This is a genomic window from Corynebacterium pygosceleis (assembly GCF_016595275.2).
GTDB classification, from domain to species: Bacteria; Actinomycetota; Actinomycetes; order Mycobacteriales; family Mycobacteriaceae; genus Corynebacterium; species Corynebacterium pygosceleis.
The window spans coordinates 1-230,686 of the sequence record NZ_JAENIQ020000001.1 but is presented as its reverse complement, the minus strand read 5'-3'; the positions used below and the strand labels follow the sequence as shown (position 1 = coordinate 230,686).

Below are 230,686 nucleotides of genomic sequence, written 5' to 3'. Positions count from 1 at the left end.
GCGGCCCCCAGCGGGGACACCGGCATCGACCAGCGGGGCATGGACAACCAGCAGATCGCGTACAGCAGGATGCCGCTGCCGGTCAGTGCCGCGACGACGAAGGCGATGCGGATGAGCGTGGGGTCGATGCGGAAGCGCACGCCGATGCCTTCACAGACGCCGGCGATCTTCGCGTTGCCGCCCTGATCCGAGGGAATTCTCGGTGGGCGTGTCTCCCACATGTCGCGGAGGGTCCGGTCGAGGCCCGGGGATGTGGTGTTCGTGGGGGAGGAGGTGGTGTCCATGTCTCCATTCTGATCGCCCGGGTGGTGCCCGCGCATCAGGGAGCACCCTGAAAAACGGGGCATCGGGGTGTTCCCTGATGCCCCCTGAGGTCGGTGGTGCGATCATGGACGACATGGTGACATCCTCCACCCCACGGCCCTATCCCCGTTTCACCCGAGTCCGTCAGGGGCGGGTCATCGGGGGAGTGGCGACAGGACTGTCCCGGCACCTCGGCGTCGATGTCCGTGTCGTGCGTCTGCTGCTCGCCCTCAGCTGCCTGCTCAGTGGCGCGGGGGTGTTCTGTTATGCACTGATGTGGGTGTTGTTCAGCCAGACCGACGCTGACGCTGACACCACCGCTGATTCCGGTTCCGGGGAACCGGACGGCCCCTCGGAGGTGTCACGGACGGACCATCTCCTGGTCGTACTCGCCGTCATCGGTGCACTGGTCGCCTTCACCCTGGTCACCGGTTCGACGGCGGTCAGACTGTGGCCGATCCTCGTCATCGGGCTCGGAGCGGTCATCGTGTGGCGCACCTATGACCGGGGGGTGGATTTCTCGGAGCTGCGCGGTGGAGCGCCCACGCTCCTGGCCGGTGGGGCGCTCGTGCTCACCGGTATCGTTCTCGTGCTGGTGAACTGGGAGAACCGGCAGGCCTTCGGGACGACCCTCATGGCGGTCCTTCTCACCCTCGCGGGGGTCGCGGTACTGGGGGTGCCGCTCTGGTTGAAGATGTGGGAGGAACTCACCCTGGAACGGGCGGAACGTCTCGCCGCCGCCGAACGGGCCGAGATAGCCTCCCGACTGCACGACTCGGTGCTGCAGACACTCGCGCTGATCCAGAAGCGTGCCGGAGAGGACACGGAGATCGCCGGTCTGGCCCGCAGTCAGGAACGTGAGCTCCGGCAGTGGCTGTTCGGCCAGCGGGAGAACGCTGCCGCAGGTGCCGCCACCACCGTGTTCGCCGCGCTGAAACTCGCGTGCGGGGAGGTCGAGGACACCTACTCCGTCCGGATCTCACCGGTCACCGTGGGCGCGGACGGTCTCCTCACCGAGACCACCCGGGCGGTCGCCCTCGCCGCCCGGGAAGCCATGGTCAACGCCGCCCGGCACTCCGGGGTGCGGGACATCGACGTCTACGCCGAGAATCTCGCCGGTGAACTGTCCGTCTACGTCCGTGACCGGGGACGGGGGTTCGATCCGGAGGTGGTTCCGGAGGGGCACCACGGGTTGGCTGAGTCGGTGCGGGGACGGGTCACCCGCGCCGGTGGCACCGCACTGATCAGATCCGCCCCCGGGGAAGGTACGGAGGTCATCCTCCGCGCACCCGTCGACGGGTAATCTCGGGGTGGGGCAAAGGCGACGGGTGAGGCGAACGGAGCGGACATGATCACGGTGTTTCTGGTGGACGACCACTCGGTTTTCCGTGCGGGGGTGCGGGCCGAACTCTCCGGGGTGGTCGACGTCGTCGGGGAGGCGGGTACCGTCGGGGAGGCGGTCGAGGGGATCCTCGCCACCGGGCCTGACGTCGTGCTTCTCGACGTGCACATGCCTGACGGCGGTGGATGCGCCGTGATCCGGGGTGTGCGGGGTGCCGGGTCGGACGCCATCTTTCTCGCGTTGTCGGTGTCCGACGCCGCCGAGGACGTCATCGCCGTTATCCGCGAGGGGGCCCGTGGTTACGTCACCAAGACCATCTCCGGGGAGGAGCTCGCGGACGCGGTGCGTCGGGTCCGGGACGGGGATGCGGTGTTCTCCCCGCGACTGGCCGGTTTCGTCCTCGATGCGTTCTGTGCACCGGACGCGGGTGCCGGTGTCGGTGTGGTGGACGCGCCCGAGGCGGACGCCGCCGTCGAGACGCAGCGGTCGGTGCCACCGGCGGACCCTCTCGTCGATGCCCTCACGCGGCGGGAACTCGAGGTGCTGCGTCTGCTCGCCCGGGGTTACACCTACCGGGAGATCGGCGCGGAGCTGTTCATCTCGGTCAAGACGGTGGAGACCCACGCCTCGAACATCCTGCGCAAGACCCAGCAGTCCAACCGTCATGCACTGACCCGGTGGGCGCACTCCCGGAAGTTGGACTGACCTCCTGCACCGGCCACCTGCGCCGATCCGGATGCGGGTCGGCGCGGGTTTGAAATCACGTGCCCGGAGGGGTTGACTGGACCCCGTGAATGGAACACGTGTTCGAATGCGGGGTGATGTGACCCGCTCCCCGGATCTCACCGGAATGGATCGTCCGGCGCGTGTCCGTGCGCTGCGCGCAACTCTCGCGACGATGGGCGGCGGGCCTGTCCGGGGTGACGCGGAGGACGTGTGGCACCGTGTCCCGGGAGTGCCCTCCGCCGGGGTTGTCCCGGTACCGGAGAACCTGGCCGACTGTCTGCCCCGCGGAGGCCTGCTGCGCCGTGAGGTCACCGCAGTGGGGGACTGTCCGGCTCTCGTCATCGAGCTCATCGCCGCCGCCACGGGGAACGGTGCCCGTGTGGCTGTGGTCGGGTGGCCCGACCTTCTCCTCGCCGGGATCCCCGACGCGGGCGGGAACCTCGATCGGGTCGTGGTCATCCCGGATCCCGGGCCCAGGCCGTTCGCCGTCACCGGCATGCTGGTCGAGGGCATGGACCTCGTGATCCACCGTTGGAACGGGGAGGACACGGCGGTCGGTGTGTCGCAGGCGCGCCCGTTACTGGCCAGGACACGACGCGGTACCGCGGCGTTGATCGTCATCGGTGCGCGGTTGCCGGCCCCGTCGGTACGTATCGGAGCGGACATCGTCGCCTACCACGGCATCGGTGCGGGCTCGGGGCGGATCAGGGGGTTCGACATCGCCGTGGAGGTCACCGTGAAGGCCGCGCCCCCGCGGCGGGCGCTGCTCCGGGTGGGGTGCACCCCGGTCGAAACGGCACGGACGGACGGGCACCCCATTTCCCCGTGGCCCGTTCCACGGGTGGTCCGTACCGGATGACATCCACACGGATTCTGGCGCTGTGGTTCCCCGACTGGCCCGTTCAGGCGGCGGTCATCGCCGGTGTCGTGCCGGGTGACAGGGCGTCGTGCCCGGTGGCCGTCGCGGGATCGGGACCGTCACGGGGTGCCGTGCGGGCCTGTGGGGTGCGGGCCAGGGAAGCGGGTGTACGTCGTGGGATGCGTCTGAGGCAGGCGCGTGCGGTCTGTCCGGAGCTGATCCTGATCGACGATGATCCGGACCGGGACGCCCGGATGTTCGAGCAGGTGCTCGGTGGGGTCGATGACGTCGCCGCCTCCGTCGAGGTGCTTCGTCCCGGGTTGCTCATCGTCGACGCCCGGGCGGCGGCCCGGTACCACGGGGGCGAGGATGCCGCGGCGCAGCGGCTCATTGATGCGGCCTCGCTCGCCGGGGTGGACTGTTCCGCGGGGATAGCCGATGAGATCACCACCGCACTCATCGCCGTGCGCGCCGGTGTCGGAGGTGCCGTGGTTCCGGAGGGGGGATCCGTGGCGTTCCTCGCTCCACGGTCCCTCCGGTTGGCCGCCGCGGAGGAGGCCCTCGGCTGCCCGGCGGCCACTGTGGAGGCCTTCATGGAACTCGGGGTGGGGACGTTCGGGGAACTTGCGGCCCTGCCCTCCGCTGCGGTGGTGACCCGGTTCGGCGTCGCAGGTGGTGCCCTGCACCGTCTGGCACGCGCCGCGACGGACGGGACCGTCTCACCGGTGCTCCCCGCCACCCCGCTCGCCGTGGTCCATGAGGCGGACGTACCCGTCAACCGGGTCGATGAAGCGGCATTCCTGGCCCGGGCGTTGGCCGCGCGACTGCACCGGCGGCTGGTCGGGGCCGTTCTGTGCTGCCGACGGCTGAAGGTGCAGGCCACGATTCTCGTGGAGGGTGGGGAGCACGTTCTCGAACGGATCTGGCGCACCCGCGAACCTCTCACCGAGCAGTCGACCGCGGAACGGGTCCGCTGGCAGCTCGACGGGTGGCTAACGGCGCGCCCGTCTTCGGTGCCGGAGGACGGCGGCGGGGACGTTCCGGCTGACTCCGGGATCATTCGGCTGGTGCTGGATCCGCTGGAGGTCACCGTTCCGGAGGAGAGGGGATTGTGGGGTGGTGGTTCCACGGAGGATGCCGAGGCGGGCCGGGTGATCGCACGGGTGCAGTCGTTGCTCGGCGTGGATGCCGTTCTCCGACCCCGGACCGTCGGTGGGCGGAGTCCCGTGGAACGCATCGGGTTGGTGCCGGTGGGGGAGGAACGCCCCCCACCCCGTGGTGCAGGAGACTGGACCGGGGAGCTGCCGGGTCCGCATCCGGCCCGTCGGGGTGGCGGTCCCACGTACCCGGATTCCCGGGTCCGGCTCGTCGACGCCAGCGGCCACCCGGTGCGGGTCACCGCTGAAGCTCTGCTCGACCGGGTTCCGGACGTGCTGTGTGGAGGGGGTGCCCGGTACCGGGTCACCGGATGGGCGGGGCCGTGGCCCGTGGACGAACGGTGGTGGGAACCGGCTGCCCGGTTCAGGTGCGCGCGGATGCAGATCACCGCCGAAGGGCCGGAACCGGGTGGTGTGGACCACCAGGCGTGGCTGCTGATGTGGACTGCGGGAGGCTGGACCATCGAGGCCGGTTACCGTTGAGGAACCGGCCTCCGCCGTCCCCAGCTGTCCTACCCCCGGAGAATGTCGATCACCAGGCGGGTCGGGTTCTCCAGGACCTGCACCGAGTACGGGTGCTTACCGCCGTTGACCCCGATGACGAACTGGGTACGACCCTCGAAACTGAACCCTGAGGTCACCCCCGCCACGATGGGGCCGGGGCCCGTCGTCGGCTCGATCTGGGGATTCTCCAACCCGAGGGTGAAGGGATAGGTGGTGCCGTCGATGTTGACCTCGATCGCGGAATCACCGGGGAAATCGATCGGGAACCCACTGCCCTGCTGGGCCGGGCGGTCGTTGTAGTCGATGAACCAACCGGGTGTCCCGTCACCGACGAGGTCGAAGACCACACGGTCGAACCCCTCGTGCGTACCCACACGGACCCCTGTGGTGACGAGCTGAGCCGCGGGACCGGGACGCAGCGTCTTCATCGTGGTGTCGGCGTCACCCAACGGGGTGAGCCCGGCGTCGGCGCGGGCGGTGCCGGTGGCGTCCGTGGTCTCCCTGGGGGTCGGGGAGGAGGTCTCCGTCACGGTGGAGGTGACGGTTCCCACCGCGGTGACGGGTTCGACCGAACGCGCGCCGTCGTCACGGGTGCCACAGGCGGACAGGACGAGTGCGCCGGCCACCAGAAGCACCCCGACGGGGCGGTACGGGAATTTCACAGGCGGGAGAATCATGGCTTCACGGTAACTGCCGGTGGCGCCCCGGGGAAAGCCCTGGGGCCGATTGTGCGGGATCGTGAGAGAATTGTTGTGAAAATGTCGCAACGGTCGCCGCCATCTGCGGCGCACAGGTGGCGGGGAGCCCCCGGATCTCCGGGCGTCGCCGGTTATTCTGTGCACATGAGTCCCAGAACCGATTCCGGCCGTCCCCCGAGGTGCTCCGACGATCACGGCGAACCACTGCCGGGAACCGCGAAGAAGGGAACCACCTACCTCATCGTCGAACACCCTCACGGCTGGGGACGGGACGTTCTCGACGGTGAAGCCCTCGGCGCGGAACTGGCGGAGAGGCTCAGGAGGTTCGTGGGTTCCGCCGGTGCCGCCTTCCACCTGATCCGTCGTCCCGGCAGGACCCGGAACGAGGGGGCTCCCGTCCGGGCGTACCTCATCTTCACCTCATCGTCGGAGCCGGACGCTCCACCGGCGTCCATCGAGGCCTTCGACCTTCCGGGAGGTCTCGAGGAGATCTTCGCCCTGGATCTCGGTGGTCCCGGGAGGAACACCGCACTGGGGGCACGTCAGGTCCTCCATCCCCTGGTGCTCGTCTGCACCCACGGTAAACGGGATCTGTGCTGCGCGGTGAAGGGGCGTCCCATGGCGAGTGCGATGCGTGCCGCCGCGGCCTCCATGGAGGGACTCAACCGGAGGGGAACCACGGGTCCCTGCGCCGTCGACGTGGACGGGTCGGGCCCCGTCGTCGACGACACCGCCGAAGCTGTGTGGGAGTCCTCCCACACCGGAGGTCACCGTTTCGCCCCGTCGATGATCCTCCTGCCCTGGGGGTACTCCTACGGCCGGATCAGTACGGATCAGGGGATGTCGATGCTGGCGACCCTGGCCCGTGGCGAGCTTCCACTGCCGGGCCTACGGGGGCGGGGATGCTACGACGGGCCCGGCCAGGCGGCCGAGGTCCACATCGCGGCGCGCCTGTCCGGGGAGGGACGTCCGGTGGCGCCGGGGGAACTCACCGTGACCGGTCCCCGGGATCCCGGGGCCGTGACCGCACGACGTACGGTGACCCGTCCCGGTGACGGGCGTTGGCTGGTGGAACTCCGGTACCGGACGCTGCCTCCCGTGCTGAAATCCTGCGGCAAGGAACCCGGTGAGGTCGGCGCCTGGGAGGTCACGGGGGTCCGGGGATCGGAACCGGGGGAATGACGGCTCCATCCGGAGACCGTGTACGGCCCCCGCAACCGGAATCGACGATGATCCGTTGCGGGGGCCGTACACGGTCGGGCTCAGGGGTCAGCGGCGCATGACCTTTCTGGACAGCCAGTTGCCCAGCAGCTGGGCGATCTGCACGATGACGATGATCGCGGCGGTGGCCACCAGCGTGACCGACCAGTTGAAGGACTGGTAGCCGTAGGTGATGGCGAAGTCACCGAGTCCGCCGCCGCCGATGATGCCGGCCATCGCCGACATGTCGACCACGGCGATGAACAGGAAGGTGTAGCCCAGGATCAGCGGGCCGAGTGCCTCGGGGATGATCACTGAGGTGATGATCTTCAGAGGTGACGCGCCCATCGCGCGTGCGGCCTCGACGACACCGGGGTCGATGGACACGAGGTTCTGTTCCACGATGCGGGCCACACCGAAGGTCGCCGCGATGGACATGACGAACATGACCGCGTTGGTTCCGACGGTGGTGCCGATGACCTTGAGGGTCAGGGGGCCTATCGCGGCGATGAGGATGATGAACGGGATCGGTCGGATGAAGTTCACCAGGATGTTGAGGACGGTGTAGACGAACTTGTTGCGCAGGACGCCCTGATCCCGGGTGCTGTAGAGCAGGACACCGATGACCAGTCCGAAGAACCCGCCGACGAGCATGGTCACGATGACCATGAGCAGGGTGTCACCGATCGCGTCGAGGAAGGTGCCGCCGAAGCGGTCCCAGTTGAAGTCCAGTGCTTGGGTTGTGGTGGTCATCGGAGGATCTCCTCGATGTCGGTGGTGCGGTCCAGGGCGGCGCGGAATTCCTCGATGGGGGAGTCGTCGCCGGTGAGTCGGACGGTGATCTTGCCGAAGGAATGCTGTTCCAGGGTGGTGATGCCGCCGTGGACGATGTTGATGCCCACACCGGCGGAACGCGCGGCTGCGGCTGCGGTGAAGAATCCCGAGTTCTCGGTGAGGTTGATCGTGAACAGGCGCCCCTCGCCGGCGAGAAGATCATCGGCCTCGACGTGGTCCGGTGTGTTGCGCAGGGTGGTGGCCACGAACTTCTTGGCGACGTCGGTCTGCGGATCGGAGAACACCTCGTAGACGCTGCCCCATTCGACGACCCGTCCGTTCTCCATCACCGCCACCTTGTTGGCGATCTTGCGGACCACGTCCATCTCGTGGGTGATGACGACGATCGTGATCCCCAGTTCCCGGTTGACCTTGTGCAGCAGATCGAGGACGTCGTGGGTGGTCTCGGGGTCGAGTGCGCTGGTGGCCTCGTCGGCGAGCAGGAGGGAGGGGTTGGTGGCCAGGGCACGGGCGATGCCGACGCGCTGTTTCTGGCCGCCGGAGAGCTGCTCCGGGTAGTTGCCGCCCTTGTCCCCCAGTCCGACGAACTCCAGGAGCTCCGTCACCCGACGTTTGCGTTCGGCGGCCCCGACGCCCGCGAGTTTCAGCGGGTAGGCGATGTTTCCCGCGGCGGTGCGGGAGTTGAACAGGTTGAACTGCTGGAAGATCATCCCGATCCGGCGTCGTAGCTGCCGCAGTTTCTTCTCCGACATGCCGACGACGTCGACACCGTCGAGGAGCAGTTGTCCTGACGTGGGGGTGTCCAGTCCGTTGATCATCCGGACCAGGGTGGATTTGCCGGCACCGGAGTAACCGATGATGCCGATGATCTCGCCCGGTTCGACGGTCAGGGAGACGTCGTCGAGAGCTGTGGTCGAGGTCTTGTTGTTCCTGAACACCTTGGTGATGTTCCGGAATTCGACCCTGGTGCCCGGCTGTGGGGTGTCGGTGTCTGCCACGGTGTGTGCTCGATTCTGTGGAGGAGAAGCAGGTTCGTTGTCGGGGATCGTCCCGGCGTGCCACCGGCCCCGGCGGTGGTTCCGCCGGGGCCGGGGCGCATGGTCACTGCCAACTGTTGAAGCTGTGACCTGCTGAAAAGAACTTCTTACTGGTTCTTCAGCTTGTCCTCGAGACGCTTGAGGATCTCCTGGAGATCAGCTGCGGAACGCTTGACGGGGACGGAGGTTCCCTTGGATTCCTCGGCGACGGCGTCGGTGACGGCGTCACCCTGCCAGATCTCGACGAGCTCCTGGATGTTCTCGTTGTCGGCGTCCTCGGCGCGGACGACGAAGGCGTTGATGTAGGGCTCCGCCTCCTCGGAAGAGGGGTCATCGGCGAAGACGGAGGACTTCGGGTCGATGTTCGCGCGATCCAGGAAGGTGTTGTTGATCACGGCGGGCTTGCCCTCGTGGAAGACCGTGGTCGTCTGCGGTGCGGCGACCGGGGTGACGGAGACCTTGGACTTCTCGGTGTCGATGTCCGCGGGGGTCGGCGTGATGAGGCCGTCCTCCTTCAGGGTGATGAGCCCCGCCTGCACCAGCACGTTGATGGCACGGCCCTGGTTGGAGGAGTCGTTCGGGATGGCGACCGATTCTCCCTCGATGCCGTCGATGGAGTCGTGGTCCTTCCAGAACAGTGCCAGCGGGACGATCTCGGTGGAACCGACGGGGGTGAGGTCGTCACCGGTACCGACGTTGTACTCGGAGAGGAACTTCAGGTGCTGGAAGAGGTTGGCGTCGATCTGTCCCTCGGACAGTGCCTTGTTCGGGGTGTTGTAGTCCGAGTAGTTGACGACCTCGAGGTCGATTCCGGCCTTGTTCGCCTCTTCCTCGAACACCTCCCAGGCCTTGCCGCCGGCATCGGTGGTGCCGATGGTGACCTTCGTGCTCTCTTCACCGGCGGCACCGGTGGAGTCGGCGGAGTCACTGCCGCAGGCGACGAGTGACCCTGCGGTGAAGAGGCCGGCGGCGGCGATGGCGGAGAAACGGCGGAGGTTCATGGGTTCAGGCTTTCTGTCGGGGTCTGACTGTCATCTGTTCATCTGTTCCACCTGGTTACGGCAGAGGAACGGATGATGCGCGGATTCACCCGATGGAGGGCTAGACAAAGCGTTCTGTCGTTCCGCTCGTATCACCGTAGCAGTGAGTCCCGTTCGTGTACAGCTCGGTCTAGTGCGGGTCTTCCGGAGGTCCTGTCGGACGTGTCCGCCGGACCGTCGTACGGGGTGTCTCCCACGGCACCTTTTCGCTACTGTGTTCTACATGGAGTGGAGTGGCGGGGAGGTCGGCTTCAACGGTCTTCCGATGGACTGGCGCACCCTGGAGAAGGTGCTCTCCGGTGGTGTCGCGGGCGGGGTGGTGGATGCGTCGGATGGACGTGAAACGGGGGATGACGGTGAAAAGGTCCGGGAGTTCGGTTCCGGGCCGTCGCGGTCCCATCCGTTCGCCGAACTGCGTGCCCGGAGTTCCTACAGTTTCCTCTCCGGGGCGTCTGACCCCGGGCGGCTCGTCGAACGTGCACTCGAACTGGGTCTCGTCGCGCTGGGGGTGACCGACAGGGACGGCTTCTACGCCGTGGTCCGTTTCGCGGAGGCTGCCGCGGGGACCGGGCTGGCCACCGTCTTCGGTGCGGAACTCACGCTCGGGGACGGGGAGATCCTCTGCGTGCTCTGCCGTGGTGCGGACGGCTACCGCAGACTCAGCCACACCATCACCGACGCGCACATGGCGGCGGGGTCCGGGGGTGCGCCCGTCTATCCGCCACTTCCCCTTCTCGGCGAACACGCTGCCGGTACCTGGCAGATCCTCGCCGACATCACCTGGATCGACCGGCTGGGGGAACTGGTCGACGCCTTCGGCCCCGGACAGGTAGCGGTACAACTGTCCTGGACCATGAGCCCCGGGGACGTGGACGCCAACGAACGCCTGTCCTCGGCGGCGGAACAACTCGGTCTGCGGACGGTCGTCAGCACCATGCCCCTGGCCGCGACCCGTCACGATGCACATGTGGCGGGGGCGAAGCACGCACTCAGGCTGCGGTCCGCCCTGGCGGACACGGAACCCGTTCTCCACCCGTTGGGTGGAACCTGGCTCCGGGGTGCCGCCGACATCGAACGTGCGCTGCCCGGCAGCGGGCAACTCCGCAGGACCACGGTGGAGGTCGCCACCGAATGCGCCTTCACCCTCGATCTCCTGGCCCCGGAGCTTCCCCGCCGCGACGCGCCCGACGGACACACCGAGATGAGCTGGTTGAGGGATCTGACGCTCCGCCGCGCCCGGAAACGGTACGCGGGCAGGCCCCGGGAGCTCAGGCCCGTCGTCCGTGCCCAGCTGGAACACGAACTCGGCGTCATCGAGCACCTGAACTTCCCCGGCTACTTCCTCATCATCTGTGACCTGGTGGACTTCTGCCGGGACCGGGGCATCCTCTGTCAGGGACGTGGCTCCGCCGCGAACTCCGCCGTCTGTTTCGCACTCGGCATCACCAATGTCGAACCCGTCGGTGCCGGGCTTCTCTTCGAACGCTTCCTCTCCCCGGAACGGGACGGTCCACCGGACATCGACCTCGACATCGAGTCCACGCGCCGTGAGGAGGTCATCCAGTACGTCTACACCCGCTACGGAAGGGACAACGCCGCGCAGGTCGCGAACGTCATCACCTACCGTCGGCGCAGTGCCCTGCGGGACGCCGGACGTGCCCTGGGCCATCCGCAGGGGGCCTGCGACGCCTGGGCGAAGGGGACGGCGGAACCGCCCGCTGACGTCCTCGCACTCGCCGAACGGTTCACCGGACAACCCCGGCACCTCGGGATCCACTCCGGGGGAATGGTCATCTGCGACCGGCCTCTCGCCGATGTCGTCCCGGTCGAATGGGCCCGCAAGGAGAACCGGAGCGTCGTGCAGTGGGACAAGGACGACTGTGCCGCAGCGGGCCTGGTGAAGTTCGATCTCCTCGGGCTGGGGATGCTGGAGGCGCTGCACCACATGATCGACCTCGTCGCCGAGCACCGTGGTGAAACCGTCAATCTCTGGGAACTCGATCCCGATGATCCCGAGGTGTACGCCATGCTCGCGCGTGCCGACGCCGTCGGGGTGTTCCAGGTCGAGTCCCGGGCCCAGATGTCGACCCTCCCCCGGCTGAAACCCCGGGAGTTCTTCGATCTCGTCGTCGAGGTCGCGCTCATCCGGCCCGGCCCCATCCAGGGCGGCAGTGTGCACCCCTACATCCGGAGGCGCAACGGTGAGGAACCGGTCACCTACGACCACCCCTGTCTGGAACCCGCACTGGCCAAGACCCTCGGGGTGCCGTTGTTCCAGGAACAGCTCATGCAGATGGCCCGCGACGCCGCCGGATTCACCGGTGCCGAGGCTGACGCCCTGAGGCGCGCCATGGGGTCCAGACGCTCCCCGGAACGCATGGCCCGCATCCGCGACCGGTTCTTCACCGGGCTCGAGGAGAAGAACGGCATCACCGGGGATGTCGCGGAGAACCTGTGGAACAAGATGGTCGCCTTCTCCGCCTACGGCTTCCCCGAGTCCCACTCCCAGTCGTTCGCGTCCCTGGTCTACTTCTCCGCCTGGTTCAAGTACCACTATCCGGCGGAGTTCTGCACCGGGCTCCTTCGCGCGCAGCCGATGGGCTTCTATTCGCCGCAGTCCCTCATCGCCGACGCCCGCCGCCACGGTGTCCCCGTCGACCCGGTCTCCGTCAACGACTCGGGCATCACCGCGGACTGTCCCGGCGGCCGGATCCGGCTCGGTCTCGACCTCGTGCGGGGCGTGGGGGAGGGGGCGGTGCGGCGGATCCTCGCGGCGCGGACCACCGGTGGGCCGTTCACCGGGATCGTGGATCTCGCCAGGCGTGCGGACCTCAGTGTCCCCCAGACCGAGGCGCTGGCCAGGGCCGGGGCGACGGACTGTCTCGGGGTGGACCGCCGCAGGGCGCGCTGGGAAGCCGGCGTCGCCGCGACGGAGAAGGAGGGGATGCTGCCCGGGATCTCCGGGGTCACGGCTCCCGCGCTGCCCGGGATGACCACTTTTGAGTTGCTGGCCACCGACATCTCCGCGACCGGTGTCACCCACGACAGGCAACCGGTCGCACTGCTGCGTTCCGTACTCGATGCCCGGGGGATCATCCCCGCCGACCGTCTGCCCGGCCAACGGGACGGGACCCGGATCCGGGTCGCGGGCATCATCACCCACCGGCAGCGCCCCCGGACCGCCGGCGGCGTGACCTTCCTCGGGATGGAGGACGAGACCGGGTTGATGAACGTCATCGTCCCGCCCGGACTCTGGTCCCGGCAGCGGGTGCTCGCCCGGACCGCCCATGCCCTGATCGTCCGGGGGATCGTCCAGAACGCCTCCGGTGCGGTCGCCGTCCTGGCGGACCTGCTCGAACCGTTCCCCGTCGCGGAAGCGTTCTCCACCGGGTCCAGGGATTTCCGGTGACCCACGCGCCCCGGTCGCCGGTTTCGGCATAGTGGAACCATGACCCAGTTCACTGACTCGACCCCACTGACCCCGGTGTCCCCCGACCTCGCGAAAGCCAGGCTGATCGTCGTCCTGCCGGTGCCGGTGGTCCTCGCACTGGGCTGCGCGGTGGCGGCCTGGTGGTGGACCCCCTGGTTCTGGATCGGTGCGGCACTCATGCTCCTCACCACGTTTTACCTCGCGTGGTTGATTCCCGCGCAGGTCCGCCACCTGGGGTGGGCGGAGACCGGGGATGAACTGCTCATCACCAGGGGGCGTCTCTGGTACACGTTCACCGTCGTCCCCTACGGCCGTGTGCAGTTCGTCGACCTCACCTCCGGTCCGGTGCAGCGCCATTTCGGGCTCAGGACACTCACACTGCACACCGCCTCGTCGACCTCCGACAGTGAGATACCGGGACTGGACGCGGACACGGCCGAAGCCCTGCGCGACCGCCTCGCCGTCAAGGCGAGGGAGAGGATGAGTGGCCTGTGAGCGGCGGCGCGGAAAATGATGTCCGGGACACCGTCGGCCCCGCCGGGCCCGACGGTGACTACCGGCGTGTGCACCGGATCAGCCCTCTGCTTCATTTCTGGACGGTCCTGCTGGCTCTCGTCGCCGTGGCCGTCGGAAACATGTGGGGGGAGGCGCTCGGTGCGGCACGGGGACTCGTCGCCGGGGAGATCCACCTCGATGCCGGCCCCCTGCTGATCGGGGTCGGTGGTTTCATCGTGGTGTGCACGCTGATCTGGTTGATCTCCGGTGTCTGGTGGCGGGCCGCCGGCTACCGGCTCACCGCGGAGGAGGTCGTCCACCGGCAGGGGGTGCTGGGTGTGCGGGTGCGTACCGCCCGTTACGACCGTATCCAGGCGGTGGACATCGTGGAGTCCGTGATCGCCCGGATCTTCGGACTCGCGGAGGTCCGCATTGAGACCGCCGGGGGAGATGACTCCGCTATCGGTATCTCCTACCTGATCAGGGGGGACGCCGGGCGGCTCCGGGCGGAGATACTCGACCTGACGGGGGAGCGGAACCGTGTGCCCGGTGCGCCGGCCGGGGTGTCGGGTGGAGGTGCGCCGGACGCGGGATCCGACCCGGAGGTGTCCGGAGGGGAGGTCGTCGTGACCCCGGTCCCGGTCGCCCGGTCACTCACCGCGGCTCTTCTCTCCGGCTGGTTGCTGCTGCTCGTACCGGCCCTCGCGGCCGTCCTCATCAGGCCGGAGGCACTGGGCATGCTGTGGCCGCTGTTCATCGGCGTGGTCCCCGCCACGTGGAACATCATCGACAACTCCTGGCGGTTCACCGTACGTCGGGACGGCGGGAAACTGGACATGGCCTACGGTCTCGCGGACCGCCGCAGACAGACCCTGAAACTGTCCCGGGTCCACTCCGTGGAGATCCGTCAGCGGTTGCTCTGGAGGATCACGGGATGGTGGTCGGTACGTGTCTGCGTGGCCGGCTACGGGGATGCCGCGGACGGAGGGACGACGATCCTCCCGGTGGGGACCCGTGAAGAGGCGGTCCGTGTCGCGGCGCTGCTCAGCCCGCTGACCGCCCCGGAGATCGAGGGGGTCGCGCGTCCGGAGGGCTGGACGGAGCCGAGGCTGCGGAGTCCGCGCCGGGCACGGTGGCTCTCACCCCTCGCCTGGCGTCAGCAGTCGGTGACGTTCGCGGGTGGACCTGACGACGGTGGTGGTGGGTTGCCGGAGGTGATCATCCTGCACGGTGGCCGGTTCACACGTCGGATGTCGATGGTCGCACTGCCGCACATCCAGGAGATCTCCCTGTCCACGGGAGTCGTCGGGCGGGCCCTGGACCTCGGTTCGGTGCAGCTGCATCTGGTGGATGGGCCGGTTCGGATGGTGGCCGCCGAACTCGGGACCGGGGACGCCGTGGAACTGCTGGAACTGCTGCGGCGCAGGCGGTTGCCTGCGCTGGTCCCGGTCGATGAGGCGGAGGCGGGCACCCCTGAATGAGGGGGTGGGGCCGCTGTGGAGGTGAGGTGAGGCTGTGCGTGTGCGCAGGGCCGATAATGGGATCCATGTCCAATCCACTCCTCTGCTCCACAATTAAGTTCAACGGGTTGAAGATTCAGGTTTGTGGCTCCGTCTGATCTGGGTATGGTTACCGTGTACTTACTGGCGGGCAGTGATGTCCCGGACCTTGCATGGCCGGTGGACGTCGGCCCGGAAACTGCTGAAAAGAGACTGCGAACCATGAAGATCGGAAAAGCTGCGGCACTCGCCGCCTGCACCGCCGCCTCGCTCGTCCTGACCGCGTGCGGCTCGGATTCCGGATCCGGGGATTCCGGTTCCGGCGACGTCGAGAAGGTCTCCGGTGAGTCCGTGAAGGTCGTCGCCACCACCACCCAGATCTGCGACTACGTCACCCAGATCGCCACCGATGAGTCGGATGACGCGGAACTCTCCTTCAACAAGACCGGTTCCGACGGAAACACCACCCACTTCGGAGCTGACCCCGACAAGGCCAAGTCGGAGCTGGATCTCACCTGCATCCTGGCGCCCAACGCCTCGGCGCACGACCATGAGATGACCCCGCAGCAGATGAAGGCCATGACCGAGGCGAACCTCCTCATGGTCAACGGCGTCGACCTCGAGCACTTCCTCGACAACGCCGTCACCTCCTCCGGCTTCGGCGGAACCCTCGTCGTCACCAGCGGTTTCCTCACCTCCGACGAGAAGTCCGATGAGAAGGCGGTTCTCGAGGCCGAGAAGAACCTCCCGTACAAGGTCTACCGGGGTGTGGAACAGGTCGACATCAACGAATGGCCGTTCGCCACCGCCGCCGGCGAGGAGCCCGAGTTCATCTTCGATCCCCATGTCTGGACGTCCCCGCACAACGCGATGGTCCAGGTGAAGAACATCGGCGCAGCCCTGGAGGAGGCGTCCCCCGAGAACGCCGACCTGTTCAAGGAGCACGTCAGCCGCTTCGAGGAGGAACTCGACGAGCTGGACAAGTGGGCCGCCGAGTCCTTCGCCTCCGTCCCGGACGGGGACCGCGTCCTGTTCACGTCGCATGACGCCTTCGGCTACCTGTCGAAGGAGTTCGACATCAACTTCATCGGCACCGCGTTGACCGACTTCAACGACCAGGCCGACGCCACCGCCGAGCACATCGCCTCCGAAGCGGACAAGGTCCGTGAGTCCGGGGCCAAGGCGCTGTTCGCGGAGAACTCCAACAACTCCAAGTCGATCGAGGCCATCGCGAGCGCGGCTGGAGTGAAGGCCGTCATCGGTGATGACGCACTCTACGGTGACTCGCTCGGCCCGGTCGGTACCGACGGTGAGACCTACATCGGGGCGATCATGCACAACGTCACCAATCTCGTCCGTGCCTGGGGTGGCACCGTGGCACCCGTCCCGGAGATTCTCGAGCCGTACACCCCGAAGGACCTCTAGGTCAGGGTCCCCACCCACGCTGAAGCGAGTCTGCCGCGTCCCGGTCGCCGGGATGCGGCTCTCGTGCGTTCCGGACCTTAACCGGAGTCACTTTCACCAATAACAAACACCGGTTTCATCAAAGGTTTCATCAAAGGGAGAAGATCAATGGCCACAACACAGTCCACCCCGGCGCTGCGCTACGTTGACGCGAGTTTCAGCTACGGCGGCTCCCCGACACTGACCGGGGTCACCGGGGAAGTCCGGCGGGGGGAGGCCCTCGCACTCATCGGTCCCAATGGCGCCGGAAAAACCACCTTGCTCCGCGGCATCCTCGGTACGGTCCGGGTCTCGGGGACGATGGAGATCCTCGGGCGTGGGGACGGAAAGGTGCCCAAGGGGGCCATCGGTTACGTCCCCCAGGTCGCGGACCTCGACATCACGTTCCCGGTCACCGTCCGGCAGGTCGTCATGATGGGGCTCTACGCGGAACTCGGTTGGCTGCGTCGCCCCGGTACCGCACACCGTCAGCGTGTCGACGCCGCGCTTGAGCGTGTCGGCATGTCCGAACGCGCGAACCTGCGGTTCGGCCAGCTCTCCGGTGGGCAACGCCAGCGTGTCCTGCTCGCCCGTTCCATCGTGGCCTCCCCGGAGATGATCCTCCTCGACGAGCCCTTCAACGGACTCGACGAACCCAACCGTGAGGCACTGCTCGAGATCATCCACTCGGTGAAACGGGAGGGCGTGGCCGTCGTAGTCTCCACACACGACCTCAAGCTCGCCTACGAGTGCTGCGAGGATGTCGCGCTGCTCGCGGGACGACAGATCGCCTTCGGCCCCATCGACGGTGTCCTGACGCCGGACAACCTGGAGAAGGCCTACGGCAGTCGCAGCACCGATCAGCTCGTCGGATCGGGGCTCGGGGAGGAACTCCATGTGGGATAGCGTCATCACCGGTGTCACCGACGCCGTCGAATCCCTCCGGATCACGGTCATGGATGTACCGGGTCTGCAGACGGTCGCCGCCGCACCCTATCTCTTCCGCCCGTTCCTCATGCTCATGTTCCTGGGGATCGTCGCCGGTCTCGTCGGTGTCATCATCAATCTGCGGTGCCTGGAGTTCAACGCCGAGGCCATGGTGCACTCCGTCTTCCCGGGGATCGTCGCCGGTGCCGTCTACGGGGGCCTCGACATGATCATCCCCGGAGCGGCCGTCTGCGCCGTCTTCATCGTCATCGCGCTCACGGCCGTCGGAAGGCGCAGCACGAAGGTCTCCGAATCCGGGACCGCCGTCGTGCTCACCTCCTTCTTTTCCGCGGGTATCGTGCTCTCCCTGTACAAGGGGGACCGGTCCGGTCAGCTCGAGGCGCTGATGTTCGGACGCCTCCTCGAGGTCACCCCGGAGCGGTTCGTCGAATCCGTCGTGGTCTGTCTCATCGCGCTCACCATCATCACCGTGTCCTGGAAGGAGCAGATCTTCACGGCCTTCGACCGGGACGGAGCCCGGGCGGCGGGCATCTCCGGTTTCGCCGTGGATCTCATGGTCAACGGTGCCATCGCCGCCGTCGTCGTGTCCTCCGCTTCCGCTGTCGGTGTCCTCCTGGTCATCGGTTATCTCGTGGTCCCCGGCGCGACGGCCAGACTCCTGGTCGACCGGGTCTCACTGATGATCCCGGTCGCGATCGCGGTCGGTGTCATCGGTGGATACGCGGGCATGATCATCATGACCCTGGACACCCCGCACCCCGTCTCGCCCCAGGCCTCGGTCGCACTGTCCGTGATCGCCCTGTTCTTCCTGGCTCTGCCCGTGCGCTGGCTGCGGACGAGGTTCTCCTCCGGCCGGGCCACCGACGCGGGGGGGACCACGACACCATCCACCACCATCCCCGTCGGAGGTGCGGCATGAGTTTCTTCGACTCCACCCTGTGGACGATCCTCCAGCTACCCATCCTGGAGATCGTCATCGTCGGCGTCCTCGCCGGCCTGGTCGGGGTTCTCGCGGTTCTCCACCAGCGTGTGTTCTTCGTCGAATCCGTGGCCCACGGAACCTTTCCCGGGGCCATCCTCGGCGTCGTGCTCGGAAAGGGACTCTCCGACGGATGGAACCTGGACAATGACACCCGGCACGCGGTGCTCTCCCTCTTCCTCTTCGCCGGTGCACTGCTGGCGTGTGTGCCCCTGTCCTGGCTCATGCACCGGCTGACACGCATCGCGGGGCAGTCCTCCCAGGCGTCGGCGGGCATCGTGCTCACCCTCGGTTTCGCACTCGGCTACTTCCTCAGCAAGTGGTTCCAGCCGTTGCCGTTGAAGATCGAGTCCTTCCTCACCGGATCGGTGCTCAGCGTCAACCGGACGGATGTCCTCGCCGCCGCCGCCGTCCTCGTGATCACCCTCGTGGTTCTCCTGACGTTCGGGAGACAGTTGATCTTCTACGCCTTCGACGGCGGTGGGTACCGGGCCGCAGGGCACAGTGCCACGGTCGCGGAGGGTGTCATCCTCGGCCTGATCTGCGCCGCCATCGTGGTGGTGATTCCCGCGGTGGGGACGATCCTCTCCATCGCACTCGTCGCCGCCCCGGCGGCCGGTCTGCAGCCACTGGTGAAATCGACCCTGGGCCTTTTCATCGCCGCGCCCGTCGCCGGTGTCGCCATCGGTGCGGTGGGACTCGCCCTCGCGGTGAAAGCCGATCTGTCCGCAGGTGGCATGATCGCCCTGACCGCAGGTGTCTTCTACGTCGGGTGTCTCGTCGTCGGTCGTCTTCTGGCCGGTCGTGGATAGGCTGGACCCCGGAAAGGATGAACAGTGTCGGAAACCAATCTCTCGGACCTGCCGGACAGGTCGCAGGACTACCTCAAGGTCATCTGGGACATCTGCGAGCGCACCGGTGAACCGGCCGCGCTGAAGGACGTGGCCGCACAGACCGGGCAGAAGACCTCGACGGCCTCCGAGGCCGTCCGGCGGCTCACCGACCGTGGTCTGGTCAGTCATCGCCCGTACGCGGGGATGACGCTGACGGGGGAGGGGACCCGTCTCGCTCTCGGCATGATGCGCAGGCACCGTCTCCTCGAGATGTTCCTCTGCACCACGCTCGGATACACCTGGGATGAGGTCCACGAGGAAGCTGATGTGCTGGAACACTCCGTCTCGGACAAACTCATCGAGCGTATCGACGCCCATCTCGGGCATCCGGTGCGGGACCCCCACGGTGATCCGATCCCGGACGTCGACGGTGAGATGGTGGGGCACGTCTCGGAATCCCTGTCCGGGGTCGAGGAAGGGGGGAGCGTCACCGTGGACCGGGTCAGTGACCGGGATCCGGAGCTGCTCCGGTACCTCGCTGACCACGGTATCCGTCCGGGGGCCGGGCTCACCGTTCTTCCCGCACCGTTCCCGGGGATGTCCGTGGTCCGGGTGGACAGGCCGTCAGGTCCGCGCGGGAGCGACGCACCGGTGGATGTCCCGATGACGGCGGCCGGTATCGCCGCCATCCACGTCACCCGGGACTGAGCGGGACAGGTGTCTACACCGCCCCCGGGTAACCCAGTTGGCGCCACGCCTCGTAGGCGGCGACCGCCGCACAGTTCGACAGGTTCATCGAACGGCGACCGGGGAGCATCGGGACACGCACCCGCCCCGTGATCCTCGGATCGGACAGTGCCCGACCGTCCAGTCCGGTGGGTTCCGTCCCGAACAGCAGGACATCACCCGGGCGGTAGCTGATGTCCCCGTGCCAGCGTGTCGCCGAGGTGGTGAAGGCGAAGACCCGCGCGCCGGGAAGCGCGGCGAACGCTGCGGCGAGATTCTCGTGGACGCTCACCCGGGCCAGGTCGTGGTAGTCGAGTCCGGCGCGGCGGAGGTTCTTCTCCTCGAGGTTGAATCCCAGTGGTCCGGCCAGGTGGAGGTGCGCGCCGGTTCCCGCGCACATCCGGATGGCGTTCCCCGTGTTCGGCGGGATGCACGGGCGGTCGAAGATGATGTGCAGGGTTGCGGTGTCTCCGGGGTCACTGGCCTCACTCATGGGTTCAGATCCTAGTGCGCTCCCTGCTTTCTCCCGGATCCGCACCGGAACCTGCGGTGGTCGTCGGGTACGTGGAATAATGGTTCGCGTGACTGCACAGAAACTTGACGGCAAGCTCTACCGCGACGAGATCTTCGAGGACCTGAAGAGGAGGGTGGACCGGCTCGCCGAGCGTGGCGTGGTTCCCGGGCTCGCCACCGTTCTGGTCGGGGATGACCCCGCGAGCCACAGTTACGTCAAGATGAAGCACCGTGACTGTGAACAGATCGGCGTGAACTCGATCCGCAGGGATCTTCCCGCTGACGTGAGTCAGGAGGAACTCAACGCGGTCATCGACGAACTCAACGCCGACGACGCCTGCACCGGGTACATCGTCCAGCTGCCGCTGCCGGGGCACCTCGACGAGAACGCGGTGCTCGAGCGCATCGATCCGGCGAAGGACGCCGACGGCCTGCATCCCGTCAATCTGGGCAAACTCGTTCTCAACGAGCCCGCGCCGTTGCCCTGTACCCCGAATGGTGCGATTCATCTGCTCCGTCGTTTCGGCGTCGAACTCGACGGGGCGAAGGTCGTCGTCATCGGCCGTGGTGTGACCGTCGGTCGGCCCATCGGGCTGATGCTCACCCGGCGCAGCGAGAACGCGACCACGACCCTGTGCCACACCGGGACGAGGGACCTGGCCGCCGAGACCCGCGCCGCGGACGTCATCGTCGCCGCTGCGGGTGTGCCGCACATGCTCACCCCGGACATGGTCAAACCGGGGGCCGCGATCCTCGATGTCGGTGTGTCCCGCAGGGACGGCAAACTCGTCGGAGACGTCCATCCCGATGTGTGGGATGTGGCGGGGGCCGTGTCCCCGAATCCCGGGGGTGTCGGGCCACTCACCAGGGCGTTCCTCGTGCGCAATGTCGTGGAACGCGCGGAACTCCTCTCCGGAGTGGAGTGACCGGGAAACGGTCGATGCGTTCCTCCTATGTACCGGGCATCGACAATCCGCATGACGTCGACCTGTCGCCGTCCGTGGTGCCCCGGTTCATCCAGCGGGTGTTCCTGGCTCTCCTCGTCGTCGCGTTCCTGGTCGCGGTCGGATTCGCCCTGACCGAACACTGGCGGCGCGCGACGTTCCTTCTCGGTGGTGCGCTGGTGTGGCTCAGTGTCATCCGGGTCACCTGCGATTCCCGGGAACTCGGGGTGCTCGCGGTCCGCTCCCGCAGGTTCGACGCCCTGTTCACGTTGCTGATCGGTGGTGTCATGGCCTTTCTCGCCGTGTCCGTCGATCCGCTCGGAAGTTAGCCGGAGGTTTCCCCGTCCGCGTCCGCCGCGAGCAGGAGGAAACGGCGCAGCACCCGCGCGACCTGCCTTGTCTCGGTGAGAAAGGCGTCATGGCCGACGGGGGACACGATCTTCGCCATTCCGAGCAGCTCACCGACGTTGCGGGAGATGTGTTCCTGCTGGTGGTACGGATACAGGATGTCGGTGTCCACGCCGGTCACCAGGGTCGGGACCCTGATTTCCGACAGGGCCCTGTTCAACCCGCCCCGGCCGCGACCGATGTCGTGCCGGTTCAGGGCCTCGGTCAGGGTGACGTACGATCCCGCGTCGAATCTCTCCACGAGTTTCTCCGCCTGGTGGTCGAGGTAGCTCTGTACCGCGAAACGCTGTTCCGGATCGCGGTACTCGCCGAGGGGATTCTCGCCTTTCTGCGCATCGGTGCCGAAACGCTCGTCGAGCTCCTGTTCACCCCGGTACGTCAGATGTGCTATCCGTCGGGCCGCGGCCAGCCCCTCGTGGGGGTATCCGTCGGATGAATGATAGTCACCGTTCAGCCATTCCGGATCATTCGTTATGGCCGATATCTGCGCCGATTGGATGCCTATCTGCCAGGCGCTGGCCCGTGCCGAGACCGCCAGGACCGCTGCGGACCGGACCCGCTCCGGATGCATCAGTGTCCATTCGAGGGTGCGGGCGCCGCCCATGGAACCGCCGATGACGGCGGCGACGCTGCCGATCCCCAGGACGTCGAGGAGCTGACGCTCCGCCGTGACGAGATCCCGGATCGACAGGGCGGGGAAACGGGAACCCCAGGGGCGCCCGTCGGGGTGCGGGGAGGCGGGTCCGGTGGAGCCGGAGCAACCTCCGAGGGCGTTGGTGCACATCACGCAGAACCGGTTGGTGTCCAGTGACAGGCCGGGGCCGATGAGCCCTTTCCACCAGGTCACGGCATCGGAATCGCCCGTGAGTGCATGTTCGACGAGGATGATGTTCGTCGACCCGTCGGAGGCGATCCTGAGCTCCCCCCACCGTTGGACGGCGATGGCCGCGTCGAGGACGACCCCTCCCGCTTCGGTGTGGACGTCTCCCACGGGATAGATGGCCGGCCGCCCCTCCTCCGGGAAGGGGGCCGGCTGCCCGGAATGCTGGTTCTTCATGGCGTCTCCGTTGATAGGTGCACTGTGCAACCATCGTAGACGGACCGCTCTGTCTAGTTCAATGTCGGGGGAAATACCGCTTCCGACAAGCTGTATTGCTACATTCGCGGACTATGTGGTCTGTTCTCGTGACGGGTTCGGGTAAGGGGGTGTGCCGGGGCTGGGGCGGGCCTCTTCAACGCTGTCGGTCGGCCGTGTGCTCGACCATATCGGGGACATGCCCGGCAGGAACCAGACGATCGTCCCGGTCAGTACCGCGGCGCCCGCCGGAGCCCACGGATACCAGCCCGCCGGAGTGAAGAAGAACACGAGTGCGCACACCACGACCGCAATGAGCCAGAGAAGGGGTACGAGCAGGTCAAGGCGAAGATTTTGGACCATTCCGTACTCCGCCCAGTCCTCCGACGGAAAGCGTGACCGTGCCTCGTTGCGGATCTTCCGCCGCATCTTCAGGCTGTTCGCCACGAGGCAGAACATCAGCAGTGCGAAACCGACGCCCGCCACGAGGAGGTCTCCGGCCGCGGCCCCGAACGCGAACACCGTCGCCGACAGTGTCATGCCGATCCTCTCGCCCCGGGTCGGGGGCAGGGGGGTGGTCGGGTCGACGTCGGGATAGAGTCGGTCAAATGTGCTGTCGTTCATGATTGTCGCGTCTATCCTTGTGTGCAGGGGTGAGGTTCGGGGTTTCATAAGCTGGGTAGATTCGTTAGGTTAGTCTAGCCTGGCGATATGTAAAGTGTTCGCCTTCCATCCAGAGACTCCCTGCGGTCAGCGACGGGACCCGGCACGATTCCCGCGTGAATCGGCCGTGGTCCGGAAGTGTCACCGGAGAGCCCCTCCGCCCCAGTGGCGTGTGGTCGGTCGAAGACCCTCCCGCACAAACCCCATAAGCACAACAGTTCCCCAGAAAGGACGACGCATGCCGTTGCGTTCGCCATTCACCACCCGGCAGGTGCGCCGTGTCACCGTCACCGCCACCGCCGCCGCAGCCGTCACCGCCGCAGCGGGATTCATGGTCCTGCCGGTCGTCCCCGCCGTCGCCGAAGACTGCTCCGAGTCCTACACCCGGATCGACGGAGAGATGCGGTGGGGCTTCAAGAAGTCCTTCCGCTCCTACATCCGGTCCGGTGGCACCAGGGGCGGATGGGACCTGAACGGACTGAGCTTCGACAGTGGAACCGAGCAGTTCGTGTTCACACCGGATCCGGACCGGATGAAGGTTGTTGACGAAGACACCGCCACGATCCCCCTCCAGGGATCACTGCGTTTCTTCGGGCACGAGGGTGAAGGTGGCCGAGGGCCCGGTGAGTACGCCCTCGATTTCACCCTCTCGGACATGAAACTCGTCGTCGACGGAACGGACGCCACTCTCGTCGTCGACTACAAGGGGCTCGAACTGGAGGAGGGGACGACGACCGTCTCCGGGGAAACCTCCGCCGATGACGCCACATTCATGGACATCCGGCTCGCGCAGACCCCGGACTTCACCTCCGGTGCACTCGACCTCAGCGGTTCCGTGAACCTGTCCGCCGAGGGGGCGTCGATCTTCGCCGGGTTCTACCAGGCCGGTCAGGAATTCGATCCGATGTCCCTGAACGCCTCCCTGGAGAAGGTGTGCGGGAAGCAGCCGGCCGGCGGCGGAACCGGAACCACCGGCGGCGGCAAGAACACCGGCACCAAATCGGTCGGCATCGACGCGGTGAACTCAGTCAACGACCACCTCGACTCGCTGAACAACCTCATGGGTACAGCGGACAAGTTCATGGGGAACAGCGACAAGCTGTACAAGCGTTTCACCGAGGACCGGAGGTCGCTGGCGGGTGGCGGCGCCACAACAGCCGGAACCACCGCCGGAGGTACCGCCCCGGGCGGGACCGGCGGGGCCGCAACCTCAGGTGGCGGAAAAACCACGGGGACCGGTGCCGGAACGACCGGCGGAACCCATTCCGGGGGAGGCGGTACCGCGTCCGCCGGGGCGAAGCCCGCACAGGGGAACGCCTCCGGTGGTGCCTCCGGTGGCGCCACCGCGACAGGTGGAGCCGGAGGCGGTGCCGGTGACGTCTGCACCGACGACGGGTCCCTGGGGGTTGTCGAGGCACAGGCCGCCTGGGGCGTGAAAACCTCCTTCCAGACCTACATCTCCGGATCAATCGCCAACGGTGGCTGGGAGCTCAACGGCGTCGGACACGGCAACGGCCAGTTCCTCTTCTCCGGCAGCTCCGGAGCCGTGAACCCCTCGGCGGGAACCGGCTCCCTGCTCATGCCGGGATCCGTCCGTTTCACCGGGCACGGAGGAATCCTCGATCTCACCATCGCCGATCTCGAGGTGCAGTGGAACGGCAACTCCGGTTCCCTCATCGCCGATGTGACCTCCAACGACATGGACGGCAACTCCAACAGCTACGGTCGTGTCGCCCTCGCCAACCTGGCGTTCAGCCAGCTGGACGTCTCCGGGACCGGTGTCACCGGGCAGACCAGTTCCGTGACCCTCACCCAGGCCGGTTCCTCGGCCTTCGCCGACTTCTATCCCGCAGGCCAGGAGATGGCGCCGTTGAGCTTCGCCGCGACACTCGGCGGATCAGCCAGCTGCGCCGCAGGTCAGGGTGGTTCCGCTTCCGCATCCGGTGGCAGCGGCGGCGGTGGCGCCGCCGCCGCGAAGGTCGGTGCGGCAACCAGGGGTGCAAACGGTTCCTCCACGGGGAAGCCGGGACTCCCGGGTTCCACCGACAGCGAAGACGGAGGCAGCTTCCACGCGGGCAAGGGCGGATCCGGCAAGTTCAGGATCAAGTCGGCCGGCGCCGCCAGTGAATCCCCGGACACCGAGAACGTCGCCGCCAGCACCGAAACCGGAACACTGACCACACCACTCCTGCTGATCCTCGCCGCGTTCGTCGTCGCAGGCAGCACCCTCACCTCGTTCGTCTCCCGGAACCCCGCCGGATAGTCGAATGACCGTCCGTCACCCTGATCCACCATCTTCCCCGCGAAAGGCCCCCACGTTGCTGACCTCCCGACACAGCCTCCGATCACGGTTCTCCAGAAAGGCACGTGCGACGGTGGTGACGTTGGTCTGCACCGCCACCGTGCTGGCCGGCTGCTCCGGCACCGACAACGGCGGCAGCCCCGATGCACGGGGCAAGGCCGCTGAGCCCGCGGTCAGTGCGGCACTTCCGGATCTCCCCGACCCGGCGGATCTGCCGGATCCGCGGACACTGACCGGGGTCGGTGCGGTGACCGGTGTCGGGGAACCCGTCCCGGTCACGGATGACCCGATGCCCCAGTTGCCCGTCGAGTTGACGGACGCGGACGGCTACGACGTCGTCGTCGACGACGTCTCCAGGATCCTCGCGCTCGACCTGTACGGTGCCTACACCAAAACCCTCATCGGTCTGGGGATGCGGGACTCCATCATCGGGCGCACCGTCAGCTCCGACGAACCCTCCCTCGCCAATCTTCCCGTGGTCACCCAGGGCGGGCACAACATCAACGTCGAGGCCGTACTCGAGCTCAACCCGAGTCTCGTCATCGTCGACCATTCCATCGGCCCGCGCGAAGCCATCGACCAGATCCGTGAGGTCGGTGTCCCCGTCGTCGTCATGGAACCCCTCCACACCGTCGACGGAATCAGCGAAGACATCATGAACCTCGGCGGTGTCATCGGGCTCCCCACCGACGCGGAGGCGCTCGCAGAGCGTTCCGTCGCGGAGTACGAGCGGGCGGTCGAGGACATCCGCACGATCACCCCGGAAGACCCACTGCGCATGGCGTTCCTCTACGCGCGGGGCACGGGCGGTGTCTTCTTCATCCTCGGTGAGGAAGACGGCGTGAGCGAACTGATCCAGGGCGTCGGTGGCATCGATGTCGCGACCGAGAACGGTATCCGCACCGCATCCCCCGCCAACGCCGAGGCCCTGGCGAAACTCAATCCCGATGTCTTCATCATGATGGAGAAGGGTCTCGAATCCACCGACGGCATCGACGGTCTGCTCGAACGGCCCGGTGTGGCCCAGACCGTGGCGGGACAGAACCGGCGTGTCGTCACCGTCCCCGACGGTCAGGCCCTCGCCTTCGGACCACAGACCGGTGATCTCCTCGAACGCCTCGCCCTCGAACTCTATGCCCCGGAGTCGAAGTAAGTGACGGCACCGAGAACAATCCCCGACGGTAGGCGGACCGCGGGGAACCGTGAACGTGACGCTTTCCAGGTGAGACGCCGCAACCGGGTCATCCTCTTCCTCGTCCTCCTGCTCATGCTCCTCGGGACGACGGTGTTCTCCGTCGTCGTCGGACAGTACACCCTGAAGACCTCTGAACTACCGGGGCTCCTCGCCGCCGGACCGGGACAGGACTCGATCCAGCAGTCGGTCCTCTGGAACATCCGGCTGCCCCGTCTCGTGCTCGGCATCATCGTCGGTGCCGCCCTCGGCGTGGCGGGGGCCCTCATGCAGGCCGTGTTCGCCAACCCCCTCGCCGAGCCGAGTGTCATCGGGGTGACCTCGGGCGCCGGAGTCGGTGCCGCCGTGGTCATCGTGTTCAACTGGACCTGGCTCGGTACCTCGACGGTTCCCGCAGCGGCCTTCGTCACCGCCGTCATCACCACCGTGGTCGTCTACCAGCTCGCCCGCCACGACGGACAGGTCCACGTCCTCAACCTGATCCTCACGGGTATCGCCGTCAACGCCGTCTGCGGCGCCGCCATCTCACTGCTGGTGTACATCGCACCGGCCACATCCAGGGAACAGATCATCTTCTGGCAGATGGGCTCCCTGAACGGTGCCCAGTGGAAATACGTCACCGTCGTTCTCCCCATCATCTCCCTGGGCATCGTCATCTCGCTGCTTCTCGGTAGCGCACTCGACATCCTCGCCCTCGGTGACAAGGCGGCCGGACACATCGGCGTCAACGTGCAGACCGTCAGAATCGCAGCCATCGGGGCGTCCACACTCCTCACCGCCGGTGCAGTGGCGTACGCCGGACTCATCGGCTTCGTCGGCCTCATCATCCCCCACCTCCTCCGTGGGATCACGGGACCGTCGAACAAGATCCTCATGCCCGCCTCCGCCCTCGCCGGAGCGGTCCTCATCGGACTGTCGGACATCGCCGCCAGGACACTCATCGCCTTCGCGGATCTCCCGATCGGCATCTTCACGGCAATCGTCGGCGGCCCCACATTCTTCATTCTGCTGCGCCGCATGATGCGACGGGGAAGGGCCTGACATGAGCATCCTCGAAACACGTGACGTCAGTATCGCCTTCGGCGAGAGACTGCTGCTCGACGACGTCTCCATCAGCGCCAACGCCGGGGAGGTCCTCGGTCTCATCGGCCCCAACGGTGCCGGTAAATCAACACTTCTCTCCGCCATCAGCGGAGACATACCCGTCCGGGGCGGAAGCATCTCCATCAACGGACTCGATCCCGCCACCGCCACGCCCCTGGAACTCGCCCGGACCCGCTCTGTCATGCTCCAGGACGTCTCGGTCTCCTTCGCCTTCCTCGTCCGTGACGTCGTCGCCATGGGCCGCCGCCCCTGGGCGCGGACGAAACGGGCGAAGAACGACGAGGCGCTGATCGACGCGGCCCTGAAGGCGACCGAAGTCGACCACCTCGCGGAACGCGACATCATGACACTCTCGGGAGGTGAACGGGCCCGCGTAGCGCTGTCCCGGGTGCTCGCCCAGCAGACGCCGGTGGTCCTCCTCGACGAACCGACAGCGGCCCTGGACATCGGACACCAGGAACAGGCACTCGGCCTGGCCCGTGGCATGGCCGGCGCCGGCGCCGCCGTCGTGATCGTCCTCCACGACCTCAACGCGGCCGGTGCCTACTGCGACCGGATCGCCTGCCTCGCCAAAGGAGGGGTCGCGGCACAGGGAACGGTCGAGGAGGTCTACACCAGGGAGATACTCAGCGACGTCTACGACTGGCCCATTGAGGTCCTCCGGCCCCGCCCCGGTCAGTACCAGGTCATCCCGGAACGGGGAATGGGCGGGAAGGCCACGGCCGCCGCCAACGAACTGCTCGAACTCATACAAACCTGAACGAACGCCCACACCCTCCCACGCAAGGAGAACAGCATGACCACCATCCCGAAGGTGCCCGTCGCCCTCATCACCGCAACAGTCCTCACCACCGGTTCCATCCTCGTTCCTTCTGCTTTTGCTGAGGATGCTCCGGAGTGTGTGACGTCGGTTAAGGAGGGTGTGTCTTCGTGGTCGATCAAGGAGAGCTACCTGAATTACCTGACGATGCCGATCACCAGGGGTGAGGTCATCGTGTCTGACGGTGTGACCATCGCGGACAAGAAGAAGGGGCCGTTCGAGTTCACCGTCGATGCCGGTGAGTCGAAGATCGAGTCGGAGTCGAAGGGTGTGTTCGCACTTGACGGCACGATCGTGATTCACGGTCACAAGAAGGGTGACAAGTGGGAGCTGGATCAGAACATCTCCGATGTGAAGATCGCTGTTGACGGTACGTCGGGTGAGATCATCGCGGACTACTCGTCGGTGAAGTACCCGAATCCGAATGATGAGGCTCCGTACACCGCTGATGATGAGGTCATCGCGAATGTGACCTGGGATGCGGCTCCGAGTCTTGCTGCCGGTGACGTCGATCTGTCTGGTGCGAAGGTGACGCTGACTCAGAAGGGTGCTTCCGAGCTGTTCGGTGGTTTCTACGAGGTCGGTCAGGAGATGGCGCCGGTGGGTGTCAAGGCTTCGTTGGAGGAGAAGTGCACGACTCCGGAGCCGACGTCCACGACGTCGAGCCCGGAGCCGACGTCGACGACCTCGAGCCCTGAGCCGACCTCCACGACGTCCAGCCCGGAACCGACCTCCACGACGTCCAGCCCGGAACCGACCTCCACGACGTCCAGCCCGGATGAACCGGAGACAGAGGTGGAGGGATCATCCATCGGGCCGGATCTCCTCAAGACGCTCGTGAAGAGTCCCGTCAACGGCATCATGAGCATCTTCGTGATGCTCGGAGCCGGAGCCGTCTTCGGAGTCATCCTGCAGCACCTGGTGGCCCTGTTCCGACGGTGACGGGCGGCGTCGGGAATTGACGATCCGCCGAACATCATTCCGGCCACCGCTGAGGGGGTGACTGTGTGGTGGTCGGTTCCCGCCCGTCCCCCTTTTCGCGGGACATTCTGCTGGTAGCAGAACTGTTGAATTACCGGCTAATTGTTCTGGGGGTGCCCCTGTTGACCGTATTGCCTAACCTCACTAGATTTAGCTTAGCCTTATTTACATGACCATTGGGGTCATTCATCGATTTCAGGAGTTTCACTTGAAGAACACCACTCGTTTCACCGCAGGAATTTTCACCCTGGCCGTTGCCACCGGTTCCATCCTCGTTCCTTCTGCTTTTGCTGAGGATGCTCCGGAGTGTGTGACTTCGGTTAAGGAGGGTGTGTCTTCGTGGTCGATCAAGGAGAGCTACCTGAATTACCTGACGATGCCGATCACCAGGGGTGAGGTCATCGTGTCTGACGGTGTGACCATCGCGGACAAGAAGAAGGGGCCGTTCGAGTTCACCGTCGATGCCGGTGAGTCGAAGATCGAGTCGGAGTCGAAGGGTGTGTTCGCACTTGACGGCACGATCGTGATTCACGGTCACAAGAAGGGTGACAAGTGGGAGCTGGATCAGAACATCTCCGATGTGAAGATCGCTGTTGACGGTACGTCGGGTGAGATCATCGCGGACTACTCGTCGGTGAAGTACCCGAATCCGAATGATGAGGCTCCGTACACCGCTGATGATGAGGTCATCGCGAATGTGACCTGGGATGCGGCTCCGAGTCTTGCTGCCGGTGACGTCGATCTGTCTGGTGCGAAGGTGACGCTGACTCAGAAGGGTGCTTCCGAGCTGTTCGGTGGTTTCTACGAGGTCGGTCAGGAGATGGCGCCGGTGGGTGTCAAGGCTTCGTTGGAGGAGAAGTGCACGACTCCGGAGCCGACGTCCACGACGTCGAGCCCGGAGCCGACGTCGACGACGTCGAGCCCGGAGCCGACGTCGACGACGTCGAGCCCTGAGCCGACCTCCACGACGTCCAGCCCGGAACCGACCTCCACCCCGAACTCCTCCTCTTCCTCGGTGAAGGGTTCCTCCGACACCGACGGTGGCCTCAAAGGCATGCTCGACAAGCTGAAGGAGATGCTGGACAAGCTGTTCGGCAACAACGGCGTCATCGCCGCTCTCGGTCTCGGTGCCGCGATCGCCATCATCGCCGGTATCGCCAACCACATCAACATGACGATGCACCGCTGACCCTGAGGTCCAGCCTCCGGTCGTCACATCGGTGACGGAAGCAGCTCCGGTTTTCCGGAGCTGCTTCCGTCATGTGTGGACCCGTCCGGCAGTGGCACCGGCCCGGGGATGCCTGTGGAAAACGGCGAACCCCACCGCGGGTATGTGGACCCGGGGTGGGGTGAACCGGAACGCGGACTAGCTGATCGCCTCGAAACCGCGCTGGAGATCGGCGATGATGTCATCGATGTCTTCGATACCGACGGACAGGCGGATCGTGCCCTCGGTGATACCGGCACGCGACAGTTCCGCTTCATCGGACTGCGAGTGGGTGGTCGAGGCCGGATGGACGACCAACGAACGCACATCACCGACATTGGCGACATTCGAGTGCAGCTTCAGGGCATCGATGAAGGCCCACGCCTCCTCACGTCCACCGTTGATCGTGAAGGACAGGACGGCGCCCGTGTACCTGAGTCCCAGCTTCTCCCTGACCTTGTACCACGGGGAATCGGGGAGCCCCGCGTAGTTGACGGCCTTCACCTTGTCGTTCCCGGCGAGGAATTCCGCCACCTTCTCCGCATTCTGGTTGTGCCGTTCCACCCGGAGCGACAGGGTGTCCAGCCCCTGTGCGGTGACCCACGCGTTGAAGGGGGAGGGGGCGGCACCGGTGTCACGGAGAAGCCCGACACGAGCCTTCAGCCCGAACGCCGCCGCACCGAGGTCCGCGTACTTCAGACCGTGATAGGCCGGATCCGGGGTCACGAAATCGGGGAAGACGGGCTTTCCGTCCCGTTCCACGGTCCAGTCGAACTTGCCCCCGTCGACCAGGACTCCGCCGAGGGCGGAGCCGTTGCCGGTGTAGAACTTCGTCGTCGACGCGACGACGACATCGGCACCGAGGTCGAGCGGGCGGACGAGTGCTGCGGTGGCCAGGGTGTTGTCGATGATCAGCGGAACCTGGTTGTTGTGTGCGACCTCCGCGATCGCCGGAATGTCCAGGACGTCGGCCTGGGGATTGGCGAAGGTCTCACCGTAGAATGCCACGGTGTTGTCCCTGACCGCTGCCTGCCAGGACGCCGGATCGTCCGGGTCCTCGACGAATGTGGTCTCGATGCCGAGGCGGGGCAGGGTCACACCGAGCAGCGTGAGGGTTCCTCCGTAGAGGCGGGGTGAGGCGACGATGTGGGAGCCCGCGCGGGCGATGTTGAGGATGGCCGCGGTCTCGGCCGCCTGGCCGGAGGCGAACAGGACGGCGTGTACGCCGCCCTCCAGGGAGTTCAGCCGATTCTCGACAGCCTCGACCGTGGGGTTCGTGAGGCGGGTGTACACCGGGCCGAGGTCCTCCAGGGCGAAACGCTGTTTGGCGTGTTCCGCGGAATTGAACACGTACGAAGAGGTCTGGTAGATCGGCAGGTTACGGGCGCTGGTCTCTGAATCGACCGGCTGACCCGCATGGACGGAACGGGTCTCGAATCCCCAGGAATCCGCGATGCTGTTGTCGTACTGAGTCATGATGATCGGTGTCCTTCGTCGGTGTCGGGTGCAGTGTCTTGCGTTGGGGATCACCGTAACGGACATGTCGACAAAAAGTAAACAGCTCTGTCTATTTTTGGACAAAGCTGCTGGTTGGAAAGTTGAAAAAAATAGACCGCTCGGTCCTTGCGGGTGGTCCGTGGACGGTCAGGCGGCGTGCCTGTTCGGCTTGCGTGAATTCCGGAATGCGGTGAGTGCCACGGCCAGGACGGCCAATGTCGCGGCTCCCCCCAGGAACCAGATCCAGGTGGGGAGTGGTTCCGCATCCCTCAGCTCGTCCGCGCACTCCACCAGGCTCTGCCGCAGATGCTCCTGGGTGCGGTTGTAGTCCCCGGCTCTCCCCGTGAACAACTCCGCCCGTATCACCTCGAGACGGGGTCCGGTGGCGGCCTGCTCCCACAGCGCCTCGCCGACCTTCGCCCCGGGGTCCGCCCCGATGGCGGTCGCCGCGTCACGTGCCTCCTGTTCGGTGTATTCGGTCTTGTGCCCGGTGGGTTCACCCGGAACGCCGGCGTCCTCCGCCGTCAGTGTGGTGAGCATGCCGAGTCCCTCGGTTCCACCCGCTTCACCGATCCGGCGCTGGAGATCCGCGGGCGTCGGGGAATCGGGCCCGTTCGTCGGGGAGTCGTACGCCTCGATCGCCGAGCGGAGACCCGGATCGGCCTCATCCAGTTCGTCCAGGCGCTGGTTTCGGGCGTCCTCGTCGAGCGTCCGCCAGAACTGGACGACGTCCGAGCCCTCCTCCTCCGGGTCCACGGAGCAGACCATCCGTGTCGTGTCGGCCGTGACGGTGTACGCCGCCGCAGGCACCGCGCACACCGTCAGGACACACGTTGCGGCTCCTGCACCGCCCACCGCGCGCAGGAGCTGACGGGTCACCGGGTGTGTACTCATGGGGGGAAGATGTCGGGACATGTCCCCATTATCCTCCAGTTCCCTCCGTCCGCATTCCCCCGAGGGGTGACGGCACCGGAAAAGAGGGATGCCAAAGTATTCGCGCCCGGGACATCCCCGGTACCGGGGATGTTCACCACCTGTTCATCAGGGCTCTCTATCGTCCAGCGAGGCATGCTCACTCCGGATACACGAGAATGAAAGAGAAAACAGCCCTATGTCGACAGGCACACTGGAAGCCGTCTCAAAGGTCGTCCAGACCGACACCCGGACGGACAAGTGGTGGCACATCGGATTCGGGTCGATGCTGGCCATCGCCCTGGTGACCTTCATCCTGTGGTCCAACGGGTACGTCGGTGAGGAGGCGAACCACCTCGTCCTCCTGACCGTCATCATCTTCGCCATGTTCATGGCCTTCAACATCGGGGGCAACGACGTCGCGAACTCCTTCGGCACGTCCGTCGGTGCGGGGACCCTGTCCATCAAGCAGGCGCTCATCGTCGCGGCCATCTTCGAGGTCGGTGGTGCCGTCATCGCCGGTGGTCAGGTCACCGACACCGTGCGCAAGGGGATCGTCAACCTCAACGGCATCGATCTCGCACCGATGCAGTTCGTGTGGATCATGATGTCCGCACTGCTCGGTGCCGCGATCTGGCTCCTGATCGCCACCCGGATGGGCTGGCCGGTCTCCACGACGCACTCCATCATCGGCGGTATCGTCGGTGCCTCACTGACCCTCGGATTCACCACCGGTGCCGGTGGTTGGGAGATGGTGCAGTGGTCCCAGATCGGATTCATCGCACTGTCGTGGATCCTGTCTCCCCTTCTCGGTGGCTTCGTCGCTTTCGGTCTCTTCTGGTTGGTCAAGAGGCACATCCTGTCCTACAACGAGCGGGCCGACGAACAGCTCCGTCAGATCAAGAAGGAACGGGCGGAACTGCGTGAACGGCACAAGTCCGCCTTCCAGCGACTCAGCGAGATCCAGCAGATCTCCTACACGAACGCGATGGTCCGGGACTCGGTGCTCGTCGATCAGGGGGAGTACGACCCCAGTGAGCTGGAGTCCGAGTACTACCGTGAACTGCACCGGATCAACTCCCAGACCGACGACGTCGAGGCACACAAGGCACTGGTCACGTGGGTGCCCATTCTCGCCGCACTCGGGTCTCTCGTCATCGGCTCCATGCTGCTGTTCAAGGGACTGAAGAACCTGCACCTCGGCATGTCCGCCGTCAGCAACTACCTGATTCTCGGAATGATCGCCGCAGCTGTCTGGATGGCGGTGTTCATCTTCGCGAAGACCCTCCAGAAGACGAATCTCGGGCGTTCGACATTCCTGCTGTTCTCCTGGATGCAGGTGTTCACGGCCGCGGCATTCGCGTTCTCCCACGGTTCCAATGACATCGCGAACGCCATCGGTCCGTTCGCCGCCGTCCTCGACGTACTGAAGACCGAGGCGATCAACCCGAAGGCCGCCGTGCCGCCGCAGGCGATGGTCGCCATGGGTGTCGCGTTGATCGCGGGCCTCTGGTTCATCGGACGTTACGTCATCAAGACAGTCGGTTCCGATCTGACGAAGATGCATCCGGCATCGGGTTTCTCCGCGGAGCTGGCCGCAGCCGGCGTCGTGATGGGGGCATCCGTGCTGGGCCTCCCGGTCTCCTCCACGCACATCCTCATCGGTGCGGTCCTGGGGGTCGGCGTGGTGAACAAGGCCGCGAACTGGAATCTGATGAAACCCATCGCACTGGCCTGGGTCATCACCCTGCCGTGCGCGGCACTCGTGGCCTCAGCCACGGTTCTCGTGCTGCCCGTGGTGTTCGGCTGACAGGAACCGTTTTCCCGGGTTCCGTCACTTCCTCCCGACCGCCCCGCATCTCCCGGTTCTCCACCGGGGTGCGGGGCGGTTCCTTCGTGTGACGCCGGGACGCCGCAGGTTCGGGACGCACCGTGGGGGGAGAACACGGAGAAGACCCCCGCCGGATGAACCGGGTGGGGGTCTTCTCCGTGTTCCGGAGGGAACTACTTCTTCAGTCCGTCGATGATGCTGTTGAACTTCTCGCTCGGGCGCATGACGCCGGAGGTCTTCGCGTCATCCGGCTGGTAGTAGCCGCCCAGGTCGACGGGCTTGCCCTGGACCTCGATGAGGGTGGCGTCGATCTCGTCGACCGCGTCCTTCAGTTCGCCGGCGACGGTGGTGAACAGCTCGGCGAGCTCGGTGTCCTCGGTCTGCTTGGCCAGTTCGTCGGCCCAGTAGGTGGCGAGGTAGAAGTGCGAGCCACGGTTGTCGATCTCACCCGCCTTGCGTGACGGGGACCTGCCGTCGTTCAGGACACGCTCGGTGGCGCGGTCCAGTGCACCGGCGAGAACATTGGCGCGCTCGTAGCCGCTGCGGGCGAAGTGGCGCAGTGACTCGGCCAGGGCGAGGAACTCCCCGAGCGAATCCCAGCGCAGGTGGTTCTCGGACTCGAGCTGCTGGACGTGCTTCGGTGCGGAGCCGCCGGCACCGGTCTCGAACAGCCCACCGCCGGCCATGAGCGGCACGACGGAGAGCATCTTGGCGGAGGTGCCGAGCTCGAGGATCGGGAAGAGGTCGGTGAGGTAGTCACGCAGGACGTTGCCGGTGACGGAGATGGTGTCCTCGCCACGGCGGATGCGCTCGACGGAGAACTTCGTGGCCTCCACCGGGCTCATGATGCGGATGTCGAGGCCCTCGGTGTCGTGCTCGCCGAGGTACTTCTCGACGAGTTCGGTGAGGTTGCGGTCGTGGGCGCGCTCCGGGTCGAGCCAGAACACGGCGGGCATGCCGGACTGGCGGGCGCGGTCCACGGCGAGCTTGACCCAGTCGCGGATCGGGGCGTCCTTGGCCTGGCAGGCGCGCCAGATGTCACCGGCGGCGACCTCGTGCTCGATGAGGGTCTCACCCGCGGAGTTGGTGACCTTGACGGTGCCGTCGGCGGCGATCTTGAAGGTCTTGTCGTGGGAGCCGTACTCCTCCGCCTTCTGCGCCATCAGACCGACGTTCGGGACGGTACCCATGGTGGTCGGGTCGAACGCGCCGTTGGCGCGGCAGTCCTCGATGACGGCCTGGTAGACACCGGCGTAGGAGGAGTCGGGCAGCACCGCGAGGGTGTCCTCCTCCTGGTCGTCCGCGTTCCACATGTGGCCGGAGGTGCGGATCATGGCGGGCATGGACGCGTCGACGATGACGTCGGACGGGACGTGCAGGTTGGTGATCCCCTTGTGGCTGTTGACCATCGCGAGCGACGGTCCCTCCGCGAGTGCCTTGTCGAAGGCGGCCCTGATCTCGGCGCCGTTGTCGAGGTTCTCCAGACCGGAGTAGATGGCGGCCAGACCGGACTCGCCGTCCAGGCCCGCAGCCATCAGCTGGTCACCGTAGGTCTCGTAGACGTCGGCGAAGAAGGTGCGGACGACGTAGCCGAAGATGATCGGGTCGGAGACCTTCATCATCGTGGCCTTGAGGTGCACGGAGAACAGGACGTCCTCCTCCTTGGCGCGGGCGACCTGCGCGGCGAGGAACTCCTGCAGTGCGGCGGCGCGCATCACGGTGCCGTCGATGACCTCGCCCTCGAGGACCTTGAGATTGTCCTTCAGGACGGTCTCGCTGCCGTCGGCCGCGACGTGCGTGATGGTGAGGGTGTCGGCGGCGGGCATGATGACCGACTTCTCGTTGTGGCGGAAGTCGCCCTCGTCCATGGTGGCGACGTTCGTCCTGGAATCAGCGGACCACGTGCCCATGCGGTGCGGGAACTTACGGACGAAGTTCTTCACGGCCTCGGGGGCACGACGGTCGGAGTTGCCCTCACGCAGCACCGGGTTGACGGCGGAGCCCTTCACGGCGTCGTAGCGGGCACGGACGTCGGCGTCCTCGTCGGTCTCGACCTTGTCCGGGTAATCGGGGAGATCGTAGCCCTGGGACTGGAGCTCGGCGATCGCGGCCTTCAGCTGCGGGACGGAAGCGGAGATGTTCGGGAGCTTGATGATGTTCGCCTCGGGAGTCTTCGCGAGCTCACCGAGCTCGGCGAGAGCGTCATCGACACGCTGCTCCTCGGACAGGCGGTCCGGGAACTGGGCGAGGATACGGCCGGCGAGGGAGATGTCGCGGGTCTCGACATCGATACCGGCGGTGGAGGCGAACGCCTCGATGATCGGCTTCAGCGAGTAAGTCGCGAGAAGCGGTGCTTCGTCGGTGCGGGTGTAGATGATCTTAGCCAAGAGGTTCTCCCAAAATTATCGGACAGGGTTCAGCTCTCCAGAATACCTGTTAAGCATTCGGTCGGTGGTTTTCTCACCCTTGAAAAGGGTGGAAAAGGTGGTCGGTATATGCCCTGGTGAAGGAAAAGCCACGGCGTGGACGTGGTACCCGTGGCCCGTTCGGGGGCATTTCCGCCTCAGCTCACAGTGCACACCCGGGCGTCGGATACGACACGATCACCGTCCATGACGCGACCGCCGTCCCCAACGGGGAGTACGGTGCCACCGTGCAGTTGAGAAGAATCCGCGAAATCACCGAACCCAGACGCCGTCCACTTCCCGTGCAGACGGAGATCTCCGGTGCCCGCCGTCGGTGGACGATGCTCGCCCTGGCGGCGGGAGCCTTCGGCATCGGCACCACCGAGTTCGTGTCAATGGGGCTGCTGAACCTCATCGCCGCCGATTTCGGTGTCGGGGAGAACACCGCCGGGCGGATCATCTCCGCCTACGCCCTCGGCGTCGTCGTCGGTGCGCCGCTGATCACGGCGGTGACGGGGATGGTTCCGCGACGACGGCTCCTCCTCATCCTCATGGTGGCGTTCACCGTCGGCAACGGCCTGTCGATGCTGGGGGAGAACTACCACCTGCTGCTCGCGGCGCGGTTCATCGCGGGTCTGCCCCACGGGGCCTATTTCTCCGTCGCGGGACTCGCGGCCGCGTCACTCGCCCCGGAAGGTCAGCGTGGACGCGCCGTGGCGTTCATCGGGATGGGATTGTCCGTGGCGACGGTCATCGGTGTGCCCGCAGCCCAGGCGCTCGGTGAGTGGCTGGGGTGGCAGGCCGCCTATGCGCTCGTCGCGGCGATCGGGCTGGGCACCCTCGCGGCACTGTGGCGTCTGATGCCGCACATGACGAAGATGCCGGCCACGAGACCCACGACGGAGCTCGGGGCCCTGGCCAATCCCCAGGTCTGGTTGACCCTCGCGATCGGGACGGTCGGCTTCGGCGGCATGTTCGCCGTCTACAGCTACATCACCTGGACGATGACGGAGCACGCGGGACTGCGTCCTGACCTGATGTGGCTGGTGCTCGCCACCTACGGCATCGGGATGGTGCTGGGCAATGTCGTCGGCGGCAGGATGGCGGACCGGAACCTGGAGCTCGGTATCGCCGCGTCACTCATCGCGATCGCGATCGCGCTCGTCGGGTTCTCCGTCACCTCGTCCGGCCCCTGGTTGGGCACACTGAACTTCGGTCTCATCGGATTCTGCGGTTCCACGCTCGTCCCCGCCCTCCAGATCCGGTTGATGGATGTCGCCGGTCGGGCGCAGACGCTCGCGGCGGCGCTCAATCATTCGGCCCTCAACGCCGCCAATGCGTCCGGTGCCGCGATCGGTGGTGCGGTCATCGCGCACGGCTTCGGCTACACCGCACCGGCCCTCGCCGGGGCGGGGCTCGCGCTCGCCGCGCTCTGCATCTGGGCGCCGACGTACCTGTTGCGGCGACGGGCTCTGCGTCGCCACCGGGGGCTCACCTGATCCACGGAAACCCGCGGTACCGGTGGTGGTGGAACGCCCGTACGGGTGGGGCGTGTCCACGCCGTGGAGACTGACTATCGTGGTGCACATGTCTTTCACCGTCACCACCGTCAACGTCAACGGCATCCGCGCAGCCGTGAAGAAACGCAGCGAAGAGAACCTGGGGCTGCACGCCTGGCTGGAGCAGTCGAACGCCGATGTCGTGCTCATGCAGGAGGTCCGTGCCAGTGACAGTCAGTCGCGGGAGGCCCTCGCCCCCGCGCTCGACGCAGGCTGGCACTGGATCGGTGCGGAAGCGGCGGCGAAGGGACGGGCCGGGGTCGGCATCCTCTCCCGTACCCCGCTGACGAATGTCGAGATCGGTTTCGGTTCCTTCACCGACGCGGGCAGGTGGATCGCCGCCGACATCGCGGCACACGGTGTCCGGGTGGCGTCACTCTATCTGCCGTCGGGGTCGGCGGACACCGCGAAACAGGACGAGAAGTACCTCTTCCTCGATGAGTTCACCGGCATTCTCGCGGAACAGGCGGACGCCCACGATCAGATGGTGATCGGTGGGGACTGGAACATCTGCCACCGCCGGGAGGATCTGAAGAACTGGAGGACGAACAGGAAGAAGTCAGGGTTCCTGCCCGATGAGCGGGCGTTCATGGACTCCGTGTTCGGTACCTTCCCCGATGATTCCACCCAGGTGGAGGGCGCCGGGGCGTTCGCCGGTGCCGTCGACTACGTCCGTGGCGAGGACCTGCCCGAACGTGTGGTCCCGGATGACCCCCGGTGGTTCGACGTCGCCCGCCGTCTGCAGCCGGAGGGGGAGGGACCCTACACCTGGTGGACCTACCGTGGGAAGGCCTTCGACACCGATGCCGGATGGCGCATCGACTACCAGGCCGCGACGAAGATGATGCTGGACAGGGCGGAGCGGACCTGGGTGGACAAAGCGGACGACTATGCGCTGCGCTGGTCCGATCACTCGCCGCTGAACGTCACGTATCGCTGAGCGGGCGGGTGGACTTCCGGACGATGAGTTCGGCGGGGAGCTGCCGGTGTCTGCGTGTTTCGCCGGCGATGATCCTGTCGAGTTCCTCCAGGGCGGTCCTCCCGAGCGCGGTGAAGTCCTGCCGGACCGTGGTGAGGGAGGGGTTCTGGAACTTCGCCTGCGGGATGTCGTCGAAACCGACGACGGAGACGTCGTCGGGGACCTTTACCCCGGCCTTGTACAGGGCGTGCATCGCGCCGATGGCGATGTCGTCGTTGCCGGCGACGATGGCGTCCGGCAGGCCCCGTGAGAGGAGCTGCTGGCCCATCGCGTAGCCGCTCGCACTCGACCAGCTGTCACCGATGAGCCAGTCCGGTTCCGTGTCATTCACGGTGCACACCGTGCGGAATCCGTTCAGTCGGACCTGTGCGTCCTGCCACCGGAGATCGCCCGTCAGGTAGACCGGGGAGGTGCAGCCGGTGTCGAAGAGGTACTGGCTGGCGGCGATCGCCCCGTCGTACTGGTCGATGGACACGGTGGAGACCCGGTTGGTCTCGTGTCGTCCGGCGATGATGACGGTACAGGGGACCTGTGCTTTCGCCGCGATCACGGGCAGGACGTCGGAGGTACGGGCGAGAACGACCATCCCGTCCGGATTCGTGCCCTGGAGGTAGGAGATCGCCCGCCGCAGTGAATCCGGGTCGTCGGTGGGGGACGTGGCGATGACGATGTGCCGGTCCCGTGACGCGAGTTCCGCCTCGAGTGCCGAGAACAACCGGGCCACGCCGTGCCGGATCTCCCCCGTCACGAGGAGCCCCGTGGTCTTGGACCGCTTCGAGGCGAGGGAACGCGCGGCGAGGTTCACCTCGTACTTGAGCATCGCGGCGGCGTCCTCGACCTGGCGTCTCGTTGCTTCTGAGGCCGGCCCGGAGTTGTTGAGCACCCGGGACACCGTCTGGATGCTCACCCCGGCGAGGGCGGCGACGTCGCGCATGGTCGCGCGGTTCGGTGCGGGTGTCACGATGATTGTCTCCATGGGGGCTTCGGTCCAGGTACATCCAGTGTAATCCCGGTACCGAAACAGATGTACGGTGCCCCATGAAATCGTTTCGGGAAACGTGGGGCACCGTACGGCATCGGCTCCGTCAGATCAGAGGACGACGCCCTTCTTCAGGATGATGTTGCCGTAGAGGGCGGTTTCGCCGGTGATGAGCACGGCCCGGGCCTTGCGTGCCTGCTCGTAGAAATCGAAGCGGTCGAAGTGTCCCTCGGTGTGGTGCTCGGGTTCGGCGCTCTCGATGATGGTCCGGTAGGTCGGCCAGATCTCCGGGGTGGGATCATCGCCGAGCGTGTTCATCAGTGCGAACTGCCAGTCGTTGTAGGGGTCGAGCGGCATGAGTTCGAGGATCGCCCCGAGGATCTCGGGGATGCCGTGGCCGTCGGCCCGGAGGACGTGGTCGTTGAATTCGGCGCCCGGGAAGTTCGCGTCGGCGATGACGATCTCCTCGCCGTGCCCCATGTCCATGAGCACGTGGACGAGGTCCGGACTCAGGATCTTCGGGATTTTGTTCAGCATGGTGGATACTCCTGTTCGGTGTCGGTCGGATCAGTGGACTACTTGGTGACCAGAGCCTCGGCGGGGATGTCCGCCCGCTCCTGCCAGTACTCCTCGATCTCCTCCAGGGACTTGCCCTTCGTCTCGATGACCTGCGTCAGGATGAACCAGACGGCCAGGCCGCTCATGATCGCGAAGAGCAGGAACACCCAGGTGCCGATGGCGGCGATGAGATCGGGGAAGATCAGCGACAGGAGTGCGTTCATCGTGTACTGCGCGAAGGTGATGATGCCGACACCGAGGGCGCGGGCACGCAGCGGGAAGATCTCGGGGACGTAGGTCCAGAACACCGGGCCCAGACCGAAACCGAAGGAGAAGACGAAGAGGAAGACCGCGATGATGGCGAGCGTCGCGTTGGACTCCGCGAAGAACGTGAGTATCAGCAGCGGTGGGATCTGCCCGGCCAGCGAGACCGTCAGCAGCTTCTTCCTTCCCCACCTGTCGATGAAACGCAGCGAGACGAAGGTAGAGACGACCAGTGCGATGCCGACGCCGTAGTTGGCGACGATACCGGCGTTGATACCCATGTCCAGGTGCTCGAAGATCTTCGGGGCGTAGTAGACGGCCGCGTTGATACCGGTGAAGACCTGGAAGATGACGAGTACGAAGGCGAGGATGACGACGGGGCGGAAGGTACCGAACAGCTCCTTCATTCCCGCGCTCTGCTGCCCCAGGGACTTCTGGATGTCGGCGACCTCACGGTCCACCTCTTCCCTGGTCTCCCGGACCCGGCTGAGGGTTTTGCGTGCCTTCTCGATCTGTCCGTCCCGGATCAGCCACCGCGGGGACTGGGGGGACAGTGCCATACCGATACCGAAGATGAGGGCGGGAACCAGACCGAGGCCGAGGGTCCACTGCCACCGGTCGGTGAGGGAGAAGTAGTGTCCGACGGCGTACGAGGTCAGGATGCCGAAGTTCACGGAGAGCTGGTACAGCGAGGCCATCATGCCGCGCAGGTGCGCCGGGGCGATCTCCGAGAGGTAGATGAGGCCGAACATGTTGGCGATACCGGCCGCCATGCCGAGCATGAACCGGAAGGCCATCAGCGTCTCCGGGTTCGGTGCGAGTGCACAGCCGAGTGAACCGACACCGAAGATGACCGCTCCGACGACGAGGAGGTTCCGTCGCTCGATCTTCTTCTCGAAGGCGGTCGCCACCGCGATGGAGGGGAGCGCGCCGAACAGCAGGAACGAGACGATCAGGCCTTCCGCTGTCGGGTTCAGTCCGAACTGGCTCGTGATGTCCGGCAGAGCCAGCGAGATGGCACCCGAGTCGTAGCCGTACAGGAGGCCCGCCAGTCCGCCCAGGACCGCGAAAACGTAGACGATCGGTTTCGTCCGCGGTGGTTCAGTGCTCGCGGTGGGCGTGGTGGGGGGAGATGAATGGGTCATGGTCTTTGTCCTTCAACGTCCGCATGTGGGAGGGGTGGGTGGACCGTCAGAGTCCGTACTGTGCGCGCATGCCGATGAGCTTCTCGATCTCGTCGGCGGGCAGTTCGCGTTCGCCGTTGATCAGGCGCGTGAGGAATGTCAGTTGAGCCGTGTACTCGAGGCGCTCCATCTGGAAGTAGGCGTCCCAGACATCGGAACCCCAGCTCAGTGCGCCGTGCTGTTCCAGGAGTGCCACCTTGTGGGTGAAGGCGAAGGGCTCCACGGAATCCGGGACCGCCTCGGTGGAGGGGGTGCCGTACGGAGCCAGCGGGATCTCCGGCATGGCGATGACCGATTCAGGCATCATCTTCTTGGTCAGTGCCTCGCCCTTGATGGCGAAGGCGGTGCCGTGCAGCGGGTGCGCGTGCACGCAGGCCTTGATGTCGGGGTTCACGCGGTACATCCGCAGGTGCATCTTCACTTCACTCGTCGGCTTGTGGATTCCGCTGGGCGCGGGCTCGACGATGTCACCGTCCAGGTTCATGACGATGAGCTTGTCCGGGGTGAGCTGTCCCTTGGAGACGCCGGTCGGGGTGGAGAGGATGTGGTCGTCGTCGACCTTGGCGGTGATGTTGCCGTCGTTGGCGGCGACCATGGTCCGTGACCACAGCATGTAGCCCACCTTGCAGATGGCTTCGCGCAGTTCCTGGTGGGAGTACTCGGTGTGGGACATTCTGGGTGTTCCTTTCATTGGATGAGAGTGATGGTGTGGTGCCGCACGGGGCGGCACCGGATGCGTCATCGGACCTCTGCGAGGCGCCTGCGCATGTCGTTCCAGCGGGTCGGGTCACGCGGTTCGAACCGGAGCGGGGTGAACGAACGCTGTATGATCCCGTCGCGTTCACCCGGTTCGATAGCGCCGATGGCCTCGAACTGGCTGAGCAGGTTGCCGGCCGCGGACGCCTCCGCGGGGCCGCTCAGGACCGGCAGTCCCGTGGCGGAGGCCGTCATCTGGCAGAGCAGACCGTTCCGGGAACCGCCGCCGACGATGTTGACCACCTTGGGGCGGGCCCCGGTCAGGTCGGTGACCTCGGAGATCGCGGTGGCGTGCGCGATGGCCAGCGACTCGAGGATGAGGCGGATGAGCTGGCCGGTGCTCTCCGGCTCCCGGCCGTACAGTTCCCGCATCCGGTCGTGGATCTTCTCCGGCATGTCGCCGGGCGTGGTGAACACCTCGTCATTCGGATCGAAGACCACCCCCATGCTGGGAGCGGATTCCGCGGAGACCAGGAGTGCCGGCAGGTCGGTGCTCTTCCCCGCCTGCTGCCAGGCGCGCATGCAGTCCTGCAGGATCCACAGGCCGGTGATGTTCTTGAGGAGTCGGATGCCGCCGTCGATACGGACCTCGTTGGTGAAGCCGCTGGTGAAGCAGGCGTCGCTGAGCACGGGTTCGTCGGTGCAGGCGCCGACCAGGGTCCAGGACCCGCAGGATATGAACACCGATTCCTCGGCGGACACTCCGTCGTGCGGGATGGCGTGGACGGCGCAGGCGGTGTCGTGTCCGCCGGGGCGGACCATGGGGATCCCGGTGATGGTCTCGGGGCACAGGACCATGGAGTCACGGGAGATGTCGGAGAACCACCGCCGGGGGATTCCGAGTGCGTCGAGCACCTCATCCGACCACGTGGCGGCCCCCGGAGTGGCCAGACCGGTGGTGGATGAGATCGCGCGACCGTGGGCCTGTTCCCCGCACAGCAGGGACGCGAAGTAGTCGGGGAGCAGCTGGACCCGTTCGACGGAGTCGACGAGCTCCGGGTGCTGCCGGAGATCGGCGAACAACTGGTTCGCCGTGTTGATGTCTGCGGGCTGGATGCCGGTGAGCGCGAAGGCCCGCTCCGCGGGCAGAGCCTCGTTGAACTTCTCGCGGTGCTCCGCCATGCGGGTGTCGCGGTACGACCGGACCGGGAGCGCGACCTGGCCGTCCTCCTTGACGAGCGCGTAGTCGACACCCCAGCTGTCGACACCGATCGAGCTGATGGCGATCGGGACACGGGTCCGGGCGATGGTGATTCCCGCGATCGCGCCGTCCAGGAGACGGTCGATGTCCCAGGCCAGCGCGCCGTCAACGGTGTCCACCTTGTGCGGGAAACGATGGGCTTCCTGCATTTTCAGGGTTCCGCCGTTGAGCACTCCGACGATCGCGCGGCCGTTGGAGGAACCGAGATCGAGGGCTACGGCGGCGTACTGGCTCGGGGACATGACAGTCTTCCTTACTTCAGTGGGGGGATGGGCGGGGGATCAGCGGTACAGGGGCCCGAAGTTCGCGCAGGCCCGGAAGTCCGCGCTCTCCAGATCGGTGGTGCCGAAGCTGGACCAGGCCCGCGGGCGGAAGATGCGTTCCGGCTCGATGTTGTGCATGAACACCGGGATGCGGAGCATCGACGCCAGGGTCAGCAGCTCGTCGCCGAAGTGGCCGTAGCCCGTCGCCGTGTGGTTCGCACCCCAGTTGTCCATCCAGTCGTAGACGCTGCGGTGTGCGCCCTCACCCGTGAGACGCGGGGCGAAGAAGGTGGTCGGCCAGGTCGGGTTGGTGCGGTCGGCGATGGCGTCGCGGACGTCGTCGGGAACCTCGACCGTCCAGCCCTCCGAGACCTGGAGCGCGAGGCCCAGTCCGTCCACCATCACCAGGCGGGAGGCCGTGACCGGGAGGTCGCCCGGGGTGTTGAAGTGGGTGGAGAAGCCGCCGCCCGGGAAGTACTCCTTGATGGCCGCGTGGAACGTGCTGGCCTTGATGTCGGCCTCGATGTCCTCGTCGGTCATCTCCCACCAGGGCTTGATCGTGGGGTTGCCGTCGGCGTCCTTCGCGCCGCACGCGCCGTCGAGTGCGGTGGCGCCGGAGTTGCGCAGATCCACGAAACCGTTGGCCGCGTGGCCGCTGAGCTCGTGACCGGTGACCCGCTTGACCGCCTCCGGGGACCAGTAGGTGCGGACGTCGCTGAACAGCTGGGCGCGGTTCGTGAGCAGGTTGTTGAGCAGCATGGCCAGGCCGTTGAGGACGTCACCCTCGGTCGCGAGGATGGAGGGCTGACGCTTGCCGTTCCAGTCGAAGCTGGTGTTGAGGATGGTCTCCAGCAGGTCGCCGTTGGGCTTGTAGTCCGTCCACTGGCGCTGACCCTGGAAACCGGCGGCGATGGCGTCGTGACCGTGGGCCTCCTCGGCGAAGCCCATCTCCTTGAGCTTCGGGTTTCCGTTCATGAGGTCGTTGGCGACGAGGGTCATCTTGGTGATGTAGTCCCACTGCTCCTCGTACTCGGCCTCGGAGAGTCGGTTGTCCTCCGGGTTGGGGTTCTCACCCTCGACGAGGTTCTCCCGCACCCACCTGCGGGCGATCTCGTACTCGTCCTTGTCGTAGATGCCGTGGGTGATGCGGCGGTCGAACTCGATCATGTCGATGTACTCGGACTTCAGTCCCAGGTACTTGAGGATGTCGACCTCGGGGACGCGGCAGCCCGCGATACCCATGGACACCGTGCCCATGGCGAGGTAGCTGCGGCCCTTCATCTGACCGACGGCGATGGCGGCGCGCGCGAACTTGAGGATCTGCGCGACGACGTCATCGGTCAGTCCGTCATCGGAGGCGTCCTGGACGTCGTGACCGTAGATGCCGAAGGCCGGGATGCCCAGCTGCGTGTAGGCCGCCAGTGCGGCGGCGAGGGTGACCGCGCCGGGACGCTCGGTGCCGTTGAAGCCCCAGATGGCGTGGGGGATGGAGGGGTCGAGGTCCATGACCTCGGTGACGTAGTTCCAGGAGGAGGTGACGGTCAGGTCGGCGCCGACGTTGTGGGCGTCGAACTTCCTCTTGCAGGCCGCGGCCTCCGCGGCGCCACCGATCGTGGTGTCGGCGATGACGACCTCGACCGGTTCACCGTCGGTGTAGCGGATGTTCTCGCGCAGCAGCTTCGCGACGTTCTGCGCGAGCTCCATGGTCTGGTCCTCCAGGGACTCCCGTACGCCGCCGAGACGACCGTCGATGAGGGGACGGATACCGATTGCCGGATGGTTGGTCATGATGGATCCTTTCCAGATTGTGTGAACGATCCCAGTATCTGAATGTGCTGTGAACTGCTTTATTCAGATCTGCTGTCACCGTAGGTTCACTTATGTGAACGCTCTTACCTGAGTGTGACGTGCAGGACCTCGGGGTGTCAAGGGTGATCTGTAACACTGGTTAAGTATGGGCAGTTCAGCGCCACTTTTCCGGGTTTTGTCGACGGGGTCATCTGTCCGTTTGGGTCATATGGGAGCGATCACATTATGTGATTCCATGCCACGGCGTCCGGGCGTTCCGGTGTGTCCCGCCGTGGGGGCTGGCGCCCCTGAACGCCCGGAATGGGCCGGAGACATGCGAAAGCCCCGCACCTCGGGCACGGGCTCGAGGTGCGGGGCGGGCGGGGATTCGGGGGGAGACTCCGGCTAGCCGTGGAAGAAGCGCCTGTAGGCCTTCACCGTCAACCAGAAGATGAGGTAGCACAGTCCGCAGACGGCCACCGCGGCGCACACCGAAATGAGGGGCCGGTCGATGTTGATGTACCCGGCGCTCCACGCCAGCAGAAGGCCGAACGCGATGCTGGAGATCGTCAGTTCAACCCTGGTGATGCCGTTTCTCTGCTTCATGACGGCAACACTAGCAAGAAAGGCCGGTACCGGGCGTCCCGGATGACCACGGCATCCGCCTTGAGGTGGGGCGGGGCGGGAGCTGGCCGGTGTGCCCCGCCGCCTCCGCCGCCCACGCTGCGGGGCGGGGGCGGCAGGTGCGGGTCACGCCCGACGGGAGCCGGGCCGTGTCCCCGCTCCCGGAGGGGCGGGTCGGGATCAGAGCAGTGAGGCGTAGATCTCCCGGATCTCGTCACGGGTGGCCTCGCGCGGATTGCCCGGGGTGCAGACGTCGGCGAACGCGTCGTCGGCCAGGGCGTCCAGGCCGGACTCATCGACCCCGACCTCGGAGATCCTCGTCGGGTTCCCGACCCGTACCGTCAGATCGGCGACAGCGTCACACGCGGCCTTGCGGGCCTCGTCGAGCGGCATGTCGTAGGCGTCCCTGACCCCGAAGGCGTCGGCGATGTCGCGGTACTTCTCTCCGGAGTACTCGGCGTTGTAGCGCATGACCGGGGCTAGGAGGATGCCGTTGGCCACCCCGTGCGGTGCGTGGTAGCGGCCGCCGAGAGGGTGCGCCATCCCGTGCACCAGGCCGAGGCCGACATTGGAGTAGCCCATGCCCGCGATGTAACTGGCGTAGGCCATCTTCTCTCCCGCCTCGGCATCGCCCTCGAGGGACTTCTCCAGGTTTTCCGCTGCCATCCGGATGGCGGTCATGTGGACGGAGTCGGACAGCTCCCAGGCGCCCTTCGTGATGTACCCCTCGATGGCGTGTGTGAGGGCGTCGAGACCGGTCGCGGCCTTGAGTCCGCGTGGCATCGAATCGGTCAGATCGGGATCCACGATCGCCAGGACGGGGATGTCGTGCGGGTCGACGCACACGAACTTCCGCTGGTTCTCCGTGTCGGTGATGACGTAGTTGATCGTCGTCTCCGAGGCGGTGCCGGCGGTGGTCGGGATGCCGATGATCGGCACCGACGGGTTCTTGGTGTCCGCGACGCCCTCCAGGGAGACGACGTCGGCGAACTCCGGGTTGGCGGCGATGATGCCCACCGCCTTGGCGGTGTCCTGCGGTGAGCCGCCGCCGAGTCCGATCAGTGCGTCCGCACCGCATTCCCTGAACGCCTCAACCGCGGCCTTGACGTTCTCCACGGGGGGATTGGGGCGGACGTCGCTGAAGATCTCGTAGGGGAATCCTGCGTCATCGAGCAGATCGGTGATTTTCGCGGTCACCCCGGTCTCCAGGAGGATCGCGTCGGTGATGAGCAGCACCTTGTTCAGGTTGCGGGAACGAAGTTCCGGAACGAGATTCGAGATCGCACCACGGCCGAAGTAGGAGGTCTGGTTGAAGATCATTCTGTGCGTCATGGGATTCGACTTTCTGGGCCACCGGGGTGGTCCGGGTCAGGTCCGTTCGCCGACCGGGGTTCCGGGCGGCCGTCCGGAGATGCTGGGACCTGTCTCATCCACACGCTGGAAACAAGTCCTTTCAGGGCAACCGGACGCGATAACAACTATACGCCTGCGGAGTTAAATGTGATCGTTCCCAGCCGGTGTTCTTTGTGTCATCTGAGGCACACACCGGAGGGGTGGCCTCCGACGGAGGATGCACTGACTCGCCCACCTCCGTTCCTCTGACGGGCAGATTTCGGTGGCGAATGGATCTTCGTGCCGCTCGACGGGTGCAGGGATGAGGGGGTTTTCCGCGTCGATCGGCGACTATCGGAGGTGTGAACGAAATCAGGGTTCGTCGCTCGCGCGGATGGAGTGTCGGGACGACGGGGCCCGTTCTCTGTCGTCCCCGGGTGCCTGGACGCTTTCGGCGGTGGCGGACCATGGCGCGGGAACACGGAACCGTCCGGCGGGTTGGGTGGACACCGCCACGCGGATGCGTACCGGTCGGTTCCGTCGACGGCCCCGACATCTCCGGAACCGGTTCTCCCCGTGCGGCCGGTGGAACGGTTGGTAGTGTGGCCGCCGTACACAGCTGATTCCGAGGAAACTGGAGTGGTCATCGTGTCCCACAAAGTTCGGGCGGTCGTATCCAGGGCAAAGGACGCCCCCGTGGAAACCGTCACCATCAACATCCCCGACCCGGGCCCCGGCGAGGTGGTGGTGGACGTGCTCACCTGCGGGGTCTGCCACACCGACCTGCACTACAAGCTCGGCGGGATCGGGGACGAATACCCCTACCTTCTCGGGCACGAGGCCACCGGGGTCGTCGCGGAGATCGGGGAGGGTGTGACCAATGTCGCCGTCGGCGACCGGGTGATCCTCAACTGGCGCGCCGTCTGCGGGCAGTGCCGCGCCTGCGCCAAGGGACAACCGCAGTACTGCTTCGACACCGCGAACGCGACCCGGAAGATGACCCTCGAGGACGGTACCGAACTGTCCCCGGCGCTCGGGATCGGCGCCTTCGCGGAAAAGACCCTCGTCGCGGCAGGTCAGTGCACAAGGATCGACGGGGACGCGGACGCCGCCGCCGTCGGGCTGCTGGGCTGCGGCGTCATGGCAGGTATCGGCGCGGCCATCAACACCGGTGAGATCAGGCGCGGGGAATCCGTCGCCATCATCGGCTGTGGCGGGGTCGGCACCGCGGCCATCGCGGGGGCACAGCTCGCCGGCGCGACGACCATCATCGCCGTGGACCTCGACGACGGGAAACTGGCCACGGCCCGGAAACTCGGGGCGACACACACCGTCAACTCCGGCGACACCGATCCCGTCGCGGCCATCCGTGCGGCCACCGGTGGATTCGGCGCCGACGTCGTCATCGACGCCGTGGGCATCCCGGAGACCTACGAGCAGGCCTTCTACTCCCGCGACCTGGCCGGTCGCGTCGTCCTGGTCGGTGTTCCCAACCCCGACATGAAACTGGAACTGCCCCTCCTGGACGTCTTCGCGCGCGGTGGTTCGCTGAAATCCTCCTGGTACGGGGACTGCCTGCCGTCGCGGGACTTCCCGATGCTGATGGAACAGTACAGACTGGGGAGACTGGACCTGGATGCGTTCGTCAGTGAGCGCATCGGCATCGACGACATCGAGGAGGCGTTCGACAAAATGGGCAGCGGCACGGTACTGCGTTCGGTGGTGGAACTGTGACGGGAGCGCGCATCGAGAACATCGTCACCTCCGGCACCTTCTCCCTCGACGGGGGAACGTGGGAGGTGGACAACAACGTGTGGATCATCGGTGACGACACAGAGGTCATCGTCATCGACCCCGCCCACGACCCCGCCGCGATCCGGGAGGCGGTGGGCGACCGGAGGGTGACGAGGATCCTGCTCACCCACGGCCACGACGATCACATCCGCCACGCCCGTGAGTTCGCTGAACTCGTCGACGCCCCCGTCCACATGAATCCCGAGGACCAGGTGCTCTGGGAGAAGGTGTTCCCCGGTACGACCCCCGATCACCGGATCGCGGACGGCGACACCTTCGACATCGCGGGAACGACGCTCACCGCCCTGCACACCCCCGGGCACTCCCCGGGATCCACCTGCTTCCACGCGGAGTCCCTCGGTGTCCTGTTCTCCGGTGACACCCTGTTCAACGGCGGACCCGGGGCAACCGGACGCAGCTACTCCGACTTCGACACCATCATCGGGTCCATCCGCACGCGGCTGTTCACCCTGCCCGACGAGACCGTGGTCAAGACCGGACACGGCGACGAGACGAGCATCGGTGCCGAGAAACCGCACCTGCGGGAATGGATCGAGCGCGGACACTGAGGGGGCCGGGGTATTCCCCGTCAGACCCGTGACCGGCACCGCTGTCTCATGTTCCCGCCGCCGCCCGCAGCCACCCGATGTCCCCGGAGCCGGGCCGTCGGTGGCGCCGCCGTCCCCGACCTGCGTTCAGCGGAACGACATCGACGCCGCCGACCACGGATGCGAGCAGACGGATGGCCCGCACCGCATCGGTGCGGGCTGCCTCCTTTCCCGTCGCGTTGAGGCCGACGTTCGCGGCACCGTCCGTGAGGATCAGCGCGCGGACCCTCCCGGGATCCTGCCTTCCGGCGATCCGGGCCGCCAGCAGCAGGGCCGACGCCAACGGTGTACCGCCACCGGTCGGGAGAGAACGCACGCAGTCGCGGGCGCGGGACACGGACTTCGTCGGAGGAAGCCCGACGTAGGCCTCCCGTCCGCGGGCGATGACCAACGCCACCCGGTTCCGCCGCCGGTAGCCCTGTTCCAGCACACCCAGCGCCACGGCCTTCGCCGTGCGGATCGCCCCGACGCCCATCGACCCGGAGGCGTCGACGACGATGACGACCAGCTCACCGCCCCGGGACAGCCGTACCTGGGTGCGCAGATCGTCCCGTTCCAGGAGAACACCGCGGGGATCGTCCGGGTTCGTGCGACGCCGGACACGCTGCCAGGGGGTGGCCGCCGCGAGTGTCGGCAGAATCGCGAGTGACTCACCCGGGTTCCGCATCGCCACGGAGCGGCGCGGTCGCCCGCGCGTCCGGGAGGGCTCGAGTGCACCCCCGCCGCCCGGCCAGCGCGGGCCGCGGGCACGTCCCCGGCCGGGTCGCGGTGGCGGGGGAGGGGCCTGCTCTTCGTCGGCGTCCTGGGGCGGTTCCTCCCCGTCCCGGGGACGCGGCGGTTCCGGCTTCTCTTCCGGTTCCCGGTCCGGCTCCGTCTCCCCCGTGGGCTCCGGTTCCTCCGCGGGGTCGTCAGGTGGCGGCGGTTGCTGTGCTGGTGGTGGAGCGTCCGGAACCCGGGGTGCGATGATCAGCGCGTGCACCGCGGCCAGGATCTCATCCTCACCCGCTCCTGCCCGGGCGAGCGCCGCGGCGAAACGGGCGGCCGGGACATCGAGGCAGTGGGCAGCCAGCCCGGCGGCGGTGAGAAGCTCCACGATCCGCCCGACCGGCACGTCCGCACGGGGAGAACCGCAGGCGGTCGTTCCCCCGGGTACGCCCGCGCCGTCGAGAAGCGAACGGAGCAGCGCCACCGGGTCACCGCCGCCGTTTCCGGTCAACGGGAGGATCAGGTGGCAGCGGTCCAGCAACGCGCCCGGTACCTCGTCCAGGTCGGCGGCGCGGACGAGCACCCGGGGGCTCGTGATCGCGACGGCCTGCTCCGTGGAGAGCACGTCACCGTGGGCGACCACCGCCGTCGGTGCCGCCCCTGTGGTCCGGTCGATCTCGGGCAGCTCCATCCCGGGCGTGACCGACACACCACCGGCGAGCTCCCGGAGCGTCGGCCAGACGGCGTCGACGAGGGCCGGGTCCCCGGTGACCACCAGACCCACCCGCGGCGCCCGGGCCCAGGCATCCAACCAACGGCGCAGATCGGAGGAGATCACGCCAGCACCGAATCCAGCCGTTCCTCCACGTCCGCGGGCGTCTCGAAGGCCTCACGGGCGACGCGGTGCCGCAGGCACAGCTTCGCGACGGCGCGCACGTCCCGCTCATCGACCGAGCCCCTGCCCTCCAGCGCGGCGTGCGCCGCCGCCGCACGGCTGACCACGAGTTCAGCCCGGTGCCCGACGGTGCCCGCGGCGGCACAGACCCCGATGATCCGGGCCAACAGCCCGTCGTCGAGCGTCACACCGGGCAGCAGGTCGCGGGCGGACACCACCCGCCCGCCCAGCTCACCCTGCCGGGCGGACACGGACGCCAGGAAGGCGTCCGGGTCACGGTCGAAGGCCAGGCGGTTGCGCACGATCTCCAGGCGGACAGCGGGATCGGTGACGGTGGTGACCCACGTCGCCAACCCGAACCGGTCCTGCAGCTGCGGCCGCAGATCCCCCTCCTCCGGATTTCCCGAGCCCACGAGCACGAACCGCGCCGGGTGGGTGTGCGACACGCCCTCGCGCTCCACGATGTTCACCCCGGACGCCGCGACATCGAGGAGCACGTCCACCAGGTGATCGTCGAGCAGATTGATCTCGTCGATGTAGAGGAAACCGCCGTGTGCGTCAGCCAGCAGCCCGGGGCGGAACTTCGTCTCCCCGCGGGCGAGGGCGGCGTCGATGTCGAGGGACCCGATCACCCGGTCCTCCGTCACACCCAGCGGCATGTCCACCACCGGAGTGCTCAGCCCCGCCCCCTCCAGAAGGGCACCGAGGGCACGTACCGTGGTGGTCTTCCCCGTGCCCCGGTCACCGAGCGCGAGCACGCCGCCGATCAACGGATCCACCGCACACAGCAGGAGAGCTGACTTCATCTCGTCCTGTCCGACGATTCCGGTGAACGGGTAGGTGGGCACTGCTCGGGCTCCTTGTCGGGGGACAGCGTTGTACGGCCTCAGGGTACCCTGCCGGGAAACCGTGGTTCCGGCCGCCACGGTGCCGCGCACACCGGCATCCCCGGGGAATGTCCTTTGCCGTGATCTGTGTGAGGTGTGGATAAGGGTGTTCACCGTGTCCGCACCGTTTCACGGCCTCAGTGGAGATGGGATACTTCAGATCTGCTGATCTACACTGGACAAAAAGAAACCCCAGCTGCGTACCGACTCATGTTCGGCAGAGGCGTGTGCTGGGGACTGCGTGAAGAAGGTTACTCCGATTCTGGAGGTCGAGTCAAGTGGACATGCTGCCTGAACACCGCGCCGCGCTGGAACGGTCGATCAAACCGGCGCGGATGGGAACCTACCTGGATGCCGCCGGGGGAGACGGTGATCGGGCACGGGCACTGTATCTGTGGGACCGTGAGCTGGCGGCGGCCTTCTTCGCGGACCTCGCGATCCTCGAGGTGGCGTTGCGTAACGCGATGTCCTCCCGACTGGAGGGTAAATGGGGGCCCGAGTGGTACAGGAACCCAGACATGCCACTCGATGACCGTTCCCTGAACACCCTCAGCACAGCCTGGCAGAGAATCACGGGGGAGAGAACAGCGGACAGGCTCGTCGCACAGTGCATGTTCGGCTTCTGGCGCGGACTGCTCGACGAAGGAGGCTATGCGGGAAAGAAACCCCGGCGGGTCAAGTGCGACTACGAGGTGCTGTGGCGTGGGGTCCTCGACAAGGCTTTTCCCGGGGGTCGTGCCCTGGCGAGGTCCGAGGAGAACCAACGCTGGAACCGGGAGTACGCCTTCGCAGTTGTCAGCAGGGTCAACGAACTCCGTAACAGGGTCGCGCACCATGAGCCGTTGATCAACGGATTCCCCCTGCCGGGGCAGCGGGTGCGGGTGACCGCGAGGGAGGCGCACGAGGACACCATGCGCCTGGCCGCGATGCTCGACCGGGATCTGCACAGCTTCCTCAGTTCCCGTTCCCGGGTTCGGGGGATACTCGGCGCCAGACCGTGACCGTCTCCCTGCGTCGCGTCCCGGGTCACTCCGTGGCCGCTCACATCTCCTCGATACCCTCCAGCACCCCGTCCAGCTGGTCGGCGATGTCCTCCAACCGGTCGAGCGTGTCCGGGTCGGCGTCCCACAGTCCCCGGTCCGCGGCCTCGAGCAGGCGGTTGGTCATTGAGTTCACCGCCGCGGGATTGGCCCGCTGCATGCGTGCGCGCACGTCCTCGTCGAGGAGGAGGTTCTCGGCGGCGCGGTCGAAGACCCAGCCGTCGACGGTGCCGGTGGTGGCCTGCATGCCGAAGGTGTTCTCGAGCCTGGTCCGAACCTGTGCGACTCCGGCGTAGCCGTGGGCGAGCTGCCCCTCGACCCACTTCGGGTTGAGCAGCCGGGTGCGTGATTCGAGCTGCATCGCGTCGCGGAGCGTGCCGACGTTGATGTCGGCCGCCCACGACCGGGAGACGAAGGACGCCGGGGCGTCGCCGCGGAGTTGGGTGATGGCGCTGGTCACCCCGCCGAGGAACTCGAAGTAGTGGTCGATTCCGGCGATGGAGGTCTCCGCCGAGTCGACGTTCTGGAAGGTCGCGTCGACGGTGCCGAGCACCTTCCGCAGGACCGCTCCCGCGTCCGCGCCGTCGGCGCCGGTGCCCCAGGCGTGGCCCATGCGCGTCAGGTACATCTCGGCGAGATCCTCCCCGCCGTCCCAGTCACCGGCCTGCACCAGCTTGTTCACCCCGGTGCCGTAGGACCCGGCCGCCGCGGAGAAGATCCGGGTCGCGGCCTCGACCGCCGTGGTGTCCATCTCCTCGGCGTGGGCGCGGGCGTGGGCGGCCAGGGGGTTGAGTTCATCGGGTTCGTCGAGCGCCGCGACGGCGCGCACCGCCTCGTCGAGGAGCTGCACCGGCTGCGGCAGCACGTCGCGGCACACGCCGGACAGGGTGCACACCACATCCACGCGGGGGCGGCCCAGCTCCTCGGGGGAGAGGATGCGGAAGGTGTCCACGCGGCCCCGGGGTCCGGCGACCGGTTCCACGCCGAGCAGCGCGAACGCCTGGGCGAGGCCCTCGCCGCCGGTCTTGATGTTGTCGATGCCCCACAGCACGATCGCCACCGACTCCGGAAAGCTCCCGTGCGCGTCGACGTGTGCGGCGATGAGCCGTTCCGCCGTCTTCCTGCCCCGCGCGATGGCGGAGGCGGAGGGGACGGAGACGGGGTCGATGGCGTGCAGGTTCCGCCCGGTCGGCAGGGCGTCGGGGCGGCGCGCCGGGTCGCCGCCGACGACGGGCGGGGTGTATCCGCCGGCGAGGGCCCTGACCAGTGCGTCCAGTTCGGTGTTGGACCGCAGCTTCTCCTCCAGGTCGGCGAGGATCGCCGTGCGCTCCGGCTCACCGGTGTCCGCGAGGTAGGTGGCGGCGAGTTCCAGGGAGCGGGCCGTCTGCCGCTGCTCCATCGGACGGCCCACGGTGTGCAGTCCGAGGGCGATGGGGGAGCGGCGCACCCGTTCCAGTTCGCGTCGCAGCTCGGCCGGATCCTGCGCCTGCTCCCCGGTGAAGTCGGCGCGGAGCGCGGCGTCGATGATCTCCTGTGGCACTGGTCCCGCTCCCTTGCCGGAGGACAGGTGGGCGTCGAGAAGCCCTGCCAGTTCGTCCAGTGCGCCGTAGAGACCGGCGTCCGCCAACGGCGGGGTGAGGTAGGTGACGAGGCTCGCCGCGGCGCGTCGTTTCGCGATGGTGCCCTCGCCGGGGTTCGCCATCACGTACAGGTAGTGGTGCGGTACCGAGCCGGTGAGCAGGACCGGCCAGTCGGCGGCGGCGAGCCCGGTCTGGCGGCCGGGCATGAACTCGAGTGCGCCGTGGGTGCCGAAGTGCAGCATCACGTCGTGGCCGAAGACGTGTTCCAGCCACAGGTAGTAGGCGGCGAAACTGTGCGACGGCGTGGAGTCGTTCGCCATGAGCAGTTCTGCCGGGTCGGAGACGTCCCCGAACTGCGGCTGCACGCCGACGATGACGTTGCCGAAGCGGGCTCCCCGGATGATCAGGTCGCGGCCGTCGGTGTCCACGGTGCCGGGCAGTCGACCCCAGGGGCCGTCGATGCGTGCGGCGTGCTCACCCAGCACCTTCGCGTAATCGGTTGCCCGCCAGCGGGCGAGTTCACTGGTCTGCGAGCGGGCGCCGCCGGCGCCGTCGCCGACGAGGATGTCCGTCAGTTCCTCGACGGTGTCCGGTACCTCGACGGTGTAGCCCTCATCCTTTAGTCGGCCCAGGAGCGCGTGGAGGGAGGCGAAGACGTCGAGCTGGGCCGCGGTGCCGACGGTGCCGTCGCCGTCGTAACCGAAGATCGTCACCGACACCTTCCGGTCCGCGGGCCGCGCCCGGCGTAGGTCGATGGTGCGCCGCACCCGTTCCGCCAGGCGAGCGACCGCGGCGTCGTCCGGTGTGAGGTGGTTCGTGTCCGCGTCGCGGCCCATGAACACCCAGGGCACGGTGGCGCCCTCGAGCTCGGGCACGGCGATGTTCATGCTCACCGCAGCGGGCCACAGACCCACCGGCCCGGGTTCCGCGCGCCAGTCCGACAGCGTGCCGCGTTGCAGCGGGACCGGGGTGAGCAGCTGGGCGTCCGTCTCCTCCGCGAGTGCGGTGCCCCTGTCCGTGGCGGGGGCACCGTGGTTGCCGCAGGCGGTGAAACCGGTGAGGTTCAGCCACACGTCCACCCGGTACTTCATGTCTGACGGCATGTCCTCCGGGGAACCGAGCCACGTGCGGGTGTCGACGCCCCGCCGGTGCAGTGCCTCCGCGATCGTGTGCAGGTAGCCGTCGTCGCCCGCGGCGACGTTCAGGCCGGTGCCGATGATCCCGCAGGTGCCCACCGGGTGCTCGGGCCCGTCGCCGGTGTCGAAGAGCCCACGGGGGATGTCGTCGGGGATCGGCCCCGGGTCGACGTCGGTGTGGCCCGCGACCAGAGCCGACAACCGGCCCGCGTGCACCAGACGCCCCGGCGTGACCAGCCGGAGCGCGAGCGCGATCCGGGCCTCCGGTGAGGGGTTCCGCGGCGGACGCCCCATCCCGGTGCCGTGTGCCGTGGCTATCTGGAGGGACTGCGCCACCGGCGGGGAGGAGAACAGGCGGCGTTCACCGGCCGCAGCCAGGACCCGGTCGCCGAGCATCGGATTCATCGCCCCCTGCACCCACACCACGTCCGCCTCCGGGGGCAGGTCCTCGTCGAGTGGCACGCGGATCAGGCGGATGCCGTGCTCCCGGGCCAGTTCATCGGCGGCGCGTCCGATGGTGAGCAGCGCCGGGCCGGTGAAACCCCAGGCGACGATGGTGGTGGTCATGTGTGGTTCGGCTCCGTCGTGGTACGGCGAAAAAGGGGATCCTCCCCACCTTAGCGGCCCCGGAGGTCACCACCCGGGATCGCGCGGTGCCCCCGGTGCCGTGGCCGGGAAACATGGGGCAGGGGCCCGCCGGTGCACGTCCCACCGGTCGGGGCCGGGGTATCGCCTGACCGGTGGCCCCCTGTCGTTGGGCCGCGCAACGGGGCCGGACTACAGTGGTGTCCATGAGCGAACAGATCCCCTCCGAGCAGGACCGACCCGCCAAGAAACAGCGTGTGCTGTCCGGCATCCAGCCGACCGCCGACTCCTATCACCTGGGTAACTACCTGGGTGCGCTGAAGCAGTGGATCAACCTGCAGGACGAGTTCGAGGCGTTCTACTTCATCCCGGACCTGCACGCCATCACCGTGGACCAGGACCCGAAGGAACTGCGTGCCCGTACCGTCGGTGGTGCCGCCCAGCTCCTCGCCCTCGGCATCGACCCGGAGAAGTCCGCCCTGTTCGTGCAGTCCCACGTTCCCGAGCACGCCGAGCTCGCGTGGGTGCTCACCTGTCTGACCGGCTTCGGTGAGGCCTCCCGTATGACGCAGTTCAAGGACAAGTCCACCAAGCGGGGTGCGGACCGCACCTCCGCCGGACTGTTCGCCTACCCGATGCTCATGGCCGCGGACATCCTGCTCTACCGTCCGCAGCTCGTGCCCGTGGGCGAGGACCAGCGCCAGCACCTGGAGCTCACTCGGAACCTCGCGGAGCGCTTCAACGGGCGCTACAAAAAGACGTTCCCGGTGCCGGAGGGTTTCATCCCCACCGGTGCGTCGAAGATCTACGACCTCCAGGACCCGACATCGAAGATGAGCAAGTCCGGGGACAACCCCAAGGGCCTGATCAATCTGCTCGATGACCCGAAGGTCTCCGCCAAACGGATCCGCAGCGCCGTCACCGACAACGACGGCGAGATCCGTTTCGACAAGGACAACAAGCCGGGCGTGTCCAACCTCCTGGTGATCCAGTCGGGGCTGACCGGAACCGGCATCGACGATCTCGTCGCCGGTTACGAGGGCCGCGGCTACGGCGATCTGAAGAAGGACACCGCCGAGGCCCTCGAGGCGTTCGTCACCCCGCTGCGCACGAAGTACGACATGTACATGTCCGACCGCGCCGAGCTGGAGCGCGTGCTCGCCCGGGGCGCGGACCGTGCCCGCGAGATCGCCTCCCGCACGCTCGCCGACGTCTACGAGAACATCGGTTTCCTGCGCCGTACCTAGCGCAGCATCCGCAGCACCAGCGTATCGACGGCCGCGCCTCCCGGAGGTTCGCGGCCGTCGTGCGCGTTGCGGGGGTCAGCGGCGGCCGGCGAGGTCGTAGTGCGCCCAGATGCGCTGTTGCCGCCCGTCGAGGGTGACACGCCCGCCGTAGGGTACGACCAGTTGCGGCAGGGTGTGGCCGAAGGGGACACCGAAGCAGCACACCGCGTGCGGGGCATAGTGGTGAATGGTGCCCAGCACGGTATCTCGCCAGGTGTCCGGGTCCAGGGTGTTCCCCTCGAGATCGATGGTGGGTGGTACGGCGACGAGGACTCCCGCCGCCTGCCGGAGGAAACCTCGTTCGCCGAAGGCCCGCACGATGTCATTGACACGCCCGATGGGGGTGAGCTCCTCGGACGCCTCGAGCAGGAGCACCGCGCCGTCGATACGCTCGGGCAGCCGCCCGGCGACGGCGATCTGGTTGAGCACCTCGATGCACCCGCCCCAGGCGCGGCCGCTGACGCGTTCCGCAGGGCCGGACCACCGCCACGGGGTCGGGGCGTGGCGGGGGCCGTCCTCGGTGAGCGACCGGGGATCCTCCCAGCTGATCCCCACGCTTGCGCCCCACGAGGGTGCGGTCAGTTCGATGCTCTCCCCGGCGAGAGCGGCGCGCAGGGTGCGGAGGTGGGCGTCGTCGATGCCGCTGCCCGATCCCAGGTGCACCTGCGTGGAACCGCCGTAAACGCTGGGGATGCCCAGGCCGTAGAGGAAGTTGTGCAGGTTGGTGTTGTCGCTGTAGCCGAAGAACTGCTTGGGGTGTGCCGCGATCAGGTCGGCGTCGAGATGCGGGATCACGGTGATCTGGTCGTTGCCGCCGATGGTGGCGAAGACGGCGTCGATCGAGGGATCGGTGAACGCCGCGTGGATGTCGCTCGCCCGGTCCGCGGGGGTCGCACCGAGCTGTCTCGTCGTCGGGTACTCGACGGGATCCCAGCCGAGTTCCCGCATCCGGCGCAGGGCCTGTTCGTGGATGTCCGGGAACACGGCGGGCACGGCGAAGGCGGGGGAGAGCACGGCGATCCTCATACCGGGGGAGTGTACCGGCGGCATCCGCGGGGAGGGGACACACACCGTCGGCGCCGCCACCGCCACGGTGTGTGGGGTGTCGGCGCCGACGGTGGCGGGTGGTGCGGTGGGTTAGCGGGGAAGGAACCCGAAGAGCATCCTCAGCTGCGGGAGTGACGTCAGGAAACTGACCATCGTCCCCAGGAGCCCGAGGAGACCGGTGATGGCGATGATCGTCATCTCGTTCCTGCCGGCGAACTCCACGATCTGCGCGCCCGGGTTCCCGGTGTTCTCGTCGGTGCCTTCACCGGGGTTGGTGACCACGATGTCCCGGGCGGTGACCGTGAGCTCCAGGGGTGCGGACACCGACGCCCCGTACCGGGTCGCCGTGGTGCCGGAACCCGTGAACTCCGCCCGCAGGGTGACGGTGCCGGGGACGCTGAACGTGTGCGACAGTGTCGCGGCACCGGTGTCGTCCGTGTCCGCGCTGCCGATCAGGACGTCGTCGGCGTAGAAGGACACGGTTCCGGTGGTCACCGGGGCGGTGCCGGTGGTGACGTTCGCGGTGAGATCGAACGCGGTTCCGGCGGTGGGGGTGTCCGTGTCGCCGGGGACGGCCCGCGAGAGGGTCGTCGTGGTCCCGTGCGTGGTGGGGCCCGCGACGGTCACGGTGCGTTCCGTGGAACGGGCGGTGGGGTAGACCCTGCCGTCGGTGTCGTCGGTGCGGGTGGCGGCGACGGCGGTGAAGGTCACGTCGCCGCTGCGGGTGAGGGTGTGGGGGAGAACCGCGACACCGTTGTCTCCGGTGGTGGCGGTGCCGATGCGGACACCGTCGGCGCGGAAGATGATCTCCGCTCCGGCGGCGCTGCCACCGACGGTGCCGTAGGTGGCGGTGAGATCCAGGGTGTCACCGACCGTCGCCTCCCCCGCCCCGGTGTCGAGGGCGAGTTCCGTGCGGGCGGACGGGGTGACCGGGAGCGTCGACGTCGCGCTGGTTCCGGTGAACCGCACGGTGTCGGTGGTGGTGTCCCCGACGGTCGCGGTGAAGGTGTGCAGACCGACGGCGTTCGGCACGGTGGTGGTGAACACGGCGGTTCCGTCCGTCACTGCGGCGGTTCCCAGTTCACCGTCACCGTTCCGGAAGGTCACGGTGAGTCCGTCGGGCAGTTCCGCGTCGTCGGTTGTGCCGACGGTTGCGGTCAGGGTGGCGGGGATCCCGGTCGCGGTGAGTTTGGAGGTGTTCAGTTCCGCGTCGAGGGCGAGGGTTCCCCGGACCTGGCGCAGTGGTGCGGCGGCGACGGTGACCTCGGTGGTCGCCTGTGCGGAGGCGTTGTAGCGGCCGTCGACGCCCGTGTACTCGGCGGTGACGGTCGTGGTCAGGGGTTCGCGGCCGTCCGGTGCGGGGAACTCGTGTCCGGTGAGGGTGGCGGTGCCGTCGGGGTCGATGTCGACGGTGTGTTTCCTGTCGCCGACGGTGAACACGACCTGTCCGGACGGTACGGGGGAACCGGATGTCGCCCGGGCGACGGTGACCGTCAGCGGTGCGGTGGGGTTGGCGTGGTCCAGTTCCCCGGAGGGAACGTCCGTGAAGGTGACGGTGGTGTCCAGGGGCTTGTCCACGCGGGTGGTGGTGAGTACCGCGCCCGCCGCATCCGCTGTGCAGAAGATCGCGTCGTTGTTGTAACCGAAGAACCAGCCGGGGCTGACCTCGATGAGGGAGAGCGTCGGGGTTCCACCCTCCGTTCCCGCACCGCGGAGACCGGTGGTGACGGTACCGCCGAACTCGTCGGGTGCGGTCATCGTGACGGTCACACCGGGTAGCCGGAAATCGGTGTTCTTGGCGACGGTCAACCCGGTCGCCGGGTTGTTCCCGTCGTCGGCGTTCGGCCCGTTGTCGATGGTGAGGTTGCCTGCGGAGATACGGGCGAAGGAACCGTTCGGGTCCTCCTCGCCGTCGGCGTCGACCCTGGTCACGGAGATGTCTGCGTCGGTTCCGGCGACGTTTTCACCGTCATCCGCGAGTGCGAGTCCGGTGACGGTTCCGGTCGTGGGGAGGGCGATGTCGTAGCGGATCCGGCTGAGTTGCACGGTGGTGTTCCACTGACCCGGCTGCAGCGTGACGGTGAACTGTTCACCGGGGGACACGGATTCCGGATAGGTGACGGTGACGGTGTCGGGGCTGAGTGTGACGTCCTGTTTACCGTTTCCGGACAAGGCGAAGTTGGTGGTGCAGGTCTGTTCGACCTCGACTGTGCGGGTGGTGTCGGTGGTGTCTGCGGCGGTGGCGGTGGCCTGGAGGATCGTCGTGGTGAGACACAGCGTAGAGACGGCTGCGATGGTGGTGCGGAGGACGCGGTTCATGGTGTGGTGCTCCCGGTTTCAGGTGGTGGTGGTTGTCTGTGCGTGGGCTGGTGGAACTAGGAGGATCCACCGGGGAGGAAGGAGAACAGGCCCTTCAACCAGGTCCACAGGGGGGTGAGCAGGGAGAGCAGGGCGGCGAAGATCCCGGTGCCACCGGCACCGTCGGCGGAGGACCCCTGTGACAGGGCGACCCCGGAGCTGCCTGCACCGGGATTCTGTGTTCCCCCGGTGACGGTGACCGTGTGGGTTGCGGTGGCGTGGACGTCGTCGGCACCGGTGAACGTGATCCCGACGGTGTGCTCGCCGCCGTGTGTGAAGGACAGGTTGACGGCGGAGCGTCCGCGTGTGACGGGCATGGTGACGGGGGCTCCTGCGGCGTCGACGACGGGGTCTCCGTCGATGGTGAACGTCAGTGTTCCCGTCACGTCGGCGCTCGTCCCGGTGTCGGGGGTGACCTCCACGGTGAGGGGCAGCGGGGTGTCGGCGGCGACGGTCTCCGGTGCGGTGACCTCGAGTGTCGCTGAGGCGTAGGCCGGGTCCGTCACCGTGACCCCGATCGTGTCGGTGACGGGCGCGGCGGCTGCGGGGTCGGACGGGGTGAACGTCAGCGTGACGGGGGCGGTGCCGGTGCGGGTGAAGGTGAGGGGAACCGTGGCGGTGCCGTTCTCGACGGGCACGGTGGTGCGACGACCCTCGACGGTGGCTTCGAGGGATCCGGTGGTGGAGGGGGTGACGCTCACGGTGAACGGCGTCTCCCGGAACGGGTGCACGGTCCCGGGTGCCTCGACACTGAGAGTCGGGGCGGTGATGTCGGTGACCTTCACGGTCATGGTCGCGGTGGCGGGCGTCTGCGTGTCGTCGGACGGGGTGAACGCGGCCTCGACCGGGAAGGTGCCCGCCCGGTCCGGGGTGAACTCGAACGTGGCGGAGTTGTCGACGACGGTCCGCGTGGTACTGATGCCGTCGGCGGTGAGGGTGACGGTGCCCTCGGCGGAGGTGGTGTCCTCGACAGGCTGCAGGGTCACGGTGATGGTGGCGGATTCACCGGGCCGTACGGTGTCCTCCGGCCCGCTGAGGGACAGGAGTGTGAAGGAGGCGTCGGTGACGGTGACGCTACCGCGTGCCGACGCCGTGGTGAACAGTGACCCGGGGGTCGGGACGAAATCGGCGGTCAGCGTCTGGACGCCCGTGGCCTCGGGGACCGGGATGGAGGCGGTCGCCCGACCGTCGGTGACGGGTGCGTCGACGCTCGCCCCGGCGATGGCGAAGGTCACGGTTCCGGTGGCGTCCGGGTCGAGCGAGGCGGTCACGGTGATCGGGGTGTTCGCCCGTGCGCTGGATGGCACGGTGGCCGTCATGCCGGGGTTACGCCCCACCGCGGAGATGCTGGTCGTGGCCCGGGACGGCGTGTGGGAACGGGAATTCTCCGGGGTGAAGACCGCGGTCACCTCGTGGTCGCCGACGGTGGGGAGGGTGAGCGTCCCGGTTGCGGTCCCGGAGACCACGTCCACGGTGTCCTCCGCTCCACCACCGGAGAAAGTCACGGTTCCCGCGGCGTCCGCGGGGGAGAGCCGCACGGTGACGGGGGTCGCCGTACCCGCCTCAACCTCGGTGGTGTCGAAGGTGAGGGACGTTTCCGCGGCCGGGACCGCCGCGGTCACGTTGACGGTCGTGATCGCCGTCGCCTGCGGGGCGAGGGCGGCGCTCCGTTCGACTCTCGGTGTGCAGCGGGTCGGGGCCCAGACGGTTCCGACGAAGGGGGCGTCGACCTTGGCGAGCATCGTCAGGAAGTTCGTGTCCTGTGCGTACTCACCGGCGGTGTCCGCGGTGCGGACACCGAGTGCCGCAGGTCCGACCTCATCCGCACGGAGTGTGATCTTCAGAACCGGGAAACGCATGTTGATCCGGTCGTTCCGGACGGCGTGGGACACACCGCCCGACCGGTCACCCGAGGAGTTCGGGCCGTTGCCGATTGTCGCCCCGTCGGCCCCCACCAGCCGGAGAATCCGCCCCTCGGGGTCCGCATCACCTGATTCGTTGACGCGGATGAACTCGAAGCCCTTGAGGTTCGCGTCCTTCTCGTCGAGCTCCCCACCCACGTAGGAGAGGCCCTCCGGGATGGCGAGATCCATCTTGATCCGGCTCGTTTCGGTGAGCTTCGGCTGGAAACCGTACACCTTGGACAGTTTCGCCCTGATGTCGACGGGTTTGATCTCGATCGTCGCGGTGAACTCGTCACCGACGCGAACATCGTCCGGGGTGGTGACGGTGACGGTGACCCCGTCCTCCCCGGTGGTGAAATCCTGGGAATCGTATCCCTTGGGTGCGGCCTGGCAGGTCAGCGGGAGATTGACGGTGTCGGTGTGCTCTGCGGCGGATGCGCCGGGAATGAGCAGAACGGACGTGGTCAGTGCGACGGTGGTGGCGAGTACGGCCGAGGGAATGCGTGGCATGGGGAGTCCTTGGGGTGGGTAACCGGTGGGAGGCAGATGAATCGTAGAACGATTCTCTCCGCGCGTTGGGGGAGTTCTCTGTAAGTTCACTGACTTTTCAGGTGCGGTGACCGTGAGGACGGTCCCCGGGGTGGGAGGAGTGGCCCCATCCGGGCATTCGCCGTCAGTAGTGGATCAGCTGCCAGCATAGGTAACTATGCTGGCCGAAACAATTATCGGCCGGTTCCGCCCGGTTCCGCCCGGGGCGTCGGCGACGTGTCCACGGACGGTGGAGCACGCGCCGGGAGCCGTCGGGGCTTCGGTCACCCGGCCCTCAGGAATGGGAACAGGGAGAGGAGCGGGCCGAGGATCCGCCTGATGATGTCGAGGAGGGTGCGGAGAAACGGCGTTGACCCCGCGGCGGTGTCCGGCTCCGGTGTCCGCGTCGTGGTGTCGGGAACGGCGGTGTCGGTCGGTGTCGTGGTCGAGGGGGTCGTACCCGTGGAGGGGGACGTCGGTTCAGGTTCGGGCGTGGGGCTCGTGGCGGGGCCGGATGTGTGCGGGGGTGTGGATGTCGTCGGTTCGGGTTCGGTCGAGAGCGTCGGCGTCGCGGTCGTGGGTTCGGTGGGGTGGCCCAGGACGAACACGGTGAATCTGCGCGATGTCTCGGCCGGGGCGTACACGGAGTCCGCGTCGGGGATGTACCGGGCCCCGGCGGTAGCTGTTCCGGCGTCGATCTCGTCGAACACGAACACCGCGGACGCACGTCCGTCCAGCACCGGAGCCGTGACCGTCCGTCCGGCGACGGTGAACTCGATCTCCCCCGTGGCCCCGGTCGGGACCTCAGCCGTCGCCGTGACACGATCCCCGGCACGGGCGCCCCAGGGGAGGGACAGTCCCAGATCGGTGACGCGGGGGGACACTGTGACCTCGGTCGATGTGGCCGCACCGGTGGCGTTCTCCGGGTCATCGGGATTGAAGATGACCCGCAGTGGGGTTGTTCCCACCCGGGTGAACGTCAGATCCGAGACGGCGCCACCACGTGTTGTGCGCACATCGGAGACCGCGCCGCCGGGCTCGTCCACGAAGAAGGAGACCGTGCCGTTCGCGTCGTCCGGATCGAGGTGCGCGGAGAAACGGGCGGGAACTCCGGCGGTCACGGTTCCGGGGACGTCGACGGAGAGAACCGTCTCCGCGGCGGGGGAATCGGTGACGGTGACGGCACGGAGATTCCCGGCCGCCGGGACGAGCTCCGCCGTGGGGCCCGGGCGTGGAGAGCAACTCGTCGGCGCCCAGACCGTGAGGAAACCCACCGTCAGTCGGGGGAGGAACGTGAGGAAACTGCTGCCGTCTCCGTAGCGGGCGGCGTCACCGCCGGTGCGGACCCCGAATCTCTTCACTCCCCCGGTGTCCGCACGGAGCTTCAGCGTGAAATCGGGGAACCCGAGTCGGGCGGCACCGTCCACCGCCGGGGTGGACACCCCTCCCGTCCGGTCGGTGCGGGAATTCGGGCCGCTACCGATGGTCGCGTTGTCCGCGCCGACCAGACGGAGGATGCTCCCGGACGGATCCGGGACACCGGCTTCGTCGACCCGGAGCACCGTGAACCCGTGGAGGTTCGAGCCGGGAGTGTCCCGGCTGATCTCCGCGCCGAGGAAGTCGACGCCGTCGGGCAGCGCGAGATCCATCTTGATGCGGGAGACCTCCCTCAGGGTGGCGGGGCCGTTCGATCCGCCACCCGGACCGTCCGGGATGTCCATGTGCACGTTCACGCTGAACTCCTCGCCGACGGTGACGTTCTCCGGTGACGAGACCGTCACGTCGATCGGCGGGACGTAGCTGTCCCGGGGGCCGACGAGGGCACCGGGTACCGACCTGCAGGTGAGGGGCAGACGGGAGGTGGTTGATCCGGTGTCGGCGTTCGCCGTCGACGCGGCGACTGTGAGGCCCGCCGACAGGGCCGCAACGGTGGTCAGGGCGGTCATTCGACGCATCATTCGGGTCCTCGACGGTGCTGGGGCGGTGCTTCGCCCGGGGATACTGTCCTGTCATCAGATTAGGAGCCCGGCGTGGTCCTGTCACGACCGGGTGTCCCCCGCGTGACCTGGAACCCGGAAGGTCGGGAAACCGGGGATACTGTCCTGCCGGGCTCCGACGGCGGGGATACCCGGCCTGATTGCCACCTCGCCACCCCCTACGCCTAATCTGAAGGCACCTGCTGTTTTTCAGATGATCTCTCCACCGACCCAGAAGGACCGACACGACTGTGGCATCAACGAAGACCGCACCGAAGAAGACCGATGAGTTCGGCATTGAGCGGGTGACCCAGGACGAACCGGGGGTCATCGACGGGTACCGCGAGAAGTGGCCGTGGTTCGACCACGTGATGCGCATGCAGGAGCGGTACGGAACGATGGGCGGCAACCAGTACGCGGCGGGGATCACGTACTTCTCGGTGCTGTCGATGTTCCCCATCCTCATGCTCGTGTTCGCTGCGGTCGGTTTCGTCCTGGCCAACCATCCCGCTGCGGTGGTCGAGGTACAGGAGCGGATCAACAGCTCGGTGTCCGGGGATCTCTCTGAGCCGGTGAACAGGATCCTCGACACCGCCATCGCGCAGCGTTCGGCGGTGGCCGGCATCGGTGGTCTGACCGCCCTGTGGTCCGGGCTCAACTGGATGAACCATCTCCGCTACGGCGTGTCGATGATGTGGAGGGCCGACCCGACCGAGGGCAATTTCGTCATCCGGAAGCTCAGGGACCTTCTCGGTCTGATCGCCCTGCTGCTCGCCCTGATCGTCGCCTTCGGTGTCGCGGCGGCGGGTTCCTCCGGTCTCACCGAGATCCTGCTGGAGAAGCTGAATCTCAGCCACATTCCGGGGATCACGCTGATGGTCTTCGCCCTCACCCTCGTCATCGGTCTGCTGGTGAACTTCGTCGTCTTCGTCGGGTTGCTCCGTTTCCTCCCGCGCACCCACGTACCCGGGGCGGCGGCGGTCAAGGGGGCGATTCTGGGTGCGCTCGCGTTCGAGGTGTTCAAGCAGATCGGAACGGTGTTCTTCTCCAAGGCGCTGGACAATCCGGCGGGGGCGACGTTCGGCCCGATCATCGGCGTGATGGTCCTGTTCTTCTTCGTCTGGCGGATCCTGCTCTACAGCTCGGCGTGGGCCGCGACGACGGAGGAGTCGCTCGAACAGACGCACACCCCGGTGCCGGAGCCGGCCGTCATCCGGGTACGCAACGACGTCGACACGGTCCCCGACCCGAAGGCGTCCGCGGCCCTGATCGGTGCCGGTGCGGCGATCGGCGCGGCGGGGATCGCACTCGTCCGGAAACTGACGGGAAGGTAGGGCCCTTTCACTCCACGGGGAACGGGGTGGGGAACACGGACCGCACCGTGTTCGCCACCCCGTTCCCCGTGGATCAACCGTCTGTCAGCGCCGTCTGCGTACCTCGCGCCGTCGGGTGGCGCGTCGGCGTCTGTCGCCGAGTTTCCTGTTGAGGGCGAGTCCGGCGAGAAGAACCACGAGGAACAGCACGCCGGTCGTCACCGCCGCCGGTCGCCACTCCGACGACTGTGCTGCGGGCGCCGTCGGGGCACCGTCACCGGCTGCGGTGGCCGGTGCCGCGGCTGCGGTGGGGGCGGTGGACGTCACTCTGGGGGAGAGGGGTGTGGAGGTCTCCGGGAGTTTCTCGACGACCCCGATCCCGCTGCCGCGTGGGACGGGGTACGCGGCGTCGAGGAGCCGTCTTGCCTGTTCCCACGGCCGACCCCGGTCGATGGTCGTGTCGAGGATGACGGCGGCCAGCCGTCTCCCGTCGACGTTTTTCGCTCCGACGAATGTGTGTCGGGCGTCATCGGTGAAACCGGTTTTCCCGCCGATCCCGTCGGGGTCGTTGAGCAGCAGGTGGTTGTCGTTCCAGACCTGGAATCCCTCGTGGTCCGGTCCCCCGGGGAAGTCCACGAAGTCGGTGTCGACGATGCGCGCGAACACGGGGTTCCCCCACGCCGCGCGGTAGATCAGGGCCAGGTCGAACGGTGACGTCGACATCCCGGGACCGTCGAGGCCGGTGTAGTCGGCGACGCGGGTGTCCTGTGTCCCGAGTTCCCGGGCCTTCGCGTTCACCAGCTCCAGTGCTCGCTGGTCACCACCGAGTTCTTGGGCGAGGGCGTGCGCGGCATCGTTGCCGGAGGCCATGAGCAGTCCCTGCAGCAGCTGTTCCACCGTGTAGTGACCGTCCTCGATGATCCCGACGCGGGAGCCCTCCATCGCGGCGGAATCGTGGGTGGCGACGACCTCCCGGTCCAGGGGGAGGCGTTCGAGTACGACCATGGCCAGCAGTGCCTTGATGATCGACGCCGGACGGTACCGGCCGTGGGGATCCTTCGCCGCGATGACCTCGCCGTCATCGAGATCGAAGACGATCCAGGCGGTCGCGGTCTGCTCCTCGGGGACGATGAAACCGGGGGCGGCGACGACACCGCATTCGGCCATGGCGGGACCACCCGCCGGGACGTCCGGTACCGGCAGCGGCATCGGTGCAGGTTTCCCGTCCGTCGGGATCTCGGAGGTGTCGACGGGTTCCACTGGTGAGGTGGCCCAGGGGCAGTCATCCGTCACCGGGGCGTCCGGACGTCCACTGAGCGCGGTCTGCGGCGGGGTGGTCGTCACCGTCAGGGTACCGGTCTCCGACTCCTCCGCTGTGGCTGTGGCGGGGGTGACGGAGATGAGGGCAGTCGCCGTGAGTGCGCAGAGGAGATGGGGGCGGAGATGTCGCCGCGGTCGCAGTCGCATGGTTGTCCAGACTACTGCCGGTTGGAGCGTACCCGGGGATTGGCCGGCCGCCCGGTGTCGACACGGAGACCGCACCGACACCCACGGGGAGGAAGGTAGATTGTGGTCCATGAACATCAGCAGCAGGCAGAGCCCGGATCACGCCCCGGAGCACAAGAACCTCGACCGGGAGACCGTCGCCTCCCTGCCGAAGGTTGTTCTCCATGACCATCTCGACGGTGGTCTGCGCCCCCGAACGGTGATCGACCTGGCTGCGGACTGCGGCTACGATTCACTGCCCACGACCGACTCCGGGGCTCTCGGCCGTTGGTTCGTCGACGCCGCCGACTCCGGTTCACTGGAGAAGTACCTGGAGACGTTCGCCCACACCTGCGCCGTCATGCAGACCCGGCGGGCGCTGCACCGCGTCGCCAGGGAAGCCGTCGAGGATCTCGCCGCTGACGGTGTGGTCTACGCGGAACTGCGATTCGCACCGGAGCAGCACCAGGAGCAGGGCCTCGGTCTCCGTGAGGTCGTCGACGCCGTCGTCGAGGGAGTCAGGGAAGGCGAGAAGACGGCTGCACTCGCGGGGCGCACCATCCGGGCCCGGGTGATCCTCTGCGCGATGCGTCACGCCGACCGGTCCGGTGAGATCGCCGACCTGCTGGTCGAGTACCGGAAGGAGGCCGCACGGGAGAAGAGGGGGTACGTCGTCGGCTTCGACATCGCCGGTGCGGAGGACGGTTTCCCCCCGAGCTGCTGCTCCGGGGCCTTCGCGACACTGCGGCGGGAACTCGTCCCGTTCACCATCCACGCCGGGGAGGCTGCGGGCATCGGGTCCCTCGAAGGAGCGGTGCAGGAAGGTACCTGGCGGATCGGTCACGGCGCGCGCCTCTACGAGGACTTCACCGCCGACCTGGAGTCCGGTATCGAACCGGGCCACGTGTCATCCTTCGTGCGGGACCGGCAGATCATCCTCGAACTCGCGCCGACCTCCAACATCCAGACCGGAGTCGTCGACGATCTCGCCGATCATCCGTTGCCGCTGCTGCAGCAGCTGGGGTTCGCCTGCACGGTGAACACCGACAACCGGCTCGTGTCGGGGACGACGATGACCGACGAGATGATGCTCCTCGTCGACACCTTCGGATACGGGGTCGGTGAGCTGTTCGAACTCACGGCGACCGCGATCGGAGGTGCCTTCATTCCGGAACCTGAACGCCGGGAGATCATGGAGACACTCATCGTCCCCGGTTGGGATGCGCTCACGGGAGAGACCACGGAGACAACCCGGCGGACCGCCACGGGGGAAGCTGACGGGGAACCGTCCCCGACGCTCACCCCGGCCGGGGACCTCGAGGGGATCGACCCGCAACTCCTCGCTGAACTGGGGATCGACCCCGGGGACCTGTTCCCGGGGAACTGAGGGGAGAAAGACGAAGGCCGGCCCGACGGGCCGGCCGGAAGTCCGCGGGGACGTCAGAACCTGCTGAAGCGGCCGACGAGACCGTTCTCCAACTGGCGCCAACCCTCCGCCTCCGCGGTGTACGGCGCAGAGGGGGAGTACCCGGACGAGCCGCCGAGCATGTAGGCGATGTACTCCTGCAACGCCGGGTTCGCCACCAGTACGGAGTTCACGGCGTCGTCTCGTGCCCAGTCAGCGGCATCGGCGAGAAGCTCGTACGCCTGGCGCAGCTGCCCGGTGTCCACCTTGTTCGGCCCGTCGGTGATGTCCTCCACCAGCCCGGTGAACACGTAGGTGTTGTCGGGGTGCGCGGTGACCTCGAGTGTGCCGCCGTTGACGCCGTCCATGATCTCTGACCACGTGGAGGTGGAGGCGAGGTCGTGTTCATCGTGTTCGGCCAGCCAGCGGAGCATCGCCCGGCGGTTGTTGAAGGTGTAGATCTGGCCGAAGTGCCCGAGGAAGACCGGTTGCCCGTCGACATAGGTACGCAGGGTGTAGAGGGTGCGGCCCTCGACGGCGATCTTCACCGGGTCGATCCCCGCGGTGCCCCACAGGGAGGCGTCGTAGGGGTCGACCTGCGCCTCGGCGGCCTCGGCGGCACGCTCCTCCTCGATCCGCGCCTGTTCGCGGGCCTCCACGGCGGCGTCGACCTTCGTCTGCGCGGCGTCGACCGTCGCGGTGTCCTGCTCCGGGATGATGTAGCACCCGTCCAGTTCATCGACGACGCGGTCCCAGTTGGACAGGACCGCACGCCCCACCGCCGACCATTCCGACCCGCCGTTCTCCACCGCGTAGTGGTCCGCCCCGCGCGCGACGTTGGCGAGAACCGAATACGAGGAGAAGAAGGAACCGACCGTCGTCGAATCGATCACGTCACCGAGCGACCGGGCGACGGCGAGGGCGCGTTCCACACCGGTGACGTTCTCGTGGCTGGGTCGACCGGCGAGGAGCTCGGGGACACCGATGACGTCACAGTAGCCCCGCTTGTCGGGGACCACCCTGGCGGCATCCTCGTGCTGGAACGCCTGCCACTTCGGGTGGTCACGCAGATCGTGGCGGGCATCGGACTCGATGAAGGCCAGCAGTTCGCCGGTGGAGCGGAAGAGATAGACATCATCCCCGTTTCCGAGGAACGCCTGCCACTCCTGCCCGTGCTCCCTCCACTTCGGGGCCCACAGCGTGTGGAAGTCGCCCTCAGTCAGGGCGATGGTGATCGGGACGATGCCTTGTAGTGCCATGGGTGCAGATTCTAGCGTGCCGTTTCAGCGGCCGTCACCTGGCGTGCCGTGAATGGTCTACCCCGTGGGACGCCAGTAGCCGTAGAAGTCCATTCCGCTGTTGGTGGTGCGCAGCGGCGAGAGCGCCACCGGATCCCCCGCCTCGACGATCTGCCCGTCACCCACGTACATCGCGACATGGCCGTTCCACACCACCAGATCACCCGCCGCGAGTTCCCCGGCACTGATCCGCCGCCCCACGGTCTGCTGTTCAGCCAGCCGCGGCAGCTCCACCCCCGCCTGGCGCCAGGCCCAGGTGGTGAGCCCGGAACAGTCGAAACCGCCGGGTTCGGAGCCGCCCCACACATAGGGCGTCCCCACCATGGACACGGCGGCGTCAGCGGCGCGCCGACCGGCCTCCGGGGCGGGCTCGTCGAGGCACCCCGGGCGCGGAGGGGACGGTGCGGGGCCCGGGACAGGAACCGGGGTGTAGGGCCTGCCGTCCGGTGTGACGACCCGGGGGAGATGCGTCTCGGTCGCCGCCAGTTCACGGAACTTCGCGGCGAGCGGGCGCAGGGCCATCTCCATCTGGGCGATTCTTCCGATCACGGCGGTGAACGTCGCGACGGAGATCGCCGTCAGACGCAGCAGCGCGGACATCGTGGCGGCGGGGTTCGGGGTGAGCAGGAGCGCGATGACCGGTCGCGCCTCCCGGACCGCGGCGGTGGCCAGGGTGATGAGATCGTCCCGTGCGGAACGCAGCTCCATCAGGGCGGTGCCCGTCGTGACACAGAACGAACCGAAGTCCTCGGTCAACGACCGGGTCTCCTCCATGAGCACGGACGCGTCCGTGCCGAACATCTCCGCCAGCGCGGGCGCGGAGGACACGTCCGTGACACCGGGGTCGGGTGCGTGGATCTCGGGGGGAAGGAGGGCCGCGATCCGGTGCACGCAGTCGAGGACACCGGCGAACGGGGCCAGCGGGGTCATCATCTGCACCTGCGTGTTCATGCCCGGAACCCCCTCGCGAGTGCACTGTCCGCCGCGACGACGGTGTCGATGTGGCCGCCGACCGCACCGTGGGCCGCAGCCAGTTCCCGGGCGTGCGAGCTCAGGACGATCCGCCGGCGGTTCAGGGTGCGGGCGGCGTCGATGAACGCGGGGATCAGTTCCAGGGTGCCCGGGGTAGGTTGCGGGGCCTGCGGCTCCTCGTCCGGGGTGGCGTCGGCGGAGTCGTTCAGGTCCCGCGCCAGGACGCGGGCGTGTTCGGGATCGAGTGTGAGTGTGTTCATGCACGGTCAGACCGGCGGAGCGTGTTCGGGGTTCCCTCCGGTTGATCCGGGTGGCTTAGGATTGGGTGCATGGACATCACAATCGTCGACCACCCCCTGGCGGCCGCCCGCCTGACCATCATGCGTGACCGGCGCAGCGACAACTCCGTCTTCCGTGCGGCGTTGCGGGATCTGGGGGCGATGCTCATCTATGAGGCCGCCCGGGGGCTGGACGTGGAGACGTTCGACACGGAGACCCCGGTGGCCACCGCGACCGGGACCCGGCTCCGGAAACCACCGATCATCGTTCCCGTGATCCGGGCGGGTCTCGGCATGGTCGACCCCGCGCTGTCGATGATCCCCGACGCGCAGGTCGGGTTCATCGGGATCGCGCGGGACGAGGAGACCCACGAACCCGTGCCGTACCTCGAGGCGCTCCCGGAGGACATGTCCGATGAGACGGTGTTCATCGTGGACCCGATGCTCGCGACCGGTGGTTCCCTCCTGCACTCGCTGAAACTGTTGTGCGACCGTGGTGCGCGGGACATCACCGCCGTGTGCATGGTGTCCGCGCAGCCCGGCGTCGATGCGCTGGCGGCGTCCGGCTACCCGGTGCGCCTGGTCACCGCCACCGTTGATCCGGAACTCAACCCGGACGCCTACATCGTCCCCGGACTGGGTGACGCCGGGGACCGTCTCTACGGGCCCCGGAACATCCACCTGTAGGACGTGTCAGAACCGGTGGAGGAGACCGTCCACCTCGGTGCGGAGCACGTGCAGGAGTTCCCCGGTGCCGCCGGGGTCGGGGCAGTGTGAGACCTCGAGGTACACCTTGGTCTTCGCCTCCGTCCCGGAGACCCGTGCGATCATCCGGACGCGGGTCCCGTCAGTGTCGCGTCCGGTGATGAGCACGCCCTGTTCGGCCGGCAGGTCGGTGGTGGTGACGGCTATCCCGATGAGGGTCGTCGGGGGATCGGTGCGCAGCTGGTCGACGAGCCCCTCCGGGTCCGAGGTACGGACCTGTATCTGCGCACCCGCGTACTCCCCGAACCTCCTGTGGAGGCGGGCCAGCTCATCGCCGAGCGTCCTGCCCCCGGCCTTGAGCTCGGCCGCCCACGCACAGGCGTGGAGTGCGGTGGCCAGCCCGTCCTTGTCCGAGACGATTCCGGGCATCGGACAGGTGCCGTGGGCCTCCTCGTAGGCGAACCTCAGGGTGCCGGGCCTGTGGTCCCCGGCGCGCATGAGGTTCTTGAAACCCGTCGGGGTGACCACGCAGTCCCACCTGAGCTCTCCGGCGATGTCGGGGAGCAGTCCCGAGGAGACCAGTGACGTGGCGACCACCGGTGCCGGGCCGGTGCCGTCGTGGCGGGGGAGGAGGCGGGTCGCGAGGAGCGGCCCCAGTTCATCACCGCGCAGCATCCGGTGTCCCCCGTCCGCCGTGCGGTAGCCCACCGCGCAGCGGTCGGCGTCCGGGTCGAGTGCGATGAGGAGGTCGGCGTCCATGTCCGTGGCCTGCCGGAGAAGCAGTGCGACGGCGTCGGGCTGTTCCGGGTCGGGGAAACTCACGGTGGGGAACGTGGGGTCCGGGTACTGCTGCGCGACGACGGGGTACGTCCGGGGGAAACCCGCGGCACCGAGGGCCTGCGCGAGGGGACGCCCACCGACGCCGTGGAGTGCGGTGTAGACGACGGTGAGTGCGGCGCGTTCATTGTTCACCCGGAGGCGGTCATTCTCGTCGGGGTTCACCTCGGCGACGATCTGGTCGAGGTAGCGGCGCAACTGGCCGCCCGCCGGGCGGACGGGTACCCGGGGGACCGCGAGTGGGTCACCGACCGCGCGGATCGCGGCTTCGACATCCTTTTCCGAGGTGACGTCGATCTCGGATCCGTCCGGGCCGTAGACCTTGTACCCGTTGTCGGCGGCGGGGTTGTGCGAGGCGGTGATCTGGACACCGGCGTCGAGCCCCCGGTACCGGACCAGCCAGGGCAGGACCGGGGTCGGTGTGGGTGCGGGCAGGAGCGTCACCTCGAAACCCGCTCCGGCGAACACCTCCGCAGCCGTCGCCGCGAAGGTGTGTGAACCGTACCGGGCGTCGTACCCCACGGCAACCCGGAGCGGCCCGTTCTCCCCGTAGATGGACAGTCCGAATCTGCGGGGGAGATCACCGGGAGACGCGTCGGGGTCGGTGCGACCGGGCGCGTTCGTGCTGGCGTTGTCGGCGAGCCAGGCGGCGAGGCCGGCGGTGGCCCGGGTCACCTGGGAGACATTCATCTGGGTGCGGGCGGGGCCCACCGGGGCGCGGAGGCCGGCGGTGCCGAAGGAGAGGTGACGGGGGTGCATCAGGTCGTCCGGTCTGACCGGGGTCGGGGTGCGCGCCCTGACGGGTTTCGGTCCGTCGTGGCGGGTGGGCGGGGCGGTGCGGGCCGGAGCATGGTTCAAATATAGAATTGCGTCAGTACCGTTGGCCAGTGTCCGGTGCACCCGAGGGAGTCGTTCCGTGAGGGACGGGTGTCCCGGTGTGAGGGTTGCCCGCGCTGGTCGACGGACGGATGAGAAACACAGATGCAGCACCCACAGCGCGAGAGGACCAGATGAGCATCCGGGCACAGGTCGACGGTTGGCTGACCGAGCACACCGATGAGCTGATCCGGTGGCGACGGCACCTGCACACGCACCCCGAGCTGAGCCACATGGAGTACGACACCACCTCCTGGATCGCGGACACACTGTCCGGGTACGGCATGGAACCGAAGCTCTTCCCCGGCACCGGCCTGATGGTCGACATCGGGCCCGACACGGGAAACCGGATCGCACTGCGGGCGGACATCGACGCTCTCCCCATCGAGGAGAAGGCGCCGGTCGACTACAGCTCCAGGACCCCCGGTGTCATGCACGCGTGCGGGCACGACGTGCACACCGCGATAGTGATGGGTGCCGCCTGCGCTCTGCACGCGGCGGATCTCGACCACGGTGTCCGGATCATCTTCCAGCCCGCGGAGGAGGTGATGGACGGTGGTGCCCCGGACGTCATCTCGTGGGGTGGTCTGGAGGATGTCTCGTCGATCTTCGCCGTCCACGTCGAACCGAAACTCCGGACGGGGAAGATCGGGCTGCGTACCGGGGCGATCACCTCCGCAGCGGACATCCTCGAGGTGAAGGTGCACGGCCCTGGCGGGCACACCTCCCGTCCGCAGATGACCTCGGACGTCGTCTACGCCCTGTCCAGTGTCGTGACGCAGTTGCCGGCTCTGCTCAGTCGCCGGGTCGATCCACGGACCGGGACGGTGCTCGTGTTCGGTTCGGTCAACGCCGGCTACGCGGCGAATGCGATTCCCGAGGACGGTCGGGTCGCGGGGACCCTCCGGACGGCGGACATCGGGGTGTGGCGTGCGGCCGAGCCGTTGCTCACCGAACTGATCGGTCAGATCATCGCACCGACCGGGTGCACCCATGAGGTGATCTACACCAAGGGGGTACCTCCCGTGATCAACGACGATGTCGCGACCGCCTTGATGGCCACCGCGGCCAAGGGCATTGACGCGCACTCCATCGTCGCGGCGCCGCAGTCCTCCGGTGGTGAGGACTTCTCCTGGTATCTGGAGCATGTCCCCGGGTCGATGGCGAGACTCGGGTGCTGGTCCGGTACCGGCAGGCAGTTCGATCTCCACCAGGGTGACTTCGTGGTGGACGAGCGGTGTCTGGGTGTCGGGGTCCGGTTGTTCGGTGCCGTCGTCGACGGCTATTCCCGTGAGATGAACAAGGACGCCCAGCGGCCGGTGGGGCCGGACGGCTTCCTGCCGACCAGGTGACGCGGGGACGGGGTGCGGTGGCGTCTGCGCCGGTGCACTAGACTGCATCCTTGGGACAGCCCACACAGCCCGTGGGGAGCGGTTTTGCCGTGCCCGCGGTGTGGCCCGATACTGACGCACTGACCTGCACCCGAAGCGTACCTGGAGGAGACCTGTGTCCAAACGAATCGTGATCATCGGCGGTGGCCCCGCCGGCTACGAGGCCGCGTTGGCCGGCTCGAAGTACGGCGCCGACATCACCCTGATCGAGGACCAGGGGCTCGGTGGATCGGCGGTCATCCACGACTGCGTTCCGTCGAAGTCCTTCATCGCGGCGACGGGCATCCAGACCGACCTCCGTCGTGCGGATGACATGGGCCTCGAGCGGACCGGGGAAACGAACCTCCTTCAGCTCGACGAGGTCAACGAACGTGTGAAGAATCTCGCGGAGGCCCAGTCCTCGGATGTCCGTGCGCAGATGGAGTCGGCCGGTGTGCGGCTGATCGACGGCCGTGCCCGTTTCGACGACTACAAGCCGAAGCAGAGCACCCACTACATCGCGGTCACCCCGAATGACGGTGGCGAGGATGAGGTCATCGAGTGTGATCTCGTGCTCCTGGCCACGGGTGCCTCACCCCGTGTCCTGCCCGGTGCGCAGCCCGACGGGGAGCGGATCCTCACCTGGCGTCAGGTCTATGACATCGATGAGCTGCCGGAACACCTGATCGTCGTCGGTTCCGGAGTGACCGGCGCGGAGTTCGTCTCCGCGTTCGCGGAGCTCGGCGTGAAGGTCACCATGGTGGCCTCACGGGACCGGATCCTCCCGCACGACGACGCCGATGCGGCCGATGTCCTGGAGACGGTGCTCGCCGAGCGCGGGGTCTCACTCGAGAAGCACGCCCGCGTGGAGTCCGTCACCCGTACCGACGACGGCGGGGTCTGCGTCCGGACGACCGACGGGCGTGAGATCTTCGGTTCCCACGCCCTGATGACCGTCGGTTCCGTGCCCAACACGGAGAACCTCGGGCTGGAGACCGTCGGCGTCGAGACCGCCCCGTCGGGGCACATCATCGTCGACCGCGTCTCCCGGACGTCGGTCGCCGGTATCTACGCCGCCGGTGACTGCTCCGACCTGTTCCCGCTGGCGTCCGTCGCGGCGATGCAGGGCCGGGTCGCGATGTACCACGCGCTCGGCGAGGGCGTCAGCCCGATCCGGCTGAAGACCGTCGCCACCGCCGTGTTCACCCGCCCCGAGATCGCCGCCGTGGGACACACCCAGAGTGACATCGAATCCGGTGAGGTCACCGCCCGGACCATCGTTCTTCCGCTGACCACGAATCCGCGCGCCAAGATGCGTTCCCTCCGCCACGGCTTCGTGAAACTCTTCTGCCGGAGGAACTCCAGCCTCGTCATCGGCGGTGTCGTCGTCGCGCCGACCGCCTCCGAGCTGATCCTGCCGATCGCGGTCGCCGTCACCAACAGGCTGACCGTCGATGATCTTGCGAACACGTTCTCGGTCTACCCGACCCTGTCGGGTTCCGTGACCGAGGCCGCCCGCCAGCTCGTCGCCCACGACGACCTGAGCTGAACGGAGCTCCGGTGAAGGGGCGCACCCGGGATCGGATGCGCCCCCTCAGCGTCTCTCGCATGAGGGACTGAACGCTCGGTAGGGCTCGTCGGGGGAGTAGCGTTCGTCGATGTCGAGGGTCAGACCCGTCGCCGGGAACGCCCGCTGCCGGCAGTGCCCGCGCGGGCAGGTCCGGCACCCGGACCCGATGGGGGTCGCGGCGTCCGGGGTGAGATCCAGCCCCCTCGAATAAACCAGTCTGTGCGCCTGATCCAGGTCGCACCCCAGCCCGATCGCGAACTCACGGGGCACCTCGCCGTACTCACGGGTCCGGCTGCGGACGGTGCGCGCCACCCACAGATAGGTGCGGCCGTCCGGCATGGAGGCGATCTGGCGCACCACGTGCCCCGGATTCTCGAACGCCCGGTGGACCACCCACAACGGGCAGGAACCGCCCGTGCGTGAGAAGTGGAAGCCGGTCGCCGACTGCCGCTTCGAGATGTTCCCGGCCCGGTCGGTCCGGACGAAGAAGAACGGGACCCCCTCGCTGCCCGGGCGCTGAAGGGTGGACAGTCTGTGGGCGGTCGTCTCGAAACCGGTACCGAAGACGGCGGCGATGCGGTCGATGTCGTGGTCGCTGGTGCGCGCAGTCTCCAGGAACTCCGAGTACGGCATGACGACGGCCGCGGCGAAGTACTGGGCGAGGCCGAACCTGCCGAGTTCCCTGGATTCGGTGGTGGGGAGCTCCGGAGCGTCCGCCAGATCGGTCAGGAGATCCCCGTGCACCAGGAACGCCAGCTGGAGGGCCAGCTCGAAGGTCTGCTGGGCCTCCGTGAGATCCGCCCGGAGTCGGACGCACCGGGAACCGTCGTCGAAGATGCGGCGCGGACCACGGTCGTGTGCGTTGAACTGCACCCTCACCCCGTGGGTCCCGTCGAGCAACGAGGTCAGACGGGTGAGTCGGAGGCCCGGGCGCCCCAGGGTGCCCGCGAACCGCTCCGCCCGGTCATCGAGTTCGGGGATGTGGTTGCGGCGTGCGTAGAAGTAGTCGCGGACGTGTTCGTACGCAGACGTGCTTCCCTCCGGCAGTGGCACTGTGTGTACCGGAGTATCGAAATCGGGGGTGGTATGGGGGGAGGTGTGTCCGGTTGTGGAATTTGCGGCGTGGCGGCGGGGCAGGCGCAGCATTCCGCGCGCGATCTCCGGGTGCCGCTCGGCGAACTCGACGAGTTCCGCATCGTCCACACCGGACGTCCCGGCGAGCGTCAGGATGTCCTTCAGGTCGGCGACCATGCGTGAGTTGGAGTCCGGGGCGAAGTAGGAGGCGTCGACGTTGAAGGCGCGGACGAAGGCCATCAGGGCGGTGATGGTCAGTGGTCGCGCGTCATTTTCCAGTTGGTTGAGGTAGCTGGTGGACAGGTCGATCCGCTTGGCCATCTCGGTCTGGGTGAGGCCTTCCGCCCGGCGCAGAGTCCGGATCCGTGCCCCCGCGTACATCTTCTCCATGGGTGTCACTTCCTGGTAAATCGGCCGTGGCCTGACGTTTCCGCAAACTTTGCGGAAACGCCGTTTCCGTACCGCAGAATTATGCTTTTTCCGCAGCGTGGAGGGGTTGTGAACCACTGTATAGTCGGTCCACAAGATATCCGTTTCATACCTCCTAACGGGGGTGTGGCGGTAAAAGATCATCCGAGACGCCGCAGCGCGCCGGCCCCGACCCCGTTAGGACAGCACATGGAGAACATCGAAGTCCGCACCCGCCGTTCCGCGGAGGAGTTCCCCCGCGGCGAACACCTCGCACAGCGGATCGCCGAAGTCGCGACCGACCCCGTGGAGGTCCCGGACGACACCCGGGAGATGATCATCAACCGGATCATCGACAACGCCGCGGTGTCCGCCGCCTCGGTCCTCCGCCGCCCCGTCAGCGTCGCCCGCAGGCAGGCCACCGCCCACCCGACGAACAAGGGGGGTGCCGGGGTCTTCGGTGTGCCGGGCACCTACTCCGCCGAGTGGGCCGCCCTGGCCAACGGCACCGCCGTCCGCGAACTCGACTTCCACGACACCTTCCTCGCCGCCGAGTACTCCCACCCCGGCGACAACATCCCTCCGATCGTCGCCGTCGCCCAGCACCGCGGCTCCACCGGCCACGACCTGATCCGCGGCATCGCCACCGGCTACGAGATCCAGGTCGACCTCGTCCGCGGCATGTGCCTCCACGAGCACAAGATCGACCACGTCGCACACCTCGGCCCCTCCGTCGCCGCGGGCCTCGGGACCCTGCTGCACCTCGATGACGAGACCGTGTACCAGGCCATCGGCCAGGCGCTCCACACCACCACCGCGACCCGCCAGTCCCGCAAGGGCCTGATCTCCTCCTGGAAGGCCTTCGCCCCGGCGTTCGCCGGAAAGATGGCCATCGAATCCGTCGACCGCGCCATGCGCGGGGAGGGTGCCCCCGCCCCGATCTGGGAGGGTGAGGACGGCGTCATCGCCTGGATGCTCGGCGGCCCCGAGGCCAGCTACACCATCCCGCTGCCCACCGCCGGCGAGGAGAAGCGCGCCATCCTCGACACCTTCACCAAGGAGCACTCCGCCGAGTACCAGTCCCAGGCCCCCATCGACCTGGCCCGCCGCATGCGGGAGCGGATCGGCGACCTCACCCGGGTGGAGAAGATCGAGCTGCACACCTCCCACCACACCCACTACGTCATCGGCACCGGCTCCAACGATCCGCAGAAGTTCGACCCGGACGCCTCCCGCGAGACGCTCGACCACTCGATCATGTACATCTTCGCCGTGGCCCTCGAGGACGGTGACTGGCACCACGAGCGCTCCTACGCGCCCGAGCGTGCGCACCGCCCGGAGACCATCGAACTGTGGCGGAAGATCTCGACCGTGGAGGACCCGGAGTGGACCCGCCGCTACCACGCCGAGGACCCCAACGAGAAGGCCTTCGGTTGCCGCGTGGAGGTCACGCTGAAGGACGGCACCGTCATCACCGACGAGCTCGCCATCGCCGACGCCCACCCGCTGGGCGCCCGCCCCTTCGCCCGCGAGCAGTACATCGACAAATTCCGGACCCTCGCCGAGGGCGTGGTGTCCGCTGGTGAGCAGGACCGCTTCCTCGATGTCGCCCAGCGGCTCGACGACCTCGGCGCCGGTGAGCTCGACCAGCTCAACATCGAACTGGCCGATGACGTGCTGGCCCGCGCATCCGAGACTCCGGAGGGGCTGTTCTAGATGACCAACCTGTTCTCCGCCGCAACCACCCCCACCGAACGGCGCAGGGCTTTCCGCGCGGGACTCACGGGCGACCGCATCCAAAGGCTGCCCGGTGCCTTCTCCCCGCTGGTGGCCCGGGCCATCGCCGACGCCGGATTCGAGGGCGTCTACGTCTCCGGCGCCGTCGTCGCCGCCGACCTGGCCCTGCCCGATATCGGACTGACCACCCTCACCGAAGTCGCCGGACGGGCACGGCAGATAGCCCGCGCCACGGAACTGCCCGTCCTCGTCGACGCCGACACCGGCTTCGGTGAGCCCATGTCTGCGGCACGCACCGTCAGCGAACTCGAGGACGCGGGCCTCGCGGGCTGTCACCTGGAGGACCAGGTCAACCCCAAGCGCTGCGGCCATCTCGACGGCAAGGAGGTCGTCCCGACGGACGTCATGGTCCGCCGGCTCGGTGCCGCGGTCTCCGCCCGGCGCGACGACAGCTTCGTCATCTGCGCCCGCACCGACGCCGCCGCCACCGAGGGGATCGACTCAGCCATCGAACGGGCGAAGGCCTACGCCGACGCCGGTGCGGACATGATCTTCACCGAGGCGCTCCGCACCCCGACGGACTTCGAGAGGTTCCGGGCCGCCGTGGACGTCCCGCTGCTGGCCAACATGACCGAGTTCGGCAAGACCGAGTTGATCGGCGCCGAACTGCTCGGGGAGATCGGCTACAACGCGGTGATATACCCGGTCACCACCCTCCGCATCGCGATGGGACAGGTCGAGGAAGCCCTCGCCGACATCGCCGCGACGGGTACCCAGACCGGGTGGCTCGACCGGATGCAGCACCGCTCCCGGCTCTACGAGCTCCTGCGCTACGCCGAGTACAACGTCTTCGACCAGAAGCTGTTCACCTACCGCCGACCTCCGGGCGACTAGGTGGACGGGGCCGGTCCCGTTCCTGACATTTCGGGACCGGCCCACCCCACAGACTTTCCCGGACAACGCCGACCCAGCGACCCGGAAGCGACCCCGCGACCCAGGCGGACGTCGAACAGCAAACCCCGCACTGCACCAGTTCACCTTCGAGGAGTAATCCGTCATGTCCGAAAACACCCAGCCGACCATCCACAAGGGCCTCGGTGGCGTCGTCGTCGACTCCACCGCGGTGTCCAAGGTCGTCCCCGAAACCAACTCGCTCACCTACTGCGGCTACCCCGTGCAGGATCTCGCCGCGAACTGCAGCTTCGAGGAGGTGGCCTACCTCCTCTGGCACGGCGAACTGCCCACCCCGGAGCAGCTCGGGGAGTTCTCCGACCGTGAGCGTTCACTCCGCGACCTCGAGCCGGGTCTGGTTGACCTGGTCCGCGGACTCCCGACCACCTGCCACCCCATGGACGTGCTCCGCACCGCGGTGAGCTGGATCGGCACCCAGGACCCGGACGCCTACAGCCGCGATTCCGGGCACATCCGTGACAGCGGCATGCACCTGCTGGCCAAGCTGCCGACCATCGTCGCCCTGGACATGCGTCGCCGCCGTGGACAGGAGTTCATCGCGCCGGACCCCGAGCTGGGGTTCTCGGAGAATTTCCTCTCCATGGCGTTCGGCAGGGGAGAGGGATCGCCCGCGATGAATCCCGAGGACATCCACGCCTTCGATGTGTCGATGATCCTCTACGCGGAGCACTCCTTCAACGCCTCCACCTTCACCGCCCGCGTCACCACGTCCACCATGTCGGACAGTTACTCCGCGATCACCGCCGCGATCGGGGCACTCAAGGGCCCGCTGCACGGCGGTGCGAACGAGGCCGTCATGCACACCATGCTCGAGATCGGGGACCCCGCCAAGGCTGAACGGTGGGTCACCGACGCCCTGGCGAAGAAGCAGCTCATCATGGGCTTCGGCCACCGCGTGTACAAGAAGGGCGACTCCCGCGTGCCGACGATGGAGGCCGCGTTCAAGGCACTCGCCGCGAACCACGACGGCGGGAAGTGGGTCGAGATGTACGACCGCATGGCCGCCACCGTCGATGAGGCGAAGGGCATGAAACCGAACCTCGACTTCCCTTCGGGGCCCGCCTACCACCTCCTCGGATTCGAGGTCGAGTTCTTCACCCCGCTGTTCGTCATGTCGCGGATCACCGGGTGGATCGCGCACATCATCGAACAGAGCGAGGACAACCGGCTGATCCGCCCGTTGTCCGCCTACCACGGCCACTCCCAGCGCGACGTCCCGGTTTCCGGAGCCGCCTGACCCCACAGACCCGCCCCCTCCGCCCCGTTCCCGGTCGTCCGGGGTGGAGGGGGCGCCCAAACAACTGCGGACGACACCTGCCGCTTGCTAGATTGAAGGTGTCCTGCGCCACTGTCGCTCCCGACGGTGGCGCCGCGTCATTCTCAACGACGTCGGCCAGGGGTGGTGGACCCCGTCCACACCCGCCACGGAAGCACCGACGCACAGTTTTAGTCCCAAGGAAGCAGACGAGATGCTCAAGAAGATTCTGGTAGCCAACCGAGGTGAGATCGCCGTCCGTGCGTTCCGCGCCGCCTACGAGGTCGGTGCAGCCACCGTCGCGGTGTACCCGCAGGAGGACCGCAACTCCTTCCACCGGAGTCACGCCTCCGAGGCGTATCTGATCGGCAAGGACGATTCCCCGGTCAAGGCTTACCTCAACATCGACGAGATGATCCGGGTGGCCAAGCTCTCGGGAGCCGACGCGATCTACCCGGGTTACGGTTTCCTCTCCGAGAACGCACAGCTCGCACGGGAATGCGCGGAGAACGGCATCACCTTCATCGGTCCCTCGCCCGAGGTTCTCGACCTCACCGGTGACAAGTCCCAGGCGGTCGCGGCGGCCCGGCGCGCCGGGCTGCCCACCCTGAACGAGTCCCCGCCCACCGATGACATCGACGAGATCGTCCGTCAGGCGGAGGGGCAGGATTACCCGCTGTTCGTCAAGGCCGTCGCCGGTGGCGGCGGGCGTGGCATGCGTTTCATCGAGTCCCCGGACAAACTGGCGTCCCTGGCCGCCGAGGCGTCCCGTGAGGCGATGAGTGCGTTCGGCGATTCCCGCGTCTACATCGAACGTGCGGTGATCAACCCCCAGCACATCGAGGTGCAGATCCTCGGTGACCACACCGGTGAGGTCGTCCACCTCTTCGAACGTGACTGTTCGGTGCAGCGCCGTCACCAGAAGGTCGTCGAGATCGCCCCGGCGCAGCACATCACGCAGGAACAGCGGGAGGCGATCTGCGCCGACGCCGTGAAGTTCTGCCGTTCCATCAACTACACCGGTGCGGGCACCGTGGAGTTCCTGGTCGACGAGCAGGGACGTCACGTCTTCATCGAGATGAATCCCCGTATCCAGGTGGAGCACACCGTCACCGAGGAGGTCACCCTCGTCGATCTCGTCCGGGCCCAGTTGCAGCTCGCGGCGGGGGCGACACTGGAGGAACTCGGCCTGACCCAGGACCGGATCGAACTGAAGGGTGCCGCACTCCAGTGCCGCATCACGACCGAGGATCCGGGCAACGGGTTCCGCCCCGACACCGGGATCGTCACCGCGTACCGTTCACCGGGTGGTGCGGGCGTGCGTCTCGACGGGGCCGCGCAGCTCGGTGGCGAGATCACGGCACACTTCGATTCGATGCTGGTGAAGATGACCTGTCGTGGCGGTGATTTCGCCGCCGCGGTGACCCGCGCCCAGCGGGCCCTGGCGGAGTTCACCGTCGCCGGTGTGGCCACGAACATCGGTTTCCTCCGGGCACTGCTCCGGGAACCGGACTTCCAGAACAAGCGGATCGACACATCCTTCATCAACGAACACCCCTGGCTGCTGGCCGCCCCGCCCGCCGACAATGAGGCGGGCCGGGTGCTGACCTTCCTCGCCGACACGACCGTCAACCGTCCGCACGGCCCCCGTCCGGACGCCCCGCTTCCGGCGGACAAGCTGCCCGCCCTCGACCTCGGGGCGCCACTGCCGAAGGGGTCGCGGGACCGGTTGCTGGAGCTCGGTCCGAAGGCGTTCGCGGAGCAGCTCCGTTCGCAGTCCGCCGTGGCGGTCACCGAGACGACGTTCCGTGACGCGCACCAGTCACTGCTCGCGACCAGGGTCCGGTCCAGTGCGCTGGTCGACGCCGCACGCCACGTCGCCCACTCCACCCCGGATCTCCTGTCCGTCGAGGCGTGGGGCGGTGCAACCTACGACGTCGCGATGCGGTTCCTCTTCGAGGACCCGTGGGAACGGCTCGACCAGCTGCGTCGTGCGATGCCGAACGTGAACATCCAGATGCTGCTGCGCGGCCGTAACACCGTCGGTTACACGCCCTACCCGGACAGCGTCTGTGACGCCTTCGTCGAGGAGGCGGCCCGCAGCGGTGTCGACATCTTCCGCATCTTCGACGCACTCAACGACGTCTCCCAGATGCGTCCCGCGATCGACGCGGTCCTGTCCACCGGCACCGCCGTCGCGGAGGTGGCCATGGCCTACTCCGGTGACATGAGCAGTCCGGGGGAGAAGCTCTACACCCTGGACTACTACCTGAAACTCGCGGAGAAGATCGTGGAGTCCGGGGCCCACGTCCTCGCGATCAAGGACATGGCGGGACTGTTGCGCCCGATCGCCGCGACGAATCTCGTCTCCGCGCTGCGCAGCGAGTTCGACCTGCCGGTCCACGTGCACACCCATGACACCGCCGGTGGCCAGCTGGCCACCTACATCGCCGCGGTCAACGCCGGCGCGGACGCCATCGACGGTGCCTCGGCACCGCTGTCCGGCACGACGTCCCAGCCGTCCCTGTCCGCGATCGTCGCGGCATTCGAGAACACCGAGCACGACACCGGACTCGACATGCGTGCGGTCTGTGATCTCGAGCCCTACTGGGAGGCCGTCCGCCGCGTCTACGCACCGTTCGAATCCGGAACCCCCGGGCCGACGGGGCGTGTCTACCACCATGAGATTCCCGGTGGTCAGCTGTCGAATCTCCGGGCCCAGGCCACGGCTCTGGGCCTGGCCGACCGTTTCGAGCTCATCGAGGACAACTACGCCGCGGTGAACGAGATGCTCGGCCGTCCGACGAAGGTCACCCCGAGCTCCAAGGTCGTCGGAGATCTTGCGCTGCACCTCGTCGGCGCGGGCGTCGACCCCGCCGACTTCGTCGCGGATCCCCAGCGGTACGACATCCCCGATTCCGTGATCGCGTTCCTGCGCGGCGAACTCGGTACCCCGCCCGGCGGATGGCCGGAACCGCTGCGGACGCGTGCACTCGAGGGGCGTGCGGAGAAACCCTCCACCCTCACCCCGGTGTCCGACGACGACGCCGCGCTGCTCGCCGACGAGGACCCGATGATCCGGCGAGCGACCCTTGACCGGCTGCTGTTCCCGGCACCCGCGAGGGAACTCGCCGAACACCGACGCCTGCACGGTGACACCACCGTCCTCAGTGACAACCAGTTCCTCTACGGACTCAAGCACGGGGAGGAGATCACCGTCCGACTGCGCACGGGCAAGGACATCACCGTCCGACTCGACGCCGTGTCCGAGGCCGACGCCAAGGGCATGTGCACCGTGGTGTGCACGGTCAACGGTCAGATCCGTCCGGTTCGTGTCCGCAACCGTTCGGTGAAGTCCGAGACGCCCGAGGCGGAGAAGGCCGACACCTCGAACCCGGGTCACGTCGCTGCCCCGTTCGCCGGTGTCGTCACCGTGAACGTCAAGGAGGGGGACACCGTCGCCGCCGGTGATCCGGTCGCCGTCATCGAGGCCATGAAGATGGAGGCCACCATCACCGCCCCCGTCGCGGGAACGATCGGACGTGTCGTCCTCGGTGCCGCGGTCAAGGTGGAGGGTGGTGACCTGCTCGTGGTCATCGATCCGGCGGAGTAGACCTACCGCCCGGCACGCCCCCGTCCCCGACCGCATTCGTCGGGGACGGGGGCGCCCGTCTGCGCCGGATCGCGGTCATCGACCCGGGGATCTGTCACTGAAAGGGAGGAGGGTGAACAGTTGAGGCCCTAAATGTCCACCGGTGATAGTCCCGTGAACACATGACCGGATAACTGTTCGTTCATTGCCGGAGTGGAGGAGATTGGAGGAGCCGTGAACGTGACTGAACGGGGATGACCCGGTGTCCACATCCGTGAACGCCCCCGGAAGCCCCGCAACACCGATCTGTTGTCCACGCGCCAGCGCACACGGCTCCCCGCCACCCACCGGGAGTCGGTGGTTCCGGAGATCGCGGGTGCGACGCCTGGCCTTCCGACGGATCTGTTCGCCGAGATGGAGGTGGCGACCCTGGAGATCGTCCGCTTCGATGCCGCCCGGCACACCTCACCGCTGCCGTTCACCGCTCTGCTGCTCCGTGGCGAAGCCAGCGCCTCCTCACGGATTGAACGCCTGACCGTCTCGTCGCGGAAACTGGTCGAGGAGGAGATGTTCGGCACCGACCAACCCGGCTCACGGGGCAACGCCCCCGAGATCGTCGCCAACACCAGAGCCATGGAGCTGGCGTCCCGGACGGTCGATCCGCTGAACCCCGGGACCATCCTCGAGATGCACCGCATACTGATGGAGCGCACCAACCCGGAGATCGCGGGCCTGTTCCGCGGTGAACCCGTGTGGATCGGTGGGTCGGATCTCAGCCCCGCAGGCGCGGAATTCGTCGCCCCCGACAGTGCCGCGGTCCCCGCCCTCATCGACGACCTCTGTGTGTTCATGCGGCGGACGGATCTTCCGGCGCTGGCGAAGATCGCGGTGACGCACGCCCAGTTCGAGACGATCCACCCGTTCGCCGACGGCAACGGCAGGACTGGGCGGGCACTCGTCCACGTGCTGCTGCGTAATGCCGGTCTGACGGCGACGACGGCGCTACCGCTCTCCGCGCGACTGCTGACGCGGGTCACGGACTACTTCGACACCCTGACGGCCTATCGTGCAGGGGATCCCGAACCCGTCATCCGGTTGTTCACCACGTGTGCACGCCAGGCGGCTGAACTCGGTGTGGACACCGCCGCTGAACTCCGTTCCATACGTGACACGGAGTGGGAACCGCTGCTCACCTCACGGGCGGACGCCGCCGACCGGAAGGTCTGCGATCTCCTGACCTCGCAACCGGTGGTCGACGTCACCACGGTGACGAGCCACCTCGGCTGCACCGGGATCACCGCACGGCGGGCACTGTCGTCTCTGGAGGAGGCGGGGATAGTCGTGGCGTACCAGATCGGGAAGGGACACCGGGCCTGGCGGGCGCCCGCCGTCCTGGAACTGATGGACGACGTCGCGGAGGGGATCGGACGCAGGCAGGCTAGTCCACCCAGTTCAGCGTCCTTTCCACCGCCTTGTGCCACCCCGCGTACAGGCTCTCCCGCTCGGTTTCCGGCATCGTCGGCTGATAGGTGCGCTCCTCCCGCCACAGCGTGCGGATCTCGTCGGTGGACGAGTAGATCCCCGCGGCGAGCCCGGCGGCGTACGCCGCGCCCAGGGCGGTGGTCTCGTGCACCGCGGGCACCGTCACCGGGACACCCAGCTGGTCGGCCTGGAACTGCATGAGCAGCTCATTGGCCACCATTCCGCCGTCCACCCGCAGTGCGGTCAGCGGAACCCCGGAGTCGGCGTTCATCGCCTCCACGACCTCCCGGGTCTGGTAGGCCACGGCCTCGAGCGTCGCGCGGGCGATGTGTCCCTTGTTGTTGAAGCGGGTCAGCCCGGCTATCACGCCCCGTGCGTCGTCCCGCCAGTGCGGGGCCAGTAACCCGGAGAACGCCGGGACGATGTAGCAGCCGCCGTTGTCGTCGACCGTCCGTGCCAGCCTTTCGACCTCCGGGGCGGTGCGGATGATCCCCAGGTTGTCCCGCAGCCACTGCACCAGTGAACCGGTCACCGCGATCGAACCCTCCAGGGCGAACACGGTGGGCTCATCGCCGATCCGGTAGCAGACCGTCGAGATCAGCCCGTGCTCCGAGCGCTTGACCTCCGTGCCGGTGTTGAGCAGCAGGAAGTTCCCCGTGCCGTAGGTGTTCTTCGCCTCGCCCGGTTCCAGGCACGCCTGACCGAAGGTGGCGGCCTGCTGGTCACCCAGGATCCCGCCGATCGGTACACCGGAGAAGTCACCCGCGCGGGTCACGGTCCCCAGTTCGCCGGAGGAGGGGACGATCTCCGGGAGCATGGACTCCGGTACCCCGAGTGCCGTGCACAGGTCCGGATCCCACGTCTGGGTCTCCAGGTCCATCAGCATGGTGCGGGAGGCGTTGGTGACGTCGGTGATGTGCCGTTCACCCCGGGTCAGGTTCCACACGAGCCAGGTGTCCATCGTGCCGACGAGCAGTTCACCGGACTCCGCGCGTGAGCGTGCGCCGGGGACGTTGTCCAGGATCCAGGCGATCTTCGGGCCGGAGAAATAGGTGGACACCGGTAGACCCGTGCGGGTGAACAGATCGGGGTCGAGCCCGGCGCAGACCCGTTTGGTGCGGGTGTCCTGCCAGACGATCGCGTTGTGGACCGGTGCCCCCGTCGCCGCGTCCCAGACGACGACGGTCTCGCGCTGATTCGTGATTCCGAGAGTGGCGATGTCCCGGGGGTTCACGTCCGAGCGGGCCACCGCGTCGGCGAGGACGCGTCTGGTGTTCGCCCAGATCTCCGTCGCGTCATGTTCGACCCAGCCGGCGCGGGGGAAGATCTGCCGGTGCTCCAGCTGTGATGTCGCGAGCGCGGTACCGCGTGCATCGAAGAGAATGCAGCGTGTCGACGTCGTGCCGTGGTCGAGCGCGGCGATGATCGACGCGTCCCCACGGTTGCGGGTGCGTTTCCGGTGGGCCCTTCCGGTGACCCGGCCGACCATCTCACCGACCTCACCCATGGGGCCGCGCGCGGCGCTCACCGCAGTTCCAGACCGCAGTAGCCGTGGGCCCAGCGTTCTATCGTGCCGCGCCCCTCGATGACCCCGTCGCCCACGGACTTCGGGGGAAGGGCGGGATCGTTCGGCAGCATTCTCCCGGGATCACCTGCGCGCCGGACGTCCAGGCTCGCCCCACCGTCCCCGTGGAGGGTCAGGGTCGCGAGGGCGAGCATGGACACCGAGGTCTGCTCGCAGACCGCCCACGTGTACACCGTGTCCGAGGCCCAGTCCGCGCGTGCCCCTTCGACGAAATCCGGGTCGACGGGTCTTCCGAACACCTCGCCGAGCGCCGGGCGGTCGTCGATGCGGTCGTCGTCGTGCAGGGGGCGGGCGTAGAACCTGCCACCGTTGATCTCCATCGGTTCCATGCGTCCCAGTCTACGGAACGACCGGTCCCGGAAGGACGGATTCGTCGGGGAGCGGAATCTACCTCCCGCGGTGTCCGTCGGCGCGGAGGGCGCGGCGTTCGAGCTGCCGTAGTGACGGCGTGTACCAGCTGTCGGGACCGACGTTGAGGATGAACAGCGCGATCGCGGTGAGCGCCCACACGACCAACGGCAGCGGGCTCGCGGTCGCGGCGGTGGCCGTCATGCAGAGCACACCGACCGTGAGGAAGACACCGATCCGGGTGCGGATCCCGGACACGCGACCGGGTGACGGGCTCGCGGTACCGGACCCGGTGGAGGCCGGGGCGTCTCCGCCCGCGGGGAGATCCGCGAGGATGATCTCCAGATCACCGGTCGTCCGGCAGCCGGGTACCGCGGCGGAGCGTTCCTCGAAATCCGTGATCGTGAGGTGCCCCGATTCGAGGTAACCGGCGAGCGCCTCGAGGACCCGGGTGCGGTCTGTGTCTCCGATACGGGTCTCACGGGCGGGAAGGAGGGCACCGGGGTCGGTGGGCTGTCTGGGGACGTCGTACTTCATGGGGCCAGTGTAGAACCGGGGGTGACCGCGAACGGGGAAACGCCCCGCCCGGGGGACCGGGAGGGGCGTTTCGGTGGAGCGGGGACGTGCTACTTGATCTCCATCAGGACGGCGCCCTTGTTGACACCGGCGCCCGCCTCGCAGTCGAGACCGGTGACGGTACCCGACTTGTGTGCCTTGACGGGGTTCTCCATCTTCATCGCCTCGAGGACGACGACGGTGTCACCTTCGTTGACCTCCTGTCCCTCCTCGACGTTGACCTTGATGACGGTACCCTGCATGGGGGCCGCGACGGCGTCACCGGAGACGGCCTTCTTCGCACCACCGGCGCGGCGCTTCTTCGCCTTCTTCTTCGCCGCACCCCCACCGAGGGCGAGATCACCGGGCAGGGCGACCTCGACGCGGCGACCGTTGATCTCCACGACGACCTTCTTGGCGGGAATCGACTCGTCCTCGTCCTCGACGTCGGCGGGATCGACGAACGGCTCGATGGTGTTCTCCCACTCCTCCTCGATCCACTTGGTGTAGACGTCGAAGCCCTCGTCATCGCCGACGAAGGCGGGATGCTCGACCATGTGGCGGTGGAAGGGGAGAGCGGTGGGTAGACCCTCGATGACGTACTCCGCCAGCGCACGGCGGGACCGCTCGAGCGCCTCGGTACGGGTCTCCCCGAAGACGATGAGCTTGGCGAGCATGGAGTCGAACTGGCCACCGATGACGGAGCCCTCGACGATGCCGGAATCCATGCGCACACCCGGGCCCGAAGGCTCGACGTACCTGGTCACCGTGCCCGGGGCGGGCATGAAGTTGTTGCCGGCGTCCTCGCCGTTGATACGGAACTCGAAGGCGTGGCCACGGGGCTTCGGGTCCTCCTTCAGGTGCAGCTCCGCGCCCTCGGCGATACGGAACTGCTCGCGCACCAGATCCAGGCCGGTGGTGGCCTCGGTGACGGGGTGCTCGACCTGGAGACGGGTGTTGACCTCGAGGAAGGAGATCAGGCCGTCGGCGCCGACGAGGTATTCGACGGTGCCGGCGCCGTAGTAACCCGCCTCGCGGCAGATGGCCTTCGCGGACTCGTGCAGGCGGTGGCGCTGGTCGTCGGTCAGGAAGGGGGCGGGGGCCTCCTCGATGACCTTCTGGAAACGACGCTGGAGGGAGCAGTCACGGGTGCCGGCCACGATGACGTTGCCGTGCTGGTCGGCGAGGACCTGACACTCCACGTGGCGGGCCTTGTCCAGGTACCGCTCGACGAAGCACTCGCCGCGACCGAACGCGGCGGTGGCCTCACGGGTCGCGGAATCGAAGAGATCGGCGACCTCGTCCATCGTGTACGCGACCTTCATGCCACGTCCACCGCCGCCGAAGGCGGCCTTGATGGCGATCGGGAGACCGTGCTCCTCGGCGAAAGCGACACACTCCTCGGCGTTCTTCACCGGTTCCTTGGTGCCCGGCGCCATCGGTGCCTCGGCCTTCAGGGCGATGTGCCGTGCGGTCACCTTGTCGCCGAGGTCGCGGATGGACTGCGGGGAGGGGCCGATCCAGATGAGGCCCGCGTCGATGACGGCCTGGGCGAACTCACCGTTCTCGGAGAGGAAACCGTAACCCGGGTGGATGGCGTCCGCGCCGGACTTCTCGGCGGCGTCCAGGATCTTGTCGAAGACGAGGTAGGACTCGGCGGAGTTCTGTCCGCCGAGGGCAAAGGCCTCGTCTGCCATGGTCACGAACGGCGCGTCCGCGTCCGGCTCAGCGTAGACGGCGACGCTGGCGATGCCGGCATCCCGGGCAGCCCGGAAAACGCGGATGGCGATCTCGCCGCGGTTGGCCACCAGAACCTTGGTGATCTTCTTCGTCTCGACGGTCACTGAAAACACTCCTGATAGTTTGCTGCGCGCCGACGGACGCACCGCTGAGGATGCGGACGCCGGTGAGCCTGACATTTTTCACCGTGTCGCCCGGCCGTGGGACATCACGGATGAGTCACGACCGGACTGCGGAATACCTCACATTCTTGCACAATATCGTCGCTGGTTTGGGCGGGAATACTGTTTTCGGGGTTGCCTCTCCGGTGCCGCGGGGGTGGCGGGTGACGGCGATGTGTGTGTGAACAGCAGAGTTGAACGATGTTCAGTTTGGGGTGGGGGCACCGGGGGTGGATCCGGGAGCTTCGCCGGGCTCCGGTCCCGCTGCAATCGGCATCCTGACCATGTTCCCCCACTCGATCCAGGAACCGTCGTAGTTCCGGACGGACTCGAACCCGAGGAGATGCCTGAGCACGAACCACGTGTGCGCACTCCGGTCACCGACGCGGCAGTACACGATGGTCGGATCCTCGGGATTCAGGCCGGCGTAGATCTCCTCGAGTTCCTCCCTGGACCGGAAACGGCTGTTCGGGTGAACCGAACGGTTCCACTCGATGTTCACGGCGGTGGGGATGTGCCCGCCGCGCATGACGAATTCCCAGGGGGCCGCGTCGGCGGACACCGCCTCGCCCACGTACTCGGCCGGGGAGCGGACATCGACGAGCGGACCCGAACCGATCTGCGCGAGCGCGTCGTCGACGAAGGCGCGGAGCTCGGATTCACTGCGCTCCGGTACCGGGTAGTCGGTGCGGGGGTACTCGGGTACCACGTAGGAGGTCTCCCGCTCCTCCGCCATCCAGGCGTCCCGGCCGCCGTTGAGCAGTCTGACATCGGGGTGGCCGTAGAGTTCGAACACCCACAGGGTGAAACTCGCCCACCAGTTGGAGCGGTCACCGTAGATGACCACGGTGTCGTCCCGCGAGATGCCCTTCGAGCGCATCAGCTCCGCGAACGCCTCGGGGCCGATGAAGTCCCGCTGCACCGGGTCGTTGAGTTCCCGGCGCCAGTCGATCCGGATGGCTCCGGGGATGTGCCCGATGTCGTAGAGGAGCAGATCTTCGTCGGACTCGACGACCTTGAGCCCCTCGCCGCCCAGGCGGGCGCTCAGCCACGCCGCCTCCACGAGGCGGTCCGGATGGGCGTAACCCTGCTTCTCCTGTGACCCGGGGGTGGTGGTCGACGGGTTCTGATCGGATGCTGCGGACATGGGTTCCTCTTCTTCGTGGCTCTCGGATGCTGCAAACGGCGAGGTCGCCGGATGCGGCGCGCTGTGTGGCGCACGTGCGATCCCAGCATATTATGTCGTCCAGCTCACGGCACCCGGGTGGAGGTGGTGTGGGCTTAGTTACGTTGTGTCCGCATCGCCCGTGCAGCCCACTGATCTGACATAGCCTTGAGGTGTCCGGACGGCGTGCGCGACCGGGGTCACGGAACCGACGGCGACCACCGCACCGGACACGCAGCTGCAAGGCAGCACACTGAAGCACCCGAAGAATCAACAAGGAGAAACACGTGCACAAGAGCATCGTCGTATTCGAGGTCGAAGGCGGCTCCGACAAATTCATCGACGGACACCGCAAGGACACCATGCCCATCGTCCGCGCGATCCGCGAGAAGGGCTGGAACGCCGAGGTCGTCTTCTACCGTCCGGAGTGGGCCGATGCCCTCTTCGAGTACGTGTCGAACAACTTCGACGCCTACATCTCCCGCGTCAACCCCGGAAACATCCCCGGTGGTGAGCGCGGTTACTTCGATCTGCTGACCCGTCTCTCCGACGAAGCGGGCCTCGTGGGCATGTCGCGTCCCGACGAGATGATGTCCTACGGCGCCAAGGACGCCCTGGTGAAGCTCGCCGACACCGATCTCGTCCCCGAGGACACCTACGCCTACTACGACGTCGAGAACTTCCACGAGACGTTCCCGTCCTCACTGTCCTACGGTGAGCGCGTGCTCAAGCAGAACCGTGGCTCCACCGGCTCCGGCATCTGGCGCGTGCAGCTCGTCGACAAGGAGCTCGCCGCCTCCGTCGAACCCGGAACCTCCCTGCCCCTCGACACCAAGCTCAAGTGCACCGAGGCCGTGGACAACCACACCGAGGTCCGCGAACTCGGCGAGTTCATGGACTTCTGCGACCAGTACATCGTCGGTGACAACGGCATGCTCGTGGACATGCGTTTCATGCCGCGCATCGTCGAGGGCGAGATCCGCATTCTGCTGGTCGGTCCCCACCCCGTCTTCGTCGTGCACAAGAAGCCCGCAGCCGGTGGAGACAACTTCTCCGCCACCCTCTTCTCCGGTGCGAAGTACACCTACGACAAGCCGGAGGCGTGGCAGGAGCTCATCGACCAGTTCGCCGCGGCCCGCCCGGTCATCGCCGAGAAGCTCGGCGGCGACAACATCCCGCTGATCTGGACCGCCGACTTCATGCTCGCCGACGGTGCCGACGGAGGCGACGACTACGTCCTCGGCGAGATCAACTGCTCCTGCGTCGGCTTCACCTCCGAGCTGGACATGGGTATCCAGGAACTCGTCGCAGCGGAAGCCATCAAGCGCGTCGAGGAGAAGAACCGCGCCTGATTCCCCGACAGACATGACCGCCCATCCCGGTGCGCAGGCACCCGGGTGGGCGGTCGTCGTTTCCCGTTCAGTCGTCGAGGAGCGTGGCGACACTCTCCGGGTCGCAGTCCGAGAGCAGGGCACGGCAGCGGTCGTACTCGTTGTCCTCACCGATGAGCCGCGCGGCCCGGGCGAGTGCGGCGATAGCCCGCAGGACGCCACGGTTCGGTTCATGGGAGTGGGGGACCGGGCCGAAGCCCTTCCACCCGTTCCCGCGCAGCCTGTCGAGTCCCCGGTGGTAGCCGGTACGGGCCAGGGCGTAGGCGGTGATCGCGTCGACGTCGGACGCCGAATCGGTGGACGCCGTACTCAACGCGTGTTCCGCGAGGACCGCCCAGATGAGCGGTGACTCAGGGTACCGCCGTGCCTTCACGGCGAGGGCCGGGACATCGTCCGGGGCGTCGGCGACGGCGGCGGCCGCCGGGTCATCGGGGAGGGTGACGGGCGGCGGTGCGAGCATGTCCTTGAACTGGTTCATGCCGCCAACCCTACGTGCTGTTCCGGGTGGGGTCCGAAAAACCCCGGGTCAGCTGCTGGACCCCGTCGAACGGTGTCCGAGCATCGGGCGGACCACCGCCGCAGCGTCCCTCCGCATCCGGTCCAGTGAATGATCGAGGTAGACCTTCCTCACGGATCTGCCGCTGTACTCGAAGATCCACGCCAGATTGAGCTGCTCCTCGGCGACGTAGACGGCGTACCGGCCGCCGTTGGAGGAACTGTAACCGTGAACGGGACGCCCGTACCTGGCGGTCGCCTCCGCGAGACCTGACCCACCCCGGATCCCCTCCGGAGTGTGCGGCATCCCGATGCGGGTGACCACGCCCTCGGCGACGTAGTATTCGGCGCCCTCGAAGTCGTAGCGCACCCGTGTATCACCGGTCTCCAGGAACACGACGGTGCCGTCCTCCGGGAAACCCTCGTGCAGCACCCGGATCTGATCGACCGGCTGTCCCACGGTGATCCCGTTGACGTGGACATCTCCGAGACCGTCCGTGACGACGATGACCTGCGAAGAGGGTGGCGGGACCGGAAAACCGCCCGCACCTGACGACGGGGAACCGGCCAGAAGCTGGGAGATCAGCGCCAGCACGGTGCCGAGGGCACCGAGGAGCGCAAGGAACTGCTGCATACGCTGAGCCTAACAACCCGGATCATGTCCCGCAGCGGGGAACACCGTCGCCCCACCCCGTTTTAGGGCCGGTTCAGTCGACCGTCACATGTTCGATCCGGATCTCCTCGGCCGGTGCGCCGTCCGGTGCACCACCCACCGCCCCCTTCTCCGCGATCTCCCCCAGAACCTTCATCCCGTCCGGTTCGACGGTGCCGAACATCGTGTAGCTCGGCGGCAGCGGGGAGTCCCTGTAATTCATGAAGAACTGGGAACCGTTGGTGCCCGGCCCGGCGTTGGCCATGGCCAGGACACCGGCCGCATAGGTGGGGGAGTCACCGGAACCCACCGGGTACTCGTCCGCGTAGCTGAATCCCGGACCACCGGATCCCCTGCCCGTCGGGTCACCGCACTGGAGCACGTAGATGCCCGCAGTGGTGATCCGGTGACAGACGGTGTCATCGTAGTAGCCGGACCTGGCGAGATGAGAGATGGCGTTGACGGTGCACGGCGCACGGTCGCCGTCGAGACTGAGGGGGATGTCCCCGACGTTGGTCTCCAGAGTCATCGACACGGTTCCCTGCGGTGCCTCTGCCGGCGGAAGATTCACGTCCTTCGCCGCCCCACCGGTCACCGTGTACTCGCACGACGCCGCGGAGACGTCGCCGGTGTCCGCGGCATCCGGGGAATCGGAGGTGCCGCAGGCGGCGGTGAACACCGCTGTCGCGGCGAGGAGACCGGAGAGAACTGTCCTGGTTTTCTTCATGCCCGCAGTGTAACCGGAACGGCACCTACCCGGGAACGGACACGGGCTCAGTCTTTTCCGGCGGCGTCCACCGTTTTCCAGAACTCGTTCACGTCATGACCGAGTTCGTAGATCGCTCTCCGGACGACGGGGAGACTGAGCCCGATGACGTTGGACGGATCCCCCTCGATCCGGTCGATGAACCATCCACCGAGGGCCTCCAGGGTGAAGGCACCGGCGCACTGCCACGGTTCCCCCGTCGCGGCGTACGCCTCGATGTCCGCGTCCGACACGTCAGCGAAGACCACCGCGGTGCGGGAGACCGCGACCCTGCGGGCGCCCCCCGGGCCGACCACGCAGTGTCCGGTGATGAGCTCGGCGGTTCGACCACGCTGCCGTCGCCAGCGTTCCACCGTGGCGGCCGCGCTGCGCGGCTTACCCTGCAGCTCACCGTCGAGGAGCAGCATCGAGTCACACCCGATGACGATGTCGTCCGGGTGATCCGGGGCGACCTTCCGGGCCTTCGCCTCCGCCAGAGCGGCGACCACCTTGTCGGGGTCGGCCTTCGGCAACCCCGCGATCAGCGCATCCTCGTCGACGTCGGCGGGATGGATGACCGGCTCCACCCCCGCCGAATTGAGGATCGAGCGACGGGAAGGTGAAGCGGAGGCGAGGACGATGTTCATGCCCCGACTCTATTGTCTCCGTGGATCGTGGGGCAACGGGTGGGCAGTACCACTGCTAGTCTGGTGCGATCCCCGCAGCCGGACGATGAGGAGATGATCCACCTGCGCCGACACATGTTCAACCCCGACAACGCACTGCGTTCCGAGGCGACGCAACGCCTCTACGCCTGTTACGCCGTCGCGTACACCGTCGTCGATGTTCTTGCCGCCTTTCTCTTCATCGTGGGATCGATCCTGTTCTTCCGGGAGTCGACCACGACCACCGGTACCTGGCTGTTCCTCATCGGTTCAATCCTGTTCGGTGTCCGGCCCTGCATCAGCCTCGTCCGTGAATGGCATCTCCTGAGAATCAGGGACTACGACGACCTCGCCGCGGAGGCGTGACCCTCCGACTCTTGGGCGGCGCGGCAGGTCGGGGAGCGGGGTAGAATCCGTTTCTCAGCACCGGTTTTCCGGTACCGGCAACCCGAAGGCGGTATTTCCGTGACCATCGTCGTCATCCTCCACGTCCTGATTCTCGTGGGCTTCGGGCTCCGGATCCTCATCAGGGACGACCTCGAACCACCGGTACGGCTCGCCTGGATGATCGTTCTCCTGTTGCTGCCGTTCATCGGTGCGATCGTCTACTTCCTCTTCGGTGAGGTGGACCCCGGACATACCGCCAACCGCCGGCACGATGAGGTGTGCGCGGAGATGCGCGACCGGGGCACCGTGTTTCTCGGGGACCGGGGCGTCACCGACGAACTCGTCGAGGCCCGCTACCGTCCGGCGTTCCACTACTGCGCCTCGATCAACGGCTTCCACGCCGTCCCCGGCAATCGCGCGGAGCTCATGGCGGACGCGGAGGAGACCAACCGCCGGCTCATCGCGGACATCGACGCGGCCACCGACCACGTGCACGTCCTGTACTACATCTGGTTGACGGACACCACCGGCACCGACGTAGCCAGAGCACTGATCCGTGCCGCGGAACGCGGGGTCACCTGCCGGGCGCTCGCCGACGGACTCGGTTCCCGGGCATTCATCCGGTCGGACCTGTGGCGGGAGATGGCCGATGCGGGGGTGCAGCTCGGTGTGGCGCTGCCGATCCGGAATCCGCTGTGGACGATGATCACCTCGAGAATCGATCTGCGCAACCACCGCAAGATCACCGTCATCGACGGTGCCGTGACCTACTGCGGCTCCCGCAACTCGGCGGACCCGGAGTTCCGGGTCAAGCCGAAGTACGCGCCGTGGGTGGACATCATGCTCAGGTTCACCGGGCCGGTCGTCTCCCAGAACCAGCTGCTGTTCGCCAGCGACTGGGCACAGGCGACGGGGCAGAGCATCGACGTCATCCCGGTTCCGCGACAACCGGCGGACCCGGCGGGTTTCGCGGCGCAGGTGATGGGTGACGGACCTACCGAACGTCAGGGGGCGACGCCGCAGTTGTTCGCGACCCTGATCGCCTCGGCGCACCATCGGCTGACCATGTCCACCCCCTACTTCGTGCCCGATGAGACCGTGGTTCAGGCGCTCATGGCCGCGGCGTTCCGCGGGGTCGAGGTCACGATGATCTTCCCGGAGAACAACGACAGCTGGGTCGTCGGTGGAGCGAGCCGCAGCTATTACCGTCAGCTCCTGGACGCGGGCGTCGTCATCCACGAATTCAGCGGTGGTCTCCTGCACGCGAAGACGCTCACCATCGACGACACGATCACGCTCATCGGGTCGACCAACGTCGATCTGCGCAGCTTCGACCTCAACTACGAGAACAACATTCTCATCCATGACGACGGTGTGACCGCCGCCGTGCAGGCCCGTCAGAGTCGGTACATCGAGAACTCCCGGACGGTCACGCTCGAGGAAGTGCTCGACTGGAGTCTCGCCAAGCGGGCGTGGAACAACATCCTGGCCACCATCGGGCCGGTGCTGTGAACCGTGTCATCTCTGCGGCACCCGATGCCGTGCACCCGACCTGATCCGGAAAGGGGAACGGAAAAAGGGCCCCGCCCCGGAGTGTCATCGACATCCCGGGGCGGGGCCCTCCGTACTGTCCGGGGATCAGTAGAAGCTGACGTTCTGGAACGCGGTCGGATTGTGGGTCACCGGGCGGCGCAGGCGCTCCTCCAGGTTGCCCCACATGTTCCGGGAGCGCTCGGTCTTCTCCGCCTCGGCTGCGGCCTGTGCCGCGAGACCGGCGAAGATCACCGTCAACGCGGCCGTTTCGGCGTCATCCGGGTTGCCGCTGATGATCTGCAGCACCGGCTTGGCCGGAGCCTCGGGTGCGGCGGAATCGACGGCCCCGGCGTCAGCCGGTGCGGTGGTGGTGTCGGACATGGATCCTCCGGGTTGGTTCTGGTGGACGGTGCGGGTGCGGTGGTGTCGCACCCGTTACAGCGGGATGTTGCCGTGCTTCTTGGCGGGGACGTTGACGACCTTGCGGTCGAGCAGGCGCAGGCCCTCGATCAGCTGGCCACGGGTCTCGGACGGCGGGATGACGGCGTCCACGTAGCCGCGCTCGGCCGCCATGTACGGGGTGCACAGGGTTTCCTCGTACTCTTTCTCGTACTCCTTCATCACCGCGGCGACGTCCTTGCCCTCAGCCGCGGCGGCCTTCAGTTCCTTGCGGAAGATGAAGCCGACGGCACCGGAGGCGCCCATGACGGCGATCTGGGCCGTGGGCCATGCGAGGCAGATGTCCGCGCCCATGTCCTTGGAGCCCATGACGCAGTACGCTCCGCCGTAGGCCTTCCGGGTGATGACGGTGATCTTTCCGACCGTCGCCTCGGCGTAGGCGAAGAGCAGCTTCGCGCCGCGCCGGATGATGCCGTCGTATTCCTGGGTCGTACCGGGCAGGAAGCCCGGGACATCGACGAACTCCACGATGGGGATGTTGAAGGCGTCACAGGTCCGGATGAACCGGGCCGCCTTCTCGCTGGCCTTGATGTCGAGGCAACCGGCGAACTGCATCGGCTGATTGGCGACGAAGCCGACGCTGCGGCCCTCGATACGACCGAAACCGATGAGGATGTTCTCGCCGTAGCCCTCCTGGATCTCCAGGAACTCACCGTCGTCGACGACGCGGGTGATGACTTCCTTCATGTCGTACGGCTGGTTCGGGGAATCCGGGATGATCGTGTCGAGCTCACGATCGGTGTCGGTGATGTTGTCCGCGATGGAGCCCTCCATGATCTCGGCTTCCTGGCGCGGTGCCTCCGCACGGTTGTTCTGCGGCAGGTAGGTGATGAGTTCACGGACCCAGTCGAGTGCGTCGGCGTCATCCGAGCCGGTGTAGTGCGAGGTTCCGGACATGGACATGTGCGTGTCGGCACCGCCCAGTTCCTCCTGGGTGACCTCCTCACCGGTGACGGTCTTGATGACGTCGGGGCCGGTGATGAACATCTTCGAGGTCTTGTCCACCATGACCACGAAGTCGGTCAGGGCGGGGGAGTAGACGTGGCCGCCGGCGCAGGCCCCCATGATCATGGAGATCTGCGGGATGACACCCGAGGCCATGGTGTTGCGGTAGAAGATCTGGGAGTAGAGGCCCAGGGAGACGACACCCTCCTGGATGCGTGCTCCGGCGCCTTCGTTGATGCCGATCAGCGGGACACCGGTCTTGATGGCCAGATCCATGATCTTCACGATCTTCTCGCCGTAGACCTCGCCGAGTGCGCCGCCGAACACCGCGCCGTCCTGTGAGAACACGCAGACCTTGCGGCCGTCGATGGTTCCGTAACCGGTGACGACACCGTCGGTGACGGGCCGCTTCGCATCGAGGCCGAAGTTCTTCGACCGGTGGCGCGCCAGCGCATCCACCTCAACGAAGGAACCGTCATCGAGGAGGTACTCGATGCGTTCACGGGCGGTCTTCTTGCCCGCCTCGTGCACGCGCTCGACGGAGGCTTCGCCCATCGGGGCGACGGTCTCGGTCAACCGGGCGCGGAGGTCGGCCAGTTTTCCGGCCGTGGTGGTCAGGTCGGGTGTGGAGTTTTCGGTCGTCATGTTTTCCAAGTTTATAGGCGTGGTACCGGAGGAAGGAGTGAAAAGGCCCGGCATTCTCGGTCCGTAGGATGTCCCGGGACGGGAACTCCCGTGGACTGAGACACTCTAGCAGGGCTCCCCGCGTCCGACGATGGGGCGGGAGGTGCGACCTGTGCAGCACTTTTGTTCCCGGAACTTAAAAGGTGAACGGTGTCTCCCCGTCGATCATCTCTGCGTGGGGAGACACCGTCCGTCCGGCTCCGGTCACCCCCGGGCAGGGGGCCGGGGTGGGACTTCGGAGGGTCCCACGGGTCCGGTTCACGTCGTCACAGGGGGATGTTTCCGTGCTTGCGGGCGGGCCGCTGAACATTCTTGCCGGAGAACAGCCGCAGGTTTCGGGCGATCTGTCCACGGGTCTCACTCGGCAGGATCACGGCGTCGATCAACCCGCGCTCCGCGGCGAGGTACGGGGTCAGCATGTAGTCCTCGTACTCCCGCTCGAAGGAGGCGGCGAACTCGGCGACGTCGAGGCCCCGGTCGGCCGCGTCCTTCAGCTGCTTGCGGTAGATGAAGCCGACGGCACCCTTGGCGCCCATGACGGCGATCTGTGCGGTCGGCCACGCCAGGTTGAGGTCCGCCCCGAGGCCCTTGGAGCCCATCACGCAGTAGGCTCCGCCGTAGGCCTTGCGCATGGTGACGGTGATCTTCGGGACGGTGGCCTCGCCGTAGGCGTAGAGCAGTTTCGCGCCCCTGCGCAGGATTCCCTCGTACTCCTGGCCCGCGCCGGGCAGGAAGCCGGGGACGTCGACGAGCATGACGATGGGGATGTTGAAGGCGTCGCAGGTGCGGATGAACCGGGCCGCCTTCTCGCTGGCGTCGATGTCGAGGCAGCCGGCGAACTGGGTCGGCTGGTTCGCGACGAACCCGACGGACTGTCCCTCGACGCGGCCGAAGGCGATGACGACGTTCGCGGCGCGGTCCTCCTGGATCTCCAGGTAGTCACCGTCGTCGGTGAGGCACTCGATGACCTCGCGGACGTCGTAGGGGGTGGTCGGGGAATCGGGGATGATCCCGTCCAGTTTCAGGTCGTCCGCGGTGATGTTGTCGTTGATGGACCCCTCGTCGCGGTCGTGTTCCTCGAGGGGGGCGTAGCTGCGGTTGTTCGAGGGGAGGTAGCCGACGAGTTCCTGGACCCATTCGAGGGCGTCCTCGTCGCTGGCGGCCGTGTAGTGGCTGTTGCCGGCTGTCTCCATGTGGGTGCTCGCCCCACCCAGCTCCTCCTGGGTGATCTGTTCGCCGGTGACGGTCTTGATGACGTCGGGGCCGGTCACGAACATCTTCGAGGTCTGGTCGACCATGACGACGAAGTCGGTCAGCGCGGGGGAGTAGGCGTTTCCTCCGGCACAGGCACCCATGATCACGGAGATCTGCGGGACGACGCCGGAGGCGTTGATGTTCTGGTAGAAGGTCTGCGCGATGAGGTCGAGGGACACCGCACCGTCCTGGATCCTCGCACCGGCACCCTCGTAGAGGCCGATGAGGGGGCGGCCCGTCTCGATGGCCAGCTCCATGATCTTGATCATCTTCTCGCCGTAGACCTCCCCGAGTGCGCCCCCGAACACGGTGCCGTCCTGGGAGAAGATGCAGACCTCACGGCCGTCGATGGTTCCCCAACCCGTGACGATGCCGTCGGTGGCGGGACGACGGCCGCCCATGCCGAAAGCGGTGGTGCGGTGCCGGGCGAGCTGGTCGGTCTCGATGAAGGAACCTTCGTCGAGGAGGAAGTCCAGTCGTTCGCGGGCGGTGAGTCGACCGGCGGCATGGACCTTCTCCACCGGGGCGAGACCCATGGGGAAGGTGGCCTCGGCGCGGCGTGCCTTGAGGTCCGCGATCTTGTCTGCGGTGGTCATCGGGCCGGACATCGAGGAAACGTCGATCAAAGGTGAGGAAATCGTCATGTTTCGGGAGTCTAAGCCAGTAGTTTTAGTTTTCAAAGCAAAAACGTGGTGATCTGTGTCACAGCGGGGAAAAATGCTGGTGAACTGCTGTTTCCTCAGGTCAGGGCAGCTTCCGGTGTGTCGCCCTCCCGGCCGCCCACGCGCTATCGTGGCAGTCATGAATTCGCGGACCCCACGTACCCAGGTCGACACCGGCGCCCTGCACCGTCGCTGCGTCACCGGCGGCCCCTACGCCCGTATCGTGCACACCGGCAGCACGGGTTCCACGAACGCCGATCTGGTGGCCGCATCCTCCCGGGGGGCTCCGGAATGGACCGCCGTCATCGCCGAACACCAGTCGGCGGGGAGAGGCAGACACGGGCGGGTGTGGACGGCGCCCGAGGGAAGTCAGGTCATCGTCAGCGTGCTCATCCGTCCGTCTGCGCCGGGCCTCGTCCGTCTCGGCACACTGCCGCTCGCCGCCGGGCTCGCGGTCATCGACGCGGTCACGGCCGCCGCCGACCGTGCCGCCGCGGAAACCGGATCGCCGAGCCCACTGCAGCCGGTGCTGAAATGGCCCAACGACGTGCTGCTCGGAGGGCGGAAACTCTGCGGCATACTCGCCGAGGCGGCGAACCTCTCCGACGCCCCCGCGGTGGTGATGGGCCTCGGCATCAACGTCTCCCTCACGGAGGATGAACTGCCCGTGCCCCACGCCGTCTCCCTGGATCTGGCCGCCCCCGGGCACACGTTCGACCGGACCCTGCTGACCGGGGACGTCCTGCTCGCCCTCCATCACCGGCTGACACAGTGGGCGGCCGGTGCCCCGGGACTCCTCGCCGACTACCGCGACGTGTGCTCATCCATCGGCGCCCGTGCGAAGGTCCTCATCCCCGCGGCGGAGGGGGAACGGACCATCTACGGCACCGTCACGGGGGTCGCCGACGACGGACGGCTGCTGTTCCGCGATGAGGACGGGAACGACCATGAGCTCGCCGCCGGTGACGTCACCCACCTGAGGCCCGTATGAGTGGAGGGATGACCCCGGACCGGGACGAGCACGTCCTGGCCGACGTGAAGGCGCCGCTGCGGGAGATGGTCTTCCCCTTCCTCGAGATGATCGTGGTCACCGGGGTGCTGTGGATCATCATCGGCTGGTTCGACGCGGCGGACGCGGGCAGATACGGGGTGGGGCCGCTGCACCTCCCGCCGGAGTGGCGCAACGGATTCGTCCTCCTCTGGGCCGTACTTGTCCTCTGGCGTTTCCTGCTCCCGTTGCTGCGGAAACGTCGCCGTCGGATGATCGTCACCGACCGGCGCATCATCTTCCGCGGCGACGGGTTCCGGGCCCGCCCCCGGACCCTGTCCATGTCAGCGGTGACCTGGGCCGAGAAGGAGCGGGGGCTGCTCGCCGTGTACCTCCGGGACAGTGACGTACCCGTCTGTTACCGGGGGCTGCCGAAGGTCCGGAAGATAGCCCGGATCATCAATGATCCCCACCTCTGAGTCGCACGGGCGCACCGCTATAGTTGGGCGGTGTGAGCAACCATCCCCGTGATCCCTTCCCAGCAGGCGGAAACCCCGACGCGCACGCGACCGGGATGCCCGTCGTCACCGTCATCGGCGACGGACAACTCGCCCGGATGATGCAGACGGCCGCGATCGAGATGGGGCAGTCCGTCCGGCTCCTCGCGGGCTCCGCGGGAGCGTCGGCGGCGCAGGTCGCCGCCGACGTCATCATCGGTGACTACACCGATCTCGACGCCCTCCGGGGTGCCGCCGAGGGGGCGAGCGTCGTCACCTTCGATCACGAGCACGTGCCCGCGCGACATCTCCGCGCGCTCATGGACGCCGGTGTCAACGTCCAGCCCGGTCCCGATGCCCTCGCCCATGCGCAGGACAAACTCATCATGAGGGAACGACTCCGGCAGCTCGGTGCCCCGGTTCCCCCCTTCACGGCGGTCGACTCCGTCGACGATGCGACCACCTTCTTCGACGACGTCGACTCCAGGGTGTGTCTGAAGGCCCGCCGTGGCGGATACGACGGCAAGGGCGTCTGGTTCCCCGGCACCCGTGAGGAACTGATCCGGCTGGTCACCGAACTCCTCGGTCGTGGCGTACCGCTCATGGCGGAGGAGAAGGTGCGCCTCGACCGGGAACTGTCGGCGATGGTCGCCCGGACCCCGTCCGGTCGCTGCGCCGCGTGGCCCGTCGTCGAATCGGTGCAGACCGCCGGTGTCTGCACCGAAGCCGTCGCCCCCGCACCCGACCTTCCCCCGGCGCTCGGGGAGCGGGCGGGGGAACTCGCGGTGAAGATCGCCGGTGACCTGGGGGTGACCGGTGTCCTGGCCGTCGAGCTCTTCCTGGTTCACGCCGATTCCGGGGGAGAGGCACGGATCCTCGTCAATGAGCTGGCGATGCGGCCGCACAACACGGGTCACTGGACACAGGACGGTTCCCGCACCAGCCAGTTCGAGCAGCACATCCGGGCGGTCCTCGATCTCCCTCTCGGGTCCCCCGAACCTGTCGGGGGGACGACGGTCATGGCCAACGTCCTCGGTGCGGACACCGATCCCGACCAGAGTCTCCACGACCGGATGATAGAGGTCTGGAACCGTTTCCCCGACGCGAAGATCCACCTGTACGGCAAGGACTGGCGTCCCGGCCGTAAGATCGGACACGTCAACCTGACCTCGGATCCCGGTCTCGGCGGCGGCGTCCCCGAACTCCGTCGACGGGCGCGTCTCGCCGCCCACTACCTCGTCCACGCGACCTGGGCGGACGGCTGGATCTCCGACTGACACACCACCCCACAGCCCCCACCGGAAGGACGGACATGGACGACAACGCGGAGCGTGACACTCCACGGCACACCGGCCCACTCGTCGGACTCATCATGGGATCCGACTCCGACTGGCCCACCGTGGAACCCGCCGCCGAGGTACTCGCCGAATTCGGCATTCCCTTCGAGGTCGGTGTCGTCTCCGCGCACCGGACGCCCGAGCGGATGCTCGACTACGCCCGTTCCGCCCACACCCGTGGCCTGTCCTGCATCATCGCCTGCGCCGGTGGGGCGGCGCACCTCCCCGGTATGGTTGCCGCGGCGACCCCGCTGCCGGTCATCGGCGTCCCCAGGGCCCTCGACACCCTCGACGGCATGGACTCCCTGCTGTCGATCGTCCAGATGCCCGCCGGTGTCCCCGTCGCCACCGTGAGCATCGGTGGAGCGAAGAACGCGGGGCTCCTCGCCGCCCGGATTCTCGGCGCGGGCGACCCCGCGCTCGTCGAGCGGATGGCGGCCTACCAGGACGAGATGCGTGACGCGGTGCTCGCCAAGGACGCGGCACTGCGTGAGCGGTTGCTGGGACAGTGACCCCACCCGTCGCGGACGGTCCCCGGCTTCCCGTCGTCATCCTCGGTTGTCGGCTCCGGGACGGCAGACCCGGTCGCGCACTCGAACGACGTCTCGTCGCGGCGCTCCCCGCGGTCCGGGAACACCCTTCCTCACCCGTCGTCGTCACCGGATACGGGGAGGCGCCGGCGATGCGGGACTGGCTCGTGGACAGGGGGGTGGACGTCACCCGCATTCTCACGGAGGATCGCGCCACCTCCACCAACGAGAACCTGGAGAACACCCGTGAACTACTGGCCGACTGGCCGGAGTGGATCGTCGTCACCAACGAGTTCCACATTCCCCGGGTGAAACTGTGGGCGTGGCACCACGGCTACCGTGTCAGGATGGTCTCCGCCAGGACCCCGCTCAAGCGGATCCCCCATCTCTGGAGCAGGGAGATCCTCGCCCTGCTCCACTCCGCGCTCAGAATCATCTGGCGACGCATCCGCTCCTGAGCGGTCTCAGCGCCTCCGGCCCGACCGCCACAACCAGACGGCCGCGAGGACGAGGACGAGAGCGAGAACCGCGGGCCACACCGCAGGTTCGGGACGTGTCACGTTGACCACCGCCTGGATGAGGGCCACCACGGCGAAAAAGGACACGAAACCGGTGACGGTGTCGCGTTGCAGTTTCCGCCGGCGGGCCTCCGCCGGATCACGGCCGGGACCGGACGGAGCTGCACCGGAGCTCCTCCCCGTCGTCGGACCTCCGGTCACGCCTTCACACCACCGGCGGTCAGACCGGCGACGATACGCCGCTGGAAAACCAGCACCATGATCACCAACGGCACCGTCACCAGTGCACCCGCCGCCATGATCGACGTGTACGGGTACTCGAACGCGGACGGCCCGGAGAAGCGCGCGATGGCGACCGTCACGGGCTCCGTCGCGGTCGTCGAGAGCTGCTTGGCGAGCATGAACTCGTTCCACGCCGCGATGAACGCGAGAATCGCGGTCGTGAACAGGGCGGGTGCCGCCAGCGGGAGCAGGACCAGGCGGAACGCCTGCCCCCGGGACGCGCCGTCGACACGCGCGGCCTCCTCGAGTTCCCACGGGAGCTGCTGGAAGAAACTCACCAACGTGTAGATGGTCAGCGGCAGCGCGAAGGAGATGTTCGGGATGATCAACGCCCGGTAGGTGCCGATCCACCCCATGTCGCCGAAGAGCTGGAACAGGGGGGTGACCAGGGCGATGCCCGGGAACATGCTGGCCGCCAGGACGATCCCCGTGACGATGCCCTTGCCCCGGAAATCCAGCCGCGCCAGTGCGTACGCGGCGAACACCCCGACGAGGACACTCGCGGCGGTGGTGACCAGGCCGATGATCAACGAATTCCCGATCGCCGCGAGAAAGTTGTTGCCGGCGTCCGTTGCCAGCGCGTCACGGAAATTGTCGAGGGTGACGTGTGTCGGCCAGGGTGTCGTGTCGAAGGTCCAGTCCGAGTCACGGAGCGCGGTGACCAGCATCCAGTAGAAGGGGGCGAGTCCCCACACGAGAATGGCCAGTACACCGATGTAGTTGCGGATGCTCTTCATCATCGTTCCTCTTCTTCGGTGTCGGCCGGACCGGGAGTCGGGGCGTTCCCCGGACGGGCACCGGATGCGGCCAGGACGAGCGGGTTGTGCGCCGGGGGAGCATCATCGACCGGCGCGGCGGTCGTGCCCTTCGCGGTCCGCGACGAACCGCGGATGTCCGCCCCGAGGAAACGGATCATCACGAACGCGACGGCGAAGATGAGCAGGAAGATCAACGTCGACAACGCGGAGGCGGAGTTGAAGTGGTTCTGGCGCATGTCCTCGACGACGAGCTGGGAGATCGTCGCGGTCGGGGAGCTGGAGGCCCCCGAGATCATGATGACCGGAAGGTCGTACATGCGCAGCGCGTCCAGGGTGCGGAACAGTACCGCGACCATCAACGCCGGTCGCACCAGCGGGAGAGTGATCCGGGTGAATATCTGCCACCGTGAGGCACCGTCGACCCGGGCGGCCTCGTAGACGTCCTTCGGGATCATCTGCAGTCCGGCGAGAATGAGCAGGGCCATGAACGGTGTCGTCTTCCACACGTCGGCGAGGATGACGGCCGTCCGTGCCGCCCACGGGTCGGTCGTCCACCGGACGTCCAAACCGAGGACGGCGTTGACGACACCCTGATCGGCGAAGATGAACTGCCACAGTTTCGCCGTGACGGCGGTCGGTATCGCCCACGGGATCAGCACCGCGGCGCGGAGCAGGCCCCGACCGAAGAACTCCCGGTTCATCACCGTCGCCATCCACATCCCCAGGGCGGTCTCCAGACTCACCGTCACCACCGCGAAGAAAACGGTGATCCGCAGCGCCGGCCAGAAATCGGTGGACAGCACACCGGGGGGACAGGTGCTGTACTCCCCGCCGCCGGCGGGGCAGCTCTGGGTGAGCCAGTACAGGTAGTGCCGGAGTCCGGCGAAACCTCCCTCCACGAAGAAACCCGTCGTGGGGTCGAGGCCCTTGTCCGCCTGGAAGGACAACCAGATGGCCCGGACGATGGGGTACCCGATGACGACGGCCAACACGATCATCGTCGGTGCGATGAGCATGGCCGCCGAGCGGGTCTGCTTCAACCTGGACATGGAACTCCTCGGTCCGGTGGTGGTGGCCCGGCGGTACCTGCCGGGTCCGTGGGGCATCCTTCTACTACATCTACCCGCCGGTCAGCGGCGGTGGACATCCTCCCCGGATGGCCGGGGGTGCCGCGGGGGAGGATGGGGGAGGTGGAACAATCGTCGGTACACAAGGATCAGCCCCGGTGATCGACGTCGTGCCGAACACCGGGGCGGACCCGCATGGTGGAAATCCGGGTGGAACGGTGTGACCCGTCCTACCTGGGGCGCTAGCGGCTGGACTGCTCCATGGCCGCCTGCATGTCGGACGCCGCGTCATCGACGCTCTTCTCGCCGGTCAGTGCGGCGTAGGAGTTGTCCTGGATCGCCTTGGAGATCGCCGGGTAGAAGGGGCTCACGGGACGCGGGACGGCGTTCTCGAGGGAGATCTTCAGGGCCGGCATGTAGGGGAACTTCTCGATGAGGTCCTCGTCGTCGTAGATCGACGCGAGCACCGGCGGGAAGGACGCCTCGGCGAAGCTCATCTGGTTCTCCTCGGAGATGATGAACTCGATGAAGTCGCGGGCGGTCAGCTTGTTCTCGGAGTAGGCCGAGACGGCGTTGTTGTAGCCGCCGAGGGTCGAGACACCGACGCCGTCCTTGGCCACCAGCGGCTGCACCTCGAACTCGCCCTTGACCGCGGAGTTGTCCTTCTCCGCGTTGCCGTACATGTACGGCCAGTTGATGGCGAAGGCGGTACGGCCCTCGGTGAAGGCCAGGTTGGTCTCCTCCTCGGTCGCGGAGATCGAGTCACTCGCGATCACCCCGTCGTCGTAGGCGTCGACGAGAGCCTGGAGTCCGGCCTTGGAATCGTCGGAGTCGACGACGGGCTTCTCGTCGGAGTCGATGACGTGGCCGCCCCAGCCCTCGATGAAACCGACCGTGTTCACGGTCAGGCCCTCGTACTTCTTCAACTGCAGGGTCAGGCAGTCCTTGTCCTGCTCCGAGACCTCCTTGCAGTCCTCGGCGAGTTCCCCGAAGTTCTCCGGGGCCTCGGGCACCAGGGCCGTGTTCCGGAAGAGGAGCTGACCGTTGGTGTTCTGCGGCACCGCGTACAGCTTGTTGACGTAGGTCGCGGAATCGACGGTGGACTGCAGCAGTCCGGAGGTGTCCACGGCCATGTCTCCCTCGAGGGGCTCCAGCCACTGGTTCGCCGCGAACTCCGCGGTCCAGATGACGTCGAGTGCCATCACGTCATAGTCGGTGCTCTTGGCCTGCAGCGCCTGCTTCAGGGTGTCGGCCTGTTCGTCGGCTTCACCGGCCAGCTCCTTGAGCGTGACCTTCTCGTCCGGGTGCTCGGCGTTCCACTTCTCGATGACGGGCTTCAGCTTGTCGGTGTCGTTCTTGCCCATCGCGAAGGTGATCGGTCCACGGCCCTCCGCGTCGGAGGACGTCGCCTCCTTCGCGGCGGAGGATGCCGCGGAACTTCCTGAGGTGACCGCGTCCCCGGCCTTCTCCGAAACATCGTCGGAGTCGGAGGAACAGGCGGTCAGCGCGCCGGTCGCGAGGAAAGCGGTGGCTGCGACGGCGGTGACGGCCCTGCGGTTGAATCTGATCGTCATAAGGTGACTACCTCTCGTTCGGTGTTCCCCGGGGGTGCGGCTACGCATCACCGTGAAAGAAGGTGATGAGATACGCCACATGCCGGGGCGGTTGTGATCGACTATACCTTTGACGCCGTTCAAAACGGGCGTTATGGCGTGTGCACATGTCGGATGTGGGGGGAGTCACGCCCCATCCGTGGGTGAAAGGAGCCGCACCGTTCCCACCTTTCACACCGGCGGCCGTGCGGCTGAAGAACCCCGGTCCGCACACCCCGGGGGTCAACGGAACTGCACGGGGCCCGCGATCACTCCAACCGGTCACCGGTCCCCGCATCGAACCAGTGCGCCCGGTCCATGTCGAGGACGAGCCGGACCCGGTCACCGCGTGCCGGCGTCGGGATGTCACCCAGTCGGGCGACCACCGTCACCTCGGGGGAATCGACACGGTGGGCGTAGAGGTACGATTCCGCCCCCAGTTCCTCCACCAGATCCACCTCGGTGTCGATGACCGTGACCCCGGGCCCGTCGGGCTGCGGGGCACCGTCTGCGAGCGGGCGGACGTGTTCCGGGCGGATGCCCAGGGTCACCCGTCCCCGCTCCGGGTCATCCGCCGCGAGGAGGTTCATCGAGGGGGAACCGATGAAGCCGGCGACGAAGGCGTTGACCGGACGCTCATACAGATCCTTCGGGGACGCGACCTGTTGCAGAACCCCGTCCCTGAGGACGGCGACGCGGTCCCCCATCGTCATCGCCTCGACCTGATCGTGGGTCACGTACACCGTCGTCGTACCGAGCCGCCGTTGCAGCGCCGCCAGTTCCGTCCGGGTCTGCACCCGGAGCTTCGCGTCCAGATTCGACAGGGGCTCATCCATCAGGAACACCGCCGGATTCCGCACGATCGCCCGCCCCATCGCGACACGCTGACGCTGGCCACCGGAGAGATCCTTCGGTTTACGGTCGAGGAACGGGGTGAGGCCGAGCACGTCAGCGGCCTCGCGGACCTTGGCCTCGATATCCCTCTTGGGCAGCTTCGCCAGCTTGAGGGAGAAGCCCATGTTCTCCGCGACACTCATGTGCGGGTACAGGGCGTAATTCTGGAAGACCATCGCGATGTCACGGTCGGCCGGTTCCGCCCGGGTCACGTCGTGCCCGTCGATGGTGATGCTCCCGTCCTCGACGTCCTCCAGTCCCGCGAGAGCACGGAGGGTCGTGGACTTCCCGCAGCCTGAAGGTCCCACCAGCACGAGGAACTCACCGTCGGCGATCTCCAGATCGAACGAGTCCACGGACGGACGCTCGGCGCCGGGATAGCGGATGGTGACATTGTCGAAACGAACGGTAGCCATGGGGAAAATCTAGCAGTGGCGGGGCCGCGTCACCGGAACGTCACCCGTTCGGTGGTGGCGATCGACTCCAGACGATCCGCGTCGACGGGGCCGCCCACCACGACCACCGAGCCACCGGCGGCCAACGGGGCGAGCACCCCCGAAGCGAACCCACCGTTGTCCGTCCACCCCGTGATCAGCGTCCGGGACCCGGCGGGCGGCAGCGGGACGGTGTCCCCGATCTTCTCCCGCAGGGTCCCCGTCGGGAAGGGGAACTGGTCACCGTAGAAACGGACGACCGGCCCGAAGTCGACCATCCCCTCCGGAACCGTGCCACCGCATTCCTCGACACCACGTCCGAAGGGATCGTCGGTGACCACCGCGACATCTCCGGTGAAGGACGTGTCCGCCCGGTCGAGTGACGTGAACAGAACCTCGGCGGAGGAGTCGGTGCCGATCGTGTAGTCGACACCGGCCGCGAGAGCACCGAGCACCACCGCGACGGACTGCCACCCCGCGGGCAGGTCGACGGCGATCCTGGAACCCGACTGGAGATCGAACTCCTCGTAGAGCATGTTCCCCACCTTCGCGGCCCAGTTGTCGAGGGTCTGTGCGGAGAAGTCGAGCCGGGCGCCGGTGATCTCGTCGTAGACGGTCAGCCGGGGCACACCGGGGTCGGCGGTCAGCAGATCTCGGAGCAGGTCCATGCCACAAGGGTAGGCGAAACCGGTCCGCCCGGTTCTAGTTCACGCACCTCGGTCCATTGCCGCCGGCGTTGATGACCGGTGCCGGGGGTGCCGCGTCCGGGCCGGGTTGTCCGACCGTGCCGCCATCGGTCCCGTCCGGGCCGGCGTCCCCGTCGACGGGTTCGTCGCCGATGGGCCCGGACCAGTCGGAGGCGACCGCGACGACAGCCTCACCGTCGACGAGCGTCGGTGATTCGGTGATCCGGAGGCCCCCCAACTGCTCGGAGAGGAGTCTGACCGCGGGATCGCCGCCGTCCGCGGCGACGATGACACTCTCCGGATACAGTCCGTCGGGTGCGTTGCTGACCTCACCGATCCGGTAGCCGAGGTCCTTCACCGCACCCGCGACCCTGCCCGCCTTGCCGGACACGGTGGTCGCGTTGAGGACATGGACGTCGAGCTCCGGTACCGGTTGCCGGTCCCCGTCCGGGGCGACGGGGGTTTCGGGGGATCCGCCCGGCTCCTCCCCACCGTCGCCGAGGAGGGTGTCGAAGAAGTCGTGGACGGAATCGACGTCGACGGTGACGACGGACTCCCCGTAGTCACCGACACCGTCGATGGAGGTCACCGGGATCGTCGTGAACTGGACCCGACCGCCCGCGAGGTTCTGCAGCTGGTTCGCGAAACTCATCACGTCCCAGTCCTCGTCGATGATCACCGACCGGCTCACCGCCTCCCCGAGCTGGGTCAGGGTCTTCGGGTTGGACAGGGTCCGGCTGCTCAGGACGTGGTTGACGAGGGACGCCATGTAGGACTGCTGGCGGACGATCCGGTCCAGGTCGCCCCGGGGGAGTCCGTGGCGCTGGCGGACGAAGGACAGGGCATCGGGACCGGAGAGCTTCTGCCTGCCGGCGGGGAAGTCGGCGCCGGAGAACTCGTCGTACACCGCATCGTTGAGACAGACCTCCACCCCGCCGACCGCGTCGGTGAGCAGGACGAACCCGAGGAGACCGACCTCCGCGTAGTGGTCGACCGTGATGCCGGTGAGATCCGCGACCGAATTGATCAGGGCCTTTCTGCCGGCGTCCTTGGACTGCTCCTCCAGTTTGTTCTCGTCCGTGACCCCGCTGTCGACGAGCTCCTCCTTGCGCTGGGCCTTGTACGCGCCGTACACGCCGTTGATCTTGGTGTTGCCCATCTCATCGTCGTGGATGTAGGTGTCCCGGGGAATGGAGATGGCCGTCGCCGAGGATCCGTCGTTGGGTACGCGGATGACCATGATCGTGTCGGTGTTGTCGTTCGCCTCGTCACCGGCGCGCAGCATCGCTATTTCCTCGGGGGTGAGGGGATTGCCCTGGGCGTCGGAACGGGAGTCGGACCCCACGAGGAGGATGTCGGTGGCACCGTCGAGCTGCTCGCCCTTCTTCACCCTGGTGCCACCGCCGAGATTCAGGTTGCTCGCCCCGGCGACGGTGTCACCGAGCCGACCGACCGTGAAGTAGCCCATGCCGGAAACGACGAGCACCGCGGTCGACATCAGCGCGAGCAGTATCCGCAACGGTTTCGGCCCGGTCTGCCGGAGTTCGGGCACGGGGGACGGTGGCGGCTGGATGTCGCGTACCGGGCGGTACTGGTCGGTCACGGGCGGGCTCCAAGTACGTCGACGGAAAGGGCTCTACTGTGGCGTTGGGAGATTCCCGGACAACCGGGTGCCACCTCACGACGTGGGATACACGTCTCTGTCAGACAAGGAGTCTATGTCATGGACGTCGCGGTCACCGGTAGCAGCGGACAGGTCGCCTCGGCACTGAAGCTCACCGTCCCGGACGGGGTGCGGGTCAGATGGCTCGATCGACGGGGTCTCGACGTCACGTCGGAGCCGGACGTCGGTGCGTCGGCGGCGCTCGCCGGGGTCGATGCCGTGATCAACACGGCCGCGTTCACGGACGTCGACGCCGCCGAGGACCCGGCGCGCCGCGATGAGGTGGAGGCGCTGAACGTCAGGGCCCCGGAACTGCTGGCCCGCCGATGCGCGGAAACCGGGGCACGGTTCATCCACCTCAGCACCGACTACGTCTTCGGCGCCACGGGAGGTGCGGACCACGTGCCGCTGTCGGTCGACGCGCCGACCGTTCCCGACAGCGTCTACGGGATCACCAAGCTCGCCGGGGAACGTGCCGCGCGTGCCGTCGCCGAGAACGGGGACGCCCGGGTCACGGTGGTCCGTACCGCGTGGGTCCACTCCGGGGCGATGCTTCCCGACCACCGTGACTTCGTGGGCACCATGATGCGTCTCGCCGCCGGGGAGGGGCCGGTCCGTGTCGTCGACGACCAGATCGGGAACCCGACGTACGCCGTGGACCTCGCCCGTGGGCTGTGGCGGCTCGTGGCTGACGGATCGGCTCCCGACGGTGTCCTGCACGCCGTCGGATCCGGGCACACGAGTTGGTTCGGCCTGGCCCGACAGGTGTTCACCGAGGCCGGTGCGGACCCGGGCAGGGTCGAACCCTGCTCCAGCGCGGAGTTTCCGCGACCGGCCCCCCGGCCGGCGTGGTCGGTCCTCGACACGGAGGCGTGGTGTGCCCTCGGATACGGGGAACTGCCGGAGTGGCGCTCCGGCGTCGCCCGTGCGGTTGGGGCTAGACTCTGACCCCGTGACCCTCCCTCTACCCGTTGTGACCGTGACCTATTCGCCCGGCCGGCATCTGGACAGTTTCCTGCGTTCGCTCCCGGCGTCCAGTGCCCGGGACCTCCGTGTCATTCTGGCGGACAACGGTTCAACCGACGGCGTCCCCGAGAGGGCCGCCGGGGAACGGGAGAATGTCGAGCTGCTGCGGACCGGTGGAAACCTCGGCTACGGCAGTGCGATCAATGTCGCCGCCGGGATGCTGCGGGAGCGTCGGGACAGGGGCGAGATCGACCCCGACTTCTTCCTCGTCGTGAACCCTGACGTGACCTTTGATCCGGGAAGCATCGACGCGCTCCTGGACTGTGCGCACGGTCATCCCGGGGCCGGGGCCGTCGGACCCAGGATCCGGCAGCCCGACGGCGGAACATATCCGTCTGCCCGCACTGTCCCCACCCTGCGCAACGGAGTGGGGCACGCGCTGTTCTCCGGTGTCTGGCCGTCGAACCCCTGGACCGCCGAGTACCGCGCGGACAGGGACATGGACACCGAGCACGCCGCCGGATGGTTGTCCGGGTCGTGTCTGCTGCTGAGGTGGGCAGCCTTCGACGAGATCGGGGGATTCGACGAGCGCTACTTCATGTATCTCGAGGACGTCGACCTGGGGGATCGCCTCGGTCGTGCGGGGTGGGAGAACATCTACTGCCCGCTGGCGTTGATCGAACATGACCAGGGGCACTCGGCGGACGCGCATCTCGACCTGACGCTTCCGGCGCACCACGACAGTGCCTACCGTTTCCTGGCCGACCGTCACGCGGAACCGTGGATGGCGCCCCTCCGGGCCGTTCTGTGGGGCGGACTGAAACTCCGCGCCGGCCTGGCGCTGGCCGTGTCCCGACTGCTACCCCGGTCCCGTTGACCGGTCCCGTCGACCGGTCGGGTCATTGCGGTACTGTCAGCCGGAGAACCGATTGGAAGAAAGAGATCAGATGACTGACCCCCACCAGCTGGCCAAGGACACCGACGCCGTCATTCTCGTCGGTGGAAAGGGGACACGGCTGCGTCCGTTGACCGTTTCAACACCGAAGCCCATGCTTCCCACAGCCAACGTCCCGTTTCTCACGCATCTGCTCGGGCGGATCCGGGCGGCCGGGATCAGGCATGTGGTCATGGGCACGTCTTTCCGGGCGGAGGTCTTCGAGGAACATTTCGGTGACGGTTCCGAGATGGGACTGGAGATCGAGTACGTCGTGGAGGATGTCGCGCGGGGCACCGGTGGCGCGATCCGGAACGTGTACGACCATCTCCGCAATGACACCGTGATGGTGTTCAACGGCGATGTGCTCGGTGGAACGGATCTCGGGGCGATCCTGAAGACGCACGCGGAGAAGGACGCGGATCTGACGATGCACCTTGTCCGGGTCGCCGATCCGCGGGCCTACGGATGCGTGACCACCGACGGAGAGGGGCGTGTCCGGGATTTCCTGGAGAAGACCGAGGATCCGCCGACGGATCAGATCAACGCCGGTTGCTACGTGTTCCGCCGTGAACTCATCGAGGGCATCCCCGCGGGCCGGAACATCTCGGTGGAACGTGAGACGTTCCCGAGGCTTCTCGAGGACGGGTGCCGGGTGTTCGCGCACGTCGACAACGCCTACTGGCGCGACATGGGGACGCCCCACGACTTTGTCCGGGGGTCCAGTGACCTGGTGCGGGGGATCGCCCCCTCACCGTTGCTCGATGGGAGGACCGGCGAATCCCTCGTCCACGAGTCCGCGGGTGTCAAGGACGGGGTCCTGCTGCTCGGGGGAACGTCCGTGGGGCGGGGCACCGAGATCGGTGCGGGTTGCCGCCTGGACGACACGGTCGTGTTCGACGGTGTGACCATTGAGCCGGGGGCGATCATCAAGAACTCCATCATCGCCTCCGGTGTGCACATCGGCCCGAACGCCCGGATCTTCGATGCGGTGATCGGGGAGGGGGCGCAGATCGGTGCCCGTTGTGAACTGCGGCACGGGATGCGTGTCTGGCCCGGGGTGGTCATCCCCGACGGCGGGATCAGGTTCTCGTCGGACGCCTGACCGGTGGTCGGCGGCCGGTGGCGGGGAGCCCGGGAAGTCCTAACACTTCCCGGGCTCCCTTTTTGGTTGCGACACGCGATCATCTCTCTTTCTTGCGATCTGGCACAGACCCCACCACTACATGTGGGACACCCGCACTTCACCCCCGAAGTTCCGCCGGTGTGACTGCTGTGGTTTTTGTGGTTTGTTTCCTGCGTAAACGATGGAGCGGCTGAAAATAGATCACGGGCGGGTTGACGATATCTAGGGGTACGTGTGTAATCACACTTATGTAACCGGCTGTCGGAGCGGTTCCCGCCCCCGGCGTTCCACCGTTCGTGTCCGTGGGGTGGAGGGTGGTCCGGTCCGGGATCGTCCGTCGTCAGCAGCACATGTTTGTCTTTGTCCACCACGAGCAGGAGAGGGGAGCGTCCATGGAGGATTACGCGTCCGGCGCACCGCTTCGCAGTGTGAACGTGGACTGTGGCGATGGTGGTGATGATGCGCACACCGGGCGTCCCGCTCTCCGTGGCGTCACCATGCCGCTGGACTCCCTGTTCGGGGCTGTGGAGCAGGAGTGGCAGGAACAGGCTCTCTGCGCCGAAACCGATCCCGAGGCTTTCTTCCCGGACAAGGGGGGCTCCACGCGTGAGGCGAAGCGTATCTGTCAGGCGTGCGGTGTCCGCGACGAATGTCTCGAATACGCCCTGGAGAATGACGAGCGTTTCGGCATCTGGGGTGGGCTCTCCGAACGTGAGCGTCGCCGGCTGAAAAAACAGCTCGGCTGAACGGTTCCTCATCTGTTGCGGTCACTCCCGGTGGGGTGGCCGCTTTTCTTCTCGTCCGGGGCTTCTCAGTCGTGGAAACCCGGGTCGATGTCGGAGGGGTCCATGTTCAGGTGGGCGGCGACCAGCTGGGTCAGGATCCGGCGCAGCAGCTCCGTCCGTTCCTCCACTCCGGTGCAACGCTGTTCCACGGGCTTCCTGAACACGACGATCCGTGCCCTGGTGGGGCGTCCCCTCGAATCCACGCCGGCGGGGATGACGCGCCCGAGCGGAACGGGGCCGTCGGCGGCTATCTCCTCCGGAAAGACGGTCATGTCGGGACGCAGGCGCATCCGGGGTACCGTGTCCACCGCGATGTCGAGGTTCCGGAGCTGGTCCGGGTAGGCGTCGAGGAGTGGCTGGTAGGCGTCGACGACAGCGGCGTCGAAGCGTCGGGCGACGCTTCTGTGCCTGGGTGTTCCCGGAGGGAGCAGGGGGCCGCGAGGGCCCCTGCCGCGTCGATTGCGGGGGGACTGGACGGGCATGCGTTCCAGCGTAACGGTGTTCATGTGCATGTCCGAGGGGGCGCGCCGGGGGAGGTGCACTACAGAAACCTCAACCATGGGTCTAGACTTTGTGACCGTGAGCCAATTTCGACGCTGTTCCCGCCCGGGCTGCGGCAAACCCGCCGTGGCCACCTTGACGTACGCCTACGCCGAGTCGACGGCCGTAATCGGGCCTCTCGCCCCGAACAGCGAGCCCCACAGCTGGGATCTGTGCGACCACCACGCCAGTTCCATCACCGCCCCCCTCGGCTGGGAGCTGCTCCGGTTCAACCACATCCACCCGGAGTTCGGCGAGGACGACGATCTCACCGCGCTCGCCGAGGCCGTCCGTGAAGCCGGTAGATCTGTGTCCGGTCTCGTTCCGGACCCCGAGTCCGCGGACTCCGTCGACCGGGACACGGATGCCCGGCACCCCGCGCGCCGTATGCCACGTGTCCAGGCGGCACGTCAACGTCGTCGTTCCCACCTGCGCATCGTCCCGGATCCCGATGGGGGGGAATCCGGTTCCCCGGACGTGCAGGGGGAGTGACACGGTACCGGACATCCGCCTGGACCGGAGCGGCCCGGACACCGGTTTCTCCGGGGCGGTGCGGGTCGGAGCGGCCTCCCGGTACGTGAGACCGCTCACGTAGTTCGCTTTCGCCCTGCTTCCCGGACGCATCCGGGGCGGGCGCGGGTATGATCGGGCGAAATAAAAAACGAATCCGGACAAAAGACAGGGATACGGGCACGGATCACCGGCCGTCCCTGTTTTCCACCGTTTTCTGAGCCCACCCCTGAAGGAGATCCACCACATGCGCACCCGTGATTCCGTTGATGCCGTCATCAAGGCCTATGACATCCGTGGTGTGGTCGGAGACGGCATCGACGTGGACTTCGTCCGGGACACCGGTGCCGCCTTCGCCCGTCTCATGCGCGGTGAAGGTGCGACGGTGATCGCGGTCGGACATGACATGCGTGATTCCTCGCCCGAACTCGCCGCAGCCTTCGCCCGGGGGGTCACCTCCCAGGGGCTGGACGCGGAGATGCTGGGCCTGACCTCCACCGACGAGTTGTACTACGTCTCCGGTGCGAGGAACTGCCCCGGCGCGATGTTCACCGCCAGCCACAATCCCGCGAAGTACAACGGAATCAAACTCTGCCGCGCCGGTGCCCGCCCCGTGGGGCAGTCCTCCGGGCTGGCCACCATCGCCGATGATCTCGTCAGCGGTGTTGCCGCGTTCGACGGTACCGCCGGATCGGTCACCGACAGTGATGTCCTCGCCGAATACGGTGCGTTCCTCCGTTCGCTGGTCGACCTCTCGGGGATCCGGCCGCTGACCGTGGCCGCCGACGCGGGCAACGGCATGGGGGGTCTCACGGTTCCCGCCGTGTTCGAGGGACTGCCCATAGAGATCCGTCCGCTCTATTTCGAGCTCGACGGCACTTTCCCCAATCACGAGGCCAATCCGCTGGAGCCCGCCAACCTGAGGGATCTCCAGCGGTTCGTCCTCGAAACCGGGGCGGACATCGGACTCGCCCTGGACGGTGACGCCGACCGCTGTTTCGTCATCGACGAGAAGGGGCAGCCGGTCAGTCCCTCCGCGATCTGCGCCATCGTCGCGGAGCGTTACCTCGCCGAGCATCCCGGTGCCGCGATCATCCACAATCTCATCACCTCCAGGGCCGTGCCGGAGATCATCGCCGAGAACGGCGGTCGTCCCGTGCGTACCCGTGTGGGGCACTCCTTCATCAAGGCGACGATGGCGGAGGAGGGGGCGGTCTTCGGCGGGGAGCATTCCGCCCACTACTACTTCACCGAGTTCTTCAACGCCGATTCGGGACTGCTCGCGGCCATGCACGTGCTCGCGGCGCTCGGACACCAGGAGTCCCCGATGAGTGTGATGATGGAACGCTACGACCGCTACGCAGCCTCCGGGGAGATCAACTCCAGACTGGAGAACTCCGCGGCCCAGACCGAGCGGACCGAGGCTGTTCTCGGGGCGTTCGCCGACCGTACCGACTCCATCGACCGCCTCGACGGAGTCACCGTCAGCCTCGCCGGGACACCGGCCTGGTTCAACCTGCGCGCGTCGAACACCGAGCCGCTCCTGCGCCTGAACGTCGAGGCCCCCACCGCTGCGGAGGTTGACGCGTTGGTCACGGAGATCCTGGGGATAATACGCGCGTAACCTGCCTCCGTCCGCCACCGTGCCCGGAACTCCGCCGGGCGAACAGGGTTCCGGACTACCCTGGGGCTGGACCACCCCGGAACAACCTCCGGGGCACACGGACATCCACGGCCGTTCGGCCGGGTTTCCGGCCGGGCCCGGGCCCGGTGACCCCGTGCGGAGAAAGGACCCCGAGTTCATGACCAACGGTACGCAGTACAACGGCGACTGGTCGGACGGCTCGGCCTACGACACCGATGCCGTCCGGTTCTTCGATGTGGCCCATGAGGGGGCACAGGTGAGAGCTGTCGCGGGTGCCGTCGGGAACGGTGATCTCGATGCCCTCGTCGGAATCCGCCCCCGCAGTGTCGTGATCGTGGCGGGGGATCTCGTCTCCGAACGCGCGGCGCACCTGGCGCTCGCCCTGAGGTCGCCACTGAGGCAACCGATGCTCGTCACGGATGTCCTGCCGTCCTACGTGGGGCCACTGGATGTCGTCATCATCGCGTCAGGGCACGCGGATGATCCGGTTCGCGCACGGGCCATGTCCTCGGCGGTGGACCGGGGATGTCCGACAGTGCTCATCGCCCCCGGCAGAGGACCACTCGCGGGGGACGCTCCCGGGCGGGTGGCGGTCATCCCGGAACCCCCCACCGTGCAGGCGACGTCACCGGCGCGGGTCACCGCCACCGTCGACGCCGTCCTCGATCTGCTGGAACAGGACCGCACACTCGTGGTGGAGTCCCTGCACCGGGTCGCGGACGAGATCGACGCTGAGCTGGTGGCCCTGAGGCCTGAGCGTGATGAGCTGGTCAATCCGGCGCGGGAACTCCGGGGCAGCGTCGAGGGGCGCCGTGTCATCCACACCGCCGGACACACGGTCGGTGCGGCGGTGGCGTCGGTGGTCGCCGCGATCTGGGACTGTTCGGGACTGCCCGGAACCGTCATCCCGCAGCCTGAACTGGGGTTGGCGCTGCCGGCGCTGCGCCGGGGAGAAGCGGATCTGTTCCACGACCCCTATCTTGATGACGGCCCCGCAGTGCTATCCTTGAGGATCGTCGTCTGGGCAGCGGAGGACACGTCGCTGCCCGAGGCAATCGCCCAGGGCTGCGGTGAACCGGCACCCGGCAGACTCGCAGGCGCTCTCCGCCTGACCACCCGCGGCTGGGCCGCTTCCATCTACCGCGCCACCGAATGAGGACGTGACTTCAGAAACATGCACCTGCTGACAGGTACTGTCCGTACATACCCGTGGGGTTCCCGGACGGCCATCGCGGAACTTCGGGGACTGCCGACACCGTCGTCCCGTCCCGAGGCGGAGCTGTGGTTCGGATCCCATCCCGGTGGTTCGTCGACGGTGGGGGACACCCCGCTCATCGACATCATCGCGGCGGACCCCACCGCCGCCCTGGGTGCCCGTGTCTGTTCCCGGTACGACGGCCGGCTGCCGTTTCTGATGAAGATTCTCGCCGCGGCGGAGCCCCTCTCCCTCCAGGCGCACCCTTCTCTGGCTCAGGCGCAGGAGGGGTGTGCGCGGGAAGACGCGGCGGGGATCCCCCGGAACGCGAACAACCGCAACTACCGCGACGACAACCACAAACCCGAACTGATCGTCGCGCTCACGGACTTCGAGGCCCTGGCCGGATTCCGGCCGCTCGCCCGGACCATGCGGTTGTTCGACGCGATCTCGTGCCCCGAACTCGCCCGGTACCTCACCATGCTGGACAGTGATCCGGAGCATGAGGAGACGAATCTCCGTGCGCTGTTCACCACCTGGATCACCATTCCCGCGGCCACGCGGATCTCCCTGATCGACAAGGTGATCGAGTGCATCGGGGAGACGGTCCGGAGGAACGACTCCGAGGAATGGATCATCGATGTGCTCCGGAACATCCTCGCGTTGAACGAGCGTTACCCCGGTGACGTCGGGGTCCTGGGGGCGCTTCTGCTCAACAAGATCAACCTGAAACCCGGGGAGGCCGTCTTTCTCGACGCCGGTCAGCTGCACGCCTATGTCTCCGGCATGGGGGTGGAGATCATGGCGAACTCGGACAACGTCCTGCGTGGTGGCCTCACCTCGAAACACGTCGACGTGCCGGAGCTGGTCCGGGTCCTCAGCTTCAGCTCACTGGCGCAGCCGCTGGTACGGAGTGAGACCACCGGTGAAGCGACCCACTACCCGGTCCCCACCGATGAGTTCGATCTGACCCGGTTCAACCTCCGTCCGGGGTCCTCCGGTGTCGTCGAACACGACGGACCGGTCATCGTGCTGTGCACCGCCGGTCAGGTGGCTGCGGGGCACGGCGTCGATGATGAGCCCCTCATTCTGACACCCGGTTCCGCGCTCTGGATCCCGGCCTCGGAGAGCGCCGTCACGATGTCGGCGTCGACGGCGGACGGGGCTGAGTTGTTCGTGGCGAAGGCGTGACACCCGTTCCGGACATGTCCTGATCCGGCTCCTCTGCAGGTGTCCCGGGAACACCTCGTGTCGGTTCCGCGTGCGGCCGGGTCGTGCCGTCGGGGGCATCCGTGCCCGGGTCCGCCCCACCCGGGACCAGGGGAGGATCGGGGGGTTCGATGACGGGTGGTGGGACGTCCCCCTCGTCCTGACCGGGGTCAGGTTGTCCGCTGGTCCCCGGGGATGGTTCGGACGACGGTTCCGTCGGAACGTGTGACGGGGTGGATTCCGTCGGTGTGGGGGAGGGTTCCGTGGTGTCGACCGTCGTGGTCGTGGACGACGAGGGTGAGGGGCCGGGCTCCGCGGTCGTGGTGGAGGACGTCGGCGTGGTCTCCGTGGAGTCGGTGGACTGGCCGGGTGATGTCTCCGGGGCCGCCGGAGGGGTACCCGGGTCCGGTTGAGGTACAGGTTGCGCCGGGGGGCGGAAGGCCGTTGTGGGCTGCACCGGGCGGGTACCTCCGGGACCGGGCGCCGGGATGTGCGCGTTCGGGGGCAGCAGCGGATCCGCCCGGTCGACGGTGATTCGGCCAGTGGACGGTGTCCGTGCCTCGACCGGCCCCTCCCGGGGATCTGTCGCGGTGGGGGAGACCGGTGTCGTTGTCGCCGTGGTGGTCACGGTGAGCGGAACGGTCGACGTCGGCTGTTCCGACCCGGGTGTTGCCGACTCCCGTGCACTTGTGGCTAAGGTGGGATCCGGAGCCGTCGAGCGCCAGACGCCGACACCTGTTCCGCAGGCGATGAGACAGCCGAGGACGACGAAAACGAGGATTTTACCCGTTTCTCGTTTCATCACTTCTCCTCGACTTCTTCTCGGAACACGGCGGAGACATCCGGGATGGTCCGGACCGTTCCGGATTTCCGGTCCACCATCAGGCTGAATCCGCAGGTGGCGGCTCCATGACAGTAGAAAGACTAGCATGGTGCCCGGATCGGGGAAGGCCGGTCACGGGCCTCGTCACCCTCTAGAGAGCAGGAGAAGTCCACATGGGCGCATGGGATAACAGGATCCTCAACGATCCGGTCAACACTGATTTTCTGGATGAGTTGGCCGCCCTCGACAACGATGAGGTCGTCGAGGCCGTCGCCGACGCCTGCAAGCTGCTGCTGGGAGATCCGAAGGTGACCGACGATGACCGGGCCAACGGTCAGTGCGCGGCCACGATCGCCGCCATCTGGGCCGGGGCGCCGTACTCCGCGGGGGATGTCGTCGAGGAGTACCCGTTCATCCGGGAGCTCATCGGAAGCGGTGACGAGTCCCTCTACGACGACGCCACGTCGATCCTCGAGGACGTCGACGAGGACTACGACACCGAACCCTACATCGAGGCACTCGGCGTCGTCGCCTGACCACCACCCGACTGCCCCGACACCCGAGGAAGAATCCATGATCGTCAGCATCGAAGGCATCGACGGGGCGGGGAAGAACACCCTCGTCACCGAGCTCAGGAAACGAACGGGCGCGGAGGCACTCTGTTTCCCCCGGTACGACGTCTCCCGCCCCGCACAGTTGGCGGCGCGGGCCCTGCACGGTGACATGGGTGACCTCACCGACAGCATCCACGGAATGGCCACCCTGTTCGCCCTCGACCGGTACGGGGCGGCGGCCGTCCTGGACCGGTACCGGGGGAGCGGGGACCTCCTCCTGCTCGACCGCTACGTGGCGAGTAACGCAGCCTACTCCGCCGCCCGTGCCGGGGACCTCTCGCTGTGCGGCTGGGTCGCGGACCTGGAGTTCGGGGAACTCGGGCTCCCCGTCCCGGACCTCCAGGTTCTCCTGGACACCCCGGTGGATGTCGCGGCGTCGAGAGCGGAATCCCGGGAGGCGTCGGACAGCTCCAGGACCCGGGACCGCTACGAGTCGGACCGTGGTCTCCAGGAACGTACCCTGGACACCTACCGGAGACTCGCCGCCGAGTCCTGGTGCGGACCCTGGCTGTCCGTCGATGCGGGGGACACCGCCGCAGCCGCACGGGCGGTCGTGGACCGTCTCGGGAGTCTGCCGGGATACGCGGGGTACGCGCCGGGAGGTCGGGAGCCCCGGGCTGACGGCTGATCCGGGTAGTATCTGGGGGAGGAGTCGTGCGGTGCCGAATTCCGGCGACGGAGTTCCCGGGGCCGGCCCCCGCCGCAGGACAGTCCAGGACGACACGCGAAGTAGGACAGATGAACGCCAAGATTCTGGTGGTCGACGATGACCCCGCCATCTCCGAGATGCTCACCATCGTTCTTCAGGCGGAGGGGTTCGACACCGTCGCCGTCATGGACGGTGCGCAGGCGGTGGCCGCCGCTGAACGTGAGCAGCCGGATCTGATTCTGCTCGATCTCATGCTCCCGGGGATGAACGGCATCGACATCTGCCGGATCATCCGGCAGAAGTCGACGGTTCCGATCGTGATGCTGACCGCCAAGACCGACACCGTGGATGTGGTCCTCGGACTGGAGTCCGGTGCGGACGACTACGTCAACAAGCCGTTCAAACCGAAGGAACTCGTGGCCCGCATCCGGGCCCGCCTGCGCCGGACCGATGATGAACCGAGTGAGGTGCTTGAGGTCTGTGATCTCACCATCGACGTTCCGGGGCACATGGTCAAGCGGGGTGACGAGGAGATCCAGCTCACTCCACTGGAGTTCGACCTTCTCCTCCAGATGGCACGTCGCCCGAGGCAGGTGTTCACCCGGGAGGAACTGCTCGAGAAGGTCTGGGGATACCGGCATGCGTCGGACACCCGGCTCGTGAACGTCCACGTGCAGCGGCTGCGTGCGAAGATCGAGAAGGACCCCGAGAACCCCCAGATCGTTCTCACCGTCCGTGGTGTCGGTTACAAGACCGGCGCCGGCGAGTAGCGGCACCGGCCCCGGTGTCTCCGGGTCGGGAAGAGGAAGCGGGACAGTTCTGAGAAGACAGCTGACGGGTGCGAGACAGCGGCTCGCGGAGACGTGGCGCATGTCTCTCCAGGTGCGTGTCATCGGGTCGATTCTCGCCGCGTCGGCGGCGGTCGTCCTGATCCTCGGGCTGGCGATGGTGAGCATCGTCGCCCAGCGTCTCGTCGACTCCAAACTGTCCATCGCCACCTCGGAGATCGATCGGGCACGGGCGATCGTCGAGCAGCAGGTGGCCGCGACGGACACCTCGAACTCCACGCAGGTCCGGATCAATTCGGCACGTGCCGCGCTCACCAACCGGAGTACCGGGGGGTCCTCCGAATCGGCGGCCGTTTTCGAACCGGTTCTGGTCGTCTCGGACAACGGGAACGTTCTCGCCACGTCCCCTGAGGCGTACCGGATCCCCGACCGGCTGCGGAGTTTCGTCTCCCAGGGGCAGATCTCCTACCAGTACGCCACGATCGACCGGGCGGACGGGTCGATCTACAAGGCGCTGATCATCGGGACACCGACGGAGTCGGACATTCCCGGTCTGCAGTTGTTCCTCGTCCTTCCGCTGGAGAACGAGGAGGCGACGCTCGCCCTCATGCGGGGACTGCTGTCCTTCGGTGGCGTGGTTCTCATCGTTCTCCTCGTCGGTATCGCGTGGCTGCTCACACAGCAGGTCACTGCGCCGGTCCGGTCCGCGTCCCGTATCGCCCAGCGTTTCGCGGCAGGTCATCTGAGGGAACGGATGCGGGTCGACGGGGAGGACGAGATGGCGCGACTGGCGATCAGCTTCAACGCCATGGCGGAGTCACTGTCGAAGCAGATCCACCAGCTCGAGGAGTACGGGAACCTGCAACGTCAGTTCACCTCGGACGTCTCCCACGAGCTGCGCACGCCGCTGACGACGGTCCGTATGGCCGCCGACATGATCGCGGACCGCGCCGACGACCTCGACCCCTACACACGGCGTGCCGCGGAGCTGATGGTCCGGGAACTCGACAGGTTCGAGTCGCTTCTCGCGGACCTGCTGGAGATCTCCCGGCACGACGCCGGCGTCGCGGATCTCTCCGAGGAGAGGATAGACCTGCGCACCTGCGTCACGGCGGCGTGGCAGCAGGTGAAGCACCTGGCCGGGGAACTCGGGGTCGAGGTGACCTTCGAGCAACCGACGACCCCCGTGACACTCGTCGGGGACTCACGCCGGATCGAGCGGATCCTCCGGAACCTCCTGGCGAACGCGGTGGACCACTCCGAGGGCAATCCCGTCGTGGTCCGTGTGGGGACGGGGGACAATGTCGTGGCGGTCACCGTCACCGATCACGGTGTCGGTCTGAAACCCGGGCAGGAGGCGCTGGTCTTCAACAGGTTCTGGAGGGCCGATCCGTCGCGCGTCCGCCACTCCGGTGGCACCGGACTGGGGTTGGCGATCTCCCACGAGGACGCGGTCCTGCACGGCGGACGTCTGGAGGCCGTCGGCGAGATCGGGGTCGGCTCCTGTTTCCGGCTGACCCTGCCCGTGACCCCGGGATCGACGTGGAACGGGGAATCACCGCTTGAGCTCACCGTCGGACAGGGTGAGCGCGGGACCGTTCCCCAGGGCCCTCAGGGTACCCCCGGAGCGTCGGAGAGCGACGTCCCCCCACCGTCCGTGATCCCCGATGAGGAAGGTGAACGTAGTTGATGAAGCGACGTCCTCTCCGTGCTCTCGGGGCACTGCTCCTGGTTCCCGCACTGGTCACCGGTTGCACGAGCCTCCCCGGGGATTCCGCCCCGCAGGCGATCCGGGCGTTCGAGCCGTCCCACCCGACGGAGGACGAGCTGGCGCCTGTTCCCGGACAGGAGCCTGATCTCCTGCTCCGCGGGTTCTTCACCGCAGCGGGCAATCCGGCACAGAAGCACCAGGCGGCCCGTGCTTTTCTCACCGATCCCACGGCATCCAGCTGGGACGACACCGCCGGTACCCTCATCCTCGACCGCATCGACCTCAACGCTGAACCGGGGGCGACCGAGGACTCCATCTCCTACAAGGTCCGTGGAACCGTCGTCGGCACACTGGGGACCGGAGGGGTCTACACCCCGGAGAACGGGGAGTACGAGGCCACGATGGAGTTGAACCGGGTGGGCGGGGAGTGGAGGATCTCGGCACTGCCCCCGGGGGTCGTCCTGGAGCGCACGGAGCTGCGGAACAAGTTCAGCCCCTACGACCTGTTTTTCTTCGCGCCGACCGGGAAGTTCCTGGTCCGTGACCGCAGGTGGGTCTACAACGGACAGCCGTCACTGGACACGGCGTTGCTGTCCCTCCTCATGGAGGGGCCCCAGTACGACCTCGCCCCGGGTGTGGTCGATGAAATTCCCCCGGAGGCGGTGTTCACCGGTACAGAGGGCGGTGTCTACCACTTCACGGGATTCGGTGATCTCGACATAGACCAGCGGCACCGGTTCGCGGCACAGGTGGTGTGGACGCTGGCGCACGCGGGTGCACGGGGCCCCTACCGCGTCGAACTCGACGGCACTCCGATCGATCCCGGACACGAGGCACTGACGGTGGAGGACGTCGCGGAGTTCAACCCGAACGCCTTCGCCGGTACGATCAGCCCGCTCTACGCACTGAACGAAGGATCGTTGATGCTCGTCGACGGAACGGACGCCCGCCCCGTCGCCGGTCCGCTCGGTACCGCCGGGAACATCGCCTCGGCGGAGATCTCCTCGTCCGGTGGAGTTGTTGCGGCGGTGGAGACCCCTGACGGTGTGGGTGACCCCGGGAAGACGGGGGCTCCCCGGTCCGGGGAACGGGGGAAGTCCCGACTGCTGCTCGGGCCCGTGGGTGGGCAGACCACCGAGGTGCTCTCCGCCGGGACACTGACACGTCCGAGTTTCGAGTACGAGGCCACGGCGTTGTGGACCGTCCTGGACGGGCGGACCGTCGCACGTGTCGCCCGTTCCACCTCGACGGGCGAGCTGTCACAGGTCGAGGTTGACGCCAGTACCCTCGATGAGCCGGACCACGGTGGGGATGAACAGCTGATATCGGTGCTGAGACTGTCGCCCGACGGGGTCCGTGTCGCGATGATCCGTGGTGGACGGGTGTGGGTGGGGACGGTGGCCCGGCCGGCACCGGGGGAGCGGAAGATCGTGCGGCCCGTGGAGATCGCCCCGGCGATCGGTGACACAGCTCTGGCGTTGTCGTGGCAGCAGGACGGTTCACTCCTCGTCGGTACATCGTCCCCGGACACCCCGGTGTGGCGGGTGGAGGTAGACGGTTCCGCGGTGACATCGCTGCCCACCGGTAACCTCATGGCGCCGATCGTGGCTGTCGCGTCGTCGTCGAACACCCTCTACGCCACCGACGCCCGCGCGATGCTCCAGCTTCCGGCCTCGACGAACTCCGCCGCGTTCTGGCGTGAGGTTCCGGCGCTTCAGGGCACCCGCGCGGTGCCCGTGGTCGCGGACTAGGCCGGCGGGCCAGGGGAGGGAACCGGTGCTGGAACTCCTGCTCCCGAAACACTGCGCCGGATGTGGTGCGGTGGGGGTGACACTGTGTGAACCCTGCCGCACCGCATGGCGCCGGATTCCGTTCCGGGTTGAGCCGCGGGTCGATCCCCGTGTTCCGGTGTTCGCGCTGGGTCCGTGGGGTGGGGTGCACCGTTCGACGGTCCTGGCCATCAAGGAACGGGGCAGGAGGGACGCGATTCCGGAGGTCGGTGCCGTCCTCCGCTCCGCGATCGTGTTCCTCTCCGCGCGCGGGGAGCTCCCGGAATGTTCCGGTATTGTCCTGTCACCTGCGCCCACGAGGAAAAGAGCGGCGCGTCTGCGCGGAGGCGATCCGGTGACGGCGATCTGTCGGGCGACCGGTCTCACGGTGGTTCAACTGGTTCATCTCGACGCCTCGGTGGAGGACTCGGCGGGGCTGGACGCCCCGGCCCGTCGGGCGAATCTCGTGGGTGCGGTTCGCGACGAGCGGCGACGTCCACGGGTGGATGAGGGGGTGGTGCTCGTCGATGACGTGGTGACGACGGGGGCAACCGCGACCGCCACAATCGAGCGTCTTTCCGTGGCCGGAATACAGGTCACGGGGGTGGTTGCCCTCACCGCGGCATGAGGTGCGGGGGTGCCCGCCGCGATGGTTATGACCGGCGGGTAAACTCGGCGTTGCAGTAGTTCCCGTCACCGTGGACGTCGTGGGTAATCCCACCCGCTTCTGTGCGGTGGCCGATACCGGGAGGTAAGAGCAATGACCACGCCTGCTGACAACAAAGACGGCCTGCGCCCCGAGACTCAGGTGAGCATCACCGGCCGTAACGTGGAGGTTCCCGAGCACTTCGCGGAACGCGTGAATTCCAAGCTCGCCAAGATCGAGCGTCTTGATCCCACGTTGACGTTCTTCCACGTCGAACTCCAGCATGAGCCGAATCCGCGCCGCAGTGATCAGAGCGACAAGATCCAGATCACCGCGACCGGAAAGGGGCACATCGCGCGTGCGGAGGCGAAGGAGGACAGCTTCTACGCTGCCCTGGAAACCGCCCTCAGCAGGATGGAACGCTCGCTGCGCAAGGTGAAGGCACGTCGCAAGATCAGCCGCTCGGGGCATCGTGCGCCGATGTCGACCGGGGAGATCGCCGCTGAACTCACCGCGGAGGCCAGTGCCCCGCAGCAGGAGAAGATGGGTGAGTTCGACGTGGATCCGTACGCGGACAGCGTCCAGGATATCGTTCCCGGCCAGATCGTCCGGACCAAGGAGCATCCGGCCGTCCCGATGAGCGTCGATGACGCCCTGTCCGAGATGGAGCTGGTCGGACACGACTTCTATCTCTTCGTCAACGAGGAGAACGGGCGTCCCTCGGTCGTCTACCGGCGTCGTGCGTTCGACTACGGTCTCATCACCCTGACCGAACCGGAGGAATGATGCGATAGTGCCGCCTGTGCAGCACGGATGCTCCCGCCCGGGTCCGGTGTGAGCACACCGGAGAGGCGGAGCGGGAGGCCACGCACCCGTCACCCACACCAGATGTGAGGTGGCGGGTGCTTCCCATGTCGGGGTGGGCGCGTAGAATGATCGGGAATCTATCCGCTTGAACCCACATAGACAAAGGACGACTGCCCGTGTTTGGACTGTCCCGGATCCTCCGAGTCGGTGAGGGGCGCGCCGTGAAGCGCCTGAAGAAGATCTCCGACGAGGTCATCGCCCTCGAGCCGAAGTACGCCGATGTGAGCGATGATGAGCTCAGGGCCTCGACGGACAAGTTCCGGGAGCGGCTGGAGGCCGGCGAGACCCTCGATGACATCCTGCTGGAGGCTTTCGCCGTGGCACGGGAGGCCTCGTGGCGTGTTCTCGGTCAGAAGCACTATGCGGTGCAGATCATGGGTGGCGCGGCCCTGCACTTCGGCAATGTCGCCGAGATGCGCACCGGTGAGGGCAAGACCCTGACCTGTGTGCTGCCCGCCTACCTCAACGCCCTGGAGGGCAAGGGCGTCCACGTCGTCACGGTGAATGATTACCTGGCCAAGCGTGACTCCGAGTGGATGGGTCGTGTGCACCGCTTCCTCGGCCTGGAGACCGACGTCATCCTCTCGAACATGCGCCCGGAGGAGCGTCGCCGCGCGTACAACGCGGACATCACCTACGGAACGAACAATGAGCTGGGTTTCGACTACCTCCGGGACAACATGGCGCAGAGCATTGATGCGCTCGTGCAGCGCCCCCACAACTACGCCATCGTCGACGAGGTCGACTCGATCCTGATCGACGAGGCACGTACCCCGTTGATCATCTCGGGTCCGGCGGACGGCTCGAGCGAGTGGTACTCGGCGTTTTCCCGGATCGTCCCGAAGATGCGTCTCGATGTCCACTACGAGGTCGACCACCGGAAGAAGACGATCGGTGTCCGTGAGGAGGGCGTGGAGTTCGTCGAGGACCAGCTCGGCATCGACAACCTGTACGCTCCGGAGCACTCGCAGTTGGTGAGCTACCTGAACAACGCGATCAAGGCGCAGGAACTGTTCACCCGCGACAAGGACTACATCGTGCGCAACGGTGAGGTCATGATCGTCGACGAGTTCACCGGCCGTGTCCTTCCGGGCCGGCGGTACAACGAGGGCATGCACCAGGCGATCGAGGCGAAGGAGGGGGTGGAGATCAAGAGCGAGAACCAGACCCTCGCCACGATCACCCTCCAGAACTACTTCCGTCTCTACGACAAGCTCTCCGGGATGACGGGTACCGCCGAGACCGAGGCGGCCGAGCTGCACCAGATCTACAAGCTCAACGTGGTGTCGATCCCGACCAACCGCCCGAACCAGCGTGAGGATCTCACCGATCTCGTCTACAAGACGCAGGAGGCGAAGTTCGCCGCCGTCGTGGACGACATCGCCGAGCGTGTGGAGAAGGGCCAGCCGGTCCTCGTCGGCACCACCTCCGTCGAGCGGAGCGAGTACCTCTCGGGTCTGCTGCAGAAGCGCGGCATCCGGCACCATGTGCTGAACGCCAAGCACCATGAGCAGGAGGCCGAGATCGTGGCCCGTGCGGGTCTCCCGGGGGCCGTCACCGTCGCCACCAACATGGCCGGTCGCGGTACCGACATCGTCCTCGGCGGCAACCCGGACATTCTCGCCGACATCAACCTGCGTGAGCGGGGTCTCGATCCGGTGGAGAACTCCGAGGAGTACGAGGCCGCGTGGGACGAGGAGATCGTCCGGATGAAGGAGAAGTCCGAGAAGCTCGCGGAGCAGGTCCGCGCGGCGGGTGGGCTCTATGTCCTCGGTACGGAGCGGCACGAGTCACGTCGAATCGACAACCAGCTCCGTGGTCGTTCCGGCCGACAGGGCGACCCGGGCGTCACCCGCTTCTATCTCTCCATGCGTGACGACCTCATGGTCCGTTTCGTCGGCGCGACGATGGAGAACATGATGAACCGGCTGAACGTGCCGGATGACATGCCCATCGACGCGAAGATGGTCTCCAACTCGATCAAGGGTGCGCAGACGCAGGTCGAGAACCAGAACTTCGAGATGCGGAAGAACGTCCTCAAGTACGACGAGGTGATGAACGAGCAGCGCAAGGTCATCTACCGGGAGCGTCGACAGATCCTGGAGGGCCGGGAGGTCGGACCCCAGGTGCAGTCGATGATCGACGACACCGTCACCGCCTACATCGCGGGTGAGACCTCCAACGGCTATGTGGAGGACTGGGACCTCGACCGTCTCTGGAACGCCCTGGAGAGCCTCTACGGGCCCTCGATGACCTGGAAGAGCCTCGTCAAGGGGACCGAGTACGGCCAGGCCAACGAGCTGACCGCCGAGCAGCTCCTGGATGCCGTCCTCAAGGACGTGCACAAGCAGTACGACGAGATGGAGGACGTCGTGGTCTCGCAGGGCTCGGAGGAGCAGATGCGCTCCGTCGAGCGCATGACGATCCTGAACGTCGTCGACCAGAAGTGGCGTGAACACCTCTACGAGATGGACTATCTCAAGGAGGGCATCGGCCTCCGTGCGATGGCGCAGCGTGATCCCCTGGTCGAGTACCAGAAGGAGGGCGGCGACATGTTCAACGCCATGAAGGACGGCATCAAGGAGGAGACCGTCCGCAAGCTCTTCATCCTGCGCAACCAGGTGCTGCCGAAGATCGAGGAGGAGGGGACCGCGGACCTCAACCACGACGGCAAGCTGGACGCCGAGGACTTCGGAGACGGTGGTTCCCGCCGGCCGTCACCGGACTCGCTCCGGACCTCGGGTCCCGCGGAACCCTGATCCTCCGGCCCCGCCGCGGGTGACGAAAAGCGGGTGCACCACGACCGGTGACGGTCGGTGTGCGCCCGCTTTTTCGTGTGCTGTCCGTGTGCCGGTGCCCGTGTCGCCGGGCTCCGGTGCCGCTCTCAGAACAGCCGCAGTGCGGTCATCCGCCACGGGCGGTTCCCGGACTCCCGTTCGATTCTCGCGGCGAAGGCCCACCTGCGCCCGGTCGCACGGGCCGATCCGCATATCTCCAGGAGCGTCGCCCCGGATTGTCCGGTACCGTCCGGGACGGGGTCCTCCCGGCGGATGTGCAGCGACGTCAGGGCGACCCGTCCCGCTCCCGCCGATCCGGAAGCGCGGGCGCGGCGGTGCCTGATCTGGACGAGCTGTCGCACCTGAACCGAGTATTCGGACATCCGGAGCTGCGTCGTGGGACGGATGCCGAAAGCCGCCTCGAGGCTGAGGAGGACCAGCCGGTGACTCGCCTTCCTCGCCTCGGGGGATGCCGGGGTGGAGGGGCTGAACGAACCTCGGGGGCGGGGCTCCGGGGGCGGCGGAGCGGGGTGGCGCTCCGTTCCGCGGAAGGTCTTCATGTGGACATGGCCGGGGAGTGTGCTCAGCATCTGCTGCTCCTGTGCGGGAGGGGATCGGGGAAGGTGTCTGTTTCTACCGACCCCGTTGCCGTGGTTTCGGTTCCCCGACCCGGGTCGGGACCGCACGGAACCGTCGTGCCGGGGTGTCCACCGGTGGTGTTCGGGAGGGGCGGGGAGTCGGCCCGCCGGATGGTCGGGGCGACAGCGGGGGCGGTGACCGACTACCTTGGTGGTGCCGGGTTCGGGGACATTCGATGATGTCCACCCGCCCGGTGCGCACCGACCCCGGTGGCCGGTGTGCGGAAACGTGTCCGAGGAGCGGAGAGAGCAAAAGTGCGTGGACTGATCGTCGATTACTGCGGTGTCCTGGACGGGACCGAGGAAGACCAGCGGCGGTGGCGGAACCTACTGGCCGCAGCCAAGAAGAACGGTGTGGCCACGGCCGTGCTGTCCAATGATCCGGGTGGCCCCGGCGCTGAACCGATCCGGGAGCTGGAGTACCGCGGCGTCGTTGACGCGGTGGTGCTGTCGGGTGAGATCGGTGTCGAGAAACCCGAGGAAGCTGCTTTTCAGGCGGCTGCGGACGCCATCGAACTGAGGCGTCAGGACTGTGTCATGGTCGATGATTCCATCCTCAACGTGCACGCGGCGGTCCGGGCCGGTCTGGTCGGGGTGTACTACCAGCAGTTCGACCGGGCGGTCGTCGAGATCACGGGCCTGTTCGGTATCGAAGGGGAGTTCTGATCGGTGCGCGTCTATATTCCGGCGACCTTCGACATGTTGTCCGAGCTGGCTGAACAGCGTTCCGTTCCGGCCCGGGGAGGGTGGGGCTTCGCGGTGACCCCGGCACTGCTCGAGTTCTACACATCGGGTGACGAGGAGGAGATCGCGCATCTCGCGTTCCAGGATGCGGCGCGCGCCTCACTTCGGCTGCTGGCGACGGGACGGCAGGAGCGTTTTCCCCGTCGGCGTGTGGTGATCTCCGCGGACATCGACGACGGTTCGGTGGAGGTGTCCCCCGAATCGGGTGAGTCGGTGGTCCGTCTCGATCCTCCCCGGATCGATCTGTCGGACATCGTGTGCTTCCACGTCGACATCGCGGGCAGTGAAGAGGCCACCGCGGCGGCCGTCGAGGCCGTCGATGCCGCTGATCTCGGGGACGAGGATGCCGAACTGACGGTCGGGGACGCCCTCGACAACTTCATGGCCTGGTACGAGGTCCAGGAGCTCGATGCGCTGGTTCAGCTGCTCTGAGGGTGGTGCGGTCCCGACCTTGTGAACGCCCGGGCAACCTCCGGGACGGCCCGTGGGGCCCGCGTGTCGGGGTCGGGAGGGGTCTCGAGGGGCTTTCGGGGTGTGCCCGCCGGATGTCGTGTCCTGCGTGGACACGTAACCTACGATGCCGTAAGCTACGGTGTCGTACGAATATCCGGAAAGTGTAAGGACAGTGAATCACCTGTGGTCACCAAAGCCACCAGGGCGCGGGACGGGCTCGGCGCCCTGCGCCATGTACTCCGACGTTTCACCACGCCACTCCTGCCGGACGACTACACGCAGCTGGTCAACCCACTGTGGTCCGTGCGGGAACTCAGGGGACAGATAGTCAGCGCCTCACGGGAGACGGGGGACACCGTCAACCTGGTCATCCGGCCCGGATGGGGGGTACCCGTCGATTTCGAGGCCGGTCAGTACATCGGTATCGGTGTCCAGATCGACGGCCGCTACGTCTGGCGTTCCTACTCCCTGACCTGCAGCCCACGCCCGGCGGGGGATCTGCTGTCCATCACGGTCCGTGCGGTCGAACGGGGGAAGCTCTCCAACCACCTGGTCGGCAGCGCACGCCCCGGAATGACGGTGCGGATCGGGGCACCGGCGGGGGACTTCCACCTGACCGATCCGATCCCGGAGAAGCTCCTGTTCATCACGGCGGGAACCGGCATCACCCCGGTGATCAGCATGCTGCGCACCCTCGCCGACCGGAACCAGTTCGGGGACGTGACCCTGATCCACTCGGTACGGACCGAGGATGATCTGCTGTTCTCCGACGTCATAGAGAAACTCCGCCGTGAACACCCCGGATTCACCGCGACCGTGCGGGTCACGGGGGTGGAGGGGCGCCTGACCCCGGACGCCATTGCGGAGATCGTCCCGGACGTCACCGAGCGCACCGCCTACGCCTGCGGACCGAACGAGATGCTCGACGCCCTGGAGGCCTGGTGGTCGGACCTCGACGCCGACGAGGAACTCCGCACCGAACGCTTCACCCTCGACCGCAGCAGTGAGGCGACCGGTGGCGAGATCACCTTCGGACACCGGGGGAGCTGCCACGCGGACGGTGCGACGACGCTCCTCGAGGCCGCTGAGGGAGCCGGGATCCAGCTCACCTTCGGCTGCCGCATGGGCATCTGCCAGACGTGTGTGCGGCCCCTGACCGACGGGTACGTCCACGATCTGCGGACCGGTGACGTCCACGGCCCCGGCGAACGTATCCGCACCTGCGTGTGTGTCGCCGCCGGTGACGTCTCCGTCGACGTCTGACACCCGGCAGCCGCACAGAACACCCACCGAACGACCACCTTAAGGACACCGACATGGCCATCGACAACATCCGGGCATACTCCCACCTGACCGACGAGGACATCGCCGAGATCGGCCGCCGCCTCGACGCCATCAAGGCGGAGATCGAGGCGGACCTAGGGGAGCGGGACGTCCGGTACATCAAGGGACTGATCCGGTTCCAGCGTTCCCTCGAGATCGCCGGACGGGCGACCCTGCTGTTCAGCCACAGGAAACCGCTGTGGTGGGCGGGCAGCGGAATGCTCGCCGTGTCCAAGATCCTCGAGAACATGGAGATCGGGCACAACGTCATCCACGGACAGTGGGACTGGATGAACGACCCCGAGATCCACTCCACCACCTGGGAATGGGACATGACCTGCCCGTCCTCCCAGTGGATGCACTCCCACAACTACGTGCACCACAAGTACACCAACATCATCGGCATGGACAACGACGTGGGATACGGCATTCTGCGGGTCACCCGTGACCGGAAGTGGACCCCGCAGCACGCGTTTCAACCGGTGACGAACGTCGTGCTGGCGTCGCTGTTCCAGTGGGCGATCGCATTCTACGACGTGGAACTCGGCCGCTACTTCGCGGGCAAACAGAGCTGGGACGACACGAAGGTCCGGTTCTGGGAGGCGGTGCACAAGTCCAAGCGCCAGGTGCTCAAGGACTACGTGATGTTCCCCGCGCTGTCCGGGCCGAACTACGTGCACACCGTCACCGCCAACGCGTTCGCGAACTGGATCCGCAGCGTGTGGGCGTACCTGGTGATCTTCTGCGGACACTTCCCCGACGAGACGGAGACGTTCACCAAGGAGCAGTACGCGACGGAGGACCACAATGAGTGGTACCTCCGGCAGATGCTGGGCTCGGCGAACTTCAAGGGCGGCAAGCTGCTCACGATCCTCTCCGGGAACCTGAACTACCAGATCGAGCACCACCTGTTCCCGGACATGCCGTCGAACCGTCTCGCCGACGTCGGCAAGCGGGTGGAGGAGATCGCGCGGGAGTTCGACCTGCCGTACAACACCGACTCCTTCCCGATGCAGCTGCTCAAGGTGCAGAAGACGCTGCTGAAACTGACGCTGCCGAACAAATACCTCGCCGCCGATCCGGACAACGCACCGGAGGTGCGCTCGAACGCGGCGTTCACGAAGCACCCCGAGGTGGAGGAGAAACTGCACGTCGGTGCGGCAACGGACGGGGTCCGCAAGGGGCTGCGCACCGGCCTGAAGATGCTGGGGAAGCTCCGTCCCACGGTCGTCGAAGGTATCCGGGGGCTCACCGGACGCAGCCCGTACCACACCCCGGTGGAGAAGGCCCGCCGCTGACCGCCGACAGGCACCGCACCCGGCACGCCCGTCCCGACCGTGATCAGCGGAAGGGGCGGGCGTTGCGGTGTCAGGGTCTGATATCGGCTTCGGCGGTCCAGGCCGAGTAGGTGAAGGGGAGCTGGCGCTGGTCCTTGTCGACGATGACGCCCCACACTCGGACGGCGAGGGAGGCGGTGATCACGGCGATGAACATCGCCAGGTAGCCCTGCGCGGCGAGATCGGTGAACTCGACCGCCGCGATCATGCCGAACATGGGGGCCGCCATCGTCGTCGACAGGAACGCCCCGGCCCCGAGCAGTGCGAAGGCCGCGACGGGCACACCGGGGAAGAACGGCTGGCAGAGGATCCCGATGACACCACCCGTCAGCGCCCCCAGCGCGAACGCCGGGGTGAGGGTACCGCCGACGGTGCCCGCCCGGAAGCAGGCGAGGATGATCGCCCCGCGTGCGATGCCCAGGAGAATGAGGATCCCGATCGGTAGGCCGGTGGTGAACATCGTCTCGGCGGCCCACCGTCCGTTCGCCGACACACCGGGAAGGAAATAGGCGGCGATGGCGCACAGAGTGAACACGAACGGCATCTCCCAGAGGATGTTCGCGTCCCGGGGACGGGACGCCGCAGCCTTCCTGGCGAGGATCCCGAACCAGTGCCCGGAGACCCCGGAGACGACACCGACGAGAACCGCCGCGAGCAGCATGGCGGGACTCTCGTTGAGCGGTACCGAGTGATAGATCGGGTGGGGGTCGACGAAGACGGCCGTCGTGGCGACGGCCGTCGCCGACGCCAGCATCGTGGACACCACCGTGCGGGTCGACATCTCGACGAGCAGAAGCTCGAGGGCGAACAGCGCACCCGCCAACGGAAGATGGAAGCTCGCCGCCAGTCCCGCACCGGCGGCGGACGCCACGAGGATGCGTCGGGCCCCGGCGTCGACGGACAGGGCCGTCGACAGTCGGGACGCGACCATCCCACCCATCAAGCGGGGAGCATTCTCCCGTCCGACCGGTGCTCCGGCGGCCACGGACACCACCTGGGTGAACGCCGAGAGCGCGGTCTCGAACAGGGGCATCGGGGTACCGTTCATCGCGCCGGGCACGGACACGGCGGGCCTGCCGAAGCGGTCGAGGAGGTACCAGATCCAGGAGGTGACGAGACCGACGCAGATCAGGGTCACCGCGAGACGCCCGGGGGAGACATTGCTGCCGGGATCGAGGACGATGAGGTGGTGGGCCCCGTAGATCCACTGTTCGGTGAGCACGATCAGACGGTTTCCGACGGCGACGAGCAGCCCCGTCAGGGCGCCGGCGACGATGGCGAGCACCGCGAGACGGTTCAGGGGAGTCTCCGTCATCGGTGGTCGGGCGACGGGATTCGCACCGCCGGTGGGTTCGTTGTGGTGGGTGTCCCGGTCATGGTGTGCGTCGGTGAGCTTGCGCTCGGTCAACGGACTGCCCTGTTTGTCCTGTTCGCGGGAGTGCCCGCTACCTACCCACCAACCCATGTCCTATACCTGCCGCTCCCAGTCGTCATTGCTCCGCAGGGCCTCCAGGAGGCCACGGACCGCGGTGACCCGACGTGCGCTCGCCCCTTCGAGGGTGTCCAGTGCACATTCCGGATCAGCCGGGGGACCCGCGTGGGTGCATCCCCTCGGGCAGTCGGTGACGGCGGCGGCCAGATCGTCGAAGACCCCGACGACCTGATCGGCGTCGACGTGCGCGAGGCCGAAGGAACGGATGCCGGGTGTGTCGATGATCCAACCGCCGTGAGGGAGCGGGAGGGCCACGGACTGTGTGGAGGTGTGCCGGCCCTTTCCCACGCCGGACACCGCACCGGTGGCCCGGTCGGCGTCGGGGACGAGCCGGTTGACCAACGTGGACTTCCCGACGCCCGAATGCCCGATCAGTGCGGTCACCGAATGATCGACGATCTCCCGGACCGGTTCCAGCGGGTCATCGATGCCGCAGACCACCACCGGCACGTCGAGGTCACGGAACTCGGCGGCGAACTCGGTCGGATCCGCGAGATCGGACTTGGTCAGACACAGGACGGGCCTCAGCCCACCGACGAACGCGGCCACCAGGGCGCGTTCGACGAAACCGGAGCGCGGCGGGGGATCGGCGACGGCGGAGACGATGAGCAGCTGTCGGGCGTTGCCCACCACGATGCGTTCATAGGGGTCGGTGTCGTCGGCGGTGCGGCGCAGCACACTGGTCCGGTCCTCCAGGCGCACGATCCGGGCCAGGGTACCGGGCCGTCCGGAGGTGTCCCCGACGACCCCGACGCGGTCACCGACCACGACGGCGGTCCGGCCGAGTTCCCGGGCGCGCATGCACACCAGGGGATCGGAGTGCGGGTCGGTGCCGTCGAGAATGACGCCCCAGCGTCCCCGGTCCCTGCTGACGACCATCCCGGTCTCGGCGTCGTCGTGGGTGGGGCGTTCCTTCGTCCTGGGGCGCGTCCCCCTGCGGGGCGGGCGGACACGGACATCGGACTCGTCCCAGTCGCGGCGTCTTCTACCCACGTCCGGACGCCCCCTCCTCCGGTTCGAGCATCTCCATCCACATCCGTTCGAAACCGGGGAGGGTCTTGCCGGTGGTGGCGATGTCCACGACCTCGACCCCGGGAACGGCGAGACCGAGGATCGCGCCAGCGGTGGCCATCCGATGATCGTGGTGCGACTCCCACACCCCGCCGTGCAGCGCGGACCTCCCGACCGGTTGGATACGCAGTCCGTCCTCCAGTTCGGTGCAGTCGCCGCCGAGGGAGTTGAGTCCGTCGGACAGGGCCTTCAGCCGGTCCGTCTCGTGCCCCCGGAGATGGGCGATACCCGTGAGCTCGGAAGGGGTGTCCGCCAGTGCGGCGAGTGCGGTGACCGTCGGTGTGAGTTCCCCGATGTCCCCCAGATCGCGGGAAACGCCGCGCAACCGACCGTCGGCCGGGCCGGTGACGGTCAGTGAGGAGTGACCGCTCTGGGGGTCCGCGGAGATCTCCACGGCGCACCCCATCTCGGTGAGGATCCCGCGGATGGCGTCACCGGCCTGGGTGGTGTGGACGGGCCAGTCGTGGACACGGACCCGCCCGCCGGTCACCGCCGCGGCGGCGAGGAACGGGGTGGCGTTCGACAGGTCCGGTTCGACGAGCCAGGCGCGGGCACCGACGGGGCCCGGGCGGACGGTCCACTGGTTCGCCGCGGAGCAATCGACGCTGACCCCGGCCTCGCGGAGCATGGCGACGGTCATCTCGATGTGCGGCTGACTCGGGAGCCTGTCTCCGGTGTGCCGGACGGTGATGCCGTCGCTGAACCGGGCGCCCGCCAGGAGCAGCCCGGAGACGAACTGGCTCGACGCGGAGGCGTCGATGTCCACGGTGCCGCCGCGCGGGGTGCCGGAGGCGGTGACGGTGAAGGGCAGCCGGTCGCCGGTGACCTCCACACCGAGCTCGCGGAGAGCATCCAGGATGGTGGACATGGGGCGTTTACGGGCCTGCGGGTCCCCGTCGAAATGCACCGGTGCACCGGCCAGGGCCGCGACCGGGGGAACGAAACGCATGACCGTGCCCGCGAGACCGCAGTCCACCTCACCCCCGCCGAGACGACCGGGATCGACCGTCAGCGCCGTACCGTCATCGGCCGACGGGGTGATGGTGACGCCCATGCCGCGCAGCGCGTTCATCATCAGTTCCGTGTCCCGGGAACGGAGCGCACCACGGATCGTGGAGGGGCCGTCAGCCAGTGCCGCGAGCACCAGGGCCCGGTTCGTGATGGACTTCGAACCGGGAACCGTGACCTCACAGTCGACGGGGGCGGATGCGACGGGGGCGGACCACAGGGGGGGATCGGAGTGCTTCAGTGAATTCACTCCTCCATGATAGGGAATATGTGCGGCCGTTTCGTCCTGTTCACCACATCCGAAGCTCTCACCGGTGCCGCGACCGCGCTACCCGGGGTCCGTTCCGTCTCCGCACCGGAAGGGACACCCCCTCCCCGCCACAACATCGCCCCCACGCAGATCATCCCGGTGCTGCGCCCGGTGGGACGCGTCCCGGAGGGGATCGACGTCGAGATCTCCCCCGCGCGCTGGGGTCTGCTGCCGTCCTGGAAAAGGGATGCCGGAGGCCCGGTGCTGTTCAACGCCCGCGCCGAGACCGTACCGGACAAGCCCTCGTTCCGGGACGCATTCGCCCACGGGCGGTGCGCGATCCCGCTGAACGGGTGGTACGAGTGGCGGGAGAAGCGGCCGTACTACGTGCACCCGGCGGACGGCGAGCCGGTGATGTGGATCGCCGGACTCCGGGGCACCGGCACGGACACCGTCTCCGCCACGATCATCACGACCACCCCGGTCGGGGAACAGCTGACCCGGCTGCACGACCGCATGCCGAGGATCCTCGCCCCCGACGAGGTGGAGACGTGGATCTCCGGGGACACCGATCAGGCCCGTGAACTGCTGCGTCCCGCCCCGGAAACGCTCGTGTCGGGGCTTGCGCTGCGGGAGGTTGACCGTGCGGTGGGCAACGCGCGCAACGAGGGGCCGCGGTTGATCGACGACATCGGACCGGTCACCGGCTGACCGACGTCGTCGGACACCGCGACCGGTGAAGATCCACCGCGCAGGCGAGTACGGTGACCAGCAGCACCGCGGACACCGCCCCGTAGGTCACCGTGAAGGCTGTCCCGGAATCCGTGGCCCCCGCGACCCGGAGGAAGACGGAACCGAGGGCGGCCGAGCCCGTGACGAGGCCGATGTTGCGCGCCAACCCGAGGATCCCGGCGGCGGTACCTCTGCGGTTCCCGGGCACGGACTCCAGAACGGTCATGTTGTTCGCCGCCATGAACAACTGGTAGCCCGGAGCGAGGAGAACCGTGCCCGCGACGTAACCGGGAACCCCGAGCCACGGTTCGCCGACCGCGAGAACCGTCACCGCGACGCCCATCCACGCCAGCCCCAGCACCGTCAACCCCGGGGCCGTGTCCCCGGTGACGAATCTCCCGGTGACCACGCCCGCGACCACCGACGTCAGGGGGCCGAGAGCCATGATCAGACCGATGTCCCGCGGCGCGAGACCGTGTGCGGCGGAGAGATGGAAGGGGCCGATGACCAGGGTGCTCATTATCACCGCGCCCACGACGACCATGTGGGCCACGGCGCGCCGTACAGTCGGGGACCCGAGCAGCCATCCCGGCAGAAGGGGCCGTGGGGCCCGGCTCTCGATCCGGTGGAGCACGACCAGGGCAGTGACCGCCACCGCGAGCAGACCGACCGCTCGCGCCGGGGAGCCCCCGGCCCCGCCGCACGCCGACGCGTACGCGAGGACCGCGACCATGAGCAACGCCGTGCCCGCGGCATCCGGCCGGTGGCGGGGTCGCCCGACCGGATGCGTCCCACCGGTACCGCCACGCGTCGCGCGGAGCAGCACGGCGGTGGACAGTGACAGACAAGCCAGCATCCAGAAGACGGCCCGCCAGCCGATCGCATCCACGAGGACACCGGCCAGGACCGGACCGGCGGCGGTTCCCGCGGCGGTCGCCGAACCGAGCAGCCCCAGCCCGGAACCGGATCGTCGTACCGTGAGCAGATCCCGGACGGCGGCGACCGGGAGCACCGCGAGCGCCGCGCCCGCGGCGCCCTGGATCGCTCTCACGGCGATGAGAACGCCGGGTGAGGGGGCCAGGGCGCACAGTGCAGCTGTGGCGGTGAACAGGACCGCCGCACCGAGCAGCACCCGATCCCGACCGAGAAGATCACCGAGATACCCGACCACCGGCCCCACGGCCGTCATCCCCAGGAGGAAAGCGGTGACGATCCACCGTGCGGTCCCCGGATCGCCGTCGGACCACGCGGCGACGGCGGGCAGGACGACGGGTACCGCGCTCACACCGACCTGGGCGGTGGTCGCACACCAGGCCAGGGCCATGAGCCGCAGCGATCGGACGGTGCGGGGATCCGTGGACATGCCTCCACACTGGTTGCCCGGAGGCGTACCGGACAACGGGTGTTGCCGAAACCGGGAAATCCTGCTGTGCTGGGTGAATGACGCCGACCCCAGCCGGAACCGCACGCATCCTGGAGGAACTCGGCCCGCGGTTGCGGAGCACCCGGGAACAGCGGGGCCTGACGCTGGACGCTGTCGCCCGGAAAACGGGAGTATCGACGAGCACCCTCTCCCGGCTGGAGAACGGGCGGCGCCGCCCGAGCCTCGACCTGCTCCTGCCCCTGGCCCTCGTCTACCGGGTCGACCTGGACACCCTCGTTGGTGGGCTGGGAACCGGGGAACCCCGCATCCGGATGCGGCCCAGAGTGATCCGGAGCCGGGTGGTCGTTCCGCTGACCGGACGGACGGCGGGTGCCCACACCTGGAAGATCATCGTCCGGCCCGACGAATGCGTACCTGAGTTACGCACCCATCCGGGCCGTGCGTGGATGTACGTGCTCTCCGGGCGGCTGCGTCTGATCGTCGGTGAGGATGACGTTGTTCTCGAGCGGGGCGAGTGCGCCGAGTTCGACACGACGACCCCGCACTGGTTCGGTGGCGACGGGGCCTCGGGTGCGGAGATCATCACCGTCTTCGGTCCCCTCGGAGCCGCTCCGCACCTCCGGTACGGCGGAGCACCGGACTGAGGGCGGTCTCAGCCCCGGGCCCAGATCCTCCCGTCCTCGTCCCACGACCAGTGCACGGGGTCGCCGACCGCCACATCGGTCAGCCAGTAGGTCTCGCCGGGGTTCCAGCCGGCGATCACGGATGCTGTTCCGGCGTCGACGTCGATGGCTCTACCGGCGGCCGCCAGATATCCGAGATGGGTCAGGTGCACAGCGTCGTGGTGCTCCGCGACGGCGGCCCAGTCCGGGATCACCCACCGTCCCCGACGTCCGGTGGTGCGGTGCCAGTCGTGGTAGCGCTGCCGGGTGACCTCGACCGGGAACCGCCTGCAGAGGTCCGCCCACGAGTCGGCACCGGTGATCTCGAGGATCCTGGTGTCTCCCGGGACGACGATCCGGTGCGTCGCCCGGGGATCGTCGTCGAAGGAGTCCTCCTCGAACCAGAGAGCGGAGGGAGCACCGTCCGGGAGCGGGGCCGTGGTGGCCGGTGCCCCCATCGGAGCAGACCACCAGACCCCCGACACCTCTTTCTCCGGATCGAATGTCGCCGCCGCAGCGGCCTCCCGGGCGATCAGTCCGTCACGTTCCGCTGTGAGGCGTTTCCTGACCCCCGATGTCAGAGCGGTGGAGCCCCGCACCGACAGCGTCCACTGCCGCTCCGGATCGAACGGGGCCGTGAGGACGTCCATCAGTGGTGAGTCGGTGAGTTCCCCGGCGATCCGGAGCAGTGGTCCGCGCATCTCCGGGGCTGCCGCGAGGATCTGGGCACCGCACGGTTCCTGCCAGTAGGCGGCGTTGTCGACGGAGCAGGCCAGTGCGTCGCGCAGTACGGGCCACGTGATCTCCGCGAGTTCCACATCCCGTAATGTGGCGGCGATGTCCCCGACATCAACGACGTCAGGGAGGTGACCACCGGCACTGCAGTCGTGGGAAGCCGGATTCGCCGGCGACGGGGAGGAAACGGGGAAGTAGATGGTCGCCGCCCCGGATTCGACGTCGAGAGTCATCGCCGCCCTGTGAAACAGATCGAAAGGTCCTGACGGGCCTGTGTCGTCCTCCAGATTCAGTAGCAGGTCACGGCCCCGAGGACCGGAGACGAGCTGTTCGGCGGGATTCATGGTGGTTCCTTTCAGCCCCCTCCGACCGAGGTTCCCGGGTCCCGGACCCGGTGGAGTAGGGACGGTCAGTGTGTTCCCGGTGCCGCGACCGCGGCGAACCGTGCGCCGGTCACCGCCGCGAGATCACCGGGGGTGAGCTGGACGTCCAGGCCCCGTCGCCCACCGGAGACCAGGATCTCGCCGAACTCCAGCGCAGAGGAGTCGATGACGGTGGGCAGGGCGTTCTTCTGGCCGATGGGGGAGATCCCGCCGGTGACGTAGCCGGAGGACCGCTCGGCGTCGCGCGGCTCGGCCATGCAGACCTTCGGCACATCGAACGCGCGCGCGGCGGCCTTGAGACTGACGTGGCCGGTCACCGGGACGCACACCACCCCGAGCTTCCGTTTCGGGCCAGACCCGGCGGTCAGGTCCACCACCAGGGTCTTGAACAACTGCCCCTCGTCGATCCCGAGGGGACCGCACAGCTCGGCCGCGGCCTGCGCCCCGAAATGGTCGTGGCCGGACTCGAAGGTGTGCACCGTGTGACTCACACCCGCCTCGTTCAGCGCCACGAGGGCGGCCGTTCCCGCACCGGATGATTTCGACCTACGCTTCGACATACAGCCAGTATTACGCGCGGGAGCAGTGTTTTTCTACAATGGAGGAGATGTGCGCGTCGCTGTGCGGCGCGCTTGCCGGACGCCGAACCCCGCCCCACACCCGCGGGTGGGAGGGCGTCGACAAGCAGAGGGAAGGGACGCGACGCCAATGCCGGACACGATGACCGGTGCCGCCGAGCAGGCGGCCAGATTCGAGAAGGAGGCACTGCCCCTGCTCGATCAGCTCTACGGCGGTGCCCTGCGGATGACCCGCAACCCCGCCGACGCGGAGGACCTGGTCCAGGAGACCTACATGAAGGCCTTCCAGAAGTTCGGTTCCTTCACCCCGGGAACGAACCTCAAGGCCTGGCTCTACCGCATCATGACCAACACCTACATCAACTCCTACCGCAAGGCGCAGCGGCAACCCTCGCAGCTGCCCACCGAGGAGATCACCGACCACCAGCTGGTCGAGACGTCCTCGCACACCTCGGCGGGACTGGCGTCGGCGGAGGTCGAGGCGCTGAAGAAGCTGCCGGACGCGCAGATCACCGACGCGTTGAACCAACTCCCGGAGGACTACCGCATGGTGGTGTTCTACGCCGATGTGGAGGGGCTCGCGTACAAGGAGATCGCCGGGATCATGGACACCCCGATCGGTACCGTGATGAGTCGCCTGCACCGTGGAAGAAAACAGTTGCGGGGTTTGTTGAAGGACGTGGCCCGGGAGCAGGGGATCGGCCTGAACCATCCCGATCTCGCAGGTGAGCGTGGAGCCGCGTCGGGAGACGCGGACGTGGAGAAGGCACGGAAGGGAGCGGACAAATGACGCGGCGGGATGAGAACGGCGGCCACATGCCGGACATGGCTGACTGCGGGGAGGTCTACGAGTCCCTGTTCGAACTTCTCGACGGTGAGGCCACACCGGAACGGTGTGCGGTGCTGCGTGCCCACATCGAGGCCTGCCCCGGGTGCTTCGCGCAGTTGGGCATCGAGGAGGAGATCCGGGAACTCGTGCGCCGGTGCTGCTGCACACCCGCCCCGGTGACCCTGCGGGAGAAGATCGTCCTCCGCCTGCGGATCGAACGCTACCGCAGTTGATCCCGGCCCGGGGGCCGGGCCGGAGACCGCGAAAACGGGGAGATCGGATGACGAGGAGGGCCCCCGCACGATGTGCGGGGGCCCTCCTCGTCAACTCCTGATCAGGAGTTGGGTCGCTTGCCGTGATTGGCCTTGTTCTTGCGACGGTCCTTACGCTTGCGTCCACGCTTGCTCATGGTTCTCCTCCAGAATGTATCGGGCTCTGCCACAGCCGGGCCGTGGCATGACGGTCAGGGCTATCCTGCCGCGTACTTCTCGTGATCGTCACCGTGGACTGGTCCGACGGATCCGACACAGTCCCAGAGCGACAAATGCCGTTGATTATACGCAGTGGAGACCGTGACACGAAATATCCGGCACCCGCAGGTCCCCGTGGGGTGGGTGCCGGATATCCCGCATGGTGCGGGTCAGCGAACGGCGCTGCGGGTGCGGGTGCGTCCCCGGTTGCGGCGACGCTTGAGTGCACGGCGCTCGTCCTCGCTCATTCCACCCCAGACGCCCGCGTCCTGGCCGGATTCGAGGGCCCAGGTGAGACACTCGGAGGTGACGGGGCACCGGTTGCAGACGACCTTCGCGGTCGCGATCTGTGCCAGTGCGGGGCCGGAGTTTCCGACGGGGAAGAAAAGCTCGGGGTCTTCGTCGCGGCAGACTGCCTTGTGACGCCAATCCATGGGTGAATCTCCTTCAGAAAAATAAGTGATCTGTGTCAGACATTCGGCATGGCTGAACACTCTCCGACAGTTCGGTGCATCGGTGTGTCGGGAAGCCGGGCGGTGAGCCGCCCGGAGGCGGTTCCCGTGATGGTCCGCCGGGTGTGCGGGGGAATGGACTCCATTCCGGGGCGCGGTCCCGGCATCATGCCAGAAAATGAACCCGGGTTTAACACCGGGTGTCTGTGCTACCGGAAGATAATGACACGTACACATAGATGTCCGCTAGGGTTCCACCTCTAAAAGTGTCGAAGATCACACCTTCTCTTTGTCCACAGATGACACAACGTCAATGACATCCGTATAGGAACGAAGCTCCAGCCTTTTTGTTTTGCCCGCAGATTCACCGTCTACCTGCCACTTCAAGGGTCGGGGTGAGGTGAGTGTGAGCTCGCTGATGTCGTCAACTCGGATCTCCCGCAGATCCACCCGCAGAGGACGCCAGAGTCGTGCACCGATACCCATCGCATGCAGGAGCGCCACCAGACCCCCGGGTCCCTCTATGTCACGCAGGGCGTAGAGGGACAGGCCGGCATCGAGTTTCTGCTCCGGATTCGTCACCACCGCCACCGGCCCGGCATACGTCCAGGGATTCGTGTTGGACACGATGAGGAAGGGGACCTCGCCACCGGTCCGTGGCCCTTCCGCGGACTCCGCCGAGTACGTGATGGCGGGAGGATTTCTCCGGAGACGTTGCCAGGCGGTCGCCGTCACCATCGCGTAACGCCACGGTGTCGCGGACTTGCCGGCGTCACGGAGCTCCTCCATCAGGGAGATGGCGTTCGCGTCCAGTCCGAATCCCGCATTCACGCAGAACCAGCGGTCCTCGACCCGCCCCAGGGGGAGCCGACGGTACGTGTCGGAGAGGAGGAGATCACGCAACTGGGCGGCGGCCTCGGCCGGATCATTGGGTAGCCCCAGTGCCCGGGCGAAGACGTTCGCCGACCCGGTGGGGACCACCGCGATCCTCGGCAGTTCACCGGGGGCCGGACGGTTCCCCGGATCCGCCCCGAGGAGTCCGTTGATCACCTCGTTCACCGTCCCGTCACCACCCACGATGACGATGACATCGACATCGTCCCGGGTCAGACCCCTGCAGATGTCCTCCGCGTGCCCCGCGTACTGGGTGAACACGGAGACCAGCTCAGTCGCCTCCAGGAGTGGCTCGACCACCTGTCGGGTGACCTGGGGTGTCAGTGTCGTGGAGTTGGGGTTGGAGAGCATCAGGCTGCGCATGGCGTCGAGTGTAACCCCGCACCTGCGGAACCCCCGCACACACGCGGTAGGCTGGTGCCGTGACTGATTCATCCCGCGTGCCCCGTTCCCGTGCAGCATCCCGGACAGCCGGCGACCGGGCGGAATCCCCCCTGCCACCGGCGGACATCCGCCGGGCGGGACTGCTCGGCATCGTCGAGGCACTGGTGGGTCTCGCCTACGCCGTGTTCCTCATATTCCGGGAGATCACCGGACAACACGACTACGGCACCGTCACCTCGGACGGAAGCGGGAGTCTCTTCGTCGGCTACGGCACGGCCGCGTTCTTCATCGTGGTGTTCGGCACCGTCGCCGCCGCAGGTCTCGCACTCCGTCGGGGACGCCGCTGGGGGAGGGGGCCGGTGGTCATCCTCCAGATGCTGCTGCTGCCCGTCTCCTGGTACATCCTCTCCGCGGGCCTGATCGTCCCTGCTCTCGTCGTGGCGGCGTGCGCCCTGTTCGGGCTCTACCTCACCTTCAACGGCAGGTCGCTCAGCTGGGCTGCGGGCGTCTTCAGCTGACGAGCCCGACGACCTCCCCGCCGTCACCCCGCTTCTCCACCAGGACACCCCCGACGAGAGACAGGGTCACCTGTCCGGTGTATCCGCCACGGTCAACGGGAATGACCCGCTCGGTCTCCCCGGTGTCCCAGTTGGCCACCGCGATTCCTTCGGACGTGGGGTAGAGCAGTCGTTCGCCGACCGCCACCCCGGTGCCCAGTGCATCCCAGAAATGATGGGCTAGTACCAGGGACTCGGGTGTGAACAGATACAACCGCTCACCGTCGAACCACGTCAGATGATGCGGCAGGTCGGCGACGACGGGGGAGAACAGATCCGGCGCCGAATCGATGAGCGGGGCCGGTGGAACCACCGCGGTTCCGGTCTCCCCGCCGTCGAGATCGTATCCCACCATCCGGGGCTGTTCCCCGTCCACCGCGTCACGGTAGACCACGGCGCCCTCCTGGCCGGCGGCGATGATCCGGGCGGGTCCCTCCCCGAGGAACACCTGGGTCTTGATCACGGGTTTCCGGGAGTCCTTCGGGGCACGTTCCTGCATCCGCAACCAGTAACCCGCCTCCCGGTCCTCGGACGGGGGACAGTGCTCCACCACGGACAGCAGGTCCTTGCGGGTCAGTGCGGAGTTGATGGTGCAGTCCTCGTTCGGTTGCAGGGTGGGTTCCTGCTTCGCCTCCACCTCGCCGTACTCGACCGTGCGCACCAGGTCGTTGCGCCAGAGTTCCACACGGTCGCGGGAGACCAGCCCCACGGCGTCATTCGACCGGATCGGTACCGTCTCCTCGGATGCGATGGCCGACCGTGCGGCCCGGTACTCGCCGGTGGCGGTGTCCAGCCCGATGACGTCCCCGCATCCGACACCGGTCCGGTAGGTGACGTACACCCGGTCGAAGGCGGAACCGACGGAACAGATCTCGTGGTTGCTGCGCCGGTACTCCCAGACGGTGTCCCCGGTCATCGGGTCCACCGCGGTCAGTGTGCCCCCGTCAGCGGTGAAGACGAGCCCGGCACCCGACTGAACCTGGGGTTGCCCGGGTACGGCGGAATCCGGTGAACGCCACGCCTCGTGCACCTCGGCGGGGGCGGTCGCCGGTGCCGCCGCCGCGACATGCGGCTGCTCGGCGGTGGTCAGGTCGGCGGCACGGTGTTCGGAGGTGACCCACACGGTTCCGACCCCGAGGAGTGCGGTCGCGGTGATCACCCCGGTCGCCAGGAGGTCCCTGCGGCTGCGACGCAGGACGACGGTCCCGTTCCGGGGTGTCCCGGTGGGAGGGGTCCTCATCGCCGTCCCCCCCGCGCGCCGCGTCCGGTACGGCGTCCCCCGCCACCCGGGGAACCGTCACGCTGTGTCCTCGAGCCCTGCCGCGGCCCGGCGGGGCGGGTCACCGACGGGCCTCCGAACACCTTGCGCGCCGGCCCGACGCTCTCGCCGGCGCCCTCCGGGATATCGAGTGCGTCGTACAGTTCCGGGGACGTGGAGAACCAGGCGGGGGGCTCCGGCTGGCCGAGATCGAGTTCCTTGTTGATCAGCTCCCACTTCACCAGCTCGTCGTAGCCCACGAGCGTGACCGCGGTACCGGTGTGACCGGCCCGGCCGGTACGGCCGATCCGGTGCACGTAGGTCATCTCGTCGTCCGGGGTCTGGTAGTTGATCACGTGGGTGACATCGTCGATGTCGATGCCGCGTGCCGCGACATCCGTGGCGACGAGGATCTCCACGGCCCCCTCGCGGAAGGCGTTGAGGGACTTCTCCCGCGCAGGTTGCCCCATGTCCCCGTGCACCGCGCCGACGGCGAAGCCCTTGGCCGCGAGTTCCTCGGCGATCGTCGCGCAACTGCGCTTCGTCCGGGCGAAGATGATCGTCCTGCCCCGGCCCCTGCTCTGGAGTACGCGGGACAACACGGCGGTCTTGTCCATCCGGTGTGCACGGAACACCACCTGCCGGGTACTCGCGTGGGTGGCCGCCGCCCCCACCTCCTCGGCCCGGATGTGCACCGGACGGTCCATGAATGTGCGGGCCAGGGCGATGATGGGCCCGGGCATCGTCGCGGAGAACAGCATCGTCTGGTGCCTGTGGGTCAGGGCCTTCAGCAGTTTCTCGATGTCGGGGAGGAAGCCGAGGTCGAGCATCTCGTCCGCCTCGTCGAGCACGAGGACCGCGACGTGATCGAGCTTCAGGCAGCCACGGTTGTACAGGTCGATCAGACGTCCCGGGGTGCCGACGACGACGTCGACGCCGGCGTCGAGTGCCTCGATCTGTTCGTCGTAGGGCCGGCCGCCGTAGATCGTCAGGATGCGCACGGGGATGTTCGCGGCGGCACGCCGGAAATCCTCGCCGACCTGGACGGCCAGCTCGCGGGTCGGCGTGACGACGAGGGCCCTCGGGGTCCCGTCCAGCTCCTCGACGTCGGCGTCATCGAAGACCCGGTCGAGCAGGGGAACACCGAAACCCATCGTCTTGCCCATGCCGGTCCGGGCCTGTCCGATCAGGTCCTTGCCCGCGAGCGCGAGCGGAAGGGTCAGCTCCTGGATGGCGAAGGTCCGGACCATGCCGGCCGCCGCCAGTGCATCGGTGATCTCCTTGGCGACGCCGAGTTCGGCGAACGTTGGCTTCAGCTTCTGTTCAGACACCCCTTCATAGTATCCGCGCCGACGCCCGGTAGACACCCCGGTACCCACCGCACCCCAACCGTTAACCCCATCGGTCACCGGGGCGGTACCCCGGTGCTGAAGCCCACGGGCTGTCGGTGAAGTACGGAGGGCCGAACATCGGCCCGCATGTGCACCCGCGGTGCCGTACGCGTAGGCTCCCCGGTGAAAAGCGTGAACATCCGTGCCCGTTTTCCGGCCGACGTCGTTCCAGCGGACGTTCCGTGCGGTGGAACGACGTCGGCCGACGGGCACGAGGCACACGATGACATCCGAGCAACCCTAGGAGACACGACGTGGACATCAAGATCGGTTTTTCCGACACCGCCCGCGAAGTAGTGGTCAGCAGCAACGAGGAACAGGACACCATCATCGAGCAGGTCGCCGAGGCCCTGTCCGACGACAACGGTGTGCTCCGGCTCACCGACGACAAGGGTCGCGTGGTTCTCGCACGGAACAACCGCATCGCCTATGTCGAGGTGGGGACGACGACCTCACGCCCCGTCGGATTCCTGCACTGACCGACCGGCACCGGGCCGGTCGGCACCGCCGGAAGACCACCCACCGCAACTGGAGAGACCTGAAGAGACGTGGAACCGATGCTTGTACGCTTCGCCCGGGAATACGGCTGGCGCGCCTACGCGATCCCGGTGCTCATCGTGATCACCGTGTGGGTACTGGTCAGCATCTTCACCACAGACGGCCCGGAGGTCGTCGCACCGCAGGCCACGTCGCGTAGCGGTCCCGCATCCGGCGCAGGCACCTCACCGGCGGTTCCCGTGGCGCCGGATACCGCGGATCCCCGTGATCCCGGTCTCGGGAGCGGGCCGAATCCCGCGGACGCCCCACCGCCGGTCCTCCCGAACGGTGAACTGCCCCCCGGTTCCCCCTACACGGAGAAGGGGACCGGCGAGTTCCGTGCCGTCGGTCACGCCGGTCCGCCGCTCGGTCGGGGGGAGCGGACCTTCACCTACGTCGTCGAGATCGAGAACGGTGTCGACGCGGCCGTCTACGGCGGTGATGACGCCGTCGCCGCGATGGTCGACGCGACGCTCTCCGATCCCCGGGGCTGGACGGCCGACCCCCGTTTCGCGTTCCAGCACATCGACGCGAATGATCCCCGTACCCCGGACCTCCGGATCCAGCTCACCTCGGTCGGTACCACCCATGAACTGTGCGGGCACTCCCTGGAGATGGAGACCAGCTGCTTCTACTCCGACGGAAACCGTGTGCTGCTGAATGAATCCCGGTGGATCCGTGGGGCCCTGCCGTTCGACGGCGACCTCGGCTCCTACCGCCAGTACCTCATCAACCACGAGGTCGGGCACGGCATCGGCTTCGCCTCCCATGAGCCGTGCGGCGGCGACGGGGCGCTCGCCCCGGTGATGATGCAGCAGACGCTGTCCCTGTCCAACTCCGTTCTCACGGGTATCAGCCCGAACGAGATCTACCCCGATGACGGGGCGGTGTGCCGCTACAACCCCTGGCCCTACCCCCATGCCTGATTCGCGACTTCCCGTGGCCCCGGTGGACCTGCCCACGGGGGCGACCGCGCGGTACGCACGGCACCTGAGTCTCCCCGGTGTCGGTCTCGTCGGGCAGCAACGGCTCGCCGGTGCGAGAGTGCTGTGCATCGGTGCCGGTGGTCTCGGTTCCCCGGTTCTCCAGTATCTCGCCGCCGCCGGTGTCGGGACCCTCGGCATCGTCGACGACGATGCCGTCGACCTGAGTAACCTGCAGCGCCAGATCATTCACCCGGTCACCGCGGTCGGTGAGCGGAAGGTGGCGTCGGCCACCGCGTTCATCGCGAACCTCAACCCCCTGGTCACCGTCCGCACCTGGGACACCAGACTGGACCGGGGGACGGTCGGGGAGATCCTCGACGCGCTGGACCCGCACATCGTCGTCGACGGTTCCGACAACTTCGCCACCCGCTACCTCGTCGCCGACACCTGCGCCGACCGGGGGATCCCGGTGGTCTGGGGTTCCATCAGCCGGTTCTCCGGGCAGGTCTCCGTCTTCGGCGACGGGTACACCCTCCGCGACGTCTACCCTGAGCCGCCGGAGCCCGGTACCGTACCCACCTGCGCCGAAGGGGGCGTCTTCGGGGTGCTTCCCGGGGTGATCGGCACGATCATGGCGACCGAGGTCATCAAACTCGTCACCGGGACGGGGACCCCGCTGATCGGGCGTCTCGCGCTCTGGGACGGGGCGGACGCGACGATGCGCACCGTCCGGTTCGACCGGCAACCAGGTTCGGTGGCACTGCGGCACACCACCCCGCCGGAGACCGGGGGGAACCGTGCACCCGGGGCGACCGTCACACCGGACGGAATCCGCGAGATCCCCGTGTCACACTGGCCGGAACTCGTCGGAAACGGCGTCCGGTTGCTCGATGTCCGGGAACCCCACGAATGGGCGGGCGGTGTCCTCGGGGATCCGCTGCGGCTGCCGCTGGGCACCCTGAAGACCGGCGTCCTCGGCCCCCTCGACGACCTGCCGCGGGACACACCGCTGGCCGTCTACTGTGCGGCCGGTGTCCGTTCCCGGGCGGCGGCGCTCCTGCTCGACGACGCCGGATTCACCGACGTGGTGTCCCTGTCCGGCGGCATCAACGGCTGGTGGCTGCGTCACTGAACGGTCCGTGCGACCACCACCTCCCGGGCCGGGCGGGGCCGGGCGGTAACGTGGCGGGCATGGACAACACCCCTCCGGAACTACCGGACTACGTGTGCGGCATCTTCCGGGCCGCAGCCCGGGACCCGCAGCCCCTCGGTCCCGTCTGGGACAACGGCTGGCTCGTGGACCAGACGGTGATCAGCCGGGTCCTCGATCCCGTCGCCGCGAGCTGGTCGGCGAAGGTCCGTGAGCAGCTGCGGCCCGCGGGCGTCCGTCCCGCGAGACCCGTCCGGTCCACCGACGGGCGCTACGTCGTGTCCGGCTGGCGTGCCTCCACCTTCATCGAGGGGGAGCCCCTCGCCAGGGTCGACGAGACGGTCGCCGCGGCACTGCGGCTGGCGGACGCCCTCGCACCGTTGCCGGTCCCCGGTCATCTCACCGCACCCGTGGGGGAGCCGGACGGTGTCACCGACCTGTTCGCCGTCGCGGACCGGGCCGCCTGGTCCTCCGACCCCGCCTCGGTCCTCGCCCCGGCACTCGGACTCGACGCCACCGCCAGTGAGACCCAGCGCGCGGGGATGACCATGGCGGCACTGGTCACCAGGACCCTTGAACCGGTCGGTGGTGCCCGACAGGTCGGGCACGCGGACATGTTCGCCACGACCCTGTTCTCCGGGAGCCTGCCGCCCGTGGTGACCGACCTCGTCGGGGTGGCCCATCCGCACGGCTACACCGCCGCGCAGGTCATCGTCGACGCACTCGTCGCCGGTGACGTCGACGACGGCATCATCTCCCGGTTCTCGCACCTGCCGGACATCGGCCAGCTGATGCGCCGCGCCCTGCTCTACCGCCTCTACCTCCACGCACTGCTCCCCGACGCCGACCAGAACGCCAGTGCGAAACTCGCCCGGGTCGTCGAACTGCTGTTGTCCGGGGATTCTGACACACTGTGATCCATGCCTGAGACCCGCCCCACCTCCGGTGTCGGCACGTGGAATCATCTCGTGCCACCGCCGAACCCCACCGTCCGGTTGCGCCGTTCCACGACGCGACCGGACTCCCCGGCACGGACCTGGGGGCCGGAGGCCCGGCGCCTGATCGACGGTGGGGAAGGCGTCTGGCGGGTCACCGGAGCGGCCGGCCACGGCGTCAGCTCACTGCTGCTCGACACCGCCCTGGAGCGCCTGCGGCAGGGGGCCGACCCGGACGGACTGCTCATCATCACCCCGTCGAAGGAGGCCGCCGCCAGGCTCCGCGGGCAGCTCGCCGGGCACCTGCGGGAGATACCCGGTTTCGCCGGTTCCGCGCCCCTCGTCCGCTCGGCGCCGTCTTTCGCGTTCGCGTTGCTCCGGGCGGCGGCCGTCCGCTCCGGGGAACAGTCGCCCCGGCTGATCACGGGTGCGGAGCAGGACGCCGTGATCCGCGAACTCCTCGCCGGTCACGCCGAGGACGGCCTCGGCAGCTGGCCCGCCGAGCTGCGGCCCGCACTGACGATGGTGGGATTCGCCCGACAACTCCGGGATTTCCTCCTGCGTGCCGTCGAGCGTGGCCTGGGGCCGGAGGATCTGGTCCGCCTCGGACAGGAGCACGCACGCCCCGCATGGCGGGCGGCAGGCGACTTTCTCCGCGAGTACGAGCGGACGATGGCCCTCGGAGGTGTACGGCGCTACAACGCCTCGGAACTCGTCACCGTCGCCATCGAGTCCCTCGCCCTCGACACCGGACTGCTGGACCGGCAGCGTGAATCCCTGCACACCCTCCTCATCGATGACGCGCAGAACCTCGATCCACGGACCGCAGAGCTCCTGGGCCTGTTCATCCCCTCGACCCGGCTGACCGTGATCGCCGGGGACCCCGGGCAGTCGGTGTTCCGCTTCCGTGGCGCGGACCCCGACTTCCTCACGGACCACCCCTGCACCGACGAACTCATCCTGGACGTCCCCCACCGCACACCCGCCCACCGTGGTGCGGTGATCTGCGACAGTGCCGCGACCCAGTCCGGAACCGTGGCGGACACCCTCCGGCGCGCCCATCTCATGGACGGGGTCCCGTGGACGCGGATGGCGGTGATCGTCCGTTCCACCGGGGCCCTGGGGGCGGTGCGGCGGGCACTGCTCGCAGCCGGGGTCCCCGTGCAGCTGGATCCCACCGACACCGTTCTCGCGGAGCAGCGCATCGTCTCGGCGATCCTGCTGGCGGCCCGGGCACTCGACGGACCACTGGAGCGCACCGAGGTCGAGGAACTCGTGCTCGGCCCCGTCGGCGGCGCGGACCCGGTCACGCTCCGTCGTCTCCTGCGTGGACTGCGCCAGGCGGAACTCCGTCGCGGCGGACAACGACGTGCCGTCGACGTCCTCGCGGATCTGGTCCTCCCGCACGGCTCCACAGCCGGGACCCCGCCCCGGGACGTCGGTGCGGACGGCGGGGACGACGGCGGCGGTACCGGGGCCACGGACTTCCTCACCGACCGGGAGACCGAGATCCTCGACCGGGTCCGGTCCGTCCTCACCGCGGGAGTCGGGGCACACCGTGCCGGTGGATCAGTGGAACTCGTCCTGTGGGAACTGTGGAACGCCACCGGGCTCGCCGACCGGCTCTCCGCGGCGTCCCTGCGCGGCGGCACAGCCGGTTCACAGGCCGACCGCGACCTCGACGCGATGATGGCCCTGTTCGACGCCGCCGGCGACTTCGTCGAGCGTCGCCCCACCGCCGGGACGGCCAGCTTCGTCCGGCACATCACCGAACAGCAGCTCCCGACCGGGGCCCGGGACCGGCGTGGTGTCGAACCGGACGCCGTGCACCTCCTCACCGCGCACGCCGCCGGTGGCAGGGAGTGGCACACCGTCGTCATCGCCGGGGTCCAGGAGGGAACCTGGCCCACCACCTCCGAAACCGGGACGCTGTTCGGCCAGGAGGACCTCGTCGACCTCCTCGACGACGGCATCGACCCGGACATCCACATCTCCCGTTCCGTGGAACGCCTCGCCGAGGAACGGCGCCTGTTCCACCTGGCGTGCACCCGCGCCACCGACACCCTGCTGGTCACCGCACTGGACACCCCGGAAGGCAACGAGGTCCTCGAGCCGTCCCGCTTCCTCGGGGAGCTCGGGGTGGAGGTCCGCCGGATCACCGGCGGCCCCGGGGACACCGGGGGAGAGGTGCCCGGGGACACCGGTGCCGCCGACGGTGTTCCCGGCGGCCCCCGACTGCTGTCGGTCCCGGCCATGGTCGGCGAACTCCGCCGCACCGTCTGCGACCCCGGCCAACTCGGCAGCCGTCGTCGGCAGGCGGCCCGCCAGCTGGCACGCCTCGCGGAGGCCGGGGTACCCGGTGCCGACCCGGACCAGTGGTGGGGGCTCGCGGGGCCGTCCACCGACCGACCGGTCCGCCCCCACCGGGACACCGTGACCCTGTCACCCTCGCAGATCGAACAGATCGCGGAGTGTCCGCTGCGGGCCGTCCTCGGCCGTGTCGACACCGACGAGGAGATTCCGCTGCACCTCGTCGCCGGAATCCTCGCCCACGGTTTCGCCGAGGCGGTGGGGGAGGGCGCCGACAGGGACGAGGCCGCGCGGATGGTGCGGGACGCCTACACCCGGGTCCTCGACCTCACCGGAACCCCGAACTGGCGGACACCGACCGATCTCGCCGCGTGGGACCGGCTCATCGCACGCACCACGGACTGGATCACGGTCTCCCGCTCGGTGTTCACCGCCGTCGGAGTGGAGGTGCCCGTGTCCGTCACCGTCGGAACCACGGAAGACGGCCGGGACCTGGTCATCACCGGCCGGATGGACCGGCTGGAGCGCACCTCCGACGGCTCGCTCGTCGTCGTCGACCTGAAGACCGGTACCCAACCGCCCACCCAGAAATCGATGGGGGAGCACGCGCAGCTCGCCGCCTACCAGCTCGCCCTGTCGAGGGGAACGGTCATCCCCGACACCACCGCCGGGGATGTACCCGGGCGGGTCCGGGTCACCGACGCCGGGTCACCCGGCTCCGCAGAATCCGTCGGCGGTGGTGTCCTCGTCTACCCGGGCACCACCTCGGCGAAGATCACCACCCGTGACCAGGCCGCGAAGACCCCGGAGGAACTCGACGAACTCGCCGCCACCCTGCCCCGTCTCGCCGCCTCGGTGACCGGACCCCGTCTCGCCGCCCGGGTCAACCGTTCCTGTGACCGGTGCCCGCTACGCCGCATGTGCCCCGCACACGAGGAAGGACGGATGCTCACCGATGTCCGCTGAGAAACTCTCCCCGGTGCTGCTGTCCCGGTGGCTCGGACAGGAACACGCCCCCACAGACCAGCAGGCCGCCATCATCAGCGCGGATCCCGGCCCCCTCCTCGTCGTCGCGGGCGCGGGTGCGGGCAAGACCGAGACGATGGCCGCCCGCGTGGTGTGGCTGGTCGCCTCCGGACTCGCCGCACCCGATCAGGTCCTCGGGCTCACGTTCACCCGGAAGGCCGCCCAGCAGCTCTCCCAGCGCATCCGGGCACGACTGGCCACACTCGCCGGGATACCCCGGCTCCGGGACCTCGACCCGACCGGCACCCTGGAGCACAATCTCCGGGCGATCACCCCGACCGTCTCGACCTACGACTCCTACGCCGGCCGACTCATCGGCGAATACGGCCTGCTCCTCCCCGTGGAGCCCTCCGCCCGACTGATCACCCGCACCGAGCTCTTCCAGATCGCCTGGGATCTCGTCGGCTCCTACCGGGGTGAGCTGCCCATGGAGACGGGCCGCGCCCACGTCGTCGACACCCTGCTCGCCCTGTCCGCCGACATGGACAACCACATGGTCGACGCCACCGGCATCACCGAGGAGACACTGCCCTTCGTCTCCCTCTTCGAGGAACTTCCCCCGGGCCCACGGCAGAAGGAGAAGCTCGCACAGAAAACCGCGAACATCCGGGACCGGCAGTTGACGCGCCTCGCGCTCCTCCCGCTCGTCGAACAACTGCGTGCCGAACTCAGCCGCCGCAACGTCATCACCTTCGGGGAGCAGATGTCCCTCGCCGCCCGACTCGCCTCCACCCACCCCGAGGTCGGATACAGTCAGCGCCGCCGTTTCCGTGTCGTCATGCTCGACGAGTACCAGGACACCTCGCACGCCCAGCGGGTGCTGCTGTCCAGTCTCTTCGGCGGTACCGACCCCTCCCTCACGGTCACCGCCGTCGGCGATCCCATGCAGTCCATCTACGGCTGGCGGGGAGCGACCGCGGCCAACCTCACGCGTTTCGTCACCGACTTCCCCCGCATCGACCGCCACGACCCCACCGCCCCGCCGCAACCGGCACCGAAGATGGAGCTGGTCACCAGCTGGCGCAACCCACCCGAGATCCTCACCGCGGCCAACGCCGTCTCCCGTGGCGTCCTCGGGCCGGAGAACATCCCCGACCGTGCCGTCCAGCCGCTCCGGTCGCGCCCCGGAGCACCCGCCGGGGTTCTCCGACTGGGCTGGTTCGCGGACGCCGCCACCGAGATCGGGTGGATCGCCGACCGGCTCGCCGACGACTACGCCGAGCGCCGGGAAAACGGGCGGAAGTTCACCGGTGCCGTCCTCGTGCGCAAGCGGAAACACTCCGCCGCGATCGCGGCGGCACTCGGGGAACGGGGCGTTCCCGTCGAGATCGTCGGACTGGCCGGGCTCCTCGACATCCCCGAGGTCGCGGACCTCGTCGCCTTCGCGACGATGCTGGTCCGACCGGGGGACAACCGGGCCGCACTCCGCATTCTCACCGGGCCCCACGTCGGGCTCGGGGGCGCGGACGTCCTCGCCCTCGCGGACCGGGCCGCCAACCTCGCGGGTCGTGCCACCGGAGGAGCGCGACGACAGGAACCGCCGGACACTGACGCGGTGGACCGGGGCCCCGACGACCCCGCCCTCGCCCGACTCCACCGGATCATCAGCGAGACCCTGCCCACGGGGGACGACACCGCCACCGCCGGACTCACCGACGCCGTCGCCGACCTCGGTGAACCCGAGAGATACAGTGCCGGCGGGCTGATCCGGCTCCGTCGCCTGGCCGCGCACCTCCGGTACCTGCGCACCCACTCCCTGGGGCACGACCTGAGCGAGATCTTCGGGGACATCGAGAGGATCACCGGGATCCGCACCGAGATCCTCTCCCGGACCGACCCCCACGCCGACGGTGCCGCCGGAACCGTCCACCTCGACCGGTTCCACGAACACGTCGCCTCCTTCGCCCAGATCCCCGGGACGGGACTGCGCAGCCTCCTCGACCACCTCTCCCTCGCCCGGGAACAGGAGGAGGGTCTGGAACCCGGTGAGGTACGGGTCAACGCCGACCGGGTGCAGATCCTCACCGTGCACAAGGCGAAGGGGCTCGAATGGGACACCGTCGCCGTGCTCCACGCCGACAACCGGACCTACACCGACGCCTCCTCCCCCCGGGTCACGGTGGAGACCTGGCTCACCGACATCACCAAGGTGCCCGCCACCCTGCGTGGCGACGCCCGCGACGACGCCGATGACCCGGTGGGCAGTCCCGTCCTGGACACCGTCGACGCGGAGAACCGGAAGGACCTGGAGAACGCGATGGAGGAGCACCGCGCACAGTTCCGTACCGCACTCGAGGAGGAGAACACCCGCCTGTTCTACGTCGCACTCACCCGTTCCGAACGACTCCTCTACGTCACCGGATCCGAGACGAACGACACGGGCACGACCGCCGCCCCCTACGTGCACGTCGACGAGATCCGCCGCAACCAGCCGGGCTCCGTCGTCCACTGGCACGAGACGGAACCGGAGGCCCCGACGGAGAACTCCGGCAGTGACGACGGCGGGGACACCCCGGACGCCGTGTTCCCGCCCGAGCACCTCGGCGCGCGGGCCGACGCCGTCCGCGGCGGTGCCGAGCTCGTCCGGGCCGCCGCGGTCGAACCACCCCCACCGGGCCACGACGGCGACATCGAGGAACTCTGGGAACAGGAGGTCAGCGCACTGATCGAGGAACAACGCCGCCTGGACACCCCGGTCGTCGACGTCGAGATCGGCCGGGAACTCACCGCCTCGGATCTGGTGGCGGTCGCACGGGACGCCACGGCCTTCGCCCGCAGGCTCCGCAGACCGGTGCCGTTCAAGCCGAACACCTACGCCAAACGCGGCACGGCGCTGCACCAGTGGATCGAGGACCGCTACGGTGCCACCGGTCTGCTGGACGAGGACGAGTTGCCCGGTCTGGGGGAGGAGGACATCCGTGGGCCCGAGCTCGCCCGTCTCAAGGAGGCGTTCCTCGCCAGCACCTGGGCGCAGCGGACACCGGAACACGTCGAGCAGCCCTTCGAGATCACCATCGGCGGACATGTCGTCCGCGGGCGGATGGACGCGGTGTTCCATGACGGGGACGACCCGACGACGGGCTGGATGGTCGTCGACTGGAAGACCGGTCGGCCACCGACGGGCCCCGATCTCGGGGCGGCGGTGATCCAGCTGGCGGTCTACCGTCTGGCATGGGCGCAACTGCTGTCCCGGCGGACGGGGAGACGCATCGATCCGGCCGAGATCAGGGCCGCTTTCCACTACATCGGGTCCGACCACACCCTCGAGCCGGGTAAGCTACCAGACGCCGGGGAACTGGCGCAGTTGTTGTAGGGTGCCTCACCGTCGGGTGCGGGCCCGCACCACGGCCCACCGGCACAGCGAGACGACCAGAACACGGAGACGAGATGCGCAAGAGCTTCCGCGACCGGTTCCGCAGCGACACCGAACTCGATGATCTCCCCGATCACGCGCTGCTGAACATCATCCGCATCCCGGGGCAGCGCTACTTCTCCCCGTGGACGCTCATCGCGCGTCGGGTGGTGTACGCACTGATCCTGCTCGCTCTCGTCGCGCTGATGGTCTACGCGGACAAGGACGGCTACTCCGAGGACCTGACCTTCATCGACGCGGTCTACTACTCGGCGGTGTCGCTGTCCACGACCGGTTACGGCGACATCACCCCGGTGACCCAGAACGCCCGCCTGATCAACATCATCATCATCACCCCGATCCGGATCGCATTCCTGATCCTCCTGGTCGGTACCACCCTGTCCGTGCTCACGGAGGAAACCCGTCGGGCACTGCAGATCCAGCGTTGGAGGAAGCGCATGCGCAACCACACCGTCGTCGTCGGCTACGGCACCAAGGGACGCTCCGCCGTCGCCGCACTCATGGCCGACGGCACACCGCCCAGCCAGATCGTCGTCGTCGACACCGACCGGCACTCCCTCGACATGGCGTCGAGCCAGGGGCTGGTCACCGTGCACGGCTCCGCGACGAAGGCCGACGTCCTGAAACTCGCGGGTGTGACCCGGGCCCGGGCCGTCGTCGTCGCCCCCAACATGGACGACACCGCCGTCCTGGTCACCCTGAGCGTCCGGGAGATCGCCCCCGCCGCGACGATCGTCGCCAGCGTGCGCGAATCCGAGAACCTGCACCTGCTGAAGCAGTCCGGCGCGGACTCCGTGGTGATCTCCTCCGAGACAGCCGGCCGCATGCTCGGCCTGGCCACCGTCACCCCGTCCGTCGTGGAGATGATGGAGGACCTGCTGTCCCCGGACGAGGGCTTCTCCATCGCCGAACGACTCGTCGGTGAGGACGAGGTCGGGGCGAACCCCAGACACCTCGCGGACATCGTGCTCGGTGTCGTGCGCTCCGGTGAGCTCTACCGCATCGACTCACCCGAGGCGGAGACGGTGGAACCGGGGGACCGGCTGCTGTTCGTGCGCCGCGTGTTCCGGGAGGACGTGTCCGGGCAGTGACGACCCACGAACCGGACGCACGCCTCAACGACACCGGGGAGGAGGGGCCCGTCGTCCACGAGAACCATCTCTGCGTGACCCTGCGCGACACGGCCCTGATGTCCGGGGACCTCACCGCCGTCTACCTCACGACGGCTCAGCTCGCCGACCTCGGAGTGCCGACCGACGGGAGGGTGCTCCTCGAGGTCGGTGCCACCCGTGGGACCATCGACCGGGACTACGCCCTGCGCGTCGACGACGCAGCCGCCGAGGCCGTCATGTCGGGGACGGAGGCGACCCACGAGGTGGCGCCCCGGGATCTCGACCACCGCACCTGGTTCCGCACCGTGGCCCGGGCCGTCGCCGTTCTGCGCACCACCGAACGTCTCCGCTTCGATCCCCGGGACGGGTCGGAACTGACCTGGAACGAGACCGGCAGCAGAGCGGTGAACGGTGCAGGGGGAGAGTACTTCCCCCGCGTCGATCCGGCGGTCATCGGACTCATTGAACTCTCCGGTACGGGCCGGATACTCCTCGCCCGGAACGCCAGAAACGACTTCTTCTCGCTGGTGGCCGGATACGTGGAACCGGGGGAGAGCCTGGAACAGGCCTTCGCCCGGGAGGTGGCGGAGGAGACCGGGCGCACCTGCCGGGACATCCGCTACGCGGGCAGTCAACCGTGGCCCGTGTCCGATTCGGTGATGATCGGGTTCACCGCCGTCACCGACGACGCCGACGCCCGGTGGGGCACCGACGGGGAGCTCGCGGAGATCATCTGGGCGACCCCCGCGGACATCCTCGACGGAGCGGTGCCCGTCGCGCCACCCGGCTCCATCGCGCACCGCCTGATCATCGGGTGGGCCCGGGCGCGGGCGACCGCCGCCACGACCGACACCGAACACTGACCCCGGAGAGACGACATGGCGATCAACCTCGACGAACTGGACCCGGACCAGCGGGTGGCCGCGACCGCTCCCCGGGGGCCGGTCTGCATCCTCGCGGGAGCCGGGACCGGCAAGACCCGTACCATCACCTACCGCATCGCGCATCTGATCGACCAGGGCTTCGTCGGTCCGAACCGGGTGCTCGCCGTGACGTTCACCGCACGGGCCGCCGGAGAGATGCGGCACCGGCTCGCCCGCATGGGCATCGGTGGTGTCCAGGCGCGCACCTTCCACGCCGCCGCCCGGCGCCAGCTGCGGTACTTCTGGCCGCAGGTCGCCGGAGATCTGCCGTGGCGGCTGCTGGACAACAAGTTCCCGCTCGTCGGGCGGGCCACCCGCAGCGTCGGCGTGGACTCCGGCACCGAGACCGTGCGGGACATCCTGGGTGAGATCGAGTGGGCCAAGGCCTCGCTGATTACCCCGGACGCCTACGCGGAGGCGATCGCCGGCACGCAGCGCACGCCGCCCGTCGAGGCGGAGAAGGTCGCGGAGGTCTACCGACGCTACGAGCGGGCGAAGACCTCGGAGGAGGGGATGCTCCTCGACTTCGACGACCTCCTCCTGCACACCGCCGCCGCCCTGGAGAACGCCCCCGCCGTCGCGGAGGAGTTCCACGAGCAGTACCGCAGTTTCGTCGTCGACGAGTACCAGGACGTCACCCCGCTCCAGCAGCGGGTGCTCGACGCGTGGCTCGGGGAGCGCGACGACCTCACCGTCGTCGGTGACGCGAACCAGACCATCTACTCGTTCACCGGCGCCAGCCCGGACTTCCTGCTCAACTTCACCCGGAAGTACCCCGACGCCACCCTGACCCGGCTCGAACGCGACTACCGCTCCACCCCGCAGGTCACCCGACTCGCCAATGCCGTGATCGGTCGGGCGAAGGGCCGGGTCGCGGGCACCCGGCTCGAACTCACCGGCATGCGGGACCCGGGGCCGGAACCGGAGTTCTCCGTCCACGACGACGAGCCCGCGGAAGCCGCCGCCGTGGCGAAGAAGATCGCGGAACTCATCGATTCCGGGGTGTCGCCCGCCGAGATCGCCGTGCTCTACCGCATCAACGCCCAGTCCGCCGTGTTCGAGCAGGCGCTCTCCGACGCCGGAATCGTCTACCAGGTGCGCGGTGGGGAAGGGTTCTTCAACCGGGCGGAGGTCCGTAAGGCAATCACCGAGCTCGTGCGCGCGGCGCAGCGCGACGACCTCCCCGCCGAGGCCGTCGGACCCGGGCTCCGCGTCGTCGCACGTGCCGTCCTCGCGCCCCTCGGCCTCACCCCGGAGGAACCGGAGGGCGCCCAGGCCAGGGAACGGTGGCAGTCCCTCAACGCGCTCGTCGAACTCGTCCACGAACTCGGCCTCGCGACCCCGGACCTCGACATGAACGGTCTGCTCGTGCAGCTGAAGAACCGGGCCGAGGCCAAGCATCCGCCGACGGTGCAGGGGGTGACGCTCGCGTCGCTGCACGCCGCGAAGGGGCTGGAGTGGGACGCCGTGTTCCTCGTCGGCCTCGTCGAGAACACCCTCCCCATCAGCCACGCGATCAAGGCGGGGGACCACCAGATCGAGGAGGAGCGCCGACTGTTCTACGTCGGTGTCACCCGCGCCCGGACCCATCTCTTCTGCTCCTGGGCACTCGCCCGACAGGAGGGCGGCAGAAAGTCGCGGAAACGCACCCGGTTCCTCGACGGGATCGTCACCGACCCGGAGCCGGTGGAACGGGGAACGTCCCGCAACCGCCCGAAGCGGTGCCGGGTGTGCGGCTCCCCGTTGGAGAGCCCGCAGGAGAAGGTACTGCGCCGCTGCATCGACTGCCCCGGCGGTGCGGACGACGGGATCTTCGAGCAGCTGCGCGCCTGGCGGGCGGAGACCGCACGGGAGGATCAGGTTCCCGCGTACATCGTGTTCTCCGACGCGACCCTCATGGCCATCGCCGAGGCCATGCCCGCCGACGAACGGGAACTCCTCGGTGTCAGCGGCGTCGGCCCGGTGAAGGTGGACAAGTACGGTGACCGGGTGCTCGCCATCGTCAACGGCACCCTCGACTGACCTTCACCGGTGTGCGGCTGACCAGCACTCCGGGCAGTGCGGATGCGTCCCGTAACGGGCCGAACCTGTCGTGAGCCGGTGCGGATCGACGGTGAGCACCGTCCCCACGGAGGGGAGTCCACGGTCGGGTCCCGGGGCCGGGGCCGTGGCACCCGCACAGCGGAGAACCAGCGCCGCGGCGGACGTGACCGCCGTGTGCAGGACAACGGGATCCGGTGGCAACCAGCCGCCGTCCCCGAACCGGAACGCATCCCGCGGACCTCCCGGATCGGTGGCGCACCGGTGCAGCCGCAGGCAGAGCGGGCACGGCCCCTCGCCCCGTAGGCGGATCGGCCCCAGGATCACCCGACCGTCCACGACGGTCACGGGAATGACGTCCCCGCCCCGGCGCAGGATCGGAGCCGCGAATCCGGGCAACTCGTCCGGGGCTCCCGTGACCACCACCGGGGAACCGGGGGAGAAGGTGCGGAGGAAACCACCGGGCCGTTCGCCGGGGAGCCTCCCGGACACCTCGACACCGTGTTCCACGAGAAGGGCACGGACACCGTCGGCGAGGGGGTTCTCGCCGAGTACACCGATACGCGGGGGCGCACCCCGCGCGGGGACGAGAACACCGTATCCGAGGAGTTCATCGATCAGGGTGGCGGTTTCCGCGGGCGTGACACCCGCGTCGGTGAGGGCCTCGGTGAGTTGCCCGCCCGTCACGGGGGAACGGGCGCCGGTGAGGAGCGAGTGGACGCGCCGGGTCGTCTCCGGGGTGAGGGTGTCGATGACTCCGGCCCAGGCGGAGTCGGCACCGAACTGGAGCGCCCCGTCGCGGCGGAGGTGGAGGCCGACCGTCGGGGCCAGCTGGAGGAGAGTTCCGTTTTCGGGCATGGGGTACCTCGGGATCGTGGTTGTCCACAGGTCGCATCACGGTGACGGTGCGACCCCTTCATCACGGATAGACTCTGTTTCCATGGCCGAGCGTTCCACACTCCCCGAGATCCAGGTGATCCGATCCACCCGCCGGAAGAGAACGGTGTCCGGCCGGATCGTCGACGGGAGGATCGTCGTCCGGATTCCGGCGCGTCTCAGCGCGGCGCAGGAGACGGAGGCCGTCGCGGACATCGTCGCGAAGGTGCGGCGGCGGTCCACGTCGGTGCACACCGGGGACGCGGAACTCGAGGCCCGTGCCCTGGAGCTGAACAAGCGGATTCTGGAGGGACGCGCCACCTTCAGCTCCGTCCGGTGGGTGGCCAACCAGACGCAGCGCTGGGGTTCCTGCAGCCCGGACACCGGGGAGATCCGCATCACCGATCGGCTGCGCGAGGTCCCCGGATACGTGCTCGACGCCGTTCTCGTGCACGAACTCACGCACACGTTCATCCACTCGGGGCACGATGTGGCCTTCCGGGCGTGGGCGGACCGTGCACCGCATGCGGAGCGGGCGAAAGGTTACCTCGAGGCGTACCAGCGTTTCGGTGGAAAAGGGAAGTGACCCGCGGTACGGGTCACTGCGGGTCACTGTGGGGTCACGGGGGAGCGGATCAGGAGTTCGGTTTGTCGTCCCCGGCGTCCCCGCCGTCTGCGTCATCCGGGGCGTCGGATTCCGGGGTGTCCCCCGTGTCCTTCCGGTCGGCTTCCTCGGCGAGCATCTTCTCCAGGGCGTCGATCTCCGCGATGGGGTCGAAATCCTGGGCCCCGCCCTCGTCGAGCAGGCCGTCGATGAACTCCGCGGAGTTCTCCAGGTCGGAGGCCACCGGCAGGAAATCGGGGTGGTCCCAGACGGCGTCACGGCGCTTGACACCCACGGCCACCTCGATGCGGCGCCACAGCTCCATGGCCTCGGCGACCTTGGGTGCGGCGAACTCGATGCCGACGACCTTGGAGAACGCCTGCTCCGCGGAACCACCCGTGGCGCGGCGTCGACGCCACGCCTCGTTCATCGCCGCGGTGGAGGGAATCCGGTCGCCGATCGCCTCGGTGACCACGAGTTCCACCCAGCCCTCGACGAGCGCGAGCATCGTCTCCAGCCGGGACGCGGCACCCGCGTTACGGGAGGAGATCCTCGGCGACAGGTCCATGCCCTGCAGACGCTGCATCGCGTCCTGGATCTGCGCCGGATCGCCGCTCTCCAGGTTGAGCTCCCGGGCCGCCTCCTCGATGTGGGAGGTGTCGATCACGAGCCCCGCCGCGTACTCCTCCACGGAGGAGACCAGGCGCTCGACCAGCCAGGGAACGTGCCTGAACAGGCGCTGGCGCGCGGCCTCCCGGACACAGAGGTAGACGAGTGCCTCCTGCGCCGGGACATCCAGGCCCTTCGACATCTCCTGCAGATGCACGGGAAGCACCGCGGTGACCCCCGCAGGCGCGACCGGGAGACCGAAATCGGAGCCCGTCAGCGCCTGGCGGGCGAGATCCCCCAGGGCGTTGCCGAGCTGCATGCCGAAGTTCATCCCCGACATCTGGTTCATCATCTGGAGCATGGGGCCGATCATCTGCCGGGCCTCCTCCGGCAGGGACTCCAGCTGGGCCTCGTTCATCCGCTCCGCAACCGGGGTGACCATCCTCCTCCACACCGGGAGCGTCTGCTCCAACCACGTCTCCGCGTTCCATGCCTCGACCCGCCCCGAGGACGTGGGCAGTTCGGTGGCGTCATCGAGCCAGAGCTCCGCGAGACGCACCGCATCGGTGACGGCGGTGACCTGATTCCCGGGCACCGGCTGCACGCGACCGATCTGCTGGCGGGCGATCCTTTCTGCGAGTGCGTAGTTCACCGCCCCCTGTCCGTCGGGGGAATTCATGGACGACCCCATTCCCGACAGCATCTGACCGAACTGGTTGAGCATGTCGCCCAGGCCACCGCCGCCCGCGTTGCCGCCGCCCATACCCGGACCGAAGCTGAAGAAACCGAAGTTCCCCTGACCGTCGTTGCGGTCGTCATCGTCATCGTTACCGGGCCGGAAGCCAAAACCATGGTTGTTCATGGCTCCAACCTACCGGCGGCCGTGAGAGCTTCGCCATCACGGAACAAACGCTCTCAGCGAACAGCATGACGCCCTCCACCGGAGCATGACCGGGGACATCGACCGGGGGCTGTATCGTGTGTAGTCGTGAATCGTCGAACAAGCACTGTGCTGGCCGGGGCGCTCCCCGTGGTCGCGCTGACCTTCCTCGCCATGGCCGACCACGTCCCCGGGACAGGGATCGACCTGACGGTGCCCTACGCCGCCGAGGGGCCGGGCCCGACCTTCGACACGCTCGGTGAATACCGGGGAGAGAACGTCGTGGACATCACCGGGGCGGAGCTCGATGACACCGAGGGGAACCTCAACATGACCACCGTCGAGGTCCGTACCGGGATGACGCTCGCGCAGGCGGTACGACGGTGGCTGTCAGAGGACACCCTCGTCCCCATCGACCATTTCATCCGCCCCGGGGAAACCATCGAGGAAGTGTCCGAACGGAACGAGGTCCTGTTCACCTCGTCCGAATCCGCCGCCACCGTCGCGGCCATGAACTACCTCGATCGACCGGTCGAGGTCAGGGTCGCCGGTGTCGCGGAGGGCTCCGCGGCGGACGGTGAACTACGGGACGGGGACATCATCCGCGCCGTCGACGGCACGGCGGTGACGATGCCGGTCGAGGTCCAGGAAGCCGTGCGCGCGAAGAAACCCGGCGACCGGATCCGGTTGGAGATCGGCGGGGAAGACGGGGACCGGTCCCTCGACGTCACCCTCGGAAACCACGACGACCATCCTGACGTGCCGCTGCTCGGTGTCCTCATGGAGGCCGCACCCGCCGACGGCGTGAGCGTCAGCTACAACCTGGAGGACATCGGTGGCCCGAGCGCGGGAATGATGTTCAGTCTCGCCGTGGTGGACAAACTCAGTGACGGGCCCCTGAACGGTGGCCGTTTCGTCGCAGGCACCGGAACGATCGACGCCGCCGGAGACGTCGGCCCCATCGGTGGAATCGCGCACAAGGTCCGTGCCGCACGCGACGCCGGAGCGGAGGTGTTCCTCGCCCCGAGCGAGAACTGCGCCGAGGCCGTGAGCCGTGACCACGGGGAGATGGCCGTGCTGAAGGTGGACACGCTCACCGAGGCGATCGACCAGATGGCCGCCTACGACAGTCACCCCGGGACCGCCGTCACCTGCGAGGACTACCTCTCGAACTAGTCGGACACCCGGTCGGACGGCGCGTCGGACGACCCCGTGGGGGTGGTGGCCCCCGTCGACCCGTCCCCGGTCGTCGCATCGGTGGACGATGATGTCCCCTGCTGTGACGACCGCGTCGTCTGTGTCGTCTGTGAGGTCGTCACCGACGGGGACGACGATGAGCGGGGTGTGGAGACAGGGGAGGAGCCGCCGCTCAGCGGCTGCCTGGATGACGTGGCGGTGTTCCGTGCGAGACCCAGCTCCACGATCCGCTCCCGGGGGTCCTGTTCGTCGGTCGAGACCATCTGCTGCAGGACCACACCGTTGGCGTTGTCGACGACCGTGATGATCGCGACGGTCCCCACCGTGGACCACCCGACGATGACGTCACCGTCATCCTGCACGATCCGCGCACTGCGCAGTTCGGTCAGCAGCTGGGTGGTGGACGCGGCCTTCGCCTCGTTGGCGAAGAACTGGAACTGGCCGACCTCCTCACCCGAGCACGCCGAGGAATCCGCGACCCCGTTGGGCATGCAGGAATCGAACTTCTCGAACAGTGACCGCGGTGCCAGGGTCCCGAAACGCTCGTACGCGTCCTGCACGCTCCGCGGCAGCCGGGGACTCTTTCCCCCGGATGCGGACGTCGGGGAGGAACCGGGAGAGGTGGAGTCCGCACCGGCCACCGTGGTCGGGGTCTCCGGTGACGTCGACGTGTCACCCGTCACGGACGTCGCCCCGGCGTCGTCCCCGCCGCCGGGTGCGTCAGCTGAACCGCAGCCGGCGAGAACCACGCTCACGGTCAGCACGGCCGCGATCCGGGACAGACGGGAGGAGCGGGGGAAGAGGTTGTCGGGCACCGGAATCAGTCAGCTCCTCATTGATGGCGGATGGTACGCGCCGGGTGGGATCCATCGGCCGTCAGTCGACGGCCGGCTGTTCAAGAGTGTAATGAAGTGCGGCGATGACACCGGGAGCGACACCGGGACCACCGCGCAGACTGATCTCGTCCTCCGCGAAGGGGCCCGCCTGGGCGAGTTCCTCCTCCGTGGGGCGCAGCTGCAGCAGCGTCAGTTCCTCACCGCCGCGCAGTACACCGGAGAAGAGGCGCGCCGGCCTCGCCTCGATCGGGATGTCCCGACCGTCGGAGACCTCGTCGGGGTCGGTTCCGGCGGTGTCGCGGAAGAGGATCTCCTGGGCGAGGATGACCCCGGTGACCTGCTCCGGCCACGCCAGACGGGAGATGAAGTCACCGAGTTCATCGGAGCCTCCCTCGATGTGCGGTGGCAGATCATCCTGCTGGACCAGTGTCAGCGGGGATTCGCCCTCGATGAGGTCCGCTGCACCGGTGGCGTCGACGAGCAGCGACGTCTCGACGAGGGCGAAGAGGACGGGTGGGGAATCCCAGCCTGCGGCATGGACATGATCGACGGCCTCCATCATGGCCCGGTTGAGGGCCTGCTGGGTGCGGGGGGACTCCGGAGTTGCTGACATGGAGGTGGGGGCTCCCGTTTGTCTCGGATGCGGAAAAAGAAAGTACTGTTGGATTCTATCCGTCACGTGCACGTTAATTAAAGGAGTTGGCTTGTCTAGCGGCCTTAGCCCCCAGAAGCCGTTCAAACGACCACCCAGGGCGATCAGCGGAATCATCTTCCTCGTCGCCCTCATCATCTTCGCGGGACCGATACTCGTCGGCTACTACACCGACTGGCTGTGGTTCTCCGAGGTGGACTTCCGGGGTGTGTTCACCCGGGTCCTGATCACCCGGGTCGTCCTGTTCCTGGTGTTCGCCGCCGTCGCGGCGGTCATCGTCTGGCTCGCCGGGTTCCTGGCGTTCAGGTACCGCCCGGATGACACGGCGGGATCGCTCAACCTGGATCCGGACAACCCGATCCGTGCGTACCGCGCCGCGATCGAGCAGTCGCTCAGGCGTGTCCTCCTCGGCGTCCCGATCTTCGTCGGAATCCTCGCCGGGCTCGTCGGACAGGCCAACTGGACCACCGTGTCCCTGTTCCTCAACGGCTCCGACTTCGGGGTCACCGATCCCCAGTTCCACCGGGACTACGGCTTCTACGCCTTCACTCTCCCCCTGCTGAGACTGGTCATCGGTTCCCTCTCCTCACTTCTCGTCGTCGCCTTCCTCGTCGCCCTCGTCGGGCACTACCTGCTCGGTGGCATCCGGCTGGGATCGAACGGCTTCTCCGAGAAGGGGGGCATGTCCAACCCCGCCCGCATCCAGCTCGCGGTCACCGCGGGACTGTGGATGCTGCTGCGCGTCGCCAGTTACTGGCTGGACCGGTACGACCTGCTGAGCGCACACCACAGCGGGGCGCAGGGGAGTTCCTTCTACGGCGGTTCCTACACGGACATCAACGCCGTCCTGCCCGCGAAGATCCTCCTCATGGTCATCGCGGTCGTCGTCGCGGTGGCGTTCTTCTCCGCGGTGGTCCTCCGGGACCTCCGGATCCCCGCTCTGGCCACGGGGCTCATGGTCCTGTCCGCCGTGGTGATCGGAACGGCCTGGCCCCTGGCCGTCGAACAGTTCTCCGTCGCCCCCAACCGCGCGGAGAAGGAATCCAAGTACATCGCCCGCAACATCGAGGCGACCCGCTACGCCTACGGTGTCACGGATGACGAGGTCACCTACATAACCAACTGGGGTGCGGACGGGGCGTCCGAGGAATCCGTCGCCGATGATGTCGCGACACTGTCGAACATCCGGCTGCTCGACCCGCAGATCCTCTCCGACACGTTCACCCAGCAACAGCAGCTGAAGAACTTCTACGGTTTCCCCGACAAGCTCAACATCGACCGCTACACCGTCGACGGTGAACTGCGCGACTACGTCGTCGCCGCCCGTGAGATCGACCCCAACGCCCTGCGCGACAACCAGCGGGACTGGATCAACCGGCACACCGTCTACACCCACGGCAACGGCCTCGTGGCCGCACCCGCCAACCAGGTCGACGAGGTCGCCCGCGACGTCGGATCCACCCGTGGCGGTTACCCCGTCTACACCGTGAGTGACCTGCAGACCCTCCAGCGCCGCGCGGAGAACGAGGAGGCCGAGAAACTCGGCATCGAGGTCGACGAACCCCGCGTGTACTTCGGCCCCGTCATCGCCTCCGGCCCCGCCAACAGCGACTACGCCATCGTCGGCGGCACCCTCGACGGCAAGGCCCTCGAATACGACACCGACGGGTCGAGCTACACCTACACCGGATCCGGTGGCGTCTCCATCGGAAACATCATCAACCGGACGGCCTTCGCCCTGCGCTACCAGGAGATCAACATGCTCCTGAGTGACCGGATCGACTCCGACACGAAGATCCTGTTCGAACGTGATCCCCGCTCCCGCGTGGAGAAGGTCGCCCCCTGGCTGACCACCGACTCCACCACGTACCCCACCGTCATCGACGGGAGGATCAAGTGGATCGTCGACGGCTACACCACCCTCGACAACCTTCCCTACGCCCAGCGGACCACGTTGACCGAGGTCACCCGGGACTCCCTGAACGCCAGCGGCACGAACCAGCGTCTGCTCAGCGACCAGGTCGGCTACATCCGCAACTCCGTGAAGGCCGTCGTCGACGCCTACGACGGATCCGTGGAGCTCTACGAGTTCGACGAATCCGACCCCGTGCTCAAGGCATGGGAGGGTGTGTTCCCCGGGACGGTGAAGCCGAAGGATGAGATCTCCGACGACCTGCGCGAACACCTCCGCTACCCGGAGGACCTGTTCAAGGTCCAGCGCGAGATCATCGCCAAGTACCACGTCGATGACGCGCGCGTCTTCTTCACCTCCGACGACTTCTGGTCCGTGCCCAGCGACCCGAACGCATCGAAGGGTGTCGAAGGGGTCAACCAGCCCCCGTACTACGTCGTCGCGGCGGACCCCGAGTCCCGCGAGGCCGGTTTCCAGCTGATCACCCCGTTCCGTGGCCTGGAGCGCCAGTTCCTCGCCGCGCACATGTCCGTCTCCTCCGACCCGGACAACTTCGGCAGGATCACCGTCCGCGTCCTGCCCACCCAGACCCAGACGCTCGGCCCGGCGCAGGCGCAGGACACGATGATGTCCTCCGACCAGGTGGCCCGCGACCGGTCACTGTGGGAGGGCACGAACGACATCAAGAACGGTAACCTCCTGACCCTGCCGGTCGGCGGGGGAGAGATCCTCTACGTCGAACCGATCTACACCCAGCGCAAGGACCAGGACTCCGCCTTCCCGAAGCTGCTGCGCGTGCTCGTCAACTACAACGGTCAGGTCGGCTACGCCCCGACCATCGCCGAGGCGCTGAGCCAGGTCGGCATCGACCCCCGGTCCGCCGCAGACGTCGAGGAAGCCACGGACCTGCCGGACAGCGCCGAGGAGACGCCCGCCGGTGGTGAGTCCGGTGGTGGTGGGGAAGCCACGCCGCCGACCCCCGCAGGCGTTCCGGCGGCGGACCTCAACGAGGCCATGGACCGCGTCTCCGAGGCTCTCAAGGGGCTGGACGACGCCAAGAACGCGTCCCACGAGCAGTACGGCCGGGCCCTCGACCGGCTCGACCGTGCGGTCGCCGAGTACCAGCGGCTGCAGAACGGCGCCGGCGACACGGACACCCCCGCGGCCGACTCCACCGACGCCTGACGGCTGAGAGAAGCGGCGGACCCGGCTGACCGTGTTCGCCGCTTCTCTCATTTTCGCAGTTCACCGCCCCGATTGGACGTTCACCGAGAAGCTATGTAAAGTAACTCAACGTTGCCAGGGAGCAGACGAAAGGAAGTTTCCAGGCACGGTGTCAGTACGTAGCACCCGACGCGGGGTGGAGCAGCTCGGTAGCTCGCTGGGCTCATAACCCAGAGGTCGTAGGTTCAAATCCTGCCCCCGCTACCACGTACGGAAAACCCCCTCTCCTTCGGGAGAGGGGGTTTTCTCGTTTTCAACCCTCCGAAAGCCGGACATGTGCAATCTCTGCCCCAGGCCGGTGGTAGATGAAGTTTTACGGTCACCGACAGAGGGGGGACAGTGCGATCCCCGGTACCCGGACCGCTGCTCGGGGTCGTCCCGGTCCTCGGGCTGGACCCACAACACTGACCCGCACCCCGACAGTGCAACCCACCTCACACCGGTCCCGCAGGCTCGGCCGCCGCGCGAACCGGTGCCGAACAGGAGGCGGGCGACAACGAGGCCGGGGTTACCGGTGGGCGGTTCAGGATCGTGAAGTCCGTGTACCCGTGGCGTTTTGTGGCGTGGATGTTTCCTCGCCCGACCCGGAACGGCAGTGGTCGGCCACCGTCGGTGGTCGTGTACACCCGTTCGGTTGCGCTGCTTCGGGATCCGGATCCGGCACTGCCGTGGTGTGTCCGCACCGGGGTGGTGCGGTGGTGGTGCAGCCCGTGCCGGGAAAGAAGCGGGAACTCGCTTGCCCCGGAAAGCAGCTGAGGCTAACCTTCGGCCTATGACGCAGACGTGCGCCCCCGATACCGATGACACCGCAGCCACCCCCGACACGGAGTGTTCCCCACCACCCGGAACGTCCGTCGGGGCACTGATCGGGAAGCAGAAGCCCCGTCTGATCGCCAGCGGGGTGCTCTCCGTGCTCGGGGCGTTCGCCGGACTCGTGCCCTACGTCGTCATCTACTTCCTCGCCCGGGATCTTCTCGTCGGCGAGCAGCAGACCGGTCGCATCCCCTTCCTCGTGGCCGTCGCGGCGACCGGGGTGGCGGGCAAGGCCCTGCTGCGCATGGCGGCGAACAATGTCGCACACATCGCCGCCTACCGGGCGCTCGCCGACATCCGCCTCGCGCTGGCGGAGAGACTGGCCCGGATGCCGCTCGCCCGAGCCCAGGCGCGCAGCAGCGGCGAGGTGAAGAAGGTGTTCCAGGACGACGTCGAACAGCTGGAACTCGGGCTCTCCCACGCGATCCCCGACATCGCGGCATCGGTGACGGTCCCGGTCACCACGCTGATCATCATGTTCGTCATCGACTGGCGCATGGCCCTCGCCGCCCTCGTCGTCGTCCTCGGCATCGTCGGATGCGTCGCTCTCGCCGTGACCGCGTCGAAGGACCTGATGGAGCGGGAATCCGACGTGAAGAAGCGGCTCAACGTCGAGGCGGTCTCCTTCGTCCGGGGTATCCGGGTGATCCGGGGTTTCGTCGGTTCGACGTTCCTCTTCGACGGCATCCGGGACGCGATCGTCGCCAGTGAGGACATCGAGCTGGTCAAGACCGAGCGCGGCCGGGTGGGCGCAGCGGGTGCCGCCACACTCGTCGCGATCAGCATCATCGTCATCCTGCCGCTCGGCCTGTGGCTGTACCACTCGGGTTCGCTGGAGCCACAGGACTTCGTGTTCTTCATCCTCGTCGGCGTCGGTTTCGCCCAACCGCTGATGTCACTGACACTGTCGGCGGCTGTCCTCCAGTACCAGATCGAGGCGGGGCTGAAGAACATCTCCGGGTTCCTCGGGGAACCCGACCTGCCGGTGCCACCGACCCCCGCCACCCGGGACGGCTCGCGCATCGAACTCCGTGGTGCACGCGTCACCTACGGGGACACGGACGTCGTCAGGGACATCGATCTCGTCATCGAACCCGGTGAACGGGTCGCTGTGGTCGGCGGGTCCGGGGCGGGGAAATCAACCCTGCTCCGTCTCATCGCCCGGTTCATCGACGTCAGCGCCGGAAAGGTCACGTTCGGTGGAACCGACGTCCGCGAGCTGGACCCCGCGGAACTCTCCGGGGCGGTCGCCTTCGTCCAACAGGACGACTACATCTTCAACGACACCGTCCTGGAGAACATCCGCCTCGCCCGCCCGGACGCCACCGACGAGGAGGTGCGTTCGGCCGGCCGGCGGGCACGGGTCACCGAGTTCATCGACGAACTGGACCGGGGATGGGACACCGTGCTCGGCTCCGGCGGGTCGGGTCTCTCCGGGGGACAGCGGCAGCGGATCTCCATCGCCCGCGCACTGCTGGCCGACTCCCCGGTGGTGATGCTCGACGAGGTCACCGCATCACTCGACGCCACCAACGAGCGGTCGGTCGTGGCGGCGCTGGCGGAACTGCAGCAGGGCCGCACCGTCATCACCGTCGCCCACCGGCTCGGATCCCTGACCGGCTACGACCGTATCCTCGTCATGGACGACGGTCGCATCGTCGCCGACGGAGAACACGAGGAGCTGTCCGAGACCTCCGACACGTACCGTCGTCTCTGGCGGGACTTCGTCGCCGTGGACAACTGGGGGATGGAGTCCGGCGACGGGCGCCCGGCCGCCGCCCCGTCGCCCGCACCGGTCGCCTCCGCCGCGGAACCCGCCCCCGACGGCGGATTCGCCGACCACACCCCACCTGTCCGCAACCTGACCGGTCTCGGCCCCGTCGGTCAGTGGTTCGCGATGCTCGGAACCCACCGGGGACAACTGTGGCGGGTGGGATTCTGGCGCCTGCTGCTCGAGGGATTCTTCACCTCGGCGCCGATGGTCGTCGTCTTCTTCAGCCTGCTGGCGGTGCTCGACGACACACTGACCACCCGGGACGTCTACCTGTTGTCCGGCGGACTCCTGCTCATCTTCCTCACCCGGTTGACCGTCGGAATCGGCGTGGCGAAGCACTGGTGGCCGGTCGCGTTCAGGGCCATCTCGGATCTCCGCCGCTCGGTGCTCCGTCGGCTGACCCGGGCACCGCTCGGGGTGTTCGACCGGATGGACGCGGGCCGCACCACGACACTCCTCGTCTCCGAACTCGCCCTCGTCGACTTCATCAACCTCCCCGCGAAACTCATCATCGCGGTGGTCCAGCCCGTCCTCATCACCGTCGTCCTGTTCTCCCTGGACTGGCGGCTCGCGGCCGCGGCACTCATCGGAGTCCCGTTCTTCCTGCTCACCCTGAAGGTGACCGACCGGGCGCACGAGGCCACCTTCACCGATGTCACCGCCGCCAGGAGGGAGGCCAACTCCGCGCTCCTCGAGTTCTGCCGCGGCACCGCGGTCCTCCGCGCCTTCCCCGACGCCCCGCAGGCGCAGGTCTACCGCACCCGGGTGGAGGCCCTGCGCCGCGCCAGCGTCCGCATGGCGGTGCGCACGAGCCCCATGACCACACTCGGCACCATCGTCCTGGAGGCCGGATTCGTCGCGATGCTGTGGCTCGGAGCCACCCTGTTCACCGGCGGTTCGGTCAGCGCGACGACCCTCCTGCTGTTCCTCATCCTGGCACTCAACATGTACCGGCCCTTCCAGGAACTGCTCGAACTCTCCGCCTACCGGCACCAGCAGGAACGCATCGCCCGGAGCCTCGCCGAGGTCTGGGACACCGGGGAACTGCCGGAACCGGAGAACCCCCGCACACCCGCAGACTCCACCGTCGAGATAGACGGCGTCACCTTCGGCTACGACGACCGGGACATCCTCCACGACGTGTCGTTCACCGCCGGATCCGGGACGGTCACCGCCGTCATCGGGCCGTCAGGTGCAGGAAAGTCCACCGTGGTCAACCTCGTCGCGCGGTTCTTCGACCCCGGCAGCGGGGCGATCCGGATCGGCGGCGTCGATCTGCGGGACATGGACGCCGCGACGCGCCGGGAGACCATCTCCACCGTCTACCAGGACGTCTACCTCTTCCCGGTCTCCATCCGGGACAACCTCACCATCGGTTCCCCCGGGACCACCGACGAGAAGGTGTGGGAGGCACTCGCGCAGGCGGAGGCGGGTGACTTCGTCGCCGCTCTGCCCGACGGACTGGACACGGTACTGACCGACGGCGGCACGAACCTCTCCGGAGGGCAGCGTCAACGACTGTCCATAGCGCGGGCCCTGCTCAAGGACGCACCGGTGCTGCTCCTCGACGAGGCGGTCGCCGCCGTCGACCCGGGGACCGAACGACGCATCCAGGCCGCGGTGAACAGGCTGATCCACGGCAGGACCGTGCTCGTCATAGCCCATCGGCTGAACACGATCCGCAACGTCGACCAGATCGTCGTCCTCGCCGACGGCCGGGTCGACGGCGTCGGGACACACGACGAGATCATCGCGACGAGCCCCGTCTACCGGGAACTGCTCGGCCTCCCGGAACAACCGACGAACACACGAGGAGTGGCAGAATGACCGTGACCGGCAGTGAAACCGCCCCGCCCGAGGACACGCGTCCCCCGGTGCGCGGCCGGAAGTTCCACATGGCGCTGATAGCCTCGCTGTACAGCACCCAGAACCTCAGCCTCGCCATGTTCGCCTACGCGTTCCTGACCATCGCCCAGGCCGGCGGGGTACCTCTCACCAGGATCGGTGGGGCCAGTGGGCTGGCGACCCTCCTCGTCCTGAAGTTCCTGTGGGCACCCGTCGTGGACAGGTTCGGTTCCAGCCGATTCGGGCACTACCGGAGCTGGCTCATGGCGATGCAGATCACCCTGGTCGCCGGCTGCACGCTGTTGAGCTTCATCGACCCCGTCGGACAGTTCTCCGTGGCGCTCGTCGTGTTCGGGTTCCTGTTCATCGTGGCGGGCACCCAGGACATCGCGGCCGATGCGACGGCGACCCGCCTCCTGTCCGCCGGTGATCGCGGACTGGGCAACGGGTTCCAGTCGGCGGGAAGCGCGTTCTCCCAGGTCGTCGGTGGTGGGCTCGTCCTCGTCATCTACGACACCGTCGGATGGCAGGCCGCCGCACTCAGCATCGCCTTCTGGAGTGCGGTCCCGCTTCCGTTCGTCCTCCTGTGGCGGGAACGGCAGAGCACCGCCGAGCTCCCCGAACCCGGCGTGAACGGAAACGTGATCCGTACCTTCTTCGCGGACCGGGCCCGGCGGCGGTGGGCACTGGTCCACATGCCGCTCTACTTCGCCGGGGTCGCCGTGGCGTACAACCAGGTGCGCCCCATCCTCGTCGCCGCCGACTGGTCGGCCACCCGCATCGGGATCCTCTTCGTGATCTGTGGAAGCCTGTTCGGGATCGTCGCCGGGATAGGCGCCGGAATCCTCACCCGGAAATGGTCACGCCACCACGCGGTACGGGCACTCGGGTTGATCCAGGCGACGACGACCCTCGGGGTGGTCCTTCTCGCATCGGGAATGACCGGCACGTGGGCCGCGACCCTCATCATCGGGATCCTCTACGGAGGCGTGGCCGCCACGATGACCGTGGTGTACACCGTGGCGATGGACCTCACCCGCTACGAATCTGCGGGAACCGACTTCACCGTGTTCAGCACCCTCGCGGCGCTCGTGATGGTCATCTCGGCGGGAGGCGGCATGGCGCTGTCCGGCCTGATCGGTTTCCTGCCCGTCTCCGTGATCGCCGTCGTCCTCGCCTTCACCGGAGTCGGTGCGGTCATCCGGGGCTGCGGTCCGGTGCTGGAATCGGCCGCCGTCAGACAACCCGGAGCGAACTGAACGCCCCGTCGGCGAGGACCGGGACGACAGCGGAGGCGTCGAGGTCCGCGGCGACGGTGACATCCTCCGCGAAACCCATGGCGGTGAGTTCGCGACCGCCGACGCAGTCGGCCAGAAGTGAGGCGAGATACTCCTGCGACCCGGCGAACAGACCGGCCGCCGCGAGTGCCTCCGGGCTGCACACCCCGATGTGGCGTGGCGTGACCAGCGCACCGAGGATCGCCCCGGCACCGAGATGATCCTCCAGCGCCGGCCGCAGGGACCCGTCCCCGCGCCACCGTTCCCCGGCTGCGATGACCGCGACACTCCGTCCCGCATCCACCTGCCGCGCCGCCCACCGGCCGACCGCCGTGGCGTTCCGCAGACAGCCGGCGACGACCTCGGCGCCGTGTTCCGCCAGGATCGCCGAGATCGTCGAACCGTTGGGGGAGGGGAGCACGATCCGCGGGACCCGGGTGGCGGTGAGCAGCCCGGCCGGGGACAGTGAGATCCCCCGGACACCCGGCGCCGTTCCGGCCTCGAGTCGACCGACCGCGAGCGTCGCACCACGGTCCGCGGCGAACTCCTCAGCCCGGTCATCCCTCCACCGGCAGGGGTACACGGCCATTCCCCGCTCCGCGGCGACCGTCACGGACGTCGAGAAGCTCAGCACGTCCACGATGATGTTCACGTCCGCGGCACACCTCCGCGCACCCTCCGGACCCCAGTCCATCCGGATCGCGTAGTCGGTCTGCCCGAAATAGTCACTCATGGGATCAAGCGTATCGGTCCCGCTTGACCGGCCGTCCCCGTGCCCGGCGAAGTGAGATGCTGACCGGATGCCGTTTCGCCTCACACGGTTCGGGTTGTGGGTGCGGGGAGGGGTGTGGGGTCGGGTTGATCTCCGGTACCACCTGGGGTGGGGGCGTCAGCACTGATCGTCGGGTTTGGGACTGTCGCACCGACTCCAAATGATAATACCTAATTGGTTAACTGAAAGTTCTTAAGTCTGATATATATGGCTGATTTTTCGCCGTATGGACATTTTCTGTACTCTGACCCTATTCAGGTTTGCTATAGGGTGGAAGATGAGATTTTCATGAATGAAAAATATAATTTCAATGAGAGGTTGCGGTGTCTGGGTGCACTGTTGGGCACCCTTCTGCTCATGGTGACCACCGTTCTACTCGGGGGAGTGCCGAACGCCGTTGCCGCGGAGGGGGACGGAGACAGGGTGAAGGTCTCCGGTGCCACCATAAGATTCGGTTCGGCCGGAACCGTGAAGACGGCCCAGTCCCTCACCTGGCCCGTGTCCGTGAACTGCAATTCGGGTGAATCCTGTGACGGTCTGCGCATCCAGTTGTCTCTTCCGCAGATCCCCGAAGGGGCGGTTCTCGAGGACAGCAGCAACGGTCTCATCCGTCTGGAAAGGGCGGACACGCCGAACCCCGTCATCGTCTTCGACCAACTCGCGCGGGGAAGCGCCTACGCCTTCGACCTGAGATACGCGGCGACCAAGGATCCCGTGTGGGTCCCCGGGGACTATTCCATGGGGTTCACCGCGAAACTCGGTGCGGACGAAGCATCGGGAGTGGCACCCGCCCACGTGGAGGGTGCACCTTTAACCGGGTTCAAAAAGCGTGTCATAGGTTCCCCGACCGTGCTCCCCGGCCAGGTCCTCCTTTTCGAGTTCGATTACGAGCGTCGGGTCCAGACCGGTACGACGGGACTCACCGGAACCATCGTCGACACCCTGCCGGAAGGCCTCGAGTTCGTCCGGCTCGTCAACACCGTCTGCGAGAATGGTGAATCCGTGTGCGGTGGCCGAATCAGCGCCTCCCACATCAGCACTTCCCCGAATTCCGTCTCCGTCGACGTGGACCGGAAACTCGATGCAGCGGTTTCCGGGGGGCAGATGAGAGCGACCGTGAGGTATGAGGCCCGTGTCGCGGACACCGCGACGACCGGCACACAACTCACCAACTCCGTCGGTTTCTCCGGGACGGATCTACGCACCCTCGACGGCCGTCCCGCGACCGTCGACGGAGTCCGGATCGGCGGCCCGGCTGCCGTCACCGTCACTGTCGTCGAAGATGAAGGACAGGGGGGAATCACCAAGACACTCGAGACCGCCCCGGCGCCGGGTTACTTCAACACGGGACAGACGATCACGTGGCTGCTCCAGGCCGAAACCGGAGCCCCCGGTGCGAACGTGGTCGTCACCGACACCCTCCGTCCCCAGTCCTGCAGGAACTGGGAGGGGACGACCAGGTCCTGCCGGAACGGTGGTCCAGCCACGAGCTACACCGAGTCATTCGAGACGATCCAGTACATTGTTCTCGATCCGGTCTTCGACGGACGTGACCCGGGCAACGCACGGATGGTGCAACCGAAGGTGAATGTCACCTACATCGATGACAAGGGTGGCGAGGTACTCCTCAGATCGATCAGCGGCGACAGTGAAGACAAGCGGTATGTCCCGGTCCCGGAGGGAATGAACGCCAAGAGCGTACGCATCGACTACCCGGAGCTCCCCGGGCCGAACACCGTGAACATTCGCGTGGTCACAAAGCTTGACACCGGTAGTGCCCCGGTGGGAGAGAAGGCGGGTGAATACTGGGACACCGCGAATGACGCCGTGATCAGAATCAACGGCACAGAACGTGGGAGATCCTCCGCCACGGCACCGATCGGTGCCGTCAAAGCCCGCCCCAGGCTCACCCTGACCACCAAACCGTCGGCCTTCAACCAGAGCACCTCCGTCAACCTGAGGATCGGTGACGACGGCCAGGCCGGACAGCCTTTTGAGCCCCTGGTTCTCCTGTCATTCCCGCCCGGCGTCGAGTGGCATCCCGAGAAGTTGGAAACCGAGGACAGCCGCTGTTCCATAGACCTCGACAAGATCGAGGCGACATCCGTGAAAACCCCGAACGGAGGAACGCTCTGGAAGCTGACCTGGCCGGCGGAGAAGAACAACGGGGAGGAGCAGTGGATGACAACGTCATTCACGCAGTGCACCTTCAGTGCCCCCATGAAGCGGACCGACGCTCCGGCTGGTGTCTACAACAATGGTGACCACACGGCCCAGAACTCCGGCGTCATCGGCTGGATCGGTACGGTGAATCCCGATGTGCGGGTCGACAGGAACGAGAGCACCGCACCGTACTGCGCATTCGAGGACTCCGACACCTGTGATCCGAATGTCCCGAGATTCGGCAGAAAGCAGGCGTCGTTCACGATTGGCGGATTCTCCGAGCAGGTCCTCGACAAGTACGCCCTCGGTGACCTGCCCGGAGAATCCCGCACGACGTACCGTGCGGGATCGCAGCCCGCGGGATTCCCCACCACATCGAACTCAGAGGACCAGGTGACCTTCGAGATCGACTACGGTTCCGGAGGCACCATTCCACTCGCCAGCGCAGTGCTCTACGACCTGCTGCCCGCGAACGGGCAGAACCCACCGGACGTCACGGATATCGGTGGTGAGGCCGACGGCCTTGAGGAGGGACGCAACAACAGCATGGCTCCGGTACTCAACGGTCCCGTGCAGCTCCCCGACATCGAGGTCTACGACAAGCAGACCAAGAAGTTCATCACCAGGCCCATGCAGGCCACGGTGCTCTACTCGGAGCACGGCAATCCGTGCCGCCCGGAGATGTCCGGCGCGGGCGCCGCATTCCCGACCCCGGAATGCTCGACCTTCAACTCCAAGAATCAGTGGAAGACCGCGGAGGAACTGAGGGCGGCCAACAGCGAAAGTCCCTTCTCAGCTGTCCGCGCTCTCCGGATCGACATCAAGGACGATCTGACAAAGACGTACACCATCCGCTACACGATGGACCTTCCCGCAAAGAACAATGATGGGGAGCCCCTCACACCCACGGACCTCGCGGTGAACAGGGTGGCCTCCCGGGCCGTTGACGCCAAACAGAATGATCTGGGAATTCTCGGCCCCAGTTTCGCCCGAGTGCAGTATGTGGCGTTGCCGAGCATCTCGGGGACGATCTTCGACGATTCCGACGCTGACGGACACTTCGACGGCGAGGACAACGATGGTCCCGTGCTCAATGAGACGGTCACCATCGAGCTGCTCGACGACAACGACGTCCCCGTCAAGGAGACGACCACAACAGATGGCACCTACCGGTTCAATGATGTGACGCCGGGAACCTACCGGGTTCGTTTCACCGCACCCGACGGTTTTGTCCTGTCACCACAGGTGAACACCACCGGTGAGGACATCGGGCAGGCGGGTGTCGCCGATGCGGGATCCGAAGCCGGCAATCCGACCGCCACCGCGGTGACCCCCCAGTTCACGGTGAAACGCATCGGGGACATCGAGAATGTCGATGCCGGTGTGCATCCGGCGGGAACCGTGTCCGCCAACTTCGGGGCGACACTGACCGGCAGCTACCGGAACACCTACAACTGGACGGTCGAAAAGGAGACCTCCACCGCACAACTCCGGGCGGAAACCGGTGAAACCGTCAATCCCGAATTCACCGTACGGCTTCGTGCGGACGGGAGTGTCCTGACTCCCACGGAAACCGAGTTCACCGGAACCGTCACTCTCACCAACACCTCGATCCGAGAAGAAGAGGTGGGACTGGAATTGACCGGGGGGCACCGTGATACGTGCACCCTGGGCGAAACAACGGTGACTGTGCCCGAATCCCAGGGAGAGGACCCCGGGATCAGGACCGTCGAGGTCACCTGCACCGGAGAGAGCATCGATGCACTCACCGACGGAAAGACGACTGAAGTCGGTATCAGGGAAGGCCTGGAACAGCTGGATCTCGGACTTCGCGTCACCACACGCCGATCGGCCGCCGCCGATGTGGCGCTCGATCCGCTCAAAACAGAGACCAGGCACGACGAGAGCCGGGACATCAACCCGACCGCGACCGTGAAGGACGTCCTCACCGCGGCCGGGGAAGAAGAACCCGTCGCCACGACGGAGGAACTCGGCGGAACGTTCAGTTACGACGAAGTCAGAGCGCAACCCGATCACACGGTCGCAGAATCCTACACAGCTGAGCTCGTCGCTCCGACCGAACCCGGGACCTGCGCAACCTACACGAACACCGCGACCATCTTCGAGGGGGTCGCCGAACACGAGATGTCCGCCGCCGCCGATGTCGAGGTCTGCTCAGGACAGCCCGCAGAAGCGTCGGTGGGTGTGTCGGCATCGTTTGACCGCGTGTACGGATGGAACCTGGAGAAGCGGACCGTGTCCACGGAACTCCGTGACCCGGATGAAACGGGGGCACGTCAGCCCGTTCTCACCTACGAACTGGAAACCTCGGCGACCGAACCGGAACAGAGTGACACCGTCTATGAGGGACAGCTCGAGGTGCGAAACACCAATGACGTCGATTCGGGCTTCAACCCACGCAAGGTGAAGGTCGGTGTCAGTTCCGAGAAGTTCGGTTCCTGTGACGTCGACCCCCTCGAGCGGACCATCCCCTCAGGACAGACAGAGTCCTTCAACTTCACCTGCCCGGTTCCGGAAGGCTACACCGGTGACCTGAAGGACAAGTTGAATTGGAACGTCACACGCCCCGACGGGCGAATGATCACCGAAGGCTCGCTCGACGTTCAAGGTGAGGAACACAGTTTCAACCGGGATGTCACGGTCGTCGACGAGATCACGGGCAACACCTTCGACTACACCTGGGAAAAGGGAAAGAACGTCGTCGAGACGGTCGTCTGGAACGACCATCCCGCGATCGCGGCCGGTGCCTGTGAAGCTCTGACGAATACGGTGCACCTGCGTTCCGCCGGAAGTGACGTCGATCTCTCGGAGAAGTCCGTGACGGATGAACTGTGCAACACCGAACTCACCGTCAAGGAATTCATCGGAGCACCGATCGATTCCACGGACGGCTCAGGTGACGGGCAGAACACCGATCAGGCAGTCAAGGTCACGCCCTCCGCCGAGGACGGAAGCGTTCCAGTCACCGTCACCGTGAACTCCAACGGTGCGCCGGTCACGGGCATCGTGCTCACAGACCGGACGATCGACTTCGGAGACATACCCGCCGGAGACAACCGTTCCGAGCTCGCCGACACCGCGACCTTCACCGTGACCGGCGAAGGGGACCTCTACAACTCCGGGGACCCCTTCGAGGTACGGCGCGGAGACGACAACCGGTTCGTCATGCCCGACGATCTGGTTCTGCTCCCCGGACAAACTCTCACCGGAGAACTGACCCGTACCGGTGTCGGTGCGGTCAGCGCCACGGAGATCACCGTCACGGGTACCCCGGTCGACGGCACCGGCGACGATGGGGTTCTGACAGCCAGCGATCCGTTGTTCATGACGACCACTCCGACCATGCGGGTGGAGAAGTTCACAGGAGACTGGGATGAGATCCGCCCCGGTGCAGATGCCCCGGCCGGAGACGCGGACGATCCGGATGCGCCGGCCACCTGGCAGGCGGAAGGCCCCTACGAGATCACCGTCGCCGTGATCAACACCGGTGGAGAATCCCTCGGTGCGATCACCCTCGATGACGTCGCGGAAAACGACAGAATCGATGAGGCGAGGTGCGCGATCTCTCCCGACGGTGTCATGCCTGATTTCGGTACGGCAAACCTCACCTGGGTGCGTACCGAGAACAACGGTCAGGTCAGGGACGGGGACCGGCCGGTGGTCATTCCTGCGGGAGAGGCACTGGTCTGCCGTGCCGAGATCACTCCGGACACCACCGGAATTCTCGACGCCGAACATCTGCACTCCGACACCGTGACAGTCACCGCCACCGGAGCTGAATCCGGACAGACTGTGACCGCAGAGGATTCCTTCCATGCCGTGATCAAACGACAGAGTGCACCGGAGCTCGACACCCGGATCTTCATCGGGGAGGCCACCGGTGAGACGGACGGCGTCGGCGACGGACAGAGTGCCGACACCGCAGTGGAGATCCCCAACGACGGATCAACGACCGCGACCGTCACCGTGACGAACAACGGCACGGCGCCCCTGGGGGCCGTGCGGATCACCGTCTCCGGGACTGAGGGGAACACGCTTGAACTCGAGGGCGGCACCTACAGGATCGACGGCGAGATCCGTACGGTTCCCTCCGGTGAGGGAATGATCCTCCGCCTCACCGAGAACGGGAACGTCGTTCTCAGTGACCGTTCCGAACTGCCCGCGATCCAACTGCAGCCGGGTCAGACAGTCACCGTCGAGGAGATTCCGATCCCCGTCCTTCCGGCCGAGACCGTGAATGAGTTCACGGTTGAGGTGAAGGGAACAGACGCTGTCACAGGGGAAGAAATCACCGCATCTGATCCGTTGTTTGTCCGTACGCCTGCGGCGGTGGTTGACCCGACGACGAGTGGGTCGCCGACGACGAGTGCGGAGCCGACGAGCAGTGGGTCGCCGACGTCGAGTGCGGAGCCGACGAGCAGTGGGTCTCCGACGTCGAGTGCGGAGCCGACGAGTAGTGGGTCTCCGACGTCGAGTGCGGAGCCGACGAGTAGTGGGTCTCCGACGTCGAGTGCGGAGCCGACGAGCAGTGGGGCGCCGACGTCGAGTGCGGAGCCGAGCACGGGCAGTACCTCGACTACATCGACAACTCAAACTCCGGTCCCGGGGACCGGAAGTTCAGGCGGTCTCGGAATCGTGTCCGCTCTCATCCCGTTCATCGGATCGGGATCCGCGCAGGGGAACGCCGGGCAGTCGATCGAATCCGGATCTTCGGGGGCGAGCGCTCACGGCTCTCCGATTGTCGAAGGTGAAGGTCAGTCTCCCGGTGGACAGACAACTGAGGCGGCTGGTGGCGAGGAGAGCCAGTCCCAGGGACAGGACCGAGATGAATCCCTGGCTCGAACCGGGGCTAATGTTCTCGGGCTTGTGCTCGCGGGGATACTGGCTGTTCTCCTCGGCGGAATCCTTCTGATGGGAATGAAGCGTCGGATGTAGCAGTGACCATGTGAGAGAGTCAGGGGGAGGCGTTCCCCATCTGTTCAGACAACAGGTGGAGGACGCCTCCCTCCGCGTATCACGTCGCCGTACGGATCACGTGACTGCCACGAGGAACGAACTTTCGGTCGGATGACTCCCCGATTGCGGCGGAGAGCCCGCGACGCCCGCTCACTTTGCGGGCCGGGGTTCCACAGGGTGTATTTCCCGTGACGGAAATTCGACATGAGGGTTCAAAACTGAAGTGTGATCCGTCTTGTTCGCGCGCTCAGACGTGGAAGCGAACTGGTTCACAACAAGGGGAAACACCATTCGCCCGCACGGCGACTGTCCACCAGTAGCCAACGGTTTCCTCATGGTCCGGCTACGTCGCATTCTGTCGATGTGATCCAAATTCTGTCGCGTCGCATGATCACAGGGGAGTGGGTTGCGGTCCATTCCCCGCTTTCATCTGGTGTCCCGACCGCTCAGATCATCCATACTGGTACCTGCAGTGCGGCGGTCTTCGGAGATACTTGTGTTCCCATCCGTTTCGGACGTGGCACCCGGAGGTGGTGGCGCCGGTCGTCCACTGCTAATCGATCAGTTCGTATGCGCCCGAGGGGCCCGGACCACGTTTTTTCGGAAACCGACGTCGGTAAATCCGTGTGGAAGGTAACGGGATTCGCCAGCGACACGTTTCGGTCGGGATGGGATCCATCCGAATGGAAGGAAGATGCAGGCTCCAGGGGGGGCTTGAGTGGAGGTTGATGCTGTCTGTCCGGATTCGGTCATATGTTTCGGAGATCCAGAGCACGCGGCAGGGAGGTTGGTTGTGAGGCGGTACAGGACCCCGGAGAATCACACGGGACAAAACCACAAAAGCGATCCGGAGATGGCGTTCATCTTCCGGATCGCTTCCTGGGTTGACGATCAGGTGCGGGGAGTGGGGTCAGTTGACCCGTCTCTCCGTGGACACGGACCTGGTTCGGCGGGTGAACAGGCCGGTGTCCGACGCCGGTTTCGTCTTGACGCACCACGCGATGATCGCGATGCCGAGAAGGGTGGAGAGCACGGAGCCCTCCAGACCGAACTCCCCGCCGTTGAGCAGTTCACTGCCGCTCGGTGCCGAGGACAGGACGGAGCCCGGCAGTGCGTTGCCCGAAACGTGCGAGCCGTAGAGCATCGAGAGCACGAAGTTCCACCCACTGTGCCAACCGGCGACGAACCAGGCGTTACCCGTGCGCCAGTACATCGTGCCGAAGACGACGCCGTAGAGCACCAGGTTCACCATGCCGAAGACGGTCAGGTTCGGGTTGTTGATGTGGATGAAGGCGAACAGGATCGACGACAGGCCGATGGCTCCCGCCACGGTGATCCGTGCCGCGTAGGCGGGGATGATGAAGAAACGGAAGAGCAGTTCCTCGAAGAAACCCTGGAACGCGAAGAAAACGGCCGCGAGCAGCAGCACCCACAGTTCGCTCGCCTTCAGGGTGAAGGAGACGTCGAGAGCCCCGAAGATGACGTTGAGCAGATACACGACGGTCACGGCGGCGAAACCGAAACCGGCGCCGGTGAGCCAGGTGCCGAAGCGGTTCTCCCGGACCATGCCGAGATCGGGCAACGTCAACCGGAACAGTTTCGTGAGCAGCAGAACACACAGGAGAACGGCCACGATGCGTCCGATGGTCGACCCGATGCTGATCGGTGAGGCCGGAGTCAGGGATGCGAGACCACCGAAGAGCTCACCGATGATCGCCACGAGAATGTCACCGCAGTTCAGAAGTACCAGGGCGAGGATCGTGGTAACGATGACGCAGATGACGACGTTGCGGTTGCGCCACGGGGCCACGCGCTCGTCGAAATCCGCCGCAGGAACAGGCAGCTTCGTGGTGTTCGGCGCCGCATGGCGTCCCGAACCGGAGGAATGTGGTTCTGTTGTCGGTGACATGGGAAGGTCCGTTCTCTGTGGAAAAGGGCCGCAGTCAGATCCTGCCGCACCCCATCGGGATGCATGGTGTGTGGGACCTGACCGCCGGATACGGGCATCACTGTTGGTGGCCCCGTGGGGCAAGATGTCAGCGTTACATCCCACGCTACACATTCGGACCGGAAATAAACCGGTTCCATTCAGGACCGCCATCGGGGACCTGAATGAAAGTCGCAGCTTATTACGAGTGGAACACGTATCCATTCGGGGAGTTTGGGCCTGAAAAGTGAGGAGAATCTCTCGCCCGAGGCGAGTGGAACAGGGATCGTGAGGTTCGCCTCCTCAGGGCTGGGATTGCGGAGGGTGCGCCGCCCGTCACGAAACCGGGGCCCGGATCCGCGAGAGTGGCCCCGCAGGTCCGGTTTTTCGCGGTCCGTCAGCGCAGTGAATCGGTGATTCTCACGGTCTCCACCGCGACTCGGGTGACCTTGGCGATCAGATCCACGATGTAGCGCGGATTGGCGACCTCATCGCACCAGTCGTTCGGATCGTTCACGATGCCGGAGGCCTTGTCCTTCTTCACCTGGTAGCGGTCGATGATCCACCCGAGCGCGGAGCGGGAACCGAGGAGATAGCGCTCCGCCTCCTCCGAGATACCCGAGACGGTGACCTTCGGGCTGTAGATGATCGTGGTCGTGTCGTTGACGTTCTTGCCCGTCTCGGGATCCTTCTTCTTCGCCCACTTCATCTTGGTCACCCGCCACGTCTCCCGGTCGTCGGGATCAGCGGACTTCTTCACCTGCACATTTACCGGATAGGGATCGACGTCCTCGTAGTTGACGTGCAGATCCATCAACGTCCGACCGGCCTCAGTGAGCTGATCGAAGCGTTCGCGTGGCGACGGCGTCGGCGGAAGCTCCGGAAACCTACGAGGCGGGTGGACTACGACGCGTGAGATCGATGTCGCCGCTTTCGGGGGGGCGGCGACAGGGGCGCCTGGTGGCCCAGACCCCTTGACGCACCCGATGAAAGATGGTGTGCTGCCAGCAAAATACCGTCCACCCGGGATTCGAGGAGCTGTCCATGACCGTCAGACGTTCGCCGCTCGCCGGTGTCGGAGCTGTCCTGCGGGGAGAGTTGGGGGTGTTGTCGGCCTGCGCTGTGTGGGCCGGTGTCGTCGTCCTCCTTCTTTCCGCGACCGTGCTCGGTGGTCCGGTGCTCTTCGTGGCACCGGTGGTCCTCATCGTGTTGGCGGTGCGGGCTGCGTGGAGGGGTGCCGGTGTCCTGGCGTGGACGGCGGTCGCCTCGACCGGGGTGTTCCTCGCGGCGCTGGGTTATCTGGCGGCGGCGTTCTCCGTGGGGATCGATGCCGCGGATGCGGGCCTGTCCGTCCCGCGGTGGACCGATCATGTCGTCGCCGGTCTCATCGTGGTGGCCGTGTCCCTGGTTGTCGCGGTCGGCTTCTTCTCCACGGCGTGGGCGCGGGCGGCGGACTGAGTGCGGGTAGTCGGGGAAGCTGAAACTGTCCGGAAATCCCCAGGGTAAATTCAGGTAACGCTGTTTCCTGCGGCTGTTACGTGCGTCATCTGACACAAGTCTGGCCGGAGGGCGCCGGATAGTGGGTGCGCCTGTGTCGGTGGTCCGGGAAACGGGGAAATCTGTGGCAGTATGGACCTGTTGCCGAATCGTCTCCGGGTCTTCTTCGTCATGGTCCGGGGAGCCCACTCCCGTTCTTGTGAAAGCAGTCAGCGTCTTCATGCCCAACCTGGTCAAACTCCGCCGTGTCCTTCCTGTCACCGTCATCGGGATAGGTCTTTTCGTGGGGGCGCCGCAGGCGTCCGCCGCGGAGACGGACCCGGCTGCGGAGTTCAACGGGCGGGTCACTTCGGTGGTGGGGCAGATCCAGTCCGACATCGACCGGGCTTTCGATGGTGCGCTCCGGGCGGGCACCGGGATCGGTGCCGCGGAGACCGCGCAGCGCCTCAACGAGGCGGCCATCGGCAGTGGGTTCGGTCAGATCATCCCCGACAACGTCATTGAGGCCGCCGCCGCAGTCGCGCCGGTGTCCGGAACGGGTGCATCGGCTTCGCCGGCGACCGCGGCGTACGCGGATCCGGTTCAGCCGTCGGGGACCGTCGCCACCACGGGTGAGGTCGTCGACACCTTCGACGCGTCCCGTCGTGGGCCGAACTACCACTGGCGTTCCGATGTTCTCTCGCAGCTCATGGCCGGTCGGCCGGGGCCGGTGCTCAACCGTGTGACGGGTAGCTGGTTCGACGGGCCGGACATCCCGGACGAGTCCTTCGCCGCGCAGCGTGAGGGCAAGTCTCTCTTCGGCCCCGGCACTCCGGTGTTCATCGGTCCGAAGACCCTGTGCACGCTCGGTGTCGCCGGTTATGACGCGGAGGGTCGTGCGGTGGGTATCACCGCCGGTCACTGCGGTATACCGGGCGAGATGGTCATTTCGGCCGATTCCTGGCGGATCGGTCCGGCGGGTAAGGTCGTCGCGTCGAGCAGGAACTACGACTACTCGGTCATCGAGTTCAACGACCGGGCGGCACTCACCCGCAGTTACAACGGTGTCACCGTGAATTCCGTGGGTGGTTCGCCGGTCAACGGTGAGACGCTGTGCAAGCAGGGCGTCGCGACCGGTCACACCTGCGGTACCTCGTGGATCAGTGAGAAGCGCGTGAACTTCTCGCAGGTGTGCGCGATGCGCGGTGACTCGGGTGCCCCGCTGATGGCGGGTGACCGTCTCGTCGGTGTCGTCTCCGGTGGTGTGATCCCGGACCACAACCTGTCCTGCCGGAGCCCGCTCCAGGGCCCGTTCTTCATGCCGACCGCGAGCCCGACGATCGACGCGATCACCGACAACCTCGATGCCAGGGGAGCGGAGGGTGCGGGTTTCGTGCTTCCTCCGGAGGGTGGTCCGTTCGCGGTTGCCCGAAGCCACTGAGGTCGTTCCGACCGTCCGACTGATGCCGGTCCCGTGAGGGGCCGGTTTTTTCGTGCCCGCCATCCGCCGGACACCTGGTGAAAAACAACCCCAATAAGGGGTGAAACCATCCCGTCCGAGAATGGTGTCGGTCTCAGTTTTTGCGACGGCTAATGATAATGAATGTCCAGTTCATTAGAGATTTATGCTGTTCACGGACCTGTCACAGGTCCTGATTCGGCTGAAATGTGCCCGGATCGAGTGCCGGAAAACTGATAGCTTCGAGCCGCCGCCGTATCCGCCTCACCTCTTTCCGCAGCCAACCTCAGCGGGGAGTGCGACGCGGTGGTCGCGGTCACCACCACCGAGGAACAGGACAACTTCATGCGCACATCACCACTGCTCCGCAGAATCCGGGCGAGCCGCTCCACCCGGGTCGCCTACATCGCCGCTGTCGCATCCGTGGCACTGGTCACCCCTCTTGTCGCCGCCCCGATCACCGCCCCACAGGTTGCGACGGCAGCGGAAGTCCCGGAGGAGACAGAGGTACACGACCGTGACTTCTCCACGATCGTGATCTCCTATCCGGTGATCACCGGGACGCCCGGTACCGTCGCCGAGTCCTTCCCGGACGTCTACGACGCCACCACCGGGCTCCCCGTCAGCACCTGGGAGCTGATGACCTTCCGGCTGGTCGATGACGTCCCGGGACTGTCCGTCAACATCGACACCGGCAACGTGGTCTATGAGGCGGAGGAGGGGAGTGCTGTCGGTCCGAACGAGCCGGTGGATGTGGAGGTCACCTTCGTCGACGGCTCGACCCGGATCGTCCGGGTGGAGACCGCCGTCGGAACGATGGCCGACCACGCGGGCTACACTCTCGTCCCGGTCACGGTGGACAACGTGCTCACGGAGACGGCCCCCGTCGAACTGGAGTACGGGCGGAGCAACGACTACGAGGCGGGACAGCTCATCGCCTCCATCCTGCCGCGCGCGGGGGTCGACACCCCGACCTGGGCCCGTATCCGGGATGAAAAGGTCGAACTCGTGGTCACCCCGGACGTCTACGGGCGCACCCTCGAACTTCCGGTGACGATCAGCTACCGGGACGGCAGCACCACCGATGATGTCGCCGTCTGGCACGTCGGAACCGGTGCCGACATCACCCCGGTCATCCCGGACACCCCGGTACCGGCGGGAGCCCGCTCGGTGATTCCCGTCCGCTACGAGAAGAACGGCTGGACGATTCCCGGGGGCGGCCGCACGGACCTCGCCGTCACGGACGGTCCGGACTGGGTCACGGTCGCCGACGGTTCGGTCCTCGCCGTACCCGGTGCCGGTGTCGCTCCCGGTGAGTACCGCGTTCAGGTGTCGGTCGGTCTGCCGTCCGGTGCCGTCCCGGTCGATTTCACGATTCATGTCACCCCCTCTGCGGGAGGTGGCATCGGGGACCATCACCTGGCACCGGTCGGCGACGGAAGAGTTCTGCCCGGTCGGGAGGTGTCCGTTCGTCTGCCCGAAATCCTGCACGGCACCGAGCCCGTCGACGCGACGGGCTACGTGTTCACCGTCGGTTCGGACGACGTCGACGCGGAGATCGTCGCGGACGATTCCGGGGAACAGGTGATCCGCTTCACCTCGCCACCGGTCGGTGGGCAGCGGATCCGGATCGACGTCACGGCGACCCCCGTCGTCGGTGACCACGACCCCGTGTCCGCACCGGTCTGGTTGGTCACCCGCCCCTACAACGGCCGGCACGCCAACCACTACGACAACATCCTCGACGTGAAGCCGGGTGACGGGACGGTCAGTTCCCCCGTGATCGTCACCGACGACGACCGGGAGTACGGTACCGGGCCGGGTGACATCAGCTTCACCCTGGGGGAGGACGCGCCCGAGGGCGCATCGATCGCGGGGGACGGCACGGTGTCCGTCCCCCGGTCGGCAGTCGTGGAGGCGGAGATCCTGAAGGTTCCGGTGACCGTCACCTATGTGGACGGTTCCACGGACCGGAATGTCGCGGTGTTCACCACCCTGGATTCCGGGGCTTTCGTCGATGCGGTCCTCGCGGCGGGCCCGCAGGGCAGCTACAGCATGCGGGACGTCTACCTCACCCCCGGCTCGGACCGGGACCTGACGCTGCGTGATCTGCTGTTCACCGACGCGGACTTCGGGGGGACGGTCGAGCGTTTCCCGCAGTTCACCGGCGTCGGTGGTTCCACCTGCACGATTACCGCACCTGACTCCCTGCCTGCGGGTGTGCATCTCGAGGAGGGCTTCGGGTACGCCAACTGTGATCGGGCGGTCCACGTCGACGCCGACGCCCCGACGGGGACGAGCTTCACGGTGGACGTCGCGGTGGAGATCGTCGACGCCGAGGGGGCACGGCAGCAGCTCACCACCACCCAGACCGTGCACATCGTGGACAATCCGATCGACTATGAACTGCCCGCCGACAACTACGAGACGGTCCCGTCCGGCACCGCCAGCGCATGGGATCTCGGCGGTGGAATCCCGGCGGGCGACGTCACTCTCGTCGACGACGCGTCCGGGAGGTTCACCCTCACGGGTGACGGGATGGTGTTCACCCCGGAATCCACCGACGCGGGGAAGACGTTCGCGGCGACGGCGCGCATCAGGCGTGCCGACGGCACCGGCGGTGACGTCGCGTGGGTCGTGCGGGTGAGTGACAGCAGTGTCCTGACCCCGACCGTCGACTACGGGCCTCTCCGTGTCGCGCGCGGTGAAACCCGCACCTTCAGCCCGTATGTCACCCCGCACCCCAGGGGGAGTGCGGGTCCGGTGGCGGCGACGTACCGGCTGTCCGCCGGTGCCCCCGACTGGCTGAGCGTGGATCCCGGGACCGGTGTGGTCACCGCCGAGGTGCCCGACGACGCCCCTGCCCGTGGTGTCCGGACCCTCGTCGAGGTGAGCTTCCCGGACGGGGGGACGACGAGTGCGCCGTTGAACGTCGAGGTGGTGAGCCTCGCGGGGGACCACATCCACTACAACGCCGCGGATCTCCTCGCCGTGGGGCCGATCACCGTTGAGCCGGAGACCGCCTTCCTCCGTGTCGATCCGGTGTCCTTCGAACTCGTCAACCCGGAGCAGGGCGTCAGCATCGACGATTCCGGTGCGATCACCATCGACGACGGGATCATGGGCGCGGATGATTCCCGGGACATCGAGGTCACCGCGGTGTTCGGTGACGGGTCCCGGCACACCCAGAACGTTCACGTGACCACGACGTCGATGGCACGGTCCTATGTGACGGTCTACGACTGGATCACCGACATCACCGGTTCCTCCCCGGTCACCGGGGGTTGGCCGACGCATGTGGTGCGGTCCAGCGCACCGCACGGTGCGCCCGCACCTGAACCGACCTATGAACTCGCTGACCCGGAGGCGACCCCCGACGCCTCGGTCGACCCCCGGACCGGCCGGGTCACCACGACCCTCGCCGCAGACATCGGAGAGGCCGATGTGCCGGTGCGGGTGACCTACCGCGACGGCTCCAGCAGGGTGGCGGTCGTTCACTTCACGCGGGACGCCCACCTGGACAAACTGACGTTCGCCTACCCGGAGCGTCGCGTCCACATCGGTCTGGAGGACGAGCACGTGACCAACGAGAACGCGGTCCTGCCCTCCTTCGTCAACAGCGCCGCCGGGACGCAACGACCCACCGTCCACGGCACCTGGTTCGAGGCCACCCCGGGGCAGGGGAACGCCGACCTGTTCACCGTGGACCGGAACTCCGGTGAGGTGACCCTCCTCGATCCTGTGGCCCGTGCGGGGGAGACCCTCACCCTGAACGTCACCGCGCACCTGCCCGGCGGGTCCACCGCGACCGCCGACGCCACCTTCACCGTCGACCGGGCCAGCAGCGACGTCTCCGTCATCTACCGTGATCTCCACGGCGTCGAACGGGGAAAGACCTCGACGGCCTCGCCGATCTTCGTGCCGGAGGCGGCCCGCGATCTGGTGTCCACCTTCATTCTGCTCGACGGGCCCGACGGTATGGAGATCGATCCGACAACCGGCGTGGTGACCTACACACCCACCGGTGCGCCAGAGGACGGAAGGGTCGACATCATCGTCGAGTTCACCGACGGCGACGCCGCCCGTGGTGAACTCGCCTATCACACGCAGAGTTACGCCGACGCCATCGTGCCCGACGGGCTCACCGCGGACCTCACCGCCGAGGCCGGACACCGCACCGTCGTCAGCGTCGATGCCTTCGCCGGGGAGAACTCCCACTACCGCTGGGGGCCGAAGCGGTGGCTCATCCGGTCCGTCGAACCCACCGGTGACGCCTGGAACGGGTTCGCCCCGCACATCACCCGCAGGGAGAACCACCCGGACATCCTGAGCTTCATCGCCCCCGACGAGTTCGTGGGGCGTCAGGTCGACCTCCCGGTGACCCTGACCTACCCCGACGGAACCTCTGTCGTGGCGACACTCCGTACGACGATCACCGACCCCGGACACGGGCACGGTGACCACGGCCACGACCACGGGCACGGTGGTTCCGTCGCGTCGGCGGTGCGGTTCTTCTACGAGCCGGTGTCCGTGGCCGCGGACGCCCGGACGGCGACCTCCGGGGCGTTGCGCTTCGCCCCGAGGTACCGGCCCCGCCACGCGGGTGACGACGCCCCCGAGGCCGGGGAGCTCATCGACCTGTGGCGTGCCGGCCGGATCCTCGACGTCACCGCGCTCACCGACCGCGACGTCACGGTCGAGCCCGACACCGGTGTCCTCACCGTGCAGCTCACGGACGGGGACAGGGACGGTCAGGTCGTGATCCCGGTCCGGGTCACGTTCAACGACGTGCACGCCGGCAGCGTCACGGTGCCGGTCGTCTTCACCGTCGGCACCGGGCGGGTCCCGACCGCGACCGGATCCCGCGTCACCTATCCCGCCGCGAGCGTGGCCGCAGGCCGGGACGCGTTCACCGGTCCGCTCATCCTCGGCGGCGGTGACCGGATCACCGCACCCGTGGACGGGCTCAGGTTCGACCTCGCCTCCGGTGCACCCGCCGGTGCGGTGATCGACCACGCCACCGGTGTCGTCGGCCTGTCGGCGACCCGGGCCCAGCTCGCCGTCGACGACGGCGTCGTGGAGGTTCCCGTCACCGTCACCTTCCCGGGTGGCGGGGTGCAGACGGTGGTCGCCGGGTTCGTGGTCCGCGAACCGGGCACGCGGACGCACGCGGAGACGCTCACCCCGCAGGTGGAGACCGGACTCCCGTCAGTCGCCCCCGCCCTCTTCACCTCACGGATCACCGTCGCCAGTTCCTGGCCCGAGGGGGTGCGGTTCACGGTCGTCGAGGGGTCCGCCCCCGGTGCGGCCGTCACGGACACCGGCGAGGTCACCACGACCGGGGACGGATCGGCACCGGTCTCCGTGCTGGTCACCTATCCCGACGGTTCCCAGGACATCGTCGACGTCCCGTTCACCGGGTACCGGGCCCCCACCCCGGTGCCCTACGGTGAGCCGGTGGTGCACCCGGACGGGACGGTCACGGTCTCCCCGGAGCCCGGTACGGACCTGGCCGGGGTGGAGTTCAGCCTCGACGGTGAGATCCCGGGCGGAGTGGACGTCGCGCCCGACGGGACCGTCACGGTCAGGCCCGCGCCGGGCACCGGAGGCGGCCGCATCTCGGTCACGGTGATCACGACCCGTCCGGGGGAGGATCCGGCGCGGACCGTCATCAGTGTCGATGTTCCCCGGAAGGCCGACACCTCCGGCGGAGGGTCGTCCGGGGGACGGGGCTTCGTCGCCCTGCTGCTCGCCCTCCCCGTGTTCCTCGGATTGATCGGATCCGCGCTCCTGCACAGTGGATTGATCCCGGGTATCCCGGAGCTGCTCTCCCCGTGGTTCCCCCGTCCCTGAGGCCGCAGCGGCCGGGACGGGCTGGCGGAGGGCACGGTGTCCTAGACCGTGAACCTCCGCAGCAGCTCATCGTGGAGCAGTCCGTTGGTGGCCAGGGCGTCGCCGCCGGTGGGGCCGTCGACACCCGCGAGTGAGGTGAACCGGCCACCGGCCTCGGTCACCAGGATCGACAGTGGGGCGAGATCCCACAGTTCCACCTCGGGTTCGGCGGCGATGTCCACGGCGCCCTCCGCGAGGAGACAGTAGGAGAGGAAGTCCCCGAAGCCGCGCAGGCGCCACGTGTCGTCGGAGAGTGCCAGGAAGGCGTCGAGGAGTTCCCGGTCCCGCCACCCGTCCAGGGAGGAGAAGGACACCGAGGCGTCGGCGATGTCCGACACCCGGGAGACCTCGAGGCGCTTCGGGGATCCGCCGGAGAAGGAACGCCAGGCGCCCTGTCCCTCCGCGGCCCACCAGCGGCGGGCGAGCGCCGGGGCGCTGACCACGCCGACGACGGGTTTCCCGTCGACGAGCAGGGCGATCAGCGTGGCCCACACCGGTACCCCACGGACGTAGTTCTTCGTTCCGTCGATCGGGTCGATCACCCACTGACGACCCTCGAGGGTGGCGTCACCGCCGAACTCCTCACCCAGCACGGCGTCCGCGGGCCGCGCCGTGGAGAGCCGTTCGCGCAGCAGTTTCTCGCACGCGAGATCAGCGTCGCTCACCGGCGTCATGTCCGGCTTCGATTCCACGGAGAGGTTCGCGGCCTCGAAGCGGTCGAGGGTGTGGGCGTCCGCGAGGTCCGCGAGTTCGAGGGCCAGTGCGAGGTCGTCGGCGTAGATGTTCATGGACGCAATAGTAGGCGAGGGGTCGGGTCGGTCGTGGGACGGGCGACGGACATCGGGGATGGAACAAATGAAAATGATCACATAGACAAATGTTCGTCTGCTGGGTCACAATGGGGTCGGAAAAGTACCGGGGTCACCGGATCCCACGACCACAGACGAGGAGATGCGCCATGAGCACCGAATCCACCCCGCACATCAACCCCAAGGGCGCCCCCATCGCCGAGACCATCCTGCTCCCGGGCGATCCGCTGCGCGCGAAGTTCATCGCCGAGACCTACCTCGAGGACGCCGTCCAGTTCAACGACGTCCGCAACATGCTCGGCTACACCGGCACCTACCGGGGCCACGAGATCTCGGTCATGGGCTCCGGGATGGGCATCCCCTCCATCTCCCTGTACTCCTGGGAGCTGATCAACGTCTTCGGCTGCCGCAAGCTCATCCGCATCGGATCCTGTGGTGCACTGCAGAAGGAACTCGACCTCTACGATGTCGTCGTCGCCCAGTCCGCGTCGACCGACTCGAACTTCCTCTCCCAGTACAACGTCCCCGGAGCCTACGCCCCGACCGCCTCCTGGCGGCTGCTCGCGGCGCTGCAGGAGCAGGCGCGTGAACAGGACGTCGAGACACACGTCGGCAACATCCTCTCGAGCGACATCTTCTACCACGCCGACGAGACCGCGAATGAGCGTTGGGCGAGGATGGGTGTGCTCGCCGTCGAGATGGAGACCGCCGGCCTCTACGCCGTCGCCGCGGCCAACGGCGCCGACGCGCTCGGCCTGTTCACCGTCTCCGACAACATCGTCACCGGTGCCAGGACAACCCCCGAGGAACGGCAGACCGCGTTCACCCGCATGATGGAACTCGCTCTGCCCCTCGCCGGCGTCTAGGGCACCCCGCGGACAAGGAGCACCACAATGGACACCCCCACTCCCGCAGGACGTGACATCGACCCCAGAAAGGCCGTACCGGTCCTGCTCTTCAGCTTCGTGTTCTGCCTGATCATCGACAACGGCTTCAAGTTCATGTCGAAGCCCATCGCCGATGCCCTCGACCTGAGCGTCACCACCGTCAGTCTCCAGGCCACCCTCGCCGGTATCGTCATCGGTATCGGTGCGGTGGTCTACGCCGCGCTCGCGGACGCCTTCTCCATCCGGTCGCTGATGATCACCGGTATCGCCCTGATCGTCACGGGCTCACTCATCGGTTTCTTCTTCCAGAACATCTGGACGATGGTTCTCGTCGGACGCATCATCCAGACCACCGGGCTCGCGGCGGCGGAGACCCTCTACGTCATCTACGTGACCAAGTACCTGGACGCGAAGGACCGGAAGACCTATCTCGGCTTCTCCACCTCAGCATTCCAGGCGGGTCTGCTCTTCGGCATCCTCGGTTCCGGGTTCCTGGCCACCACCGTGTCCTGGACCGCGATGTTCCTGGTTCCGTTGGTCCTGGTGGTCACCATCCCGGTGCTCATCAGACGGGTACCGCCGGCGGCGGCCGTGTCCAGCCACCTGGACGTGCTCGGTCTCTTCCTCATCGCCGTCATCGCGACCTCGGTGATGTTGTTCATGCAGGACTTCAACTGGCTCTACATGCTTCCCGTCGTTCTCGGGACGGCGTGCTTCATCTGGCACATCAGTGCGCACGAGGGAGCTCTGGTCCGTCCGGAGTTCTTCACCAACAGACGCTACGTCTGGGCGCTCGTCCTCGTGCTCGTCGTCTACTCCGTCCAGCTGGCCTACATCTTCATGTTCCCGTTCGCCACCGCTGACCTCCACGGAATGGAGATCGACGAGGCCTCGATGCTGCTGGCCCCCGGCTACGCCGTAGCCATCGTCGTCGGTGCACTGTCCGGCAGGATCGGTAGGTACCTCACCTCACGGCAGACCATCGCCGTCGCCCTCGGCGGGATCGTCCTCGCGTTGGCGCTGCCCGCGGTGTTCACCACCGCGGGTGTCGCGGTCCTGGTCGTGTCGATCATCCTGTTCGCCTCGGCGTTCGCCCTGCTCTACGCACCGCTCGTGTCCACCGCGATCTCCACCATCCCGGCGGAGAAGTCCGGGGTGGCGATCGGTTTCTACAATCTGACCATCAACATCGCCATCCCGGTCGGCATCGCCTACACCGCGAAGCTCATGGACCTGAAGTTCGGGTTCTTCCGCTTCGCCACGACCGCATCCTCGGACACCGGTGTCCAGTACGCCACGGTCCTCTGGATCATCACCCTCGTCGCGGTGGCGGGCAGCGTGGTCTATCTCCTCGCCGACCGTCGCATGACGGCCGCGGAGAGGCGGGGGAAGCGCGCCGGGCACCCGGCGGACGCGCCCGCCTGAGGCCCCGACGCCCCGGGGCCGGCCCGGGGCACGGAAAGAGGGAACCGCCCCGCACCGTGAAGACGGTGCGGGGCGGTTCGTCCGGACTCCGGCTGACCGGGGTCAGTCCTCCGGGTAGACACCGCCGCTGGCCTGGCGGTAGACGTACGCGAGCGCCGCCATGTACGCGGGCATGGTGATGATCATGCCGAGACCCAGCGGGATCGCCGAGATGATGATGATGATTCCCCACACGATCGAGAACCCGAGCAGGGAGAGGTAGTTGCGGGTGCCCGCCTTGAAGCCGCGCTTCACCGCATCGCCGAACGACGCACCCTGGTCGAGGACGTAGAGGTACATCAGCATGTAGAGCGGGCCGAGGAAGACCATCGCGGCGTTCAAGATGACCTGGAGCGCTCCCGGAAGGAGGTAGGGGAGTGCCGACACGATGAGGTTGACGATCACGACGAAGACGATGGCCTTACCGAAGTTGGGGCCTCCGTAGAAGTCGCCGAAGGTGATCTTCCTGCCGTCCGCGGCCTTGAGCGCGGCATTCGCGAACATGACCTGGGCGACAACCATGATGACCAGGAAGAAGATCATCAGGAGGGGACTCATCTGGTAGTCGTTCGGATCCGGTGTGGCGCCGGTCTCCGGATCGAACGCCCCGTCGGCCGACATCCGGGAGAACATGGCGGCGAAGGTCACGCCGAACGCCAGCATCGACAGGATGCCCACACCCAGTGCGGAGACGATCCAGGCGAGTGGTGAGGCGAACACGGCGCGGAAACCGTAGCTGATGCTCTCCATCGCACGGGTCTTGCCGTCACCCTGCACGAGCCGGTTTCCTCCGGCGACGGGGGTCGCCGCCGCACCCGCGTAGCCCGCAGCGGAGCCGTAGGGATCTCCGGGTGCCCCGTATCCGGGGGCGCCGGACCCGTAGGGGTTCTGCGGATTGTCGTCGTTCTCCGGGTGGTAGTCACCACCGGGATAGGAGGGATAGTTGTCCTTTGTCATTGTCTGTGACTCCTTCTGTCTGCACCGTGTCGGTGCGCTGTCCGTGTTCTCCGGAGGGGTGTCCATGGTGTACCGACACCGGAGGTCTCACCCCTCACAGGGGGAGAGCGAGTTCTTCATCTGAGGTTGTCACTGTCCACGTCGGGTGGTCCCCATCCTGTATAGGCTAACCGTATGCGCCCCGCAAGGAGTGCCGGGGTGCACCGGTCACCGTGGGGTCACTCGTAGCGCAGCGCGTCGATGGGGCGCAAACGTGCCGCCTTCTCCGCAGGGTAGAAGCCGAAGAACACGCCGATGCCCATGGAGAAGCCGAGCGCGACGACGACGCCGATCACCGGTGGGAGGACGACCTTTCCGAGGAAGTGCGCCCCGACCATGCCGAGTGCGCCGCCGAGCAGAACACCGATGACACCACCGACGAGGCAGATGATCATCGACTCGATGACGAACTGTCTGCGGATGTCGGCGTTCCTGGCGCCGAGTGCCTTGCGTACACCGATCTCACGGGTCCGTTCGGTGACCGTCACGAGCATGATGTTCATGACGCCGATGCCGCCGACGAGCAGTGAGATACCGGCGATGACGGAGAGCCCGATACTGAGTGAATCGATGATCGTCTTCAGGACATCGAAGTCCCTGCTCATGTCCCGAGCGCTGGCCGTGAACTCCGGGTCGTCGGCGTAGGCCAGCTCCAGGAAGGAGTTCAGGTCCGCGAGCAGTGCCTCACCGTTCTCTCCGGGGGCCGGTCGGACCGACACCTGTTCCCACAGTCCGGGATCGTCGGTGTCCAGCCGGGATTCGATGGTCCAGGGGGCGTAGGCCCTGTACTCCTTGAACGAACCGGCGAGCAGTCCGCCCGATTCATCCTCCGCGAGCACGCCGACGATCATCAGCGGGAACGTCGCCCCGTCCGAGGCCGTGTAGTCGATGGTCTGCCCCAGCGCACCGGCGGCGTCCCCCGCGAAGAGGGCGTCGACGACGGGCCGGGTCACGACGGCGACGGACCGCTCACCGGTGACATCGTCCTCGGCGAGGGTGCGACCGTAGCCGATCTCGGAGCTCTGCATCGCCATGTAGTCCGGGTTGACGGCGCTGAGGGTCACGTCGTGGGTGGTCGTCGGGTCGTCGGAGGGGGCGGCTTCGCCGGAATTGTAGGACGTCGACCCCACGGACACGCCACTGATCCGGCCCCGGAACCGTTCGGAGAGCGTGTCGATGAGTTCCGGGGTGATCTTGGAGGTCGCGGCGACGGGCTCCGGTGGAACGTACATGAACGCGTCGGCCTGGGCCGTCTTCTCCTCGCCCTCGTCCGGGCGGGCCTCGACCCTGACTGTGTAGTCGTTGACACCGGCCGCCGCCAGCCCCTCGACCATCTGCGCCTTGAGTGAGGCACCCAGGGTGAGGATCGCGATCACCGAGGAAATGCCGATGATGACGCCCAGCAGCGTCAGGAGCGAGCGCATCTTGTTGCTGCGGAAACTCCCCAGGGCCAGTCGTACCGCCTCCGCGTAGCTCACCTGTCCACCACCCCGTTGTCGAGTCGTCCGTCCGTCATGGTGGCGATCCGGGTGGTCTCCTCCGCGAGCTCCGGGTTGTGCGTGATGAGGACGATCGTCTTCCCCTCGCTGGTGTTCAGTCCGTGGAAGATGTCCATGACCAGTCGACCCGTCACCGAGTCCAGTGCGCCGGTGGGTTCGTCGGCGAGGATCAGGTCCGGGTCGTTGGCCAGCGCGCGGGCGATGGCGACCCGTTGTTTCTGACCGCCGGAGAGCTCGTTCGGATTGTGCCTCATCCGGTCACCCATCCCGACGAGGTCGAGGAGTTCCTCCGCCCGTCTGCTCCGCTCCCTGCGGCCCACCCCGGCGTACATCATCGGCATCTCCACGTTGCGGGCCGCGCTCATCCGGCCGATCAGGTTGAAGTTCTGGAACACGAAACCGATGTTGTGGTTGCGGTATCCGGCGAGCTTGTCCCCGGGCATGCGCAGGATGTCCACCCCGCCGAAGGTGTAGCTGCCGGTCGTCGGGTAGTCGAGGAGCCCGATGATGTTCATCAGGGTCGATTTTCCGGACCCCGATGCGCCGACGACGGAGACGAACTCACCGTTTCCCACGGTGAAGTCGCACCCCGGGATCACCGTCAGTTCGTGGTCGGTGCCGATGTTGAAGGTCTTGGTGATCCCGCGCATCTCCAGCAGGAGTCCCGACCCCGGGTGGGGGTCGACCGGGGCGGGGGAGGGCGCCGGCTGAACCGGGCCCGTGCTCTCCGTGTCCGCCGTGTGTCGTCCGGCGGGGGAGTTTCTCTTCCGCCGGTGGATCATCGCGCCTCGTCCCCGTCACCGGGGTCGAGGGTGACCTTCCGGCCGATGAGATAGCGGTGGGTCGATCCCTGGTTGATGACACTGTCGCCCTCCTCGAGGTCCCCGTCCGTCACGGCGACGGTGAAATCACCGGCCGTTCCGAGGGTGACGGCACGTTCCTCGACCGTGCCGTCACCGGTGACGACGAGAACGGCCTTCGTGCCGTCGTCACGGTCATAGGCGGCGTCCCGTGACACCGACATCGTGTCGGCCTCCTCGGCGAAGGTGATGGTGATCTTCGCGGAGCCGCCGATGAGGAGACCGTTCGTGGGGCCGTCGACCGAGATGACGACGGTGAAGGTCGGTTTCGTGTCCTTCGCTCCTGCGGCGGCGTCCCCGCTGCCGCTGGCCGCCGCCGATTCGACCGATGCCGCGACCGGTGAGACGGAGGAGACCGTCCCGGTGTAGGTCCTGGACCCGGTCGCCGGGGTCGTGAACTCGGCCTTCGCGCCGGGCTTCAGTTTCGCTACGTCGATCTCCGGTACCTGGGTGGTCACCGTGAGGCCGGTGTCATCCGCGATCGTCGCGACAGAACCGGTGGCCGGTTTCCCGACCTCCGCAGGCACGGCGATGACGAGTCCGGCGAACGGTGCACGGAGGGTGCCCGATGCGATGTCCGCGTTCAGTGCCTCCGCACTGCGGCTGGTCCCGGATCTGGTGGCCTGGGCGGAGCGTTGCGCCTGCTCGACGCCGCTCGAGAGGTTCTGCAGTTGGTGCCGGCTGTTCAGGTGGGCGGTCTCGAGGGCGACGGCGGCCTCCTTCTTCTGCTCGAAGGCGGCGGCGACGGCCCGCTGGGACTGCGCGAGGTCGGTGTCGACCGCGCGGAGAGCTGTCTCGTAGGCCTGCTGTTGACGGTTGAGGGACTGGACCGAGTCGGCGAGTCCGGCCACCGACTCGACGGTGCCGAGGTGGGCGTTGATCTCGGCTTCGGGGACGGCGCTGTCCGATCGCCGTCGGGCGTCGATCGACGCCTGGAGGGACTCGATCTTCGCGGTGATCTCCGCGGTCTTCCGCTGGTCCCCGTTCGCCTCGGCGAGTTCCCGCCGCAACTGTTCCAGTGTCGCGAGATCGGCGGCCGTCGCTGCGTCGCCCTCGGCGTCGCGGGTTTCGGCGGCGATGGATCCCACTCCCGCGCGGGCCACGTTCAGCGCGGAGGAGAAGACCTGTTTCCGGGCGGCGTCGAGTGCCTGTTCCTGGCTGATCAGGCGTTCGTCGCGTCCGGCGTCGGCCTCGTTCCTCTTCCGTTCGAACTCCCGCCGGGCGTCCTCGTAGGCGGTTGAGGCGGTGCGCAGTGCGGACCGTGCACCGTTGATCTCCGGATTCAGTCCCTCGTCCAGTCCCTCCCGGTACTGGTCGTAGGCCTGTTGTGCCTGCTCCACCCCGTTGACGGCACCTGCGACGGCGTCCGCCTGCTGCGCCTGCTGGTCACGCAGGGCCCGTTCCTGTTCGGAGACGTCGATGGTGGCGATGATCTGGTCCGCCTCCACCCGGTCGCCCACCGCGACGTTCAGGGTGTTCACCGGTCCGGTGAGTGCCGTGTTCACCGATGTCGTCTGACCGGCCGTGACCGTCCCCCTCGCCTGGAGCTCCTGCGAGACGTCGCCGATCTCCACGACACGGTATTCGTGCGGCGCCAACGTCGTGTCGGAGTCCCCGGAGCCGCACGCCGTCAGGCCGAGGGCGAGAACGGAGGTGGCCGCCAGCAGTCGTATCCGGACACGGGCGGGACCGGTGGGCCTGGTGGAGGGACGGCGGGGTGTGCGACTCACTGGAGGTGGTGGTCCTTTCGCGGTGGGGGCGAACAGTCTCAGACCCTCCCCACCCTAAGTGGGCGGGGAGTCCTCTTTCCAGGGTCCACCCCCGTCCACGTGCTCCCGACGATTCACCCCCGTCTCCGCCGGGTGCGGTCAGGACCAGACGATGGTGATCTCCGCGACGACACGGCTGTTGCCCGCCACGCACCATGTCCTGCCGCCGGCCTCGATCTTCCGGCAGATTCCCCCCGCCCCTTCCACCAGCGCACGACCCGGCAGCCAGTCCCAGTCGGCGACACTGTGCTGTGTCCACGCCCCGAACCGGCCCTCCGACACCCCCGACAGGTCGATGGATCCGGCACCGAGCATGCGCAGTGTCGCGAAACGGGTGGACACGGCGAGCCACGCCTCCCGTACGGCGGCGTCGGCGAGAAACGGCGGGTGGATGTAGGTGGCGAGGGAGATCTCCCGGGCCGGGGCTTCCGCGAGTCGTCCGACGGCACGCCCGTTCACCGTGGTCGGCATCTCCGGGCCACCCAGGTGCGTCGTGCCGTGTGACGGACGGTGCACGGCCCCGAAGTGCAGCCGTTCGGGGTCGGAGGGGTCACCGTCGACGAGTGCGATCGCGGAGCAGAAGTAGTCGGAGCCGGAGGTGAAGTTGTAGGTGCCGTCCACCGGGTCGATCACCCATGTGCGGCCCGAGAGGGAGTCGCGGGCGGCTCCCTCCTCACCGAGCAGACCGTCCCGGGGCCGTAGCGACGACAGTGCCTCGGCGACGAAGGTCTCCGCCGCGCGGTCGGCTTCCGTCACCACGTCGGACACCGATGTCTTGTAGTCCACGCCGAGGCCCCCGCCGTCGCGGAGGGCGAGCGCGAGCTGACCGGCCGTCGACACCAGGGCGCAACCCAGCTCCGGGTCCCCGGAATCCCGGTGGGTGTCGATGAACGCCGCGACCAGCGCGCGTGTGTCCGTGCCGAACAGTTCCCTCAGATCGTCGGGGACGGAGGCGGTCGGGTGCGGGGTGTGACGGATGGTGGGGGGAGTGGGTGTGGTCGTCGGGGCGTTACGCTGGTGCAGCTCACTCATGCTGCCCATTGTGCCCCGTCACGGTAGTGTTAACCACTGTGCAACCTGATGTAACCGCAGATCTCAATGAACTCGACGCCACGCTGACCACCATCGAGAAGGTGATGGACCCCGAGGCGATGGCCGACCGCGTCCGCGAGCTCGAGGCGCAGGCCTCCGACCCGACGCTGTGGGACGATCCCGATCACGCCCAGCAGGTCACCTCGAAGCTCTCCCACATGCAGGCTGAACTGCGCAAGGTGGGTGAGCTGCGTCAGAGGCTGGAGGATCTCCCGGTCATGTACCAGCTCGCCGAGGAGGAGGGCGAGTCCACCGACCTCGTCGACGAGGAGCGCCGTGATCTGCGCGCGGACATCGAGGCCTACGAGGTCAAGACGATGTTGTCCGGTGAGTACGACGCCCGTGAGGCCGTCATCAACATCCGTTCGGCCGCCGGTGGCGTCGACGCCGCCGACTGGGCGGAGATGCTCATGCGCATGTACACCCGCTGGGCCGAGAAGGCCGGGCACAAGGTCGACATCTACGACATCTCCTATGCGGAGGAGGCCGGCATCAAGTCGGCGACGTTCGTCGTTCACGGGGACTACACCTACGGAACGCTCTCCGTGGAACAGGGCACCCACCGCCTCGTGCGGATCAGCCCGTTCGACAACCAGGGGCGCCGCCAGACCTCCTTCGCGGAGGTCGAGGTCCTGCCCGTCGTGGAGACCACGGACCACATCGACATCCCGGACAACGAGATCCGCGTCGACGTCTACCGTTCCTCCGGTCCCGGTGGGCAGTCCGTCAACACGACGGACTCCGCGGTCCGGCTGACCCACGAGCCCACCGGCATCGTCGTTACCTGTCAGAACGAGAAGTCCCAGATTCAGAACAAGGCGTCGGCGATGCGGGTCCTCCAGGCGAAGCTCCTGGAGCGCAAGCGCCAGGAGGAACGCGCCGAGCTCGACGCCCTGAAGGGTGACGGTTCGAACTCGTGGGGCAACCAGATGCGTTCCTACGTGCTGCACCCGTACCAGATGGTCAAGGATCTGCGCACCAACTTCGAGGTCAACGACCCGTCCAAGGTGCTCGACGGGGAGATCGACGGATTCCTCGAGTCGGGTATCCGGTGGAGGATGTCGCAGCAGCAGGGCGAGGCCTGATCCGTTCGTCCCGTCGTCACCGGTGCACGAAACGGCCCCTCCCGTCGTCCGACTGAGAGGGGCCGTTTTTGTGTTTCCCGTGGTGCCCGGTGGGCTGGCCGGTGGCCGTGCGTCAGCGCACCGGGACCCCCGGGCCGAGCGGCAGACCGAGGAGGTACCAGGCGAGGAAGAAGAGGAACCAGCCGACGAGCATCGCGATGGAGTAGGGCAGCGCCAGGGACATGAGCGTCCCGATGCCGGCCCGCCTGTAGTAGCGCTGGAGGAACGTCAGGGCGAGGGCGAAGTAGGGGCTCATCGGGGTGATGATGTTGGTCGGGGAATCGCCGATGCGGAAGAGCATCTGGCTGACCTCGGGGGACACACCGACGTACATCATCATCGGGACGACCACCGGGCTCATCAGTGCCCACTGTGCGGAACCGGAGGTGACCATCAGGTTCAGGACGGCGACGAGTAGGACGAAGAGCGCGAAGAGGACGGGGTTGGGCAGGTCCGCGCGGGAGAGCAGTTCCGCGCCGTGGATGGCCGACCACACGCCGAGGTTGGACCAGGTGAAGTAGGCGAGGAACTGGGCGACCGCGAAGAACAGCACCATCATGGGCACGAGTGTCCTGATCCCCTTGGCCATGAACGCCGGGACGTCGGCGGCGTCGGTGATGGTGCCGGTGACCCGTCCGTAGACGATGCCGACGATGAAGAAGTACAGGGCGATGGCGACGGCGATCGAGCGGATCAGCGGTGACTCCATGACGGCGCCGCCCTCGCCCTGGAGCGGGGATCCCGGGATGAACATCGCGGCGAAGTAGCCGACGAGCAGGACCAGTGACCAGACGGTGACCTGGATGAGTCCGCGCTTCTCGACGTCGTGGAGCTCGAGCTGCGCCTCTTCCCCGGCATCGTTCCCCGCGTCACCTCCGTCCTGTTCCTCCCCGTCGGTGGCGTTCGGTGGTGTCTCGCCGAAGCTGGCGGCGTCGTAGTCGACGTTGTCGTGGTCGACGAGTTCGCGGGCCTTGTGTCGGACGAAGAGTTCGGTGACGGCGGTGATGATGAGCGCCAGGACGATGGAGGAGGGGACGATGAAGAAGTAGTTCGCCAGGGGTGAGACCTCGTATCCGGGTTCGACGATCTGGGCCGCGGACGTCGACAGTCCGGCGAGGAGGACGTCGGTGATGTTCAGGATCAACGAGGAGTTGAACCCCGCGGAGCTCGCCGCGAACGCGACCATCGCGCCGACGACGGGGGAGCGGCCGACGTGGCGGAAGGCGGTCGCACCGATGGGGATGAGGATGACGTAGACGGCGTCGGACGCGATGGAACCGGTGACACCGGCCAGCGCCACGACGAACGTGAGCATCGTCGGCCCGACCCGGCCGATCGCCCCCCGGATCGCCGCACCGATCAGCCCCGAGTGCTCGGCGACGGCGACACCGAGCATCACGATGATGATGAGGCCGAGCGGCGGGAACGAGGTGAAGTTCGGGACCGCCTCGTTGATCATCCGCTGGAGACCGTCGGCCGACAGCAGGTTGGTCACCCGCACCTCTTCGCCGGTGGACGGGTTCGTGGCGGTCATGCCGATCTTCTCGCCGATGAAGCTCGAGACGAGGACCAGCCCGGAGAGGATCACGAAGAGCCAGAACGGGTCGGGGAGCATGTTCCCCAGACGTTCGACGAGTCCGAGGAAACCACCCGCGTGTTCCCGCTTCCGCTCACCGTCGGTGGTTCCCTCCGGTGTCCGGGTGGTGGCTGTCTTGTTGTCGGTCATGTCTTCTCGCGACTCCTGGTGTCGGTTCGTGACCACGGGGGTACGGTGTGTGGGTTGGTGCGGGGTACCTTACCGAGGCGTGACCTCCGTGACGACGGTAGCTGCTGTCGTTCCCCCCGCGTTTCCCCTGCGGTGGGAGGGGATCGGAGATCGGGTCGACGGTCGGCGGGGCCCGGACCTGTTTTGTGTGGTGGCGGGAATGCGCAGGTCACAGCAATGGCACAGTCGCGGATAAGGTAGTGGCCAGAGTTTCGCCAGTGGCGTCAATGAACTAAGGTGACGGGTGTGATCACCTTCGACCAGGTAACAAAGACGTACAAGACCTCGACCCGCCCCGCGCTGGACAACATTTCCGTGCAGATCGACAAAGGGGAGTTCGTCTTCCTCATCGGACCCTCCGGCTCCGGCAAGTCGACGTTCCTGCAGCTGATGCTCCGCGAGGAGAACGTCACCTCGGGTGATGTCCGTGTCGGTGACTTCCACGTGAACAAGCTCCGTGGGGCACAGGTCAACAAACTGCGCCAGCGGGTCGGGTACGTCTTCCAGGACTTCCGACTGCTGTCCAAGAAGAACGTCTACGACAACGTCGCGTTCGCGCTCGAGGTGATCGGCAAGAAGCGCAGCGTCATCGAGAAGCTCGTGCCCGAGACCCTCGAACTCGTCGGGCTGGAAGCCAAGGGCAACCGGTTCCCCGCCGAGCTCTCCGGCGGTGAGCAGCAGCGCGTCGCCATCGCCCGGGCCTTCGTCAACAGGCCCCTCGTTCTTCTCGCCGATGAGCCGACCGGAAACCTGGACCCCGAGACGTCGAACGACATCATGCTGCTGCTCAACCGGATCAACCGCACCGGCACCACCGTCGTCATGTCCACCCACAACGCCCAGGCCGTCGACCAGATGCGCCGCCGCGTCATCGAGCTCCACCTCGGCAGACTCGTCCGCGACGACGCCCACGGCGTCTACGGCGTCGGACACTAACCCATCCCGGTCACCTCTCTAGGAGAATCAGAAAACAGCATGCGATACCGATTCGTCGCCCGCGAGGCGTTCCAGGGGCTGGGACGGAACCTCACCATGACCATCGCCCTGGTCATCACCACGGCCATCTCCCTGGCACTGCTCGCCACCGGATTCCTGGTCACCGGAATGACCGAGCGGACCAAGGACATCTACCTCGACCGTGTCGAGGTCATGATCCAGCTCGACGAGGACATCTCCGCCAACGACTCCGACTGCTCGACGGAACCGTGCCGTGAGGTCCTCACCGCCCTCGACGGTGCCGACGGCGTCGAATCCGTCACCTTCCGGAGCCGTGAGCAGTCCTACGAGCACTTCGTCGAGGTGTTCGGCGACACCGACCCCGTCCTCGTCGAGGCGACGTCCCCGGACGCCCTCCCCGCGGCGGTCCACGTCCGGTTGGAGGATCCTCTCGACACGTCCCCGCTCGACCCGGTCCGCGACCTGCCGCAGGTGGACACCGTCATCGACCAGATCGACGATCTGCGTTCCGCGACCGACAATCTCGACGCCGTCCGCAACGCCACCTTCCTCGTCGCAGCGATCCAGGCGCTCGCCGCGATCTTCCTCATCGCCAACATGGTCCAGATCGCCGCCTTCAGCCGCCGCGAGGAGATCTCCATCATGCGCATGGTCGGCGCCTCCCGCTGGTTCACCCAGGCCCCCTTCGTGCTCGAGGCGGTCATCGCCACGCTCCTCGGTTCCGTCCTCGCCGTGCTGGGACTCCTGGCGGGCAAGAACTTCGTCGTCGACAAGGCGCTGAAGGGACTCTACGACTCCCAGCTCATCGCCCCCGTCACCACCGGCGACATCTGGGTCATCGCGCCCGTCGTCGCTCTCGTCGGGGTGGTGTTCGCGGCGATCACCGCGCAGGTCACCCTCCGCCTGTACGTGCGCAAGTAGCGCCCGCGCCCCACGACGCCCGCCCCTCCCGCGACAGCGGTGAGTGAGGCGGGCGTCGTCATGTGACGGGTGCGGTAACATCGGACGGGTTATGGCTAAGAAGAAGAAAAAGGCGAACGAGAACCCGGTGATCGCCACCAACCGGAAAGCGCGCCACGACTACAAGATCCTCGACACCCACGAGTGCGGCATCGTGCTCGTCGGAACCGAGATCAAGGCGCTGCGTGAGGGCAAGGCCAACCTCGTCGACTCCTTCGCCATGATCGACAACGGGGAGGTGTGGCTGCACAACCTCAACATCCCCGTCTACTCCCACGGCTCCTGGACGAACCACACCCCGCGCCGTACCCGCAAGCTCCTGCTGCACCGCAGCGAGATCGACTCCCTCATGGGCAAGGTCCGCGACGGCCGCCGCACACTGGTGCCCCTCAAGCTGTACTTCGTCGGCGGACGCCTCAAGGTCGAACTCGGACTCGCCGAGGGCAAGCAGGACTACGACAAGCGCCAGGACATCAAGCGTCGCACCGAGGAACGGGAGATCACCCGGGAGCTCGGCCGCCGCATCAAGGGCATCAAGGGTTAGAGACCGTCCCGGGGCGGACATCACCCTCGTTTCGGACTACCTATAATTGTCGGAACGACGCTTTCGCAACCCCGTGAGGAGTCCGCCGACAGTGGAACACTGGAACCTCGACCACCCCGAGATCGGCCGAATCGAACTCACCCTCGGCAGCCCCGGTGAGCTGCGTGAACTGGACCCCGGCTGGCCGATGAACAAAGAGGACATCGAGGCCGTCGAGGAATCCGGGGGCAGCGTCGACAAACACGCGAAAAAGGAAGCGGAGTGGGCGGAGAGCGCCACCTTCGGCGCCACGATTATGTCCTCCTTCCTCAAAGGCGCCGCCGAAACCGCGGGAAGAACACCACTGGTGAAAAGCCGCGGCGACAAAATCGACGCGGTGAACGCGCGGGCACGGGATGCCGTGACCACCGGCGTCCTCATCACCGTCGGCGGCGCCATCCGGGGCCGCCTCCCCGTGGCCCAGACGATCACGGTACGGATCGACGAACGGATCTCCTCCGGGACCTACAGCCGGGCGGTGAAGAACAAGAGCGTTCCCTGCCTGAAAATCGACAGAAACGCACTCCACGAGATCCGCTCCGTCCTGTTCCGTAGGAATGACGAGATCATCGAATTCACCCCACCCCCCCGGACCACCCGCCGAGGACCGCTACCGGCAGATGGAGGAGACCGCCTGGAAAAGGCTGCTCTACCCGTTGGCGGCGGGCCTCGGTAAAGCGGGCTGGGCCATCGCCGCCCTGGTACTGGTCCCACTCATCGGCCGCATCATCGGGGCGATCCTCGACTGGATCTTCGAACGTCTGCCCGACGTCGACATCCCCTGGCCCGACATCACACTCCCGTCCATCCCGTGGCCGGACATCAGACTGCCCTCCATCCCCTGGCCCGACGTCACACTGCCGTCCATCCCGTGGCCCGACTACGAGATACCGGGATGGCTGGAATGGCTGCTCGAACACCCCAAAGTATGGTCGCCCATCGTCATCGGGATCGTCATCGGACTGATCTCACTGCGCAACAGCCGCAAATCCCGGGAGACCCGGAGACGTTGGGAGCGGGAACAGGTCGGGAGCGGTCCCGCGAAGAAGCAACCGGGGGAGTTGTCCGGGCGCGGCGGGGCCGGGGAGGCACCCGGATCGCCACCGGAACCGGATGATCCCGACGCGCGGTGAAACCGCTTGCGGGCCAGTGCCCCACAGCGTAAAGTAAGTGATCCTGTGGTCAACGTACGACCCACCACAGGACTGCGGAACCCACCGATTGACCTGAGGGAAACCGGGAGGAACGCAGGATGCAAGGGGCTGATATGGTTTCGACTTCGTGCATCAAGCCAGGGGAAGCGTGCCGGTGCAGGCTAGAGACCACCGTAAGCGTCGTAGCAACCTCATAAGCGCCGAGAACACTCAGCGCGACTACGCCCTCGCTGCCTAATACCAGCGACCGCGTGTCTGTCGGCCCAGGTTCGTCCCTGACCTGGTAGCCGGCATCGATCAAGGGACTTGCCGTCCGGCCGCGTCAGCGGGGCCGTACGGGACTCCCACCGCTGACTGGGCCCATCATCCGGAACGTGTTCGTCCGAGCCGGAGGGCCGAGCAGAGATCAGGCGCGAACTGCGCACGGAGAAGCCCTGGCGCGATTGCGGAGGACCCGGGTTCAATTCCCGGCAGCTCCACTTTGGGGAAGTGTAGAACTCTTTTGGCAGAGTTCGCACTTCCCCTTTTTTCTGTCTAGTCAGATTCTGTAGAGTAATTTCGCTTCCATAATCCTGCTAGTTGTTGTATTTTTGACTTGACGCGTGCGCATGACTCTGTCCCCACATTGCCTGGCTGGTATTTCCTGCATTCAGGAGCGGTATTTCTAAGTAGTTTAATGCTACTAGCCTTCGTCTAGTGGTGCGTGGATTTTGATTATCATGCAGATCGCAATTATCGCGGTGACTTATGTGCCGCATAGTGGTACCAGTCCCTAGGCTGAAGTGAGTACAATGGAAAGCTATTCGCAAACGTATCGTTCGCCAGAAAATAGGCTCATAATATGATATTAGGTTCAGCTTAGCTAGTGTGGCTTCTTAGGATATTTGTGTTAGTCAGTGGCAAAGAAAGATTCAGTGTAGACAAGCTCAATGTATGTCCTATATTGCAGTGGGATTCACTCGGTGCAGTATTTTCCGTGTGAGTTGAAGTAGGCAAGGATGTTTGAATTCTTCACCAAGTGGGAGGAATCGTAGCGATGAGACACACCTCAATGGATTCGATCAAGAAGTCGCCGTGGAGCCTCATCCCACTTATTCCTGAGTATATTGAAGCTGAACACAGTGGCTACGTCTCGGCACTCAAAACAGCACTTGAAGATGATGAAATCCGTAACATCGCACTGTCTGGCAACTATGGTGTAGGTAAGAGTAGCATCTTGCGGAAGCTCGGAAAGCTGCTTAGTAGTCGTGTTGTTGAGCTCTCTCTGTCGACGCTTGCGCCGATTGAGTTAGCAGACAACGAGGAATCAGTGCCTATACCTAGTCAGGCGATGACCCCGACCAATCGCATCCAGCAGGAGATTGTCAAACAACTGCTTTACAGGGAGAATCCCAGTAAGACTCCAGCATCGCGGTTTCGTCGAATCCGAGGTTTTCAGTGGTGGAGAGAGGCGGTTATTGCCGTCTTATTGGGTTTCGTCGGTACCATCGTTTTCCTGCTGACGGGCTGGACCGACGAGATTGCAGGGACCTTCACAGCCCTGAATATTCCAGCAGATCGTCTCCACTTAGTGATTTGGGTAATTATGGCAATTGCCATACTGACATTCCGACGGTTGTTCTACGGGAAGATTCGTATTAAACAGTTCTCGGCGGGTGCTGCGACGGTTACACTTGATGATAATTCTGTTTCCTACTTCGACCAGTATCTTGATGAGATTATCTATTTTTTTGCTGTGTCTAATTGTGATGTCGTGATTTTCGAGGATATCGATCGTTTCAATGACTCACATATTTTTGAGACTTTGCGTGCGCTCAATGCTTTGCTCAACGCCTCGCCTCAGGTTAAGAAGCCAATTCGCTTTATCTACGCAATTAAGGACAGTATATTTGACCGAATTGGTCTGGAATCGGAAGGGCGTCATTTCGAGACAAGTGAACTTTCAATTGAGGATCCGGTACAAGCGGAGGTAGTGCGTGCTAACCGGACTAAGTTTTTCGATCTCGTTATTCCGGTGGTTCCTTTCATTACACATCGCAGTGCTCGGAACCTCGCAACCCAGTTGCTGGGGGAGATCGAACATGAAGTTGAGCCGGAGTTGCTCGATTTGGCTATGGAATATCTTCCTGATATGCGGTTGTTGAAGAATATCCGCAATGAGTTTATTGTTTTTCGCGATCGAATCTTCTCAGGCGACGGTGGGCAACTCGATTTGAGCGAAACGGAACTGTTCGCGATGATGCTCTATAAGAGTACGCACCTCACAGACTTTGAGATGATTAGACTCGGTAAGAGTAACCTGGACACCCTATACGAGCTTAGCCGTAAATTGGTAGCTGATAATATAAAGCGGGTCGAGGGCGAACGTCGAAAACTCGCGAATCAGCTTACGGAAATCGATGGGGTAACAACTCGAAGCCGTCGACTCGGAGAAAGTCTCTTGGCACATGTTAAACGGGTTGCGGTTGCTATCGGTTGCTCTAGATCAAGTGAGAAGTATCAATTTGAGGGTGACCGTATATCCGTTGATGAACTCAAAAGCGCGCAGTTTTGGAAAAGTTTCGTTTATTCTGAGGAACCCCTCAAAGTAGAATTGCGTGGTGATTATTCTTATCAGGATATGTCATTTACTCGGGACTATCTCGCAGCGGAACTGGGCGATCCACTTAATGCCGAAGAATGGGATGCTTCAATCCGTGACAAACTAAACAAAGATATAGAAAAGAAGACCGAAGACATCAAATTCCTACGTAGTGCTGACGTCGGTGAGCTAGTGGGACGTCCTGACTTTCATTTCGCTCATGAAGGGCAGGAACAGTCACTTGCTTCGATAGCCGAGAAACTGCTGAAATCTGGGCTCGCATATCGACTAGTTCGGTCGGGATATCTTAACCGCAATTTCACGCTTTACACGTCCACCTTTCATGGTGACCGAGTGAGTCCAGCAGCGACCAACTTCATCATCCACCACATTGAACGTGACCTGATGGATGTGCACTTTGAGCTTGGGTCAGAGGATGTCGACGCTGTAATACGGGAACGCGGCAGGAATGCGCTGAAGGACCCGGCGATCTACAACATTGCGATTCTTGATCGCATCCTTGAGACGGACGAAGCCGCAGCCGATATCATGATTCTTTCGCTAGATAGCTTAGGGGAGAGACAGACGCAGTTCCTGCAGGCATACCTGACCGCCGGCGCCCATCGTCTGCAACTTATCCAGAAGTTTACGAAGTTCTCTTCGCAAGTGCTTATTTATCTTGTGAACATCGCAGAACTAGACAAAGCTTCGTTACTTGAGCTAATGGATGTCGCACTGGCAAATCTCCCGTTAAAGACGCAACGCACGGATAAGCGGGTCATCGAATATCTGAGAATGCACTACGCGGAGTTCTCCGTACTCATAACTGATGGAACACCAGACCAGACAGACCGAGTCGGAGAGCTCTTCGCTAAGGCGAATATCAAGCTACCTCGTGTGGCACCCCTCTCTCCAAATGCGCGTTCGTCGTTTATCTCACGCAGTCTGTATGACATTACGCATGAGAACCTGGCCATCGCTATTAAAAATGAAGAGACTGTAGCGCTAGACGTTATTCGAGCGGCAAATGAGACGGTCTATGATTATCTCCTTAAGAACATGGGTACTTATCTGCGTACGGTCGAGGGAATATCTGTAACGGTCAATACGTGTGAGCAATTCGTATCCGTACTTGAAGATCTGCTCGAGCAAGGGGATCCTAGACTAGTTGAGCAGGATATGAATATCTTAGCCGGTATAATTGAGCATGCCGCGCCAGCGTGCCATGTATCGAATCTTAGTGACATCTCTGAACACGCATGGTCGGCGTTGGCATTACATCAGCGGTTCCCCGCAACATTCGACAACGTGAGGCTATACGTTGATACCTTTGGAGTCGATGAGAACCTTGCGTTGTTACTGTCTCAAACAGGCGCAATCACTGAGGTTGAATCGGTTGAAGAAGACAAGAAATCCACGTTGGCGACTAAGATTCTTGCATCGCAGGAGGTTCTGCCGGACGCGACGACGCGAGCGAACCTTGTTGCGAGCTTGGAACTGGTTTATCATCTCGATATTCAAGAGATTGCTGCCGAGAAGGGGAATCTGTTTACGTTACTGCTAAAGCACAATATCATCGAAGATACCGCAGAGTCGTATGATCCCCTTGTGACAACTGATTGGCCAACACGAAGAGCATTCATTCTTGAGTCAAAAAACTTCGTAAGATACATGACACCGAAGCTAGTGGAACCGGATCTGATGGTAATCTTGGCCGACGATGAAATTAACGAATCAATCAAGCGTGCAATCGTGGAGGGGTCTGTAGACTACCTCAAGCATGTTAGGCAAGAAGAGCTAAATGAATTGGCACGACTAGCTGTGCGGTATGAGTGGATTATTCCTCCCGGTGTCCTGCTAGATATGGCAAAGGAAAAAGTCATAACAGAGTACATGGTGTCTCTCCTTGAGCCACATCTCAAGTATCTTAAGTTCGACGAACTTACCCCAATTCTAGAGGCGATGGGCGGAGCGTACTCGAAGCTGACAAACAAAGGAATAGACCGTCCGCACGTTGCAAATACTCGAGCAAACAAAGTTCTTCTTAATTGTTTGAAAAGGCACGGTATTGTCAGTTCGTATAATTGTAGAGATGAAGATGTCGACTCACCTATCATGGTGTATAAGAAGCATGAATAACGCGTATTTATGAGCCGCGTTGGGTAGGAGTGAGGATAATTAGAAACGGTGCAGATATAGTAATCCATGCTCCCAATCATTACCGCAGAACTCATAGAAACAGATACCAAAAAATAGTGCTTTTCCCTGAAGGAACGATGCACGAAATAGAAACTTGGCCATTTGCATCAGCCAGCCGACAACATTCGGCCTTGATTCAATCCGATATATCAGACCTCTGACGGAATAATAGGGCTGTGGTAATGGTGATGGGGCTCGTGTAGTGCAGGGTGCCGTCGTTGGCGGTGAGTTGCTTTTTCCTCGCTCTGATACGCGGGCATCCTGCGAAAGCAGTTTAAGCGGTGAAAACTGGCAAGAATGTCGTATCTGCGATGAACATCGGTTTCACGTTCACCGCCTATTCCTGGACCCTCACACGTACATTCAAGGTGCGCTCGCCGACTCTCAGTTTGGCAATAACGTCATCCTAATCACGGATTATTTGTCTGGCTATGTAGACTTTAATCACGGCACTGCCGGTCATTGAGCTCAAAGGATGACCAACGATACTACGTACTTTTTTAGGGCTAAATGAACTCGCGGGAACATCCTCATCGAAGATGGCAAGTAAAAGGGTGAAAAATTGATTGTGAAACGCAACAATAACGGCGTGCAAAAGACAGGGGGAGAAGTTTGCGCAATGTTACGGAACTTGTTTCCCTAGAGAGCATTAACGAATATATGAACCGCGTTGTTACATTTCTATTTTAATCGTGTTGCGGGTAGAGTTTCGTGGCGGGGATGTCAATTGACAAATAATCTGTGCTTAACAAATAAATAGTCGCTGTAAACAAGGAGATCGACATGTGCCCCCTGAAGTCCACAAAACCGCTTAGCTCTCATCGCAGCTAGGGGGTTTCTTCTTTCAGGTGGTGGATGTTTCTGCGCACTATTTTGACCTCATTGAGGTGTTTCTGCGGCCGGGCCGGTTCTGAACTCTTCGGAGGTTTGTGCTCTCCATCAACAGGCGGGGGCAGGTATGGCCGGCGGGTTGGGTGAGTCGGTCGTGCCCGGCGGCGTGGGGCGGGCCGGGTTCGGATACGGTGCGCCCTGATCGCTCGGATGTCCTTTCCGTTGGTGACGGGGGCTTGTTTCCCGGTCGGAGACCTGTGGAGATCGTAGCCTGACTCCCCGGCTCAGTCACGAAGCCAAAAAAAGACCCCGCTCTCCGGCGACGCTGACTGTCGGGGAGCGGGGTCTTGCCCGTTGCACGGTGATGATTTAGCTGCGTTCGGTGCCGGTCTTGTAGACGTTGACGTCGACTCCCGCGAACTCTGCGTCGTCGAGGTCGACGCCCGCGTTGGCGGGGGTTCGCTTGGCCCCGAAGAAGAGGAGGTTGAGCAGGATCGCGGTGAAGGCGCCGGTGGTGATGCCGGAGTTGAACACGGTGCCGAACCAGTTGGGGAACTGTTCGAACAGGGACGGGTGCATGACCGGAAGCAGGCCCATCGTCAGGGAGACCGCGATGACGAGGACGGAGTTCTGGTTCATCTTGAGCTTGGTCAGGGTCTTGATACCGGAGGCCGCGATCATGCCGAACAGTGCGGCGGTGGCCCCACCCAGAACCGGGGTCGGGACGGCGGCGATCACCGCGCCGAGCTTGGGCAGCAGGCCGAGCACCACCAGGATGGCGCCCGCGCCGGCGACGACGTAGCGGGACCGCACCCGGCTCATGGCGAGCAGACCGATGTTCTGGGCGAAGGCGGTGTAAGGGAAGGTGTTGAACACGCCGCCGAGCATGGTGGAGAAGCCGTCGGCGCGGAGGCCGTCGGCGATCTGGCGGGGAGTGGCCTTCTTCCCGACGATCTCGCCGGCGGCGAGGAAGTCGCCGGTGGCCTCGACGAGGGTGACCAGTCCGACGAGGACGAGGGCGATCACGGCGGACACCGGGAATTCGGGGAATCCGAAGTGGAACGGCGTGGCGACGCCGACCCAGCGCTCCTCACCGACACCGGAGAGATCGACCTTGCCCATGAATGCGGCGACGACGGTGCCGACGGCGAGTCCGATGAGGACGGAGGTCCGGGCGATGGCGACGGGCGCGAAGCGCTCGATGATGAGGACGACGAGGAGAGTGAACAGTCCGAGGCTGATGTTGGCGACGCTGCCCGCGTCATCGCCGTATCCTCCGGCGATGTTGTTCGCGGCGACGGGGATCAGGGAGAGACCGACACAGGTGATGACGCTGCCGGTGACCAGTGGCGGGAACATCCAGAGTATCCGGGCGAACACCGGGGCCATGAGGAACATGAACAGGCCGCAGGCCAGGACGGATCCGTAGATGGCGGCGGGGCCGTAATTGACTCCGATGACGATCATCGGGGGAACGGCGGTGAAGGTGCAGCCCTGGACGATGGGCAGGCGTGCACCGAGGCGCAGGAAGCCGACGCACTGGAGGACCGTGGCGATACCGGCGACGAGGAGGTCGGCGGTGATCAGGTAGGGGAGGTCGGACGGTTGCATGCGGCCGGCCTCGATCATCGCGCCGCCCAGGACGAGTGGAACCGCGACGGCCCCGGCGTACATCGCCAGAACGTGCTGGAAGGACAGTGGCCACAATTGTGCGGCCGGCGGGATCTGGTCGACGGGATGGACGGAGTTGTCGGGGGTGTCGAGTGCTGTGGACTCGTTCTTCGGGGAGCTCAACGTGGCGGACCCATCTGATCAAAAGTGGTCGGGGGATACGGTGGGACCACCGTCGGATCTTTCACCGGCGGTGGTCACGTCGACCCGGGGCCGGGTGTCGTTCTTCCCCGGGCCGGTGCCTGCTGGAGACACTGGTTGAGACTTTAGTACGAGTTGTCTGACAGGACTCAATAATTACCGTGAGAACACCCTGTCGTCCCGTGCCCCGGGATGGGGAAGGCCCCGCCGGGACGGTGCATCCGGCGGGGCCTCGACTCTGGGTGGCTTCGGTCTAGCTGGAGGCGTCCTCGTCTTCGTCGGGGTCGATCTCCTTCTTGGACAGGCTCATCAGCGCGTCGACGTGCTTGGGGAATTCACCGACGTGGAACTTGGTGGTGTCGGAGTCGTCGGCGAGGTTCATCAGTGCGACGTTGGCGTAGTCGGTGACGAGCAGGTACTCGGGCATCTCGGTCTGTGCGGCCAGGGTCTGCAGTGCTCCCTGGATGGCGTCCTCCAGGTTGGAGCCGGGCTTCTTCATGACGCCCGCGATGACGCCGGGCCAGTAGACGGACAGGGGATTGTCGGAGCCCTCGGACAGGCGCTCGGCCTCGTCGAAGCTGGTGGCGACGCGGTCCGGATCGGTCCCGAAGGCCTGGAACAGGCCGGTGAAGAACTGGCGGACGTCGGTGTCATCGATCTTGGCGTCGCCGCCGGCGAAGCTCTTCGCGCGGTCGGCGCGGGCGTCCGCGAAGACGGTCAGGTTGTCGACGATGGTTTCACGGTCCAGGTTGTATTCTTCGTTGCTCATGGTCGACGAGTGTACGTGCGTGTTCCGGAACCCGCACCCCCGGGGAACATCGGAAGCCCGTTGTGTCGTGGTAGCTGCTCGGCGGATGCGGCCGGTACACGATAAGGTCTGGGGTATGAAACCTGAGCGAGGGATGTCGCGGGTCCGGTGGTCCCGGGTGTTCCTCACGGAATGTGGTGGGGTGTGGTCATGAATCTCGAGGATCTGACGGATAGCGCACAGAACTATCTGAAGAGCCTGTGGACGCTGTCCGAGTGGACCGGTGGCGCGGTGACCCCCTCGGAGGTTGCGCGGCACCTGGATCTGCGGCCGTCGTCGGTGTCGGACCAGATCCGTCGTCTGACGCTCGCGGGCCTCGTCGATCACGCACCGTACGGTTCCGTGACCCTCACCGAGGAGGGCCGCGCGCTGGCGTTGCAGATGGTGCGGCGCCACCGGCTCGCCGAGACTTTTCTCGCGGAGATGCTGGGCTACGAGTGGGATGAGGTGCACGAGGACGCCGACCGGCTCGAGCACGCGATCTCGGAGAAGATGCTCGAGCGTATCGACGCCGCGTTGGGGCACCCGGAGCTGGATCCGCACGGTGACCCGATCCCGTCCTCCGACGGTGGGCTACCGGACCGCATTCTGCGGCCCCTGGTGGACTGTTCGGTGGGGGACCACATACAGATGAGCCGGATCCGCGATGCGGACCCGGCGGTGCTCCGGCACCTCGGGAGTCTGGGGATCGTCCCCGGTGCGGAGTTCGCGGTGACCGACACCGGTGCGACGTCCGGCGTCATGCTCCTGAGGTCGGGGGATCCGGGGCGTGACATTCCGCTCGCCCGGGACATCGCGGCGAGTATCCGGGTGCTGCCCGTGTCCGGCCGGCCGGCCGACGGGGTGTGAAACCCGTCGGTCAGTCCCCGTCGGCGTTCAGCGGAACCGGTCTCCAGTAGCTCCGCGCGGAGTGGACGAGGGGATCGGGGCGGTCGCCCGCGATGTACGTCTCCACGCACTGGGCCAGCACGATCCGGGACCCGCCGACCGGGATGGTGGTGAGGATCCTCGCGCGCAGCGTGGCGCCGAGACCCCGGATCACCGGAAGCCCTGTCGGGCCCGGCAGGTGATGGACACCCTCGAACCTGTCGATCCCGGACGTCGAGAAGCGTCGTGCCAGGTGGGCGTCATCGACGCCGAGGGCATGGACCATCACCTCCTCCGCGGCCTCGACCGCGGGCCAGGAGGAAGATCCGGCCTGGAGGGAGAAGAGCAGGGTGGGCGGATCGAGCGCGACCGACGCCACCGACGATGCGGTGAAACCCACCGGCCCACCGTCCCCGTCGGTGGTGGTGATGATCCACACCCCGGACGCGCAGCCGCGGAAGAACGTTCTCAGACCTTCGCCTGTGGGCAGTGCGTCTGAACTCATTTCTCGTCGATCCGGGTTCCCGCCTTGGCTCCGGACCTCAGGGAGTAGATCTCCTCGACGGAGATGACCACGGCGTGCTTCGGGGTGCCCATCCCGTTCTCCTTCGCGAAGGCGACGGCGTTGTCCCAGGCCGGGCCCTCGTTGAACAGCTCGGCGGTGCCGATGAACCGGTATCCGTCGAGTGCCTCACGGTCGATGACGGCGACGGCGAGGCGGGAGCCGGCCTCGATGTTCGCGAGGTGCTGGCCGCCGGTGTTCTCGTTGAAGATCAGGTGCGTGTCATCGAGGACCCTCAGTGAACGCTTGGGGCCGATGTTCGGGGTGGTCGGGTCGGTGACCGTCGCGAGAATCGGCAGCTGTGTGCCCAGCATCTCGCGCATTTCGGTGGTGATGACCGGCATTGTTGGTTCTCCTTGGAGCGTCGGGTACGGTTACCGGCGTCAGTATAGTTCGTTGGGCCGTAAATGAAAGTTCGTGAAGGTGTCGCCATGTCGGAACCTCATATCGTCTACTTCTCATCCGTCTCCGGGAACACCGCCCGATTCGTCGACAAGCTGGGCATTTCCGCCGAACGGATACCACTACGGCCGAAGGAGTCCCCGCTGGAGGTCACCGAGCCCTTCGTGCTGATCGTCCCGACCTACGGTGGGGGATCCAGGGCGAAGGCCGTTCCCAGACAGGTCATCCGGTTCCTCAACAACCCGGACAACCGCGCACTGCTCCGCGGCGTGATCACCAGTGGAAACACGAACTTCGGCGAAGCCTTCTGCTGCGCCGGCCCCATCATCGCCGCCAAATGCGGCGTGCCCGAGCTCTACCGCTTCGAGCTCCTCGGAACCACGAGGGATGTCGAACGTGTCCGCTCCGGGCTCATCGATTTCTTCAACGACCTCCCCGCAGATCGGGTGAGTGTCGACGGTTGACCCCTGAAAGAGAGAAACACATGGCAATCACTGAATCACTCACTCCTCCCCAGTGGCGCCCGGGGGAGAGTCGGCCCCTCCGCCCCGTGAACTGGAACCGTCTCGACGACGAGAAGGATCTGGAGATCTGGCAGCGTCTGACCGCCAACTTCTGGCTCCCGGAGAAGGTGCCGCTCTCGAACGATCTCGGGCAGTGGCGCAACATGGACGAGGACACACGCCAGCTCACGGTGAAGGTGTTCACCGGGCTGACCCTCCTCGACACCGTGCAGGCCACCGTCGGGGAGATCTCCCAGATCCCCGATGCGCGGACCGAACACGAACAGGCCGTCTACGCGAACATCGCCTTCATGCAGGCGGTCCACGCCCGCTCCTACTCATCGGTGTTCAGTACCCTGTGCTCCACCACCGAGATCGACACCGCCTACGGGTGGGCCACGGACAACCCGCTCCTCCAGCGGCGGGCCACCGCCGTCATGGAGTACTACTACGGTGATGATCCCCTGAAACGCAAGGTCGCGGCGACGTTGTTGAGTTCACTGCTCCTCTACGCGGGCTTCTATCTGCCGCTGCGGTTCTCCGCGCGGGGCCAGATGATGAACACCGCGGACATGATCCGGCTGATCCTCAGGGACAAGGCGGTCCACGGCTACTACTCCGGATACAAGTACCAGCGGGGTCTGGACGCCCACCCTGAACGGCGCAACGAGATGGAGGAGTTCACGGGGAACTTCGTCGACGAACTGCTCCGCATGGAACTGGACTACTCCTCGGACCTCTACGCCGGGTTCGACATCATCGAAGGTGTGATGGCCTTCGTCCACTACAACGCCGACAAGGCTCTGATGAACCTCGGCTACCCGGCCCGGTTCGAGAAGGAGTCGGAGAATGTCGAACCTGACGTCCTCGCGGCACTGGCTCCGGAATCGAGTGAGACGCACGACTTCTTCTCCGGTTCCGGATCCTCGTACGTCATCGGCCGCGCCGAATCGACGGAGGAGTCCGACTGGGATTTCTGACGTCGGTTAACCGGACGTTCACGGGGGACAAGGGCCGTCACCGTCGGATGCGTCATCCGGCGGTGACGGCCCTTTTTTCCCCGGGCCTCGGCTCTCCGTCTGTGTCGTCGAGGGCCGTGGGTGTGTGTCCGTCATGTCGGGACAATTCGCTACAAATGCCT

Annotated in this window: 183 protein-coding genes, 1 tRNA gene, 1 other RNA gene and 1 pseudogene (1 of these 186 cut by a window edge); 104 read left to right on the top strand and 82 right to left on the bottom strand. The window is 66.7% G+C overall.

Going from position 1 to position 230,686, the window contains the following annotated elements; all coding sequences use genetic code 11:
* On the bottom strand, positions 1-284 hold the 5' portion of the coding sequence (locus JIM94_RS00925; protein ID WP_200253741.1) for a PspC domain-containing protein. It extends 1,048 nt beyond the left edge of the window; 284 of the gene's 1,332 nt are visible here — the first part of the coding sequence; its start codon is at positions 282-284; its stop codon lies off the left edge, out of view.
* Between the two features lie 77 nt (positions 285-361).
* On the opposite strand from JIM94_RS00925, the gene JIM94_RS00920 reads away from it, so the two are divergent.
* The 4 genes from JIM94_RS00920 to JIM94_RS00905 all read left to right on the top strand — a co-directional run bounded on the left by JIM94_RS00920 (position 362) and on the right by JIM94_RS00905 (position 4,870).
* Positions 362-1,606, top strand: a complete 1,245-nt coding sequence (locus tag JIM94_RS00920; protein ID WP_272493898.1) for an ATP-binding protein — start codon at positions 362-364, stop codon at positions 1,604-1,606.
* A gap of 48 nt (positions 1,607-1,654) precedes the next feature.
* Positions 1,655-2,350, top strand: a complete 696-nt coding sequence (locus tag JIM94_RS00915) for a response regulator (RefSeq protein WP_200253976.1) — start codon at positions 1,655-1,657, stop codon at positions 2,348-2,350.
* Between the two features lie 118 nt (positions 2,351-2,468).
* Positions 2,469-3,230: a hypothetical protein gene (locus tag JIM94_RS00910; protein WP_200253739.1), complete on the top strand. Its 762-nt coding sequence runs from the start codon at positions 2,469-2,471 to the stop codon at positions 3,228-3,230.
* Complete coding sequence (locus tag JIM94_RS00905) at positions 3,227-4,870, top strand: Y-family DNA polymerase (RefSeq protein WP_200253737.1); 1,644 nt, start codon at positions 3,227-3,229, stop codon at positions 4,868-4,870. The genes JIM94_RS00910 and JIM94_RS00905 overlap by 4 nt, the downstream gene beginning before the upstream one ends.
* Positions 4,871-4,899: 29 nt before the next feature.
* Here JIM94_RS00905 and JIM94_RS00900 read toward each other — a convergent pair whose 3' ends face one another.
* On the bottom strand, positions 4,900-5,568 hold the full coding sequence (locus tag JIM94_RS00900) for an AMIN-like domain-containing (lipo)protein (RefSeq protein ID WP_200253735.1): 669 nt from the start codon (positions 5,566-5,568) through the stop codon (positions 4,900-4,902).
* 165 nt (positions 5,569-5,733) lie between these two features.
* On the opposite strand from JIM94_RS00900, the gene JIM94_RS00895 reads away from it, so the two are divergent.
* The gene (locus JIM94_RS00895) at positions 5,734-6,771 is read left to right on the top strand and encodes a sucrase ferredoxin (protein WP_200253733.1); all 1,038 of its coding nucleotides are present in this window, start codon (positions 5,734-5,736) and stop codon (positions 6,769-6,771) included.
* 87 nt (positions 6,772-6,858) lie between these two features.
* Here JIM94_RS00895 and JIM94_RS00890 read toward each other — a convergent pair whose 3' ends face one another.
* The 3 genes from JIM94_RS00890 to JIM94_RS00880 form a co-directional block, all read right to left on the bottom strand.
* Positions 6,859-7,542: a methionine ABC transporter permease gene (locus JIM94_RS00890; protein WP_200253731.1), complete on the bottom strand. Its 684-nt coding sequence runs from the start codon at positions 7,540-7,542 to the stop codon at positions 6,859-6,861.
* Complete coding sequence (locus JIM94_RS00885) at positions 7,539-8,582, bottom strand: methionine ABC transporter ATP-binding protein (protein WP_200253729.1); 1,044 nt, start codon at positions 8,580-8,582, stop codon at positions 7,539-7,541. Before JIM94_RS00885 ends, JIM94_RS00890 begins: the two co-directional genes overlap by 4 nt.
* A gap of 146 nt (positions 8,583-8,728) precedes the next feature.
* Positions 8,729-9,622: a MetQ/NlpA family ABC transporter substrate-binding protein gene (locus JIM94_RS00880; protein WP_200253727.1), complete on the bottom strand. Its 894-nt coding sequence runs from the start codon at positions 9,620-9,622 to the stop codon at positions 8,729-8,731.
* Positions 9,623-9,884: 262 nt separating this feature from the next.
* Between JIM94_RS00880 and JIM94_RS00875 the strand changes: the two genes are divergently transcribed.
* From JIM94_RS00875 to JIM94_RS00840, 8 genes are all read left to right on the top strand, one after another.
* Positions 9,885-13,070, top strand: coding sequence for an error-prone DNA polymerase (locus tag JIM94_RS00875; RefSeq protein ID WP_234039690.1), 3,186 nt, complete (start codon positions 9,885-9,887; stop codon positions 13,068-13,070).
* A 39-nt stretch (positions 13,071-13,109) separates the two neighbouring features.
* Positions 13,110-13,586, top strand: coding sequence for a PH domain-containing protein (locus tag JIM94_RS00870; protein ID WP_200253725.1), 477 nt, complete (start codon positions 13,110-13,112; stop codon positions 13,584-13,586).
* Positions 13,583-15,067: a PH domain-containing protein gene (locus JIM94_RS00865; protein WP_248085857.1), complete on the top strand. Its 1,485-nt coding sequence runs from the start codon at positions 13,583-13,585 to the stop codon at positions 15,065-15,067. Before JIM94_RS00870 ends, JIM94_RS00865 begins: the two co-directional genes overlap by 4 nt.
* Before the next feature lie 240 nt (positions 15,068-15,307).
* A complete protein-coding gene (locus JIM94_RS00860; protein WP_200253717.1) occupies positions 15,308-16,510 on the top strand; it encodes a metal ABC transporter substrate-binding protein in 1,203 nt (400 codons plus the stop codon).
* A gap of 147 nt (positions 16,511-16,657) precedes the next feature.
* Positions 16,658-17,434, top strand: coding sequence for a metal ABC transporter ATP-binding protein (locus JIM94_RS00855; RefSeq protein WP_200253715.1), 777 nt, complete (start codon positions 16,658-16,660; stop codon positions 17,432-17,434).
* A 49-nt stretch (positions 17,435-17,483) separates the two neighbouring features.
* On the top strand, positions 17,484-18,395 hold the full coding sequence (locus JIM94_RS00850) for a metal ABC transporter permease (RefSeq protein WP_200253970.1): 912 nt from the start codon (positions 17,484-17,486) through the stop codon (positions 18,393-18,395).
* On the top strand, positions 18,392-19,267 hold the full coding sequence (locus JIM94_RS00845) for a metal ABC transporter permease (RefSeq protein WP_200253713.1): 876 nt from the start codon (positions 18,392-18,394) through the stop codon (positions 19,265-19,267). The genes JIM94_RS00850 and JIM94_RS00845 overlap by 4 nt, the downstream gene beginning before the upstream one ends.
* A 24-nt stretch (positions 19,268-19,291) precedes the next feature.
* Positions 19,292-19,996 carry a metal-dependent transcriptional regulator gene (locus JIM94_RS00840; protein ID WP_200253711.1) on the top strand — a complete coding sequence of 235 codons (705 nt, stop codon included), beginning with the start codon at positions 19,292-19,294 and terminating at the stop codon, positions 19,994-19,996.
* A gap of 13 nt (positions 19,997-20,009) precedes the next feature.
* On the opposite strand, the gene JIM94_RS00835 is transcribed toward JIM94_RS00840, so the two are convergent.
* On the bottom strand, positions 20,010-20,507 hold the full coding sequence (locus JIM94_RS00835) for a tRNA (cytidine(34)-2'-O)-methyltransferase (protein WP_200253709.1): 498 nt from the start codon (positions 20,505-20,507) through the stop codon (positions 20,010-20,012).
* A gap of 88 nt (positions 20,508-20,595) precedes the next feature.
* On the opposite strand from JIM94_RS00835, the gene JIM94_RS00830 reads away from it, so the two are divergent.
* Together JIM94_RS00830 and JIM94_RS00825 are read left to right on the top strand one after the other, a co-directional pair.
* Positions 20,596-21,453 carry a bifunctional methylenetetrahydrofolate dehydrogenase/methenyltetrahydrofolate cyclohydrolase gene (locus JIM94_RS00830; protein WP_200253706.1) on the top strand — a complete coding sequence of 286 codons (858 nt, stop codon included), beginning with the start codon at positions 20,596-20,598 and terminating at the stop codon, positions 21,451-21,453.
* A gap of 14 nt (positions 21,454-21,467) precedes the next feature.
* A complete protein-coding gene (locus JIM94_RS00825; protein ID WP_200253704.1) occupies positions 21,468-21,800 on the top strand; it encodes a DUF3017 domain-containing protein in 333 nt (110 codons plus the stop codon).
* On the opposite strand, the gene metX is transcribed toward JIM94_RS00825, so the two are convergent.
* Positions 21,797-22,936: a homoserine O-acetyltransferase MetX gene (gene metX / locus JIM94_RS00820; protein ID WP_200253702.1), complete on the bottom strand. Its 1,140-nt coding sequence runs from the start codon at positions 22,934-22,936 to the stop codon at positions 21,797-21,799. The two genes, JIM94_RS00825 and metX, sit on opposite strands and share 4 nt — an antisense overlap.
* Before the next feature lie 111 nt (positions 22,937-23,047).
* The gene (locus tag JIM94_RS00815; protein ID WP_200253700.1) at positions 23,048-23,578 is read right to left on the bottom strand and encodes a hypothetical protein; all 531 of its coding nucleotides are present in this window, start codon (positions 23,576-23,578) and stop codon (positions 23,048-23,050) included.
* Positions 23,579-23,855: 277 nt separating this feature from the next.
* Here JIM94_RS00815 and JIM94_RS00810 point away from each other — a divergent pair, with 277 nt between their 5' ends.
* The 6 genes from JIM94_RS00810 (at position 23,856) to JIM94_RS00785 (ending at position 31,205) form a co-directional block, all read left to right on the top strand.
* Positions 23,856-25,880: an HtaA domain-containing protein gene (locus JIM94_RS00810; RefSeq protein ID WP_200253698.1), complete on the top strand. Its 2,025-nt coding sequence runs from the start codon at positions 23,856-23,858 to the stop codon at positions 25,878-25,880.
* Positions 25,881-25,992: 112 nt separating this feature from the next.
* Positions 25,993-27,072 carry a heme/hemin ABC transporter substrate-binding protein gene (locus JIM94_RS00805; protein ID WP_248085858.1) on the top strand — a complete coding sequence of 360 codons (1,080 nt, stop codon included), beginning with the start codon at positions 25,993-25,995 and terminating at the stop codon, positions 27,070-27,072.
* A gap of 69 nt (positions 27,073-27,141) precedes the next feature.
* Positions 27,142-28,152 carry a FecCD family ABC transporter permease gene (locus JIM94_RS00800; protein ID WP_410170834.1) on the top strand — a complete coding sequence of 337 codons (1,011 nt, stop codon included), beginning with the start codon at positions 27,142-27,144 and terminating at the stop codon, positions 28,150-28,152.
* A gap of 1 nt (position 28,153) precedes the next feature.
* On the top strand, positions 28,154-28,975 hold the full coding sequence (locus JIM94_RS00795; RefSeq protein ID WP_200253694.1) for a heme ABC transporter ATP-binding protein: 822 nt from the start codon (positions 28,154-28,156) through the stop codon (positions 28,973-28,975).
* Positions 28,976-29,011: 36 nt separating this feature from the next.
* Entirely contained in the window at positions 29,012-29,977 is a 966-nt protein-coding gene (locus JIM94_RS00790) for an HtaA domain-containing protein (RefSeq protein WP_248085859.1), read from the top strand.
* 370 nt (positions 29,978-30,347) lie between these two features.
* Positions 30,348-31,205: an HtaA domain-containing protein gene (locus tag JIM94_RS00785; RefSeq protein ID WP_248085860.1), complete on the top strand. Its 858-nt coding sequence runs from the start codon at positions 30,348-30,350 to the stop codon at positions 31,203-31,205.
* Between the two features lie 177 nt (positions 31,206-31,382).
* Here the strand turns inward: JIM94_RS00785 and JIM94_RS00780 are convergent, their stop codons facing one another.
* Together JIM94_RS00780 and JIM94_RS00775 are read right to left on the bottom strand one after the other, a co-directional pair.
* Positions 31,383-32,702, bottom strand: a complete 1,320-nt coding sequence (locus tag JIM94_RS00780) for an O-acetylhomoserine/O-acetylserine sulfhydrylase (protein WP_200254297.1) — start codon at positions 32,700-32,702, stop codon at positions 31,383-31,385.
* 165 nt (positions 32,703-32,867) lie between these two features.
* Entirely contained in the window at positions 32,868-33,614 is a 747-nt protein-coding gene (locus JIM94_RS00775; RefSeq protein ID WP_200254269.1) for a hypothetical protein, read from the bottom strand.
* A 217-nt stretch (positions 33,615-33,831) separates the two neighbouring features.
* On the opposite strand from JIM94_RS00775, the gene JIM94_RS00770 reads away from it, so the two are divergent.
* Complete coding sequence (locus tag JIM94_RS00770) at positions 33,832-35,442, top strand: inorganic phosphate transporter (protein ID WP_200254267.1); 1,611 nt, start codon at positions 33,832-33,834, stop codon at positions 35,440-35,442.
* A 194-nt stretch (positions 35,443-35,636) separates the two neighbouring features.
* On the opposite strand, the gene JIM94_RS00765 is transcribed toward JIM94_RS00770, so the two are convergent.
* Positions 35,637-37,850, bottom strand: coding sequence for an NADP-dependent isocitrate dehydrogenase (locus JIM94_RS00765; protein WP_200254265.1), 2,214 nt, complete (start codon positions 37,848-37,850; stop codon positions 35,637-35,639).
* Positions 37,851-38,116: 266 nt separating this feature from the next.
* Between JIM94_RS00765 and JIM94_RS00760 the strand changes: the two genes are divergently transcribed.
* Together JIM94_RS00760 and JIM94_RS00755 are read left to right on the top strand one after the other, a co-directional pair.
* Positions 38,117-39,367, top strand: coding sequence for an MFS transporter (locus JIM94_RS00760; RefSeq protein WP_248085885.1), 1,251 nt, complete (start codon positions 38,117-38,119; stop codon positions 39,365-39,367).
* A gap of 88 nt (positions 39,368-39,455) precedes the next feature.
* Positions 39,456-40,367 carry an exodeoxyribonuclease III gene (locus JIM94_RS00755; RefSeq protein WP_200254263.1) on the top strand — a complete coding sequence of 304 codons (912 nt, stop codon included), beginning with the start codon at positions 39,456-39,458 and terminating at the stop codon, positions 40,365-40,367.
* Here JIM94_RS00755 and JIM94_RS00750 read toward each other — a convergent pair.
* The 8 genes from JIM94_RS00750 to fucO form a co-directional block, all read right to left on the bottom strand.
* Positions 40,354-41,382 (bottom strand): LacI family DNA-binding transcriptional regulator, encoded by a 1,029-nt coding sequence (locus JIM94_RS00750; RefSeq protein WP_200254261.1) that lies wholly within the window; start codon positions 41,380-41,382, stop codon positions 40,354-40,356. The two genes, JIM94_RS00755 and JIM94_RS00750, sit on opposite strands and share 14 nt — an antisense overlap.
* Positions 41,383-41,496: 114 nt before the next feature.
* Entirely contained in the window at positions 41,497-41,922 is a 426-nt protein-coding gene (locus JIM94_RS00745; protein ID WP_200254259.1) for an RbsD/FucU family protein, read from the bottom strand.
* 38 nt (positions 41,923-41,960) lie between these two features.
* Positions 41,961-43,352, bottom strand: a complete 1,392-nt coding sequence (locus JIM94_RS00740) for a sugar porter family MFS transporter (RefSeq protein ID WP_200254257.1) — start codon at positions 43,350-43,352, stop codon at positions 41,961-41,963.
* 46 nt (positions 43,353-43,398) lie between these two features.
* Positions 43,399-44,064 carry a class II aldolase/adducin family protein gene (locus JIM94_RS00735; protein WP_200254255.1) on the bottom strand — a complete coding sequence of 222 codons (666 nt, stop codon included), beginning with the start codon at positions 44,062-44,064 and terminating at the stop codon, positions 43,399-43,401.
* A 65-nt stretch (positions 44,065-44,129) separates the two neighbouring features.
* Positions 44,130-45,590, bottom strand: coding sequence for a rhamnulokinase (locus tag JIM94_RS00730; RefSeq protein WP_200254253.1), 1,461 nt, complete (start codon positions 45,588-45,590; stop codon positions 44,130-44,132).
* Between the two features lie 39 nt (positions 45,591-45,629).
* Positions 45,630-47,399, bottom strand: coding sequence for an L-fucose isomerase (locus tag JIM94_RS00725; protein ID WP_200254251.1), 1,770 nt, complete (start codon positions 47,397-47,399; stop codon positions 45,630-45,632).
* Positions 47,400-47,804: 405 nt separating this feature from the next.
* Positions 47,805-48,005, bottom strand: a complete 201-nt coding sequence (locus JIM94_RS00720) for a hypothetical protein (RefSeq protein WP_200254249.1) — start codon at positions 48,003-48,005, stop codon at positions 47,805-47,807.
* Between the two features lie 198 nt (positions 48,006-48,203).
* Complete coding sequence (gene fucO / locus JIM94_RS00715; protein ID WP_200254247.1) at positions 48,204-49,355, bottom strand: lactaldehyde reductase; 1,152 nt, start codon at positions 49,353-49,355, stop codon at positions 48,204-48,206.
* A gap of 648 nt (positions 49,356-50,003) precedes the next feature.
* On the opposite strand from fucO, the gene JIM94_RS00710 reads away from it, so the two are divergent.
* Together JIM94_RS00710 and JIM94_RS00705 are read left to right on the top strand one after the other, a co-directional pair.
* A complete protein-coding gene (locus JIM94_RS00710) occupies positions 50,004-51,089 on the top strand; it encodes an S-(hydroxymethyl)mycothiol dehydrogenase (protein WP_200254245.1) in 1,086 nt (361 codons plus the stop codon).
* Positions 51,086-51,718 carry an MBL fold metallo-hydrolase gene (locus JIM94_RS00705; protein ID WP_200254243.1) on the top strand — a complete coding sequence of 211 codons (633 nt, stop codon included), beginning with the start codon at positions 51,086-51,088 and terminating at the stop codon, positions 51,716-51,718. The genes JIM94_RS00710 and JIM94_RS00705 overlap by 4 nt, the downstream gene beginning before the upstream one ends.
* Before the next feature lie 46 nt (positions 51,719-51,764).
* Here JIM94_RS00705 and JIM94_RS11375 read toward each other — a convergent pair whose 3' ends face one another.
* Complete coding sequence (locus tag JIM94_RS11375) at positions 51,765-53,300, bottom strand: VWA domain-containing protein (protein WP_200254241.1); 1,536 nt, start codon at positions 53,298-53,300, stop codon at positions 51,765-51,767.
* A complete protein-coding gene (locus tag JIM94_RS00695; RefSeq protein ID WP_248085864.1) occupies positions 53,297-54,205 on the bottom strand; it encodes a magnesium chelatase ATPase subunit I in 909 nt (302 codons plus the stop codon). Before JIM94_RS00695 ends, JIM94_RS11375 begins: the two co-directional genes overlap by 4 nt.
* A 323-nt stretch (positions 54,206-54,528) precedes the next feature.
* Between JIM94_RS00695 and JIM94_RS00690 the strand changes: the two genes are divergently transcribed.
* A complete protein-coding gene (locus JIM94_RS00690; protein WP_200254239.1) occupies positions 54,529-55,245 on the top strand; it encodes an Abi family protein in 717 nt (238 codons plus the stop codon).
* Between the two features lie 40 nt (positions 55,246-55,285).
* Here the strand turns inward: JIM94_RS00690 and JIM94_RS00685 are convergent, their stop codons facing one another.
* Positions 55,286-58,567 carry a cobaltochelatase subunit CobN gene (locus tag JIM94_RS00685; protein ID WP_200254237.1) on the bottom strand — a complete coding sequence of 1,094 codons (3,282 nt, stop codon included), beginning with the start codon at positions 58,565-58,567 and terminating at the stop codon, positions 55,286-55,288.
* Between the two features lie 224 nt (positions 58,568-58,791).
* Here JIM94_RS00685 and trpS point away from each other — a divergent pair, with 224 nt between their 5' ends.
* Positions 58,792-59,832 (top strand): tryptophan--tRNA ligase, encoded by a 1,041-nt coding sequence (gene trpS / locus JIM94_RS00680; protein ID WP_200254235.1) that lies wholly within the window; start codon positions 58,792-58,794, stop codon positions 59,830-59,832.
* A gap of 75 nt (positions 59,833-59,907) precedes the next feature.
* On the opposite strand, the gene JIM94_RS00675 is transcribed toward trpS, so the two are convergent.
* The 4 genes from JIM94_RS00675 to JIM94_RS00660 form a co-directional block, all read right to left on the bottom strand.
* Positions 59,908-60,897, bottom strand: a complete 990-nt coding sequence (locus tag JIM94_RS00675) for a S66 family peptidase (protein WP_200254233.1) — start codon at positions 60,895-60,897, stop codon at positions 59,908-59,910.
* A 111-nt stretch (positions 60,898-61,008) separates the two neighbouring features.
* Positions 61,009-63,237 carry an Ig-like domain-containing protein gene (locus JIM94_RS00670; RefSeq protein ID WP_200254231.1) on the bottom strand — a complete coding sequence of 743 codons (2,229 nt, stop codon included), beginning with the start codon at positions 63,235-63,237 and terminating at the stop codon, positions 61,009-61,011.
* 56 nt (positions 63,238-63,293) lie between these two features.
* Positions 63,294-65,690 carry a hypothetical protein gene (locus JIM94_RS00665; RefSeq protein ID WP_200254229.1) on the bottom strand — a complete coding sequence of 799 codons (2,397 nt, stop codon included), beginning with the start codon at positions 65,688-65,690 and terminating at the stop codon, positions 63,294-63,296.
* A gap of 302 nt (positions 65,691-65,992) precedes the next feature.
* Positions 65,993-67,654 (bottom strand): hypothetical protein, encoded by a 1,662-nt coding sequence (locus JIM94_RS00660; RefSeq protein ID WP_200254227.1) that lies wholly within the window; start codon positions 67,652-67,654, stop codon positions 65,993-65,995.
* Positions 67,655-67,935: 281 nt separating this feature from the next.
* Between JIM94_RS00660 and JIM94_RS00655 the strand changes: the two genes are divergently transcribed.
* A complete protein-coding gene (locus tag JIM94_RS00655) occupies positions 67,936-69,018 on the top strand; it encodes a YhjD/YihY/BrkB family envelope integrity protein (protein ID WP_200254225.1) in 1,083 nt (360 codons plus the stop codon).
* An 84-nt stretch (positions 69,019-69,102) separates the two neighbouring features.
* On the opposite strand, the gene JIM94_RS00650 is transcribed toward JIM94_RS00655, so the two are convergent.
* Positions 69,103-70,464, bottom strand: a complete 1,362-nt coding sequence (locus JIM94_RS00650; RefSeq protein WP_200254223.1) for a D-alanyl-D-alanine carboxypeptidase family protein — start codon at positions 70,462-70,464, stop codon at positions 69,103-69,105.
* Positions 70,465-70,573: 109 nt separating this feature from the next.
* Here JIM94_RS00650 and JIM94_RS00645 point away from each other — a divergent pair, with 109 nt between their 5' ends.
* Positions 70,574-71,869, top strand: a complete 1,296-nt coding sequence (locus JIM94_RS00645; protein ID WP_200254221.1) for an adenosine deaminase — start codon at positions 70,574-70,576, stop codon at positions 71,867-71,869.
* A 53-nt stretch (positions 71,870-71,922) separates the two neighbouring features.
* On the opposite strand, the gene JIM94_RS00640 is transcribed toward JIM94_RS00645, so the two are convergent.
* From JIM94_RS00640 to JIM94_RS00630, 3 genes are read right to left on the bottom strand one after another with little or no spacing between them, the layout of a single operon-like run.
* A complete protein-coding gene (locus JIM94_RS00640; protein WP_200254219.1) occupies positions 71,923-73,146 on the bottom strand; it encodes a hypothetical protein in 1,224 nt (407 codons plus the stop codon).
* A gap of 57 nt (positions 73,147-73,203) precedes the next feature.
* Complete coding sequence (locus JIM94_RS00635) at positions 73,204-74,136, bottom strand: C40 family peptidase (protein ID WP_200254217.1); 933 nt, start codon at positions 74,134-74,136, stop codon at positions 73,204-73,206.
* A complete protein-coding gene (locus JIM94_RS00630; protein WP_200254215.1) occupies positions 74,133-74,417 on the bottom strand; it encodes a hypothetical protein in 285 nt (94 codons plus the stop codon). Before JIM94_RS00630 ends, JIM94_RS00635 begins: the two co-directional genes overlap by 4 nt.
* 69 nt (positions 74,418-74,486) lie before the next feature.
* Between JIM94_RS00630 and upp the strand changes: the two genes are divergently transcribed.
* On the top strand, positions 74,487-75,122 hold the full coding sequence (upp, locus tag JIM94_RS00625) for a uracil phosphoribosyltransferase (protein ID WP_200254213.1): 636 nt from the start codon (positions 74,487-74,489) through the stop codon (positions 75,120-75,122).
* 6 nt (positions 75,123-75,128) lie between these two features.
* Here upp and JIM94_RS00620 read toward each other — a convergent pair whose 3' ends face one another.
* Positions 75,129-76,736, bottom strand: coding sequence for a phospho-sugar mutase (locus JIM94_RS00620; RefSeq protein ID WP_418904435.1), 1,608 nt, complete (start codon positions 76,734-76,736; stop codon positions 75,129-75,131).
* Positions 76,737-76,987: 251 nt separating this feature from the next.
* On the opposite strand from JIM94_RS00620, the gene JIM94_RS00615 reads away from it, so the two are divergent.
* Positions 76,988-78,205, top strand: a complete 1,218-nt coding sequence (locus tag JIM94_RS00615; RefSeq protein WP_200254210.1) for a M20 family metallopeptidase — start codon at positions 76,988-76,990, stop codon at positions 78,203-78,205.
* A gap of 154 nt (positions 78,206-78,359) precedes the next feature.
* A complete protein-coding gene (locus JIM94_RS00610) occupies positions 78,360-79,772 on the top strand; it encodes an NAD(P)H-quinone dehydrogenase (RefSeq protein WP_200254208.1) in 1,413 nt (470 codons plus the stop codon).
* A gap of 45 nt (positions 79,773-79,817) precedes the next feature.
* Here the strand turns inward: JIM94_RS00610 and JIM94_RS00605 are convergent, their stop codons facing one another.
* Positions 79,818-81,257, bottom strand: coding sequence for a short-chain fatty acyl-CoA regulator family protein (locus tag JIM94_RS00605; RefSeq protein ID WP_200254206.1), 1,440 nt, complete (start codon positions 81,255-81,257; stop codon positions 79,818-79,820).
* Positions 81,258-81,485: 228 nt separating this feature from the next.
* On the opposite strand from JIM94_RS00605, the gene prpD reads away from it, so the two are divergent.
* From prpD to JIM94_RS11370, 5 genes and pseudogenes are all read left to right on the top strand, one after another.
* Positions 81,486-82,991 (top strand): 2-methylcitrate dehydratase PrpD, encoded by a 1,506-nt coding sequence (gene prpD, locus JIM94_RS00600; RefSeq protein ID WP_200254204.1) that lies wholly within the window; start codon positions 81,486-81,488, stop codon positions 82,989-82,991.
* Entirely contained in the window at positions 82,992-83,906 is a 915-nt protein-coding gene (prpB, locus tag JIM94_RS00595) for a methylisocitrate lyase (protein WP_200254202.1), read from the top strand.
* 163 nt (positions 83,907-84,069) lie between these two features.
* Positions 84,070-85,221: a bifunctional 2-methylcitrate synthase/citrate synthase gene (locus JIM94_RS00590; RefSeq protein WP_200254200.1), complete on the top strand. Its 1,152-nt coding sequence runs from the start codon at positions 84,070-84,072 to the stop codon at positions 85,219-85,221.
* Positions 85,222-85,453: 232 nt separating this feature from the next.
* On the top strand, positions 85,454-88,852 hold the full coding sequence (locus JIM94_RS00585; protein ID WP_200254197.1) for a pyruvate carboxylase: 3,399 nt from the start codon (positions 85,454-85,456) through the stop codon (positions 88,850-88,852).
* A gap of 393 nt (positions 88,853-89,245) precedes the next feature.
* Positions 89,246-89,791: pseudogene (locus JIM94_RS11370) on the top strand (Fic family protein); the annotation flags it as partial.
* A 478-nt stretch (positions 89,792-90,269) separates the two neighbouring features.
* Here the strand turns inward: JIM94_RS11370 and glpK are convergent.
* From glpK to JIM94_RS00555, 5 genes are all read right to left on the bottom strand, one after another.
* Positions 90,270-91,802, bottom strand: coding sequence for a glycerol kinase GlpK (gene glpK, locus JIM94_RS00575; protein ID WP_200254289.1), 1,533 nt, complete (start codon positions 91,800-91,802; stop codon positions 90,270-90,272).
* Positions 91,803-91,837: 35 nt separating this feature from the next.
* Complete coding sequence (locus tag JIM94_RS00570; protein WP_200254195.1) at positions 91,838-92,227, bottom strand: hypothetical protein; 390 nt, start codon at positions 92,225-92,227, stop codon at positions 91,838-91,840.
* Between the two features lie 58 nt (positions 92,228-92,285).
* On the bottom strand, positions 92,286-92,783 hold the full coding sequence (locus tag JIM94_RS00565; RefSeq protein WP_200254193.1) for a DUF1707 SHOCT-like domain-containing protein: 498 nt from the start codon (positions 92,781-92,783) through the stop codon (positions 92,286-92,288).
* An 89-nt stretch (positions 92,784-92,872) separates the two neighbouring features.
* Positions 92,873-94,645 carry an acetyl/propionyl/methylcrotonyl-CoA carboxylase subunit alpha gene (locus tag JIM94_RS00560; protein ID WP_200254191.1) on the bottom strand — a complete coding sequence of 591 codons (1,773 nt, stop codon included), beginning with the start codon at positions 94,643-94,645 and terminating at the stop codon, positions 92,873-92,875.
* A gap of 262 nt (positions 94,646-94,907) precedes the next feature.
* On the bottom strand, positions 94,908-95,849 hold the full coding sequence (locus tag JIM94_RS00555; RefSeq protein ID WP_200254189.1) for a sulfurtransferase: 942 nt from the start codon (positions 95,847-95,849) through the stop codon (positions 94,908-94,910).
* 305 nt (positions 95,850-96,154) lie between these two features.
* Here JIM94_RS00555 and JIM94_RS00550 point away from each other — a divergent pair, with 305 nt between their 5' ends.
* A complete protein-coding gene (locus JIM94_RS00550) occupies positions 96,155-97,219 on the top strand; it encodes a Cj0069 family protein (protein WP_200254187.1) in 1,065 nt (354 codons plus the stop codon).
* Between the two features lie 67 nt (positions 97,220-97,286).
* Here the strand turns inward: JIM94_RS00550 and JIM94_RS00545 are convergent, their stop codons facing one another.
* From JIM94_RS00545 to JIM94_RS00530, 4 genes are all read right to left on the bottom strand, one after another.
* Positions 97,287-97,736, bottom strand: coding sequence for a DUF3151 domain-containing protein (locus JIM94_RS00545; protein ID WP_200254185.1), 450 nt, complete (start codon positions 97,734-97,736; stop codon positions 97,287-97,289).
* 48 nt (positions 97,737-97,784) lie between these two features.
* Positions 97,785-98,387 carry a hypothetical protein gene (locus tag JIM94_RS00540; RefSeq protein WP_200254183.1) on the bottom strand — a complete coding sequence of 201 codons (603 nt, stop codon included), beginning with the start codon at positions 98,385-98,387 and terminating at the stop codon, positions 97,785-97,787.
* A 73-nt stretch (positions 98,388-98,460) separates the two neighbouring features.
* Positions 98,461-99,132, bottom strand: a complete 672-nt coding sequence (locus JIM94_RS00535; RefSeq protein WP_200254182.1) for a peptidylprolyl isomerase — start codon at positions 99,130-99,132, stop codon at positions 98,461-98,463.
* Between the two features lie 47 nt (positions 99,133-99,179).
* On the bottom strand, positions 99,180-99,797 hold the full coding sequence (locus JIM94_RS00530) for a Maf family protein (RefSeq protein WP_200254180.1): 618 nt from the start codon (positions 99,795-99,797) through the stop codon (positions 99,180-99,182).
* A 63-nt stretch (positions 99,798-99,860) separates the two neighbouring features.
* Here JIM94_RS00530 and JIM94_RS00525 point away from each other — a divergent pair, with 63 nt between their 5' ends.
* On the top strand, positions 99,861-100,181 hold the full coding sequence (locus tag JIM94_RS00525) for a YrhK family protein (protein ID WP_248085868.1): 321 nt from the start codon (positions 99,861-99,863) through the stop codon (positions 100,179-100,181).
* Positions 100,182-100,280: 99 nt separating this feature from the next.
* Entirely contained in the window at positions 100,281-101,714 is a 1,434-nt protein-coding gene (cls, locus tag JIM94_RS00520) for a cardiolipin synthase (protein ID WP_200254177.1), read from the top strand.
* Between the two features lie 126 nt (positions 101,715-101,840).
* On the opposite strand, the gene JIM94_RS00515 is transcribed toward cls, so the two are convergent.
* From JIM94_RS00515 to JIM94_RS00505, 3 genes are all read right to left on the bottom strand, one after another.
* Entirely contained in the window at positions 101,841-102,116 is a 276-nt protein-coding gene (locus JIM94_RS00515) for an acyl-CoA carboxylase subunit epsilon (RefSeq protein ID WP_200254174.1), read from the bottom strand.
* A 54-nt stretch (positions 102,117-102,170) separates the two neighbouring features.
* On the bottom strand, positions 102,171-103,784 hold the full coding sequence (locus tag JIM94_RS00510; RefSeq protein ID WP_200254172.1) for an acyl-CoA carboxylase subunit beta: 1,614 nt from the start codon (positions 103,782-103,784) through the stop codon (positions 102,171-102,173).
* Between the two features lie 305 nt (positions 103,785-104,089).
* Complete coding sequence (locus JIM94_RS00505; RefSeq protein ID WP_200254170.1) at positions 104,090-105,721, bottom strand: acyl-CoA carboxylase subunit beta; 1,632 nt, start codon at positions 105,719-105,721, stop codon at positions 104,090-104,092.
* Between the two features lie 157 nt (positions 105,722-105,878).
* Here JIM94_RS00505 and JIM94_RS00500 point away from each other — a divergent pair, with 157 nt between their 5' ends.
* From JIM94_RS00500 to JIM94_RS00480, 5 genes are read left to right on the top strand one after another with little or no spacing between them, the layout of a single operon-like run.
* Positions 105,879-106,730, top strand: coding sequence for a biotin--[acetyl-CoA-carboxylase] ligase (locus JIM94_RS00500; protein WP_200254168.1), 852 nt, complete (start codon positions 105,879-105,881; stop codon positions 106,728-106,730).
* The gene (locus JIM94_RS00495; protein WP_200254166.1) at positions 106,727-107,206 is read left to right on the top strand and encodes a hypothetical protein; all 480 of its coding nucleotides are present in this window, start codon (positions 106,727-106,729) and stop codon (positions 107,204-107,206) included. Before JIM94_RS00500 ends, JIM94_RS00495 begins: the two co-directional genes overlap by 4 nt.
* Before the next feature lie 32 nt (positions 107,207-107,238).
* A complete protein-coding gene (locus tag JIM94_RS00490) occupies positions 107,239-108,501 on the top strand; it encodes a 5-(carboxyamino)imidazole ribonucleotide synthase (protein ID WP_267173040.1) in 1,263 nt (420 codons plus the stop codon).
* Between the two features lie 35 nt (positions 108,502-108,536).
* Positions 108,537-109,073 (top strand): 5-(carboxyamino)imidazole ribonucleotide mutase, encoded by a 537-nt coding sequence (gene purE, locus JIM94_RS00485; RefSeq protein ID WP_200254165.1) that lies wholly within the window; start codon positions 108,537-108,539, stop codon positions 109,071-109,073.
* Positions 109,070-109,549, top strand: coding sequence for a YdcF family protein (locus JIM94_RS00480; RefSeq protein WP_200254163.1), 480 nt, complete (start codon positions 109,070-109,072; stop codon positions 109,547-109,549). The genes purE and JIM94_RS00480 overlap by 4 nt, the downstream gene beginning before the upstream one ends.
* Positions 109,550-109,555: 6 nt before the next feature.
* On the opposite strand, the gene JIM94_RS00475 is transcribed toward JIM94_RS00480, so the two are convergent.
* From JIM94_RS00475 to JIM94_RS00445, 7 genes are all read right to left on the bottom strand, one after another.
* The gene (locus tag JIM94_RS00475) at positions 109,556-109,810 is read right to left on the bottom strand and encodes a hypothetical protein (RefSeq protein WP_200254299.1); all 255 of its coding nucleotides are present in this window, start codon (positions 109,808-109,810) and stop codon (positions 109,556-109,558) included.
* The gene (locus JIM94_RS00470; RefSeq protein ID WP_200254283.1) at positions 109,807-110,628 is read right to left on the bottom strand and encodes a carbohydrate ABC transporter permease; all 822 of its coding nucleotides are present in this window, start codon (positions 110,626-110,628) and stop codon (positions 109,807-109,809) included. The genes JIM94_RS00475 and JIM94_RS00470 overlap by 4 nt, the downstream gene beginning before the upstream one ends.
* On the bottom strand, positions 110,628-111,698 hold the full coding sequence (locus JIM94_RS00465) for a carbohydrate ABC transporter permease (protein ID WP_200254161.1): 1,071 nt from the start codon (positions 111,696-111,698) through the stop codon (positions 110,628-110,630). The genes JIM94_RS00470 and JIM94_RS00465 overlap by 1 nt, the downstream gene beginning before the upstream one ends.
* A 260-nt stretch (positions 111,699-111,958) precedes the next feature.
* Positions 111,959-113,290 carry an ABC transporter substrate-binding protein gene (locus JIM94_RS00460; RefSeq protein WP_200254158.1) on the bottom strand — a complete coding sequence of 444 codons (1,332 nt, stop codon included), beginning with the start codon at positions 113,288-113,290 and terminating at the stop codon, positions 111,959-111,961.
* 287 nt (positions 113,291-113,577) lie between these two features.
* On the bottom strand, positions 113,578-114,618 hold the full coding sequence (locus tag JIM94_RS00455) for an ABC transporter ATP-binding protein (protein WP_200254156.1): 1,041 nt from the start codon (positions 114,616-114,618) through the stop codon (positions 113,578-113,580).
* Positions 114,619-114,647: 29 nt separating this feature from the next.
* Positions 114,648-115,304: a TIGR03089 family protein gene (locus JIM94_RS00450; RefSeq protein WP_200254153.1), complete on the bottom strand. Its 657-nt coding sequence runs from the start codon at positions 115,302-115,304 to the stop codon at positions 114,648-114,650.
* A gap of 34 nt (positions 115,305-115,338) precedes the next feature.
* On the bottom strand, positions 115,339-116,925 hold the full coding sequence (locus tag JIM94_RS00445; protein ID WP_200254151.1) for an LCP family protein: 1,587 nt from the start codon (positions 116,923-116,925) through the stop codon (positions 115,339-115,341).
* A 120-nt stretch (positions 116,926-117,045) separates the two neighbouring features.
* Here JIM94_RS00445 and rfbD point away from each other — a divergent pair, with 120 nt between their 5' ends.
* The 4 genes from rfbD to JIM94_RS00425 all read left to right on the top strand — a co-directional run bounded on the left by rfbD (position 117,046) and on the right by JIM94_RS00425 (position 120,757).
* Positions 117,046-117,933 carry a dTDP-4-dehydrorhamnose reductase gene (gene rfbD, locus JIM94_RS00440; RefSeq protein WP_200254149.1) on the top strand — a complete coding sequence of 296 codons (888 nt, stop codon included), beginning with the start codon at positions 117,046-117,048 and terminating at the stop codon, positions 117,931-117,933.
* Between the two features lie 4 nt (positions 117,934-117,937).
* Positions 117,938-118,828: a glycosyltransferase family 2 protein gene (locus JIM94_RS00435; protein ID WP_200254147.1), complete on the top strand. Its 891-nt coding sequence runs from the start codon at positions 117,938-117,940 to the stop codon at positions 118,826-118,828.
* 70 nt (positions 118,829-118,898) lie between these two features.
* On the top strand, positions 118,899-119,990 hold the full coding sequence (gene manB, locus JIM94_RS00430; protein WP_200254145.1) for a mannose-1-phosphate guanylyltransferase: 1,092 nt from the start codon (positions 118,899-118,901) through the stop codon (positions 119,988-119,990).
* A 518-nt stretch (positions 119,991-120,508) separates the two neighbouring features.
* Positions 120,509-120,757 carry a WhiB family transcriptional regulator gene (locus JIM94_RS00425; protein ID WP_200254281.1) on the top strand — a complete coding sequence of 83 codons (249 nt, stop codon included), beginning with the start codon at positions 120,509-120,511 and terminating at the stop codon, positions 120,755-120,757.
* Positions 120,758-120,822: 65 nt separating this feature from the next.
* On the opposite strand, the gene JIM94_RS00420 is transcribed toward JIM94_RS00425, so the two are convergent.
* Complete coding sequence (locus JIM94_RS00420; protein ID WP_200254143.1) at positions 120,823-121,278, bottom strand: metallopeptidase family protein; 456 nt, start codon at positions 121,276-121,278, stop codon at positions 120,823-120,825.
* A 97-nt stretch (positions 121,279-121,375) separates the two neighbouring features.
* Between JIM94_RS00420 and JIM94_RS00415 the strand changes: the two genes are divergently transcribed.
* The 13 genes from JIM94_RS00415 (at position 121,376) to secA (ending at position 136,521) form a co-directional block, all read left to right on the top strand.
* Positions 121,376-121,828: a DUF3499 domain-containing protein gene (locus JIM94_RS00415; protein ID WP_200254141.1), complete on the top strand. Its 453-nt coding sequence runs from the start codon at positions 121,376-121,378 to the stop codon at positions 121,826-121,828.
* Between the two features lie 265 nt (positions 121,829-122,093).
* Positions 122,094-123,470 (top strand): phosphomannomutase/phosphoglucomutase, encoded by a 1,377-nt coding sequence (locus JIM94_RS00410; RefSeq protein ID WP_200254139.1) that lies wholly within the window; start codon positions 122,094-122,096, stop codon positions 123,468-123,470.
* Positions 123,471-123,648: 178 nt separating this feature from the next.
* Complete coding sequence (locus JIM94_RS00405; RefSeq protein WP_200254137.1) at positions 123,649-124,647, top strand: hypothetical protein; 999 nt, start codon at positions 123,649-123,651, stop codon at positions 124,645-124,647.
* A gap of 18 nt (positions 124,648-124,665) precedes the next feature.
* Positions 124,666-125,877 (top strand): mannose-6-phosphate isomerase, class I, encoded by a 1,212-nt coding sequence (manA, locus tag JIM94_RS00400; RefSeq protein ID WP_200254135.1) that lies wholly within the window; start codon positions 124,666-124,668, stop codon positions 125,875-125,877.
* A 251-nt stretch (positions 125,878-126,128) separates the two neighbouring features.
* Positions 126,129-126,308, top strand: coding sequence for a hypothetical protein (locus tag JIM94_RS00395; RefSeq protein WP_200254133.1), 180 nt, complete (start codon positions 126,129-126,131; stop codon positions 126,306-126,308).
* 583 nt (positions 126,309-126,891) lie between these two features.
* The gene (locus tag JIM94_RS00390; RefSeq protein WP_200254131.1) at positions 126,892-127,254 is read left to right on the top strand and encodes a hypothetical protein; all 363 of its coding nucleotides are present in this window, start codon (positions 126,892-126,894) and stop codon (positions 127,252-127,254) included.
* A gap of 37 nt (positions 127,255-127,291) precedes the next feature.
* A complete protein-coding gene (locus JIM94_RS00385; RefSeq protein WP_200254129.1) occupies positions 127,292-127,960 on the top strand; it encodes a dTMP kinase in 669 nt (222 codons plus the stop codon).
* Positions 127,961-128,070: 110 nt separating this feature from the next.
* On the top strand, positions 128,071-128,751 hold the full coding sequence (gene mtrA, locus JIM94_RS00380; protein WP_200254127.1) for an MtrAB system response regulator MtrA: 681 nt from the start codon (positions 128,071-128,073) through the stop codon (positions 128,749-128,751).
* A 100-nt stretch (positions 128,752-128,851) separates the two neighbouring features.
* On the top strand, positions 128,852-130,459 hold the full coding sequence (mtrB, locus tag JIM94_RS00375; RefSeq protein WP_200254125.1) for an MtrAB system histidine kinase MtrB: 1,608 nt from the start codon (positions 128,852-128,854) through the stop codon (positions 130,457-130,459).
* Positions 130,459-132,231, top strand: a complete 1,773-nt coding sequence (gene lpqB, locus JIM94_RS00370; RefSeq protein ID WP_200254123.1) for an MtrAB system accessory lipoprotein LpqB — start codon at positions 130,459-130,461, stop codon at positions 132,229-132,231. Before mtrB ends, lpqB begins: the two co-directional genes overlap by 1 nt.
* Positions 132,232-132,256: 25 nt before the next feature.
* Positions 132,257-132,877, top strand: a complete 621-nt coding sequence (locus JIM94_RS00365) for a ComF family protein (RefSeq protein ID WP_200254121.1) — start codon at positions 132,257-132,259, stop codon at positions 132,875-132,877.
* Between the two features lie 132 nt (positions 132,878-133,009).
* Complete coding sequence (hpf, locus tag JIM94_RS00360; RefSeq protein WP_200254119.1) at positions 133,010-133,681, top strand: ribosome hibernation-promoting factor, HPF/YfiA family; 672 nt, start codon at positions 133,010-133,012, stop codon at positions 133,679-133,681.
* Between the two features lie 197 nt (positions 133,682-133,878).
* The gene (gene secA / locus JIM94_RS00355; RefSeq protein ID WP_200254117.1) at positions 133,879-136,521 is read left to right on the top strand and encodes a preprotein translocase subunit SecA; all 2,643 of its coding nucleotides are present in this window, start codon (positions 133,879-133,881) and stop codon (positions 136,519-136,521) included.
* 125 nt (positions 136,522-136,646) lie between these two features.
* Here secA and JIM94_RS00350 read toward each other — a convergent pair whose 3' ends face one another.
* Positions 136,647-137,129, bottom strand: coding sequence for an Rv3235 family protein (locus JIM94_RS00350; RefSeq protein WP_200254115.1), 483 nt, complete (start codon positions 137,127-137,129; stop codon positions 136,647-136,649).
* Between the two features lie 267 nt (positions 137,130-137,396).
* Here JIM94_RS00350 and JIM94_RS00345 point away from each other — a divergent pair, with 267 nt between their 5' ends.
* The 4 genes from JIM94_RS00345 to JIM94_RS00330 all read left to right on the top strand — a co-directional run bounded on the left by JIM94_RS00345 (position 137,397) and on the right by JIM94_RS00330 (position 140,995).
* A complete protein-coding gene (locus JIM94_RS00345) occupies positions 137,397-137,843 on the top strand; it encodes an HAD family hydrolase (RefSeq protein ID WP_200254113.1) in 447 nt (148 codons plus the stop codon).
* Between the two features lie 3 nt (positions 137,844-137,846).
* Positions 137,847-138,353, top strand: coding sequence for a DUF6912 family protein (locus JIM94_RS00340; protein ID WP_200254111.1), 507 nt, complete (start codon positions 137,847-137,849; stop codon positions 138,351-138,353).
* 204 nt (positions 138,354-138,557) lie between these two features.
* Positions 138,558-139,637 (top strand): ferredoxin reductase, encoded by a 1,080-nt coding sequence (locus JIM94_RS00335; protein ID WP_200254109.1) that lies wholly within the window; start codon positions 138,558-138,560, stop codon positions 139,635-139,637.
* 53 nt (positions 139,638-139,690) lie between these two features.
* A complete protein-coding gene (locus tag JIM94_RS00330; RefSeq protein ID WP_200254107.1) occupies positions 139,691-140,995 on the top strand; it encodes a fatty acid desaturase family protein in 1,305 nt (434 codons plus the stop codon).
* A gap of 70 nt (positions 140,996-141,065) precedes the next feature.
* On the opposite strand, the gene JIM94_RS00325 is transcribed toward JIM94_RS00330, so the two are convergent.
* The 3 genes from JIM94_RS00325 to aroA form a co-directional block, all read right to left on the bottom strand.
* Positions 141,066-142,349 (bottom strand): chloride channel protein, encoded by a 1,284-nt coding sequence (locus tag JIM94_RS00325; RefSeq protein ID WP_200254279.1) that lies wholly within the window; start codon positions 142,347-142,349, stop codon positions 141,066-141,068.
* Positions 142,350-142,502: 153 nt separating this feature from the next.
* On the bottom strand, positions 142,503-143,519 hold the full coding sequence (gene rsgA / locus JIM94_RS00320) for a ribosome small subunit-dependent GTPase A (RefSeq protein ID WP_200254105.1): 1,017 nt from the start codon (positions 143,517-143,519) through the stop codon (positions 142,503-142,505).
* On the bottom strand, positions 143,512-144,855 hold the full coding sequence (gene aroA, locus JIM94_RS00315; RefSeq protein ID WP_200254103.1) for a 3-phosphoshikimate 1-carboxyvinyltransferase: 1,344 nt from the start codon (positions 144,853-144,855) through the stop codon (positions 143,512-143,514). The genes rsgA and aroA overlap by 8 nt, the downstream gene beginning before the upstream one ends.
* An 18-nt stretch (positions 144,856-144,873) precedes the next feature.
* On the opposite strand from aroA, the gene JIM94_RS00310 reads away from it, so the two are divergent.
* Positions 144,874-145,566 (top strand): SOS response-associated peptidase, encoded by a 693-nt coding sequence (locus JIM94_RS00310; RefSeq protein WP_200254101.1) that lies wholly within the window; start codon positions 144,874-144,876, stop codon positions 145,564-145,566.
* Here JIM94_RS00310 and JIM94_RS00305 read toward each other — a convergent pair.
* On the bottom strand, positions 145,556-146,950 hold the full coding sequence (locus JIM94_RS00305; RefSeq protein ID WP_200254099.1) for an MFS transporter: 1,395 nt from the start codon (positions 146,948-146,950) through the stop codon (positions 145,556-145,558). The genes JIM94_RS00310 and JIM94_RS00305 overlap by 11 nt on opposite strands.
* Before the next feature lie 77 nt (positions 146,951-147,027).
* Between JIM94_RS00305 and JIM94_RS00300 the strand changes: the two genes are divergently transcribed.
* Positions 147,028-147,615 carry a helix-turn-helix domain-containing protein gene (locus JIM94_RS00300; RefSeq protein WP_200254097.1) on the top strand — a complete coding sequence of 196 codons (588 nt, stop codon included), beginning with the start codon at positions 147,028-147,030 and terminating at the stop codon, positions 147,613-147,615.
* Between the two features lie 8 nt (positions 147,616-147,623).
* On the opposite strand, the gene JIM94_RS00295 is transcribed toward JIM94_RS00300, so the two are convergent.
* Positions 147,624-148,712: a hypothetical protein gene (locus JIM94_RS00295; protein ID WP_200254095.1), complete on the bottom strand. Its 1,089-nt coding sequence runs from the start codon at positions 148,710-148,712 to the stop codon at positions 147,624-147,626.
* A gap of 65 nt (positions 148,713-148,777) precedes the next feature.
* Entirely contained in the window at positions 148,778-149,311 is a 534-nt protein-coding gene (locus JIM94_RS00290; protein WP_200254093.1) for an aminoacyl-tRNA deacylase, read from the bottom strand.
* Positions 149,312-149,459: 148 nt separating this feature from the next.
* Between JIM94_RS00290 and JIM94_RS00285 the strand changes: the two genes are divergently transcribed.
* A complete protein-coding gene (locus tag JIM94_RS00285; RefSeq protein WP_200254092.1) occupies positions 149,460-150,119 on the top strand; it encodes a sigma-70 family RNA polymerase sigma factor in 660 nt (219 codons plus the stop codon).
* Positions 150,116-150,391, top strand: coding sequence for a mycothiol system anti-sigma-R factor (gene rsrA, locus JIM94_RS00280; protein ID WP_234039788.1), 276 nt, complete (start codon positions 150,116-150,118; stop codon positions 150,389-150,391). The genes JIM94_RS00285 and rsrA overlap by 4 nt, the downstream gene beginning before the upstream one ends.
* A 101-nt stretch (positions 150,392-150,492) precedes the next feature.
* On the opposite strand, the gene JIM94_RS11440 is transcribed toward rsrA, so the two are convergent.
* The 3 genes from JIM94_RS11440 to JIM94_RS00270 all read right to left on the bottom strand — a co-directional run bounded on the left by JIM94_RS11440 (position 150,493) and on the right by JIM94_RS00270 (position 152,337).
* Positions 150,493-150,567, bottom strand: coding sequence for a 50S ribosomal protein bL37 (locus tag JIM94_RS11440; RefSeq protein ID WP_014300525.1), 75 nt, complete (start codon positions 150,565-150,567; stop codon positions 150,493-150,495).
* Between the two features lie 231 nt (positions 150,568-150,798).
* Positions 150,799-151,062 (bottom strand): WhiB family transcriptional regulator, encoded by a 264-nt coding sequence (locus JIM94_RS00275; RefSeq protein ID WP_200254091.1) that lies wholly within the window; start codon positions 151,060-151,062, stop codon positions 150,799-150,801.
* A 294-nt stretch (positions 151,063-151,356) separates the two neighbouring features.
* Positions 151,357-152,337: a diacylglycerol/lipid kinase family protein gene (locus tag JIM94_RS00270; protein WP_200254090.1), complete on the bottom strand. Its 981-nt coding sequence runs from the start codon at positions 152,335-152,337 to the stop codon at positions 151,357-151,359.
* Between the two features lie 59 nt (positions 152,338-152,396).
* Between JIM94_RS00270 and JIM94_RS00265 the strand changes: the two genes are divergently transcribed.
* The gene (locus JIM94_RS00265; RefSeq protein WP_200254089.1) at positions 152,397-152,876 is read left to right on the top strand and encodes a hypothetical protein; all 480 of its coding nucleotides are present in this window, start codon (positions 152,397-152,399) and stop codon (positions 152,874-152,876) included.
* On the opposite strand, the gene JIM94_RS00260 is transcribed toward JIM94_RS00265, so the two are convergent.
* Positions 152,869-154,155 carry an Rv3212 family protein gene (locus JIM94_RS00260; RefSeq protein ID WP_200254088.1) on the bottom strand — a complete coding sequence of 429 codons (1,287 nt, stop codon included), beginning with the start codon at positions 154,153-154,155 and terminating at the stop codon, positions 152,869-152,871. The two genes, JIM94_RS00265 and JIM94_RS00260, sit on opposite strands and share 8 nt — an antisense overlap.
* The gene (locus tag JIM94_RS00255; protein ID WP_200254087.1) at positions 154,152-155,504 is read right to left on the bottom strand and encodes a DEAD/DEAH box helicase; all 1,353 of its coding nucleotides are present in this window, start codon (positions 155,502-155,504) and stop codon (positions 154,152-154,154) included. The genes JIM94_RS00260 and JIM94_RS00255 overlap by 4 nt, the downstream gene beginning before the upstream one ends.
* A gap of 314 nt (positions 155,505-155,818) precedes the next feature.
* On the opposite strand from JIM94_RS00255, the gene JIM94_RS00250 reads away from it, so the two are divergent.
* The 9 genes from JIM94_RS00250 (at position 155,819) to JIM94_RS00210 (ending at position 169,878) form a co-directional block, all read left to right on the top strand.
* On the top strand, positions 155,819-156,043 hold the full coding sequence (locus tag JIM94_RS00250; RefSeq protein ID WP_200254085.1) for a DUF3107 domain-containing protein: 225 nt from the start codon (positions 155,819-155,821) through the stop codon (positions 156,041-156,043).
* A gap of 78 nt (positions 156,044-156,121) precedes the next feature.
* Complete coding sequence (locus JIM94_RS00245; RefSeq protein ID WP_200254083.1) at positions 156,122-157,027, top strand: DUF3152 domain-containing protein; 906 nt, start codon at positions 156,122-156,124, stop codon at positions 157,025-157,027.
* The gene (locus tag JIM94_RS00240; RefSeq protein ID WP_200254081.1) at positions 157,020-158,159 is read left to right on the top strand and encodes a ThiF family adenylyltransferase; all 1,140 of its coding nucleotides are present in this window, start codon (positions 157,020-157,022) and stop codon (positions 158,157-158,159) included. Before JIM94_RS00245 ends, JIM94_RS00240 begins: the two co-directional genes overlap by 8 nt.
* Positions 158,160-158,218: 59 nt before the next feature.
* Positions 158,219-159,094, top strand: a complete 876-nt coding sequence (locus JIM94_RS00235; RefSeq protein ID WP_200254079.1) for a TIGR02569 family protein — start codon at positions 158,219-158,221, stop codon at positions 159,092-159,094.
* Positions 159,095-159,097: 3 nt separating this feature from the next.
* Complete coding sequence (locus JIM94_RS00230) at positions 159,098-162,388, top strand: ATP-dependent DNA helicase (RefSeq protein ID WP_200254077.1); 3,291 nt, start codon at positions 159,098-159,100, stop codon at positions 162,386-162,388.
* Positions 162,378-165,761: an ATP-dependent helicase gene (locus JIM94_RS00225; protein ID WP_200254074.1), complete on the top strand. Its 3,384-nt coding sequence runs from the start codon at positions 162,378-162,380 to the stop codon at positions 165,759-165,761. The genes JIM94_RS00230 and JIM94_RS00225 overlap by 11 nt, the downstream gene beginning before the upstream one ends.
* Before the next feature lie 74 nt (positions 165,762-165,835).
* Positions 165,836-166,912, top strand: coding sequence for a potassium channel family protein (locus tag JIM94_RS00220; RefSeq protein ID WP_198738651.1), 1,077 nt, complete (start codon positions 165,836-165,838; stop codon positions 166,910-166,912).
* Positions 166,909-167,796 (top strand): NAD(+) diphosphatase, encoded by an 888-nt coding sequence (locus JIM94_RS00215; protein ID WP_248085875.1) that lies wholly within the window; start codon positions 166,909-166,911, stop codon positions 167,794-167,796. The genes JIM94_RS00220 and JIM94_RS00215 overlap by 4 nt, the downstream gene beginning before the upstream one ends.
* A gap of 15 nt (positions 167,797-167,811) precedes the next feature.
* Positions 167,812-169,878, top strand: coding sequence for an ATP-dependent DNA helicase UvrD2 (locus JIM94_RS00210; protein ID WP_200254072.1), 2,067 nt, complete (start codon positions 167,812-167,814; stop codon positions 169,876-169,878).
* Between the two features lie 3 nt (positions 169,879-169,881).
* Here the strand turns inward: JIM94_RS00210 and JIM94_RS00205 are convergent, their stop codons facing one another.
* Positions 169,882-170,754 carry a hypothetical protein gene (locus JIM94_RS00205; RefSeq protein WP_200254070.1) on the bottom strand — a complete coding sequence of 291 codons (873 nt, stop codon included), beginning with the start codon at positions 170,752-170,754 and terminating at the stop codon, positions 169,882-169,884.
* A gap of 82 nt (positions 170,755-170,836) precedes the next feature.
* On the opposite strand from JIM94_RS00205, the gene JIM94_RS00200 reads away from it, so the two are divergent.
* The gene (locus tag JIM94_RS00200; protein WP_200254068.1) at positions 170,837-171,358 is read left to right on the top strand and encodes a M48 metallopeptidase family protein; all 522 of its coding nucleotides are present in this window, start codon (positions 170,837-170,839) and stop codon (positions 171,356-171,358) included.
* Positions 171,359-171,407: 49 nt separating this feature from the next.
* Here JIM94_RS00200 and JIM94_RS00195 read toward each other — a convergent pair whose 3' ends face one another.
* Positions 171,408-172,847: a zinc-dependent metalloprotease gene (locus tag JIM94_RS00195; RefSeq protein ID WP_200254066.1), complete on the bottom strand. Its 1,440-nt coding sequence runs from the start codon at positions 172,845-172,847 to the stop codon at positions 171,408-171,410.
* A gap of 126 nt (positions 172,848-172,973) precedes the next feature.
* On the opposite strand from JIM94_RS00195, the gene JIM94_RS00190 reads away from it, so the two are divergent.
* A complete protein-coding gene (locus JIM94_RS00190) occupies positions 172,974-174,041 on the top strand; it encodes a YlbL family protein (protein ID WP_200254064.1) in 1,068 nt (355 codons plus the stop codon).
* Here JIM94_RS00190 and JIM94_RS00185 read toward each other — a convergent pair.
* Positions 174,038-174,877, bottom strand: a complete 840-nt coding sequence (locus JIM94_RS00185) for a hypothetical protein (RefSeq protein ID WP_200254062.1) — start codon at positions 174,875-174,877, stop codon at positions 174,038-174,040. The two genes, JIM94_RS00190 and JIM94_RS00185, sit on opposite strands and share 4 nt — an antisense overlap.
* Positions 174,878-174,938: 61 nt before the next feature.
* Positions 174,939-175,511, bottom strand: coding sequence for a PPA1309 family protein (locus tag JIM94_RS00180; protein ID WP_200254060.1), 573 nt, complete (start codon positions 175,509-175,511; stop codon positions 174,939-174,941).
* Between the two features lie 91 nt (positions 175,512-175,602).
* Between JIM94_RS00180 and JIM94_RS00175 the strand changes: the two genes are divergently transcribed.
* The 4 genes from JIM94_RS00175 (at position 175,603) to JIM94_RS00160 (ending at position 184,377) form a co-directional block, all read left to right on the top strand.
* Positions 175,603-178,647 carry a UPF0182 family protein gene (locus JIM94_RS00175; protein WP_200254058.1) on the top strand — a complete coding sequence of 1,015 codons (3,045 nt, stop codon included), beginning with the start codon at positions 175,603-175,605 and terminating at the stop codon, positions 178,645-178,647.
* Positions 178,648-178,816: 169 nt separating this feature from the next.
* A tRNA-Met gene (locus JIM94_RS00170) sits at positions 178,817-178,893 on the top strand.
* Positions 178,894-179,458: 565 nt separating this feature from the next.
* Positions 179,459-183,100 (top strand): ABC transporter ATP-binding protein, encoded by a 3,642-nt coding sequence (locus tag JIM94_RS00165; RefSeq protein WP_200254055.1) that lies wholly within the window; start codon positions 179,459-179,461, stop codon positions 183,098-183,100.
* A 2-nt stretch (positions 183,101-183,102) separates the two neighbouring features.
* A complete protein-coding gene (locus JIM94_RS00160) occupies positions 183,103-184,377 on the top strand; it encodes an MFS transporter (protein WP_200254053.1) in 1,275 nt (424 codons plus the stop codon).
* Here the strand turns inward: JIM94_RS00160 and JIM94_RS00155 are convergent.
* On the bottom strand, positions 184,355-185,128 hold the full coding sequence (locus tag JIM94_RS00155; RefSeq protein ID WP_200254051.1) for a 2-phosphosulfolactate phosphatase: 774 nt from the start codon (positions 185,126-185,128) through the stop codon (positions 184,355-184,357). The two genes, JIM94_RS00160 and JIM94_RS00155, sit on opposite strands and share 23 nt — an antisense overlap.
* Before the next feature lie 327 nt (positions 185,129-185,455).
* Between JIM94_RS00155 and JIM94_RS00150 the strand changes: the two genes are divergently transcribed.
* On the top strand, positions 185,456-192,286 hold the full coding sequence (locus tag JIM94_RS00150) for an SdrD B-like domain-containing protein (RefSeq protein ID WP_200254049.1): 6,831 nt from the start codon (positions 185,456-185,458) through the stop codon (positions 192,284-192,286).
* 931 nt (positions 192,287-193,217) lie between these two features.
* Here JIM94_RS00150 and JIM94_RS00145 read toward each other — a convergent pair.
* Positions 193,218-194,216: a CPBP family intramembrane glutamic endopeptidase gene (locus JIM94_RS00145; RefSeq protein ID WP_200254047.1), complete on the bottom strand. Its 999-nt coding sequence runs from the start codon at positions 194,214-194,216 to the stop codon at positions 193,218-193,220.
* A gap of 415 nt (positions 194,217-194,631) precedes the next feature.
* Positions 194,632-195,222, bottom strand: coding sequence for a type ISP restriction/modification enzyme (locus JIM94_RS00140; RefSeq protein WP_336296534.1), 591 nt, complete (start codon positions 195,220-195,222; stop codon positions 194,632-194,634).
* Between the two features lie 56 nt (positions 195,223-195,278).
* Here JIM94_RS00140 and JIM94_RS00135 point away from each other — a divergent pair, with 56 nt between their 5' ends.
* The 3 genes from JIM94_RS00135 to JIM94_RS00125 all read left to right on the top strand — a co-directional run bounded on the left by JIM94_RS00135 (position 195,279) and on the right by JIM94_RS00125 (position 203,022).
* Positions 195,279-195,692: a hypothetical protein gene (locus JIM94_RS00135; protein ID WP_200254045.1), complete on the top strand. Its 414-nt coding sequence runs from the start codon at positions 195,279-195,281 to the stop codon at positions 195,690-195,692.
* A gap of 259 nt (positions 195,693-195,951) precedes the next feature.
* The gene (locus JIM94_RS00130) at positions 195,952-197,151 is read left to right on the top strand and encodes a S1 family peptidase (RefSeq protein ID WP_200254043.1); all 1,200 of its coding nucleotides are present in this window, start codon (positions 195,952-195,954) and stop codon (positions 197,149-197,151) included.
* 324 nt (positions 197,152-197,475) lie between these two features.
* Entirely contained in the window at positions 197,476-203,022 is a 5,547-nt protein-coding gene (locus JIM94_RS00125; protein ID WP_200254041.1) for a Rib/alpha-like domain-containing protein, read from the top strand.
* Positions 203,023-203,063: 41 nt separating this feature from the next.
* Here the strand turns inward: JIM94_RS00125 and hisN are convergent, their stop codons facing one another.
* Positions 203,064-203,849 (bottom strand): histidinol-phosphatase, encoded by a 786-nt coding sequence (gene hisN / locus JIM94_RS00120; RefSeq protein WP_200254039.1) that lies wholly within the window; start codon positions 203,847-203,849, stop codon positions 203,064-203,066.
* A 170-nt stretch (positions 203,850-204,019) separates the two neighbouring features.
* On the opposite strand from hisN, the gene deoD reads away from it, so the two are divergent.
* A complete protein-coding gene (gene deoD / locus JIM94_RS00115) occupies positions 204,020-204,736 on the top strand; it encodes a purine-nucleoside phosphorylase (RefSeq protein ID WP_200254037.1) in 717 nt (238 codons plus the stop codon).
* A 27-nt stretch (positions 204,737-204,763) separates the two neighbouring features.
* Positions 204,764-206,182, top strand: a complete 1,419-nt coding sequence (locus tag JIM94_RS00110) for an MFS transporter (RefSeq protein WP_200254035.1) — start codon at positions 204,764-204,766, stop codon at positions 206,180-206,182.
* Positions 206,183-206,284: 102 nt separating this feature from the next.
* Here JIM94_RS00110 and JIM94_RS00105 read toward each other — a convergent pair whose 3' ends face one another.
* The 5 genes from JIM94_RS00105 to JIM94_RS00085 form a co-directional block, all read right to left on the bottom strand.
* Complete coding sequence (locus JIM94_RS00105; protein ID WP_200254033.1) at positions 206,285-207,178, bottom strand: DUF2189 domain-containing protein; 894 nt, start codon at positions 207,176-207,178, stop codon at positions 206,285-206,287.
* Positions 207,179-207,396: 218 nt separating this feature from the next.
* The gene (locus tag JIM94_RS00100; protein ID WP_200254031.1) at positions 207,397-208,695 is read right to left on the bottom strand and encodes an ABC transporter permease; all 1,299 of its coding nucleotides are present in this window, start codon (positions 208,693-208,695) and stop codon (positions 207,397-207,399) included.
* Positions 208,692-209,366: an ABC transporter ATP-binding protein gene (locus tag JIM94_RS00095; protein WP_200254029.1), complete on the bottom strand. Its 675-nt coding sequence runs from the start codon at positions 209,364-209,366 to the stop codon at positions 208,692-208,694. Before JIM94_RS00095 ends, JIM94_RS00100 begins: the two co-directional genes overlap by 4 nt.
* Positions 209,367-209,494: 128 nt before the next feature.
* The gene (locus JIM94_RS00090) at positions 209,495-211,306 is read right to left on the bottom strand and encodes an HlyD family efflux transporter periplasmic adaptor subunit (protein ID WP_200254027.1); all 1,812 of its coding nucleotides are present in this window, start codon (positions 211,304-211,306) and stop codon (positions 209,495-209,497) included.
* 138 nt (positions 211,307-211,444) lie between these two features.
* Positions 211,445-212,377 carry an inositol monophosphatase family protein gene (locus JIM94_RS00085; RefSeq protein WP_200254025.1) on the bottom strand — a complete coding sequence of 311 codons (933 nt, stop codon included), beginning with the start codon at positions 212,375-212,377 and terminating at the stop codon, positions 211,445-211,447.
* A gap of 38 nt (positions 212,378-212,415) precedes the next feature.
* Here JIM94_RS00085 and prfB point away from each other — a divergent pair, with 38 nt between their 5' ends.
* Entirely contained in the window at positions 212,416-213,522 is a 1,107-nt protein-coding gene (prfB, locus tag JIM94_RS00080; protein WP_200254023.1) for a peptide chain release factor 2, read from the top strand.
* A gap of 112 nt (positions 213,523-213,634) precedes the next feature.
* On the opposite strand, the gene JIM94_RS00075 is transcribed toward prfB, so the two are convergent.
* Positions 213,635-215,287 carry an AbgT family transporter gene (locus JIM94_RS00075; RefSeq protein ID WP_200254021.1) on the bottom strand — a complete coding sequence of 551 codons (1,653 nt, stop codon included), beginning with the start codon at positions 215,285-215,287 and terminating at the stop codon, positions 213,635-213,637.
* A 285-nt stretch (positions 215,288-215,572) separates the two neighbouring features.
* On the opposite strand from JIM94_RS00075, the gene ftsE reads away from it, so the two are divergent.
* From ftsE to JIM94_RS00040, 7 genes are all read left to right on the top strand, one after another.
* Positions 215,573-216,262, top strand: coding sequence for a cell division ATP-binding protein FtsE (gene ftsE / locus JIM94_RS00070; protein WP_200254019.1), 690 nt, complete (start codon positions 215,573-215,575; stop codon positions 216,260-216,262).
* A gap of 39 nt (positions 216,263-216,301) precedes the next feature.
* Positions 216,302-217,204 (top strand): permease-like cell division protein FtsX, encoded by a 903-nt coding sequence (ftsX, locus tag JIM94_RS00065; protein ID WP_200254017.1) that lies wholly within the window; start codon positions 216,302-216,304, stop codon positions 217,202-217,204.
* A gap of 91 nt (positions 217,205-217,295) precedes the next feature.
* Positions 217,296-217,787: an SsrA-binding protein SmpB gene (gene smpB, locus JIM94_RS00060; protein WP_200254015.1), complete on the top strand. Its 492-nt coding sequence runs from the start codon at positions 217,296-217,298 to the stop codon at positions 217,785-217,787.
* Between the two features lie 91 nt (positions 217,788-217,878).
* Positions 217,879-218,502, top strand: coding sequence for a hypothetical protein (locus JIM94_RS00055; RefSeq protein ID WP_200254013.1), 624 nt, complete (start codon positions 217,879-217,881; stop codon positions 218,500-218,502).
* Positions 218,447-218,959, top strand: coding sequence for a hypothetical protein (locus JIM94_RS00050; RefSeq protein ID WP_200254011.1), 513 nt, complete (start codon positions 218,447-218,449; stop codon positions 218,957-218,959). Before JIM94_RS00055 ends, JIM94_RS00050 begins: the two co-directional genes overlap by 56 nt.
* Before the next feature lie 125 nt (positions 218,960-219,084).
* Positions 219,085-219,462, top strand: a transfer-messenger RNA (tmRNA) gene (ssrA, locus tag JIM94_RS00045).
* Between the two features lie 569 nt (positions 219,463-220,031).
* Positions 220,032-223,700, top strand: a complete 3,669-nt coding sequence (locus tag JIM94_RS00040) for a YobI family P-loop NTPase (RefSeq protein WP_200254009.1) — start codon at positions 220,032-220,034, stop codon at positions 223,698-223,700.
* A gap of 1,260 nt (positions 223,701-224,960) precedes the next feature.
* Here the strand turns inward: JIM94_RS00040 and JIM94_RS00035 are convergent.
* Positions 224,961-226,385, bottom strand: coding sequence for a nucleobase:cation symporter-2 family protein (locus JIM94_RS00035; protein ID WP_200254007.1), 1,425 nt, complete (start codon positions 226,383-226,385; stop codon positions 224,961-224,963).
* 271 nt (positions 226,386-226,656) lie between these two features.
* Entirely contained in the window at positions 226,657-227,172 is a 516-nt protein-coding gene (locus JIM94_RS00030; RefSeq protein WP_200254005.1) for a type IIL restriction-modification enzyme MmeI, read from the bottom strand.
* 189 nt (positions 227,173-227,361) lie between these two features.
* Here JIM94_RS00030 and JIM94_RS00025 point away from each other — a divergent pair, with 189 nt between their 5' ends.
* Complete coding sequence (locus tag JIM94_RS00025; protein ID WP_200254003.1) at positions 227,362-228,060, top strand: metal-dependent transcriptional regulator; 699 nt, start codon at positions 227,362-227,364, stop codon at positions 228,058-228,060.
* 10 nt (positions 228,061-228,070) lie between these two features.
* Here the strand turns inward: JIM94_RS00025 and JIM94_RS00020 are convergent, their stop codons facing one another.
* Together JIM94_RS00020 and JIM94_RS00015 are read right to left on the bottom strand one after the other, a co-directional pair.
* On the bottom strand, positions 228,071-228,583 hold the full coding sequence (locus JIM94_RS00020; protein ID WP_200254001.1) for a flavin reductase family protein: 513 nt from the start codon (positions 228,581-228,583) through the stop codon (positions 228,071-228,073).
* Positions 228,580-228,984 (bottom strand): pyridoxamine 5'-phosphate oxidase family protein, encoded by a 405-nt coding sequence (locus JIM94_RS00015; RefSeq protein ID WP_200253999.1) that lies wholly within the window; start codon positions 228,982-228,984, stop codon positions 228,580-228,582. Before JIM94_RS00015 ends, JIM94_RS00020 begins: the two co-directional genes overlap by 4 nt.
* Before the next feature lie 87 nt (positions 228,985-229,071).
* Here JIM94_RS00015 and nrdI point away from each other — a divergent pair, with 87 nt between their 5' ends.
* Together nrdI and nrdF are read left to right on the top strand one after the other, a co-directional pair.
* On the top strand, positions 229,072-229,506 hold the full coding sequence (gene nrdI / locus JIM94_RS00010) for a class Ib ribonucleoside-diphosphate reductase assembly flavoprotein NrdI (RefSeq protein WP_234039785.1): 435 nt from the start codon (positions 229,072-229,074) through the stop codon (positions 229,504-229,506).
* A 20-nt stretch (positions 229,507-229,526) separates the two neighbouring features.
* Positions 229,527-230,525, top strand: coding sequence for a class 1b ribonucleoside-diphosphate reductase subunit beta (gene nrdF, locus JIM94_RS00005; protein WP_200253995.1), 999 nt, complete (start codon positions 229,527-229,529; stop codon positions 230,523-230,525).
* Positions 230,526-230,686: the final 161 nt, after the last annotated feature.

Excerpts from the sequence above, each read along its gene's own strand:
- JIM94_RS00920 (WP_272493898.1), top strand. The coding sequence starts at position 362 with ATGCCCCCTGAGGTCGGTGGTGCGATCATGGACGACATGGTGACATCC.
- JIM94_RS00905 (WP_200253737.1), top strand. The coding sequence starts at position 3,227 with ATGACATCCACACGGATTCTGGCGCTGTGGTTCCCCGACTGGCCCGTT.
- JIM94_RS00900 (WP_200253735.1), bottom strand. The coding sequence starts at position 5,568 with ATGATTCTCCCGCCTGTGAAATTCCCGTACCGCCCCGTCGGGGTGCTT.
- JIM94_RS00895 (WP_200253733.1), top strand. The coding sequence starts at position 5,734 with ATGAGTCCCAGAACCGATTCCGGCCGTCCCCCGAGGTGCTCCGACGAT.
- JIM94_RS00890 (WP_200253731.1), bottom strand. The coding sequence starts at position 7,542 with ATGACCACCACAACCCAAGCACTGGACTTCAACTGGGACCGCTTCGGC.
- JIM94_RS00880 (WP_200253727.1), bottom strand. The coding sequence starts at position 9,622 with ATGAACCTCCGCCGTTTCTCCGCCATCGCCGCCGCCGGCCTCTTCACC.
- JIM94_RS00875 (WP_234039690.1), top strand. The coding sequence starts at position 9,885 with ATGGAGTGGAGTGGCGGGGAGGTCGGCTTCAACGGTCTTCCGATGGAC.
- JIM94_RS00870 (WP_200253725.1), top strand. The coding sequence starts at position 13,110 with ATGACCCAGTTCACTGACTCGACCCCACTGACCCCGGTGTCCCCCGAC.
- JIM94_RS00860 (WP_200253717.1), top strand. The coding sequence starts at position 15,308 with ATGAAGATCGGAAAAGCTGCGGCACTCGCCGCCTGCACCGCCGCCTCG.
- JIM94_RS00855 (WP_200253715.1), top strand. The coding sequence starts at position 16,658 with ATGGCCACAACACAGTCCACCCCGGCGCTGCGCTACGTTGACGCGAGT.
- JIM94_RS00850 (WP_200253970.1), top strand. The coding sequence starts at position 17,484 with ATGGATGTACCGGGTCTGCAGACGGTCGCCGCCGCACCCTATCTCTTC.
- JIM94_RS00845 (WP_200253713.1), top strand. The coding sequence starts at position 18,392 with ATGAGTTTCTTCGACTCCACCCTGTGGACGATCCTCCAGCTACCCATC.
- JIM94_RS00835 (WP_200253709.1), bottom strand. The coding sequence starts at position 20,507 with ATGAGTGAGGCCAGTGACCCCGGAGACACCGCAACCCTGCACATCATC.
- JIM94_RS00825 (WP_200253704.1), top strand. The coding sequence starts at position 21,468 with ATGCGTTCCTCCTATGTACCGGGCATCGACAATCCGCATGACGTCGAC.
- metX (WP_200253702.1), bottom strand. The coding sequence starts at position 22,936 with ATGAAGAACCAGCATTCCGGGCAGCCGGCCCCCTTCCCGGAGGAGGGG.
- JIM94_RS00815 (WP_200253700.1), bottom strand. The coding sequence starts at position 23,578 with ATGAACGACAGCACATTTGACCGACTCTATCCCGACGTCGACCCGACC.
- JIM94_RS00810 (WP_200253698.1), top strand. The coding sequence starts at position 23,856 with ATGCCGTTGCGTTCGCCATTCACCACCCGGCAGGTGCGCCGTGTCACC.
- JIM94_RS00795 (WP_200253694.1), top strand. The coding sequence starts at position 28,154 with ATGAGCATCCTCGAAACACGTGACGTCAGTATCGCCTTCGGCGAGAGA.
- JIM94_RS00790 (WP_248085859.1), top strand. The coding sequence starts at position 29,012 with ATGACCACCATCCCGAAGGTGCCCGTCGCCCTCATCACCGCAACAGTC.
- JIM94_RS00775 (WP_200254269.1), bottom strand. The coding sequence starts at position 33,614 with ATGAGTACACACCCGGTGACCCGTCAGCTCCTGCGCGCGGTGGGCGGT.
- JIM94_RS00770 (WP_200254267.1), top strand. The coding sequence starts at position 33,832 with ATGTCGACAGGCACACTGGAAGCCGTCTCAAAGGTCGTCCAGACCGAC.
- JIM94_RS00755 (WP_200254263.1), top strand. The coding sequence starts at position 39,456 with ATGTCTTTCACCGTCACCACCGTCAACGTCAACGGCATCCGCGCAGCC.
- JIM94_RS00750 (WP_200254261.1), bottom strand. The coding sequence starts at position 41,382 with ATGGAGACAATCATCGTGACACCCGCACCGAACCGCGCGACCATGCGC.
- JIM94_RS00745 (WP_200254259.1), bottom strand. The coding sequence starts at position 41,922 with ATGCTGAACAAAATCCCGAAGATCCTGAGTCCGGACCTCGTCCACGTG.
- JIM94_RS00740 (WP_200254257.1), bottom strand. The coding sequence starts at position 43,352 with ATGACCCATTCATCTCCCCCCACCACGCCCACCGCGAGCACTGAACCA.
- JIM94_RS00735 (WP_200254255.1), bottom strand. The coding sequence starts at position 44,064 with ATGTCCCACACCGAGTACTCCCACCAGGAACTGCGCGAAGCCATCTGC.
- JIM94_RS00730 (WP_200254253.1), bottom strand. The coding sequence starts at position 45,590 with ATGTCCCCGAGCCAGTACGCCGCCGTAGCCCTCGATCTCGGTTCCTCC.
- JIM94_RS00725 (WP_200254251.1), bottom strand. The coding sequence starts at position 47,399 with ATGACCAACCATCCGGCAATCGGTATCCGTCCCCTCATCGACGGTCGT.
- JIM94_RS00720 (WP_200254249.1), bottom strand. The coding sequence starts at position 48,005 with ATGAAGCAGAGAAACGGCATCACCAGGGTTGAACTGACGATCTCCAGC.
- fucO (WP_200254247.1), bottom strand. The coding sequence starts at position 49,355 with ATGACGCACAGAATGATCTTCAACCAGACCTCCTACTTCGGCCGTGGT.
- JIM94_RS00690 (WP_200254239.1), top strand. The coding sequence starts at position 54,529 with ATGCTGCCTGAACACCGCGCCGCGCTGGAACGGTCGATCAAACCGGCG.
- JIM94_RS00685 (WP_200254237.1), bottom strand. The coding sequence starts at position 58,567 with ATGACCACCACCATCGTCGCCTGGGGTTTCACCGGCCCGGCGCTGCTC.
- trpS (WP_200254235.1), top strand. The coding sequence starts at position 58,792 with ATGAGCGAACAGATCCCCTCCGAGCAGGACCGACCCGCCAAGAAACAG.
- JIM94_RS00675 (WP_200254233.1), bottom strand. The coding sequence starts at position 60,897 with ATGAGGATCGCCGTGCTCTCCCCCGCCTTCGCCGTGCCCGCCGTGTTC.
- JIM94_RS00670 (WP_200254231.1), bottom strand. The coding sequence starts at position 63,237 with ATGAACCGCGTCCTCCGCACCACCATCGCAGCCGTCTCTACGCTGTGT.
- JIM94_RS00665 (WP_200254229.1), bottom strand. The coding sequence starts at position 65,690 with ATGCCACGCATTCCCTCGGCCGTACTCGCCACCACCGTCGCACTGACC.
- JIM94_RS00660 (WP_200254227.1), bottom strand. The coding sequence starts at position 67,654 with ATGACCGCCCTGACCACCGTTGCGGCCCTGTCGGCGGGCCTCACAGTC.
- JIM94_RS00650 (WP_200254223.1), bottom strand. The coding sequence starts at position 70,464 with ATGCGACTGCGACCGCGGCGACATCTCCGCCCCCATCTCCTCTGCGCA.
- JIM94_RS00645 (WP_200254221.1), top strand. The coding sequence starts at position 70,574 with ATGAACATCAGCAGCAGGCAGAGCCCGGATCACGCCCCGGAGCACAAG.
- JIM94_RS00640 (WP_200254219.1), bottom strand. The coding sequence starts at position 73,146 with ATGGCACTACAAGGCATCGTCCCGATCACCATCGCCCTGACTGAGGGC.
- JIM94_RS00635 (WP_200254217.1), bottom strand. The coding sequence starts at position 74,136 with ATGAACACGCAGGTGCAGATGATGACCCCGCTGGCCCCGTTCGCCGGT.
- JIM94_RS00630 (WP_200254215.1), bottom strand. The coding sequence starts at position 74,417 with ATGAACACACTCACACTCGATCCCGAACACGCCCGCGTCCTGGCGCGG.
- upp (WP_200254213.1), top strand. The coding sequence starts at position 74,487 with ATGGACATCACAATCGTCGACCACCCCCTGGCGGCCGCCCGCCTGACC.
- JIM94_RS00620 (WP_418904435.1), bottom strand. The coding sequence starts at position 76,736 with ATGCACCCCCGTCACCTCTCCTTCGGCACCGCCGGCCTCCGCGCCCCG.
- JIM94_RS00615 (WP_200254210.1), top strand. The coding sequence starts at position 76,988 with ATGAGCATCCGGGCACAGGTCGACGGTTGGCTGACCGAGCACACCGAT.
- JIM94_RS00605 (WP_200254206.1), bottom strand. The coding sequence starts at position 81,257 with ATGGAGAAGATGTACGCGGGGGCACGGATCCGGACTCTGCGCCGGGCG.
- prpD (WP_200254204.1), top strand. The coding sequence starts at position 81,486 with ATGGAGAACATCGAAGTCCGCACCCGCCGTTCCGCGGAGGAGTTCCCC.
- prpB (WP_200254202.1), top strand. The coding sequence starts at position 82,992 with ATGACCAACCTGTTCTCCGCCGCAACCACCCCCACCGAACGGCGCAGG.
- JIM94_RS00590 (WP_200254200.1), top strand. The coding sequence starts at position 84,070 with ATGTCCGAAAACACCCAGCCGACCATCCACAAGGGCCTCGGTGGCGTC.
- JIM94_RS00585 (WP_200254197.1), top strand. The coding sequence starts at position 85,454 with ATGCTCAAGAAGATTCTGGTAGCCAACCGAGGTGAGATCGCCGTCCGT.
- glpK (WP_200254289.1), bottom strand. The coding sequence starts at position 91,802 with ATGGTCGGCCGGGTCACCGGAAGGGCCCACCGGAAACGCACCCGCAAC.
- JIM94_RS00570 (WP_200254195.1), bottom strand. The coding sequence starts at position 92,227 with ATGGAACCGATGGAGATCAACGGTGGCAGGTTCTACGCCCGCCCCCTG.
- JIM94_RS00565 (WP_200254193.1), bottom strand. The coding sequence starts at position 92,783 with ATGAAGTACGACGTCCCCAGACAGCCCACCGACCCCGGTGCCCTCCTT.
- JIM94_RS00555 (WP_200254189.1), bottom strand. The coding sequence starts at position 95,849 with ATGTCCGCAGCATCCGATCAGAACCCGTCGACCACCACCCCCGGGTCA.
- JIM94_RS00545 (WP_200254185.1), bottom strand. The coding sequence starts at position 97,736 with ATGAACCAGTTCAAGGACATGCTCGCACCGCCGCCCGTCACCCTCCCC.
- JIM94_RS00540 (WP_200254183.1), bottom strand. The coding sequence starts at position 98,387 with ATGCAGCAGTTCCTTGCGCTCCTCGGTGCCCTCGGCACCGTGCTGGCG.
- JIM94_RS00535 (WP_200254182.1), bottom strand. The coding sequence starts at position 99,132 with ATGAAGAAAACCAGGACAGTTCTCTCCGGTCTCCTCGCCGCGACAGCG.
- JIM94_RS00530 (WP_200254180.1), bottom strand. The coding sequence starts at position 99,797 with ATGAACATCGTCCTCGCCTCCGCTTCACCTTCCCGTCGCTCGATCCTC.
- JIM94_RS00515 (WP_200254174.1), bottom strand. The coding sequence starts at position 102,116 with ATGTCCGACACCACCACCGCACCGGCTGACGCCGGGGCCGTCGATTCC.
- JIM94_RS00510 (WP_200254172.1), bottom strand. The coding sequence starts at position 103,784 with ATGACGACCGAAAACTCCACACCCGACCTGACCACCACGGCCGGAAAA.
- JIM94_RS00505 (WP_200254170.1), bottom strand. The coding sequence starts at position 105,721 with ATGACGATTTCCTCACCTTTGATCGACGTTTCCTCGATGTCCGGCCCG.
- JIM94_RS00500 (WP_200254168.1), top strand. The coding sequence starts at position 105,879 with ATGAATTCGCGGACCCCACGTACCCAGGTCGACACCGGCGCCCTGCAC.
- JIM94_RS00495 (WP_200254166.1), top strand. The coding sequence starts at position 106,727 with ATGAGTGGAGGGATGACCCCGGACCGGGACGAGCACGTCCTGGCCGAC.
- purE (WP_200254165.1), top strand. The coding sequence starts at position 108,537 with ATGGACGACAACGCGGAGCGTGACACTCCACGGCACACCGGCCCACTC.
- JIM94_RS00470 (WP_200254283.1), bottom strand. The coding sequence starts at position 110,628 with ATGAAGAGCATCCGCAACTACATCGGTGTACTGGCCATTCTCGTGTGG.
- JIM94_RS00465 (WP_200254161.1), bottom strand. The coding sequence starts at position 111,698 with ATGTCCAGGTTGAAGCAGACCCGCTCGGCGGCCATGCTCATCGCACCG.
- JIM94_RS00460 (WP_200254158.1), bottom strand. The coding sequence starts at position 113,290 with ATGACGATCAGATTCAACCGCAGGGCCGTCACCGCCGTCGCAGCCACC.
- JIM94_RS00455 (WP_200254156.1), bottom strand. The coding sequence starts at position 114,618 with ATGGCTACCGTTCGTTTCGACAATGTCACCATCCGCTATCCCGGCGCC.
- JIM94_RS00450 (WP_200254153.1), bottom strand. The coding sequence starts at position 115,304 with ATGGACCTGCTCCGAGATCTGCTGACCGCCGACCCCGGTGTGCCCCGG.
- rfbD (WP_200254149.1), top strand. The coding sequence starts at position 117,046 with ATGGACGTCGCGGTCACCGGTAGCAGCGGACAGGTCGCCTCGGCACTG.
- manB (WP_200254145.1), top strand. The coding sequence starts at position 118,899 with ATGACTGACCCCCACCAGCTGGCCAAGGACACCGACGCCGTCATTCTC.
- JIM94_RS00425 (WP_200254281.1), top strand. The coding sequence starts at position 120,509 with ATGCCGCTGGACTCCCTGTTCGGGGCTGTGGAGCAGGAGTGGCAGGAA.
- JIM94_RS00420 (WP_200254143.1), bottom strand. The coding sequence starts at position 121,278 with ATGCCCGTCCAGTCCCCCCGCAATCGACGCGGCAGGGGCCCTCGCGGC.
- JIM94_RS00410 (WP_200254139.1), top strand. The coding sequence starts at position 122,094 with ATGCGCACCCGTGATTCCGTTGATGCCGTCATCAAGGCCTATGACATC.
- JIM94_RS00405 (WP_200254137.1), top strand. The coding sequence starts at position 123,649 with ATGACCAACGGTACGCAGTACAACGGCGACTGGTCGGACGGCTCGGCC.
- manA (WP_200254135.1), top strand. The coding sequence starts at position 124,666 with ATGCACCTGCTGACAGGTACTGTCCGTACATACCCGTGGGGTTCCCGG.
- JIM94_RS00390 (WP_200254131.1), top strand. The coding sequence starts at position 126,892 with ATGGGCGCATGGGATAACAGGATCCTCAACGATCCGGTCAACACTGAT.
- JIM94_RS00385 (WP_200254129.1), top strand. The coding sequence starts at position 127,292 with ATGATCGTCAGCATCGAAGGCATCGACGGGGCGGGGAAGAACACCCTC.
- mtrA (WP_200254127.1), top strand. The coding sequence starts at position 128,071 with ATGAACGCCAAGATTCTGGTGGTCGACGATGACCCCGCCATCTCCGAG.
- mtrB (WP_200254125.1), top strand. The coding sequence starts at position 128,852 with ATGTCTCTCCAGGTGCGTGTCATCGGGTCGATTCTCGCCGCGTCGGCG.
- lpqB (WP_200254123.1), top strand. The coding sequence starts at position 130,459 with ATGAAGCGACGTCCTCTCCGTGCTCTCGGGGCACTGCTCCTGGTTCCC.
- hpf (WP_200254119.1), top strand. The coding sequence starts at position 133,010 with ATGACCACGCCTGCTGACAACAAAGACGGCCTGCGCCCCGAGACTCAG.
- JIM94_RS00350 (WP_200254115.1), bottom strand. The coding sequence starts at position 137,129 with ATGCTGAGCACACTCCCCGGCCATGTCCACATGAAGACCTTCCGCGGA.
- JIM94_RS00330 (WP_200254107.1), top strand. The coding sequence starts at position 139,691 with ATGGCCATCGACAACATCCGGGCATACTCCCACCTGACCGACGAGGAC.
- JIM94_RS00325 (WP_200254279.1), bottom strand. The coding sequence starts at position 142,349 with ATGACGGAGACTCCCCTGAACCGTCTCGCGGTGCTCGCCATCGTCGCC.
- JIM94_RS00310 (WP_200254101.1), top strand. The coding sequence starts at position 144,874 with ATGTGCGGCCGTTTCGTCCTGTTCACCACATCCGAAGCTCTCACCGGT.
- JIM94_RS00305 (WP_200254099.1), bottom strand. The coding sequence starts at position 146,950 with ATGTCCACGGATCCCCGCACCGTCCGATCGCTGCGGCTCATGGCCCTG.
- JIM94_RS00300 (WP_200254097.1), top strand. The coding sequence starts at position 147,028 with ATGACGCCGACCCCAGCCGGAACCGCACGCATCCTGGAGGAACTCGGC.
- JIM94_RS00295 (WP_200254095.1), bottom strand. The coding sequence starts at position 148,712 with ATGAATCCCGCCGAACAGCTCGTCTCCGGTCCTCGGGGCCGTGACCTG.
- JIM94_RS00290 (WP_200254093.1), bottom strand. The coding sequence starts at position 149,311 with ATGTCGAAGCGTAGGTCGAAATCATCCGGTGCGGGAACGGCCGCCCTC.
- JIM94_RS00285 (WP_200254092.1), top strand. The coding sequence starts at position 149,460 with ATGCCGGACACGATGACCGGTGCCGCCGAGCAGGCGGCCAGATTCGAG.
- rsrA (WP_234039788.1), top strand. The coding sequence starts at position 150,116 with ATGACGCGGCGGGATGAGAACGGCGGCCACATGCCGGACATGGCTGAC.
- JIM94_RS00275 (WP_200254091.1), bottom strand. The coding sequence starts at position 151,062 with ATGGATTGGCGTCACAAGGCAGTCTGCCGCGACGAAGACCCCGAGCTT.
- JIM94_RS00270 (WP_200254090.1), bottom strand. The coding sequence starts at position 152,337 with ATGCGCAGCCTGATGCTCTCCAACCCCAACTCCACGACACTGACACCC.
- JIM94_RS00260 (WP_200254088.1), bottom strand. The coding sequence starts at position 154,155 with ATGAGGACCCCTCCCACCGGGACACCCCGGAACGGGACCGTCGTCCTG.
- JIM94_RS00245 (WP_200254083.1), top strand. The coding sequence starts at position 156,122 with ATGCTTGTACGCTTCGCCCGGGAATACGGCTGGCGCGCCTACGCGATC.
- JIM94_RS00240 (WP_200254081.1), top strand. The coding sequence starts at position 157,020 with ATGCCTGATTCGCGACTTCCCGTGGCCCCGGTGGACCTGCCCACGGGG.
- JIM94_RS00235 (WP_200254079.1), top strand. The coding sequence starts at position 158,219 with ATGGACAACACCCCTCCGGAACTACCGGACTACGTGTGCGGCATCTTC.
- JIM94_RS00230 (WP_200254077.1), top strand. The coding sequence starts at position 159,098 with ATGCCTGAGACCCGCCCCACCTCCGGTGTCGGCACGTGGAATCATCTC.
- JIM94_RS00225 (WP_200254074.1), top strand. The coding sequence starts at position 162,378 with ATGTCCGCTGAGAAACTCTCCCCGGTGCTGCTGTCCCGGTGGCTCGGA.
- JIM94_RS00220 (WP_198738651.1), top strand. The coding sequence starts at position 165,836 with ATGCGCAAGAGCTTCCGCGACCGGTTCCGCAGCGACACCGAACTCGAT.
- JIM94_RS00210 (WP_200254072.1), top strand. The coding sequence starts at position 167,812 with ATGGCGATCAACCTCGACGAACTGGACCCGGACCAGCGGGTGGCCGCG.
- JIM94_RS00205 (WP_200254070.1), bottom strand. The coding sequence starts at position 170,754 with ATGCCCGAAAACGGAACTCTCCTCCAGCTGGCCCCGACGGTCGGCCTC.
- JIM94_RS00200 (WP_200254068.1), top strand. The coding sequence starts at position 170,837 with ATGGCCGAGCGTTCCACACTCCCCGAGATCCAGGTGATCCGATCCACC.
- JIM94_RS00195 (WP_200254066.1), bottom strand. The coding sequence starts at position 172,847 with ATGAACAACCATGGTTTTGGCTTCCGGCCCGGTAACGATGACGATGAC.
- JIM94_RS00180 (WP_200254060.1), bottom strand. The coding sequence starts at position 175,511 with ATGTCAGCAACTCCGGAGTCCCCCCGCACCCAGCAGGCCCTCAACCGG.
- JIM94_RS00165 (WP_200254055.1), top strand. The coding sequence starts at position 179,459 with ATGACGCAGACGTGCGCCCCCGATACCGATGACACCGCAGCCACCCCC.
- JIM94_RS00155 (WP_200254051.1), bottom strand. The coding sequence starts at position 185,128 with ATGAGTGACTATTTCGGGCAGACCGACTACGCGATCCGGATGGACTGG.
- JIM94_RS00150 (WP_200254049.1), top strand. The coding sequence starts at position 185,456 with ATGAATGAAAAATATAATTTCAATGAGAGGTTGCGGTGTCTGGGTGCA.
- JIM94_RS00145 (WP_200254047.1), bottom strand. The coding sequence starts at position 194,216 with ATGTCACCGACAACAGAACCACATTCCTCCGGTTCGGGACGCCATGCG.
- JIM94_RS00135 (WP_200254045.1), top strand. The coding sequence starts at position 195,279 with ATGACCGTCAGACGTTCGCCGCTCGCCGGTGTCGGAGCTGTCCTGCGG.
- JIM94_RS00130 (WP_200254043.1), top strand. The coding sequence starts at position 195,952 with ATGCCCAACCTGGTCAAACTCCGCCGTGTCCTTCCTGTCACCGTCATC.
- hisN (WP_200254039.1), bottom strand. The coding sequence starts at position 203,849 with ATGAACATCTACGCCGACGACCTCGCACTGGCCCTCGAACTCGCGGAC.
- deoD (WP_200254037.1), top strand. The coding sequence starts at position 204,020 with ATGAGCACCGAATCCACCCCGCACATCAACCCCAAGGGCGCCCCCATC.
- JIM94_RS00110 (WP_200254035.1), top strand. The coding sequence starts at position 204,764 with ATGGACACCCCCACTCCCGCAGGACGTGACATCGACCCCAGAAAGGCC.
- JIM94_RS00105 (WP_200254033.1), bottom strand. The coding sequence starts at position 207,178 with ATGACAAAGGACAACTATCCCTCCTATCCCGGTGGTGACTACCACCCG.
- JIM94_RS00095 (WP_200254029.1), bottom strand. The coding sequence starts at position 209,366 with ATGCGCGGGATCACCAAGACCTTCAACATCGGCACCGACCACGAACTG.
- JIM94_RS00085 (WP_200254025.1), bottom strand. The coding sequence starts at position 212,377 with ATGAGTGAGCTGCACCAGCGTAACGCCCCGACGACCACACCCACTCCC.
- JIM94_RS00075 (WP_200254021.1), bottom strand. The coding sequence starts at position 215,287 with ATGACCGACAACAAGACAGCCACCACCCGGACACCGGAGGGAACCACC.
- ftsX (WP_200254017.1), top strand. The coding sequence starts at position 216,302 with ATGCGATACCGATTCGTCGCCCGCGAGGCGTTCCAGGGGCTGGGACGG.
- smpB (WP_200254015.1), top strand. The coding sequence starts at position 217,296 with ATGGCTAAGAAGAAGAAAAAGGCGAACGAGAACCCGGTGATCGCCACC.
- JIM94_RS00050 (WP_200254011.1), top strand. The coding sequence starts at position 218,447 with ATGGAGGAGACCGCCTGGAAAAGGCTGCTCTACCCGTTGGCGGCGGGC.
- JIM94_RS00040 (WP_200254009.1), top strand. The coding sequence starts at position 220,032 with ATGGATTCGATCAAGAAGTCGCCGTGGAGCCTCATCCCACTTATTCCT.
- JIM94_RS00030 (WP_200254005.1), bottom strand. The coding sequence starts at position 227,172 with ATGAGCAACGAAGAATACAACCTGGACCGTGAAACCATCGTCGACAAC.
- JIM94_RS00025 (WP_200254003.1), top strand. The coding sequence starts at position 227,362 with ATGAATCTCGAGGATCTGACGGATAGCGCACAGAACTATCTGAAGAGC.
- JIM94_RS00020 (WP_200254001.1), bottom strand. The coding sequence starts at position 228,583 with ATGAGTTCAGACGCACTGCCCACAGGCGAAGGTCTGAGAACGTTCTTC.
- JIM94_RS00015 (WP_200253999.1), bottom strand. The coding sequence starts at position 228,984 with ATGCCGGTCATCACCACCGAAATGCGCGAGATGCTGGGCACACAGCTG.
- nrdI (WP_234039785.1), top strand. The coding sequence starts at position 229,072 with ATGTCGGAACCTCATATCGTCTACTTCTCATCCGTCTCCGGGAACACC.
- nrdF (WP_200253995.1), top strand. The coding sequence starts at position 229,527 with ATGGCAATCACTGAATCACTCACTCCTCCCCAGTGGCGCCCGGGGGAG.